Origin of the sequence: Paenibacillus sp. DRB1-1, assembly GCF_052119485.1 — a bacterium.
Taxonomy (GTDB): Bacteria; Bacillota; Bacilli; order Paenibacillales; family Paenibacillaceae; genus Paenibacillus; species Paenibacillus polymyxa_B.
Genome location: NZ_JBODQH010000001.1, coordinates 1,730,147 through 1,960,832 on the forward strand (window position 1 = coordinate 1,730,147; position 230,686 = coordinate 1,960,832).

Annotated in this window: 212 protein-coding genes and 2 pseudogenes (2 of these 214 cut by a window edge); 74 read left to right on the plus strand and 140 right to left on the minus strand. The window is 45.2% G+C overall.

Going from position 1 to position 230,686, the window contains the following annotated elements; genetic code table 11:
- The 5 genes from ACQW03_RS07600 to ACQW03_RS07620 form a co-directional block, all read right to left on the minus strand.
- Positions 1–636, minus strand: the start of a protein-coding gene (locus tag ACQW03_RS07600; RefSeq protein ID WP_441949053.1) for a YfcC family protein. It extends 795 nt beyond the left edge of the window; the window shows 636 of its 1,431 coding nt (coding positions 1–636); the start codon lies at positions 634–636; its stop codon lies beyond the left edge, outside the window.
- Between the two features lie 2 nt (positions 637–638).
- Positions 639–2,222: an amidohydrolase gene (locus ACQW03_RS07605; protein ID WP_441949055.1), complete on the minus strand. Its 1,584-nt coding sequence runs from the start codon at positions 2,220–2,222 to the stop codon at positions 639–641.
- Positions 2,223–2,357: 135 nt separating this feature from the next.
- Positions 2,358–3,071: a GntR family transcriptional regulator gene (locus ACQW03_RS07610; RefSeq protein ID WP_104497322.1), complete on the minus strand. Its 714-nt coding sequence runs from the start codon at positions 3,069–3,071 to the stop codon at positions 2,358–2,360.
- A gap of 96 nt (positions 3,072–3,167) precedes the next feature.
- Complete coding sequence (locus tag ACQW03_RS07615; RefSeq protein ID WP_441949058.1) at positions 3,168–3,980, minus strand: PfkB family carbohydrate kinase; 813 nt, start codon at positions 3,978–3,980, stop codon at positions 3,168–3,170.
- Between the two features lie 28 nt (positions 3,981–4,008).
- Positions 4,009–4,977, minus strand: a complete 969-nt coding sequence (locus ACQW03_RS07620; RefSeq protein ID WP_220026971.1) for an SIS domain-containing protein — start codon at positions 4,975–4,977, stop codon at positions 4,009–4,011.
- Positions 4,978–5,292: 315 nt separating this feature from the next.
- On the opposite strand from ACQW03_RS07620, the gene ACQW03_RS07625 reads away from it, so the two are divergent.
- Entirely contained in the window at positions 5,293–5,925 is a 633-nt protein-coding gene (locus ACQW03_RS07625; protein ID WP_076293129.1) for a LysE family transporter, read from the plus strand.
- 20 nt (positions 5,926–5,945) lie between these two features.
- Here ACQW03_RS07625 and ACQW03_RS07630 read toward each other — a convergent pair whose 3' ends face one another.
- Both ACQW03_RS07630 and ACQW03_RS07635 read right to left on the minus strand, forming a co-directional pair.
- The gene (locus ACQW03_RS07630; protein ID WP_441949060.1) at positions 5,946–7,283 is read right to left on the minus strand and encodes an amino acid permease; all 1,338 of its coding nucleotides are present in this window, start codon (positions 7,281–7,283) and stop codon (positions 5,946–5,948) included.
- A 206-nt stretch (positions 7,284–7,489) separates the two neighbouring features.
- Positions 7,490–7,924, minus strand: a complete 435-nt coding sequence (locus ACQW03_RS07635) for a hypothetical protein (RefSeq protein WP_013308721.1) — start codon at positions 7,922–7,924, stop codon at positions 7,490–7,492.
- A gap of 290 nt (positions 7,925–8,214) precedes the next feature.
- Between ACQW03_RS07635 and ACQW03_RS07640 the strand changes: the two genes are divergently transcribed.
- Positions 8,215–8,679, plus strand: a complete 465-nt coding sequence (locus ACQW03_RS07640; protein WP_013369372.1) for a MarR family winged helix-turn-helix transcriptional regulator — start codon at positions 8,215–8,217, stop codon at positions 8,677–8,679.
- A 175-nt stretch (positions 8,680–8,854) separates the two neighbouring features.
- On the opposite strand, the gene ACQW03_RS07645 is transcribed toward ACQW03_RS07640, so the two are convergent.
- The 8 genes from ACQW03_RS07645 to ACQW03_RS07680 all read right to left on the minus strand — a co-directional run bounded on the left by ACQW03_RS07645 (position 8,855) and on the right by ACQW03_RS07680 (position 18,573).
- Complete coding sequence (locus tag ACQW03_RS07645) at positions 8,855–10,447, minus strand: glycoside hydrolase family 32 protein (protein ID WP_441949063.1); 1,593 nt, start codon at positions 10,445–10,447, stop codon at positions 8,855–8,857.
- Between the two features lie 106 nt (positions 10,448–10,553).
- Positions 10,554–12,053, minus strand: a complete 1,500-nt coding sequence (locus tag ACQW03_RS07650; RefSeq protein WP_441952334.1) for a glycoside hydrolase family 68 protein — start codon at positions 12,051–12,053, stop codon at positions 10,554–10,556.
- A 609-nt stretch (positions 12,054–12,662) separates the two neighbouring features.
- Positions 12,663–14,177, minus strand: a complete 1,515-nt coding sequence (locus tag ACQW03_RS07655) for an MDR family MFS transporter (protein WP_076293134.1) — start codon at positions 14,175–14,177, stop codon at positions 12,663–12,665.
- Positions 14,178–14,349: 172 nt separating this feature from the next.
- Positions 14,350–15,909: an ABC transporter ATP-binding protein gene (locus ACQW03_RS07660; RefSeq protein ID WP_441949065.1), complete on the minus strand. Its 1,560-nt coding sequence runs from the start codon at positions 15,907–15,909 to the stop codon at positions 14,350–14,352.
- 56 nt (positions 15,910–15,965) lie between these two features.
- Positions 15,966–16,553 (minus strand): ECF transporter S component, encoded by a 588-nt coding sequence (locus ACQW03_RS07665; protein ID WP_023986963.1) that lies wholly within the window; start codon positions 16,551–16,553, stop codon positions 15,966–15,968.
- A gap of 157 nt (positions 16,554–16,710) precedes the next feature.
- Positions 16,711–17,469, minus strand: a complete 759-nt coding sequence (locus ACQW03_RS07670; protein WP_441949068.1) for an energy-coupling factor transporter transmembrane component T family protein — start codon at positions 17,467–17,469, stop codon at positions 16,711–16,713.
- Positions 17,453–18,049, minus strand: coding sequence for a GNAT family N-acetyltransferase (locus tag ACQW03_RS07675; RefSeq protein ID WP_441949070.1), 597 nt, complete (start codon positions 18,047–18,049; stop codon positions 17,453–17,455). Before ACQW03_RS07675 ends, ACQW03_RS07670 begins: the two co-directional genes overlap by 17 nt.
- A 218-nt stretch (positions 18,050–18,267) precedes the next feature.
- Positions 18,268–18,573 (minus strand): hypothetical protein, encoded by a 306-nt coding sequence (locus ACQW03_RS07680; protein ID WP_023986960.1) that lies wholly within the window; start codon positions 18,571–18,573, stop codon positions 18,268–18,270.
- A gap of 342 nt (positions 18,574–18,915) precedes the next feature.
- Here ACQW03_RS07680 and ACQW03_RS07685 point away from each other — a divergent pair, with 342 nt between their 5' ends.
- Positions 18,916–19,395: a GAF domain-containing protein gene (locus tag ACQW03_RS07685; RefSeq protein ID WP_441949072.1), complete on the plus strand. Its 480-nt coding sequence runs from the start codon at positions 18,916–18,918 to the stop codon at positions 19,393–19,395.
- 90 nt (positions 19,396–19,485) lie between these two features.
- The gene (locus tag ACQW03_RS07690; RefSeq protein WP_250273112.1) at positions 19,486–19,962 is read left to right on the plus strand and encodes a hypothetical protein; all 477 of its coding nucleotides are present in this window, start codon (positions 19,486–19,488) and stop codon (positions 19,960–19,962) included.
- Positions 19,963–20,060: 98 nt separating this feature from the next.
- Here ACQW03_RS07690 and ACQW03_RS07695 read toward each other — a convergent pair whose 3' ends face one another.
- The 3 genes from ACQW03_RS07695 to ACQW03_RS07705 form a co-directional block, all read right to left on the minus strand.
- Entirely contained in the window at positions 20,061–20,825 is a 765-nt protein-coding gene (locus tag ACQW03_RS07695; RefSeq protein ID WP_441949074.1) for a MerR family transcriptional regulator, read from the minus strand.
- 252 nt (positions 20,826–21,077) lie between these two features.
- Positions 21,078–21,449: a MerR family transcriptional regulator gene (locus tag ACQW03_RS07700; protein WP_071639495.1), complete on the minus strand. Its 372-nt coding sequence runs from the start codon at positions 21,447–21,449 to the stop codon at positions 21,078–21,080.
- Positions 21,450–21,564: 115 nt separating this feature from the next.
- Positions 21,565–21,864 carry a hypothetical protein gene (locus ACQW03_RS07705; protein ID WP_441949077.1) on the minus strand — a complete coding sequence of 100 codons (300 nt, stop codon included), beginning with the start codon at positions 21,862–21,864 and terminating at the stop codon, positions 21,565–21,567.
- 437 nt (positions 21,865–22,301) lie between these two features.
- On the opposite strand from ACQW03_RS07705, the gene ACQW03_RS07710 reads away from it, so the two are divergent.
- The 3 genes from ACQW03_RS07710 (at position 22,302) to ACQW03_RS07720 (ending at position 24,480) form a co-directional block, all read left to right on the plus strand.
- Positions 22,302–22,766 carry an AbrB/MazE/SpoVT family DNA-binding domain-containing protein gene (locus ACQW03_RS07710; protein WP_013308700.1) on the plus strand — a complete coding sequence of 155 codons (465 nt, stop codon included), beginning with the start codon at positions 22,302–22,304 and terminating at the stop codon, positions 22,764–22,766.
- A 421-nt stretch (positions 22,767–23,187) separates the two neighbouring features.
- A complete protein-coding gene (locus ACQW03_RS07715; protein WP_441949079.1) occupies positions 23,188–23,673 on the plus strand; it encodes a hypothetical protein in 486 nt (161 codons plus the stop codon).
- A gap of 240 nt (positions 23,674–23,913) precedes the next feature.
- Positions 23,914–24,480 (plus strand): hypothetical protein, encoded by a 567-nt coding sequence (locus ACQW03_RS07720; RefSeq protein WP_441949081.1) that lies wholly within the window; start codon positions 23,914–23,916, stop codon positions 24,478–24,480.
- 185 nt (positions 24,481–24,665) lie between these two features.
- Here ACQW03_RS07720 and ACQW03_RS07725 read toward each other — a convergent pair whose 3' ends face one another.
- A complete protein-coding gene (locus ACQW03_RS07725; RefSeq protein ID WP_441949083.1) occupies positions 24,666–25,232 on the minus strand; it encodes an NAD(P)H-dependent oxidoreductase in 567 nt (188 codons plus the stop codon).
- Between the two features lie 413 nt (positions 25,233–25,645).
- Here ACQW03_RS07725 and ACQW03_RS07730 point away from each other — a divergent pair, with 413 nt between their 5' ends.
- The 4 genes from ACQW03_RS07730 (at position 25,646) to ACQW03_RS07745 (ending at position 28,220) form a co-directional block, all read left to right on the plus strand.
- A complete protein-coding gene (locus tag ACQW03_RS07730; protein WP_441949085.1) occupies positions 25,646–26,557 on the plus strand; it encodes a helix-turn-helix transcriptional regulator in 912 nt (303 codons plus the stop codon).
- Between the two features lie 88 nt (positions 26,558–26,645).
- Entirely contained in the window at positions 26,646–26,996 is a 351-nt protein-coding gene (locus ACQW03_RS07735) for a nuclear transport factor 2 family protein (RefSeq protein ID WP_071639489.1), read from the plus strand.
- Positions 26,997–27,014: 18 nt separating this feature from the next.
- Entirely contained in the window at positions 27,015–27,341 is a 327-nt protein-coding gene (locus ACQW03_RS07740; RefSeq protein ID WP_233901811.1) for a DUF1330 domain-containing protein, read from the plus strand.
- 84 nt (positions 27,342–27,425) lie between these two features.
- Positions 27,426–28,220, plus strand: a complete 795-nt coding sequence (locus ACQW03_RS07745) for an SDR family oxidoreductase (protein ID WP_220030719.1) — start codon at positions 27,426–27,428, stop codon at positions 28,218–28,220.
- A 154-nt stretch (positions 28,221–28,374) separates the two neighbouring features.
- Here the strand turns inward: ACQW03_RS07745 and ACQW03_RS07750 are convergent, their stop codons facing one another.
- The 7 genes from ACQW03_RS07750 to ACQW03_RS07780 form a co-directional block, all read right to left on the minus strand.
- A complete protein-coding gene (locus ACQW03_RS07750; protein WP_441949088.1) occupies positions 28,375–29,793 on the minus strand; it encodes an aldehyde dehydrogenase family protein in 1,419 nt (472 codons plus the stop codon).
- 42 nt (positions 29,794–29,835) lie between these two features.
- Positions 29,836–30,264, minus strand: a complete 429-nt coding sequence (locus ACQW03_RS07755) for a universal stress protein (RefSeq protein WP_441949090.1) — start codon at positions 30,262–30,264, stop codon at positions 29,836–29,838.
- A gap of 27 nt (positions 30,265–30,291) precedes the next feature.
- On the minus strand, positions 30,292–31,503 hold the full coding sequence (locus tag ACQW03_RS07760; RefSeq protein ID WP_076293136.1) for an MFS transporter: 1,212 nt from the start codon (positions 31,501–31,503) through the stop codon (positions 30,292–30,294).
- Positions 31,504–31,543: 40 nt separating this feature from the next.
- Positions 31,544–31,999: a MerR family transcriptional regulator gene (locus ACQW03_RS07765; protein WP_441949093.1), complete on the minus strand. Its 456-nt coding sequence runs from the start codon at positions 31,997–31,999 to the stop codon at positions 31,544–31,546.
- 350 nt (positions 32,000–32,349) lie between these two features.
- Entirely contained in the window at positions 32,350–32,451 is a 102-nt protein-coding gene (locus ACQW03_RS07770) for a hypothetical protein (RefSeq protein ID WP_014599460.1), read from the minus strand.
- A gap of 113 nt (positions 32,452–32,564) precedes the next feature.
- Positions 32,565–33,149 carry a TetR/AcrR family transcriptional regulator gene (locus tag ACQW03_RS07775; RefSeq protein ID WP_441952337.1) on the minus strand — a complete coding sequence of 195 codons (585 nt, stop codon included), beginning with the start codon at positions 33,147–33,149 and terminating at the stop codon, positions 32,565–32,567.
- Positions 33,150–33,402: 253 nt separating this feature from the next.
- Positions 33,403–34,014 (minus strand): pyridoxamine 5'-phosphate oxidase family protein, encoded by a 612-nt coding sequence (locus tag ACQW03_RS07780; RefSeq protein ID WP_441949095.1) that lies wholly within the window; start codon positions 34,012–34,014, stop codon positions 33,403–33,405.
- 115 nt (positions 34,015–34,129) lie between these two features.
- Here ACQW03_RS07780 and pdxR point away from each other — a divergent pair, with 115 nt between their 5' ends.
- Complete coding sequence (pdxR, locus tag ACQW03_RS07785) at positions 34,130–35,644, plus strand: MocR-like pyridoxine biosynthesis transcription factor PdxR (protein WP_441949097.1); 1,515 nt, start codon at positions 34,130–34,132, stop codon at positions 35,642–35,644.
- Between the two features lie 9 nt (positions 35,645–35,653).
- Here pdxR and ACQW03_RS07790 read toward each other — a convergent pair whose 3' ends face one another.
- On the minus strand, positions 35,654–36,292 hold the full coding sequence (locus tag ACQW03_RS07790) for a pentapeptide repeat-containing protein (RefSeq protein WP_441949099.1): 639 nt from the start codon (positions 36,290–36,292) through the stop codon (positions 35,654–35,656).
- A gap of 151 nt (positions 36,293–36,443) precedes the next feature.
- On the opposite strand from ACQW03_RS07790, the gene ACQW03_RS07795 reads away from it, so the two are divergent.
- The gene (locus tag ACQW03_RS07795; RefSeq protein WP_441949101.1) at positions 36,444–39,743 is read left to right on the plus strand and encodes a DUF5695 domain-containing protein; all 3,300 of its coding nucleotides are present in this window, start codon (positions 36,444–36,446) and stop codon (positions 39,741–39,743) included.
- 278 nt (positions 39,744–40,021) lie between these two features.
- Here ACQW03_RS07795 and ACQW03_RS07800 read toward each other — a convergent pair whose 3' ends face one another.
- The gene (locus ACQW03_RS07800) at positions 40,022–41,068 is read right to left on the minus strand and encodes a hypothetical protein (protein WP_071639480.1); all 1,047 of its coding nucleotides are present in this window, start codon (positions 41,066–41,068) and stop codon (positions 40,022–40,024) included.
- Between the two features lie 173 nt (positions 41,069–41,241).
- Between ACQW03_RS07800 and ACQW03_RS07805 the strand changes: the two genes are divergently transcribed.
- Positions 41,242–41,640 (plus strand): hypothetical protein, encoded by a 399-nt coding sequence (locus ACQW03_RS07805; protein WP_220030712.1) that lies wholly within the window; start codon positions 41,242–41,244, stop codon positions 41,638–41,640.
- 203 nt (positions 41,641–41,843) lie between these two features.
- Here the strand turns inward: ACQW03_RS07805 and ACQW03_RS07810 are convergent, their stop codons facing one another.
- From ACQW03_RS07810 to ACQW03_RS07840, 7 genes are all read right to left on the minus strand, one after another.
- A complete protein-coding gene (locus ACQW03_RS07810; protein ID WP_013308681.1) occupies positions 41,844–42,671 on the minus strand; it encodes a carbohydrate ABC transporter permease in 828 nt (275 codons plus the stop codon).
- Positions 42,668–43,552 carry a carbohydrate ABC transporter permease gene (locus ACQW03_RS07815; protein WP_441949104.1) on the minus strand — a complete coding sequence of 295 codons (885 nt, stop codon included), beginning with the start codon at positions 43,550–43,552 and terminating at the stop codon, positions 42,668–42,670. The genes ACQW03_RS07810 and ACQW03_RS07815 overlap by 4 nt, the downstream gene beginning before the upstream one ends.
- Before the next feature lie 38 nt (positions 43,553–43,590).
- A complete protein-coding gene (locus tag ACQW03_RS07820) occupies positions 43,591–44,871 on the minus strand; it encodes an ABC transporter substrate-binding protein (protein ID WP_069010949.1) in 1,281 nt (426 codons plus the stop codon).
- A 219-nt stretch (positions 44,872–45,090) separates the two neighbouring features.
- The gene (locus ACQW03_RS07825; protein ID WP_076293138.1) at positions 45,091–46,158 is read right to left on the minus strand and encodes a response regulator transcription factor; all 1,068 of its coding nucleotides are present in this window, start codon (positions 46,156–46,158) and stop codon (positions 45,091–45,093) included.
- The gene (locus ACQW03_RS07830) at positions 46,155–47,954 is read right to left on the minus strand and encodes a sensor histidine kinase (protein ID WP_441949107.1); all 1,800 of its coding nucleotides are present in this window, start codon (positions 47,952–47,954) and stop codon (positions 46,155–46,157) included. Before ACQW03_RS07830 ends, ACQW03_RS07825 begins: the two co-directional genes overlap by 4 nt.
- A 133-nt stretch (positions 47,955–48,087) precedes the next feature.
- Complete coding sequence (locus tag ACQW03_RS07835) at positions 48,088–50,094, minus strand: beta-galactosidase (protein WP_220030710.1); 2,007 nt, start codon at positions 50,092–50,094, stop codon at positions 48,088–48,090.
- Complete coding sequence (locus ACQW03_RS07840; protein WP_258383037.1) at positions 50,094–50,312, minus strand: MFS transporter; 219 nt, start codon at positions 50,310–50,312, stop codon at positions 50,094–50,096. The genes ACQW03_RS07835 and ACQW03_RS07840 overlap by 1 nt, the downstream gene beginning before the upstream one ends.
- Before the next feature lie 129 nt (positions 50,313–50,441).
- On the opposite strand from ACQW03_RS07840, the gene ACQW03_RS07845 reads away from it, so the two are divergent.
- On the plus strand, positions 50,442–51,362 hold the full coding sequence (locus ACQW03_RS07845) for an AraC family transcriptional regulator (RefSeq protein WP_071639475.1): 921 nt from the start codon (positions 50,442–50,444) through the stop codon (positions 51,360–51,362).
- 152 nt (positions 51,363–51,514) lie between these two features.
- On the opposite strand, the gene ACQW03_RS07850 is transcribed toward ACQW03_RS07845, so the two are convergent.
- Complete coding sequence (locus ACQW03_RS07850) at positions 51,515–52,603, minus strand: site-2 protease family protein (protein ID WP_220030709.1); 1,089 nt, start codon at positions 52,601–52,603, stop codon at positions 51,515–51,517.
- Between the two features lie 322 nt (positions 52,604–52,925).
- Here ACQW03_RS07850 and ACQW03_RS07855 point away from each other — a divergent pair, with 322 nt between their 5' ends.
- Entirely contained in the window at positions 52,926–56,291 is a 3,366-nt protein-coding gene (locus ACQW03_RS07855) for a DEAD/DEAH box helicase (protein WP_071639472.1), read from the plus strand.
- Positions 56,292–56,418: 127 nt separating this feature from the next.
- Here the strand turns inward: ACQW03_RS07855 and ACQW03_RS07860 are convergent, their stop codons facing one another.
- From ACQW03_RS07860 to ACQW03_RS07875, 4 genes are all read right to left on the minus strand, one after another.
- Positions 56,419–57,369, minus strand: coding sequence for a ring-cleaving dioxygenase (locus tag ACQW03_RS07860; RefSeq protein ID WP_071639471.1), 951 nt, complete (start codon positions 57,367–57,369; stop codon positions 56,419–56,421).
- A 55-nt stretch (positions 57,370–57,424) separates the two neighbouring features.
- Positions 57,425–58,051 (minus strand): nitroreductase family protein, encoded by a 627-nt coding sequence (locus ACQW03_RS07865; protein ID WP_441949111.1) that lies wholly within the window; start codon positions 58,049–58,051, stop codon positions 57,425–57,427.
- 140 nt (positions 58,052–58,191) lie between these two features.
- Positions 58,192–58,563 carry an MmcQ/YjbR family DNA-binding protein gene (locus tag ACQW03_RS07870; RefSeq protein WP_023986918.1) on the minus strand — a complete coding sequence of 124 codons (372 nt, stop codon included), beginning with the start codon at positions 58,561–58,563 and terminating at the stop codon, positions 58,192–58,194.
- A 429-nt stretch (positions 58,564–58,992) separates the two neighbouring features.
- Positions 58,993–59,541: an NADPH-dependent FMN reductase gene (locus ACQW03_RS07875; protein WP_441949114.1), complete on the minus strand. Its 549-nt coding sequence runs from the start codon at positions 59,539–59,541 to the stop codon at positions 58,993–58,995.
- Between the two features lie 126 nt (positions 59,542–59,667).
- Here ACQW03_RS07875 and ACQW03_RS07880 point away from each other — a divergent pair, with 126 nt between their 5' ends.
- On the plus strand, positions 59,668–60,201 hold the full coding sequence (locus ACQW03_RS07880; protein WP_441949116.1) for a VOC family protein: 534 nt from the start codon (positions 59,668–59,670) through the stop codon (positions 60,199–60,201).
- Between the two features lie 119 nt (positions 60,202–60,320).
- On the opposite strand, the gene ACQW03_RS07885 is transcribed toward ACQW03_RS07880, so the two are convergent.
- From ACQW03_RS07885 to ACQW03_RS07910, 6 genes are all read right to left on the minus strand, one after another.
- Entirely contained in the window at positions 60,321–61,328 is a 1,008-nt protein-coding gene (locus tag ACQW03_RS07885; protein WP_071639467.1) for an AI-2E family transporter, read from the minus strand.
- A 55-nt stretch (positions 61,329–61,383) separates the two neighbouring features.
- Positions 61,384–61,800, minus strand: a complete 417-nt coding sequence (gene psiE / locus ACQW03_RS07890) for a phosphate-starvation-inducible protein PsiE (protein WP_025723919.1) — start codon at positions 61,798–61,800, stop codon at positions 61,384–61,386.
- 87 nt (positions 61,801–61,887) lie between these two features.
- Positions 61,888–62,382, minus strand: a complete 495-nt coding sequence (locus ACQW03_RS07895) for a DedA family protein (protein ID WP_013308662.1) — start codon at positions 62,380–62,382, stop codon at positions 61,888–61,890.
- A gap of 22 nt (positions 62,383–62,404) precedes the next feature.
- Positions 62,405–62,914 carry a CDP-diacylglycerol--serine O-phosphatidyltransferase gene (gene pssA / locus ACQW03_RS07900; RefSeq protein ID WP_025677988.1) on the minus strand — a complete coding sequence of 170 codons (510 nt, stop codon included), beginning with the start codon at positions 62,912–62,914 and terminating at the stop codon, positions 62,405–62,407.
- A gap of 23 nt (positions 62,915–62,937) precedes the next feature.
- Positions 62,938–64,707: a sensor histidine kinase gene (locus ACQW03_RS07905; protein WP_441949119.1), complete on the minus strand. Its 1,770-nt coding sequence runs from the start codon at positions 64,705–64,707 to the stop codon at positions 62,938–62,940.
- Positions 64,704–65,384 carry a response regulator transcription factor gene (locus tag ACQW03_RS07910; protein ID WP_220026932.1) on the minus strand — a complete coding sequence of 227 codons (681 nt, stop codon included), beginning with the start codon at positions 65,382–65,384 and terminating at the stop codon, positions 64,704–64,706. Before ACQW03_RS07910 ends, ACQW03_RS07905 begins: the two co-directional genes overlap by 4 nt.
- A 211-nt stretch (positions 65,385–65,595) precedes the next feature.
- On the opposite strand from ACQW03_RS07910, the gene ACQW03_RS07915 reads away from it, so the two are divergent.
- From ACQW03_RS07915 to ACQW03_RS07925, 3 genes are all read left to right on the plus strand, one after another.
- Positions 65,596–66,939 carry a glycoside hydrolase family 30 protein gene (locus ACQW03_RS07915; RefSeq protein WP_441949122.1) on the plus strand — a complete coding sequence of 448 codons (1,344 nt, stop codon included), beginning with the start codon at positions 65,596–65,598 and terminating at the stop codon, positions 66,937–66,939.
- 163 nt (positions 66,940–67,102) lie between these two features.
- Positions 67,103–67,492, plus strand: a complete 390-nt coding sequence (locus ACQW03_RS07920) for a winged helix-turn-helix transcriptional regulator (RefSeq protein WP_023986908.1) — start codon at positions 67,103–67,105, stop codon at positions 67,490–67,492.
- A gap of 271 nt (positions 67,493–67,763) precedes the next feature.
- Positions 67,764–68,210, plus strand: a complete 447-nt coding sequence (locus ACQW03_RS07925; RefSeq protein WP_441949124.1) for a hypothetical protein — start codon at positions 67,764–67,766, stop codon at positions 68,208–68,210.
- A 103-nt stretch (positions 68,211–68,313) separates the two neighbouring features.
- Here the strand turns inward: ACQW03_RS07925 and ACQW03_RS07930 are convergent, their stop codons facing one another.
- The gene (locus ACQW03_RS07930) at positions 68,314–68,805 is read right to left on the minus strand and encodes a phenolic acid decarboxylase (RefSeq protein WP_013308656.1); all 492 of its coding nucleotides are present in this window, start codon (positions 68,803–68,805) and stop codon (positions 68,314–68,316) included.
- A 167-nt stretch (positions 68,806–68,972) separates the two neighbouring features.
- Between ACQW03_RS07930 and ACQW03_RS07935 the strand changes: the two genes are divergently transcribed.
- On the plus strand, positions 68,973–69,521 hold the full coding sequence (locus ACQW03_RS07935) for a PadR family transcriptional regulator (protein ID WP_441949126.1): 549 nt from the start codon (positions 68,973–68,975) through the stop codon (positions 69,519–69,521).
- A 75-nt stretch (positions 69,522–69,596) separates the two neighbouring features.
- Here ACQW03_RS07935 and ACQW03_RS07940 read toward each other — a convergent pair whose 3' ends face one another.
- From ACQW03_RS07940 to ACQW03_RS07955, 4 genes are read right to left on the minus strand one after another with little or no spacing between them, the layout of a single operon-like run.
- Positions 69,597–70,355 carry a Ger(x)C family spore germination protein gene (locus ACQW03_RS07940; RefSeq protein WP_441952339.1) on the minus strand — a complete coding sequence of 253 codons (759 nt, stop codon included), beginning with the start codon at positions 70,353–70,355 and terminating at the stop codon, positions 69,597–69,599.
- Positions 70,356–70,366: 11 nt separating this feature from the next.
- Positions 70,367–70,792 (minus strand): Ger(x)C family spore germination protein, encoded by a 426-nt coding sequence (locus tag ACQW03_RS07945; protein ID WP_441949128.1) that lies wholly within the window; start codon positions 70,790–70,792, stop codon positions 70,367–70,369.
- A complete protein-coding gene (locus ACQW03_RS07950) occupies positions 70,789–71,883 on the minus strand; it encodes a GerAB/ArcD/ProY family transporter (RefSeq protein ID WP_441949130.1) in 1,095 nt (364 codons plus the stop codon). The genes ACQW03_RS07945 and ACQW03_RS07950 overlap by 4 nt, the downstream gene beginning before the upstream one ends.
- 22 nt (positions 71,884–71,905) lie before the next feature.
- Positions 71,906–73,606, minus strand: a complete 1,701-nt coding sequence (locus tag ACQW03_RS07955; protein WP_441949132.1) for a spore germination protein — start codon at positions 73,604–73,606, stop codon at positions 71,906–71,908.
- A gap of 247 nt (positions 73,607–73,853) precedes the next feature.
- On the opposite strand from ACQW03_RS07955, the gene ACQW03_RS07960 reads away from it, so the two are divergent.
- The 3 genes from ACQW03_RS07960 (at position 73,854) to ACQW03_RS07970 (ending at position 80,113) form a co-directional block, all read left to right on the plus strand.
- Positions 73,854–74,195, plus strand: a complete 342-nt coding sequence (locus ACQW03_RS07960) for a phage tail protein (protein ID WP_071639458.1) — start codon at positions 73,854–73,856, stop codon at positions 74,193–74,195.
- 46 nt (positions 74,196–74,241) lie between these two features.
- The gene (locus ACQW03_RS07965) at positions 74,242–78,132 is read left to right on the plus strand and encodes an immunoglobulin-like domain-containing protein (RefSeq protein ID WP_441949134.1); all 3,891 of its coding nucleotides are present in this window, start codon (positions 74,242–74,244) and stop codon (positions 78,130–78,132) included.
- A 235-nt stretch (positions 78,133–78,367) separates the two neighbouring features.
- Positions 78,368–80,113 (plus strand): exosporium glycoprotein BclB-related protein, encoded by a 1,746-nt coding sequence (locus tag ACQW03_RS07970; RefSeq protein ID WP_441949136.1) that lies wholly within the window; start codon positions 78,368–78,370, stop codon positions 80,111–80,113.
- 71 nt (positions 80,114–80,184) lie between these two features.
- Here the strand turns inward: ACQW03_RS07970 and nirD are convergent, their stop codons facing one another.
- Positions 80,185–80,514: a nitrite reductase small subunit NirD gene (gene nirD / locus ACQW03_RS07975; RefSeq protein WP_071639455.1), complete on the minus strand. Its 330-nt coding sequence runs from the start codon at positions 80,512–80,514 to the stop codon at positions 80,185–80,187.
- Between the two features lie 38 nt (positions 80,515–80,552).
- Positions 80,553–82,982 carry a nitrite reductase large subunit NirB gene (nirB, locus tag ACQW03_RS07980; protein WP_441949139.1) on the minus strand — a complete coding sequence of 810 codons (2,430 nt, stop codon included), beginning with the start codon at positions 82,980–82,982 and terminating at the stop codon, positions 80,553–80,555.
- A 343-nt stretch (positions 82,983–83,325) separates the two neighbouring features.
- Here nirB and ACQW03_RS07985 point away from each other — a divergent pair, with 343 nt between their 5' ends.
- From ACQW03_RS07985 to ACQW03_RS07995, 3 genes are read left to right on the plus strand one after another with little or no spacing between them, the layout of a single operon-like run.
- The gene (locus tag ACQW03_RS07985; protein ID WP_441949141.1) at positions 83,326–85,005 is read left to right on the plus strand and encodes a spore germination protein; all 1,680 of its coding nucleotides are present in this window, start codon (positions 83,326–83,328) and stop codon (positions 85,003–85,005) included.
- Positions 85,006–85,029: 24 nt separating this feature from the next.
- Complete coding sequence (locus ACQW03_RS07990) at positions 85,030–86,133, plus strand: GerAB/ArcD/ProY family transporter (RefSeq protein ID WP_441949143.1); 1,104 nt, start codon at positions 85,030–85,032, stop codon at positions 86,131–86,133.
- Positions 86,126–87,319, plus strand: coding sequence for a Ger(x)C family spore germination protein (locus ACQW03_RS07995; RefSeq protein ID WP_441949145.1), 1,194 nt, complete (start codon positions 86,126–86,128; stop codon positions 87,317–87,319). The genes ACQW03_RS07990 and ACQW03_RS07995 overlap by 8 nt, the downstream gene beginning before the upstream one ends.
- 122 nt (positions 87,320–87,441) lie before the next feature.
- Here the strand turns inward: ACQW03_RS07995 and treR are convergent, their stop codons facing one another.
- From treR to ACQW03_RS08015, 4 genes are all read right to left on the minus strand, one after another.
- A complete protein-coding gene (gene treR / locus ACQW03_RS08000) occupies positions 87,442–88,191 on the minus strand; it encodes a trehalose operon repressor (protein ID WP_076293158.1) in 750 nt (249 codons plus the stop codon).
- A gap of 74 nt (positions 88,192–88,265) precedes the next feature.
- Positions 88,266–90,224 carry a PTS system trehalose-specific EIIBC component gene (gene treP / locus ACQW03_RS08005; RefSeq protein ID WP_071639447.1) on the minus strand — a complete coding sequence of 653 codons (1,959 nt, stop codon included), beginning with the start codon at positions 90,222–90,224 and terminating at the stop codon, positions 88,266–88,268.
- Positions 90,225–90,315: 91 nt separating this feature from the next.
- Positions 90,316–92,055 (minus strand): alpha,alpha-phosphotrehalase, encoded by a 1,740-nt coding sequence (gene treC / locus ACQW03_RS08010; RefSeq protein ID WP_441949148.1) that lies wholly within the window; start codon positions 92,053–92,055, stop codon positions 90,316–90,318.
- 273 nt (positions 92,056–92,328) lie between these two features.
- On the minus strand, positions 92,329–92,910 hold the full coding sequence (locus ACQW03_RS08015) for a LysE family transporter (RefSeq protein WP_023986882.1): 582 nt from the start codon (positions 92,908–92,910) through the stop codon (positions 92,329–92,331).
- A gap of 110 nt (positions 92,911–93,020) precedes the next feature.
- Between ACQW03_RS08015 and ACQW03_RS08020 the strand changes: the two genes are divergently transcribed.
- Positions 93,021–93,575, plus strand: a complete 555-nt coding sequence (locus ACQW03_RS08020; RefSeq protein WP_441952341.1) for a helix-turn-helix domain-containing protein — start codon at positions 93,021–93,023, stop codon at positions 93,573–93,575.
- Positions 93,576–93,686: 111 nt separating this feature from the next.
- Here ACQW03_RS08020 and ACQW03_RS08025 read toward each other — a convergent pair whose 3' ends face one another.
- The 5 genes from ACQW03_RS08025 to ACQW03_RS08045 all read right to left on the minus strand — a co-directional run bounded on the left by ACQW03_RS08025 (position 93,687) and on the right by ACQW03_RS08045 (position 99,637).
- Positions 93,687–94,256: a sugar O-acetyltransferase gene (locus ACQW03_RS08025; protein ID WP_071639444.1), complete on the minus strand. Its 570-nt coding sequence runs from the start codon at positions 94,254–94,256 to the stop codon at positions 93,687–93,689.
- A 20-nt stretch (positions 94,257–94,276) separates the two neighbouring features.
- Positions 94,277–95,485: an MFS transporter gene (locus ACQW03_RS08030; protein WP_441949151.1), complete on the minus strand. Its 1,209-nt coding sequence runs from the start codon at positions 95,483–95,485 to the stop codon at positions 94,277–94,279.
- Between the two features lie 235 nt (positions 95,486–95,720).
- Positions 95,721–98,075, minus strand: a complete 2,355-nt coding sequence (locus ACQW03_RS08035) for a glycoside hydrolase family 2 TIM barrel-domain containing protein (RefSeq protein ID WP_441952343.1) — start codon at positions 98,073–98,075, stop codon at positions 95,721–95,723.
- Positions 98,076–98,154: 79 nt separating this feature from the next.
- The gene (locus ACQW03_RS08040; RefSeq protein ID WP_441949153.1) at positions 98,155–98,949 is read right to left on the minus strand and encodes a Nif3-like dinuclear metal center hexameric protein; all 795 of its coding nucleotides are present in this window, start codon (positions 98,947–98,949) and stop codon (positions 98,155–98,157) included.
- A gap of 121 nt (positions 98,950–99,070) precedes the next feature.
- A complete protein-coding gene (locus ACQW03_RS08045; RefSeq protein WP_071639435.1) occupies positions 99,071–99,637 on the minus strand; it encodes a 5' nucleotidase, NT5C type in 567 nt (188 codons plus the stop codon).
- Positions 99,638–100,111: 474 nt separating this feature from the next.
- Between ACQW03_RS08045 and ACQW03_RS08050 the strand changes: the two genes are divergently transcribed.
- Complete coding sequence (locus ACQW03_RS08050; protein WP_441949156.1) at positions 100,112–101,095, plus strand: glycoside hydrolase family 5 protein; 984 nt, start codon at positions 100,112–100,114, stop codon at positions 101,093–101,095.
- A gap of 95 nt (positions 101,096–101,190) precedes the next feature.
- Here the strand turns inward: ACQW03_RS08050 and ACQW03_RS08055 are convergent, their stop codons facing one another.
- From ACQW03_RS08055 to ACQW03_RS08065, 3 genes are read right to left on the minus strand one after another with little or no spacing between them, the layout of a single operon-like run.
- The gene (locus tag ACQW03_RS08055) at positions 101,191–103,548 is read right to left on the minus strand and encodes a beta-galactosidase (RefSeq protein ID WP_441949158.1); all 2,358 of its coding nucleotides are present in this window, start codon (positions 103,546–103,548) and stop codon (positions 101,191–101,193) included.
- Between the two features lie 21 nt (positions 103,549–103,569).
- On the minus strand, positions 103,570–104,856 hold the full coding sequence (locus ACQW03_RS08060) for a cellulase-like family protein (RefSeq protein ID WP_441949160.1): 1,287 nt from the start codon (positions 104,854–104,856) through the stop codon (positions 103,570–103,572).
- The gene (locus tag ACQW03_RS08065) at positions 104,849–108,205 is read right to left on the minus strand and encodes a DUF5107 domain-containing protein (RefSeq protein ID WP_441949162.1); all 3,357 of its coding nucleotides are present in this window, start codon (positions 108,203–108,205) and stop codon (positions 104,849–104,851) included. Before ACQW03_RS08065 ends, ACQW03_RS08060 begins: the two co-directional genes overlap by 8 nt.
- Before the next feature lie 136 nt (positions 108,206–108,341).
- Here ACQW03_RS08065 and ACQW03_RS08070 point away from each other — a divergent pair, with 136 nt between their 5' ends.
- Together ACQW03_RS08070 and ACQW03_RS08075 are read left to right on the plus strand one after the other, a co-directional pair.
- A complete protein-coding gene (locus ACQW03_RS08070; RefSeq protein ID WP_071639430.1) occupies positions 108,342–109,223 on the plus strand; it encodes an AraC family transcriptional regulator in 882 nt (293 codons plus the stop codon).
- A 115-nt stretch (positions 109,224–109,338) separates the two neighbouring features.
- Positions 109,339–110,313, plus strand: a complete 975-nt coding sequence (locus ACQW03_RS08075) for a bile acid:sodium symporter family protein (RefSeq protein WP_441949164.1) — start codon at positions 109,339–109,341, stop codon at positions 110,311–110,313.
- A 267-nt stretch (positions 110,314–110,580) separates the two neighbouring features.
- Here the strand turns inward: ACQW03_RS08075 and ACQW03_RS08080 are convergent, their stop codons facing one another.
- From ACQW03_RS08080 to leuB, 9 genes are all read right to left on the minus strand, one after another.
- Complete coding sequence (locus ACQW03_RS08080) at positions 110,581–111,006, minus strand: MarR family winged helix-turn-helix transcriptional regulator (RefSeq protein ID WP_025719952.1); 426 nt, start codon at positions 111,004–111,006, stop codon at positions 110,581–110,583.
- Positions 111,007–111,224: 218 nt separating this feature from the next.
- Positions 111,225–111,419: an HPP family protein gene (locus tag ACQW03_RS08085; RefSeq protein WP_441949166.1), complete on the minus strand. Its 195-nt coding sequence runs from the start codon at positions 111,417–111,419 to the stop codon at positions 111,225–111,227.
- A 68-nt stretch (positions 111,420–111,487) separates the two neighbouring features.
- Positions 111,488–111,598: a TraB/GumN family protein gene (locus ACQW03_RS08090; RefSeq protein WP_441949168.1), complete on the minus strand. Its 111-nt coding sequence runs from the start codon at positions 111,596–111,598 to the stop codon at positions 111,488–111,490.
- A gap of 390 nt (positions 111,599–111,988) precedes the next feature.
- Entirely contained in the window at positions 111,989–112,978 is a 990-nt protein-coding gene (locus ACQW03_RS08095) for a D-isomer specific 2-hydroxyacid dehydrogenase family protein (RefSeq protein ID WP_441949170.1), read from the minus strand.
- Between the two features lie 145 nt (positions 112,979–113,123).
- Positions 113,124–114,470: a 2-hydroxycarboxylate transporter family protein gene (locus ACQW03_RS08100; RefSeq protein ID WP_441949172.1), complete on the minus strand. Its 1,347-nt coding sequence runs from the start codon at positions 114,468–114,470 to the stop codon at positions 113,124–113,126.
- A gap of 23 nt (positions 114,471–114,493) precedes the next feature.
- Positions 114,494–115,756: an aconitase/3-isopropylmalate dehydratase large subunit family protein gene (locus ACQW03_RS08105; protein ID WP_441949174.1), complete on the minus strand. Its 1,263-nt coding sequence runs from the start codon at positions 115,754–115,756 to the stop codon at positions 114,494–114,496.
- A 7-nt stretch (positions 115,757–115,763) separates the two neighbouring features.
- Complete coding sequence (locus tag ACQW03_RS08110; protein ID WP_441949175.1) at positions 115,764–116,273, minus strand: LeuD/DmdB family oxidoreductase small subunit; 510 nt, start codon at positions 116,271–116,273, stop codon at positions 115,764–115,766.
- Positions 116,274–116,283: 10 nt separating this feature from the next.
- A complete protein-coding gene (locus tag ACQW03_RS08115; RefSeq protein WP_441949177.1) occupies positions 116,284–117,426 on the minus strand; it encodes an aconitase family protein in 1,143 nt (380 codons plus the stop codon).
- 1 nt (position 117,427) lies between these two features.
- Positions 117,428–118,528 carry a 3-isopropylmalate dehydrogenase gene (gene leuB / locus ACQW03_RS08120; RefSeq protein WP_441949179.1) on the minus strand — a complete coding sequence of 367 codons (1,101 nt, stop codon included), beginning with the start codon at positions 118,526–118,528 and terminating at the stop codon, positions 117,428–117,430.
- A gap of 410 nt (positions 118,529–118,938) precedes the next feature.
- Here leuB and ACQW03_RS08125 point away from each other — a divergent pair, with 410 nt between their 5' ends.
- Positions 118,939–119,997 (plus strand): LacI family DNA-binding transcriptional regulator, encoded by a 1,059-nt coding sequence (locus ACQW03_RS08125; RefSeq protein ID WP_441949181.1) that lies wholly within the window; start codon positions 118,939–118,941, stop codon positions 119,995–119,997.
- An 8-nt stretch (positions 119,998–120,005) separates the two neighbouring features.
- On the opposite strand, the gene ACQW03_RS08130 is transcribed toward ACQW03_RS08125, so the two are convergent.
- Both ACQW03_RS08130 and ACQW03_RS08135 read right to left on the minus strand, forming a co-directional pair.
- Positions 120,006–120,956: a hypothetical protein gene (locus ACQW03_RS08130; RefSeq protein ID WP_441949183.1), complete on the minus strand. Its 951-nt coding sequence runs from the start codon at positions 120,954–120,956 to the stop codon at positions 120,006–120,008.
- A gap of 353 nt (positions 120,957–121,309) precedes the next feature.
- On the minus strand, positions 121,310–122,128 hold the full coding sequence (locus tag ACQW03_RS08135) for an alpha/beta fold hydrolase (RefSeq protein ID WP_190298551.1): 819 nt from the start codon (positions 122,126–122,128) through the stop codon (positions 121,310–121,312).
- Between the two features lie 698 nt (positions 122,129–122,826).
- On the opposite strand from ACQW03_RS08135, the gene ACQW03_RS08140 reads away from it, so the two are divergent.
- Positions 122,827–123,399 carry a DinB family protein gene (locus ACQW03_RS08140; RefSeq protein ID WP_104497248.1) on the plus strand — a complete coding sequence of 191 codons (573 nt, stop codon included), beginning with the start codon at positions 122,827–122,829 and terminating at the stop codon, positions 123,397–123,399.
- Between the two features lie 619 nt (positions 123,400–124,018).
- Here ACQW03_RS08140 and ACQW03_RS08145 read toward each other — a convergent pair.
- The 4 genes from ACQW03_RS08145 to ACQW03_RS08160 all read right to left on the minus strand — a co-directional run bounded on the left by ACQW03_RS08145 (position 124,019) and on the right by ACQW03_RS08160 (position 127,253).
- Complete coding sequence (locus ACQW03_RS08145; protein WP_044787028.1) at positions 124,019–124,444, minus strand: MaoC family dehydratase; 426 nt, start codon at positions 124,442–124,444, stop codon at positions 124,019–124,021.
- 73 nt (positions 124,445–124,517) lie between these two features.
- On the minus strand, positions 124,518–124,865 hold the full coding sequence (locus tag ACQW03_RS08150; RefSeq protein WP_044787030.1) for an MmcQ/YjbR family DNA-binding protein: 348 nt from the start codon (positions 124,863–124,865) through the stop codon (positions 124,518–124,520).
- Between the two features lie 46 nt (positions 124,866–124,911).
- Positions 124,912–126,240: a replication-associated recombination protein A gene (locus ACQW03_RS08155; protein WP_441949187.1), complete on the minus strand. Its 1,329-nt coding sequence runs from the start codon at positions 126,238–126,240 to the stop codon at positions 124,912–124,914.
- Between the two features lie 119 nt (positions 126,241–126,359).
- A complete protein-coding gene (locus ACQW03_RS08160) occupies positions 126,360–127,253 on the minus strand; it encodes an AraC family transcriptional regulator (RefSeq protein WP_441949189.1) in 894 nt (297 codons plus the stop codon).
- 137 nt (positions 127,254–127,390) lie between these two features.
- Here ACQW03_RS08160 and ACQW03_RS08165 point away from each other — a divergent pair, with 137 nt between their 5' ends.
- The 3 genes and pseudogenes from ACQW03_RS08165 to ACQW03_RS08175 form a co-directional block, all read left to right on the plus strand.
- Entirely contained in the window at positions 127,391–127,831 is a 441-nt protein-coding gene (locus ACQW03_RS08165) for a YybH family protein (protein WP_441949191.1), read from the plus strand.
- Positions 127,832–127,951: 120 nt separating this feature from the next.
- Positions 127,952–128,128, plus strand: a pseudogene (locus ACQW03_RS08170) (radical SAM protein); the annotation flags it as partial.
- 264 nt (positions 128,129–128,392) lie between these two features.
- Positions 128,393–128,593: pseudogene (locus ACQW03_RS08175) on the plus strand (Tn3 family transposase); the annotation flags it as partial.
- A 128-nt stretch (positions 128,594–128,721) separates the two neighbouring features.
- On the opposite strand, the gene ACQW03_RS08180 reads toward ACQW03_RS08175, so the two are convergent.
- A complete protein-coding gene (locus ACQW03_RS08180; protein ID WP_441949193.1) occupies positions 128,722–129,381 on the minus strand; it encodes a TetR/AcrR family transcriptional regulator in 660 nt (219 codons plus the stop codon).
- Positions 129,382–129,625: 244 nt separating this feature from the next.
- Between ACQW03_RS08180 and ACQW03_RS08185 the strand changes: the two genes are divergently transcribed.
- The 6 genes from ACQW03_RS08185 to ACQW03_RS08210 all read left to right on the plus strand — a co-directional run bounded on the left by ACQW03_RS08185 (position 129,626) and on the right by ACQW03_RS08210 (position 135,573).
- Positions 129,626–130,618, plus strand: a complete 993-nt coding sequence (locus ACQW03_RS08185) for an aldo/keto reductase (RefSeq protein ID WP_441949195.1) — start codon at positions 129,626–129,628, stop codon at positions 130,616–130,618.
- A gap of 434 nt (positions 130,619–131,052) precedes the next feature.
- Positions 131,053–131,811, plus strand: a complete 759-nt coding sequence (gene aiiA, locus ACQW03_RS08190; protein ID WP_250239361.1) for a quorum-quenching N-acyl homoserine lactonase AiiA — start codon at positions 131,053–131,055, stop codon at positions 131,809–131,811.
- Positions 131,812–131,825: 14 nt separating this feature from the next.
- Entirely contained in the window at positions 131,826–133,148 is a 1,323-nt protein-coding gene (locus tag ACQW03_RS08195) for an MFS transporter (protein ID WP_104497176.1), read from the plus strand.
- A 45-nt stretch (positions 133,149–133,193) separates the two neighbouring features.
- Positions 133,194–134,582, plus strand: coding sequence for an amidase (locus ACQW03_RS08200; RefSeq protein ID WP_441949198.1), 1,389 nt, complete (start codon positions 133,194–133,196; stop codon positions 134,580–134,582).
- Between the two features lie 29 nt (positions 134,583–134,611).
- A complete protein-coding gene (locus tag ACQW03_RS08205; protein ID WP_039270441.1) occupies positions 134,612–134,803 on the plus strand; it encodes a hypothetical protein in 192 nt (63 codons plus the stop codon).
- A gap of 158 nt (positions 134,804–134,961) precedes the next feature.
- A complete protein-coding gene (locus ACQW03_RS08210; protein WP_441949200.1) occupies positions 134,962–135,573 on the plus strand; it encodes a TetR/AcrR family transcriptional regulator in 612 nt (203 codons plus the stop codon).
- A 725-nt stretch (positions 135,574–136,298) separates the two neighbouring features.
- On the opposite strand, the gene ACQW03_RS08215 is transcribed toward ACQW03_RS08210, so the two are convergent.
- From ACQW03_RS08215 to ACQW03_RS08235, 5 genes are read right to left on the minus strand one after another with little or no spacing between them, the layout of a single operon-like run.
- Entirely contained in the window at positions 136,299–137,618 is a 1,320-nt protein-coding gene (locus ACQW03_RS08215; RefSeq protein WP_441949202.1) for an ABC transporter permease, read from the minus strand.
- The gene (locus tag ACQW03_RS08220) at positions 137,611–138,513 is read right to left on the minus strand and encodes an ABC transporter ATP-binding protein (RefSeq protein WP_071639416.1); all 903 of its coding nucleotides are present in this window, start codon (positions 138,511–138,513) and stop codon (positions 137,611–137,613) included. The genes ACQW03_RS08215 and ACQW03_RS08220 overlap by 8 nt, the downstream gene beginning before the upstream one ends.
- Positions 138,510–139,475, minus strand: coding sequence for an ABC transporter ATP-binding protein (locus ACQW03_RS08225; protein WP_076293175.1), 966 nt, complete (start codon positions 139,473–139,475; stop codon positions 138,510–138,512). Before ACQW03_RS08225 ends, ACQW03_RS08220 begins: the two co-directional genes overlap by 4 nt.
- Before the next feature lie 5 nt (positions 139,476–139,480).
- Positions 139,481–139,882: a GntR family transcriptional regulator gene (locus ACQW03_RS08230; RefSeq protein ID WP_441949205.1), complete on the minus strand. Its 402-nt coding sequence runs from the start codon at positions 139,880–139,882 to the stop codon at positions 139,481–139,483.
- A gap of 41 nt (positions 139,883–139,923) precedes the next feature.
- Positions 139,924–140,643, minus strand: coding sequence for a hypothetical protein (locus ACQW03_RS08235; RefSeq protein WP_071639414.1), 720 nt, complete (start codon positions 140,641–140,643; stop codon positions 139,924–139,926).
- A 237-nt stretch (positions 140,644–140,880) separates the two neighbouring features.
- On the opposite strand from ACQW03_RS08235, the gene ACQW03_RS08240 reads away from it, so the two are divergent.
- Together ACQW03_RS08240 and ACQW03_RS08245 are read left to right on the plus strand one after the other, a co-directional pair.
- Positions 140,881–141,108, plus strand: coding sequence for a DUF1858 domain-containing protein (locus ACQW03_RS08240; RefSeq protein WP_104497181.1), 228 nt, complete (start codon positions 140,881–140,883; stop codon positions 141,106–141,108).
- A 14-nt stretch (positions 141,109–141,122) separates the two neighbouring features.
- Positions 141,123–142,382 carry a DUF438 domain-containing protein gene (locus tag ACQW03_RS08245; RefSeq protein WP_071639412.1) on the plus strand — a complete coding sequence of 420 codons (1,260 nt, stop codon included), beginning with the start codon at positions 141,123–141,125 and terminating at the stop codon, positions 142,380–142,382.
- Here ACQW03_RS08245 and ACQW03_RS08250 read toward each other — a convergent pair.
- Positions 142,371–142,883, minus strand: a complete 513-nt coding sequence (locus ACQW03_RS08250) for a GNAT family N-acetyltransferase (RefSeq protein WP_071639411.1) — start codon at positions 142,881–142,883, stop codon at positions 142,371–142,373. The genes ACQW03_RS08245 and ACQW03_RS08250 overlap by 12 nt on opposite strands.
- A 147-nt stretch (positions 142,884–143,030) precedes the next feature.
- Here ACQW03_RS08250 and ACQW03_RS08255 point away from each other — a divergent pair, with 147 nt between their 5' ends.
- A complete protein-coding gene (locus ACQW03_RS08255) occupies positions 143,031–144,317 on the plus strand; it encodes a hypothetical protein (protein ID WP_220030685.1) in 1,287 nt (428 codons plus the stop codon).
- Positions 144,318–144,383: 66 nt separating this feature from the next.
- Here the strand turns inward: ACQW03_RS08255 and map are convergent, their stop codons facing one another.
- Together map and ACQW03_RS08265 are read right to left on the minus strand one after the other, a co-directional pair.
- Positions 144,384–145,166, minus strand: a complete 783-nt coding sequence (gene map / locus ACQW03_RS08260; protein WP_081327425.1) for a type I methionyl aminopeptidase — start codon at positions 145,164–145,166, stop codon at positions 144,384–144,386.
- Between the two features lie 105 nt (positions 145,167–145,271).
- Positions 145,272–145,460: a hypothetical protein gene (locus ACQW03_RS08265; protein WP_007428354.1), complete on the minus strand. Its 189-nt coding sequence runs from the start codon at positions 145,458–145,460 to the stop codon at positions 145,272–145,274.
- Positions 145,461–145,826: 366 nt separating this feature from the next.
- On the opposite strand from ACQW03_RS08265, the gene ACQW03_RS08270 reads away from it, so the two are divergent.
- The 4 genes from ACQW03_RS08270 (at position 145,827) to ACQW03_RS08285 (ending at position 149,059) form a co-directional block, all read left to right on the plus strand.
- Positions 145,827–146,864, plus strand: a complete 1,038-nt coding sequence (locus ACQW03_RS08270; RefSeq protein ID WP_441949210.1) for a serine hydrolase domain-containing protein — start codon at positions 145,827–145,829, stop codon at positions 146,862–146,864.
- 43 nt (positions 146,865–146,907) lie between these two features.
- Entirely contained in the window at positions 146,908–148,059 is a 1,152-nt protein-coding gene (locus ACQW03_RS08275) for an MGDG synthase family glycosyltransferase (RefSeq protein ID WP_441949212.1), read from the plus strand.
- A 31-nt stretch (positions 148,060–148,090) separates the two neighbouring features.
- Complete coding sequence (locus ACQW03_RS08280; RefSeq protein ID WP_023986830.1) at positions 148,091–148,372, plus strand: hypothetical protein; 282 nt, start codon at positions 148,091–148,093, stop codon at positions 148,370–148,372.
- 348 nt (positions 148,373–148,720) lie between these two features.
- Positions 148,721–149,059 (plus strand): DUF4870 domain-containing protein, encoded by a 339-nt coding sequence (locus ACQW03_RS08285; protein WP_023986829.1) that lies wholly within the window; start codon positions 148,721–148,723, stop codon positions 149,057–149,059.
- A 56-nt stretch (positions 149,060–149,115) separates the two neighbouring features.
- On the opposite strand, the gene ACQW03_RS08290 is transcribed toward ACQW03_RS08285, so the two are convergent.
- Positions 149,116–150,075 carry a sigma-70 family RNA polymerase sigma factor gene (locus ACQW03_RS08290; RefSeq protein ID WP_076293179.1) on the minus strand — a complete coding sequence of 320 codons (960 nt, stop codon included), beginning with the start codon at positions 150,073–150,075 and terminating at the stop codon, positions 149,116–149,118.
- An 18-nt stretch (positions 150,076–150,093) separates the two neighbouring features.
- On the minus strand, positions 150,094–150,537 hold the full coding sequence (locus tag ACQW03_RS08295) for a carboxymuconolactone decarboxylase family protein (RefSeq protein ID WP_025719800.1): 444 nt from the start codon (positions 150,535–150,537) through the stop codon (positions 150,094–150,096).
- 151 nt (positions 150,538–150,688) lie between these two features.
- On the opposite strand from ACQW03_RS08295, the gene mscL reads away from it, so the two are divergent.
- The gene (gene mscL / locus ACQW03_RS08300; RefSeq protein WP_023986826.1) at positions 150,689–151,183 is read left to right on the plus strand and encodes a large conductance mechanosensitive channel protein MscL; all 495 of its coding nucleotides are present in this window, start codon (positions 150,689–150,691) and stop codon (positions 151,181–151,183) included.
- Between the two features lie 85 nt (positions 151,184–151,268).
- Here mscL and ACQW03_RS08305 read toward each other — a convergent pair whose 3' ends face one another.
- Together ACQW03_RS08305 and ACQW03_RS08310 are read right to left on the minus strand one after the other, a co-directional pair.
- Positions 151,269–151,970, minus strand: a complete 702-nt coding sequence (locus tag ACQW03_RS08305; RefSeq protein WP_029515948.1) for a histidine phosphatase family protein — start codon at positions 151,968–151,970, stop codon at positions 151,269–151,271.
- Between the two features lie 72 nt (positions 151,971–152,042).
- A complete protein-coding gene (locus ACQW03_RS08310) occupies positions 152,043–152,336 on the minus strand; it encodes a hypothetical protein (protein WP_023986824.1) in 294 nt (97 codons plus the stop codon).
- A gap of 172 nt (positions 152,337–152,508) precedes the next feature.
- Between ACQW03_RS08310 and ACQW03_RS08315 the strand changes: the two genes are divergently transcribed.
- The gene (locus ACQW03_RS08315) at positions 152,509–153,141 is read left to right on the plus strand and encodes an NUDIX hydrolase (protein ID WP_071639405.1); all 633 of its coding nucleotides are present in this window, start codon (positions 152,509–152,511) and stop codon (positions 153,139–153,141) included.
- A gap of 7 nt (positions 153,142–153,148) precedes the next feature.
- Here the strand turns inward: ACQW03_RS08315 and ACQW03_RS08320 are convergent, their stop codons facing one another.
- Together ACQW03_RS08320 and ACQW03_RS08325 are read right to left on the minus strand one after the other, a co-directional pair.
- Positions 153,149–153,937: a TrmB family transcriptional regulator gene (locus tag ACQW03_RS08320; protein WP_069010963.1), complete on the minus strand. Its 789-nt coding sequence runs from the start codon at positions 153,935–153,937 to the stop codon at positions 153,149–153,151.
- Positions 153,938–154,002: 65 nt separating this feature from the next.
- The gene (locus tag ACQW03_RS08325; protein ID WP_071639404.1) at positions 154,003–154,854 is read right to left on the minus strand and encodes a zinc ribbon domain-containing protein; all 852 of its coding nucleotides are present in this window, start codon (positions 154,852–154,854) and stop codon (positions 154,003–154,005) included.
- A gap of 310 nt (positions 154,855–155,164) precedes the next feature.
- On the opposite strand from ACQW03_RS08325, the gene ACQW03_RS08330 reads away from it, so the two are divergent.
- Complete coding sequence (locus ACQW03_RS08330) at positions 155,165–157,591, plus strand: UvrD-helicase domain-containing protein (RefSeq protein WP_076293244.1); 2,427 nt, start codon at positions 155,165–155,167, stop codon at positions 157,589–157,591.
- A 231-nt stretch (positions 157,592–157,822) separates the two neighbouring features.
- On the opposite strand, the gene csaA is transcribed toward ACQW03_RS08330, so the two are convergent.
- A complete protein-coding gene (gene csaA / locus ACQW03_RS08335; RefSeq protein WP_076293245.1) occupies positions 157,823–158,155 on the minus strand; it encodes a chaperone CsaA in 333 nt (110 codons plus the stop codon).
- 56 nt (positions 158,156–158,211) lie between these two features.
- On the minus strand, positions 158,212–159,117 hold the full coding sequence (locus ACQW03_RS08340; RefSeq protein WP_258297222.1) for a DMT family transporter: 906 nt from the start codon (positions 159,115–159,117) through the stop codon (positions 158,212–158,214).
- A gap of 157 nt (positions 159,118–159,274) precedes the next feature.
- Between ACQW03_RS08340 and ACQW03_RS08345 the strand changes: the two genes are divergently transcribed.
- On the plus strand, positions 159,275–160,168 hold the full coding sequence (locus ACQW03_RS08345) for an AraC family transcriptional regulator (protein ID WP_441949222.1): 894 nt from the start codon (positions 159,275–159,277) through the stop codon (positions 160,166–160,168).
- A gap of 84 nt (positions 160,169–160,252) precedes the next feature.
- Here the strand turns inward: ACQW03_RS08345 and ACQW03_RS08350 are convergent, their stop codons facing one another.
- A complete protein-coding gene (locus ACQW03_RS08350; protein ID WP_103046875.1) occupies positions 160,253–160,519 on the minus strand; it encodes a hypothetical protein in 267 nt (88 codons plus the stop codon).
- Between the two features lie 561 nt (positions 160,520–161,080).
- Between ACQW03_RS08350 and ACQW03_RS08355 the strand changes: the two genes are divergently transcribed.
- A complete protein-coding gene (locus ACQW03_RS08355; RefSeq protein WP_441949224.1) occupies positions 161,081–163,051 on the plus strand; it encodes a glycosyl hydrolase in 1,971 nt (656 codons plus the stop codon).
- A 221-nt stretch (positions 163,052–163,272) separates the two neighbouring features.
- Here ACQW03_RS08355 and ACQW03_RS08360 read toward each other — a convergent pair whose 3' ends face one another.
- The 6 genes from ACQW03_RS08360 to ACQW03_RS08385 form a co-directional block, all read right to left on the minus strand.
- Positions 163,273–164,952, minus strand: coding sequence for an ABC transporter substrate-binding protein (locus tag ACQW03_RS08360; protein WP_441949226.1), 1,680 nt, complete (start codon positions 164,950–164,952; stop codon positions 163,273–163,275).
- Between the two features lie 42 nt (positions 164,953–164,994).
- Positions 164,995–165,933: a carbohydrate ABC transporter permease gene (locus tag ACQW03_RS08365; RefSeq protein ID WP_165178879.1), complete on the minus strand. Its 939-nt coding sequence runs from the start codon at positions 165,931–165,933 to the stop codon at positions 164,995–164,997.
- 14 nt (positions 165,934–165,947) lie between these two features.
- Positions 165,948–166,904 carry an ABC transporter permease gene (locus ACQW03_RS08370; RefSeq protein ID WP_441949229.1) on the minus strand — a complete coding sequence of 319 codons (957 nt, stop codon included), beginning with the start codon at positions 166,902–166,904 and terminating at the stop codon, positions 165,948–165,950.
- Positions 166,905–166,991: 87 nt separating this feature from the next.
- Positions 166,992–168,542 carry a response regulator transcription factor gene (locus tag ACQW03_RS08375; protein ID WP_441949231.1) on the minus strand — a complete coding sequence of 517 codons (1,551 nt, stop codon included), beginning with the start codon at positions 168,540–168,542 and terminating at the stop codon, positions 166,992–166,994.
- Positions 168,535–170,319 (minus strand): sensor histidine kinase, encoded by a 1,785-nt coding sequence (locus tag ACQW03_RS08380; RefSeq protein ID WP_441949234.1) that lies wholly within the window; start codon positions 170,317–170,319, stop codon positions 168,535–168,537. Before ACQW03_RS08380 ends, ACQW03_RS08375 begins: the two co-directional genes overlap by 8 nt.
- A 131-nt stretch (positions 170,320–170,450) precedes the next feature.
- Positions 170,451–172,634, minus strand: coding sequence for an alpha-galactosidase (locus ACQW03_RS08385; protein WP_441949236.1), 2,184 nt, complete (start codon positions 172,632–172,634; stop codon positions 170,451–170,453).
- 239 nt (positions 172,635–172,873) lie between these two features.
- On the opposite strand from ACQW03_RS08385, the gene ACQW03_RS08390 reads away from it, so the two are divergent.
- On the plus strand, positions 172,874–173,713 hold the full coding sequence (locus ACQW03_RS08390; protein ID WP_441949238.1) for an AraC family transcriptional regulator: 840 nt from the start codon (positions 172,874–172,876) through the stop codon (positions 173,711–173,713).
- Positions 173,714–173,881: 168 nt separating this feature from the next.
- Here ACQW03_RS08390 and ACQW03_RS08395 read toward each other — a convergent pair whose 3' ends face one another.
- From ACQW03_RS08395 to ACQW03_RS08405, 3 genes are read right to left on the minus strand one after another with little or no spacing between them, the layout of a single operon-like run.
- On the minus strand, positions 173,882–174,766 hold the full coding sequence (locus ACQW03_RS08395; protein ID WP_025719774.1) for a MetQ/NlpA family ABC transporter substrate-binding protein: 885 nt from the start codon (positions 174,764–174,766) through the stop codon (positions 173,882–173,884).
- A gap of 29 nt (positions 174,767–174,795) precedes the next feature.
- Positions 174,796–175,566 (minus strand): SDR family NAD(P)-dependent oxidoreductase, encoded by a 771-nt coding sequence (locus ACQW03_RS08400; RefSeq protein WP_025719772.1) that lies wholly within the window; start codon positions 175,564–175,566, stop codon positions 174,796–174,798.
- 5 nt (positions 175,567–175,571) lie between these two features.
- Positions 175,572–176,033, minus strand: a complete 462-nt coding sequence (locus tag ACQW03_RS08405; RefSeq protein ID WP_441949241.1) for an S-ribosylhomocysteine lyase — start codon at positions 176,031–176,033, stop codon at positions 175,572–175,574.
- A 278-nt stretch (positions 176,034–176,311) separates the two neighbouring features.
- Here ACQW03_RS08405 and ACQW03_RS08410 point away from each other — a divergent pair, with 278 nt between their 5' ends.
- Positions 176,312–177,115: a GTP pyrophosphokinase gene (locus ACQW03_RS08410; protein ID WP_441949243.1), complete on the plus strand. Its 804-nt coding sequence runs from the start codon at positions 176,312–176,314 to the stop codon at positions 177,113–177,115.
- A 159-nt stretch (positions 177,116–177,274) separates the two neighbouring features.
- On the opposite strand, the gene thrS is transcribed toward ACQW03_RS08410, so the two are convergent.
- Positions 177,275–179,188 carry a threonine--tRNA ligase gene (thrS, locus tag ACQW03_RS08415; protein WP_220030678.1) on the minus strand — a complete coding sequence of 638 codons (1,914 nt, stop codon included), beginning with the start codon at positions 179,186–179,188 and terminating at the stop codon, positions 177,275–177,277.
- A 548-nt stretch (positions 179,189–179,736) separates the two neighbouring features.
- Here thrS and ACQW03_RS08420 point away from each other — a divergent pair.
- Together ACQW03_RS08420 and ACQW03_RS08425 are read left to right on the plus strand one after the other, a co-directional pair.
- The gene (locus tag ACQW03_RS08420; RefSeq protein WP_441949246.1) at positions 179,737–180,300 is read left to right on the plus strand and encodes a TetR/AcrR family transcriptional regulator; all 564 of its coding nucleotides are present in this window, start codon (positions 179,737–179,739) and stop codon (positions 180,298–180,300) included.
- 12 nt (positions 180,301–180,312) lie between these two features.
- Positions 180,313–180,741 carry a DUF3995 domain-containing protein gene (locus ACQW03_RS08425; protein WP_076293252.1) on the plus strand — a complete coding sequence of 143 codons (429 nt, stop codon included), beginning with the start codon at positions 180,313–180,315 and terminating at the stop codon, positions 180,739–180,741.
- A gap of 17 nt (positions 180,742–180,758) precedes the next feature.
- Here ACQW03_RS08425 and ACQW03_RS08430 read toward each other — a convergent pair whose 3' ends face one another.
- Positions 180,759–181,982, minus strand: coding sequence for an MFS transporter (locus ACQW03_RS08430; RefSeq protein ID WP_076293253.1), 1,224 nt, complete (start codon positions 181,980–181,982; stop codon positions 180,759–180,761).
- Between the two features lie 188 nt (positions 181,983–182,170).
- Between ACQW03_RS08430 and ACQW03_RS08435 the strand changes: the two genes are divergently transcribed.
- On the plus strand, positions 182,171–182,749 hold the full coding sequence (locus tag ACQW03_RS08435; protein WP_220030677.1) for a TetR/AcrR family transcriptional regulator: 579 nt from the start codon (positions 182,171–182,173) through the stop codon (positions 182,747–182,749).
- A gap of 94 nt (positions 182,750–182,843) precedes the next feature.
- On the opposite strand, the gene ACQW03_RS08440 is transcribed toward ACQW03_RS08435, so the two are convergent.
- A complete protein-coding gene (locus ACQW03_RS08440) occupies positions 182,844–183,269 on the minus strand; it encodes a MarR family winged helix-turn-helix transcriptional regulator (protein ID WP_441949249.1) in 426 nt (141 codons plus the stop codon).
- Between the two features lie 165 nt (positions 183,270–183,434).
- Here ACQW03_RS08440 and ACQW03_RS08445 point away from each other — a divergent pair, with 165 nt between their 5' ends.
- Complete coding sequence (locus ACQW03_RS08445; RefSeq protein ID WP_441952345.1) at positions 183,435–184,904, plus strand: MFS transporter; 1,470 nt, start codon at positions 183,435–183,437, stop codon at positions 184,902–184,904.
- Between the two features lie 135 nt (positions 184,905–185,039).
- Entirely contained in the window at positions 185,040–185,540 is a 501-nt protein-coding gene (locus ACQW03_RS08450) for an NAD(+) diphosphatase (RefSeq protein WP_023986803.1), read from the plus strand.
- Positions 185,541–185,707: 167 nt separating this feature from the next.
- Here the strand turns inward: ACQW03_RS08450 and ACQW03_RS08455 are convergent, their stop codons facing one another.
- The 9 genes from ACQW03_RS08455 to ACQW03_RS08495 form a co-directional block, all read right to left on the minus strand.
- Complete coding sequence (locus ACQW03_RS08455) at positions 185,708–186,784, minus strand: Gfo/Idh/MocA family protein (protein ID WP_441949251.1); 1,077 nt, start codon at positions 186,782–186,784, stop codon at positions 185,708–185,710.
- A 227-nt stretch (positions 186,785–187,011) separates the two neighbouring features.
- Positions 187,012–187,425: a DUF350 domain-containing protein gene (locus ACQW03_RS08460; RefSeq protein WP_071639389.1), complete on the minus strand. Its 414-nt coding sequence runs from the start codon at positions 187,423–187,425 to the stop codon at positions 187,012–187,014.
- A 110-nt stretch (positions 187,426–187,535) separates the two neighbouring features.
- Positions 187,536–188,948: a glutathionylspermidine synthase family protein gene (locus ACQW03_RS08465; protein WP_441952347.1), complete on the minus strand. Its 1,413-nt coding sequence runs from the start codon at positions 188,946–188,948 to the stop codon at positions 187,536–187,538.
- A 7-nt stretch (positions 188,949–188,955) separates the two neighbouring features.
- Positions 188,956–189,294, minus strand: coding sequence for a hypothetical protein (locus ACQW03_RS08470; protein WP_043882043.1), 339 nt, complete (start codon positions 189,292–189,294; stop codon positions 188,956–188,958).
- Positions 189,294–189,851, minus strand: a complete 558-nt coding sequence (locus tag ACQW03_RS08475) for a hypothetical protein (protein WP_226887799.1) — start codon at positions 189,849–189,851, stop codon at positions 189,294–189,296. Before ACQW03_RS08475 ends, ACQW03_RS08470 begins: the two co-directional genes overlap by 1 nt.
- 90 nt (positions 189,852–189,941) lie before the next feature.
- A complete protein-coding gene (locus tag ACQW03_RS08480) occupies positions 189,942–190,847 on the minus strand; it encodes a M15 family metallopeptidase (protein ID WP_441949254.1) in 906 nt (301 codons plus the stop codon).
- A 151-nt stretch (positions 190,848–190,998) separates the two neighbouring features.
- A complete protein-coding gene (locus tag ACQW03_RS08485; protein WP_076293258.1) occupies positions 190,999–191,724 on the minus strand; it encodes a phosphoribosylglycinamide synthetase in 726 nt (241 codons plus the stop codon).
- Between the two features lie 20 nt (positions 191,725–191,744).
- Positions 191,745–194,870, minus strand: coding sequence for a DEAD/DEAH box helicase (locus tag ACQW03_RS08490; protein ID WP_441949256.1), 3,126 nt, complete (start codon positions 194,868–194,870; stop codon positions 191,745–191,747).
- A 157-nt stretch (positions 194,871–195,027) separates the two neighbouring features.
- Complete coding sequence (locus ACQW03_RS08495; protein ID WP_071639384.1) at positions 195,028–195,981, minus strand: helix-turn-helix transcriptional regulator; 954 nt, start codon at positions 195,979–195,981, stop codon at positions 195,028–195,030.
- 106 nt (positions 195,982–196,087) lie between these two features.
- Here ACQW03_RS08495 and ACQW03_RS08500 point away from each other — a divergent pair, with 106 nt between their 5' ends.
- A complete protein-coding gene (locus ACQW03_RS08500) occupies positions 196,088–196,627 on the plus strand; it encodes a dihydrofolate reductase family protein (RefSeq protein ID WP_071639383.1) in 540 nt (179 codons plus the stop codon).
- A gap of 82 nt (positions 196,628–196,709) precedes the next feature.
- Here ACQW03_RS08500 and ACQW03_RS08505 read toward each other — a convergent pair whose 3' ends face one another.
- The 3 genes from ACQW03_RS08505 to ACQW03_RS08515 form a co-directional block, all read right to left on the minus strand.
- Entirely contained in the window at positions 196,710–198,005 is a 1,296-nt protein-coding gene (locus ACQW03_RS08505; RefSeq protein ID WP_071639382.1) for an ABC transporter substrate-binding protein, read from the minus strand.
- A gap of 221 nt (positions 198,006–198,226) precedes the next feature.
- Positions 198,227–199,063: a carbohydrate ABC transporter permease gene (locus ACQW03_RS08510; protein ID WP_023986791.1), complete on the minus strand. Its 837-nt coding sequence runs from the start codon at positions 199,061–199,063 to the stop codon at positions 198,227–198,229.
- Positions 199,064–199,945 (minus strand): carbohydrate ABC transporter permease, encoded by an 882-nt coding sequence (locus tag ACQW03_RS08515; protein ID WP_023986790.1) that lies wholly within the window; start codon positions 199,943–199,945, stop codon positions 199,064–199,066. It abuts the gene before it with no gap.
- 208 nt (positions 199,946–200,153) lie between these two features.
- Here ACQW03_RS08515 and ACQW03_RS08520 point away from each other — a divergent pair, with 208 nt between their 5' ends.
- Positions 200,154–201,968 (plus strand): sensor histidine kinase, encoded by a 1,815-nt coding sequence (locus ACQW03_RS08520; RefSeq protein WP_441949260.1) that lies wholly within the window; start codon positions 200,154–200,156, stop codon positions 201,966–201,968.
- 7 nt (positions 201,969–201,975) lie between these two features.
- Positions 201,976–203,646 (plus strand): response regulator transcription factor, encoded by a 1,671-nt coding sequence (locus ACQW03_RS08525; RefSeq protein WP_220030673.1) that lies wholly within the window; start codon positions 201,976–201,978, stop codon positions 203,644–203,646.
- Here ACQW03_RS08525 and ACQW03_RS08530 read toward each other — a convergent pair.
- From ACQW03_RS08530 to ACQW03_RS08540, 3 genes are all read right to left on the minus strand, one after another.
- Positions 203,576–204,163: a GNAT family N-acetyltransferase gene (locus ACQW03_RS08530; RefSeq protein WP_071639379.1), complete on the minus strand. Its 588-nt coding sequence runs from the start codon at positions 204,161–204,163 to the stop codon at positions 203,576–203,578. The two genes, ACQW03_RS08525 and ACQW03_RS08530, sit on opposite strands and share 71 nt — an antisense overlap.
- Positions 204,164–204,275: 112 nt before the next feature.
- Positions 204,276–205,400 carry an NADH-dependent flavin oxidoreductase gene (locus tag ACQW03_RS08535; RefSeq protein ID WP_441949263.1) on the minus strand — a complete coding sequence of 375 codons (1,125 nt, stop codon included), beginning with the start codon at positions 205,398–205,400 and terminating at the stop codon, positions 204,276–204,278.
- Between the two features lie 250 nt (positions 205,401–205,650).
- Entirely contained in the window at positions 205,651–206,601 is a 951-nt protein-coding gene (locus ACQW03_RS08540) for a bile acid:sodium symporter family protein (RefSeq protein WP_071639377.1), read from the minus strand.
- Positions 206,602–206,845: 244 nt separating this feature from the next.
- On the opposite strand from ACQW03_RS08540, the gene ACQW03_RS08545 reads away from it, so the two are divergent.
- Positions 206,846–207,601: a tryptophan-rich sensory protein gene (locus tag ACQW03_RS08545; protein ID WP_071639376.1), complete on the plus strand. Its 756-nt coding sequence runs from the start codon at positions 206,846–206,848 to the stop codon at positions 207,599–207,601.
- Positions 207,602–207,699: 98 nt separating this feature from the next.
- Here ACQW03_RS08545 and ACQW03_RS08550 read toward each other — a convergent pair whose 3' ends face one another.
- Both ACQW03_RS08550 and ACQW03_RS08555 read right to left on the minus strand, forming a co-directional pair.
- The gene (locus tag ACQW03_RS08550; RefSeq protein WP_076293266.1) at positions 207,700–208,764 is read right to left on the minus strand and encodes an undecaprenyldiphospho-muramoylpentapeptide beta-N-acetylglucosaminyltransferase; all 1,065 of its coding nucleotides are present in this window, start codon (positions 208,762–208,764) and stop codon (positions 207,700–207,702) included.
- Between the two features lie 123 nt (positions 208,765–208,887).
- Entirely contained in the window at positions 208,888–209,268 is a 381-nt protein-coding gene (locus ACQW03_RS08555; protein WP_013308546.1) for a RidA family protein, read from the minus strand.
- Positions 209,269–209,533: 265 nt separating this feature from the next.
- Between ACQW03_RS08555 and ACQW03_RS08560 the strand changes: the two genes are divergently transcribed.
- Both ACQW03_RS08560 and ACQW03_RS08565 read left to right on the plus strand, forming a co-directional pair.
- Entirely contained in the window at positions 209,534–210,061 is a 528-nt protein-coding gene (locus tag ACQW03_RS08560) for a sigma-70 family RNA polymerase sigma factor (RefSeq protein ID WP_071639374.1), read from the plus strand.
- Complete coding sequence (locus tag ACQW03_RS08565) at positions 210,058–211,332, plus strand: DUF4179 domain-containing protein (protein WP_441949267.1); 1,275 nt, start codon at positions 210,058–210,060, stop codon at positions 211,330–211,332. Before ACQW03_RS08560 ends, ACQW03_RS08565 begins: the two co-directional genes overlap by 4 nt.
- Positions 211,333–211,406: 74 nt before the next feature.
- Here the strand turns inward: ACQW03_RS08565 and ACQW03_RS08570 are convergent, their stop codons facing one another.
- The 9 genes from ACQW03_RS08570 to ACQW03_RS08610 all read right to left on the minus strand — a co-directional run bounded on the left by ACQW03_RS08570 (position 211,407) and on the right by ACQW03_RS08610 (position 221,387).
- Positions 211,407–212,126 carry an NAD(P)H-binding protein gene (locus tag ACQW03_RS08570; RefSeq protein WP_441949269.1) on the minus strand — a complete coding sequence of 240 codons (720 nt, stop codon included), beginning with the start codon at positions 212,124–212,126 and terminating at the stop codon, positions 211,407–211,409.
- A 46-nt stretch (positions 212,127–212,172) separates the two neighbouring features.
- Positions 212,173–213,618 carry an ATP-binding protein gene (locus tag ACQW03_RS08575; protein ID WP_441949271.1) on the minus strand — a complete coding sequence of 482 codons (1,446 nt, stop codon included), beginning with the start codon at positions 213,616–213,618 and terminating at the stop codon, positions 212,173–212,175.
- Positions 213,619–213,818: 200 nt separating this feature from the next.
- Entirely contained in the window at positions 213,819–215,321 is a 1,503-nt protein-coding gene (locus ACQW03_RS08580; RefSeq protein WP_071639370.1) for an HD-GYP domain-containing protein, read from the minus strand.
- Between the two features lie 813 nt (positions 215,322–216,134).
- Positions 216,135–216,443 carry a hypothetical protein gene (locus tag ACQW03_RS08585; RefSeq protein WP_160788628.1) on the minus strand — a complete coding sequence of 103 codons (309 nt, stop codon included), beginning with the start codon at positions 216,441–216,443 and terminating at the stop codon, positions 216,135–216,137.
- A gap of 99 nt (positions 216,444–216,542) precedes the next feature.
- Entirely contained in the window at positions 216,543–216,665 is a 123-nt protein-coding gene (locus ACQW03_RS08590; protein WP_023986778.1) for a hypothetical protein, read from the minus strand.
- Positions 216,666–217,004: 339 nt separating this feature from the next.
- Complete coding sequence (locus ACQW03_RS08595; RefSeq protein ID WP_023986776.1) at positions 217,005–217,334, minus strand: hypothetical protein; 330 nt, start codon at positions 217,332–217,334, stop codon at positions 217,005–217,007.
- Positions 217,335–217,471: 137 nt separating this feature from the next.
- Positions 217,472–219,124 (minus strand): CoA-disulfide reductase, encoded by a 1,653-nt coding sequence (locus tag ACQW03_RS08600; protein ID WP_441949274.1) that lies wholly within the window; start codon positions 219,122–219,124, stop codon positions 217,472–217,474.
- Between the two features lie 179 nt (positions 219,125–219,303).
- Positions 219,304–220,596, minus strand: a complete 1,293-nt coding sequence (locus ACQW03_RS08605; protein ID WP_023986774.1) for a homocysteine synthase — start codon at positions 220,594–220,596, stop codon at positions 219,304–219,306.
- Positions 220,597–220,748: 152 nt separating this feature from the next.
- Entirely contained in the window at positions 220,749–221,387 is a 639-nt protein-coding gene (locus tag ACQW03_RS08610) for a flavin reductase family protein (protein ID WP_441949276.1), read from the minus strand.
- A 98-nt stretch (positions 221,388–221,485) separates the two neighbouring features.
- Between ACQW03_RS08610 and ACQW03_RS08615 the strand changes: the two genes are divergently transcribed.
- Positions 221,486–222,175 (plus strand): ArsR/SmtB family transcription factor, encoded by a 690-nt coding sequence (locus ACQW03_RS08615; RefSeq protein ID WP_441949280.1) that lies wholly within the window; start codon positions 221,486–221,488, stop codon positions 222,173–222,175.
- A 4-nt stretch (positions 222,176–222,179) separates the two neighbouring features.
- Here the strand turns inward: ACQW03_RS08615 and ACQW03_RS08620 are convergent, their stop codons facing one another.
- Both ACQW03_RS08620 and ACQW03_RS08625 read right to left on the minus strand, forming a co-directional pair.
- Positions 222,180–222,770, minus strand: coding sequence for a dienelactone hydrolase family protein (locus tag ACQW03_RS08620; RefSeq protein WP_441949282.1), 591 nt, complete (start codon positions 222,768–222,770; stop codon positions 222,180–222,182).
- Complete coding sequence (locus ACQW03_RS08625; RefSeq protein WP_441949284.1) at positions 222,757–223,608, minus strand: aminoglycoside 6-adenylyltransferase; 852 nt, start codon at positions 223,606–223,608, stop codon at positions 222,757–222,759. Before ACQW03_RS08625 ends, ACQW03_RS08620 begins: the two co-directional genes overlap by 14 nt.
- A gap of 178 nt (positions 223,609–223,786) precedes the next feature.
- Here ACQW03_RS08625 and ACQW03_RS08630 point away from each other — a divergent pair, with 178 nt between their 5' ends.
- The 3 genes from ACQW03_RS08630 (at position 223,787) to ACQW03_RS08640 (ending at position 225,762) form a co-directional block, all read left to right on the plus strand.
- Complete coding sequence (locus ACQW03_RS08630; RefSeq protein WP_441949286.1) at positions 223,787–224,329, plus strand: GNAT family N-acetyltransferase; 543 nt, start codon at positions 223,787–223,789, stop codon at positions 224,327–224,329.
- A 17-nt stretch (positions 224,330–224,346) separates the two neighbouring features.
- Entirely contained in the window at positions 224,347–224,712 is a 366-nt protein-coding gene (locus tag ACQW03_RS08635; protein ID WP_441949288.1) for a cupin domain-containing protein, read from the plus strand.
- A gap of 150 nt (positions 224,713–224,862) precedes the next feature.
- Complete coding sequence (locus ACQW03_RS08640) at positions 224,863–225,762, plus strand: alpha/beta hydrolase family protein (protein WP_441949290.1); 900 nt, start codon at positions 224,863–224,865, stop codon at positions 225,760–225,762.
- A gap of 82 nt (positions 225,763–225,844) precedes the next feature.
- On the opposite strand, the gene ACQW03_RS08645 is transcribed toward ACQW03_RS08640, so the two are convergent.
- Positions 225,845–226,660 carry a DUF2935 domain-containing protein gene (locus ACQW03_RS08645; RefSeq protein WP_441949292.1) on the minus strand — a complete coding sequence of 272 codons (816 nt, stop codon included), beginning with the start codon at positions 226,658–226,660 and terminating at the stop codon, positions 225,845–225,847.
- Positions 226,661–227,182: 522 nt separating this feature from the next.
- Here ACQW03_RS08645 and ACQW03_RS08650 point away from each other — a divergent pair.
- Positions 227,183–228,142 (plus strand): SPRY domain-containing protein, encoded by a 960-nt coding sequence (locus ACQW03_RS08650; RefSeq protein ID WP_441949294.1) that lies wholly within the window; start codon positions 227,183–227,185, stop codon positions 228,140–228,142.
- A gap of 130 nt (positions 228,143–228,272) precedes the next feature.
- Here the strand turns inward: ACQW03_RS08650 and ACQW03_RS08655 are convergent, their stop codons facing one another.
- Positions 228,273–229,328: an acyltransferase family protein gene (locus ACQW03_RS08655; RefSeq protein WP_441949296.1), complete on the minus strand. Its 1,056-nt coding sequence runs from the start codon at positions 229,326–229,328 to the stop codon at positions 228,273–228,275.
- Between the two features lie 420 nt (positions 229,329–229,748).
- Here ACQW03_RS08655 and ACQW03_RS08660 point away from each other — a divergent pair, with 420 nt between their 5' ends.
- Positions 229,749–230,390: a hypothetical protein gene (locus tag ACQW03_RS08660; protein ID WP_441949298.1), complete on the plus strand. Its 642-nt coding sequence runs from the start codon at positions 229,749–229,751 to the stop codon at positions 230,388–230,390.
- Between the two features lie 183 nt (positions 230,391–230,573).
- Positions 230,574–230,686 carry the start of an SPRY domain-containing protein gene (locus ACQW03_RS08665; protein ID WP_220030665.1) on the plus strand. It continues 1,009 nt past the right edge of the window, so only the first 113 of its 1,122 coding nucleotides appear in the window; it begins with the start codon at positions 230,574–230,576; its stop codon lies beyond the right edge, outside the window.

Sequence of the window (230,686 nt, forward strand, 5' to 3'; positions counted from 1 at the left end):
AAATCTCAGCCAGAGCTGAGGATTCCCCTCCACTCCTGCAATCCCCTGGGCAATCAATACTGAAAATGGATTAACAGTCGAACCAACATAGCCAATTTGCGTTCCCAGAAATAGAATGAGAATAGCAGTCATAGAATCGAAGCCTAGGGCAAACATTAACGGAATAAAAATCGCATAAAGCGGAATAATTTCTTCGCTCATCCCAAAGGTAGAGCCTCCGAGACTGAATATAACCATGGCAATTGGAATAAGCAGAATCCCCTTATTCTTCAGCCGTCTGGCAAGAGCTGTCAGGGCACGATCGATGGCTCCCGTCTGCAGTATAATCCCGAAGGAGCCGCCCACAATTAGGACAAAAGAGACGACATCCGCAGCATTGATAATCCCCTCAATAGGAGCGCTTAGGATTTGAGGGAGTCCTTGTCTTAAATCACCGTTCTCCCCAGTTTTGGGTACAGTGTGATAGGTTCCCGAAACGATCGCCGTTTTGGTCACACCGTTCACTGTCACTTCATGACGCTCAAATTGTCCGCTGGGCACAATCCATGTCAATGCGGCGACTGTAATGATAATCAAAAATATTAAGGTATAGCTATGAGGCAAGGATAATTTCCATTTCATATTCTTGATGTTCATGTTTATCCCTCATTCCAAGAATGGTTATACGTAACCTTCCCTCCCATAATGGTCAATATCACTTGGGCGTCCCTGATGTCACCAGCGGATGCGTTAAGGAGGTTGCGATCAAAAACGGTGATGTCAGCATATTTTCCAGCCTCTAGCGTGCCTGTAACCTCTTCCATATAACAATGTCTGGCTCCATTAATGGTCCATGCCTTTAAAACTTCGGATGGCGGCATCCCCCGATCGGGATACCAGCCTCCAGTAGGTGATCCGTCCGGAAATAACCGATGAGAAGCTGAGTACAGTGAATCGGGAACACTGGTGATAAATAAGGGCAGATCAGTCCCAATGGTTATTGGCACATTAGCCTCCAGCATAGATTTATAATTATAAAATCGGTTTTCATGACCTTTGCCTACCACAACAGGCATATAGGCCTCTTCATAGGTTGGATTCAGTAGCAGGATTTGAGCGTAGACTTCGGCAAAAATTTCGTTTTCGCCCATTCTGATCAGATCATCTGGATGAGGATACTCTAGATCACTGATCGAATGTCTGATAAGGTTATTACCTTGTTGTTCGCGGCATTTTTCAATCATGGATACCGCTTGGCGAATCGCAGCATCACCTTCTGCAGTTAGGCAGCATTTGATACCTTGGCTGTCTGCTTCCAGCACATAGGCTTCAATCTTTTTGTAGTCAACCGTCCTCAAAGTCGTTACTCCGGGCATATCTGCGTAAGGTTCCAGCATGTCCCCCGTATGATCTGCTACGACACCGTCAAGCATCAGCTTGTATCCTTGGAAACGAATAAGGTCTCCATTATAAAGTGCTTTATACTTCATACCGGTGGCAATATCAAGCGATTCAACAACGGGTTCAAGCGAGAAATGAAATCTGAGTGGCAGTTCCCCTGTTTCTTTCAAATCTTCTAGAATCGGCAGCAACTCGCTATGCCGGTCAAAGCCAATATCTTTTATGGAAGTAACTCCTCGTGCAGCTAGTATGCGGCAAAACTCCATAAACTCTTGTTTGACAAGGCTGTGGTCCTGCATCATAGCTTGGAGCAGCAAAGCGCGTGCCTCAGCACTGCATTGATCCGGCAGAAATTGATATTTCTCCTGAGCCAGTCGGTTCATCCAGCAGTAGCTTTTATTTAGGTTAATGGCAATTACCGCCCGATCAGGGAACAGCTCGTCCAACAAGCTTTGCTCAGGCAGCTTGCCCCATCCTTCCTCGCTCCAACCGTAAGCGGTTACATCTTTCCCTGGCGGAAGATTGTTTGCCGCTTGTAGCATGGATTCCACTGCTTCTTCGATCGAGGCTGCATGAGTCAAATCCACGCCCCGATGCATCGACATATATCCGGTAAAAAATACATGGTTGTCATGAACTCCTGGCATGATAAAAGCATCACCCAAATCACAGACAACCGTTTCCGCTCCTATCCAAGCTTGTGCTTCCTCGGGACGCCCTACTGCTGCAATACATTCTCCTCGCAGTGCAATAAACCCAGGCGAGGCTTCATTTTCTAAGCCATTAAAAATAGCATTTGAGAGTAAAACTTTGTCCGCTAATGTGTCATTCTTCCCTTGCACAATTTCACCCCCTCATTATTTATCCGCCCCATAACATAACGTAATATAACGTTATAATGTTACTTCTGCTTCTCTTATGAAGTGGAAGCAGAAGCTGCGCCGTACCTGAATAACATTACCTAACAGGCAACGGATTTATATTGAGAATTGATAACGGTCTCCAATGATGTACTGCTTACCTACATGAACAGGGCTTCCATGCTGATCATAAATAATCGTATGCATGTAGAATAAAGCCTGCCCGATAGCCGTCTCCAGCAGCTTTGCCTGGTATTCATCCGCCAAAGCGATTTGTAATATCGTTTCTCCTGGTTGGTTAGGATCGATGCTGTATTTATGACGCAGCAGTTCGTATACAGAGCCCTCCAACTGTTCTTCCATTAGAAAAGAGAATCGGTCATAAGGATAAAAATTATTCTCCAGCATGAGCGGTCGATCACCGGCGTATCTTTTGCGCTGAATATATAACACTTTCTCTCCTTGTAGCAGCTGCAACTGATGTGCAATTTCCTCATCTGCTTCTATGATTTCACGTCCTGTGACCACACTGTGCGAAGAGAGGCCGTTGGATTTGCAGGCAGCTGTAAAGCTGATGATATGTTCAATCTTCCGCCCAATTTTGGGTACATTGACAAAGGTACCTTTTCCTTGACGTTTGGTCAGATAACCTTCATGAACCAATTCGGCAATTGCTTTTCTTACGGTAATTCGACTTACATTGTAGGTCTCGCTTAGCTCAGTTTCGGTCGGTATACGACTTCCCTGCGTAAATGTTCCATTATGAATAGCGGTTTTGACTGCTTTTTGTAATTGAATATATAATGGCTCTGCTTGGTCTGAATTCAACATAATGTGCCCTCACTTGTCATATAACGTTATATTACTCCCACTTAGAGTATCAAATGTTACATATTCTTACAAGTGAAGATATTTGAAAATATTTTATTAGTAACGGATGCCGTATCCGAAAGAACCTTCTACCAGACAGCTCTGGGCGGCAACCCTCGAGCCCTCTGCCATAGCGTCCTGAATGTTGCTATTTTTTAAAAAACTCAGTAAAAAGGCGGTTATATAAGAGTCTCCTGCCCCCATCGTATCCACAGCGTCAACGGAATCAGGCATTTGAAAATAGAACTTAGTACCATCATAGGCAATAGACCTATCTCCACCGCGTGTGGCTACCAGGATTTGCCCCTCTTTTTTTCGATTGGAGCGGATATAGTTCTGTGTCTCTTCATCCGTCATATGGCTGCAAGAGAAGAAAGCGAAATCGGCATACGCAATATATTTCTCCACTTGTGCATCTACGAAATCATCCGAAAAGTCAAAAGAAAGAGGAATTCCCAGCGTCTCCAATTCAGGCAACAAGTGCCCTGTATGACTGTACAAGCCGGTGTGAATAAGGTCGAACCCGCCAACATAGGCCTTGTCATCTTCACTGAGCTTCAGCGGATGGAGACGTGTAACTCCTCCCTCATTGCTGCCCAGAAATACTCTGTCTCCGTCTTCCAGGGTTACACGTGCGCAGCCGTTCTCACCGCTGTGATATCTGCACCGTGAAATGTCGATTTCCAGCTCACGGAGAATGTGTTCTACATGCTGTGCTTCGTTATCATCTCCGAATACTCCTATAAAGGCTGCATCTACTCCCGCTTTTTTGGCAAATACACTGAAATTAAGCGCATTGCCGCCAGGATACATCATGCGCAGATGAACATATTTATCTACCACATTATCGCCAATGCCTAGAACTTTCATGATGGTTTCCTCCTGTTGGTAAGAGCGCTTAGTAAGCTACTTTGCCCATATAACGGCGAGTTTCCAGTGGGTGATTGCGTACATTTGCGAGTGCTTCACGATAAACGCATACAATGCTGTAAAATAAAACCGGGTTAAAAAACTCGACGACCTCGTCGGCAATGGTTCCGATTCCAAGCTCCTTCGCATCGATCACTTCCACTTTCTCGGCATATTGATTTAGGAAAGTCCGTGCCCGTTCATCCAATGCCCGTGTGCGTCCTTCGTTGATCATCAGAATAAATGGAGTTTCTTTATCCGTTACTTCAAACGGACCGTGGAAAAATTCACCGGAATGGATTGACGCCGCATGGAGCCATTGCATTTCCATCAGAGAACAGATAGCAAATCCGTAGGCATGTCCATAAGAAGCTCCGCTAGTCAGAATATAGAAGAGATCTTCATTGCGATATTTGTCAGCAAATACACTCGCACGCGGTTCAACTTGTATTTTTGCCCGGTTAATAATTCCATTAATTGCTCCCAAGCCGTTCTGGAAAGCTTGATAATGCACATAGCCTTCAGCGATCTGAAGCAGCTCAACAGTAAGCTCTAAAATAATGGCCATAGGATTATTTTTGACATCGCTCTCATCTCCCCATTCGTAGAGGAATGAATAATCGGAATAATTGAGCAGTGTCGCTTCACTATTGTGGGTTAAGCCGATGGTGTAAGCGCCTTTCTCTTTGGCTGATTTAGCAGCCGCAACCGATTCCGGCGTGTTTCCACCATGGGAGCAAACGATGACTACTGCGTTTTTACCTAAACGTTTTGGCAGCGCGTGCACAAATTCATTTGCTGTATACATGCCTGCTACCAACTTCTTTGCTTCACTATCCAGAAAATATTTTGAGGGATACATATCGACTAATGAGCCCCCGCAGGCTACTAAATAAACCTCTGAAATCTTCCCACTCGCTTGTTCATAAATCGTTTGAACCGTCTGATGTACATTCATTGTGATCTCTCCCTTTTATATAACGTTATATAACGTATTGTTTACGAGATAAATATAAGCGCTTTCAATAAAAGTGTCAAGCCCAATTATTCGATCAAATAGACTTTTTTTATAACCTGTCATTAAAAATGCTCTAATCCTTTTGTGTACGGGATTAGAGCTCCTTTTTAGTTTTAATTCATTGATAGTGGTTGGCAATAACGAGACTACTCCTGCAATATACGTACAAAAAATGGTCTTACAGATGGGTTTGTCCGAATAAACTAATATAGACAAATACATAACATCCAATAATACTCAAGGAGGAAAAAGGACATTAATACGTTTATCAGTTATATTTTTCTTGGTTTGTCACTTTCCGCTCCCATTGGACCGATTAATGCCGCACAGTTGGATCGAGGTATTAAGAATGGGTTTTGGCATGCCTGGTTTATTGGTCTTGGTGCAATAACCGCAGATATAATCTATATGTTGCTTGTCTATTTGGGAATGATCCACCTTCTTAATGCCCCGTTTGTCAAAGCTTTTTTATGGTTGTTTGGATTTTTCGTGCTTGTGTATACAGGTCTTGAAAGTATTAAAAATGCTGGCGTGATTTCAGAGTCCGAATTACGGGGAAATGGTAATACCCTAACCAACTCATTCCTAGCGGGCTTCCTGATGTCATTATTCAATCCTCTCTCCATCCTGTTCTGGCTTGGGATTTACGGGTCCATACTCGCAAACGTCGCTAATTCATATCCAGTACAACAGCTAATGATCTTTAGCGGAGCGATTGTATTAGGTGTGCTACTCTGGGATGTGACTATGGCAGCCGCTTCAAGTATTTTCCGTAGGTTTCTAAAAACCGGATTGCTTAAAACCATCTCTTGGATGTCTGGATTATCTCTTATCGGTTTTGGCTTTTATTTTGGTGTACAAGCATTTCAATTACTTTTTTTACGCTAACACTTAACTTCCTGACAAAGTTAACGAGATTCCTTGGTGGGCTTTCGGCGAACCCATTGTACGATAAGGTCACATATTGCAATTAACAAGACAAGCAATAAGCTGATGTACACTCCCGGGCGGCTAAGTTTATGAAAAAATGATCCGACCACAGCCATAGCTATCAACAATAATCCAATCCAACGTTTAATATTATTTGATCTACTCGATTCCAGTAGCTTACCTGAAGACAGCAAAATAAAGCACCAATTATACAACAGCATTAAACCCGCTGCAGTAGTGATATATTCATATACTTTTCCCGGTAGTAGCAACGACATTACGATGGCTGAGATTAATCCGACGGAGATCAAACTAAGTGCATAAAGAGGATATTTACCCTTCCACTTCCGTGAAAATAATGTGGGGGCATCTCCTTCCTGTGCGAGCGTAAGCATCATTGATGTCTCTGCATATAGGGATGCTGTCATTGTTGAGAACCCTGCAATAATAAGCACTCCATTAAATAAATGAGGCACAAAAACTAGATGATCGCTGCTGAGCGCAAGCACAAAAGGACTTTCTTTCGGGTTAAAGGCACTTAATGGCACCATAGACACAGCCAGACCAATCGAAAGCACATACACTGCAACCAGTGTAACCAGCATTACTTTTCCTGCTTTAGGTGCATCCTCCGGTTTTTGAAGCCGATTTGACATAATTCCGAGCACTTCAATACCTCCGTATGCATAAAAGGCAAAAATAAAAGATGACCACAATCCTATACCGCCGGTAGGGAAAAACTCTTTGTAACTGTTGGGGAGCTTTGGATTATATTTTCCTCCTCCGATCCAGCCTGCCAAAAGAGCAACGGCCAAGACCAGAAACATAACAATAGCCGCCATTTTAATGATGGCCAATACATTTTCAACTCGATCAAAACCCTTATTGCCAAAAAAAACAATCACAAGCCCTAAAATCCCGAAGCCTGCCGCAAAGATCCACATCGGTACCTGAGGAAACCAGAAGCGTGAGAATATAGATAGCGCGGTTAGTTGACTCCCATTGATAAGCAATTCTGAAAACCAATATACCCAGCCACTGCCGAATCCTGCCCAACTTCCAAATGCTTTTTGGGCATAGGAACGGAAAGAACCCTGTTCAGGATGATCTGCCGTCATTCGCGAAAGAGCATCAAACACTACATATGTTCCAACCGCTGCCAAAAAGTACGCAATCAGTACGGCTGGACCGCCAATAGAAATCGCTAAGCCGGACCCCAGAAAATATCCTGTACCGATAGTACCTGCAACTCCTAACAAGCTAAGTTGCCACCATTTTAGTTTTTGTTCTTTTTGCATATCAAACGGTTTGTCCATTAAAAAATCACCCTACTCCTAGATTTTGGGACAGATCTCTCCATTCTTTAGATTGCCCTCTCCAATATATTTCATGTGAATGAATGACTCTTCTTTATCAATAAAAAAGCACCAGCTAACCCGCTCAAGGTTTACTGGTGCTTTTTACTTCACAAAACATTTGGAACATAAACAACCGCCTAATCGACATAGCGTCATCATTTGGGTCAAATATGGATGCTTCCAGAAAATCCATCCACTTCGTCCTCCGGTTGTTGATCAGAGCTGACGTTGTGCTCCCCCGTTGTGTTGCTATACGTTCGAGAGGAGCCGTTTTTATACGCTTCACTCCAATCCTCGTTGATCGTGTGCGCCGGGATAATCCAGTCCTCCGGGCTATAACCTGGATTTTGTACACCGACGTTTCCTTGCAGATCGGGAATTGCATCCGGCCTAGAGAAAAGAGTTCCTACCTCAATCATACTTCCTTCATAGGCTTGGCAAATCTCCAATGCAGACAGCACATCCTGGTTCTCAATATGAACACTGAGACCTGTGTCACCATTTGTGCTGGCGGAGTATCCAATTTCCTTTAATGTTTCACAGGCTTGGGCGGCTTGCTGCGGATCACGAAATTGAAAACGGAAAGAACCCGTATCCATGTGTTTCATCTCCTCTGAAGTAGCTTATTTTGTTAATTGGGGTTCATTAGTTTAGGTATGTTATTTTTAATATAACCAACCGGAACAGTATTTTTACATTCAAAACCTTTATTTTTCAAAAATTTACTTTAAAGCTTTGAAATTAAATAGTTAAAAAAGCAGCTACTGTGACAAATCGCATGTTTTCGCTACGTAAATCCCTTTATGCTAGTAACAAGGGTATGGTTGCCCGGTCATCCGAGCCGAGCGGTCAAAGGATGCCCAAATCCATACATAAAGGCGGAATGAAGATGATAGATTACCGAACATTGGTGACACAGCAATCTATGCATTTGTATAGCGTGTTTGCCAAGTCATTCAAAAGTGTAAACGAACATGCGGTTGCTGGCATCAAAACGGTGGGCTTCAACCCAACGGCCTTCGCCGTGATGGAAGTTTTATATCACAAGGGCGCGCAGCCAATCCAACAAATTGGAGCAAAGCTGCTTCTGCAAAGCGGAAATGTCACTTATGTTATTGACAAGCTGGAAAGCCGCGGTTATTTGCACCGTCACCCGTGCGACCAAGATCGTCGGATTATATATGCAGAATTGACGGACGAAGGACAACGTGTCATGGACGAAATTTATCCTGATTATACACGTCAGATTGAACGTGCCTTTAGCGGAATCAGTGAAACCGAAAGAGATCAACTCATCGGCTTGCTCAAAAAATTGGGCCGTAGCGCTGATAACCTGTCACCTTATCACAAATAGAACGAATAGTAATTTTAGCAACTGATCGTTTGTGAATAAACGAACAATCTTATAGCTGTGCTAAACGAAAATTTAGATTTACACAGAAAAGTCCACCCTTATATTCATGGGTGGACTTTTCATATACCTGAATAGAGCGAAATATGTCCAAGCTTACGAGCAGCATAAGTACCTGCTATCGACTAAAATGTTTGACCACTACATTATTAAAAATTGCTGGACCGCCATCGGAAAACAGAGTGATTTTCTGATCCTCTAATCGTGGAAATATTAAGGAGGAAAAAGCTACTTCTCCATCATCGACAAACACTTCAATACTGGTTTTATCGACGAGAATGTTCAGGTGGACCTTTTTCTTATCGGGATCAAAAGGCGCCTTGCTCTCTACATATTTTCCACTCTGATCCGGCTGGCCCGTGTTCGCTCTGTTTACGTAAGAGTATTGACCGTCCACTGAGACACCCACATCGACATGACGCTTGCCATCCGTCGACTCTCGAAGCCTCAATCCTACATTTTTAATCGTAGACCAAGAGACATCCGCCTCTAGCTGATAGGCATCGCCTGCTACCGGAAGCCGGTGAGTACCCTCTACTTTAATCGTTCCTAATGATTTTTTGGATGTTTGGAATCGCTCCAAATTCGGTACCGGCTGTGAAACCAAACGATATCCAGCATCTGCCGTATGTTTCAGTCGAATTTGGCGAACAATCGAATCCATTCCATTAAAGTCTTCCTTTAGGGTAGGAGTGTTATTGGCATAATCCCAATTGTTCATCCAGGCTAGAGCATAACGGTGACTATATTTATCTTTGTCTTTTCCTTCCTCGAACGTAACTGCACCATACCAGTCAAACCCATAATCCAGCCACTCAGGTTCACTGTGATCAGGAAGAAATGCTTCTCCATTAAAATCTCCCGTCCAGTAAGCATACGTGTTGGGTCCGCCTGTTGATTTGCTATTGGCGCTCACGCCTAGAATCCATTGATAGGTTCCATCATCCGCCCGCATCCGGTAAAGGTCAGGACATTCCACAAGTCCGATATTCTCCGTTTGAAAGCCGCTTGTATACCGCCAATTCTTTAAATTATCAGACTCATAAAAGCCAATCTTTGTTCCCTCTGCCATGACCATCACCCATAGATTACGTTGAGTATCTCGGATGATTTTGGGATCTCTGAAGTCCTTTGTACCGGGGTTGGACATCACAGGCTTGTTGCGGTAAGAAGTAAACGTCTTGCCTTTGTCCTTACTGTACCACAAAAATTGTTCCTGCTTTCCGCCATCTGCGGAGGGCTGTGTCACAATGGCTACCAGCGTGCCTTTTCCAAACCCTGCGGTATTATTAACATCGATCACGACCGAACCGGACCAAGGATCTCCATTCGGGTTCGTATATTTGGGAATCGCCACCCCTTCATCTTTCCAATGAACCAGGTCAGTTGATGTTGCATGTCGCCATTCTGTACCGTTCTTTTTGGGATAGTCACGATTATACAAATAGTAATAATGATATTTTTCATCAAAATAAATGGGCCGTTGAGGATCATTCTTCCACTTATCCGGAACGGTAAAATGATAGGATGCCCGGTAGGTTGGTGTTGTATGCTTACTTTGATTAGCTTGATTTTTTGGATTTGCAGCAGGTTTTTGGGGTTCGGCTGCATCCTGTTGGTACATACTCCATCCCATAGCTATAAATATAGTTAAGCCTGTGATGATTACAACGGATCGTATCCAAATGCTCTTGGGAGCTTTTTTTCTCATTATGACGATCCTCCTTACCTCTCATTGCATCGTTATGTATCGTCCGATGGACGACAGATCGGGTTGCTACCAAGCCGCCGCCTTCGGACATACTGCATATACCTACTTATTTCTTTCCATATTCATTTTGGTGTTCTTTTTTATCATTCGCTGGATCAATCGTGATTTGCCCTTGCTCCAAAATACCGTTTTTCACAACAGAGGTTTTCGAGCCTTTAATATTCAGCAGGAAGCTTGGTGCGAAAGTAGATTTGTGATCCGGGAAAAGCCCTCGATTAGTCATATAACTCGAAACGACTACGTTATTGCCTTTGCCTTGCGGGATAGCAAAATGGGCATACGTCCAGGTAATATCATCACGATCCAGATCCTGATGAAGAACGAGACCGGTTCCATTCAACGGTTTATAAGGCCCTGTCAAGGAAGTAGAAACATAACCCAGCATGTAAATATCATCGTCACCTATCGCATCTACAGTCACCTTGGAACCTCTCGTACTCGTAAATAAATACCACAAACCATTCATTTTGAAAACATTCGCCCGTTCAATTTCATCTGTTACCAGATTGGATGCAATCAAAGGGGGCATTACATTTTTCAACGTATAATCATCATTCAATTCAACGATGCCCAGTGCGCCGTTCGCCAGCTCAGCTCCTTTTTTCTTAGGACTTTGCTGCAGGTTAGAAAGCTCTTCACTGAAGAATTTCTTATTGCCGCCATAATAAGCTGAGTTTTGAAGCGAATCTTCGCCTTGGTAGCCTGTCTCAGTCCCTGTATTGGCTTCAAATATAATATATTTGTGGCCTTGATCCTCGACATAGTGAGGGTCTCTAAGGGTATGATTATCCATGTCCACTCCGACGCTTTGCTGCACATTTTGATAGGTTTTCCCATCTCCACCGTCATAGATCGATTTCAAATCCTCGACTCCATCTACTTTCAGTGTCTTATCATCAGGCTGAGAGACATTAATTTGAGCCGTACTCAAGGTTTGCTTGCCGAATAATTTGTTATTCGGATCATAGGGCTGTCTGCTGGTATAAAATAAACGTACTTGTCCATCAGAGGTTAAGGTAGCTGAACCTGACCATTCTTCTGACTGATTTTTTAGAATCGGATCGTTGGCAAGCAATTTATCATTGTCCTTAAATACTCTGCCGGCATTTTTCCAGCCGCTCAGTGAAGTATTGCCCGCTTTTTGATAAAACAGGTATATGAATGTATCCTCGCCTCTTTTAGGATCGCCTGCTAATCCAAAAACGATATTATACCCTTTGTAATTGGCTACTGTGCCATCGGCATTTTGTAACGGCCAAGAGTCCCAGACATCGAAATCAATCAGCTTGCCTGAGCTATCGCGACCAATAGCAGAAGGAATATTCTTAATTGTAGAGGCATCGAAGGACGGAACCTCATATTTCTCTTTGCCTTGCTGTTTGAAAATATTCAGCATGTCATTACGCGTAATTTGCGTAAATGCATTGTCTGTTTTGAGATCAGATGCATCATTTTCCTCGGCAAAAGCCTGAACGCCGCCTCCTAACAGCAAGGTAGTTGCTACTGTTGCAGTGGCTGCTTTACTGAACCATTTGTTAAACTTCAAGTACTCCATCTCCCTTAATCTAATTATGCTTCTAGATTTGAAACCCAACTTTTTGGTTGGTAGGGCCATTTTATACGGTATGTCAAACGATTGATATAGACTGAAAAGCCCTATTATATGAGGTAAGAAAACAGGCGCCTCTTGAATTTCATCCTCATATTTTCCTAGTAATTTTCTGAAAATTCCTTTTTTTTCATTCCTATTACATTCAGAAAAATTTGCTACTTGATTTTTTTCCGTGTCCCATTTTGCTAGGTTGGTTGCTTCATTCACATGCAAAATCGTTCTAAAATAAATCATACAAAGCCCAATTTGTAAGCGAATTCAAAAAAATGGTTCCTTAGTACCCTACAGCTCAATTCAGAAACATATTTTTTGTTACAATTTCTTAAGACTTTTTTACCATTTTGTTACCTATACCCTATGAATATATAGCAATCTCAAGGAGATTTTTATTTTCTTTTTGTATGCTGGGAAATTTATTGGTCCTATACGAGATGGTTTTTTGTTGAATCAGTAGGAGGAGAGACCTTTGAATAAAGAGATAGCCCGGACTTTTATTCAAAGGTCCGGGCTATCTCTTTTATAATGAAAGATTTATATTATTTTTTATGCGTGTTCTCTTTGTGGTGTCTTTACGCGCTGATCTGCCTCTTCTTCCGTACCCGGCGGACGGTTCCGCAATCCGAGGACGACAAACCAGCTAATAACTGCAATAACGACCATGATAACGAACAGGGAATGCAGACTGTTTTCCAGTACAGAACGAAGTAATCCTGCAACCTTGTCACTTAGACTCTGTGAAGCATGAGGTGCAAGCAGACCGTTAATATCCTCCTGCGTTACCCCTTGCTGTGTAAGCTGTCCGTCTGCTGTCTGGGCGACAATGCGATAATTCAGCCATGAACCGAAGGCTGCAACCCCGATTGTTTGCCCCAACGTACGCAGAAACGTATTCAATGCTGTCGACGCGCCACGCAACTGAAACCCGACCGAGGACTGGGCAATAATCGTAAACACAGTCATCGAGAAGCCGAATCCCAGTCCATACAACAATGTAGACAGAAACAGCAGCCAGATCGGGGCCGTTTGGCCCATCAAGGTCATGACGAAGGCCCCCAATACAATCAGGGTCAGCCCAATCAAAGAGGTTCGACGTGAGCCCAGGGTCAGCAAAATGCGTCCTCCGATCATGGAGCCAAATAGCCAGCCTACGGACATTGGAGCCAGCGCGAGACCAGATGAAGCGGCATCTCCACCGTGTACACCTTGAATCCATAGTGGAAGATAGCTAGTCAGTCCGATCAGCAGGGTGCTGACTAACAGTGCTGCTGCACAGGAAAAAGCGATATCCCGTATCCGAAATAGCTTTAGTGGCACCATCGGTTCCTGAGCGCGTTTTTCGATAACCAAAAACAAAATCAGGAACAAAATGGCTACGGCAGCCAAGGCCAGCAATTCAGGAGAAGCCCAACCGATATACTGCCCGCCCAGTGCCAATACGAGCAAGAGGGCCGTCATCCCGATGGTAAAGGTAACCGCTCCCGGCACGTCGATACGCGCGGTACGCTTGCTTACCTGTTCCCGCAGGTAACGGGCGATGAAGAACATAGCCAGCAATCCAAAGGGAACGTTAAAGCCGAAAATCCACTCCCAGCCAAAATAGGTAACCACATAACCACCCAAGAGAGGCCCGATCAGGGAAGAAATCCCCCATACGGAGCTGATCATGCCTTGGACTTTGCCGCGTTCCTCCATTTTGTAGATATCACCGATGATGGTAAAAGTAACAGGAATGACACCACCCGCACCAATACCCTGAATGGCCCGGTAGATAATAAGCTGCTCCATATTGCCAGCCAGCATACAAAGCAAAGAGCCAAGTACAAACAACGAACAGCCGATTAAAAAAATGGGTTTTCGGCCAAACAAATCGCTAAGCTTGCCGAAAATGGGTGTGGTCACAGCCATTGTCAGCAAATATGCCGTAAAAATCCAACTGAGCAAATTCACGCTACCCAGCTCACTAACAATCGTCGGTCCCGCCGGACCGATTACCGTTCCTTCAATTGCGGCCAGAAAAGTGGCCAATAGAACACCTGTCAGCACGAGTCCGCGCTTCATGGGTTTATCGTTTCCCAAGCAAATCACAAATCCTTCCCTTATAAAACTGTGTTGTATCTGTACGGTTTGCCTTTCCAGGTTGGATTATTACCCGCACTGTATAATCGTAAACAGGCGGCCTATATAGGCCGCCTGTTTTGTACGATGTATATATATTATTGTCTACATATCGTTAATTTTTGTCAACTGTCATCGCATGATAAATCTCGCTATTTTCCACTTTATAGAGATGACCCTCTTCCATGCACAGAACATCGCTGGCAAAGCTTTCAGCCACCTGCATATCGTGGGTGATGACCAGAAAAGCCGCACCTTCGGCAGACTGCTCTGTGCACATACGGAGCAGAATACTCGCCCCTTCGTAATCCGTTCCTGCGGTAGGCTCATCCAAAATGTATAGCTTTTTGGGCAAGATGAACTGTGCCGCAACGCTCAAGAGCCTTTTTTCGCCTCCACTTAGCAGGAACGGGGAGGCATCCAGTCTGTGCTCCAGCCTGGCGGCGGCCAGCAAGCGCTGCGCCCGTTCCACATATGCCGCGGGAACCGGCTCCCCAGTCCGTAAACCAAGCTTGGCGCGCACGCTATACAAGCACTCCTCCCACACCGTTGCAGCTGCAAACTGATGCTCTGGCTGCTGGAACACATAGCCGATTCCGGTAGCCAGCTGGTGAATTGGCAGCTTCGCCATATCCTGCCCCTCCCACCGCATGCACCCCTTCGGTGCTGGGAGTAGGCCCATGAGCAACTTGCCGAGCGTGGTTTTACCCGAGCCGTTCTCACCCAGCAGCACGGCTCGTTCACCGGGCGCAAGAGCTAGGCTCACGCCCTTTAGCGCTGCCCGCTGGCTACCGGGATAGGTGAAGGTCAATCCCTTCACCTCCAACAATGGCTGTCCAGCGCGGTCCGCCGCTGAGCCGGGATTCACCCCCGGCTCACGTGGCATGTCTCCCCTCCCTGCGGGAGAGGGGAGCAGCCCCAAGGCGGCCAGCTGCGCACCATGCTCGCGCAGCAGCGTTTCGGGCGGACCCTGGAGCTGCACGGTCCCGCCTTTCAAGACGATGACGCGCTGCGCTGCTCGCGCGCCATCGTCTATGCGGCCGGACGCGGTGACCACCGTCCGGCCTGCCGCATGGAGCCGCCGACATAACTCTACGAAGTCGCATACAGCCGGCGGGTCCAACTGCGCAGCTGCGTCGTCGAACACGACCAGCGGCGCTTCCAACGCCAGTACCGCAGCAATCGCGGTGCGTTGGCGCTGGCCTCCCGAGAGGCGCCGCACGAAGGAGCCGCGCTCGGGAGCTAGGCCGACGGCCTCCAGCGCAGCAGCAATGCGCTGCGCTATTTCTGTCGGAGGCACACGCAGGTTCTCCGGCCCAAAAGCAATCTCATCTTCGACGATTCCCTGCACCAGCTGGGCATCCGGGTCCTGAAGCACGACGCCGACAGTGGTGGCGACAGTAGCCAGATCAGCGGTATCGGGGTCCATACCGTACACGGTCAGCTCCCCTGTCCGTTCGCCCTCACCGGAACGGGACAATCCGCCATGAAGCAGTTGACATAGCGTAGACTTTCCACTTCCACTAGCTCCGACAATGGCTACATGCTCACCCACCGCAATGTCCAGTGTCAGACCATGTAACGCTGGCTCTGCCTGATCATCATACCGATAGCCAAAATTCTTCAAGGATACGGCTATTTTACGGCTAGAATTATAATCGCTATGTTCATTCATAACTGAAATACCCTCGATCCCCATTGTTGAAGATATAACCACGTGCATAGCCACGGCTATGCACGTGAAGCGCGTCCCAGTTCAAAACGTTTTAACAATCCCGTACGATTTAAGGCATCGCCCAGCACTTTCGTCAGCAGACCGCATAGGACAATGCCGCTCAGGATACGAACGACCAGTGCAATCGTCAGCACCTTCCAACCCCAATGCATATAGCCAAACATATTGGCTGCGACAATAAACCACAGCGGAACCATAGCCCCACCCACTAGCATCAGCGAAACTGCGTTCCAGCGCCGATACCGCAACAAGGCAAATACCAACTCAGCCGCAATCATATAGCAGACAGCCGCCGCGATAATAGAAGCAATTCCATAAGCAGATCCCATAAAAGACTGCACTACCGCGCCAAAAGCATAAGCAATAACCGCCGTACCCGGCTTACGAATAATATAATAGGCCAACAAGCCGTATATCATGTACAGTCCGACAATAGCGGAAGTTGCAATAGGCCCTCCCAGACTATTTAATGTTTTGTTAATGAGCGACAAATACACGGTCATGACGCCGTTCAACGTGGCTAGCATCGCCATGAGTACGATATCCAGCGTTGTAAACTTTGCAAACATACGAGATTCCTTCATATGTACTTCTTGACTCCTCTCCCTATCTAATCTATAAGATTACAGCTCTGATCCTTGTACAAGCTGCTACTGTATAAATGTATTCATTTGCAGTCTTATTGTCAACCTTATTATATCTAATAGGTTGACAATAAGAACAAAAATAAGAGGCTTCACTTTATAAGCTCCACCATAAAACAGCCGTAGTTAATACAGCAGTCATAGCACATAAATTGCCTACACGCCCATTGTTCAGTGTACGAAGATATGTCCGTTCTGCATAAGCGCCGAAACCTTTGCCCTCCATAGCCAGCGCCGTCTGCTGAACCCGTCTTACAGCATTCACCAACACGGCAGCCGCATACCCGCTCCACCATGATAACCGATTGCCCCACCCTCGTGGTGGTTCCTGTCCACGAACACGCCGTGCTGCCATAATGGTTCGCCCTTCTTCTTCCAATAAGGGGAGAAACGTTAGTGCCACTGAAATACCGAACGCAAACCGATAGGGAACACGCAAGCGCAGATTCAATGCCTGCACAAAATCTCGGGGATCGGTCGTCGAGAGATAGATATAAGATGCCAAAAACAACACAAAAATCCGCAACGTTAACGCCCCTGCGATATCCAGTCCCTCTGCTGTAATGACAATGGGTCCCCATGAAGCCACGGTATATCCTTCTCGAATCGCTAGGATAGACAGTATAAAATACGGGATACCTAAACCAATCAGGAACGACATAGCCCGAAGTTGGCGTGCTAAGGTCAAACGTGCGCCCAAGCCAGCCACAGCAATCAGTACAGCCAAGAGTGCTGCTTCCCGCAACGTCGAATCCCATGCCATCGACAGGAGGCTAAAGCACCCCACCCATATTAGCTTACTTAACGGCCCTAGCCTGTGCAACGGCGACGAACCACCGTTATACTGAAACAGCATTTCGTTGTGCCTCCAATCTGATCCATTCTTCATGCAGTAAAGAATACATCAGCATATCCTTAAAGCCTGTAGATGTATGCTGTACCTGCCGCAGCAGTCCTTCCTGTGTCCAGCCCATCGAGGACAGCAGGGCTTGCGAGCCTGTATTACGCGGGTCCACCAGCGCTTCGATCCGATTCAACCGAATCGTGTTATACCCGAATGACAGCACCAAGCGTAGCGCCTCGGTCATGTAACCCTGTCGCCAATAAGGCTTGGCTATCTCATAACCAATCTCAGCTTTATAAGCTCCCTCCGTCTGCCAATAATTAAAACCACAGCTTCCAATCAACTTCCCATTCTCCTTCAGCTCTATTCCCCAGCGCAGCGCATCCTCCGTCTTCGCCAGCTCATTCAATAGCTCAATCATCTCCTCTGCGTCCTCACGTCCTGACATACCAGAAAGGTTCATATAACGGTGAACCTCCGGGTCAGACCAGCAAGCGAACATCGTAGCCGCATCCCCGCTTTCCATCCTTCGCAGCCGAAGACGCGGACTTTCCAGCGGTGGTATATGCCCCTTACATGCATATGCACACATGTTCAATCATCCTTCCAGCATTAAAATGACTAAATATACGCTACATTTAAGCATACACCTTCAACAAACACAACCTTATTTAAAGCTGAGAAGCTTATATATATAAATAGCCCTCCTGTTCCTAGGATTAGGAATTAGAAGGGCATCTTCTATATTATAAGAGATTAAACCGTTTGAGGGCTTGTCTTCCGAATCAAAAGTATTGAGCATCTAAGCCTTTAAGAAGAGACTCGGGTAGTGGTGCGCGTCGGTTTCTTCACAACATCCTTGTACAGTACGCCCAGCATCGACTGAATTTCCTGTAATTCATCGATCCCTGCACCAGTAATGCTGAACATATCATCATGAGGTGTCAGAAAGTTTTCCTGCGTCAGGTTTTCAAGCTCCTGCTTGACCTCACGTTCTCCTACACGGTAACCGCGCTCTTCCAACACAGGTTGAATATCTCTTACCGTGAGATCGTTCTGATGTGCATAAGAAAGCATCTGTATACGAATAAACAAGTTCTGAACATCTGCATGCATAATTGTAACTCCTCCCTGGCCTAGGCCAACCATGTTACACTGTTTTTACCCATAGAGGATAAGCTGGAAACAGATGAGGGCAACCCTTGCTGAATTACTTTTTATATTGTTTGCCCCGCTAAAACGTATAGCTTTCCCCTTCCCAAAATGATTCTGTACAGAGGTTAGAGTACGGAGAATACCGAAAGGTTACAAAGTGATTTTCCACTTGACTGAATATATACAATCGTTATATCTTAAATTAATTAACCAATGGTAAAAGCGAATTGCATAATTACCTATTTTTTGATGATATATACAACCGTTAATGTAAAAATTTAATGTTAGGAGCGTGAACTCTACATGTTTCAAACTATACCTTACGAGGGCACACGTCATGAACAATTCGAATCGGTTCTTGGACAACTCCGGGCACTTATTCATGATGAATCCAATACCATTGCCAATCTGGCAAATGCTTCAGCATTACTTGGTCATTTCCTTCCAGATATTAATTGGAGCGGTTTCTATCTTTATGATGGCACTGAGCTTGTACTTGGTCCTTTCCAGGGATTACCTGCATGTATACGGATTCCACTGGGACGTGGCGTATGCGGTACTGCAGCCGCAGAACAACGAACGCTTGTTGTAGACGATGTGCATGCGTTTCCAGGACATATTGCCTGTGACGCTGCTTCCAATAGTGAAATCGTTATTCCCCTTGTCAAGAACGGGGAACTGATTGGAGTGCTGGACATTGACAGCCCGCTAAAAAGCCGCTTTGATCACGAAGATCGTGTATTCCTAGAGGAATTTACGGCTATTCTGGTAGCCAGCCTATAACCAAAAATAGCGCATATATATCGTCTTCCTTCGCCACAATATAGGAGGGTCTGAAACCCAAAACTATCCGGCGAAGGAGATTGATGATTCATGTACAACAACATGGCTCCACAACAACAACTTCATCAATGTGAACAAATCATGCAGCAATTGGTACAACAAACACAGCAAGGAACTGCCATGTATCAGCAGTTGCTGCAACAGGAACAACAAAATGCATCCAGTCTTGAAAGCCTGGTGCAACGTGAACGAAGTGCAGCTCAAATGATCCAAACTGCAATTCAGCATCATCAGCAGGCTATGCAGCAGTACCAGCAAGTTATTCAACTGTGTAGTCAGTTGGAAAACTCTATTCGATCCAGTAGTCAAATGACTCAGCCCGGATTTGGCGATAGCTACGCCTCACGCAGTATGCAACCATCCTCCTATAATGCAGGAAGCCACATGAATCACAGCTTCCCGCAACACATGGGGACGACTGGACAGCATTATGTAAGCGGTAGTGGCATGCAGCAGTACGGAAACAACAGCCAGCAAGGCATGAGAGCGACACAAAGCACCATGTAAACTGCTCTACACACAAAAAGGGTGAACAGCAGGCCATCGGAATTGGCTTGTTGTTCACCTTTTTTTCAGACCTTTTACAGCCCTTCTTCCCCGCTTTGTTAATTTAATTCCCGTTCGGCTAGAACCTTCATCCCGTCTCGCAAATACTCAGCTAGTCCGGGACGATAGCCTTCATACATTTTACTGAAATCCTCATGCTCCACATACAAGTCTCCCAGCCCGCTATAAATTTCTGCTGTAGGAGTATAGAATCGGCTTACCCATTGAAGATGACGGCGGATCAGCGCCTGTACTTCTTCACTATTATGCTTCAATCCTTTATTCATGGCTTCGGCCAGCTGCCGATGAATCTGATCAGCCTCTGCCTGTGAATCTAAGTAATACTCTTTGCTCCAGTTCTTTGTCGCCGTCTTGCTCTCCTGAATTGTTTTCTGAGCCTCTTGACCATAACGGTCTGTCAAATCACGTTCGTACATTTCCTGCTTTTCCGGGTTAAACCCTTGGTACATGTGCTCTGGTTTCATTGCTTGTTCCCCTTCCAAATGAGCCACCGTTTCGTCGATGGTCTGTAGGAGAGTATGCAAGCGGAAGACTTTGGCCTCGACCTTGGCTCGATGCTCCTGCAAAACCTCGGCTTTTTGTTCCTTGGTTTGCTCCAGCACATTTCCAATTTCAGATAAAGGCAAATCCAGTTCCCTGTACACCATGATTTGCTGAAGCCTCAAAAGTTGTTCCTGTTCGTAATAGCGATATCCATTATTTCCAATATGATGCGGTTTCAGCAATCCGATTTCATCATAATAATGCAAAGTTCGTACGCTGATTCCCGACAGATTAGATACTTCCTTTACCGTATAGGCCATTCCGCTTCACCTCCCTTGCTTGACAGTCTAGTGTCTCACGTGGCGTGAGAGTCAACACCCCCACTTGCCCACCTTGGTACTACACTTTTACCCTATAAGCGCGTTGTGAACCGCCCATTTTCCATACTTACGACCTAGAATCTGCATCTTTAGATATCTATGCAAAAAAGCCCTCCAGCACGTATTCTCAAATATGCCGGGGGCTCCATCTATTCGATTTGACTTTACCACTATTTACAGATCAAATGATACCTAAGAGAGGCTTTTCCCCATAACCACATGATCATAAAAAGCTATCTTTTGAATAATTTTCTCCAAATTGTGCTGCGTTTGTGCCACATGTGCTTCCACTTTCTTTTTGTGGGCTACAAGAAAATCTCTTCTCTCTTGGATTGTAGCTTCTCCTTTTCCATTTAGCTCAAGGTATGCCTTAATTTCTTCAATAGTCATCCCTGTATCTTTCATAGCCATAAGGAACCTAATCCAATCGATTTGTTTTTCGGTATATACCCTTCTTCCACCTTCATCCCGACCGACATCAGGTAATATGCCTTCTTTTTCATAATAACGAAGGGTAGATGCGGGCAATCCGCTCTTGATTTGAACTTCTTTAATGGAGTACATGGTTATTCCCCTCCTCGTTTTTTTATTTTCTCTTCAAGTCAGCTTTAACAATAAGTATAAGTTTTCATAGTAAAGAGTGCAAAATTAAGATTCCGATATTCGTCTAGCAGAAAAGCTAGCCCTCTCCCTGTCCTTCTTCTCTCAATTTCCCAATATAACTCCTAACATTCTCCTCCGGATGGTTCACTTCCCAATGATCCAACAGCCGATTAACCTCCTCATCCAGAGGGTTCAGCCGATAATAAAATATGGCCGCTCGTAATTGGTGATGCTCTTCGACAGGTTCATCGTCGGGCCAGTGGTACTCTTGCTTGCCATTCCCATCGGTAGTCCCTATAGCTCCATCCAGCAAGGGGGAACGGCCTTCTAGGCCTTCACCGCGGGCAATTGCTTTGAGAAAATCGGTATGCCTCATGGCAACATCCGGCGACATGGCTGATAATATCGTCCACAATCTGGTCGGTCTGAAGACCTTCACGTGCTAATCGAGTTAGTACCCGTACCGCCTTATATTGCGTCCAATCGTACACACCGAATAGCAGTATCCTAATCGATTGCCACCACAGCTTTCTTATTCTTCTTCCAAAACTGAAGTATTCTCATATGTAATTCACATCTCCTTATCCCGTGTTACTAACAATTTCATTGCCAACTAGAATATCCTTTATGAATATATATCGGAAATTCTTTATAATCTCCTCAACACGTTTCCCCCAATAAAAAAACATATTTTGGGAATTACTTGTATACTTTTCAACAGTTTACTAAATATATGCGATTGCTTCTCTAAGCCTATTCTTTTTTATCATAACTATTTAGTATTATAAGGATATAAAAAAAGGAGGTTATCATTTGAAAAGTACAGGTATGACACGTCCCCTAGATGCGTTAGGCCGTATCGTTATCCCCAAAGAAATGCGAATTTCCATGGATTATAATGTGGGTGATCCTGTTGAGATTTTTGCAGATGAGGAAACTGGTATTCTCGCCTTTCGAAAATATACTGGGGTGACGTGTAAAATGTGTGGTTCAACAGAACAATTAACTTATTTTAGAGACAGCTTTATTTGCGGGGAATGTATTGAAAGTTTAAAAAAGGGAATACATTTTAGCCCTATCCTAAGACCAGCCAAATCAGCTTTATCCAACTCACAACGATCTATTAAAGAGCCCAAACGTCTGCGGCGATCGACACAACAGATGATCGAAAGTCTAAAAGAATTAATGCAAAAACACCCCAATGCAGCACAGCACGAATATGCCAAAATACTTGAGGTTTCCCAAGCCCGTATATCCCAGCTCAAAAAAATGCTCTAACTACAGCTTGATACCCTACATAGATATACACCAGAGATTTCATCATGTGCAGCTACTTTTGAACCGTGATACGCAGCATCATAGCTAACCGACAAAACGCATGAACGTCCATGCGAAAATTCCACACTAGGTATAAAGAACCAGTGAATGACTTGCAAGCGAGAACGCCTATAAACAGAAGGCTGTGCTACATTTAATAATGGTTCCTGAATTAAAAAATGACCTTCTTTAATTAGAGAAGGTCATTTCATTTATTTATTCATTTTTCTATAGTAAACCACCGCACACTTCTAATGTTATTTTTCAATTAATACACTTTAACCCCAATAATGTAAAAAAATATTTTACAACTATGATTTATCACCAAAAAAAGTAAAACTGTTTTTACATATGGTAGTAAATAAGGATGGGTGAATCTAATATGAACAAACCTGCTCAAATTTTTTCTATTCTTATACTTTCCGTAAGTGTAAGTGTGTTTGCTGGTTGTGGAAAGCAGGAAACAACGGATACATCTACCAATGAAACAATACCAACAACCTCAGAAACAGTAGTAAAAGAAGGAACAGATCAACCAGCCGCCCTGCAAAACTTGGACGAGATCAAATGGAATGATGTTAAAGACCCTCTAATTGAGGATGCCATGATAGCAAAACTCAAAGCAGCAATAGCTGCCTTCGTGTCAAAAGATTTGGATCAATTCCATGCTGCGCTCGGTCCAGACGTTGGAACAGGTCACGATTACCTCTTCGATCATCCGGTGAAGTTTACTGGTATTGCTGAAGCTATGAAAGAAAATAATCGGATATTGATACCCATTGTAGGGGAACGGCTGAATAATGAAGAAGGATATTCACCCGATATACGATATACCTTCTATTTAGAAAAAGATAAAGATGGTGCATGACAAATTGTTTCAATTGATTAACTAAATTCTCTAAGAAGCATTTATCTCGATTTCATCCATGATGCTATAAACCAAATGCTTTTCATTCGCAAAGATATGTTTTTAGTAGTCGCTAAAAGCACACTTTTTTGGGACAATGAATTTTTTCAAAAGAATATCTTGTAGCAACATTGCCCATTCCAACAAGTACGTTTGCACATATGATGTTGCAAAATTCAATTTAAAGGAGAGATACACACCTTGTCTAAACATTCTTCTCATCGTTCGATGGGACCGTTACAACCACATTTCGCGACCACTACTGAAGTGAGCAATTTTGTTAATTTATGGGGAATATTTACTGTGAATGGTCAACAGATCGTTGCTTTTGTAAAAAGCGTAGATCCCACTAACAAATCAATGTTAGTGCTATATCCTAATGGCACACAGTCTTATATTGATGTTACTCAAATCAGTCAGGCACAAGGCCCTTATCCAAGTATGCCTTCTATTCCAGGACAAAGCGGTGGTCAGGGCGGCGGTCAAGGTGGTGGATCGCATTGGCCTCCTCATGGTCAGGGCGGCGGTCAAGGTGGTGGATCGCATTGGCCTCCTCATGGTCAAGGCGGCGGTCAAGGCGGTGGGTCGCAGTGGTGGCCTCAACATGGTCAAGGCGGCGGTCAGGGTGGTGGGTCGCAGTGGTGGCCTCAACATGGTCAAGGTGGCGGTCAGGGCGGTGGGTCGCAGTGGTGGCCTCAACATGGTCAAGGTGGTGGATCACAGTGGCCTTCCGGTGGATCTCGTAGCGCTAATCGGAAAAATCGGTAAAACTAATATCCCCCCCTTATTGTAGCAATTGCAGCTTGCCATGAGCGAGTGTCGATTGGAATACATTCAATATTGGACCAACCCAAAAGGCATCGCCGGTAGATGCATGCGATGCCTTTTGGGTTAGCTACTGGCTACTTCGATTCCCCTTATTCCTAATTCCCTGCCCCTAAAACATATTTCCATTAGGCTTTGCTGGCCATGTCTGCAATCTGGCGAAGCCACTTCTTACGCGTATCTTCATCAGATTGGGGTACCGACTCGAAAAATAGATGATACATGACGTCAAGTCCACAGTATTCAAATATGCCTTTGTCGGACGTCAAGCGAAGTGCTTGATCCATGCCATTGCTGGCATATTCCGCATGTGATTTTCCTTGCGTATTGAGGATAATTGCTTTCTTTCCCTTGAGCATTCCCATCTGCACTCCATTTACATATTTATAAGCAAATCCGTAAGAGAATACGCGGTCAATATATCCCTTCATAATGGCTGGCATCCCCGTCCACCAAATAGGATAAATAAAGGTGATTACCTCTGCCCATTGCAAAAATCCCTGTTCCCGTACAACATCTTCTCCGATTCCTCCAATAACCTCGCTGCTGCTAACCACAGGTTGAAAGTTGATTGCATATAAATCACGAACAACCACATCATGTCCTTTTTGCTTTAGCGCCTCGACTGCTGTGGTCAAAATTGCATGATTAAAGCTTCCCTCGGATGGATGTGCGTAAATAATAAGATGCTTCATGTTCTCTCCTCCATTTACTTTAAAATAAGTGATTGATCAATTACTTAACTTCGTACTCCTTCAATCAACTGAATCTTCTCAATCCATAGTTCCGTTAAAGATACATTTGAGTAAACTTGGGCGGTATCCTCTCATAAATATCACCTCCGTTGCTTATTAATCCAGTTAGTGATTGATCAATTACTAATGATTGGCCTCAGTATAGTATATTCCTTTTTACTTTGCAAGTGCTCTTTGTTCAGCTCTATATAAAAGATTGTAAAAAGATCTGATCCCAAGGCAGTGTTATTATCGCTGTTCAAGAAAATAAAGTCCCCCAGTTGGTGTCCATTAAGGTGTGATTTCAAGAATCACTTAATATGACTTTATAATGTCATGTTATAAGGTATATGCTATCGAGAGAGGTGAAGCTTATGCCGTTAAGTAGACATTTTGAAATCGTTTATATGTTACTCCATAAGAAAAAAGTGACTGCTGATGAATTGGCAGAGCATTTTGAGGTTTCCACACGAACGATTTATCGGGACATAGATGCCTTAAGCGCAGTTGGGATTCCCATCTACAGCAGTAGAGGCAAGGGTGGCGGAATATCATTGATGGAGGGTTATGTCTTTAACACCTCTTTACTGTCCGAGCAGGAACAAGATGATATCTTAATGGCCCTTCAGAGTGTGGCTACAGCTACCATCCCACAGGTAGAAGAAGTGCTAAACAAGTTGAGTAGGCTTTTTAAAAAAGACATGGGAAACTGGATCGAAGTAGATTTTTCGCCATGGGGAAGCCAAAACAGCCAGAGACAGCTATTCACTCTTATACGCAACGCAATAATCACAAACCGTGTTATAAAGTTCCGCTATTATAACGTCGCCGGGGAACAGAGTTATCGTAGCGTCGAACCTGCCAAGCTCTTGTTTAAAGATAAATCCTGGTATGTGGAAGGTTACTGTTTAAATACCGAAAGTCATCGTGTATTTAAGATTAGCCGAATGAAAGAGATTGCAGTTACCGAAATTAGTTATGAGCCAAGAACGGTCGTAGCATCTACAGATACAAAGATGAACGACTTGCTTCATACCATTGAAGTAACTCTTCATATTTCTGCTCAAGGAGCTTACCGCGTATACGATGAATTTGCCGAGAAAACAATTACTCAGAAGGAAGACGGATCTTATTCCGTCACGGCACAATTTCCTGTAGGCAATTGGCTGGACAGTTATCTGCTGTCCTTTGGTCCCCTCCTTATAGAGGTCAGCCCCGAACAAGTACGTACAAGAATATTGTCTCATTTAGAAACGATGAAAAGAAATTTAAATGATCCTCTATAATATGACACCATGTAGTCATATTATCACTGCTATGATGAGTTTGAAGTTATCGCTCACAACATACTCACCATAGGAGGTTGAAGGATTAATGAATCCACATAAAACCATGCCACCGGCAGTAGAAACTTACTTTACATCAGCGAACAAATCCCCGCTTGAAGTATTTACTTCCGCTTTCGATAAAGATGCGTTGATCTTGGATAATCATCGCGAAATCAAAGGTATGGAAGCCATAAAATCATGGTGTGAAGCAGAAATATTGGAGCCCAATGTCACCTTCGAGATCGTGGATATGGATGACAGTAATAATACCATCGTCGTAATTGCGAAAGTAGACGGAGACTTTGATAAATCGAATCTTCCCGACCCACTCCTACTTAAACATCAATTTCTAGTAAACAACAATAAAATTAAAGAACTGATTATTACACTTCCATAAAGTAATTAAAAGAGGATTTTGCAAAATCCTGAAAAAAATAAGAAAGGGAAAACGAATATGCCCGCTTATGTTGTTTTTATACGTGAACAGAGTACCGATCAAACTGAACTCCAACTCTATTCTGAGTTGGCACCGGCAGGTTTGGCGGGACATTCCGTCAAACCCCTAGCAATGTATGGCGCATACCAAGTCCTCGAAGGACCCGATATTGAAGGGCTGGCCATCTTGGAATTCCCCACGTTTGAGGAAGCACAAGCTTGGTACTTTAGTCCAGCCTATCAAAAAGCCCTAAAACATCGACTGCGCGGAGGGCGGTACCGGGGTGTCATTGTCGAAAGTTTGTAAGGTTCGCAGGACAAGTGAACTCGGAGTGGAGATACCTAGAGGTATTTCTCAACCAAATCGTAAAATTTAGGAGGAATTATTCGCATGAGTTTTCAATTAGAAAGCATATTAAGTGAGTTTAAAGGCAAAAGGGCCTTGGTCACAGGCGGTACCAAAGGAATGGGAGAGGCTATTGCTAAGAGACTTACGGCTGCAGGTGCTACCGTAATAACTACGGCTCGAACGACTCCAGTTAATTTAGAAAATCCAGACCTGTTTATTCCAGCCGATATTAGTACGCCTGAAGGTGTAGATAAAGTAGTAAACAGTGTTCTTGAGCGCCTAGGCGGTGTAGATGTTCTTGTCAACAATGTTGGAGGCTCGTCAGCCCCATCCGGGGGAGCTCTTATCTTGACAGACGAGCATTGGCAGCAAACTTTTAACGCCAATCTGTTTGCTGCCGTCCGTTTAGACCGTGGACTGCTACCGGCTATGGTGGAAAAGGGTTCCGGTGTTATTATTCATATTTCATCCATTCAACGTCGCTTGCCGCTATATGATGCAACATTGGCTTATGCTGCAGCCAAAGCAGCTTTAACTACTTACAGCAAAGGGCTATCCAAGCAGTTTTCACCTCAAGGCATTCGTATTAATACAGTTGCGCCAGGCTTTATCGAAACGAAGGCAGCACAAAGTTTGATTGATCGGATTGCTGAGACGACAGGTGACCGAGAAAGTGCATTAAAGCAACTGATGGACTCGTTGGGAGGAATTCCAATTGGTCGTCCAGGACTACCAGAAGAAGTCGCTGAGCTTGTTGCTTTTCTGGTATCCGACCGGGCCGCTTCAATTACAGGAAGTGAATATAATATTGACGGTGGAACAGTTCCAACGGTCTAAACCTCAAGCTAATTACGCTTTATCCAAATATTTACCAGTCTAAACCTTTATTTTCATCTGACAATCGCGCAAAAGGTGAAAAAAAGCCCATCTAATGAGCAGACATACGCAAAACGTATTATCTATGTTCATCAGATAGGCTTTTAAATAACCACTACCGTTTAATAACGATCAGCTTTGTTTCCAGCATTTCTTCCATGGCATACTTTACGCCTTCGCGTCCCGTGCCACTTTGCTTCACACCACCATACGGCATATGATCAACACGGAAGCTTGGAATGTCATTGATCACCACGCCGCCCACCTCAAGCTTGTCCGCTGCATCCAACGCGGTCGTGATATTACGAGTGTAAATTCCCGCCTGCAGGCCATAGATCGAATCATTCACATGGTTTACGGCTTCATCTATAGAGCTAACAGAATGAATCAGCACAAGCGGGGCAAACACTTCACGACAGGACACCTTGGAAGTCGGGTCCACATTAAGCAAAACCGTCGGCTCCAAGATACCTCCCTTGGCTTGGCCACCCAGAGCGATCCTTGCGCCTGCTTGAATCGCTTCTTCCAGCCATTCACGGACACGTTCGACATCCTTGGCTGAAATAAGCGCGGATACATCCGTATCCGGCTCTAGCGGATCTCCAATTTTTAAACGTTGAGTTGCTTCGATAAATCGGGATACAAAGGTATCATACAGTTCATCAACAACGTAAATACGTTGAACTGAGATACATACCTGCCCCTGATTGGCAAAGGCTCCACTCACACAACGGTCGATGACCGCGTCCACATCCGTATCACGGTCGATAATAACGGCCGCGTTGGAACCCAGCTCCAGCGTGACCCGCTTCAAGCCAGCCTTGGAGCGAATTTCTGTACCGACCGCTGGGCTACCGGTAAAAGTGATATAGCTGACGCGCGGATCAGTGACAAGTACGTCGCCAATGGTTTTACCATCGCCGCTGATCACGTTAAGAGCGCCCGCAGGCAATCCAGCCTGCCCCAGCAGCTCCGCAATCAAGTAAGCCGACAACGGCGTCTGCTCTGCAGGCTTCAATACGACCGTATTGCCTGCTGCCAGCGCGGGACCCACTTTATGAGCAACCAGATTCATCGGGAAGTTAAATGGTGTAATAGCTCCTACTACCCCTACAGGTTCTTTGAGCGTGTAGGCCATACGGCCCTCGCCGCCCGGTGCGGCATCCAGCGGAATGGTTTCCCCGTGAATCCGCTTGGCTTCTTCAGCTGCGAACTTGTAGGTTTGCACCGTCCGGTCAACCTCCGCCAGCGCAGCCTTCCATGGTTTTGACGCTTCACGTGCAATGATGTGCGCTGCATCCTCACGCCGCTCTTCCAGCAGGTCGGCCAGCTTCTCCAAAATGGCTGACCGCTGGTGCGCTGGCATGGCCCGCATCTCCGAGCGTGCATCAGAGGCCGCCTGAATAGCAGCCTTGGCATCCTCTGCTGTGGCCTCTGCCACCTCAGCAATGATTTTTCCGGAATATGGTGATTTCAACGTCGTGTACGATGAAGCTGCTTTCCATTCTCCACCAATAAATAAATGCTGCTGCATGCTTTTTCCTCCTTCTCTTGATATCAACGTTCCTTTTAACATCTATTTTACCGTCAACACCGGACAAGGTGCATGCTGAATCACCTGATGGCTCACGCTACCCAGTATCATTTCGGAAACAAGTCCTTTGCCTCGTGTTCCCATAATGATCAAATCCGTCTTTTCCTGCTTTGCACTTTCGCAAATGACACTCGCCGGATCACCATGACCCGCCAGCATACGGTAAGAAATACCCTCGTCCTTCAAATAGTCGGATGCAGGTTCCAAGATATGACGACCTTCCTCTTCGATCCGCTCATCCACATCAATCCCAACCGGGGGCTCATTCATGGACAAAGCCGGATTTACATGCAATACAGTCAGATGCTGATTCCCCTGAAGCTGCTTAGATAACGTTTTAGCTGTCTCCAACGCCTTCATAGCGTGTTCCGAACCATCAATCGCGACCAGAATATGTTTGTATTCGCTCATCCTCTTTTCCTCCTCAGAAGTTCGATCTTAGTGTGCATCCACCTGAATATCCTGCATATGTCGACGACGTACGATCAGCACAGCTACACCAATCAGTACCATCAATGCTCCAAAATAAAACGGGGTTTCTGCTGAGTACCACTCTGACAGCTTCCCTGCAAGCCACGGCGAAATTGCCCCGCCCAAAAACCGCATGAAGCTGTAGGCCGCAGATGCTGTCGAGCGCTCCACTGGAGCAGCCTGCATAACAGCAGTTGTAATCAATGTATTGTTAATCCCCAGAAAAATACCAGCTACAATGACGGCGACAATGACAGTCGTTGGCGAGCCAGCTACCGTCCCGATCGCCATAACACCTAAATCAATGGCAAACAGCGTCAGCATGATACTAATGGAAGATACCACGCTCAAGCGTGCTTGAATCTTCGGTGCTACAAACACCGAGGTAAAGGCCAGCATAATTCCCCAGCCAAAAAACACATAACCTAAACCATGCTCGTCCAGATTCATTACATATGGAGAATACGCCATCAACGTAAAAAATCCAAAGTTATATAACAACGCTACAATACCGAGCGTGAGCAAAGCCGGATAACTGAGCGCTTTGAACGGATCGGCAATGGAACCGCGTTTTTTGGGCTTTGGAATCGAAGGCAGCATAAACGTAATGAACAAAAATCCCACTACCATCAGCCCGGCTACACCGAAAAACGGACCGCGCCAGGAAATGGAACCTAACTCACCGCCTAGCAACGGACCTACTGAAATCCCGAGGCCCAATGCCGCTTCATACAAAATAATTGCTTTAGCTGTTCCAGAAGTGGACAGACCTACAATCGCAGACAACGCTGTTGCGATAAACAAAGCGTTCCCCAAACCCCAGCCTGCCCGGTAGCCCACAATTCCGCCAACTGAACTGGCGGTGCCGCCCAGTCCGGCAAACACAATAATAAACAAAATCCCGGTTAGTAGTGTCCATTTGACACCCAATCGACTAGATACAACGCCTGTAATCAGCATCGCCACACCTGTTACCAGATTATAGCTGGTGAACAGCAATGACACTTGGCTTTTCGTAGCATGAAGCTGATCGGCAATGGCTGGAAGAATCGGATCGACCAATCCCAGACCCATAAATGAAATAACACAAGCAAAGGCGACCGCCCATACCGCTTTAGGTTGAGACAGCAAGCCTGAGCGTTCTTTTAACTCTTCAGGTAATGCGTGTTGTGAACTCATATTATGATGTTACCTCCACATCTGAATGTAAATGTTCTTGTTATGACGGGTCGTGATCAAGTTCCTCATCCAGAAGAATCCTGCGTTCACGCACCCTAACCCGCAACTCCTCCAGCTCAGTCTGGAGCATACGGATGCTGTTGATTTTTCCCTCCATTAATTCCAACTGTTCGTTCAGTGTACCTTCCATATCCTCCAACATGGCCCGTCGCTCGTTCAGTTGCAAATGCTCCGTTCGCTCGCGATATTCCTCCCGCTGACCCTTGAGCATTTCCGCTGCGGACATGTAACGCTGAAGCTCTTGCAAGGAGAATCCAAGCACTTCCTTGGCACTCACTATTTTTTTTAGTAAATCCACATCCTCCTGCGTATACAGGCGCATATTTCCTTCACTGCGCTGCGGAGAGGGCAATAAGCCGATTTCCTCATAATAACGAATGGTTCGCTTCGTCAGACCACTTTGCTTGGCGACCTCATCAATTTTATACGTAACCATGACACCCACCTTATGAAAAAGATTATATATAAATACTACGCTTCCATAACGTTAACGTCAACGTAAACTTTTATATAAAAAAGAAACCGCCCCTGTTGGAGACGGTTCCTAGTTTGGCTTGCATGGTCATAGACCGAAGCATCGGTGCTCGAGCCCATGAATATCGGTTTAGATGAAAATGGTACGTGTGATGATAACCAGCAAAATGAAGAGTACCAGAATAACACCAGTGGAAGTAAACATATTGTAGCCGCCACCACCGCAACCTCTTTCTACTTCACCCATCTTAAGTTCCTCCTCCCTCTGTCGATTACAACAAATCGCCCGAAATTAGGTTCATGAGCTACGAATTAGATGACAAATGCTTTGGAAATAATAACGAGCAGAATGAAAAGTACCAGAATCGCTCCTGTAGATGTAAAAGCTCCATAACCAGCGCCTACTCCAGACATGGTGATTCCTCCCTTCATGGTTTACAAGAGCATCTTATGCTTATGTCGTCATCCATGATAGGGACAAATGCCGCGCCTGCCGCCCAAATCTAGGTTGGGGTTGTACTGTCCTGTTATTCTTCGGACCCGAGCATGCCGTGATACAGGAGGTTTCGTGCCTGCTTGGCAAGCACAGACGGACTTTCACGTCCAGGCAGCAATTTAGTTAACGTCAGCCGTTCAATCAAGCCGATCACGCATTCTGCTGTCAGTTCAGGATCCAGTTCCTCACGGCAGGAGCCCCATCGTTGCGCCGCCAGCAGATGCTTTTTGATATGCTCAGCCATTTCCGCCTTAATACGCACCGAATCTGTCGCCTGGTAAAAACCGACACGAGTGATCGCCGGATTATTAGACAACACACGAAAAATAGCTTCCAGAAACACCTGTCCCCGTTTCAAAATTTCAGCCTCGCTTAGGTCTGGGCCTATCTTCATGTTTTGTACCGTATCATTCACCAAAGTACCGAAGCTCTCCACAAGCTCCTCGTACAACTGTTCCTTGCTTTCAAAATGAATATAAAAATCCGGCTGCGTCAATCCTGCACGTGCCGCGATCGAACTTACCTTTGTCTGATAAAACCCCGTCTGAGCAAACTCTTCAGCCCCCGCTTCCAGTAACAACCGTCGACTCTCCCGACTTCTGACTCCTGCTCTCATCACGGTCTTGCCCCCTTACGCCACAAATCTATCGTATTATAAAGTTCCTTTGCAGTAAGAACAACGGGCTTGAGGATGATATATACCTGTCCTTCAAAAGTCCTAATACAGAAGGACTGAACGTTTTGGAAAATCAAGGGCATCCCCCTACAAGGTATAATTAACCAATCTGACGGTGAGCGAGCAGGAATTATTACGTGGAATTCAAATATTTATACTTCAGGATTTTGCAAATCCTGACTTTCGATATATATCAGTGATGAGGACAATATTTGCGTATCATCTCAATCGTTGCCAGATCATCATCCAGCCCCCGTTGTTGCAAGCCGTCAATAATTTGCTGACGTTCCTGATCTTTAACATTTTGACCGAATTTAAACTTGGCAGTCCATTCCTCCGGTACAATTTTGATCAGAGCGACCCCTTTTAAACGTGAAGCATACCGAGAATCGCTGGCATCAATCGTGTCATACCCGCCTTCCGGTTGCAGCTTGCTCATAAAAATGGAAAAGGCCGATGCTTTTTCTTCCAAATCCACTACATGCTCCGCATGACCACGCACGGTAATACTTTTAAAAAATGAAGTCGCCGGACATGCCATATGCTCATCCATAAAATAAGATGGAATGAGCGCATATTCTTTGGCGGCTGAAAAAGTAACTCGATTATCCTCCTTCATCCGTTCCATCTTTTCTCCAGCACGGCTGCCATGAATATAAAAAACGCCATTTCCATAAGCGAAATTCAAGGGAACCACACGCGGAAAACCATCCTCGCTGTTCATGCCTAAAAATCCGAAACTGACCTCGTTTAGAAACTGCTCTATTTCCTCTAGTTCTGCCACCGTAAATTCTTTTCTTCTCACAGGGAACTCTCCTTCCATCTATTGACCAATGATACATTTCAGATTATGTTAAAAATGGATTTATAAAAAGATCCAATATGAACGAAAATGAGTGGCCCAATCGAAGGAGAAGAGTATGGATATTACGATTGCTTATCAGCGTGCGCTTCTAAAGTATCATTTAAAATATTTGGCATTGTATCATGCTCTTCGTGAGGGAATCCTCAATGGCTCCCTTGCCAGTGGTACGCGTCTGCCTTCCACTCGTGGTCTGGCTGTGATGTATGGAATTTCGCGAGGGAGCGTTAAAGAGGCATATGATATGTTGTTGGCAGAAGGATATATAGATTCGGCAGTAGGCAGAGGAACCTTTGTTATGGAACAGACAGCGGTGCTGCCCGACAAATCTACAATCAACCAGCAGAACCAGAATTCACCTGTTGTAAAACAAAAAGCCCCTGCTCTATCAGCTTGGGGACAACGAATCATGCAGATCGAAAGGGAACGAAACTTACAGCCGTCTCCTGCTTCTGCTACAAATAGAGACAGTGCGCAACAGCCTTTGATTTCTTTTCAGGCTGGAGAAATAGTATTGGAGGGCAATTCACAGATCGCATGGAAAAGCGCAATGACTGCCGCTGGAAAAGATCTGCAAAAGCCCTCTGCTGACGCGACGACTGCACCAGTGAGCGGTGATGAATGGCTGCGTGAAGCGATTTGCCATCATATTGGCAGAACACGCGGAATTACGGCCACGCCGGATCAAGTCGTATTATGCAGTGGTTCCATGGAAGTGATCACGTTATTAAGTCAGTTGCTTATTCATGAACAAGATCGAATTGTATTGGAGAATCCCTGTTATTCCGGCATCTACCGTGCAGTTACTGCCTCAGGCGGACAGATACATGCTGCTGAAATGGATCAACATGGAATTGTCCCACAGGATTGGGATTCCAAACTCCTATTTGTTACACCTGGACGACAGTTTCCAACCGGTGCAGTGTTGCCATTAACACGCCGTCAACATATTTTGCAATGGGCTGCATCCAAGGGAGCGTGGATCATTGAGGACGATTATGACAGTGAATTCCGCTGGGCAGGACGACCCATTGAACCATTAAAAGCACTGGATCGCACAGAATGTGTCATCTATGTCGGCTCCTTTTCCAAAAGCATGTTCAGCAGCCTTCGACTCGGGTTTGCAATCCTGCCCGTTGAATTAGCCCAAGCGCTGACAGCTGCCAAACGACTATACGATCCCCTGCCGCCTGCTCGCTTGGAACAGCGCGCACTGGCACGTTTTATGATGCGCGGGGACTACGTTCGTCATGTGCGTCGGATGACTCGAATATACAGATCACGCTACGACGTATTCCAGCGTGAAATACAGCAGTTAAGTGAACTGTTTCACTGGCATCAGAACGATTGTGGACTACATGCCTATGCCATCTGGAAGCATGAGTCTGCCCAGTATCATCATTTGATGCAGACAGCACGATTTTACGGAGTCACATGGCGTGATGCCGCCGATTACCAACTGACACCGGGACCTCCATCAGCCTGCTTTATCTTTGCCCATTTAACGGAGCAACAAATTATTGAAGGGTTTAACCGTCTGCGCCAGGCTTGGGACCATATTAAAAATCAGTGAGGAGTTCCCTTATTTAATCACTAGTCCCAACAGCCCTACAAATGATGAAGCCTGATGCGGTGAGATGATGCAGCCATTCAAATCTTCTATATCCACCTGCAACCCATCAAATTCGCAATCGCTCAGATCAATCCCTTTGAGCTTGGACCCGGATAGCATCGCTTGATCCAGATTGCAACGGTTAAAAAAGGTTTTTTGTAGTGTTAAATGATACAGATCGGCACTTATTAAAGAACAATCCTCAAAACCAACTTGCTTAAAATTAGCAAAACGGAACATCGAATAATCCCCTAAGCAATCTGAAAAACGAACGTTTTGGAGCCTGCTTCTGGAAAAATCTGTTCCAAGCAATTTGCAGTTTCTGAACTCTACCCGATGGATAAAGGAACCAGAAAAATTAACATTAGACAGATCGCATTTATCAAAAATGACGTCTGTCCATTCACTTTCCGGCAATGACGATTCCATGATCGTTACATTTTTAAAAGTCATCTTCTCTAATGAAACCTTAACCGCTTCCATATTATCCAAAATCATATCCTCTACAGACCCCATACGATATTCGCCTTTGGATCGTAAGGAATACATTTCTTCATTTAATACGGGTAAATCCGTAGGAATCTTCGGTGACTCCATTTTAATTTTCATAATACCTCTACCTCCACGATTGAGAGCCCTCTAGGACATCTATATGAATCTATTTTCTATCAATTCTCATGCATAGGGTAGCAAAAGCATTTCTCACACATATATTAACGTTGTGAGCACTCTCACGAACCTTTGTTAGGAGGTTGATAGCATGGCAGTACAGCTATCTAATCAAGTGTTCTCCATCTCTGTCGGAGATTACGGGGATCTCTCTTCCTTGCGACTGGTAGGGGACACTTTTAATACCAACTATGTTATGAACAGCTCCAACGCACCTAAACAGAATACGGCGGATCATCAGTGGCTGGGTGAACTGATGTTCACCTATCGTCTCGGCAACGGAGCGTGGACTCGGGCATGGACAAGTAATTCTGCTGATGCGCGCCAGGTCACCTCTTCTGGAAACAGTGTCCAGGTAGCCTATCAGAATTCATCAAACAATCAGGGAATACGTAATTTTATTTTACATGAAACTTATTCGTTGGTTAACGATTATTTGCATTGGCAAATGAAAGTAACGAACACCTCTAATCAAACACTGGAGATCGGAGATTGGGGACTGCCGCTTCCGTTTAATGAGTACTGGTCCGGTGGCAATAATGAACAAATTTATGAAACCAGAGTACTCTCACACTCCTTTGTAGGCCATAATAGCTCCTTTATTACCGCCGGACGACCTAGCGGCATCGGACCGTATGTACTGCTGATCCCTGATGCCTCAACGGGTGCTGGTCTCGAATATCAGGACCATTGGAGAACTGAGGAGCATCCCGGCAGCACATGGGCTATGGAGCAAGGTGGCTGGTCCGAAGGACTGAATGTGTTCTATATCCATTCCAATGTCATCAAGAGCACCAACCGTGGCTATCTTGGAAGCACCAGTCTGTCGCTGGCTCCTGGTGAAAGCAAAACGTATGCCTTTAAATTTTACAAGGTAGCGGACGAGCAGGCCGTAAAGGACAGGCTGTACAGTGAGGGACATGTGGATGTGACCGTGGTTCCGGGTATGATTTTCCCGACGAATCTCAAGGCCAAATTCGATCTGCATACCAGCAAATCCATTACCTCTGTTACAGCGCAATATCCGTCTGAAACGACCATCAGCTATCTGGAAACAGCCCCTACAAACCATAAAATATATGAACTTACACTGGGACGACTGGGACATAACAATATTACTGTAAACTATGGTAACGGCGAAAAAACCGTTCTCCAGTTCTATGCCATCGAGCCAGTCGAAGCTGCACTTCAGCGCCACTCTACCTTCATGGTCAACAGCACCCAATGGAACGTGCCGGGCGACCTGAGGGACAAGGTCTTTGATGACTGGATGATGCAGTACAAGGCTAGACGCAACAGCTTTGCTGGTTACTGGGGCTGGGGGGATGATTGGGGACTAACTCATGGCCAGTTTCTGGCGGAGAAAAACGTTCAGAAGCCCGTGGCATCTGAGATCAAGGCAGTCGATGATTATTTGGAGGTGGCCATCTGGACGAATTTGATGGAAGGCCATCATACCGATTATCTGGTTCCTGATTTCCTGATGCCGCAGCCTAATACGACACCAACGTACCGTGGCTATGCCTATCCGCACATTTATAATACGTTTTTTAGCATGTATAAACTTGCCAAGCTGTATCCCAACCTGATCAGCTATCGCAATAGCAAAAACACATATTTGCTACGTGCTTATCGTATTTTTAAAGCGTTGTATGAAGGCCCTGTTGCTTATAACTGGAACACGGGACTCATGGGTGAGCTAACTACACCTGATATTATTAAAGCGCTTCAGGAAGAAGGCTTGACCACCGAGGCTAACGACCTGATTGGCAAAATGGCTACCAAGTACAACAATTTCAAAAACACCACCTATCCTTATGGCTCTGAGTATAACTATGACAATACAGGCGAAGAAGCCGTATATACACTCGCCAAAATGAACAACAATACGACGATGATGAGCAAAATCAACGCCAAAACGCGTGCTGCACGCGGTCATATGCCTGTCTGGTACTATTACGCCGAACCGGTCACCATCACCGGAGAGAATTGGTGGAACTTCCAGTACACCACCTCACTTGCCGGCTATGCGATGGATGACTGGACACGTCGGCATTCGTCCAAGCCCGAAGTGGATCAGCGTCTATCCTATGCCGCCAAGCTGGCGAACATCGGAGCGATTAACTCGGGACAGATCAGCTCTGACCCTGCCAACATCGGGGCGGTATCGTGGACATATCAGGCGGGCAAGGGCAATTATGGCGCACTCGGTCTGGACGGCGGCCCTCTCTTTAACGGATGGCGCGGCATGTCCGGGGAAGCCGATCTGGGACTGTTTGGAGCCATCAAAATCCTAAGCTCGGATGTTGCTGTAGATCCAATATTCGGCTTGTTCGGCTATGGCTGTGACGTTACAGAAAGCAGTAACAGCTACGCGATTACTCCAAAAGACGGTGTATTCCAACGTCTGCATCTGATCACCCAAAAGCTGAGTTTGGAGCTGAATCGGGATCAATATAGCTCGGCCATCGTGTCCAAGTCCAAGAACAACATCCGTCTGACACTGAAAAATATGACCCCAGGCACGACTCATACCACCGTTATGAGCTTGACCGGACTCGCGGCAGGTACGTATGACGTGCTCGTAGACGGCACCAAAACCGGCTCAGTCACGGCTGCTAACAGCTCTGCGACCACGGTCAGACTGAATATCGGTACAGCAGCCAACTATGATATCCGTATCCAGTCGAGTACAGACAACCCGTCTCCCGCCGGAGATATTGTAGCCCGTTATGAATTTGACGAAACGGCCGGATCTACCGCAGCCGATTCGTCAGGTTATGGACAGCAGGCCAGTGTAAGTGGAGGCGCGTGGGGCGCCGGACGAAAAGGCAATGCCCTGCACTTTAACGGTACAGACGCCCATGCTAGCCTGCCCGGTGGTATCGTTAGCAGCATAAATGACTTTACGATTGCCGCGTGGGTACGGGTGAACACGCATAACGGCTGGGCACGCCTGTTTGATTTTGGAGCGGGCACGGATCGGTATATGTTTTTGACGCCCAAGGCCGAGGGAACCGGTATGCGCTTTGCTATCACCGTCTCGGGGAATGGAAAGGAACAACAGTTGAATGCGCCAGAGCTGGCAACAGGGGTTTGGAAGCATGTCGCCGTGACTTTGTCAGGCAATACTGGAATGATGTATGTGGACGGTGTAGAGGCGACGCGTAACACCAACTTGACGCTGAAGCCTTCCAGCCTTGGACTGACAGACTGGAACTATATTGGGAAATCCCAGTTTGATGATCCCTACCTAAACGGTGCAGTGGATGAACTGATCATTTACAACAGAGCCCTGACCGCTCAGGAAATCCGGGGCTTGGCCTCGGCAAGCAGCACCATTACAGCCCATGATGTGGAAGCCCGTTCATATGCCGAAGGAGCAGATTAGAATACATTTACGCATTCGTTCATGCCGTTAACATTTTAGATTGTGAATGATTTGTACTGTGAATCATTTGTCTCGTGAACCATTTTCGTCATAAATGATTGGTATCGTGAATGATTCTTGCTATATTAGCTCCACCCCCCGGATTTCTTAAGTTAAGTCTGTAATCAGGGGAGAAATCCGGGGAAATGATGCTTTCGAAGCGAGCCGTCCTATGGAAAGCATTTAAAGCGACCGCTTTACCGGGACGATCAGCGACCACTTTCCCATCTGGAGAGCGCTTAGCTCCGTCTAATGCGTGTCGTCCTTGGTCTTAAGCGAACCAGTTCCTCACTGGTGAGCTGCCTAGTATAAGAGCGAGGGGAAGATCCTGTATCTACCCTGAGCACCCTGCCTGCCCCGTTGGGGCGGGCTACCCGTGTGTTGAATACCTGCATGGCCCACTGCACCGGAAAGGCTATGGATAAGCGACCATCTGCAGTGCCTGCATAGTTAACCGCAGCTGCATAATTATCTGACTGTCTGAGCCATACAGAGCCGGAATCCCCAGGTAGTGATACGGGAGTCGTACCTCTAATAACCGTCTGATCTTCGAAGGTCAGTAAGCCCAACTCTCCACCATAATTGATTTGCAGGTCCGTATAGACGGACTCTACCGTGCCATTGACCCGCCCGGTCGTACGCCCTACCTTCTTCAATCTTTCCCCTATGCGATAAGCGGTCACATGACCCGGAATCGCTCCTACTGTAGCATAACGCGGATTGAGCAGGTTGTTACGGGTCGGAAGCGAAAGCGCCGCATCAATCAGGTTCGTTCCGGTGGGATTCAAGCGTACATAACGATAAAGCCGTCCTATACGATCCTGGGCAACCGTCCCCCCATCGGCTCCGCCTGGCTGAATTGTTGCCTCTCGATTGTCTGTATTGGAGGGATTAAGGACATGGTTATTGCTAAAAAGATAACGTGTCGCCGGCGCTCCAGTTGGGGCAACGATGAGTCCGGTTGAACCGGAGCCTTCAATCGTCCCGACACTGTAGCCGGCGATGACCGGGCGTATGCGCACTTTGTAGTCCGTGGCATTGGCTCTGATCTTTCCAGTCTTTACAATTCGGACTGGAACGTTCGTTTTCTTTCCTAATGCGGTGGCCGACAGGAGTCCAGTAGAGGCCGACGCTAGACGGTCCGTATACACAATGACAGCGGCTCCCTTTTTGGGATGGGCAGGGTCCCTGTACCCTACGCCAATGCCGTGGACACCGGACATTTTTAAGACTCGCTTGGCCATCCGCTTTTTCACTTGAAGCGCGGCCGAGAAGGTAGCCAACATAATCATCTCCTTTTACATTCAGATGAAATATTGTATGGCTAAGGCCGCTTCGCGTTCCATTTGAACATACGATCGCTGTATTGAAAGGCATATGAAAACATTCCAAAAAATGGTATACTCATTTCCGAAATTGATATCTTATCATTTGATTCTGATGTTTAAGGAGGTACTTTATGTTTTCAATCATGTTGACATACAGCATACAAGCAATTGCAATTTTACTAATTATCTTTGAAGTGTTGAGAAAAAACAGAAAAAAAATAGGTTGGGGATCACTTTCACTGCTTTTATCTCTTCTTGGCATGGTTGTTTCTTTCGAATTCGGCAATTACATATTAGGAGACCAGTTGCTTTCCTTTTTAGGATTGCCCGCCTGGTCTAACAGTGTTGATAATACTAGGTTTCACTACACCATTTTTCTATCCAGTATTTTTTTTATTCCCAGTTTAATCATTGGATATAAAAATCCTAAAGAGTTTGGAGCTACAATCGGAAAACGGATTTCTAGTATATATCTATTTTTGATCATCATTTCGCTTTTATTTTTTATTATCAGTATTTTGCATGATTGATTTCCAACGCTCGTAAGTACATATATTACTGATTTGAAAACGCTCTTGGGATTTATGCAAAATGCTCATTATCAGCATTTTCTCGAAGTAACATTGGATGTGCAGTCGTTCCAAAACAAAAGCCTTCCTTGTTTATAGGAAGGCTTTGATATTTATATTGTGAGGGCGATGGGAAGTACCATCTGACTGCCCGCCGTCTCCAGTTATCCCTTAACCGCTCCCTCCGCAATGCCCTCCATGATGAATTTCTGAAAGAAGGCATAGATCAGGATAACCGGAATGGAGGTCAGCACGAGGGCGGCCAGAATAAGCGACCAATCCTTGTTGTACTCTCCAAACAGCATATTGGTCGAGAGAATCAGGGTGTAATGGTTCACATCCGTCAGCATTAACAATGGAAGCAAAAAGTCATTCCAAATCCACAGAAAATCCAAAATCGCAATGGTAACTGTGATTGGCAGCAGCAATGGAAATATAATGCGAAAGAATGTTTGAAACTCATTACAGCCGTCCATTTGTGCGGATTCTTCCAGCTCACGCGGGATGGATTTGACGAATCCATGATACAAAAAGATCGCCATATTCACACCCAAGCCGATATAGATCAGGGCCAAGCCGTACGTACTGCCTTGAACGGACAAATCTTTTGCCATTCGCGTAAGCGGTATCATAATAGAGTGAAACGGTACCAGCATCGATGCGACAAACAGGAAGAAAATCGCACTGCTCAGTTTCCCCTGTGTACGAGACAGCTTGTAGCCTGCCAGTGCCGAACAGATCACAATGCCACCAATGCCGATAAAAGAAATAATCGTGGAATTAAGGGCGCTGTTCAGCAAATGAGTCTGATGAAAAGCCTGACTGTAATTTTCAAAGTGAAGCTTCGTGGGCAGCGCCGTAAAGGATGCAAACATCTCACCCTGTGTTTTAAACGAGTTAATTACCGCCATGTAGATTGGGAAGAAGGACACGACAGCGCCCACGCACAGAATCAGCGTAATCAGCAAGGAATTGGCTTTTTTCAGCCTCATGCCTCCACCTCCCTCTTCTTCATGACACGCAGCTGAATCAGGGTAAAGATTAGAACGATTGCGAACAAAATAACGGATTTGGCGCTCGCATAACCATAACGGAAGTTGTTGGAGAACGCCTCTTCATAAATGTTCATCGTAATCACCTGTGTACTGCGCCCCGGCCCCCCGCCAGTCAGTCCGTATACGACCTCATACACCTTGAAGGCACCATTCAGCGTCAGGAAGAAACAGATCGTAATCGCATGGGTAATCATCGGCATCGTTACGCTTCTCAATGTCTGAAATGCGTTCGCCCCGTCAATAATAGCAGCCTCCTTCAAGCTTTGTGGTACACCTTGAAGCGCAGCCAGATAGATGATCATCATATAACCGACACCATTCCAGAGCGACACGATAATAATTGAGAAGAAAGATACTTTCGGATCGCCCAGCCACGATTGGCCCAAAAAGGCGATAGCCGTCTTTTCGGCGATCTGTGGCAGCACGGAAGAAAAAACGAAGGTCCACATAAATGCGCTAATAATGGTACTGATCATATTGGGCATGAAAAATATCGTCCGGAAAAATCCTTTGGTACGTGTACGCGACTCAATCAACACTGCCAGTGCCAGTGCCAGTACATTTTGCAGCACAATCATGACCAATACGTATTTAAGGGTAAACCAAAGGGAATTGAGAAAATCGGTGTCTTCCTTCAACGATTCCACAAAGTTCCCCAAGCCGATAAAGCTGTAATTGGGATTTAATCCGTTCCAGTCTGTAAAGCTGTAGTACATGCCGCTGATCGTTGGAATGAGCAGGAAGATAGCATAAAAGATCAGCGCCGGGGCTGTAAACGCCAGTAACATGACGTATTTTTTATAGATTTTAAAAGGCATGGAGTCTCTCCCTCCCGGTGTAATTCTGTAGGTTACCGTTACTTGTTCACTTTGTTATACGATTTCCATGCCTTATCCAGCGCCTTAATTACGTCATCCTGCGAGAGCTGACCTGCATAATAGGATTGTAGCGATTTGCCTGCCTCGTCCTTGACCGCTTGCGGGATAGATGGATCTTGGTACGACTTGCCTGCTTTCACGTATTCGGTAGCGTCATTAACCCAAGGATAGCTTTTAAACGTATGCACTTTGGAGATCGGATTAAATTTCAATGCTTCATAGAACGCGCTAGAATCCTTGTCATCCAGCACGTAGTTAACAAAATCGAGCGCAACCTCCTTATTCTTGCTTGTAGAGGATACTGCCAGCGAAGTCGAAGTAGACAAATTAATCAATGTCGCATTGGGATCGTCATTGATCGGCAGCGGTGCTACCCCAAAATCCATCTTCGGATCCGATTTTAAAATCGTTTCCGCAAACCACGGCCCTTGAATCCACATCGCCGCTTTACCCGAGGCAAACGCAGCCGATCCATCATCCCCGCCGATTTCCAGCGCCTTGTCAGTACCGTTGCTATTCACCAGATCAATAATATCGAACATGCTCTTCATTTCGGAAAAAGAGCCTTTATCCTGATTCATCCGGTCGATAAAATCCTTATTCTGTGTGTTCATCATCGCACCTGCTGTCAGAGGCACGAACAGCTGTGGAATCCAGGATTCCTTGTAGGACAACAGGAACGGTTTTACATTATTCGCTTTCAGCTTCTCGACCACAGCCTTCATTTCGGTCAACGTTCCCGGCGGCTGCAAATCCAAATCCTTAAATATCTTTTTATTGTACAAGTAGCCCCATGAGATCGTCTCCAAAGGTACCGCTACGACCTTTCCGTCTTTGGTTGTCACCGAAGGCTTCACACTATCCATCAATTTGTTAACAAAAGGCTGCCCGGACAAATCCTCCAAATAGCCCGCTTTATAAAACGGAGGAATTTCATTCACCGCGTGCAATGCAAATACGTCCGGCGCATCGTTGGATGCGAGTCTTGTCTTCAAAATTTGTGCGGCGTTGTCAGCAGGCGGCATCTCCAGTTGGACCGTAACGTCGATATTTTTATCTTTCTTCTCTTTCGCTACGAACGCATTAATGTATTTATCGTAGTGCTCCTTCAAACGGGGCTGAGCAATAAACATTTTGAGATTCACCGTTTTGCCGTCTCCACCAGAACCGCTGCTGTCACTGCCTGAAGAATTCGCTCCACACCCGGCCAATAACGTGCCTACCAGCATCGTGCTCAATACACCTTTCCACATTTTCATGAAAAATGACCTCCCCTATTTTGAAAATAACTGTTACCCATCGGCAAATCAGCTGTTATTCAAAGCAGCTATGCCGCCGGTCTTCAACCTCTATTCAGCTCTGTGCGAACTTCATAAAGGCCAAATTCCTTTGTACTGCTCATTTTGTATACGCTTTCATTATAGAATGGGAGGTCACTTCTGCCATTGGACACCCTTAGCTTATTGAATTGGACTTTTTTAAACTTCCTTCCTCATTTCACCGGGTGCCATGCCAAAATGCTTTTTAAATACCCGATAGAAATAAGACACGTCCTCATATCCTGCCATCTCCGCAACTGCTTTAATTGAAATCTGTTTATTGGCCAGCCATTCCCGCGCCTTTTCCATTCTTCGCTCTACGATGTAGTCCGTTACATTTTGACCATACTCCTGCTTAAATACCTTGCTCATATACTCTTTGCTCACAAAAAAGTTTTTCGCCAACTGCTCCAGTGTAATCGGCCCAGCAAAGTGACTGTCGATATATCGCCGTACCTCTTCTAAATTCAGCTTGTTTTTGTATTTTCGCTGCCGAATGAGCTGATCCAGTTCCTGAACATAGCACGACGATACGAATTCCAACGCATGTTCTACAGAGGACACGGCATCCTGCGGCAGTGGAAATCCTGCCTTTGTCGTAGAATTATCCAGCCCGTTATCCGCTGCAAGCTCTTTCAGCAGGGAAAGAAGTTCCTGCACCAGCCTGCCTAGCATATGTGGACTTGGTGCTCCATAACTCTCCAACTCCTGCATAACCTGCCTGCAGGTTAAGTTCACCCCGTCACAGTTCAGCTCATTAAAATAAAGACGCAGCAGTTGCTTATACCGGGTCAGCTTGTGAAAAAACTCATAATCCAGCTCTGTCGCTTCTTGCTGCTGTTCAGCCACCTTGACCTCCAGATCGTTTTTGCATTTGAGTAGCACTGCATTCAGCTCTGCAGGATTGACTGGCTTTAGCAAATAATCAACGGCCTTATAGCGGATGGCATGTTTGGCATACGCAAAGTCATCATATCCGCTCACGACAATGATTTTCACATCAGGACAATGATTATTTAGCGCTTGCAGCAGCTCCACTCCGTCCGCACCCGGCATGTGCATATCAGTAATCACAATATGGGGAGCTAACTCCCCGACCAGCCTGAACGCCTCGTCTCCGTCTTCAGCCTCACCCACTACCAACATTCCAAGTTTTCCCCATGTGCCAAATGTCTTCAGAATATCGCGATTCCACGGCTCATCGTCCACAATTAATACTCTGATCATACTTTTCCCTCCTCTGCTGAGGTGAATGGAATGCGAATGGTGACACGTGTACCGACTCCCTGCTCACTATCTATCGTCACTCCGTAGTGCATTCCAAAATTCATCCGTATGCGTGAAGACACATTGCTCAATCCGATATGACTACCCTGCGCCCAGATCGGTTCCTCCGACGCGTTTTCCAGCTTTGCCCGTAGTTTTTCCAGCTTGTCCGGGGCCATGCCGTTTCCATTATCGCAAACCGTAATACACACATCTTGTTTCATAATCTCCACCCGAATCCCCATTTGCCATGCCCCCGCCTTTCGATCAAGACCGTGCTGAAACGCGTTTTCCAACAATGGCTGAAGCGATAGCTTAGGCAGTCGAATATCCATCGCCTGTTCTTCCGTCTCCACCTGGAACACCAATCTTTGTGGAAATCGCCGTTGCTGGATACGCATATAATGTCCCACATGGTCGAGCTCTGCGCGTAAAGAGGCCAAATCCTGAGGTTCCCGTACCACGTAACGGAACATCTCACTCAGCGACCGAATGACTTCATAGGTGTCCTCCGGCTTTTGAGAAAATACCATACTTCCGATCATTTGCAGCGTATTTTGCAGAAAATGTGGATGAATCTGCGCTTGGAGCGCTTTCAATTCAGCCGTCTTTTTTTGCAAATTTATACTGTATTCCGCCTGAATATGCTCGCGAATTCGGCCTGCCATCCCATGCAGACTTCTTTCCAGCAGCCCAATCTCATCCGGGCGTGTACTTGGCTGTCCAATCGGTCCTTTGATCATATCCAGCTCCTGTACGGAACGCGCCAAATGAACAATCGGACGTGCAGTCCGCCATGCGATGAAAACGGCAATGCAGATGGAAACCAGGATTGAAATCACGCCTACGATAATACCATACAGCATGGTTGAAAAGGCACTGTGGTTAATGGAGGAAGTGGGTACGATTTTGACCACCTTTAGCCCAACTACATCCAGATCATTATAGAACACATAATGTTCAGCAGTTTGAATCATCCCGGGGCCCGGCTTAACGTCACGAAGGGCTGTCAGCACACCTGCAGGTGGAGGCGACTGCCGAGCCTGTGCTGGATACATAACCCTGCCATCCGCATCTGTAATAAGCACCTGATGCTGATCCCCTCGTCCCAGCAGGCCCAGCGTCTGATCGAATTGCGACCACAATACATCCAATGAAATAGCCCCCGTCTGCTTCTGGTCTTCGAAACGCCGAATACTGCGCGTCAAAGTAAAGCGTTCCGGGTCAGCAGAGCTTGGACGAATCGAATAATCCTTATTCGCTTGCCACATCTCGGCATACTGTGGGGGAATACCGCTCACTGTCGTAATTTCATTTTGCATGCTATTGAAGGTAAACAGGGTTTGCGATTGCTTCAAATAAAGCTGGATGCCGATCACATGACTTCCGGCCGAATAATACACATTCGCCATCGTATTCAGCATTTTTCGCTGGGCATTAAATTGGCTCGAAAGATTGTCAGGCTCGCGCTCATTCAAATAATCGCTCAGATCAGGGCTGATCTGAATGCTGTAAATCAGATGATTCAGACGATCTAGCTGGTCGCTGATATAGATCCCCGTCCATTTCATATTGGACATGTTCGTCTCTACCACTTCAGTTTCCATGGAAGCTCTACTTTTTTCCGCAGCCAGCACCGTGACAGCAATGACCGGCAGCACAGATAGAACAATCATCGTCAAGATCAGCTTAAGCTGAATACTACGTCGATACGGGGCCGTCAGCGCCCGGAACCAACGGACTGCTCGGGTTGGCATAGCGATGCACTCCTCTATTCAGCCATATGCGAAAACGCCCCGTAATTCGCAGGGGCGCTTCATTTACCGGATACTTCCGGAGAATACCTATATGATATTAATCGTAAATCGATTTCAGCTCATTATTCATCATTTACGCTTCTTCGATAATTATAACACCCCAAGGCTCTATTGAAAGCGTTTGTCCTTGGGTAACTGTACGCCCCCCGATTAACTCCTTGCCGTCCCCATGTGGATATACCACCGAGCCTGCTTGTTCGGAATAGTTAAAATAGTACCGGATTGTCCGTCCCAGCTCATTCGTGCCGGATTTAACAATGATCGGATAAGACGTTTCCTGATCCATTCCCCATACTCCCGCCTTTTTGGCTACAGAGCTGAATAGTTCGCGGATGACCGCTGGGCTGACGATACAGCCGATGTAGGTCGCTGTTCCCTGACCATAGCGGTTTTGCGTAATCGCGGCATATTTTCCCCAATGCGGGTGATCGTAATAGGCCAACACTTCGGCGGTCGTCGGGGTAATCAGCTCCATCCACGTATCTACCTGATTGTCCTCTGGTAGCACCTCAAAAGGATTATTTTTGAGCGTCACCTTCTTCGGCTCCACGAACAAGCTGTAATGAACGCCGCAGGCTTCGCTAATCACGCCCGGCTGCCGGGACGTTCTCACCTGCACATGCTCGTCGGTAAATCCGCTTCGGAATGTGTATACTATATGACCACCTTTCTCCACATATCGGTTCAGCTTCTCCAGTAGTTCGTCTGGGGCGGAATAGAGGACCGGGACGATCAAGAGATCATAGTCGTCAAACGATTCTGTTCCTGGATGAACAATATCCGTCCCAATATTCAGTTTATACAACTCGTCATACAAACGGCGTACGATGTCATTGTAATTCAACGGGCTGCTCATATTAAATTTAAACCAGTCAATCGACGTCAATGCTTCGTTGCTGACCAGAATCGCCGTTTTATTTTTCTTTTTCAGGTTGACCAAATGCGGAGACAATCTTGCAAAATCCTTCCCTATGGTCTGTGCTTCCTCATACACAGGATTCGGTTCAAAATCATGGCTGAGCAGACCCTTCCAGTAGGTTTCGAAGGAATTATGGATGGAATGCCAGTGCCAGTATGCCACCATATTGGCCCCAGAAGCCAGATGGCTGAACGCTTGCAGACGCAATTGCCCCGGATAGGGAACCCAGTGGGTAAAAGCCTGCGCTTCCGTTTCTAGCACTAGATAGTTGCTATTTTTCGTCGAACGCGCTACATCGCCACCGAAGGAAATTTCAATTCCAGTCAGGTCATCCTGTGATGGATGGTAAATATCCACCCCAGTCACATCAAAGGCTTGCGATGCCGCAAAGTGATCCACGTCTGGCTGAACACCAAAGGAATGACCTCTCCATTCAAAATCAAAGTTTTGCGTAACAAATTGGTCTTCCCGCTTATATTCATTCACCAGCGCGACCTGCCATGCTAGGAAATCCGTCACCAGCTTGCGCTGGAATTGGGAAAAGGCTGCGCCCAAACTTCCATTAATCGTTCCGACCACCGAAGGAAAGTCCTCCCAGCTATTGATGCGATTACTCCAGTAGTCCAGACCAAATTTGCGGTTTAGCTCCTCCAGCGATTCGAACCGCTCCCTCAAATACTTCACAAATTGCAATTGCACATTTGGACCGCTCGTGTGGTAATGCTTGGTCTCGTTATCCGTCTGAAAGCCAATGACCGCCGGATGCTGACTCACCCGTCCGATCAGCTTGCGTATGATTCGCTCGGCATGGAACAGGTACACCGGGTTCGTAATGTCCATAATCTGGCGAGCTCCATATTTGCCCGGACCTTGAGGCGTTGTCGCCAATACATCAGGATGCTCCTTCACTAGCCATGTGGGTACGGCATAGGTGGGCGTCCCCACAATGACTTCGATACCCGCCTTATGCATGGCGTCCAGCACCCGATCCACAGAGGTAAAATCAAACACGCCGTTTTGTGGTTCATGCGTACTCCAAGTGGATTCAGCAATCCGCACCACGTTGATGCCCGCATCCTTCATCATTTGGATATCCTGGTCCAAACGGTCATAAGGCATATACTCATCATAATAGGCAACACCGTACAGTAGCTTTTTCATCAAGTCGTCCTCCAATTAGGTTCGTTAGGATTTAACAAAATTCGATTCCAGTCGCTCCGAAGTGCAAGATATAGACGAACCAAGCCGCCCTTTAGATTGGCTCGGTCAATGATCACACCGAAGAACGGAGCACTAAGGGCATCCCATATACGGGCTAGTACGAATAAAGTACCGATAATAGAAACAGATATGCCGACATAGTCCGTATAAAATAGCAACGCAAGCGATTTCTTTTATGTAAAAGCTTATACTATAGCATTTGTAAACGCTCTTTTATTATAGTTAAATGTTCGATACAATGAGATTGTCTAAGCGGTGTAAAATTTGCCCTAATCGAAGGTGATCTGATGATATTAAATCCTGATGTTGATCCAGCTCTATTTCATGACTGCCAATGGCTGCCCATTATTGACTGGAATGTGAAATTTTTTGGCGCCCATATTCACCGGGTCAAAGCGGATTGGTGCATGCCTGAGGAATCTCATATCGGTTTTGAAATTGCACTCGTTTTAGAAGGTCGTCAGGAAACGATTATGGAAAATAACGTATATTCGGTTGGGGAAGGTGATATTTTAATTATTCCGCCGGGTTTCAAGCATGTGAGTCAGTGTGTTTCCCCAAACGGCATGTACTATTTTAGCTCTCATTTTAATGTCGATGATCCATTGTTCCGTCAGGAAATGATTAAGAGCAATCAGCTCTTTTTCCCAGCGGGTACTGAAACGAATACCAAGCTGCAAAAGGTCGTCCATAGCTGGATTGGTATGGTGCAGGAAAGCGGAGAATATACGACAGCAGACCGTTTTCGTATGCAAATTGCCTTATTTGAGCTATTCGGGATATTCTCGCAAATGATATCTACCGGTTTGGAGCCCAGAATTGCGCCTTCATCCGTTCAATATGCCAAGGCCATCATGGAAGCCATTCAATCAAGGTTTAAGCCTTATCGGGAAGATGAATCTGACGAGCAAGCGTTCCGCCTTGAAGATGTGGCAGCTTCCCTCGGGATCAGTCCTGGCTACGCCCAGGAAGTGTTCCGCAAGGTATACGGCTATTCTCCACGTCACTATCTATCGGAGACCAAGCTGCATGAGGCTAAGGTGCTGATCCAGCAGCCCAATCTGCCACTCAACAAGGTAGCTTCCCTGCTCGGATACTCCAGTTTGGCTCATTTCAGCAGACAGTTCAAACGCTGGACAGGCACCAGCCCACTTAAATACCGCCAGACGTTAAAGCCGATTACTGATGAACAAAGGATTAAGTTATAAGGACGGAAAGCAAAGGCTCCACCGTGTTATTCATACAAAAAAAGAGCGTGACACCGAATATTGCGGTTGTCGCGCTCTTTTCACTCAATTTTCTATAAGCTGTACCGTTGCCTTAATGATCTAAAATCTTGACCAAGTTCTCATTATTCGAATCACAGCCTAATATCCCCTATATGCTGGTGCACCACATACATCATCCCCATCAGGAATACGGCCAAAGCCAAGTAACCGATGCCGAATTTCCAGCGCGATGATGCGGGTACTTCGTAATATTTATCATTTTCAAACGGAATGTAATCAATCCCACACAGCAATCTGAGCTGGTACGCATCCGGCGTCGGTATATGTTCAACACCGTTCAGCCATACATGCTGGACAAGACACTGCTGTGGCAGCAGAATTGTCTGCTCCACATCCAGACTTTCCATGTACACTGTCACATACTGTTGCCCCTCCAAATCCGAGTAGGTATTAAAAGATAATCTGCGCGTGTGCTCCGGTCCGGGTAGCGGATATCCTTGTTCATACAGATGCTGTACATTCACCAGCGGCTTTTGCAAAAAGGATTGGACCTTAACCTCTTCTTTATTGCGCTTAACATATTTTTTGTACAAATCGTAGGCAAAGAACGCCCATATCAAGAAAAATAAAAAGGATTTTAGATATACTACGACTACAATTCCACCCAATAGGCCCACCAGCCACAGCCAACGCGTCACTGCCGTGGAAATCCGTCCTCCGTCGAGCGGATGAATCGGCAGCAGGTTGATCAGGTTCAGGAAAAACCCGACATACGAGAGCGCATACAACAGGGGACTATCTGTTGCATAGGCTCCTGCGTATACCGCCATAGCCCCAACCGTCCCCAGTAACGGGCCGCCCATGGCCACATAAGCCTCTGTCTGCGCATCCAAAGGTTGCCGTTTCATTGTGATCAGCGCACCGAGAAAAGGAATAAATAACGGTGCTGACACGGGAAGCCCCTTGCGCTTGGCGGCCAATACATGTCCCAGCTCATGCACAAACAACAGCAACACGAATCCGACCGCAAATCCCCACGGGTAAATGATCGCATATGTGCCAATCGTTAGCGCCATAGATATCAGCGCACCGCCAAATTTACTGAATTTTAAAAGGGCAAGTAACGACTTACCTTTCAGAAGAAGCAATGCTGCTGCACTACCAAGGTACCATTTGGATGAGCCGGATTTGGAATCGGTCTTTTTCTCTTCATTTTGCAAAAGTATCCGTCTCCTTTCTTTAACACTTCCATTGTATCCTGCTATGTGCAGCTTGTAAAAACTTCTCTAACCCACAGATAAGCGAACCGGGGTAGCCATTTATATTATTCCTCGTGCAGATTTCGATGTCCGCTTAAAGCAGCACGACGAATATAATATAGCTGTAGCCCCCTGGCAGGCTTTGGTTCAATGACGGACCAAGGCCTGTTTTTTTCTGCTCTCCTTTTTTTGTAAAGTTACGTTTCGCACGCAAGTGTCCATCCTCCTGTCTGTTCTGTTATCATGTAAGAAAACGGAATAACTCAGGAAAGGATTACGAATCATGAGTTTTGAACTTACCCGGCGAGCCATCAGACAACTATGCAGTCAAGCTGCTTATGACGACGGGGATGCCTATTACCGGGCCAAAAGAGTGGCCTTTACACAAATAGATCATGATGAAGGGGTATACGAAGCTACGGTCAAAGGAAGCAGCTTTTATGCTGTTGCGGCGATGATCCGATCCAATGGAAGTATCCGAGCAGAGTGCACCTGTAGCACATTTCAGAACACCGGACGATATTGCAAACATATCGCTGCTGTTCTCCTTAACGCCCATGATATACGCCGTGGAAAAAGTCTGTCAGTGCGTTCCTACGCCTCCAGACTTCATCCTGGTACTGCCCCAGATACAGCAGGAAGCATGGATTCAGACGGGATGTACACATCTACAGATACTCCGTATGATTACACTGCTAAAACGGCACGATCCTCTGACATCACACAAGGGGATCTCCAGCTGACCGACAGTATGTTAAAACTATTTGACCGCAAGAGACCGCTTCGCAGCACGCCTACCCTGCTGGATACTCGTGCGGTCTTGGATTTTCAGTTCGTGATCCGACCTTTTGCCTACGGTTACCAAAAATATATGTTTGGTGTAGAAATGAAGGCTGGTCCCAAACGATTATATATCGTCCAGAAAATTCGTCCGTTTCTGGATAGTATTGACCGTGGGGATAGCTATATGTTCACGAAAAGCTTCTCGTACGAGCCTGAGTTGTACCGCTTCCGACCTGAACATGACGCTATTCTCCAGCAATTATCCCAGGTGTGCCACCATGAGCGTATGATTCGGGAAACCTCAGGCACGTATTCATCTTCCAGTAGCCATATGAGCGGAGAGCGAATGCTCCTCATTCCGCCTGCGGCTTGGGAAAAGCTGCTCCCCTTGCTGACAACAGCACAGGGCGTCTACTTTGAAATTCACGGAAACATGAGCGAGGGTATTCCCCAGTCCGACCTGATGCTTCCACTGCAATTTGAATTTGATGAGACCGGGACCGTAACCGACGGCTACCAGCTAAGCATACAAGGATTGGATGACTTGACCATCATGGAGGACTATGGTGTCGTCATTGCCGATGGCAAGCTTGTCAAACAGAAGGCCGATCCCTTACGGCGTTTGTCCGATCTAAAACGGATGGTAGAGGTACACCACAGGCGAAAAGTTCTGATTGCGCCAGAGCAGATGGAATCTTTTATGGACAAGGTTGTACCCGGGTTAATGAAGCTCGGACGTGTTCATATGACTCGGTCCGTCTCAGATCGGGTCACACAGCAGCCATTGAAGGCAAAGCTATATCTGGACCGGGTAAGAGACAAGCTGCTGGCAGGGCTGGAGTTCCAATATGGGGATATCATCATCAACCCGCTGGAAACAGATGCACGAACGCCTGGTAACGACCGAATTCTGATACGTGATGGGGAACAGGAGCAGCGGATTTTGGAACTGATGGAGCATAGCTCTTTTGCCAGAACAGACAGCGGATATTTTATGGAAGATGAAGATGCAGAGTATGATTTTTTGTACCATACCGTTCCGCAACTGGAAAAGCTGCTGGACGTCTATGCTACAGGTGCAGTCAAAGCGAAAATAAACAATACTTTGCCTACCCCAAGGATACGCGCGGAGTGGGATGAACGTACGGATTGGCTTGAATTTAAATTTGATATGGAGGGCATACCGGAACCGGAAATTCGCAAACTGCTCAAATCGTTAGAGGAAAAACAGAGATATCACCGTCTGCCAAATGGTGCCTTGCTGCCGCTAGAAACAGAGGAGTACAAGGAATTGATTCGGTTCATGAATGAAACAGGTATCCGCAAAAGCGATCTGGATGCAGCGCAAATTCGTGTTCCCGTCACGCAAGGACTGTACTTAATTGATCCTCACGATCATGGGAAAAACCTGACTTTGGGTAAAACCTTTCGCCAGCTGCTGGAAAATATACGCAACCCAGACCATCTCGACTTTCCAGTTCCAGACATGCTTGCCCCCATCTTGAGAGATTATCAGGTTTACGGCTTTCAATGGCTTAAGACATTGGCGCATTACCGTTTTGGGGGCATTTTGGCAGATGATATGGGGCTGGGTAAAACGCTGCAAAGTATCGCCTTTCTCGTCTCAGTATTGCCGGAGATTCGCAGCCAGCAGCTTCCAGCCATGATCGTGTCCCCTGCATCACTGGTGTACAACTGGCGGAATGAGCTGGAGAAATTTGCTCCACACGTCCGCGTCACTATCGCAGATGGCAGCCCGGAAGAACGCGGACGAATCATACGGGATGCCGCCAGTTATGATGTCGTCATTACGTCCTACCCGCTGCTACGGCGCGATGCAGATGTGTACAGCAAACCATCGTTTCATACGCTCATACTGGACGAGGCGCAGGCTTTCAAGAACCATGCCACCCAGACAGCACAAGCTGTTAAGGATGTAAAAGCCCGTTACCGTTTTGCCCTGACAGGAACGCCTATAGAAAATACATTGGAAGAGCTATGGTCCATCTTTGACGTTGTATTTCCTGCGCTATTTCCCGGTGGGAAAAGAGTGTTTCACAACCTGCCTCGAAATGTGATTGCCAAGCGGGTTCGTCCGTTTCTGCTGCGCCGTCTTAAGAGTGATGTCCTCAAGGAGCTGCCGGAGAAAATCGAATCCGTGCAGGTATCCCGGCTTCTGCCAGATCAAAAAAAGCTGTATACAGCCTATCTGGCCAAGCTCCAGCATGAAACGTTGAAGCATCTCAACGAGGAAGGATTTCAGAAAAATCGGATCAAAATTCTCGCAGGTCTGACCCGACTTCGTCAGCTCTGCTGTCATCCGGGCTTGTTCATCGAAGGATATACGGGAAGCTCCGCCAAATTTGAGCAGCTGTTGGAGATCATTACGGAATGTCTCAGCTCCGGGAAACGGATACTCATTTTTTCACAGTTCACTACGATGCTTCAAATGATCGGACGCGAGCTTGCTCGAGAAGGGGTGTCCTACTTTTACCTGGATGGGCAGACTCCCGCTCCGGAACGAGTCGAGCTGTGCAGTCGCTTCAACGAAGGAGAACGCGAGCTGTTCCTGATTTCCCTAAAGGCAGGAGGCACTGGCCTGAACCTCACCGGCGCAGATACAGTCATTCTGTATGACCTGTGGTGGAATCCCGCTGTAGAGGAGCAGGCTACCAACCGCGCACATCGAATGGGCCAGAAAAAAGTCGTGCAGGTTATTCGTCTCGTCGCCCAAGGCACGGTAGAGGATAAAATGTATGAGCTGCAACAAAAAAAGAAAAACATGATCGACCAGGTCATCCAGCCGGGGCAAGAAACCCTTTCGGCACTGACCGAGCTGGAGATTCGCGAACTGCTCATGATCTAGCCGACTCTTCCACGCTTATTTATACGTTAGTATGACAATTCCACACGCAAAAAAGGTCCAATCACGGTAGAAATCTTCCCGTATTGGACCTTTTTGCTTCTAAATATGATTGTTTGGATCGAGCAGATTAATCCTGTTTTAATACTCTAGGTTCAATCGGAACCAGGTTAGACTCAATCTGGGTGCGCTGAGGCTCATACCGTTCAGGCAGCATCAGCTTGTGACCTAACTCATTCAATTCCTCATCCACGGTAAATCCGGGTGGATCGGTTGCGATCTCGAATAAAATACCGCCCCGCTCGCGGAAGTATACGGCATTAAAGTATTGGCGATCTACAATACCACTGGTCCCAAAACCATGCTGATGAACCCATTCGTTCCACACCTGATGCTCCGTATCGTCCTGCGCGCGCCAGGCAATATGGTGAACCGTACCGGCGCCGCCATTCCCCCACGGGACATCCTTGACCGGAATGTCGATCAGGTTGCCCAAATCACCTGTCGTCTGATAGCGGATGTAGCCTGCATTTGCGTCTTCTCCGATGGGAGTCATCCCCAAGACGTTCTCCAACACCTCTTGCGTATGCTTGGAATCCGCACTGTACAGTACCGCCCCGCCAAAGCCCTTGATAGCTTTATCCGTAGGCACGCCGCCTGCTGTCCACGTGTTCACCGGGCCATCTTCCCGCTCCACCAGCTCCAGATGCAAGCCCTCGTTGTCTCGGAACTGGATGAATGACTCGCCAAAACGAGTGGCCTTCGTGAAAGATACTTTCAAGCTGTGCAGACGGTTTTCCCAGTATTCCAAAGCACCGGACGGCACGACATACGTCGTAATCCCGACCTGTCCACCTCCAATCTTACCCTTGCGTGTACCCGGAGCTGGAAAAAAGGTAATGATCGTTCCCGGGCTGCCCTCTTCATTACCAAAGTACAAATGGTATACTTCTGGAGCATCAAAGTTGATCGTCTTTTTAATCAATCGCAAACCAAGTACGCCTGCGTAAAAATCAACGTTGCCCTGCGGGTCTCCTGCAAAGGACGTGATATGGTGAATTCCAGCGGTTTTCAATGACATCTTTATCACTCCTTCATTAACATGTTGATTTATTTACACAAATGATTTACAAATTTCAAAACCCATTGTAGCTGACAAATTGTCCAACTGGCTTGCGATATCCCCGTGCCCGCTGACCCGATTCGTCCTCTTTACCCAAGGTAATCATCATCACGGGTACAAATTGCTCTGGAATATTCAGTACTTCCTGTACCTTCGCCGGATCAAAACCGATCATCGGGCAAGTATCCCAGCCTTTGTCCTTGGCAATCAACATCAATTGCATAGCCGACAGGCTGGCATTACGGATCGCTTCTTCTCTCTGGAAGACAGGTCCCCGCTCGCGATAAAATTGAGTCACCGATTCCACTGTACTATTATATTCCTGCTTGCTCAGGACACCTAAATTCAGGAATCCTTCGTTGAGGTCAGCTACCTTGGTATAAGCTTCTGTATCCCCCAGCACTACAATGGTTGCCGAAGCCGTTAATATTTTATACTGCTTACTTGCCTCATCATGCAGTCTTTGTTTGGTATCAGCATCCTGTACTACGATATAACGCGCATGCTGTAAATTAAAAGCTGATGGAGCAAACTTCACCAGCTGAAATATTTCTTCTAGTTCTTTTGCATCTATAGTAACATCAGGAATAAATTTAGAAGCCGATCTTCTCTCTTGAATAATATTCACCAGTTCGCTCATGTTAAGTTCCACTCCTTGATATTATTTTCAAATGAATTATCTTTAAATTAAGAATATATCCATTCGTGATTTCTGTCAAGTAAAACTATAATCATGTTAGTAAGTATTTTGGGATACAACCTAAGGACTTCACCAGCCCTTTACAAATCCGTTGCCCGTATTCTCATCGTAATCGCTTCGCGTTGCGCTTTGGTTAAGCTCTTGAAGACCAGCTCATACGAATGGTCGATCATGCTGTACAAATCCTCCAGTGGGAAGGTAGCATCAACCTCAATCGTATTCCAATGCTTTTTATTTAAATGATAGCCTGGCTTAATCGCCTTGTTTTGTTCACGCAGATTTACCGCAATGATCGGATCACATTTCAAGGATAGGTGGCTAATACCGTCCTTTTCAGATAATAGAGCAAACATCTTGCCTCCAACTTTCAGTACTAGCGTTTCAGCACCGAATGGATAATCCTTAACAGCCTCTTTTTGGCTCAGACCATACGCTACAATTTGTTCATACACCAGCCTTCACTCCTCTGCTTGAGTCATCATCTATGAAACGATTTGTGCCCTATTATATCACGCTCTCCACATACAATAGTCCCATGCTACAATTAGAATATCTGTGCCAAAAGGAGAGTCATTATGGATACCATCACACACATTGTTTGGCTTGGCCTTATACGGCGCAGTCAAAAAGCCGGATATGACGCGCAAGCAAAAAAGACTCCGTGGTCACCTTGAGCAAAGGCTCCCTCTGGACAGGCTCTCACACGGTGGCAAAGCTGCCATCCAAGGATGAGGCCAATTTAGATTCACTGTTTGCTGGCAATCCGAAGGCGCAAACGCTTGTGCAATGGTCGCCCTTCGTGGTTGTAGTAGACGACGGACAGCGTCTGGGCGTATATGACCCGCGTTTCTATCGGGAGGGTCAATCCTTTCTATATGAATTTATGTGCTTGTGCAAGCCTGCTCAAGCCCTTGAAGTAATGCTTCCAGCTCCTGCCTAGTTTCAGCGTTTGTAATTTCCCCTTCCTGATTTAACTTCAATGTGATATGCGGAATAATGACCTTTCCATTCTCCACAATTTCTGCATTGATCATTTGCAATGTGAGCAGCAGCGAGGCATGCGCCAGATGGCCGCCCATAGGAGATGGTGACGCGCTAATGACCGCTGTAGGTTTATTTACAAATTCACCTGAAGATACGAGCCAATCCAAGGCATTTTTCAAAGCACCTGGCACCCCATTCCCATATTCCGGTGTACAGATCAGCACTCCATCCACTTGTTTCAATTGTTCCCGTAGCTCTCTTACGGAAGCTGACCCCTCATCTACATCCAAGTCAGGGTTAAAATGCGGAAGATCCCCCAATCCATCATAAACTGTGAATATTATATTTTCAGAAGCCAGCCCAATAGTAGCCTTCATAAGCGCTGTATTGGAGGACTTTTGACGAAGGCTACCCGATATAGCCAATACCTTAATTTTCTGTTCCATCCGATCATCTCATTTCTTTTAACTTGATCTAATCTTACATATTCAGTGTACTATAATTAAAAAGTAAGTGAAAATTCATTAGATAATGGGTAAAAACAATAGATACAAGAAGGAGGAGATGTACATATGACCCCAAAGCAACATCCCATACGCGGAATCGACCATATTGGAATTACGGTACCTGACGTGGAACAGGCGACGACCTTTTTACAGGACGCTTTCGGGGCCGACATCTGCTACGATGCCCTCAACAAGCAGCAGCCTCCGCAAGAAGGAAAACAAGCCGAACAGCAATTAGGGCTCAAACAAGACGCACGCATCATTCACATTCGTCTGCTTCGCATCCATGAAGGACCGGGTATTGAGCTGTTTCAGTTGGAAAATACCCCGCAGGCCCCTGCTGCCCAATTAGCAGACTATGGTCTGCAGCATTTTGCTATCTACGTGGATGACATGCAAGTGGCAGCAGCACGTTTTCAACAAGCCGGAGGAACACTCTTGTCGCGTCCACATGCACTAACCGGAATTGAAGCAGGAGCACGTAACCAGTTTGTATATGGAAGATCACCCTGGGGAATGATTATCGAGCTGATTAGTTACCCTGACGGTATTCAGTATCCCCAAGAAAGCGAAGTGTACCGTTGGACACCTCCTGCATGATGATGAACGTCAGCGATTCTTCCTATGAACAAAAGGGCAATAAAAAAATGCCTGCGGCTTCGCAGGCATTCGTGATGAATCAATAGTCACTATACAAGGGTGGAATCTGTAGTGCTGAATCAAGTATCCTTCTCTTGCTTGCGTTTTATCCCAATCAGATCAAGGAAGAAAACAAACAACGGAATACCTACAATCAAGCCCCAAATTCCAATCAGATGCTCAGAGAAAATAAGTACGACAAAGGTAAAGAAGATCGGTAAATTCGTTTTGGATGACATCAGCTTCGGATTTAAGAAATAGGCCTCAATCGCATGAATCACCACGATCAGAATAACTAGATAAATCACATATTGAATGCCGCCGACACTGAAAGCGATCAGGCCGAGCGGTGCCAGTGAGATAAACACACCTGCCACCGGAACCAATCCAAGTACGAAAATGATGAGCGCAAGACCGAGCAGATTAGGGAAGCCCATAATCCAGAGTGCAATCGTGGTCAATATACAGTTAATAAGTGAAATCAGCAGTTGAGCCTCCAATACCTTCCCGAACGTATCCAGAAACATACGGCCAAAATGACCCACTTCCTTGAAAAACCACCCCAGCTTGCTATCTACAAACGTAGCTGTAAAACGTGTAATATATGATTTTTCCATCAGGAAGAACAAGCTTAAAATAATCGACACTAGAAGCTGTGTTCCCAATTGACTGACCTTCATCACTGCACTCAGGCCAGGCTCAAATAGCCGCTGAACATTCAGCGTGTCCATAAATTCGATAATCGTTTCGTTCCATTGATTACGATCAGGATACATATACGCTTGCTGAATCATGAGGTACACCTGCTTGACCTGTACAACGATTAACGGCACCATTCTGTATACGCCCCACACCATAATCAGAATTAGCAACCCATACACCAGTAGCAGCACGATCATTGACGGCACATTGACGAACCGCTTGACCAGCTTATTCACTCCGTTATATATACTACCAATCAAGATCGTAAGCAGCAGTGTTAACAACATAATATTCATCATGCTTCTTAACATAAACAACAGCAAAACGATTATCGCAAGGACGGCTATCCGCCTGACGCCCGCATGATTCATCCAGTTTCTTACCATTCGTCTTTATTCCCTCTTTCCCACTTGACTGTCAACTTTGCAATCTTCCTGAGCATCAATTTTCTCTTTTTATCAATTTACTGTTAGCGATCAATAGAGAACCTACCATGACTAGGATAGCAATAGACCACCAGAATGTATTTTTAGCATCATCATGATCTACAATAATGAGCCTGATGACAGCCGTGATCCCAATATAGATAAAATAACGTAATGGAAAATGAAAATTGGTTTTAAAGTACTTAACTATTAATGCTATGAATTCAAAATACAAGAAAAACACAAGCAACTCTTCCGTGAATTCATAGTAATTTTTGTCGGCCTCTGTGTACAAAAAAACATAAGAAAAAATGGACCATGTTTCTTTTAGAAGTAAGAAGCTTAAAATCAGCCCGACCAGAAATAGCGAAATATTCAAGATCATTTGCAGAAAACTAGGTAACTTCTCAATATACTTCATTAATGCATTCAATACAGATCCCCTCACTGGTTGTACAGTATCTTTATTTATATTATCGGTGGTATACGTGAAAAATGCTACATTACTTTTGAGGTCACCTTAATGAAAGTTTATATTCGCCCCTGCAATATAACCAATGGAGATAAAGATAAGCGTCCATATCAGAGAACCTGCGCTTGCCACCAGCATATATTTTCGGACAGGCATCGCACTAATGCCCGACAAATAGCTTGTCGCATGTCTGACTCCTGGGATAAAATAACCAAACAAAATGGTCCATAACCCAAAGCGCGCAAACCACCCCTTAACTCTTGCAAATCGCTTTGGTGTCAATCCAACCCACTTGCCGTGCTTATCCACCAAGGGCTGACCCAGCTTTTTGCCTAGCGTGTAGCTGATCATCATCCCTGTCATTGCACCGATGAAGCTGACTAATATAGACACCGAATAATTCAGTACCATAATAGAAGATAAATAGCCGACAAACACCATAATAATTTCATCTGGAACCGGTAAGCCGATAATCCCAAGAGCAAGAAGAGCAAAAATAGCGATATATCCGTATTGTGTAATCATGCTGATGACCCATTCCATAGGGGAGCCACCTCCTGACCGATTATTTTTTGAAGGACGGAAAGGGAATACGGCTAACCATCAGGAACGACAGCACTACCATTAATGCAAGCAACAACCCCGGCTTCAAATGCTCACTCCATAAAAACATAAAGGACAAAATCACACCCGCCGCCGTAATCGGCATACCTACAAAGCCTTTGCTAAAAGCCATTAGGTTGAATCTTGCCAATCTTACCGCACCGCATATGACAAACAAAACAGCCACAAGCGGTCCAATCCAATGGGTATCTCCCAGCTTGTATAACAAGATCAAGAAAGCAGGAGCAACCCCAAATGAGACAACATCCGCCAGCGAATCGAGCTGTTTGCCAAAATCACTGGAGCAATGCAACAGCCTTGCCAGCAAACCGTCTAGTACATCCCATAAAGCAGCCACCACCACGAGAATAAAAGCGGTCATGTATTGCTCATGAATCGTGAAATACAGGGATAACACCCCTGCCCCCAGGTTTGCAATCGTGCACAGTGAGGGCAACCAATTCCATTTCATACTCTTAACTCCTTTGCCGTAGCTTAGCCTCCGAATATAACAACAAAACGGACGCCGTCCTTGGTATTCTCCACCTTATAGCGGAATTCGTGCAAATCTAAAATTCGTTTGACGATCGACAGCCCGAGTCCTGTCCCACCTGTCTGGCGGCTTCGGGACAGCTCTCCCCGGTAAAACCGATCCCATATCTGCTCCAGTTGATCGTCAGGAATGGTCTCACCTTTATTTTCAATGGAAAAAATACTGATTTCTCCAGATCCTTCGATACGAATCGTGATCGAGCTTCCTTCCTCAGCATGCCGTATGGCATTGACAACAAAGTTGATAATCACCTGTTCCAGCCATCCTACATCGGCATGAATCGGCATCTCATTGGCGGGGATAATGACCACTTCCAGCTTTTTCTCCTTCAACAGATGAAATAGCTTGTCCACGACTTCCTCCACCAACTCACTCAAGATAAAGGTCGTCTTGCGGAGCTTGAGGGTTCCCGATTCCAATTTGGCGAGGTCCAGCATATCCTTGACCAATCGCTCCATTTTGTCCGCTTCCTCTACAATGACTTTCATATAATGATCCTGCTTCCCGGCACTAACCCCATCTTGTAGTCCTTCTGCGAAGCCTTTAATGATACTCAGCGGGGTTTTCAGTTCATGAGAAGCGTTGGCAAAAAAGTCTTGTTGCACAGCCTCCATCCTCTGCTTCTGTTCCATGTCCTCCACCAATTGCTGATTGGCCTCCTGAAGCTCGCGCAAAGCTGTGTCCAGGTTCTGGGACAGGGTATACATGCTGTAGGACAGGCTGCCCAGTTCATCATTCTGCCGGATTGGTGTATGGGCTGTAAAATCGAGCTTAGCCATTCGCTTGGCGGTATTATTCAAAGCAATGAGCGGACGGGTCACCATCCGGGAATAGAACAGGGACAAAATCAAAATGAGTGCAAATCCCCCGATACCCAGATATAGATAAAACCAGCGTAGAGCTTCATTCGTCTCACTGATTTCCTGCAACGATGTCACTGTAAACAGGAGGTCGATCTCGCCTGTGTCCTGACGAACAGGATGGACTATGACTGCATTACGTACCCCTGTCCAAGGTTCCGTCCAATCTTCCTCCAACACTTCGAAATTCTTAAGTTTCTCCAGATGCGCCTGTGATAAAGGGAACCATTCCTCCAGCGCACTAAACAGTAAACCTTGTCGCTGACTCCATGTTTTCAGATCCGGCAGTACAATCTCTGTCACCGTACCGGAAAACCTTACACTGCCATCTGTGCTTGCCTCTTCCGAAGTCGATCCTATATTTTTGAAACCAAGCTTCTGTATGCCGGTTGGATAAATTAAATTGGCGGTAGAGATACCTTCCGTTCCCAATCCCTCACCTTCAACCGTTACCGTATCACCGGGCTGAATCCGGGCAGCTCTCAGTTCATCTCCGTACTCACTCATAAACAGAGACAGCGATATTTTAACGATTTTACCATCTGCTGTTCTTAGATTGATATGAAACGCATCATCCAGCTTTACTTTTCCGTCCAGCGTTACAATCGCCAACTGGTTTTTATTCTGAAGCATAAAGCGAGCTGCCTCTCGCGAAACCCTGCCCGATCCCCAAGCCTCCTGGACATAACTTTGACCGAAGCTTTTCAAACGGCTTTCTACACGACCAATCTTCTGTTGCTGATAAAAATTTTCAAAAAACAGAAATTGACTTAAAATCACCATACCGTAAAAACACAGGAAAAATACAACCGTCATAATGAACAATTTAAAGGTAACTCCCCGTTTGTTCATTCTTCCTCCTCAAACCTATAGCCTGTACCAAAAACCGTGCGGATATGGCGTGATTCACGGCCCAGCTTACTTCTCAGCTTTTTGATATGCGTATCGACAACTCGTGTATCTCCTTCAAAGTCGATGCCCCACACCCGGTTCAGTATCGCATCACGTGAAATAACTATGCCTTTATTATGTATAAGCAGCCGCAGCAGCTCATACTCCTTGGGCGTCAGCTCGACTTCCGCCTGATCCACCTCAAGCCGATGAGCCATCGTGTTGAGAATGGCACTACCGAACCGCAAAATATGCGACTCTGGCTGTACATGTCCCTCCACCCTTTTCATCAGCGCGTTGGCGCGGGCGACCAGCACCTTGGGGCTGAAAGGTTTGGTAACGTAATCATCGGCTCCCAGTTCAAAGCCTAATATTTTATCATCATCACCGGATTTTGCTGTCAACAAAATGATCGGCACACCTGAACGGCTACGCACCTGGCGGCACACCTCCCAACCATCCAGTTCCGGCATCATAATATCGAGTATAATCAGGTCCGGCTGCACCGAATCAAGCCAGATAAGTGCATCTTTTCCATTGCCTGCTTCATAGACTTCCCAATTATTCTGTTTAAAATAATCAGCAATCACTTCACGAATACGTATTTCATCCTCCACGAGAAGAACTCTTTTCTTCAATCGACTTCCCTCTTTCGGTCATTCTAGGACACCAGCATATCAAAGACATGTGTACTTTATGTGTTCTTGACACTTCTTATCGGCAGAAGTTCTCATCCGCAAATTCAACCTTGGATTAGGGCAAATTTGTCGTGGCTCAGACCATCTCATCTCCTATGATCCTACCCTATAATAAGAAGAGATACAAAAAGCTTGAACAGGAGGGTAACGCATGAGTAATCAAACCATTCAGTGGTTTTCCACTTCCAAAGCTAAAGCTTGGCATTCCCAAGCTCATCAATTGACCAATACCCAAGAGAGTGCCAACCTAACCTTTACGAGAGAAACTCATCAGCTTGTCGAAGGCTTTGGTGGCTGTTTTAATGAATTGGGTTATGTGGCCCTGAACCATTTGGAAAAGGACGAACGAGATCGGGTGCTTCATTCTCTCTTTCATCCAGAGGGCGAGCACAAATTTGCAATATGCCGACTTCCTATTGGAGCGAGTGACTACGCGCTGGAGTGGTACAGCCACAATGAAACAGACGGCGACGTGGAGATGAAGCATTTTTCCATTGAGCGTGATCAGCAATATCTCATTCCTTTTATTCGGGAAGCGTTACAACTCAATCCAGACTTGAAGTTGTTCGCTTCACCCTGGAGCCCGCCAACATGGATGAAATCACCGAAAGCCTACAATTATGGCACTTTGCGCTGGGAAAAGGATATTTTGAAAGCGTATGCATTGTATTTTGTCAAATTTGTTCAGGCTTATCGCGAGGCAGGTATTACAATTCATCAGATTCATGTTCAAAATGAAGTCATTGCCGATCAGAAGTTCCCTTCCTGTGTATGGACCGGAGAGCAACTGCGTGAATTTATTCGTGATTATTTGGGCCCTGCTTTTGAGGAACACGGACTGGATACGGAAATTTGGCTGGGCACCATTAACGCTCCCGATCCGTGGGAGGAATTAATGAAAAAAACTTCGACCGGATTCGATGAGTATGCCCATACCGTGTTGAGTGACCCCGAGGCCTACAAATATATTAAAGGTGTAGGCTACCAGTGGGCAGGCAAAAATGCCATTCAGCGCACCGTTGCCAGCTATCCTGAGCTTCGTTACATGCAAACAGAAAATGAATGCGGTAACGGAGAAAACTCATGGGACTACGCCAAATATGTATATAATCTGTACCAGCACTACTTCACCAATGGCGTGAATGCTTATATTTACTGGAATATGGCTTTGGAACCGAAAGGTAAGAGCACATGGGGCTGGGAGCAAAATTCGATGATTACGGTTGATCCAGCGGATCGAAAACCTGTCCTGAATCCAGAGTATTATGTCATGAAGCATTTTTCTCATTTTGTATTACCAGGTGCCCGACGCATCGGACTTCGTGGCTCATGGACTGGAAATGCAGTTGCTTTTCAAAATACAGACGGACAAAGGGTGGTAGTCATCGCCAATCCGTTCAAGGAATCGCGTGTGCTGAATCTGTCTCTCGGTGAAACAACACACCGCTTGGAGCTGGAGCCGGAATCCTTTAATACTATCGTGATTCCTTCTTAACGCCACAGATTTCTGGACTCTTCCAGTCTTACACACATCATTAGGTATCCCTGTCCGGTCTATAAGTGCCCAAGCATATGTATAGTTTCCAAAATGGATGTATATCCTTTTGCGTATAGTAGCTATAAATAGTATACTTGGAATAACTACGGACAGGAGGTCGATGAATATCACTACTGTAAAAGACCGGATTGATTTGAAGCTGATTAACTGTGATAAGGAATTGACTCTCGCGGTCATCGGTGGAAAATGGAAGCTGATTATTTTGTGGCATCTCGGTATGGAAGGCACCAAGCGGTTTGGTGAATTGAAGAAGCTAATCCCCCATATTACGCAAAAAATGCTGACCAACCAATTGCGCGAGTTAGAGGAAGATAAACTCATTCTGCGTAAAGTCTATCCTGTCGTCCCTCCGCATGTGGAATATTCACTGACAGAGCATGGCGAAAGCCTGATTCCGGTACTGAGAGCAATGTACGATTGGGGATCAAACTATCGCGAGAACGTGATTTGGAAAGAAGAAGAAGCGATTCAGGACGTCACACCCGTGTGACCAACAAAACAAGCATTTTACGAAATGCTGAACTATATTTTTAGTAGAGACGACCCTGGGGAGATCTGGGGTTGTTTTTTTGTGATATAAAGACGTTCCCCAAGATAATAAAAGAAATGGATGCAAGTATCCGATTCCATTGGCATTAAAGCTCGTTTTTCGCTACATATCCTCATTTTACACTTGTATTCGTGATTTACATTACATCCGCTGTGACGTATGATTCTTCCATCCCTATTTACAGTGAATCCGAGAAGGAGGCCGTTCTAGCATGAGTATGACGCTTGCCCAGCCCACAACGTCCCAAGCGATCCAATTACGCATTGGTTCCATGGAAATGATTCAATATGACTATCGTCAATTTCCTGACTCTAAACCCTATCAACACCATTGCTGTGGCTTGCTTACTATGTCGTGTAACGGCGCTCAAGGTCTGGCGGAATATGAGCTACCTGAAATTAAAGGTGCCTTTGACCTTGTCCGCTGGGCTTCCGTGTTTACCTCGCTCAAGGGTCTGTCCTTAACCGAGGCTGAGCAATATATTCAGCATCATGCTGATCACTGGGGGTCTGATAAAACAGAGCTAGCTCTATCTGCCTTATCCGATCTGACTACCCATGCGAACCTGCACATTCTCTCCCCATCAGCGACCATACTCCCTCCTCGGATTAGTCGTTCATATCTTATCGAGCATGGCCTGGTCTACTATTCATTCTAAATATCGTCCACCACTCCACTAGCAATCTACTTTCCAGTTCACGTAAAAAAGCCTGGGACTGTTTATCACAGGCCAGGCCTTTACACTTTTAGCACAGAGTTAATTACACTTGCAGTTTACCTGCACGAATATCGTCTGTCATTCCTGCGTAAGGTGCTTGGGAAATTAATTGTTCGTTGTTCACACCCGCATTTTCGATGAATGTAATATCTGCAAATTCAGGAACCACATACTTCGGATATGTTTCATACTTTTCGCGCGATTCCTCCATCAGCGGAATAAAATCGTTTTGATAGCGCACAGTGATTTCCGGATGCTCATGAACCCATTTAGGGAAGAAAATAATGCCGTGCATACGTTTTTCCTCAGGCATAAAGTTCAGAGACACGTCAGTGCCTGTCGGTTCGGTCCACGATACTTTATACACATTTTCCACCAGTTTCACCAGATTGACCTTCTGATCACGTACCCAGCGGCCGCCTACCATACCACTATGAATGCGATAATCGATCGTATCTTCATTTTTAATATATATTTCGTACTCCCAACCATTCTCATAAGTGTAGATCATGTGGCTGCCGATAAACTTGTCCATCTTGCATCCTTCTTTCCTAAATTATTAGTTTTTATGAATTGAATAGGAGACCAAAAATCATAAATATTCAATTAAAAACATGTAATATTAAACATGTTGTTAAATACATATAAATTGTAGCACTATGGTATACTAGTGTCAAATTACGTTTGACAAGGAGAGCTACGTTGAAACGCACATTAAAATACGCCATTTTGGGTCTGGTTCACAAAGAGGAAATGAGCGGCTACGATATTACGAATCAATTCAAGCAGGAAATCGGACAATTTTGGAGCGCCAAGCACAGTCAGATTTATCCTGAGTTAAAAAGGCTGACCGAAGAGGGCCTTATAGAATATCGCACGTCTATTACAGGAGCCAAGCTGGAAAAGAAGCTGTACTGCATTACCCCCAAAGGAACCCAAGAGCTGACCGAATGGCTGTTGAGCCCCAAAGAGTTACCGGAAACGGAAAAGGATGAGTTTATGCTCATGCTGTATTTCTCAGCAGCCATCCCCAAGGAAGAGAACAAACGATTGTTCGAGGATCAGATAACCAAACGTAAAGAGAAGCTAGAGTATCTGTACGAAAGTAAAAAATCCCTCCAACAGCTGGACGAAAACCTTCAAGCCCCCGGTTCTAATCAATTTGGGCATTATCTGGTACTGAGCCGTGCCATTAATCGGGAAGAAAGCTATATTACGTGGCTGAAAGAAACACTGTCCCTGTTTGAATAGGCTCAAAAAAACCTTCAATTCCACTTGGATTCGTGGCATTGAAGGTTTGTCTATAACAGATGCAAACAAAATTTTTCAGTCTGCCGTCGTAATCGAAGAGCCGTAATCTTCAATATGGATATCTGTACTAAACCGTACAGGAATGGTACTAAAAGTGGTATCCCAATCCTTTTTGACCTTACGCCAAACTTTAGGATGCTGAATCCTCAAGGCTTCTCCGAAACCTCCGACATCAACCTGCAGCTTTTGCATTTTAGCTAAGGTTTGTTCAGCTAATGTATTCACTTTCTCCTGAAAGAGACTCTCTTCTTGTCCAAGCACATTGTTGTTACGCAAATTTTCATTCTTTATATGCACCTCCGAGACACGTCCCTCTGAGGTCATTTTTACCTGAAAGAAAATGTCATCCCCCTGAACGATGGCCTTGATCTTGCTTTTCACTGCTTTGATCTCAAATGCTATGTTTTTACCGGTCTTCGGATCGCTGCTTTTCAGCACACCTCCCTTCAGATCGCCTTTGATCCACATAAGACCCTCAACCTCTGACTCATTCAGAAATCCAGCATAGGTTTGCGTCTTTCCCTTAATGATGCCCGCACCTGCGAGCTTGATTTGATTCTCTGCCGTAATGACATTGGGTAATATAAAGCTTCTTTCGCCCTTCATGGGTCCGATCACTTTAACCAAGGCCATGGGTTTTATCAACCGTGCGTTTCGTTTCCGGTTTTGGAAAATATCCTTTAAAATATAGGCAGGAATCTGACCAGGAATTTTCTCTTGAAGCGCATGCCCCGCCTTTTCTGTACTAATCAGCAGCTGTACGCTGGGCCGAATGTCATTATCCCCTAAAAAAAGTCCAGTAGCTCATACAACGGAATCTTGCGAAGCAGACTGGAGCTGATAATAATGGTTTTCAAATGTTGCCCAATGGGCGGACGATTGGTCCGCAAAGAAATTTCTCTTATCATTTCAAAAACAGAATCTCCTGTTTCCGTAATATTAAAAAATTTTTTGGCTTGTGGAGAGGAGCTGTTGGAGCCTCCGCTTTCCTCTGGAATAACAAATTGAAAGGTTCCTGTAATTAACTCCTTTTTTGGATAATCTCCCCCTTCCTGATTAATTTGTTTTTCTTGCGAGGATTCTTCTGCAATATCCAAAGCAATACCTGTCTCCAGATTTAGATCCTCCACTGGGGAGCTGCTCCAGCAACCTGAAAGTGTACAGCACATCAGGAGAGCCATCAATCCGAGTAATCCTCGAAAACGATTCATGAGCGTGCCCCCCTCCAGTATGAAATAAGCAATAGTGGCAGTGGAAGCAGCGCGAATAAAGCGAACGCTACATTCCCAATGACCGTTCCAAAAGAAAATAGCTCATTCAGGTTTTTCGGAATTTGGGACAAGAGGTAGATGAACGGAAGCAAAATGAACAGCATCTTGGAATAAGAGCTATTCAAAATTTGAGAAACTCCGAGCGAAGCGCAATAAAAAGCAATACTGAATGTGGCAAAAATCTGCATGATCCAAATGGTCAACAATAAGGACTCGAACCGTTCTAACAACAAATATTCCACTTCAAAGCTGCGGGCCAAATCTAAAAATGGCCAGGTTCTGCTTAAGAGCCCTTCTATTGAAAAAGCGCCAATGCACAGGATCAGCGTAGCTGTATAAAAAGCGACCGCGATCCCAATCGCCAGTCCGATCGCCTTGGTTGCTTTCTCCGGTTTTTCCATCCGACAATAAATAAAAAGCAGGGACTCTGTCCCCGTTAATGTCAGGATTGTAGTCTTGAGCGTTCTGAGCACTGGCATTGCCCCCTCCGACAAGACGGGACGCAAATTATTCAATTCAAAAATATTTAAACTCAGCAAGCATATCAACAGAAAGATAGCCGCCGTAACCGGAAATACCAGTTGACATATTTTCCCCAATGCGCCCACTCCCCCCATGCATAGGTACAGAGAGAGCCACATAAAAGGTGCTGAAATCGCCCACGCCGGAGTGCCTTCAAGCAGAAAGAACGACGTTACTTCCTCCACAGATCGGATTTCAAATGCGGCTATACAAACAAAATAAATAACAATCAGCATGCCAATCCCTTTGCCAATGAATTTGCCTGTTATCCGCTGAACATACTGGTAAAAGGTGGTTTCTGGAAACCGTGAACTTAGTTTGATCATAATCCATCCAAACAGGAAAGTGGCCGCCCCTGCTAAAATGACAGATATCCACGCGTCCGGTGTTTTTGCAACTTCAGTTGCTACTCTGGGAAGGGTAAGCAACCCGGCAGCCAGCATAAAGCAAACCACAATTGCCGTTGTCTGTAACGTTGTAATCTTATCCGCTTTTTTTCCACGGGCCATCTTGCTCCCTCCTGTGTTGAGCTCATCCTTGTCGCTTAGGGTCTTTATGCTTCAATAGAATGGGTCTATTTTTCATAAATTGCAACGGTGCTCGTATGAAGTAATCTTTCCAATCCTTCAACGAACGGGGGGTGGTCAGACTAAGGAACGGCACGCCGAAGCTGTGTAATTTAACCATATGAATACTCAGCATCAGGAAAAACATGATTACGCCATACAACCCGAAGGTGGCCGCCGTGAACATGGCTCCAAAGCGCATGACACGCATGGAAATCCCAGCGCTGTATACAGGGGCGGAAAAGGAAGAAATCGCCGTAACGGCCACCACAATAACGAGAATCGGGCTTACAATCCCAGCGTTTACGGCAGCCTGTCCAATAATCAAACCGCCGACGATGCCCATCGCTGGTCCAATGGGTTTGGGGAGCCGAAGTCCCGCCTCACGTAAAATTTCGATAGAAATTTCCATAATCAGGGCCTCAACCAGCGTCGAAAACGGAACCCCCTGTCTCGCACTGATAATGGAAATGACCAGCTTGGTTGGAATCAATCCGGGATGAAACGAGATAAAGGAGATATAGAGCGCCGGGGCAAACAGCGATATGAAGGTTGCCATAAAACGAAGGAATCGAATAAGCGACCCCGGTATCCATCGTTCATAATAATCTTCGGGAGACTGGAGCATCATCCCGTAAGTTACAGGCATAAGAAGCGCAAAAGGGGTACCGTCCAGCAGAATCGCCACACGTCCCTCCAGCAATGCAGCCATGACCCGATCCGGTCTCTCCGTATTTTGAATTTGCAGAAAGGGGCTAAGAAAATTATCCTCAATAAGTTGCTCCACATAGCCCGACTCCAATACCTCATCCATATCGATGGTTTTGACCCGCCGCTTTACCTCATCCACAAGCTCCGGGTCAGCAATGTCTCTGAAATACACCACCATCAACTGCTTCTCCACTCTTTTGCCGACTTTGAAGGACGACATGGCCAGTTCCGTACTTTCTCCATGCCTGCGCAGCATCGCTGTATTATCGCTGAGGGTCTCGGTAAAACCCACTCGCGGTCCTCGCAGCACCGATTCCGATATAGGATCTTCCACCCCTCGTGTATTCCCTCTGGGTGTACCCAGCACAAAAGCACCCGGTATGCCCTGAATCATGAGTATGACTGAACCGAACAGCACCTTTTGCAAGGAGAACTGTACCTCTAACGTATACTCTGTCTCCGATACCAGCATGACCTGACGAATAAACATATCCCGAAGCTCTTTTCCTCTCGGGAGATCCTCCCCGCCTTGTCCGGAGCTGCCCCAATCCATCAGTGGCTTTAAAATGTTCTGATCCATGCCAACCTTGTCTGTTAATCCGTCCACAAAAAAAAGTGTACCTACAGCGTTCAGTTTTCCCAGAAAAATAGATCGTTCGTTTACATCCGACATATCCGAGACGGCTTGTCTGACTTTTTCTACATTCGCTTCATAATCTTCGGTGAAAGTTCCCTTTTCCTTCTCAGCCTCACTGACAGACGGATTACGATCTGCTTGCTGCGAACGGTCTTCTTCTTCTAAAAGCTTTAATCGTTCCATACGTCTGCTCTCTCGACCATCCAGCGCTTTAAGTTGTCGTACTGTCATAAAAATAATCAAAGGTATGATGAACAAAGAGAAGGCTTCTATCCACACATTCCATTTGGGTATATGAGTTCCGATGACCTGCCACACGTTCTTTCCTCCCTCACTTCCATAGGATTTGTATATAGATTTACCTGGATTAGAAAAAAGATGCATGAAAGATGGACCAGATGGAATAAATTTCTTTGCTCACAAAAGGAATAAAAAGGTGAATTTGATAGATGAACTGTAGTGCCAAAAGTGGAATTCCATGATAATATCTATTCATTCTATGACTAATGTCACAAATTTGTTGAATTCGTGGGCCATTATTCGAATCTAAAAAGGAGTTGTAGGTATGAAGAATCATTTTTGGAAGAAAGCCGCTGTGTTGAGTTTGTTAGCGGTCATTTTGTTAGGGGGAACGGCGATCAGTCCCAAACAGGCACATGCAGGTTATGAGCCTTATATTGGGGAAATTACGGTGTACCCGTACATGTTCGCTCCTAAGGGATGGCTAAAATGCGAGGGTCAGCTCTTATCTATTTCGCAAAATACAGCACTGTTCAGTCTGCTGGGCACTAATTTTGGCGGCGATGGAATGAACACATTTGCATTGCCTGACTTGCGCGGGGCTTCCCCGTTGCCAAATGTAAACTACTACATCGCAACCGAAGGGAACTACCCATCCCGCCCTTAATGAATGCGTTCATCGGTGGGCTAATTAATGAAGAAGAGGTGATGGCGTGCTCGAAGGTAATAACTTCACACGCAACAATTTGAAACCGTATCGCTTGCTGGTTCCATTGCTGCCATTCATCGGCGGTGCGTTCCTGCTCATAGGAACGAATGAGGCACATGCAGCCAGTTGGGAAAATGTGGTTCTGAACAAGCCTGCAAGCTCAAGCGGTTACACCCAGCCCTATGATCCCAGCAGAGCAGTTGACGGTTCCTATGAACCGACAAGCCGCTGGTATCAAGCCAGCGACGGTGAGAAATGGATCCAGGTAGACTTGAGAGATTGGTATATCGTAGATCGATATGTTGTTACAGGTATGGGAGTCCATAACGGGTGGCAGGATCAACGTGATCCATACAGTTTCCGATTGCAAACAAGCAGCAATGGAAGTAATTGGGTGACTGTTGATACCGTCCAGAATAATGGGAGCTCTAATGTTGAAAAGAGCATTACTCCTGTAACTACACGATACTTGCGAGTATATATTGATCAAGGAAATGCAAGAAACAATCAGTGGGCTTCCATCATGGAATTCGCAGCTTATGGGGAGAGATTACCCGTTCCGCAGGCTCCGGGTCATTTTACAGGAACCAAAAATGGAAATACGGTGGAGTTAAGCTGGGATGCTGTTCCTTATGCAACTTCATACAAAGTCATACGAGATAGTGTAACCCTCTATACAGGTAACTTAACCCAATTCATAGACACTTCAGCATTGCCGCCAGGTGAAGCCCTTTACACGGTTCAGGCTGTAAATGCTAAGGGAGAGAGCACTCCCTCAGAGGTTAAAGTGAACATACTTACCGATGCCGAGAGAGTTGCACAGGCAAAAGCCGCTCTTGCTTTAGGCTTCGCATCTGGTGATACAGCTGATTCGGTATCCCAAAGGCTGACACTACCACTCGCTGGATTGAATGATACGACGGTGAGCTGGAGTTCGGATACTCCTGACGTCATTACGAACGAGGGAGCAGTCACACGCCCGCGGTACGATTTGGGTGACCGAAAAGTAAAACTGACAGCTACGATTGCGAAGGGAAGCGCCTCGGATACTCAAACTTTCGAAGTTACCGTACCGAAGATAACTGCACAAGATACTTTGGATCAAGCAGCAGACACCCTCTCGCTTGGCAATTTGTCTGCGGTAACAGAAAATATTTCTCTCCCTTTATCCGGTTATGGTGGAGCGCAGATCGAATGGTCCTCAGCCAAACCACTAATTATTGCAGCAGATGGAACACTCACCAGACCCTCTTATAATAGTGGAGATACAGATGTTACCCTAACGGCTACCCTGCAACTTGCAGGCTTAACGAAAACAAAGAATTTTACTGCGCATGTACTCAGTCTGCCCATGAGCGATACAGAAGCCGTTGACGCAGCATACAGGGCGCTTGAGTTGCCAATGACTACAGTAACCGGAGACGTATATTTGCCAAAAGACGCTCTGAATGGTGTTCAGGTGTCATGGTCATCGAATCAGCCCCAGTTCTTGGATCATACTGGGCATGTAACATTCCCAAGCTATGTGCAGGGCGATCAGACCATCACGCTGGAAGCAGTTGTGTCACGAGGCGGGGTTGAGCTACGAAAAACATTCAGCCTGCTCGTGCCTGCACTGCCCGTAAGCGCTGATGAAGCCGTAAATTTGGCAGCCAATACACTGAATTTAGATTATCCGCAAGGGATTAAGGATTCCATCGCTCTGCCTCATACAGGAGCATTTGACACCCAGATCGACTGGTCTTCGGATCAACCAGATATTCTCAGCAACAGCGGTCAGGTGAATCGGCCTAAATATACAGACGGTGATGTGAATGTACAATTAATTGCCATTATTTCTAAAGGTGCAGCTTCTGTACAAAGAACATTCACGATCACAGTGCTGAAGGCATTACCGAATACACCTTACGTACGATTGAACGGCAGTAATCCAATTGTTCTGGAAACCGGCGACAGCTTCACTGATCCAGGAGCCAGCGTACTGGACAGTGTATACGGCAATATCCTGCTCCCTGAGCTTACAGGTAGCGGGAATGTTGATACAAATGTACCTGGTGTATATGTATTGAACTATGCTTATAGCGACAACGGTGGTTGGACGGCAGAGCCAGCAGAACGCCATATAAACGTGCTGCCTCGTGCCGTTACAGCCGCAGCAGGCAATGAGGATATAGCCTCTGTGATCGTTACAGGCGCCTTACCGAACGCACGGCTTGAGCTGTACAATGCCCAGCAGGAGCTTATAGCGGAAGGAATTGCTTCGGGAGAGGGAAGATATACATTCACACCTGTTCCTAAAGGAGCCAGCTATTATGTGCTGCAGAACGTAAATGGTATGAAGAGCGCTCCGTCAGGGCTAGTGTATCCGCAAGGGTTAACCGCGCAGCGCGTTGCGGATTCAATCACAAGCATAACAGCTCCTACAACAAGTGACACACTGCTCAGGTTGCCTGTTGTACCTGATGGTTTCCGTGTGACCATCAGCAGCAGTAGCCAGCCAGACATCGTGCGTACAGACGGAACTATTGTTCAAGCAGATACTCCTTCCGTTGTAACTATCATGCTGGATGTTATAAGGGTAAGCGATGGTTCTCATGCTTTGACGCAAGCCATAGAAGTCACCGTCCCTGCCAAGGTAATTGCGAACACAGACAAATCTAACAAAGATAAGAATGAGGATGTATCTGCTTTCGTACCACAGATCGGATCTTCCGAACAAGGGAAAGAGTTCTCCCTCTTTGTTCCTTCGCCGGCATTCCTAGATGAGCAGATACAGCAAGCACTCCGTGAAGGCAAGGCATACGCAGACATTCGTTTGGAGCAGGAGAAGCAACTGAGTCGTGTTATCCTTTCTCATTCTTTACTAAATAAATGGGATAAGATTGGTGCATCGGTAATATCCCGATATGGAACACTGATGATATCCAGTGACACCTTAACCAGCATGGCCTCAAGCCAGCAGGACGTTACATTGTCATTCCAGCAGGTAGATGTACAACGCGCACAGCAAATCCGTGATTGGGCTGAGCAACAATCCAGCCTGACGCTGATGGGTCCGGTCACAGACATCAAAGCTAATGTGACAGGGACCTCGTCGATCATTCTACCACTGGATAACGAATCCTTAGGTGAGTTACACAATGCAGAGCCCCAGTTCTCCATTCTTGTTATTCATGAGAATGGCGAGCGTGAGATTCTAAAAGGGACTGCTGTAATGGATTCAAAAGGGATTTTGTCGGGTGTGAGTGTCAATACGACCGGGTTAGGTACCTTTGCCGTCGCCACAGACGCAAAGCCTCAAACCGATAATGCCAGTGTGCAAAATGACCAAATCAATTCGTCAGATTCGCAAAAGCTAGCTCAGGTATGGCCGGATGTACAAGGCCATTGGGCAGCGAAGTCCCTGCAATCTCTTGCAGACAAAGGCTGGATACAAGGCTATAAAGACGGCAACATACGCCCTGAGCGCGCTGTAAGCCGTGCAGAATTTGTAGCCATACTGACCAGAGCATTGGGAACTGCTGGAGATGAGAACCCTTCTACCTCATTTACAGATATGCAGGGACACTGGGCTGGATCAGCCGTGGATTCTGCTCACCGTCAGGGATGGATTCAAGGGCTAACCGCTCAAACTTTCGGACCTGATGAGAGTCTTACCCGTGAACAGGCGATGGTGATCCTGTCACACGCGATGCAGAATCAGATATCCATTTCCAGCACTACTGCACTGCAATCCTACAAGGATGAGCAGCAGATTGCAGCATGGGCCTCGGCAGCATTCCAAAATGCAGTATCCTCCGGTTGGATCAGCGGTTATCCAGATGGAACGCTCAAGCCAAAAGCGGCCATCAGCAGAGGTGAGATGGCTGAACTGCTGGTACGTATTCTTAAATAAGACTTTTCAAGCTTCATAGATCAGATGAGTATAAGCAAATACAACGCGGCCCCCAAGCTTCTCGGGGGCCGTATTTTTTTATGTATATTTTATGTACAAGCCTTCAACAATCATTTTTGCTTGTTTATTCACCCTTTTCGCTTCAGTAAATATATTATGAATATCTGCGAAGCGGGGCGATGAACCACCTATCACCTCTACAGTAGGAAGAATGATAAGGAGGAGATATTTGAGCATGAAACATAAAAAACCGTTCAGGTTCAGTGGTGCTTCAAAAAAAGACGAAGACTCTAAACCAACAAGAGTAAATAAAAGTATCGAAGCTCTTCTCAGACTGATTAATGAATTAACCGCGATCATCCCCGTCGTATTCGCAAACCCCTCTGCGGCTAATGTATCTTCCTTGCAACAGGTTTTAAGACGTTTGTTGTCTCTGGCGAAAAGCTTAAGACTTAGAGGCGGGGTTAAGGCAGACTTACTAGCAGCGCTGGAGCTTGCTATTGTTGCGTTAGAAGCTACACCTTTCTCTCCGATCGGCGTAGGTACTGCACTGCAACAATTGCTGGATGCCCTATTGTCCATCGTTTTACAAGAATCCCTTGATCCTGCTCTTAAAGACAGCTTAATCAGCGCGATCAGAATCGCTGGAACTACGGTTAGCAACGTATTAGGTGAAACATACTTGTCAGGGGAGTCCGGTGCACAAGGACCTCCTGGACCTGTGGGACCCGGCGGTGCGCCTGGACCCGCAGGTGGACCAGGGCCACAAGGGCCTCCCGGACCTATTGGCGCCGCTGGACCTATCGGAGCGCCCGGACCTGTTGGCCCTGCCGGGCCCGTGGGGCCTGCGGGACCCATTGGAGCGGCTGGACCTGTTGGCGCTGCCGGGCCTATCGGGGCCGCTGGACCGGAAGGCCCTGCCGGACCTGTCGGCGCTACGGGTGCTGCGGGACCTGCCGGGGGTGTGACAGGCGCCACGGGCGCTACGGGCGCGGATGGATTGGCCGGGCCAGCCGGGGCCATAGGGCCTGCTGGAGCCATAGGGCCAACCGGGGCTGATGGTTTGCCAGGCGCAGTTGGCCCTATCGGACCTGCTGGGGTCACTGGGCCGACCGGAGCTGATGGTTTGCCAGGTGCAGTTGGTGCTATCGGACCTGCTGGGGTCACTGGGCCGACCGGGGCTGATGGTTTGCCAGGCGCAGTTGGCGCTGTCGGACCTGCTGGAGCCACTGGGCCGACCGGAGCTGATGGACTGCCGGGTGCAGTTGGCGCTGTCGGACCTGCTGGAGCCACAGGGCCGACCGGGGCTGATGGACTGCCAGGCGCGGTCGGTGCAGTCGGACCTGCTGGGGTCACTGGGCCGACCGGGGTTGATGGGCTGCCGGGCGCGGTTGGTGCTATCGGACCTGCTGGAGCCACAGGTGTTACGGGTGTTACAGGGATTACCGGAGCCACCGGTTCGGGAGCCATCATTCCGTTTGCTTCAGGTGGCCCTGCTATACTAACAACCGTTCTTGGTGGATTGGTAGGAACCACAAGTTTGATCGGCTTTGGGAGCTCAGCAACAGGTATTAGCCTCGTAGGCGATACCATTGACCTCACAGGTACACTCGTAGGACCTCTGATTAACTTTGCTTTTTCCGTACCACGGGATGGCGTAATTACATCTATTGCTGGTTACTTCAGTACAACAGCTGCATTAACTCTCGTGGGTTCAACTGCGACAATTACTGCCCAGCTGTTTAGTTCCCCAACACCTAATAACACTTTCACAGCAGTTCCAGAAGCTATCGTTACATTGGCCCCTCCACTGAATGGCATTGTTGCTTTGGGAACGACCTCTAGCGGCATTACTACTGGTTTGGCTATCCCCGTAACCGCACAGACTCGTCTGCTCCTTGTTTTCTCTGCAACAGCTACGGGACTTTCCCTCGTAAACACTATTGTAGGTTATGCAAGCGCAGGCGTTACCATTACCTGATCCAAGAAGAAAAAAGGGCCAAACAGGATTGTTCCTGTCGAGCCCTTTTTATTTGTATTCCAACAGACGAACTAAACCGTTTCGAACGATATTTTTACTTCTTCTCCCTCTTCACAAACGGCGAACGTTTTAATTTGTCCGTGATCAGGCTCTTGAACGATGCCCGTCTGCAGATCAATTTTCCAGTCATATAAAGGATCATAGATATAATGACCAGATACTATAGCCTCTGTAAGAGGACCTCCTTTGGGATGAGGACTGCTATTTTCAACGGCATAAAGCTCATTCTCCGAAGTGCGGAAAACAGCAATTTCAGCACCTTTGATATGGATGGTACGTCCTATTCTGATCGGAAAATCCTTACTATGACCGACAACAAGCCATTCGGCATTCTTGATCATTTGCTTGATCGCTCCCTTCCTAGGCGTTTTAGATACAATTACACAATAGACGGGGTGACAACCTCGAATAAATTTTTGCGTGAATCCTCATCATTGATGATCTTTTTCCAAGGGTCTTCGACCTGTTGTAATGCAAATTCGATGCGTTCTACTAAAGCTTGTCGATGATCTGTATCATGAACGACAGCCTTCTGAATCTCCTCCAGACCGATCCGTTCCACCCACTCCGAAGTACGTTCCAGGTATTGTCCTGTTTCCCGGTAGAGTTGCATTACGCTTCCTACAATATCAATCAACTCGGCGTCGGTTTTCACTTTACAGAGTGAATCAGCCAACCGCGCTTTAATACCGCCATTACCGCCGATAAAGATCTCCCAGCCCCCATCATTACCTACGATTCCGATATCTTTGGTACATGATTCCGCACAGTTGCGTGGACATCCATTAACCGCTAATTTGAATTTTGCCGGGAAATCCAGTCGTTCGAATTTCCGTTCCAACACTTCTCCCATTCCCATCGAGTCCTGTGTGCCAAACCGGCAAAATTGCGATCCAACACAGGTTTTAACCGTACGAAGCGACTTCGCGTAGGCATATCCCGACGGCATATCGAGTTCTTCCCATACTTTAGGCAGATCCTCTTTATGGACACCGATCAAATCAAGCCGCTGTCCTCCTGTTACTTTAACAACCTTAACGTTGTATTTAAGAGAAACATCAGCTATCTTCTTCAAATCTTCTGGGGTCGTTACACCACCATACATTCTAGGAACAACTGTAAACGTTCCATCCTTTTGAATGTTCGCGTGCAATCGCTCATTTACAAAACGGGAATCTCCCTCATTTTCATAGGTATCCGGGTTAATCATTCCCAGATAATAATTCAGCGCTGGCCGACATTTGGAGCATCCTTCATCATTATGCCAACCCAGTACATTCATAACTTCACGCGTTGTTGTCAGCCCTTTGGTTTTGATCGCTTCCACAATCTCGTCCCGACTCAATGTTGTGCAGCCACATATTCCTTGCTTGGCTGACGTCTTGAAGCTGTCTCCAAGAACATACTGTAGAATTTGCTCAACGACCGGCTTGCACCCTCCACAGGAACGCGTTGCTCCGGTACATGCCTTAATTTCATCGACTGTGGTCAGTCCATTATCATTAATTGCATCCACAATCGCCTTTTTAGTCACACCGTTACAGCCGCAGACAATTTCATCATCCGCCATCGTTTCAGCGGATAATGTTTTCGCCCCGTGATTGCTACATCCAGTACCCGTGATCTGTCCATATATCTCATCTGTCATCTGCGTTTGCTGACGCACATATTTTTGAAGACTAGCAGATTCGCTCACATCACCAAACAGTACAGTTCCAACAATCTTATTTTCACGAAGCAGCACTTTTTTGTATGTGCGCTTCCACTCATCCTTTGCTACAATCACCGTGTGTTCAGGCTGGGTTATGAATTCACCAGCAGAGAAAACATCCACCCCTGAAATTTTGAGCTTGGTGGAAACCACCGATCCCATATAACCTTCAGTATCCGCACCTGCCAAATGTTTGGCAATTACACTTCCCTGTTCAAACAGCGGAGCTACCAAGCCGTAACAGGTACCGCGGTGTTCAACACATTCCCCTACAGCATATACATCTTGCACGGAGGTTCTCATCAAATCATCGACTACAATACCACGGTTCGTTTCCATACCACTTTGCACAGCCACCTGAATATTAGGCTTGATTCCGACGGCCATAACGACCAAGTCCGCTTCCAGCTCGCTTCCGTCTGAAAACCTCAGTCCTTGTACCCGATCTTGACCGTACACCTCCGCAGTTTGCATTTGCATCGCAAACTTGATTCCCTGGCGTTCTAATTCTGCTTTCAGCATCGCAGAGGCTTCCCGGTCCAGCTGGCGTTCCATCAAATCCTCCATTAAATGAACGACCGTAACATCCATCCCCAGGTTGACCAAGCCTTTAGCTGCTTCCAGCCCCAATAGGCCTCCACCAATGACAGCTGCCTTTTTAAAGGTCTTCGCTGCCTCAAGCATTGCCGAGCAGTCGGCGATATCTCGGAAACCGATGACACCCGGTAATTCTTTGCCCGGAATAGGCAAAATAAATGATTGTGAGCCAGTAGCTACCAAAGCTACATCGTAATCAATTTCCAGTCCGTCTTCGGTGTGAATCTTCTTGTTCTCACCGTCAATGCTTTTCACCATTTTTCCTGTATATAAAGTAATCCCTTGATCCGCGTACCATTGCAAATCGTTCAGTATGATATCATCAATCGTTTTGCTACCTTCCAATACATAAGAGAGCATGATCCTGTTATAGTTCGGATGCGGCTCATTTCCCAGGACCGTAATTTCATACTTATCCGTTAATTTTAAAATTTGTTCGACCGTATTGATACCAGCCATCCCGTTCCCTATAACCACAAGTTTCTGTTTACTGTTTATCATATACCGGTTCCTCCATTCATTCGACAATGCTTCCTATCCGATGACATCTCCTACGTTCCTATGAATATTGCTTATGCTTCTATTCTAATGCAGCAGATAGAGCTATATGTGATTAGAATCACAATGTAGTTCAAATTAAGAATATTTAGGGATTTCCCTATTTCGTTTCAAGGGATAAAGGTAAGAGCCCGAAATAAAATTTCATAAATGTTAAATACATCACTTGCCCAATTCATCGAACGAATCTTTCCATTTCATGTGTAAATACAACCTTTATAAGGAATACTTTAGGAACAACTTGTATCTTAAGGAAAAATGAATTAATCGTATGGAGGTGATCATCATGTGGTCTAAAATAATTTCTTATATTCCAAGCTGGAGTACACTCTTTCAAGCAGGCCTCGCGTTGATTATTCCTTTAGGAATGTTTTATATAAACACATCAATTTATTCGTTTGTCGGCAGTAAGGGAGCAAAATCCAAACATTCTTCTGATCGTCCGCTTCCCGACGAACATAACGAAGGCCACGCTGATCAACAGCATGAACCAAGCTCCAAAATTACAGGAAATTATGATTCCGACTTAAAGTCGATCCAAGAGGCTATAGGCGAAAATAGTGATGTGCATTTTCGTGAGTTTGTAGTAAAGAAATATCATGCACGGTCCGTGTTAGTCTTCATAGATGGTATGCAGGATGAAAAGCTAATGAGCAAGCAGGTATTGGAGGTCTTGATGTTTGACGGCCAGCAGGACCCACAGGAACAGCAGGAAAGTATAAGTAGCTCTTTTATAAAAGAAAGCTTGATGCCGCTTACGCAAATTAGTGAAGTTGCTGATATGGAGGACCTGCAGGAGTCTATACTTTTAGGTCATACTGCCTTATTAATTGAAGGAATGAAGGGAGCACTGCTGGTAGGCTCGCCTAATGGCGCCATTCGCTCGGTCAATGAACCAACCTCTGAAGCATTACTTCGGGGTCCCAGGATCGGTTTTACGGAGGTATTAAGTGAAAATACTTCGATGCTTCGACGCCAGGGCTTAAACAAAAGTTTGGAGATAAAGAAATTCCAAGTGGGAAGCCGAATCAAAAAAGATCTGGTTGTCGCGTATATCAAGGATATTGTGAATCCGGATCTCCTCGAAGAGGTAAACAGCAGAATTTCAAAAATAGACATGGACTTTTTAGCTGAATCCGGTTATGTGGAGCAACTTATTGAAGACAATTATTTAAGTCCGTTCCAGCAGGCCCACAACACTGAGCGCCCCGACCGTGTCATGAGTGCCTTGTTGGAAGGAAGAGTAGCGATTCTGCTGGATGGTACTCCCTTTGCACTTATTGTTCCGGTGACCTTCAGTATGCTACTCCAATCTCCCGAGGACTATTATGAGCGCTGGATTCCAGGGACACTTTTACGGGTGTTGCGATTTTTCGGAGCATTTATAGCGCTTATGGGTCCTGCTTTATATATCTCTTTTATATCGTTCCATCCCGGTTTGATTCCAACCAAGCTGATTATTAGCATCATCGAGACCCGTCAAGGCGTTCCTTTTCCATCTGTCATAGAAGTTATGATTCTGGAAATCTCTATCGAAATCCTGCGGGAAGCTGGCATACGATTGCCCAAGCCTATTGGTCCTGCCATGGGCATTGTGGGAGGCTTAGTCATCGGCGACGCTGCTGTCAATGCGGGCATTGTTAGTCCGTTCCTGGTGATTGTGGTTTCAGTTACTGCCATCTCTTCGTTTTCGATACCGACATATAGTGCGGGCATTACCTTGCGTCTTTTGCGTTTCGTCGGCATGCTATTTGCAGCAATCCTGGGCATGTTCGGAACCATATTGTTCTTTCTGTTAATTTGTATCCATCTGACCAAATTAAAAAGCTTTGGCGTACCGTATGTGACTCCCTTCTCCCCTATGCGCCCAAGCGACTGGAAGGATGTGTACATTCGAGCCCCTATATCTCTGATGAAACGAAGACCCGTTATGATGAAAACTCAGCAAAGCAAGCGCAAATCATAGCACCCGGAGGAAGGAGGAATGATTGTGTTTAGACGTTCTGATGATAAAATTACATCCAAACAGGCGGCAGTATTCCTGACCAATACAGTATTAGGCGCAGGGATTTTGACACTGCCGAGAGGTGTAACTGAAACGGTAAAGTCTCCTGATGCATGGCTTTCTGTCCTTCTCGGCGGATGTATTATCATATTCGTGATCCTGTTGATGGTAAAATTAAGCCAACAATTTCCTGGAAACACTGTGTATCAATACTCCAGGAGAATCGTCGGTATCATTCCAGGAGGATTTTTAAGTCTATTATTAATCATATACTTTATCATCATCGCTGGCTTTGAAATTCGTGTTTTAGCTGAAGTGACGATTTATTTTTTGCTTGAAGGGACACCCATATGGGCAATTGTGATTCCATTCATCTGGGTGGGAAGTTATCTGGTTTTTGGAGGTATTAATCCCATTGCGCGGTTATACCAGATTGTACTCCCGATCAGTCTCTTCTTTTTACTCCTCTGTTTTGTCCTTAGCCTAAGGATCTTTGAAATTGACCATCTTCGTCCTGTATTGAGTAACGGTATTCTTCCAGTAGTTAAGGGGCTAAAGTCGACTGTCCTTGTTTTCACTGGATGTGAAGTCATCATGACACTGGTCGCTTTCTTGCAGTACCCTGAAAAAGCCGTAAAGGCCATGGTAGTGGGAATCAGCATCCCTTGGGTATTATACTTTTTGACCGTAGTTATGGTAGTTGGCGGGTTATCGGTGGACTCTACTATAACAAGTACCTGGCCCACCATTAATTTAATGCGCAGCTTTGAAATCTCCGGATTTCTTTTTGAACGTCTTGAGTTTCCGTTGCTGGTAATCTGGATGATGCAAATGTTTTGTAATTTCTGCAGTTTTTTCTTCAATGCATCCTTAGGTGTCTCACAGGTATTTGGCCTTAAATATCGTTATGCGATTTTTGGCTTAATCCCAATTATCTTTATCTCCACAATGACTCCTGTTCGTATGATGGAAGTGTTTAGCCTAGGCGATGCGATCGGATACATGGGAATCATTTTATTTTTTCTGGTCCCGGTACTTCTCTCCATCGTTTTCATGATCAGGAAGAAGGGAATGAAGCAAAATGTATAGGCAACAAATCCTATCTTTGCTGCTTGCCTTCATTCTCCTGGTAACTCAAGCCGGTTGCTGGAGCAGCAGAGAAATAGAAGAACTAAGCATGTATACAGGACTGGCTCTGGATAAGGGTGAGCCCAGCACAGTGGAAAAGGGCCTGGAAAAGGAAGGCAGCCGTTACTTCAAGAAAAACAAAATTACTGCCACTGTGCAAATCGTCCCCAAAAAGACTTTTGGAAACGCGGCAAAACAAGGCGGTGGACAAGGGCCAAACTATATTAATATAGCTGCCACCGGGGATTCTTTACTTGAAATCTTCCGGCAATTATCCCTCCGTCTGGATCGCCCGATTATTGGTCACCATCTAAAGGTCCTGGTGGTTTCCACCAAATTGGCAGAACAACAGACGATGCAGCAATTGATGGATTTTGTGCTTCGTGATAATGATATTCGTCCGAGTTGTTTTGTTTTCTTAAGTAAGGAACGTGCAGCTGATACCTTAGTTACCAAATATAAGGATGAGGTCCCATCCATTCATATTCTGTATATGCTTCGTAATCATTTCAGAACCAGCAAGGTGATGAGGGGAGTCAATTTGTCTGAATTGGATGGGTTGATGCACTCCAAAAAAAGCTATATATTGCAAAACATTTCTGAATCCGATGGAGAATTAGAATTTTCGGGTGCTGGTGTTATTAAAGGAGACACCGGTCACTGGATCGGTAGTTTGGGACAACAAGATGTAGAGAGCATTGCATGGATTAAAGGTGATGTTGAGGGCGGAGCTGTCAAAACGTATGACAAGCGGAATGAAGCTATAACTTATGAGATCAAATCGGTAAAAAGCAAAATAACAGCTAAAGTGACCGAGGGCAACGATATCTCGTTTCACGTAAAAATTGAATCCAAAGGACGTTTAATCGAAAACTGGGATGAGAAAGTGAACCCGACTGAGACACGAAACATGAAAGAGGCTGAGAAAGAATTTGAAAAAGAAGTGACTAGAAGGATTAAGTCTCTTATGCACAAATTACAATCAGAATATAAAGTCGATGTCGCCAGTTTTGGCGAACGTTTAAATATTGAGAAACCGCAGGTGTGGAAAAAAGTAAAGGAGGATTGGGATTATAATTTCAGTAAAATACCTGTAACCTTCGATATTAAGTTATCTATTACGGATTTAGGCTCATCTTCTGAATGAGTATAATCTACTCCAGAGTTTCTCCTAAGGTAAAAAAGAAACCCTCTTCCTAAGAAGTAGGGTTTCTCCACAACTGTGGACTATTCCGACTGATTGCTCTTTCTTGTATCTACTCTAATAGGTTAGCTTAAAAAATCAGTTTTTTTCTCTTCACCGTGGGAACGTCTAGCAAAGTCGACAAATTGGAATTTGTCCAGCCGATGCCTTGACTCGGTATACTGGAACAAGGTGGTGTCCTCCAGATAAACATAGTTACGTACTACGACCACATGAGTGTAGTTCAGAAGGTCCATCAGCCTATGATCTTCTTCGTCTACAGTTTCTACGGAAACGACTTTTTTGGCATAACTGATTTGAAGATGGAGCTCTCCCTCCAAATATTCGTAGATGGACCCACGACTAATTTCCTCGGTAAGCACAGGTACAATGTCTGATCGAAAGTAATCTTTATCCAGTATGACGCATTCACCTTCAATCTCACGCGCACGAATAACTTTCCAGACCAAGTACTTGTCTTTGTCAATCTCAAGATGATTGGCTATGTCATCTGGAACTGGAATTAGCTTATTTTCATGTACAATTGTTCGTGATGTACGCCCAATCCGTTCAGACATTTCCTTGAAACTGACCAATCCCCCTATAGGGAAATCCATCCGTCCAATATCCAGAACAAAAGATCCTTTAGCTTTTATTTTATGGATATACCCATTTTGGGCAAGCAAGTGAAGTGCCTTACGCACGGTTTCGCGAGAAGTGTTATACTCTCGGGCCAGTTCATTTTCAGAAGGCATTTTCGTGCCTGGGGCCAATTCGCCTGTCTGGATTCGTCCCGAGTACTCCTGATAAATTTGCAAAAATATATTCTTTGTCAATTTTCATCACCACGTTCATTGTAGCATCCTTTCACTTCCTGTTCACTAAAATAGGCTGTGCGAATGAATCGGACTTAATTCGTATTGTCTGATGAAGAATTCAAATGAATTCTCATTAAGGTGTACTGCAAATCGTCTGCCTCACCTGGCAGTTCCTCAACTGATTCAATCATGCTCTGACCATCCGGGACAATGACTGGTGTAATAATGGGGTATCCCGATTTCTGAATCAGATCACGGTCAAATTCCATCAATAGTTGTCCTTGCTCCACGGTTTGATTGGTCTCCACATGCATGGTGAATCCCTCACCCTTCAGTGACACCGTATTGATTCCCACATGTACCAGAATCTGTACACCTGTCGAATGCTCCAAAATCAAGGCATGCTTGCTTTTCATCATGATATGAATAACTTTTCCGCTGAATGGGGCAAGAATCTTGCCGTCCTTCGGTTCCACTGCAATACCTTGCCCCATCTGCCGTTCGGCAAAAGCCGGGTCAGGAACTTGTTCTAACGGTACAACACGTCCTCGTACGGGAGTCCTCACTTCAAGCACATCTAGTGCGGTATTTTGCGGAAGCGAGTCTTTCCGTACGGAATCATTGGCTGGTGCAGCCTGACGGCGCTTATTTAGCAGTTTTCCATACATAAAGGTTAAAGCGAACGGCACAATTAACACGATCGCCATCCCGATGAAGAATACACCCCAGTTGTTTGGAAAAATAGACAAGAAGCCTGGAATCCCGCCCACACCAATGGAAGAAGCCATCACATGATTTACGGTGAGCAATATACCTGCAATACCGGAACCGATCATTGCGAATACAAACGGATATTTATAGCGGATATTCACTCCGAATATGGCAGGCTCGGTTACACCCAGAAATGCAGACACTGAAGAGGTAAGAGCCAATCCTTTTCCCTTTTGCTCCTTCAATACCAGCATCATGGCCAGTGCTCCGGCACCCTGAGCGATATTGGACAGCGCCAGCATCGGCCAGAGGAATGTTCCACCCTGCGTACCAATTAATTGCACGTCCACCGCTAGGAAAGTATGGTGCATTCCCGTAATCACGAGCAAGGAGTACAAGCCACCATAAATCAGACCTCCCAGCGCAGGAGCCAAATCGAAAACGTATACAAGACCAGACGTAATAGCATTACCAATCATAAAAGTAACCGGACCGATCACTGTAAAAGCCAGAAATCCCGTGATTAATAATGTAATCGGTGCTACAAGTAACAGTTTAAATGAATCCGCTATCTTCTTATTTAGGAATTTCTCCATTTGCGCGAGCACGTAAGCGGATACTAAAACGGGTAAAACCTGTCCTTGATAACCAATCTTGTTCACTTCCCACCCAAACAAATTCCAAACCGGAACAGTTCCTTTGGTAACGGCATCTGCATAACCGTATGCACTTAGCAGATCCGGATGAACCAGAATCAAGCCCAGTACGATCCCGAGTAAAGGACTGCCGCCAAATCGTACAACGGCAGACCATCCAATTAAGGCAGGTAGAAATGTAAACGCGGTGCTGGCAATGGTGTTAATGATAGCAGCAAAGTCGGTCCATTGAGGATAGACCTGAACCAGAGCCATTCCTTCGAAGAAGATTCCCTTGCCTGTCAAAATATTATTTATTCCAAGCAATAAGCCTGCAGTCACGATTGCGGGCAAGATAGGGATGAAAATATCTGCCAGCGTCTTGATGGCACGCTGAATTGGATTTTGTTTTTTGCTTGCCGCATTTTTGACATCGTCTTTAGAAGCCCGACTACCTCCTGTAATGGAGATCATTTCGTCATATACCTTATCCACCAGACCTGGGCCAATCACGACCTGATACTGTCCTTGTGAAGAAAATTGGCCTTTGACCAGATCATTTTGTTCAAGTGCATCTTTATCAACCAGCTTATCATCATAAAGGGCAAATCGCAGACGAGTTACGCAATGCGTAGAGGCCTCTATGTTGTCTTTGCCACCAACGGCTTTTATAATGTCTTCTACCTGTGATCTTTCAATCGCCATTTAGCCCACTCCCTTAACGTTCGCTCATTTTAAAGTAGCAACCCCGGTTATCAAAGATAACGTGCCCGGGGTGCTACTAGATGTCTCCATACTATTCACTAAGGCTACGAACCATCCACATATATGAAGCATATGGGGTTAAAGAGATCACTTGTTTTAGCTCTGGGGCGTGCTGGGTATTACCAATTAAGAGCTCAGCCGCATCCAACGCTTGATTGTTTAATTGTGAATAAAATGAATCCGGTATACGGAATTGCGTATTCTGTCCGCTAAAATTAGAGATGACGATCAAAGTCTCCTCTTCATTGCTGCGTTGATAGGCGTAGACCTGAGGATGAGCTTCGTCCAAGCGTTGATAATTTCCATCGGTAATGACTTCCACCGTCTTACGCAGATGAATTAGCTTACGGTAATGGTGGTAGACAGAGTTCGGGTCCTCTAACTGAGTCTGAACATTAATCTGTGGATATCGTTCATCTACCTTAATCCAGGGAGTTCCTGTAGTGAAGCCCGCATTGCGAGTGCTATCCCACTGCATCGGTGTTCTCGAATTATCACGAGACCGCTCTCGAATAATATTCAATGCTTCTTCTGCACTTTTGCCTTGCTCCTGTAAGATACGATACATATTCAGAGATTCAACATCCCGAAACTCTTCAATGTCTGCCCACTGCGGATTGGCCATCCCAATCTCTTCACCTTGAAATATATAAGGCGTTCCTTGTAGACCATGTAGCGTGGTTGCCAGCAGCTTGGCGCTTTCTACATGGTATTCTCCATCATCCAAAAAGCGAGAGATCGCCCTTGGCTGATCATGATTATTAAAAAACAATGCACTCCAGCCGCCACCCTGTTGCATGCCCGTTTGCCAATCCGAGAATAGCTTTTTCAACATTTCAAAATCATATGGCATCAATTCCCACTTTTGTCCATTTGGATAATCCACCTTCAAATGATGAAAATTAAAGGTCATGGACAATTCTTTTCTCTCTGGATTGGAATAACGGATGCAGTGATCCAATGAGGTGGAGGACATCTCACCCACAGTGACGCTATTCTGTTTGGCAAATACTTTCTCATGTAATTCATGGATGTATTCATGCACATGTGGACCGTCCGTATAATACTTGCGTCCGTCGCCAGGAGCTGTGCTTCTATCATCGTCCGAGAATTGCTGATCCTTGGAAATCAAATTAATGACGTCCAGTCGGAAACCACTGACTCCCTTCTCAGCCCAAAATTCCAGCAGATTGACAACTTCCTGACGGACTTTGGGATTTTCCCAGTTTAGATCCGCCTGAGTCTTATCAAACAGTGTCAGGAAATATTGGCCTGTTGCCTCGTCATATTGCCAAGCTGGTCCACCAAATTTGGAAACCCAATTGTTTGGAGGTCCACCATCGGGTGCTGGATCACGCCAGATATAGTAGTCCCTATACTCACTATCCTTAGAAAGCCGTGCCTTCTGGAACCAGGCATGTTCTGTGGAAGAATGGTTAACCACGATGTCGATCATTAGGTACATCCCACGTGCCCGGATTCCCTCGCTTAATTCTTCAAAATCCTGCATTGTTCCATAATCAGGATTAATCTGGAAATAATCAGCTACATCATACCCGTTATCACGTTGTGGTGAGACATATACAGGCTGCAACCAGACAATATCCACACCCAGTTTTTTTAAATAATCCAGCTTTTGCGTCAGTCCTCTTATATCGCCGGTTCCTTTGCCCGTTGTATCGTTAAAACTTTTGGGATAAACCTGATAGACCACTGATTTGCGCCACCAGTCCTTATCTTGAGGAATTAAAGTCTTGTTCATTGCTTCCATTCATGCTCATTCCTTTCTTGCGAAATGAAGTAGCGTAAAAAATAATATAACGCTTTCAACATCTTGTATATACAAGATTAAGTCATGTATATACAAGATGTCAACAGCTTTATATATTAAGGTAATACCCGTTTTGCAGCTAAATGATCAGGAGACTCATCCATTCTGTCCGATTGTATGTTATGACTCGTAGAATAAGCTCAATTCACACGAAAAAAAGGCTCCTGCCTATGGTCAGGAACCTTTCTTTTTTATGATGATTAAGGTGCTCTTTTACATCCATATCGATAGTGCACTATAAAGGAGCAATAAGGACATTATGATATTGAAGGAACGCTCATGCTTATTCAAGAAACGTTGAAACACAGCGCCAAAAATCGCCCAGCTCACTACAGCTACAAAACCAATACAGGTCAGGAGTAATGAAATCGTAATAAGCTCTATATACGATACATCATAAGGCATTACAAACGTTGAAATGACCGTAATACCATACAAAATGATTTTTAAATTGATAAATTGCAGCAACAGTCCTGATTTGAAGGAATATCCCTCATTGTGATCATTATCCTCCGTAGAGGATTTGCTCTTTGCAATTTTCACCGCCAGATAAAGCATATACAGACTGCCGAGAACATTCATCCAGATCTTAACCCGTGGCAAAAAATGATACAAAGCAAGATTAAAATAGCAAGCTAACAGCATAATGGCGAAACAGCCTGCTGTTACTCCCAGCAAGAATGGGAATGCTTTTTTCAAACCTAACCGCCTGGCACTGTCTAAAGACATAATATTGTTGGGACCTGGCGTAAAGCTGCTAACAAGTGCATAAGAAAGGAACGGAATAAACGGCATGTAATAATCAACTCCCGTATGTTATAATTGAATGAAATGTACGTTCAAACGTACATTTGTACTTTATGATTGTACAATATGTTCTTTATAAAGCACAATAGGAGCGAAGAATTATGGAGAATATTAATCTGATTTTAAGTAAAAATTTGAAATATCTAAGAAATGAAAGAAAATTAAGTTTAGATAAATTAGCTGATCTGACGGGGATCAGTAAAACGATGCTCGGTCAGATTGAGCGGGGAGAATCTAATCCCTCGATTACAACTGTATGGAAAATTGCGAACGGCTTGAAAATCTCTTTCACTGCTCTGATTAATGAACCACCTTCAGATGCGGTAGTCGTTCCTAAAAGCAAAGTACAAGTGCTTGAAGAAAATAATCACTATCGTTTGTATCCGTTTTTCCCCTATGAAGGCAGTAGAAATTTTGAGGTTTACACCGTAGAGATTGAAGCAGGCGGAGAACTAAGTTCAGCGCCGCACCGTGAAGGTACTGAAGAATTTATTACCGTATTTGAGGGTGAGATGGTGGTAAAAGTCAGTGAGGAAATATACACGGTTAAAGCTGGAGATTCAATCCGGTTTAAAGCAGACCGCCCACACATTTACTATAATTCAGAAGCAACACTAGTCCGGATGAATATGATTATTTATTACTCTATATAGTCCACCAAGAGATCCTAAGTGATCAAGTCTTCAAATTAAATGATCCTATTAAAATAAGGAGCTCTTTTTAATAGGATCATTGGTACATTAAACGATTTGCCTGTATGCTGTTCAGGAGATTTCAATTTGCTTAATTATTCGTGCTGGATTTCCAGCTACAACTACGTTATCTGGAACATCCTTGGTTACTACTGCTCCTGATGCCACTACGACATTATTACCTATCGTAACACCGGGATTAATAACTGCTCTACCGCCGATCCATACATTGTTGCCAATTGTTACAGGTTTTCCATACTCTGGGCCAGCGATTCGTTCAAACGGATCTATGGGATGAGTTGCTGTGTAAATATGGACTCCTGGAGCCATGAAACAATTGTCTCCAATGCGCACTTCGCAAACATCCAAAATGGTACAGTCAAAGTTAGCGTAGAAATTCTCCCCAACATGGATGTTGTACCCATAGTCACAACGTATGTTGGGTTCCATGCCTATATTTTCACCAGTTGATCCGAAAAGCTCCTTTAGTAACTTTTCACGGTACTCACGATCCGTCTCTGCCGTCTGATTAAAGAGACGTACACATCTTCTCGCATACTCTCTTTCATTCGTTAATTGAGGATCAGCAGCTACATAAAGTTCCCCATCCATCATCTTTTGTTTTTCCGTTTTCATAGTCATGAAACAATCCCCTTTATATTTTAATCTGATTTCTTTTCTTTCATCCCAATAGGTTGGGCTGCACCCGATATCAAACCAGCAACAATAACGCCAACAAGAACTACAATCAAGGCATGCAGAAGGCCAACATGTTCACCTAAAAACCCTAAGCCTGGGGGACCTACTAAAAAGGCAATGTAACCGATCGTGGCTACGGCTCCAACGCGGATAGCTGCACCACGAGGGTCATCTCCGGCAGCAGATAAACCCACAGGAAAACCAAGTGAGGCTCCAAGCCCCCATAATACGACGCCCAGTCCAGCTATGAGGTAATGCTGTCCCCAGATCACTAGAATGATACCGATAGCGGCCAGGATAGCACTCCCTTTCAACACAGGGACACGGCCGTATTTATCCAGTATGAATCCGCCAGTAAAACGTCCAATGGTCATCGCTGCCACAAATAGTCCATACATATAGGAACCTGTTAAAGAATCCACGCCATAACCATCTACCATCGTTAGCGGCAGCCAGTCATTCGCAGACCCTTCTGCAAATGCCATACCTAACACGATGATACCGATCAATAAAATCCGTCTTTCTTTCCATACAGCAAGCTGCGCCTTGAGATTAGATCCAGCCTTTTGAGTAGGAACTTCTTTCTCTATACCTGTATCGCGGGGCAGAAAACGATAAAAATAGAAGGTTACTGCTGCAATCATGACAGCCATAGCTCCAAAATGGACCACAACAGGTATGTGTAGTGCCGCTGCTCCAGAACCGATGGCAGCGCCTACAAGTGTCCCCATACTAAATGAACCGTGAAAAGCGGGCAAAAGAGTTTTTTGTAATTGATTTTCTACCGCAGAGCCTTCGACATTAAGAGCTACTTCTGCTGTCCCATAGCCACCTCCAAAGATGACCAAACCAGCAAACACGATGCTCGTGAGCGAAAATGCAGTTCCCAACCCTACAATGACAAAACCGATCACAATCAAAATCGCACTTCCCAAAATGACCGCCCGTCCACCTATACGAGAAATCATATTGCCTGCACTAAGTAGTCCCACTAAAGAACCTGCAGCTAATACAAAAATTATAATTCCCATTTCGGCAGTCAAGACATGTAAAATATCCCGTATAATAGGCGTTCGAGACACCCAGGAAGCAAAAGCTACACCCGGTAAAGCGAATAACAAAAATAAAATGTTACGAATTACCCTGGGATTCATGGATGATTCTACTGGCATTCACTTATCTCCTTATCACCACTTTTTATTAATCTTTTAATAAGATATATTATAATTAGTCATTCTATTCGTATCCAAACTATTTGTCAAAAAGAGAATTATAGTCATAGATCGCTATTGACCGTCTGCTGCAAACATAAAAAAAGGTCTGAACAGGTAGAGCATAAGCACTCATCACCTATTCAGACCTTTTAATTAAACTATACAAGCTCTATACTGAATCAACCTTGATTTATCATTTGGGTTGTTCTTCTGTTTTCAGTCTGGTTTCTCCCTGCAACTCTCCCTCTGCTGATGCTTGAAGCAACAACTCACCAGCTACATAACCGGATTGTACAACAACGAGACACCTTCCTCTGTGTGTTCGTCTCTCATTCCCCTTGAAGGATTCATCGCTGGTAAGATCCCCATTGTCTATTCCAAGGATACGACCATCACCATGCAGTTTAAAGGTTAATTCAAAATCCTGGTTAGGTACAATGATCCCGTTTTGATCTATGACGGTTACTTCCACATGAGATATCTCATGCCCATCAGCAGGTAGAATTACCCGATCAGCCTCCAACTTTAGAGCATAAGGAAGCCCGGCAGTAGTCAATTCATGCTCACAAACCTTCTCGTTTCCATTACGACCCACAGCCCGGATTTTGCCCGGTGTATAGGGAAGCTCCCATAGGATTAAATGATTAGGGTAATCCACTAGCTTCCTCTCACCGTATGATTCATCATTCACGATCAATTCCACGCTCTCACAATTGGTGAAGGTAACCAACCGTATCAATTTTCCACCGTATTCAGGAAATGTCCAGTGACCTTCCATGGCCGGAGATTTCCAGTGCATCGTCCATGTCGGATTAAATTCCGATTTCATATGTTCGTTAAATGCGGCTATGTGCACAACAGGCTGATTAGACCATAAACTTTGTTGGAGATAAGATACTGGTTTGCGGAACCCGCAAGTATCAATCAGGCCCGAAGACCACCCTTTGGAGGGATAGCTCGTTTCTCCCAAATAGTCAATTCCACTCCAAACAAATTGACCGATCACATAATCATGATTAGTGACATCAAACCAGGGATTTAGGGGCAAATAACCTTTAACACGGTTATCCTTACCCCGATAGTACGGGAACGTCTCGGTTCCAAGGATAAGCGTATCCGGCATGGCCGCTCTATAGTGCTCATACCACTGCTCCTGATAGTTTAACCCCAGAATATCCACTCGTTGTGCCAGTTGTTTGGTATGCTCCACTTTGGCCTCAATTGAACCCTCACGCAAGCTGATCGGTGTATTATGCGGCTCAAGCGCACATGTAACCGGTCGGGTTGGGTCTTTTTCATGGCAGAAGCCCACAAGTTGCTCCAACATTTTGAGCATGGATGGCTGACCTTGATTCTCCACTTCATTCCCAACGCTCCACATGAAAACACTGGGATGGTTCCTGTCCCTGAGCAACATTGCTTCCAGATCTTTTTCCCACCACTCATCATACAAATGCTCATAGAAAAGAGACTTCCATTTGTCAAAAGCTTCATCAACCACCAAGAACCCCATCTGATCACATAAATCTAATAATTCGGGCGCCATCGGGTTATGAGCAAAACGAATCGAGTTACAGCCCATTTCTTTCAGTTTCTGCAGCCTTCTCTTCATGGCTGTATCATGGTAAGCAGCCCCCAGGCAGCCTAAATCATGGTGAATGCACACTCCCTTTAGCTTTAAGTTGCTTCCGTTCAGCAATAAGCCTTTTTGTGTATCCAGCTTCACTTCTCTTATACCAAAAGGGGTGCAATAACGATCCACCTCTGTATTGTCGCAATAGATCGTCGTCTGGGCTTCGTAGAGCACTGGGTTGTCCGGTGACCATAGTTCTGGCTCTATAACTCGCGTTTTTTGCTCTATTTCCCTCGTTTCACAGCCCGAAAGAGTGACTCGGTTTTCCACTTTTCCTTTGATCTGTCCCTGTGGGTCCAGCATTTCAGTCATAATCGTACACTCTACGTCATGCGCGTGATGATTAGTGACCTGGATTCTGGCAGTCACCTTGGCTTCATCTGACGAAATTTCAGGTGTGGTAATGTAAGTCCCCCATTCGGTTATATGAATATAATCCGTACAAATCAGCCAAACATTACGATAAATACCGGCCCCCGAATACCATCTATCAGGTGAAAGAATCGTATTGTCCACTTTGACGGCAATCACATTCTCCTCATCCCACCGAATATATGGAGTCAAATCATATTGAAAGCTAACATATCCATAGGGTCGCTTGCCCACAAAATGCCCATTGATCCAAACCTCACTGTTACTGTGAATGCCATCAAATTGTATGTATACGCGCTGTTTTGGAGAGGAGGGCTTCACATTAAAATGCTTTCTGTACCATCCGACAGACCATCTCGGCAAATAAGCTTGATTGCCACCATACAGCATATGTGAATCAAAGGACTTTTCAATGCTCCAATCATGAGGGACTTGAAGGAGCCTCCAATGCTCATCGTTGTAGTCCATTTTCTCAGCCCCTGCGTAATTACCTTCTATAAATCTCCAGTCTGTTTTGAACGGCATAATCACTCTGCTTCCCATCATCTTGCCTCCATTTTATAAAGTGGATGAACGGATATAACAACAGTGCGGGATGACCATCACAAAAGACGTGTTGTCATTACAATATTTGAAACACCGGGCGATCTTCTATAAAGTGTACGGGGAGCATTGGAAATTGGGCGGAAAGTACATCTGCGAGATACTTCATCCCAGGTGCTTCACTTTCAGCATGTCCCAGCATGATAAGTGCTTTACTTTGCCCTTGATAGACAGCATCTTTAACATATTCTGGTGTTTCCCATTCTGGGCCCTCACCGGCAATGACTAAATCCACATTTTCATTTAGAAATAATGGAATGGCTAGTTCACCACCTCCCCTGTATCCTACTGAGATTCCCACTCGTTCACATGGCATGGAAACCTCGCCAGCCACCCGTACATAACGAATACGTAGTTTGGCTTTGATATATTCAGCGATCTCCTTAACCTCCATAGCCGGAATAGTCAAAATGGCGGCCGTCGGCTGCTGCTTTACAATGTAGTTGTGCCAGCCAAGCGCCTGAAGAAGCCCAACCATCACTCCATCCGGTTGATAACGATGTATGGCGTCATGAAACCGATAAATGCCTATACCTGCATCGGCAATGAGGCGAGATTTTTGCAAAAAAACAGGATCATGTAGTAAACATTCATGCATTCTCTGATGACTATAAAAGATGCCCTCATGCGTAATGATAAAATTTGCACCTAGAGAAATAGCTTGTTCTATCACATGCTGCGAAGCGGAGAAAGCGGTTACAATTCCTTGTACCTCAGTATCTATATATCTTGGGTCCAGCAGATCTACGGTGGTGTTGGGTATGCTTATCCCCTTGGTCAGATGATTCACAATCTGACCCATAGTCATGGTCATACACGTTCCCTCCTCATGGATAATGCATATCAATTGTACCATTTTAATTCAATTATAAGTGCTATTCTTTCTAGCAAAACAGCCAGTTCCAAAGGAGCCAGCTGTTTTACGAATGGTTCTACTATTTATACAGTACTCCTAAAATGGAGTCGATTCGTTCTTTTGCTCCTTGCCAGGATGTCATGACGGGGAACTCATATTGCTCTCTTGCTCTCAGATTCCATGGATGAGGAATGCAAAGCACCTTTTTCCCCTCCTCTAGCGCAGGCACTAAATTATGAGGACCATCATCAATCAGGAGATCATAGTTAATCAGGTTCTTTCGTTTACATGGGAAAAAGTTCTCAATCGGAATGAATGGCATATGTCTTTGAAGCCAGTTCCATTTCTCTACGACGGTCTTGGGTTCTGCCGCTGTCACAATAATGACATCAAAAGCATTGCAAAGCTTCTCCATCTCTTCTACAACATAATCGTCATACAGTTCAAGTTCCTCAAACAAACCCGGTCGCCCATAAAATACATCGTGCGTGCTTTTGGGATGACGTAGATGATCGGTGTTCCAATCTAACATTTCTTCATACCGAAGCGGATGAGTGGGAAATTCACTATTGTTATGGTATATGGCTCGTTTGACGAGATGGCAGATGGTATCGTCCATATCGACTGCAATGATTGGTTTTCTCATCAGCTTGCCCCTATTCACTCTGGTAAAATTTTTCACAAGAATATCATACTATAATTTAATATCGCGGTGAAGCTTAGGTATTGCTGTCCGATTAGATCTCGCCTTTGTTCAAGATAATTAACCGAGTACAACATTAGGTTTATCTACATAAATAAAATATATTAAAGCAAAAAAGTTAGGTTATTTTCATTAAAATAAACTAAATTCCAAACAATTATAAGCAATAAACACTATCAAACCATAGAAAATCACACTTAAATAATAAATCTATGTGTTTATGCTTAGAAAACACAAAAAATAACTAAAAAAAATCAATTGAATAACAAAAACTCAAATGATAGAATAACAAAAATAACTTTTCCCCAAAATGAAAGCGCTTAATTCGTGTTTAGCTTACTGCTATTTACACACTTACATACCTACTTCATCTCTGTATAGCAGGAAGTTGAATAATATATTTAGGGAGGAATAAAAATGAAGGTATTGTTAAGAAAAGCATTATTGTCTGGACTGGTCGGCTTGCTCATCATGATTGGTTTAGGAGGAGTTTTCTCCAAGGTAGAAGCTGCTTCAGGATTTTATGTAAGCGGTACCAAATTGTATGATTCTACAGGCAAGCCATTTGTTATGAGAGGCGTCAATCATGCTCACACATGGTACAAAAATGATCTTTATACAGCTATCCCGGCAATTGCCCAGACAGGTGCTAATACCGTCCGAATTGTCCTTTCTAACGGAAATCAGTACACCAAGGATGACATTAATTCCGTGAAAAATATTATCTCTCTTGTCTCCAACCATAAAATGATTGCTGTACTTGAAGTTCATGACGCTACAGGCAAAGACGACTATGCGTCTTTGGATACAGCTGTGAACTACTGGATTAGCATAAAGGATGCTCTGATCGGCAAGGAAGACCGGGTTATCGTAAACATTGCGAACGAATGGTATGGTTCTTGGAATGGAAGTGGTTGGGCTGATGGATACAAGCAAGCAATTCCCAAGTTGAGAAACGCAGGTATCAAAAATACGATCATCGTCGATTGTGCCGGATGGGGACAATATCCTCAGTCTATCAATGACTTTGGTAAATCTGTATTTGCAGCTGATTCTTTGAAGAATACGGTATTCTCCATCCATATGTATGAGTTCGCGGGTAAAGATGTTCAAACTGTTCGAACCAATATTGATAACGTTCTGAATCAAGGACTTCCTCTGATTATTGGTGAATTTGGCGGTTACCACCAGGGAGCAGACGTCGACGAGACAGAAATCATGAGATATGGCCAATCCAAAGGAGTAGGCTGGTTAGCCTGGTCCTGGTATGGTAATAGTTCCAACCTTTCCTACCTTGATCTTGTAACAGGACCTAATGGCAATCTGACGGATTGGGGCAAAACTGTAGTTAACGGAAGCAACGGGATCAAAGAAACATCGAAAAAAGCCGGTATCTACTAAAAACACATTAAGAAAGTAAAAAGACTCATGTATTCACTTGCCCCCTACTTTATGTGAAATTAATCTGGGAAAAAATCACCATATAACCTTCTGGGTTATATGGTGATTTTGATTTCATATACAGGCACAAGGCTAACCGAACCGATATCTACAATACGTTCCTTTGTCGTCTCTTTCCAGCCAGCCATGGTCGTATTGCTATTGAGAACCTTACCCTTTCGAATGGGGGAAACATATACGTACAACCCTTGCTCGATGAGCCGATGTTCAAATGCTTTCAAGCCTATTTCCCAGGTCGTATGGTTGCAGAAATTATCGTTGATCAGTTCGCCATCCATAAAAGCATAACCGATATCTCCAGTATAATGGATACGCAGCAGAGCTTCCTTGATTCCGTGAAAGGCATCTAATTCGAAATCAATGATAAATTTATCGTTATTTATCCTTTTCAAATTGAAATGGATTTCTTTCTTAGGAGCCTTTAAACGATACGTTTTGAATAAATTATTTTCTGTTATTTCAAGCAGTTCTCCACCGGAAATAGATGTGAATGAGGCGCCAAAATCCGGGAATACACTCAGGGTTACCATTTCTCGGTCCGTTGATTCCAGCCTTAGATCGCCCTCAGATACAAGTAGATTGGCATTTGTCAAAATGACTCTGTCCCGGCCTTGCATGTTTACCTTCCAAAATGTAAGACTTTGCTCATCAGTCATCGTGTAGATGGCAACTTTTTGACCACTTTCAGATACCAGATGGATGAGACTATCCTCCTCTTCAGCAACCTTAATGATCGTGCTCCCATCCAATTGATCTATCGAACCTTTGTCGATTGTGGCACTGATTATATCTTTTGACTCCATTACATACGTTCCTTGCATGCCCTCTGGTACAAAGAAAAAATAATATGCTTCTCCATCCTCTTCTATCCTTGTTATCAGCTGTGCCGTAGCATATTTGAGCTTCATTCCATCTAAATTGAAGTTAAATGGCAATATGGCATAACTATCACGTCCTAACGTCAGTTCACCTTGACTAGGGATTACAATCGTTTCCTCGGGCAGCTCAATGCTCACATTAAAATCGCACAGGTCGTAATTTTCGGCATGGTCTTGGAAATTATTTAGAAACAGGTAACCCGATCCGGCACTGGATCGCACTGCATATCGTAACGTATCCACATCGTAAGGGTCCATATGGGACGTATCCCCAGGCAGAATAGTCTTTGTTAGTGAGAATTGCTTTTGGAACGTTGAAAAAAAGTAATGCTGCAGCTTTGTTCTTTGGTATGATTCCCTTACTTGACCGAATTCGCCGATCATGGCGTTGAAATCATAGGATATTTTAGGGGTGGCTAGATCATTTGTGAACGGGTTAACCTTACCTCGAGGATTGGAACCCCCATGATACATGTAGTATCCGATCAGGTTACAGCCTTCTGCAACCTTCATGACAGTCATCGCTGGAACACTGCGGTAGGGAAATGCGAATCGATATTTATAAAACTGAACCATACCGCCACCCATTTCACAGCAAGCGTACGGATAGTCTTCAGGCGCGTATTGAGGCTCAAAATTGTAGCTCTTTGGAATCTTGTTATTATGCTTGTCTCGGAAAATGTATTCCGGTGTCGCAGGATGCTCGTTCATCCCCTCCATCCGTCCCTCTTCGTAGTAGATCCATGGCCAATAGGCATACCCGCCCCATAATGGCAGCATATCAGGTACAGGAGTTGTCGCTCCTCCCCATCCTGTGCACGTATAGATCGGAGTATCAATCCCTGCTTCCAGAGCCATTTCTTTAAGTTTTAACATATGCGAGTTACCGTCACTTCCGCTGTTTAACCACATATCATTAATTCCTACAGTCAAGGCCCACTGGGCAGATGAATGATTATGCTCGTTTTCGATTTGGGTGCCGATAATCGGCCCCCCTTCCTTATATAGCAGCCCTTTAACCTGGGCACCAATTTCGTTATACAATCTTCTCGTATAGAACAGATACCCCTCATCATTAGAACGAACCTCAAATGGTCGACCAAATAACCAATCCGGCATACCGCCGTTTCGAATTTCCCCATGATTGAAGGGGCCGATCCGAATGATGGAGTATACCTGATGTTTACCGCACAACTCGATGAAACGACGAAGATTCTTGTTCCCACTCCAATTAAAAATACCTTCAACTTCTTCATGTAGGTTCCAAAAAATATAAGTGGCAATGATGTTTACGCCGCCCATTTTTATTTTAATAATTTCGTCTTCCCAATAGCGTTCATCATAACGGGCATAATGGAATTCACCACAAATACCGAAAAAGGGCTCTCCGTCCTTCTCCATAAAATAGTTGGTGAATCCGATTTCCTCTCCTTTTGGATTGGTTCCGCCAAGTTTGATATGTCCTTTAACAATATGCTTTTGATCGTCTTTGACTGTAACCCGATAGTTTCTCATGGAGTTCACTCCCCTCACTCGTTAATCTGAATTCAGGATAAATTGATTCCACTTGCGCTGCCAGGCGATATCATTCCAGAATGGATGATGGGGAGCACAGTTAGAACAGAGGGTCATTCCCCAGAACCCAAGTGCCATTCCTTTTCGCAACACATATTCAGCGATAAATTTGCCGACTGGGCCTTCTTCAAATTGGGCATACAGCGGCGTGTAGCCTACATAACCTTCTCCTATGACTATTGGAATGCCGGAATGACGAGTCCATTCATGAATCTCTTCCAAACGGGTGTCGGCCTTCTGCAACATGGCAATTTTATGGTCTCCATACCGATCGTACAAAAATAAGTCCCATTGGTCGGGATCTACCCAGTCGTGTAAATAAATAAGCCTCATGCCGACCGGATTGCCTTCCATCCGCCAATTCTGCTCCGGAGGCAGGGTCCACTTTGCAAATGGAGGAGCATCTTCTCTTAATAGGGATTGTACGAATGGATTGGGGAACGGCGCCAACTCATCATAAAGCCCTGCCGCTTCCATAAGCTCATTGAGCACCCCTTTAATATAAAGATGAAAATGGGCAACCTGCATATTGCGCGCGACGTAAGCTTTAGGGTAGGCTTCATTTAACGTATAGCTTGCCGTCATCATAATATCGGGATAACATTGGCGAAGATATTCAATCGCTTCTTCTACATAGGGCTGCATGGCTTCAATTAGTGCTGGTACATTCGTTTCGGCTATGCCTTCAGACGTTCCGACGGCGTTTAACTGCCCAAATTCCACTTCGTTATGCAACTCTGTATAGATGATCTGGTTCCTATAGCCTTCTGCTGTGACGAAACGGATCAACTGATCCATTGATTTTGCAATGGCCATAAATCTCTCCTTAGGAGGTATTGCAGCTAATTCATCTCTAAGCTCAGCATGAGCCAGAAAGCTGGGACTCTGCTGATATTCCCAAGAGGATAACATAATGTAACAGTTATGAGCCTTTGCTTGTCTAAACAGTTCAAGTAAATGAGCGTGCCCGTCCAGTACTGCGCCGCCACGACAGTTATACCAACGCGTACGCTGGCCTACTTCCCCAAGGTTAGCAAACTCCAAGGGTCCAGGACGTTTGCCATCCGCTGTAAACAACATGAATGGCATAGCACATATTCGGATCGTATTGTAGCCTCTTTCGACCGCTTCTTTAAAACGGGCTTCAAGATCGCTGTAGGGCTCACCTTCCTGCGTCATTGTATACCAAGAAAAGTCCCACATGGTGATTGTCAATTTGCGCGGTACATTTCTCATGAGTTTACTCATTTGATTTCCCCTCCCAGCTCCAGTCCATATGGTTCAATGCTCCTTGATGGTTAGCTTCCAGCTTAAGCACCGATTCAAAATGCAAGATAGCTTCGTCCTGTCTTCCTAATCCAAGCAAACCAAGTGCTTTCATATAAGTACAATGAACCTGATTACGAATATTCAGGTCATCTTCAAAGATGAGAAAGTCGGGTAACGAGACCGCAAAATAATCCATTTTCACGGGCTCAAACAAGTGCCTTTCGGCGTAATCAATGAGCTTGTTGAATCGACGCTTTCCTTCCTTCGCATAACCAAGTTTCTGCCAGGCCACTCCTTGGTAAAATATCATATCTGGCTGTTGATCGTTATAATACATGGCGTTAATGGGTTCCCCCAGTCCTTGAGAGGCCGTGGAAAAAGCCTGCTTTGCCTCATCTGTTAATTTCAATAGCTCATACGCGCAGCCCAAATAATAATAGATATCGTTATCTTGGGAACCCTCTAGCTTACCTTCGCCAAGATTCTCTGGATATACTAAAGCCTCCTGCAGCCCTTTTACAGCCTGTTCAATCTGCCCAGACCTCAGGTCGGACTTCGCAAGCTCTACCTTGGCAAGCCTATACTGTCCAGTTACCTTCCCCTCTCCGCCTTCCCATGGATGAAATATTCTCCCTGTCAGCAAGGACAACGCTATTTTATGCTGCTTCATCGCATTGTGAGCGGTTACATATTCTAAAAACAGATCATCGCGAAGCTTTATGATTCCCGGATACCTCTCCATTAGGTTCAATCTGTCGTTGGGCTTGATGTTCAGCTTCTTATACAGCTGGTCAAGCTCATAAAGAACACGCGCGTCTGAAGTATTGCACGCAAATGCCTGCTCTAACGAATGACGAGCCTTCTCTACTTGGCCTTGTTTGTTAAAATATCCAAGAGCAAGATTACGGTGAACAACGGGGTAAGTATCGTCAATGGAACGAGACGTTTCCCAGCTGGAAATGGCATCCCAATGCCGTTTCTTGTCATAGAGTAAATTACCTAAGTAATAATGCGCCTTTCCATCCCCCGGTCTTGTTCGAATTGCAAATTGTAATACATCCAACTCAAACAGACTGTTAGGAAAGCAGTAGTCGGGAACTGCAACTGCGGCCTGAGCGAGAGCATAGTTCGCCTGCTCATGCTTGCCGATTTTAGCATAGCAGAAGGCCTGAACGTAATACAGCATAGGGTATGTTTTTGCCTGCTCTGGAGCTTCTTCCAACACACATACTGCATCCTCATAGAGTCCCGCCGCCGCATAGTCCGATGCTACTGCTATATAATTATGCACATCTCCACGCATCCATTTTTCCAGCTCTTCAAAGACCGTTTTAGCATCATCTCGTAACCCGAGAGCCTCTAATGATAATGCTTGCTCACGGTAAGCTCCAAAATCGGCGATATCGAGCTTAATCGTTTCCTTGGAATAGGCTATTGCCGCTTCGTAGCTGCCAAGCTTACGAAGAATAGCCGACTTCAGGTTGCGTGCTTTGTAGTTGCGAGCATTTCGGATTGTCGAGCGCTCCACGAATTCCAACGCTTCTTCATAGTTCCCTTTTTCTGTCGCAATCTGTGCCAGTGAGAAGTACCCGCTGTCTTGCCATGCCGCACTCCATACTGATTTATAAAATGCAGCGAACGCCTCATCCATCCGCTCTTGGTATTTTAGCGACAAACCAAGCTGGTAGTAGGCCTCACCATCATAGGGATTAGAGTTACGCCAGGTTACTCGTGAGATGGCTTTACGAAAGCACTCTTCACTTTCTAAATACAATCCTCTACGAAGAAGCAACGTACCGTATGCCACATTTATGCGGCTGTCATTTTTATCTCTTTTCAGGCCCTCAAGATAATACGCCTCGGGTTCAAAGGTAGCATGACGGTATTGCTCCAAGTGTTGTCCTGCTAAATACAATTCTTCGTTCGTTCTTAATTCCTCCGGTTCTGGCAGGGCGGCAGCAGCAGCCGGCATCTGTTCAACTTCCTTCTTCTTCGGCTGGTAGCTAATCAGCTCCCTTCCGGTCGCGTCTTTGACGGTTAAGCATAGTTCATAATCCTCATCCTCAGCCAAAATAACTGTCTTCTGTATAAAGGCCTTATTAGGTGTCAGATCTAAGGTTTCTTGGATATAAACTTTCCGCTGACTACTTAATTCCACAACAGCCTCACGAAATGACGAAGTTACATAGACTCCAATCTGTGCCGTCCCTTCGCTGCGATTTAATTCCAAATTAACGGCTGCGTCAATTGAAGCGTTTTTGACAATACCAATATGTTTGTAAGGCATAAAATACTGCGAGAACGATTTTTCTTCGTACGGCTGAAGCCAAGTGAAATCTGGTTGGTTATCGGTATATATCCCCGTCATCAACTCGATGTAGGGGCCGTCTTCGTCTGTTAGATTCCGGTCCCAAGCTTGGCCGAATTCGCCATTCCCCCATGTCCATTGCTTTTTTCCGGGAGAGATGTGATGGTTAGCCACATGCAAAAGCCCGGCTTGTTTCATATGGTCGTAACCACCTATGAAATTATAATCCGATTTATAGGCCATATATGAAGTGGGGACAGGAATATTTTTATATCGGGAGATATCTACGCCTTCAGAATAATCCATTTTATAATAAGTGCCTGTAGCAATTGGGAAACGGGATACATCTCGCTTTCCATGGTCGAACACGGCTGATACGTCTGGAGGAAAAACAGATTGTGTGTGCTCGTGTACCGCTATGGCTGGATTGGCCCACCATAGAAACGTTTGAGGCTCGGCAGTCCGGTTGTATAGCTGGGCCCCAACTTTAAGGTATGCTTTATCCGGTTGAAGTGTAAAACCAGCTGTTACTTTCGTGCCGAACATACGATCAATTTCGCTCACCCATACCGTTGCACTTCCATCCTCATGTTCTTCCAACTTGTATTCAACAGGTCCGTAGGTGTTGGGACGGTGATGCTGGGGCCAGTTGAACTCAATGCCTCCAGATATCCACGGCCCCAATAAGCCCACAAGCGCTGGTTTGATGACCCTGTTATAATAAACAAAATCGTAACCGTTGGTCTTGTCGACCGCACGATAAATGCGGCCTCCCAGCTCTGGCATGATCTCAATGCGCAGATATTTATTTTCCAGAAAAACCAACTGATAATTCTCAAGCTTCTTTTCATCCTCAATTTTATCAATTACCGGATGCGGATACACTCGACCGGAGCTTCCCTGATAGACACGTTTCTCCAGAAACATTGGATTTTTGTCGGGTTTGCCAATTCCATACGTGGGGATCTGCACGGTTTCCTCCCACACGCGTGCCTTAGCGTCGAAGATGCTCAATTCCATCACTCCCTCATAGTCGCTCTTATATTCAGAGCTTACAAGTAAGCGACAGTACAGACAATTGACAATCCACTGTTTATGATGGACTATATACGTATTTCATCATTAGAGCCGCCTAAGGCTAGGAGATGGATAGATTATGAATAAGAAAGCTGATGGATTTGAGGGTGAAAAGTTATATGTCCTTCCACCCTATATGCTGGATAAATTAAATATGAATCCGCTTACAAAAGATCTATATATTACGGATATAGGCTGCTTCAGCCATGCCCGCCATCATTTTCGTGAAAGAATGCACGGATGTGACTCTCATATATTTATCTACTGTACCAGCGGAAAAGGTTGGATACGAACAAAGGATAACCTAACGATTGACATGACGGAGCGAAGCTTTGCGTACATTCCCAGGGACATGCCCCATGCTTATGGGGCTGACGATGGAGATCCTTGGACGATTTACTGGTTTCATCTTAAAGGGGACCAAGCTGATGATTTTATGGCATTATTTGAGCCTTTTAAAACGTATATTTCGATGGCTTCCAGTGATGAAGTCAAACTACTAGAGCTATTTCATCAGTGTTACGACCTTTTACTGAACAAATCATACTCCATCATACATTTAGTTCAAGTATCGCAAACTGTCCGTTATCTGCTGAGTTTTGTTGTATCGGTTGCATTTCGCAAGGAAGACAGTACGTACCAGAGTCATGTGGATAAGGCAACACGCTATATGAGTGAACAATTGGAATCCACCCTTTCGCTTGAGGAGCTTAGTCGGCATGTTCAGGTATCCAAGCAGCATCTGAACTTGATATTCAAGCAATCCACCGGCTACTCTCCTGTCGATTACTATTTAAGAATGAAGATACAGAGGGCCAGTCAGCTTTTGGATTTGACGAATGCTTCTATTAAAGAAATTAGCATACAACTCGGTTTTAGGGACCCTTACTACTTCTCCAGGCTATTCAAAAAAATAATGGGCTGTTCTCCTTTGGAATACCGAAATAATTTGAAGGGGTGATCTATGTTCATCAGGAGCGTTCAAATTTGCTTCTGTCGGGCTACCGCAAGGTCACAGATCATTTACGAATCAGGGGTGCAGGGTCTATACTTAAGGTTAAAAAAGGAAGTTTTGTATGCTCCTCACGTTGAATCGAAGACTAAATGCAGCTATGCCGCTAATTACACCAATCAGCATTCTAATTGGCGTCCTGATCGGTACGCCGTTGTCACAATATACCGAACTCTCTCCCTGGCTGTTTGCATTCATGACCTTCGCGGGCAGCATCAGTATGGGGTTTAAGGATTTTGTCCATGTGATAAAGCATCCTGGTCCGCTGATCGCCTGTCTGTTTATTCTTCACCTGGCCATGCCGCTTCTCGCCATGATGCTAGGGCATCTGGCCTTCAGTAATGATCCTTATACGATCACTGGACTTATTCTTGGTGCAGCTATCCCTACAGGTATTTCCAGCTTCGTGTGGGTCAACATCTATAAAGGCAACACGGCGCTGACATTGGCGATCATTTTAATTGATACGATTTTGGCCCCATTCGCCGTGCCGGGCATCATGTCCCTGCTGATCGGAGCGGATGTGCAACTTGATACCTGGGCGATGATGCAGAGCCTGTTCTGGATGATTGTCGTTCCTTCGCTAATCGGCATGGTGTTGAACGAATGGACTAAAGGGAAGATCAAGCAGGTATGGGGACCTCGGCTAGGCCCGTTCTCCAAGCTGGCTATGGCTCTTGTCGTCATGATTAACGGATCTGTCATCGCGCCTTATCTGGTCGATTTTAACCTCAAGCTTGTCGGAGTATGCCTATCCATAGTCGTCCTTGCTACCACTGGATATGCAATCGGTTATCTGATATCAGGGCTGATGCGGTGGAATAATGCAGACCGTACGGCGCTTGTCTTTAACGGCGGCATGCGCAATATCAGTGCGGGAGCCGTGCTTGCCATCACCTACTTCCCGGCCCCGGTAGCGCTGCCTGTTGTACTCGGGATGATTTTCCAACAATCTACAGCATCTCTGGTTGGGTTTCTGCTGAGTCGTCGCGACCGCGGCAACGCCAAGGAAAAGCGCAATACGGCTTCAGTTTCTTAAGCAAAGGGGGCTGGCAGCGGTTCCAGACGATAAAACTCCTCCTCATGAGGAGGAGTTTCGGAAGGGCATTTCTATGCGTACATGGTTGGAAGCCTAATTAAAATATGCATGCACAATCATATAAATGGTTGCTTTCCACTTCATAACATTTCTTTTGAATCGTGTAGGGTAATAAACTAAGCCCCTGTAAAGAGCCTTTCGTGGCACAACGTTCAAGCCACATATTACCCTAAGGAAACTAAGAACGAGTTACACAGGTTGCAAAGTCTAAAACAGCTTTTGCGTAAGATTTTGAAATTGTGACTTCACTCCATCTTTCTGAAGTTCTGATTGAAGAACCTGATTAAAGGTTTGAAGTGCACGCTGGAATTTATTTTCACCAAGTTCCGTAATACGAGTATACACACCTCGTCGATCATCCTCGCATGTATGTCTTTGTAAAGCCCCGCAGTTTTTGGCTTCCATTCTAACTACGAGTCTCGATGTCGCACTTTGACTTAACCCCACCAATTCTTGAAGTTGCTGCAGTCGTAATTTTTTTTCCTCAGAATTGGATATAAAACCCAACACATAAAACTCCTTCAAGGATAAATCATAATTTTGTAGCAGAGCTTGTTCTAACTTATCATTTAAAGTGGAATGGATGTGTGACAAAGACAACCATACATCCAAAAGTTCGTTTTCATGTTGCAAGTTTAGACCACACCATTCTATATTGAAGTATCTCCACTTAGTTTAACCTATTGTATCAAGCTTAAATGGAATGGTCAAAACCCATACAATATTAACAATATGTGAGTAATTTTGTTTACAGAAAGAACCATAACAATGCATTAACTTGAACAAAGCCCCAGTCCTAAATGTAAAAGCGTTGCGTTACAATCTTGTGCTTCAAAATTGATCTTCCACGATTATAACCAGAATTTTGGGTATTGTCTGTTTTTGAATACATTATTGTACAACAAAGCTATACATACGATGATAATGGAACCAATCAGAACGGGAGATACAAGAAAAGTCCAGCAATCTCTGAATTCTTTTTTAGGGATTCTAGCTACTGATTGATCGTCTTCTAAGCACAAAAAAAGACGAGCCCATCGGCCCATCTTTTTTGCGACTGCTTATTTACGTACGACATCGTAGCCTTATCCTTCAGCAGTTGGATGACTCCATGCTAATCCAGATAGTGTCCTGCGCCAACAACGATGAAATACTCTGCTTTTTCATCACTGTTAAGATAGCTCTCGATTTTATTGGCCATACCGATATTCCGATCGGTCAGCATTGCTTTGTTATATTCAGGGTCAGTAGACCGCTGTTGGTGAATTCGAGCAGTTACTCGTCATCTCCTGACTTCCACATTTCAGCCAGTTGATCCACGTTGTCATCCAGAGTATCGTAATTGTCCAACGCACCATTCAGATTCTTCGTGGATAGAAACTGTCATCCGCAAGGTGGATCGATCCTACGAGATAAACGGTATTCCCACTATTCCCCACTCCCCACATGAAACCACGAGCGTTTTCGTTGGTTGTTTGGGAGAACAGAAGCACAGTGCGGGATTTCTGATCCCATTGAACATAGTAGCCAGTGGAGTCACCGATCACCCGAATCGGCTACACATCGCCAGTATTTTGTCTGATAGCTACGGCTAGAATGTAAATACGAAGTTTATCTATGGTTGTATTTCCCACTGACTAGTGCCATTATTCATAAAAGATATGAGCGATTTTAGCGCAATTTCTACCATATCACTCACCGCTTGATCAGTATAAAATGCTGTATGTGGCGTTACAATGACATTGGGAAATGCCTTTAAGATGGCCAGTTGGTGATTGTTCAGGACATTCAAACGGTGATCCTCATGAAAGATGCCCAATTCATCTTCAATGACATCCAACCCCGCAGCCCCTATTTTGCCCGTCTCAATACCATATATCAGCGCTTCGGTATCGATCAGTGGTCCCCGTCCACAATTCACGATGCAGACGCCATCCTTCATTTTAGCGATACTATCCCGATTGATCATATGGTAGTTGCTATCGAATAATGGTGCATGCAGGGTGATTACATCACTGGTGGAGATTAGCTTTTCCAGCGAAACATACTCTATCAGACCCCTTAGATTATCATTCTCGTAAATATCGTAACCTATAAGGTTACATCCGAATCCAGAAAGATTTTTGGCAACAGTAGCTCCGATCTGGCCGGTACCTATAATCCCCACAGTTAAGTTTCTGATTTCTCTACCTTGAATACCTGCCAAGGTGTAATCTTGTACGGTGCCTCGCGCTAAAATCTGTTGTGCTCTACGTTCACACATTAGAATTAACATCGTGGTAAAATCCGCGACACTATTGGGCGAGTAAGTAACATTCGAAAAGCGTATGCCATACTCTTTTGCTGCAGCTCTATCTACATAATTGTATCCGGCGCTCCTTAGTGCGAGATACTTGACCCCAACCTTTCTTAAAGCTTGCAAAGTTGCTCGGTCCGCTTTATTGCTCCCTTGTATCGTTACAGCCTCAGCGTCTTGAGCATGAATTGCGGTCTCGGCATTTAACTCTTGATTCACATATCTGATATCCAAGTCAAACTCATTCCCAAATTTCTCAAAGTATGCCGCTTCGTCAGGACGCGCTTGATAAACTACGATTTTATTCAAGGTTAAAAACCCCTTTCGGTGATACAGCTTCATCATGGAAATTGGAAATACGTTACCGGGCAGCATAATGTGAATATATTCACATTATGCTGCCCGTATATCGTCCAACGTCAGCCGAATAGTGTAAACATTTTAAATTGGTGCATTATAAGAAGTATGGCAACAACAAACTGATAACAATAACCATTATGGCTCCACCGATCCGGTTGGCGATAGTTGCAAATGGCATCATCCCCATCCGCTCCGAAGTTGACAATACCCCGATAGCACCGGTTCCTCCCAGATTTCCTAAATTAAGACCCACTGCGATCATCGAATCAATGGGGTGGAATTTCATAAGCTTGCCGACAATTAATGAACCTATCACAGAACCGATAACCCCAAAAATGATAATGACAAAATTCGAAACTGTAAAATAGGAGGACACTTGGCTCAAGTCAAGCGATGCAATCCCAATCCCCGTGATGAGGAACGGTAAAAAGTTTCGAACCATAAATCCTTGCCAAAAGTCACTGGATTGGCACAAGCTATCATCCAAAAAGCCAGTTGCTTTCACAATAATGACCAAAATTACAGCCCAGGCTATAAAGTTAAGCTGTGGTATAAGGCTCTGCAAAATGTTACCAGCGATTATAAAAACAACCGAAACAAACAACCCTGCACCTAACTTTGTAATATCTTTCTTCAAATCACTCGAGACTTTAGCTTTTTCTTCTGCGGGTTGGTCTGCATTTTTGCGCACATTCTTCAGTAATTCGCCATTACCTGTTAGCGAAGGATAGCGCTTGCCAAGTTTATGCAGCAAGCCGGCGAAAATGACGCAAATCAGATTTGAAATGTTCATGTATACAAGGAACTGCCCAGAAAAAGTTCCTGCCGGCTTGTGAAAAATCGGGCTATAAATGGACGGAACAACGGCGATTGCACCAGAAGAACCTCCAGAATAATTCGGCAAACCGATCATAAATAGACCTTCCAGCAGCGTTGAACCTGTTAGGAGCGATCCTAGAATTAAGAAGATGAATACAAAGGCCAGAGCACCAATAATGCACGGTAATAGCCGTAATGAGATGGAGACAAGCACCTTCCGATCCATACTAAGGATCGAACCGATGATGATTGCTGATAAAAATAAATTGACAAAGCCCGATCCGATCAAACCAGAAATATTCGTCTGCACGTAATCCGGAATCAGACCAAAATACACGAGTGCGGAGCCACCGAATAACGGTAGAAGGATCGCTCCTCCCATCCAACTGCCGAAAATGGGAATGACGCCTCCAACATATGAGAACAAACCACCAGCCATCAAGAGAAATGCAATCGAACCGATAATATCTTTATTCAAATTCCCGGTATAGACGGCAAGCAATATGATGATAGAAAAGGGAATGTAGTATTTTAACGACAATCCTGAAATCTTTATTTTTTTTAATTGAGCTATGAAATTCGACTTCGGCGGAATAGCGGTAACCCCAATTTGCTTATCCATAGTAAACTCCCATCTGATTATTGTTATAGCGCAAATTGTTTAGCTGGATGAGTGATAACCCCCGTTAACGCGGATGCCGCGGCCACTGCCGGGGAAGACAAATAAATCAGCGACTTCTTGGTTCCCATTCTGCCGATAAAGTTGCGATTGTTAGTACCTAGTACCACCTCATCGTCGCTCATTAAACCATATGGTTGCCGGCAACATAATCCGCAGCAAGGATGCGATACACTGGCGCCGGCATCAATGAACGTTTGAATATAACCGCGTTCCATCGCTTCTTTGTAAACATTGATGGTTGCCGGAATCACGATCATTTTCAGGAAAGGAGCAATTTTTTTACCTTCAAGAATTTTAGCTGCCATCTCCATATCTTCAATGCTACCGTTGGTGCAAGAACCAATATAAACCTGATTCAGTTTCGTTCCTTCGATTTCGGAAATAGGGTGGACATTATCAACTCCTTGCGGACATGACAATTGGGGCTCGAGCTTACTGACATCGTAATGAAGAACTTGTTCATACTTGGCGTCTTCGTCTACCTTCAGCCAGGAAATATCATTATAGTCCATGTCATAATACTCAGCTGTTTTTTCATCTGCTTCGAATAATCCTACCTTTGCACCAGCTTCCAAAGCCATGTTAGCTATAGTGAATCGTGACTGCATACTCATGCTGCGCACGGCAGTTCCTGTAAATTCCATCGACTTGTACTGGCCGCCATCCGATTTGATGTCACCAAGGATTCTTAAGATAATATCTTTTGCTCCGACACCTTTCGGAAATTCACCATCAAGCACAATCTTGATGGCCGAAGGAACTTTGAGCCAGATCTCGCCCGTTGCCACAACTGCTGCCATTTCGGTATGTCCAATGCCAGTACAGAAACAGCCTGCCCCGCCATAGGTCGTTGTATGGCTATCTGTCGCTACGACGATTTCACCTGGTCTTGCGTATCTCAGCTCATGCATCAGAGAATGGCAGATTCCCTCGCCCTTATGAATGTTTTTAATTTGATATTTTTCGGCCAACTCAAGCCCATCCACAAAATGGGCAGGATCGGTATCAGCTTGGTTGGTCGGCATCAGATGGTCAAATATGATTACTCCGCGATCCGGATAGATCGCTTTGGTCACATGCATATCCTTTAAAGCGCGCTTTAGGAACGAAGTGTAAATATCATGGATCATATATCGATCAGGCCGAGCGATTACCATGTCACCAGGGGCCAGACTTTGTTCTCCCGTATTTTTCATTAATAGTTTTTCAGCCAGTGTATGTCCCATTGTTTTGTTATCTCCCTTCTGCCTCAACTTTTTCCATTCGTTTAATGATATTGGGGATTAGTCCGCCATCTTGAATAATTTCAAACAAGTTATTGGACACCTTGGGAATGCTGAAGCTCTTGCCGTTGACTGTAACTGACTGGTTCACTTCGACGGTCAGGATGTCCCCTTCTTCGCAGTGCTCAGGTATTTCTGCATTTTCAATCAGCAGCATCCCGTTATTGATCGCATTTCTAAAGAAAATGCGGGCAAAGGATTTAGCGATGATGCAGTAAACACCATGTACATTAATCGCTTCGGCGGCCATTTCCCGCGATGATCCGCAGCCAAAATTTTTGCCAGCTACAATAATATCTCCCGGTTGTACCTGAGATGCAAATTCGGGGCGAAGTGTTTCAAGACAGTGCGAACCCATTTCCTTTTTATCGAGAATAACCCCGTGCCGGCCCGCAATAATAGTATCTGTATCGACATCGTCCGGGAGTTTCCATATCTTTCCAATAAATTTCTTTTCCATAAAAATCTTCTCATCCCTTCGAATTTAATGTAATACAGCCCTTCAACGCGGAGTTGGCAACGGATTCTGCGGAAGCCAGGTAAACCAGCGAGCCCTTTGAGCCATTGCATCCCTTATAATTCCAGCAACTAGCCGATAGCATCGTTTCGCCTTCAGCGATAACACCTTTTGAAGTTGTCACACAGCTGGCACAGCCTGTGCTCAAGATTTGCGCACCGCTATCGATAAAGGTTTGAATTAGCCCTTCAGAAATAGCCTGTTTGTAAACTTCATTAGTTTGTGGTCCAATCGATAACCGCATAGTAATGGGAATCCGTTTTTCTTTCAGAATCGCTGCAGCTGTTCTCAAATCCTCAATACTGCCTCCTGTGCATCCGCCGATGAAACAAGCCGACAGTAGAGTGCCTTCCAATTCAGCTGCAGGTTGCGATTGATGGATCGACCCCGGCAGAGCAACCATTGGTTGCACATCTCCTAGATCATAGCTTTCTTGGCCCGGTTCTTGATAATCCATATGAAGAAAAGCTGTCACAGCACCGCTTCTCGAAGCCAATTGGCAAAGATCTGTTGTTTCTTTCCGGGATAAGGAATTTAAGCCCTTACCATAAAATCCGATGGCTTTGCCGTCGTATTTAAGCTCTTCTGATGCTAAAAAAGAGATTAAGAAATCTTTAATGGACGCTTCTGGTTTGAGTTGACCCTTAAGTTCAATGTACACAGTTTCCGGAACCACTAGATTCATCTTGCCGCTGGCACACACATGAAGCAATTCGGATGGATTCACATGTAAACCGAGAGCCTGCTCTACACCGAAAATGCTGTTGTGCTTGCCTGGCGAAACAACGATGTCACCAGGTTTTACATATTGATCCAGCAGAATATGATATCCGATGCCTTGGGATTGGACAAATTTCAGTTCGTGCTTGCGAGCAAACTGAATGAGCTTCTTCTGTATTTCAGCCGATATGAAATTCCCAGCGGGAGTATCGAAATAGAGCATCACGATCACCCGCTCAGGCGCTTCAAGCCGCTTTATATTTTCTAATTCATTAACAATTTCCAATGGTAAACTGTCACTTAAAACGATGTAGTTCGGTTCAATAACTGTAGTTACTCCAGACTTTTCGTTTAAAATAGATTCGATCATCGTCATATCAAACTAGCTCCTTCCCTATTTCTCTTATCTTTTCGGATATGATAGACCCCATTTCGCTTGTCCCAATCCGTTTACTTTCCGGTAAGCAGATGTCCATTGTCGCGTATTTTTCATTTAGTACCTGTCTAACTGCTTCCTCAATGGTCTGGCTCTCTTTTTCCAAACCGAAAGCAAACCGCAACATCATCGCGCCAGATAAAATAGAACCGATGGGATTGGCGATATCTCTGCCTACAATGGAATAATCCTTATTGTGTATTTGGTTAGGTGTAAACAAACCTTTTCCTTGGCGATTGAGCTCCGCTGACGGAAGTACATTCGGTGTTCCTGCCAATGCGGATATTTCATCCGAAAGGATATCTCCGAACATACCAGACGTTAGAATGACGTCATAGTTATGAGGATTGGTAATGACTTGCGCAGCGGCATCATCAATGTACTGATTCACCAGAGCTACATCCCGATAATCTGCACTAACCTCTTGGACAACCTCACGCCACAATTTCGAACTCTCCAAGATAACCGCCTTATCCAAACTTGCGACCTTCTTGCTGCGCCCACGAGCAATTTCAAACGCGGCACATGCATTCGCTTTGATAATTTCTTCATTATAGTACTCTTTATCAAGTGCTTCTCTGCCATAATCCCCGATTCCCCGGTATCTTCTGGACATGAGCATGCCACCGGCCAGATCACGAAGCAAAAGAATATTAAACCCCTCGCCAATGATACCGTTCTTCAGAGGGCTCAAATCTGCCAATGATTTATATACGGAGATCGGCCGAAGGTTTATCGTAAGCTGTAGCTTTTTTCTAAGTAGAGAAAGAACATAGCTTGGACGCTTTTCTTGCGGCAATTCCGGATACTTATCGAGCCAGAGGCTTCCCAATAATATTGCGTCGCTTTCTTGACATTGCCTTAGGCTCTTATCGGGAAGGGGTTCGCCATACTTTTGAACGGCTTCGGTTCCGGCTTCACATCTTTCAAAATGAAAGGTATGATGAAATACGTTGCCGACTTCATTCATCACTTTGATCGCTTGCTCAATGATTTCTTTACCGATACCATCTCCATAAATAACCGAGATATTGTATGCCATCTACCTCATCTTCTCTTTTTAATATTACGGAATAATATTTTTAAGCATCCAAGGAGATTACCGTTATATTCCATGGATTTGCCGAAACATATAAATAATTACGATCACCACTTAAGTACAACGTTGTACTAAAAATAATCAACATCATTAACTATCCAATACACACAAGGCATACACTATCCTCCTTTTTAAAGTTTCGGCCGCATTTTGGAATTAAGTTTTAGTACAATGTTTTAGTACAACGTTTTAGTATAACGTTGTACTAATTGACAAATTCATTCTATATCAATAAAATGAACAAATCAAGGACATGTTCTATTTTTCACAATTGTTCACATTTACAGAAAATTAGATTAGGATTATATCTAAGGAAAGTATGACCAATTATTTATTAGACTGGAGACCTTAAGATGGTTACACTGAAGGATGTTGCTAAATTAGCTGAGGTATCTGTTTCGACGGTTTCCATTGTTATTAACGGCAAAACTAAGGAACGAAATATTCCCTCGAAAACCTACAATAAAGTAATGAAGGCGATAGATGAATTGGGGTATCAGCCGAATGTTAGTGCAAGACGTTTACGCAATTTAGATCGGGCCAAGCCAATTATTGCCTTATATTGGACATTAGATGCCCGGACGAACATGCTGACGGCACTGTTAGCGGGGATTCAATCCGAAATAGAAAAAAAACAATTTGATTTTGAGCTTGTTATACGTATTTATACGAATGATCAAATCGCCAAAGATGCTAAAGAGATCATGAATAATACGTATAATGGAATTATTATAGGTGCTACTTCCGAGGCGGATCTTGCGTATTTGGAGTCATTGTCGCCCCGTATGCCAATCGTTTTGATTAATCGCCAGTCTAAAAAATTCTCTACTGTTTATGTTGACTCTGGCGAAGTTGCAATAGAGGCGGTTTCTTTGCTTACTAAACAATCGATACAAAAAATCGGAGTAGTGGCAGTAGAAAGTCCTTATGTTGCTTCCAACCAGCGAATAAACGCTTTTCTTGAAGAGTGCAGGAAGCAGCATATTTTAGTTGATCATTCACACATTATAACGGCACCGAATTCGCTTGCCGGTGGAGTAACCGCAGCCGGGAGATATCTCCAAATGACGGATAGACCTAAAACTATATTTTGTGAATCGGATACCATCGTTATGGGAATGATCCATGAATTTAACCGTCTGAAAATTAGAATCCCTGAGGAAGTTGCTATTATATCGATCGGGATGACTGGACCGGATGCTACCCAATATTCTACACCGCCCATTACAGCCATTGATATACCATCCGAGAAAATAGCCGCTGCAGCTATATCTATACTTTATAAATCGTTATCCCAGAAGAACCTACATGACCGGTTGTTGCCTGTTCATCAAAAAATAGCTCCGACAACTTATATTCGAGCATCATTCCCTTTACCACCGGATGATATCCTTAACTTTCCGAGGGCATGAAAGGCTGATCATAAGATCCTTTTTGTTTTCCTTATAGGTGAAGGCCATGATCTTTCCTTTGGAGCATCGTGACCTGACCACCAGCCCGCTTTGAAGAAGTTTTCTTTATTACTAATGGTTGCAAGAACTTTTGCGGCTTTAGGTAGTTTCGTAATGTAAGAACCTGTAACGGTGTAGAAGTACTCTTCGTTATCGTAAGGGGCTGTAATCGCATTATCCTGTTTGACATTCGCCAGGAAGACCCCTTCGTATCTTTCCCATGTTGGTCCAGCAAACGCAAATTGAGGAATCCATTTTTTTACATTAACCATCCCCATATTTCCATAAGCAATGTAAGGCTTCCCTTTCTCGACAAGTTTATCGGAATCGAATGTATTCACAAGCACATCGGCATGCTGCTGATCATCGGTCACTTTAAAACCGAGATTTTTGAGCGCATAAGCCGGTTCACCGAGAGCAGCTACCGTAGAAGGTTTAAGAACTTTGCCAACGGGTTGGTTATTGCCTAATGCCGTTACATCAAGATCGTATTTTGAGGCCAGCGAGTGCAGATCGTCATAGGCGACTGCAAAGTCACCCGCTTCATATCCTTTTCCGCTTTTTAATAACATCGTGACCACTTTGCCGGATTTAAGCAATTCATTAACGGTTTTGATGGCATCGTTATTGGTGTTTCGAATTAAAACATAGGCAGAATGATTCGGCATTTGTGTTGCCGGAATCGATACGGAAGTCACCGGAGAGGTTTGGCCCTCCAACACTCCAGCTTCTCTAACCACATCACATTCAAATCCTCGTAGGACTGGAAAATCCTGCGCAATCCCGCCAGCTACGGAAGCATAATCTGAGACGTTAATACCATCATATAAAACCATGTTTGCAATGCCGTGTTTTGCCTGGTGCATATTTATGATAAATGAACCTGCAGGGTAGGTCTTGCCAGCAGCTGCTTTACTCATTGAAGTTCCGAACGTCACAGCGATAGAAGGTAATGAGGGGCTAAAGATCGTTTCACTAATTTGTGGGAAGCCTACTCAAACAATCAGTAATAATAAGCTTAGCTTTTTGTTTCCGATGTTTTTCTTCAAAGAAATCCTCTCCTAGATCATAATAGGTTGGAAGAAAAACATCGTAGCTTGGGAAATGGCGGCTTCACGAGCTTAATTTTATCTAAATCACTCATGAATTCACTCTTCCTTTGAACATACGAAGAAAATTATACTTTTTTTAATACCTATTCAATAATACCCTATGCTTTTAAACCATGTGAATTAAACTACACTGCCCGTTAGTTCAATGGATTCATATACAACTAAAATCCAAACTCTGTTACTCTTTCAAGCCACTCACGCATAAGTGACTCAAATAATAGAGCCTGTTCAATCTGAAGATTATGGCCTGCTCGATCTAGAACGGCAAAGGTTGCTCTAGGATAATTGTCTAAAATTCTAAAAGCATCTATGTAACCAACAACTGCATCTTGTCGCCCAAGAGTAAATACTGTTGGTTTATCGAAAACTAATTCATCTATATTGGTGGAAAATCCATAGTTTCTTTGAATCTTGCTAAGAAAATCGTAGTCAGCAATCTTACAACCTGCCACGATCTCTTCAGAATACCTTTTCCAATTATATTCATTGAGAACAACTTGATTTGCGCTAAAATCACTTATTTGCTCTTCACTTAAGGTGTCCATAAACTCGCGATCACAATGAACAACAAAATGCTCGGGAAGTATTCTTCTTTTGTGTTCAGGAATAATTAATGGACAAATCAGTGCAGCTCCACCAATACGATCTTTATGTCTATTAATTATTCCTCTTGTAATATAACCACCGTATGATTCGCCTGCTATGAGATAATCTTGGTTTGGGACAAGAGTTTCAATAAAATTTATAACTGCTTCTAGCATATCATCTGAATTACATATTTGATCGTAATCCTTTGTTTGTCCCATTCCAGGCAGATCAAGATAGATACGACGCCAACCGGGGATATCTTCAAATATCGGTTCCATACACCCACTCATTAACCGATGGTCTGGTGTAAAACCATGGATCATTATAATCGGTTTGCCTTTACCAATTTCCTCGTAATATATATTGGCATTCTTGACTTTACAATATGGCATACAGACTCCTCCAATTGATTTATTTATAATGTGCTTATACTAAAGAAAAATCTACATTGCTTTATCTAGCACACCAGATCTCCGTTTCCGTTTCGTTTTGATTATATACGCATATATAATATATGTAAAGAACACTTGTTCGCCCTTCTTGTTTCCGGAGTTAAACCAACCTGCCTGTTTTATTATTCATCACCATATAAAGTAGAAAAACAAAAATCTCATCTATTAATTACCTTTGTCTCAGCTATAATGGTTACTCACATGTGTGGTGTCATAATTAATGAGAACTCATTGACTCGAATTTATTCGGTCCACCCTAATTTTTCAAATTTTATGAGAATATACGCAACTCTAAAAAGGAGTATTTATACAATCAATAAGAAGTTGTACTACTTCTTCATTGTCAATTGTTAGCGAATAATAATGTTTTAGAATAAACAATAAAGAACTAGACTGAGAAAATAAAGTTACAGACTGGCGACGCGTGGCCCGCATGCGCAGCTGCAGCTTGCTCTCCCGGCTCTTCCGGAATGAAGTCCAGCTTTGCGATCGGCGCGCTAGCGACGGCGGCCGGTGTAATTAGAAAATATAGTCTTATACTGGTAAATAAAGTATTAAAGATATAAACTACGAATATGCTTTTTTCTTGAGCCCTCTCATATGATGAGAGTAATTCAGTATTCGAGGAGATGATTTTGATGAACAAGAGCATAGGGATTAAGGATATTTTGCTAAGGTTCGACGAGATTTCGAAGCATTATGTTCGGGAGCTGGACAAGTATAGTCTGGCGGAACTGTGTCGCAAGCCAAGCGAGAACGAATGGTCGCTTGGGCAAATGTACCTGCATCTGCCCCATTCCACGCTGAACTTGCAGCTCCTTCTTGCGGAGCAGTGCATGGCGCTCGGTGGCGGCAGCGAGGAGGGCGGCGGGAAGACGGAGGCCGGCCATGCCGTGTTTGAGCAAGGGAGCTTCCCACCGGTTCGCATTCAGGTACCGGCCGACTTGCTATATACGCCTCCTCAGCCAGAGAGCAAGGAGCAGCTTGTCGCCAAGCTGGAGGAAGCAAGGCGCCGCATGCATGAGATTGGGGCGTCGCTGCAGAACATAGACCCAGAGCGGCTGCAGCGAAAGGCGACTCATCCGGCCGTAGCCTTCGGCGCGTTAAACGCGGTCGAATGGTTCACGATGGTGGAGATGCATTACCGTCATCATCTTCTTCAAAAGGAGCGGCTGGACGCTTTCTTACAAACTGCAGAGTTATTAGGCTAACAGGACACGATAGTTGAATGTTGACCACAACAGCGGCCAGTCTAGGATTTTATTTTCGCGTCCTTATCTGCCGCTGTTGCATTTGTCGGATCAGTCTAAAACTTTATTTTCTTCGGGCATCAATTATGATTATTTTTCTGTGTACATACAATAAAGTTGTGTACTAAACGAGTACTTATTTTAATTTCATTTTATATTAATATGTGCGTCAATTTTTATATTTTCTAATATCTCTTTAGAATACAATTTTTGTAATAGAAGTTCTAAAATTAGATCTTCGTACTTTTTAAGCTCTTTTTCTATCCAGTAAAAGGTATTACCTGAAATTTCTTTCATGTCATCAAAGGATATATCTTCTCATAAAGGAGTTCCTTAAATTTTGCTTCCTACAACAGCAAATCACTGGATTTTCCCTGCTGGTCAGTGTCAATGATGCAGCCAACTGAATGTTTAGTGCAGACAAAAACAGCTCCTGCATCTGCAGGAGCCATTCTCTGAACGGACACAATTATCTTTTGTGCATTCCTTTGCGCTGACGATAGGAGCTACTATGTTTTCTCCCCGCTTTGGAATACGTGAATGAAGGATATCCCGTCAATTTCATTTATTTAAAGATACGTTATTTTTTTATTATTACAGAAAGATCCCCTTCAAAAATTTTTTGAGTCGTATGATTAAAAGTAGATAAATTCACAGTTACAATTCCTGTATTCTTTCGGTTATCTTCTAGATTAATGACTTCAACAACTACATGTAACTCATCATCAGGGTATACAGGTTTTATAAATCGGATATTATCCATAGCAGTACCAGCCACTACATCTTCACCGTATAAACCACACTCTACCCATAGTTTAAATGTTAGGGCTAATGTTTGGATTCCTGAAGCAATAATTCCTCCAAATATGCCTTCCTGAGTTTTCTTCTCATCCAAATGCATGTACTGAGGGTCAAATTCAGATGCGAATTCCATAATTTTTTCTTTGGTTACTTTTATAGAATCAGTCTCGAACCGCTGCCCTACAAAGAATTCATTAAACTTCATATTACACCTCTCGAAACGGATACTTTTACATAATGACTTCCGCAAAATTTAATTGTCAATAAGAAATTTATCTTTAGCTAGTATGTTTTTTGGAGCTTTTTGGCTTGGTCAATTCGAAGCTATGATGCACCATATCGTGAATTTCATCTTCTGGCAGATCACCATCTAATATTACTGTATTCCAATGTTCCTTGTTCATGTGATAACCAGGCTTTACCTCTTCAAACGCTTTTCGCAAAAAATCAGCATGATCAGGGTTGCATTTTAGGTTGACGCAAAGATGCTCATCATGATTGTATATCAAGGCGAAAATTTTTTTGTTCCCTTGATGTCTCATCGCAGTCCATCCGTCTCCAAAAGGGTGATCTTCATATGAACTTGGGTATGATAAGCAATGCTCAATAATTTCTTCTATTGTCATGACGAATTCCCTCGATTTCTATTGGATCATCTATACATTAAAGCAATTAAGTTTCTTTGTGGCTTGCATACCATGCTGAAATTTCTTCCATCCGTTGTTTAAATTTCATTTCAGATCCTTGTATAGTGGGGTGGTAATATACGCGTCCGATGAGAGAATCTGGCATGGTCTGCATCATTGTTAATTTTTCTTGAGTATCATGGGCATATTTATAACCTTTCCCGTAATTCAGTTCTTTCATCAATTTAGTCGGAGCATTTCGTAACTGTAAGGGAACAGGTTCATTTACGGAATGCAGGGCGTCTTTTTTTGCAGCTCTATAGGCCAAATAAGCTGCGTTGGACTTCGGGGCCAAGGTGAGATAAATGACAGCTTGGGTTAGATGTACATCGCACTCTGGCATACCAATAAACTGACAAGCCTGGAAGACAGCTACTGCTATCTCCAAAGCTCGGTTATCTGCTAAACCAATATCTTCACTTGCAAATCTGACCAATCTTCTAGCAATAAATAATGGATCTTCTCCGGACTCCGACATGCGCGATAACCAGTAAATTGCAGCATTAACATCACTATTTCTCATCGCCTTATGCAAAGCAGATATGATGTTATAATGTTCCTCACCATTTTTGTCATATAATAATGACTTGCGATTTAACATTTGTGCTAAATCATTTTTATTCACTACAATGGCTCCATCTGATTTTTTCCCGTGTAATACAGCCATCTCTAGTGTGTTTAAAGCTACTCTGGCATCTCCATCGCAATATTCAGCAATCGCTGATAAAACACCGTCTTCGATCTCGATTGATTGATTATTAAACCCTTTTGGGTTCGCTAATGCTTTTTGCAATAGCTCTAAAATATCTGCATGATTGAGTGGATGAAGCACAAACACTTTACTACGAGAAAGCAAGGCTGAATTCACTTCAAACGATGGATTTTCGGTTGTTGCTCCAATCAATATAATGCTTCCTTTTTCCACATAAGGCAGAAAGGCATCCTGCTGTGCTTTGTTAAAACGATGAATTTCATCAATAAATAAAAGTGTTTTCTCACCTAATTGCCTGTTTCCTTCAGCTTCTTTCATGACACTACGAATATCTTTGATACCGCTAGTCACAGCGCTAAAATCAATAAATTTAGATTGAGTTTGATTGGCGATTATTTTAGCTAACGTTGTCTTTCCCACTCCTGGTGGCCCCCAAAAAATCATAGATGAAACTTGATCATTCTCAATCATTTCACGTAATACCTTTCCGGGTTCAAGCAAATGTTTTTGACCTACAAATTCTTCTAAATTTTGTGGACGTACCCGATTTGCTAAAGGCCGTCCCTGATCATACTCGTCATCAAATAAAGATCCTTGGATCATAAAATCACTTCCTCAAACAACATATTTTAAAAAAATACATGAGAAAACATTAATATATAACTACAATTAGTGTTTTATTCAATATGAAAGGTAGTAGACACTCGAGTAAGTTAATAATTTCAAAGATGCTGCTGTCGAAATTCTGCAGGCGTACAACCTGTTTCACGTTTGAAAAATTTACTAAAGTGGGTGGCCTCCTTGAAGTTAAGCTTTTCCGCAATGTCACTAATAGAATAGTCCGTATGCATTAGCAGACGTTTTGCTTCAAGATTAATACGGGCCGAAATGAAAGATTTCGCACTTATTCCAACTGCTGCCATAGTTGCTCGAGTTAGAGTTTTTTCCGTACAGTTTAGACGAGTAGCGTATTCACTAACATGGCTCAACTTAGCGAAGTATTTCTCAACGAGTTTCTGGAAGCTTATAAAACGCAGCGATGTTTGAGAATCTATTGTTTCGTTCATCCGTTTGCATTTATGAAGAATACTGAGCCAAGTCACAAATGCATAGATTTGGTAACGCAACAACATATGAATATCTTCTTCTGTCCCTTCAATCAACAAGTCTTCGATCATTCGTTCGATAGAAGCGATGCTACGACGCAACTCATTATGATTTAAATTTAGAATGCTTGGTAGCCTTCCAAAATCAAAAGCTAGTTTAAGCTCATTTAATGTTGATGTGTTAGGTATAAGAAACTCCGAACGAAACAAAATAATCCAACCATCCCAATTCTCATCATGTCCGAAATTATGAACTTGACCCGGAGATATGGCAAGAAAGGTTCCTGTGCTACAGGAAATCGGCTCAAAATCGACCCATTGTATACACTCACCTTGAGTAACACATATAAGCATATAGAATTCATATCTATAAGTTACACTCATCCTTTCTTTGGGTGTCCGTTGTTTAAGATCAGAGACTCGAAAAATTTCTACATCGTATGGATAAGGTAGTACAGGTTGATATTTAAGACGTTCTATATTTATTTTTTGCTTTGATATGCGAACCACTATATAAACCTCCTTTACTCAAAATGTAGAATGTCCGAAAAGTATCATTTATTTTCCCGGTTTTGCCTTTATCATTTGTGTTTAATGACCTAAAATGATCATATCACTTCCAACGTCTTAAAAAAAGGAGCAAAAAAATGAGTGTAAATATCAAAGAAGTAGCTGAAACTGTATTGAATATAGAACGCGCTAATAATGAACGGTGGAATCAAGGAGACTGCTTTGGGTACCTAGATAGTTACAGTGATGATATTTCATACTTCGATCCTGTGACTGAAAAACTTATTGTAGGTAATTCAGCGGTGAGAGAACATATTTTGTCACGCTATAAAAATCCTAATATTATTCGGAGTGAATATCTCAATCCAGATGTCGCTGTCAGTGAAGCTGGTGATTTGGCTGTGTTGAGTTATAATTTACACAATTACGTAGCAGGAGAAGATGGACAAGAAAAACTTCAAAAATGTTGGAATACTACTGAAGTTTTTCGTTTAATTAATGGCGAATGGCGTACAGTACATTCCCATTGGTCTTTTGTCCGCCATCCTGGGATTATATCGGGTCTTGATGCGTTCTAAATACACACACCTTTTACTAAAATTAATTAAAACTCCCTTTATCAGTTGAACTGGTGGAGGGAGTTTCTGTTCATTCGGAATTTCATTTATGTAAATATTTAAAATGAAGGGGTATCTAACATGCAGATTGATAATACGATGGCAAAAAAAATTTTGAGCGAAACCAAAGGAGCATCTACTGTTGGATTTACTCACTCTTTGAATCCTTACAGTGGTTGTGCTTTTGGATGTAGTTATTGCTATGTTAGAGAAATGCCCATTCAAAAATATAAAGAAATTCCTTGGGGAGAATGGATTATGGTATCAGCCTGATATTCATCTAAAAACGAACAACTATTTTAATAAATATTTTGACGAAAAGATTATATTCTTATCTTCTAGTAGAGAGTATCCTCTAAAGGGGAAATTATGCACAATTGATTAATCTGCAAGGAAATGGGACATTAATATTCTCTATTAGGAGATTCAATTGATGAAAACTCAATATATTTTACATACAAAAAGAGCAACTAAACTGGCTGCTCTTTTTTGTATGTAAAAGCATGTCACTGATGGAATGCCCTCCAGATTGGAGTTTTGACGCTTCACGTAGATGCGAATCCCCATTACGGGACAGGAAAAGGAGCTACGATTTATCGGTTCGTGAGCGACCAATTTTCCTCTTTCTACACGAAAGTCATCAATACGAACACTCGGGATGCCGTACACGTCATCGACTGTTTGCTCCACCATGAAATGGACTTGGCCATCGAGGTGCATTTCGCTCTGATTGAAACCTAAGCAGTCACCCTCTGAATTTAATAAAAAGCCCGATGATACGTGCTCATCGGGCTTTTTATTAAATAGTCACTAAGAAGAAATATTCTTGTTATCTGTCATTAATAATTAGTTTAATATAAGTTTTTTGAGATTTTTTGTGCCATATGCTCAATTCTAGGAATCATCAAATTGTCATCTATCATTTTCATTTTATCGGGTTTAAACAACTGGAATTTCTTTAGATTGTAATAGTCAAATAGCACTTGAAACACGGTCAATTGGTTCTCCATCAAGTACTTTACATCTAAAACATTACTTAGAATCTCATCTTGCATAACGATAAGTCTACCCTCAATCCTATTAAAGACCCCACTTTTAATCCCTTCATCATAGAAAGCCAATTCCTGATCTTCTCGTTGCTTCATAGCTTCTTTTAGGCGCTCATAGGTCTCAGGATAACTACTTTCAAGGTCCCTTAGGAAAATGTCTGTGATGAACTCTCTTAAGATGATTGTTTGTTCAAACGTTTGCTGAAATCGCTGAACAAATACTTGATCAGCGTCAGAATCTTCAATAATTTCGTGGATGTATTCGATAGAAGCATTCACAAGAAACGTAATAATATCTTCTTTGGTAGAGAAATATTTATATAAAGTCGCCCTGCTTACATCCATAATCTTTGAGATTTCGTCCATTTTCAAACCTTGAAACCCATATTTTCTAACGTGCGCTGACAATCTATTAGTAAGTTTTTGCCTCATCTGATGTTGTTTTTCAATCTGCCGTTCCATCTAAATGCCCCCTTATACATGATATTATATCTCATAATCATCATTTCAAACACACTATACAAAATAGACACTAAGAATACTTTTTGTTTACTTTATTCATTTCTTATGATATTATTTGTGTGTTCCTATGAATAACAGAGATGAAAATTCATATTGAACGCACTACGATTGGATACCTTTTTAACTAGGCTTTAAACACTTAGGTGATAACAATCTAATTTTCATTATTTAAGGAGGAACACAAATGCAAACTCGAAGTCTTGGTCAACAAGGTTTAAAAGTCTCTTCTATTGGTTTGGGTACGATGGGGATGACAATGGCATACGGTCCTTCAAATGAAGATGAAGGAATAGCAACTATTCGTCGAGCTTATGAGCTTGGAGTTAATTTCTTTGATACGGCAGAATTATATGGATATGGAAATGGTCACAATGAACAGTTGCTGGGTAAAGCTGTGAAGGATTTTCGTGACAAGGTAGTACTGGCTACCAAGTTTGGCTTTGATATGACAGCCGAGCAGATTGGAACACGTTTTAACAGCCGGCCAGAAAATATTCGTAAGGTAGCTGAGAACAGTCTTCGCTATCTGCAGACTGATTACATTGATGTGTTCTACCAGCATATCCCAGATCCCGATGTTCCTATCGAAGAAGTAGCAGGGGTCGTGGGAGACCTTATCAAAGAAGGGAAAGTTAAATATTTCGGTTTGAGCAACACCGGTTCAAACACAATTCGTAAAGCTCACGCGGTTACCCCGGTCTCTATGCTTCAGACTGAATACTCCATATTTGAACGCGAGATTGAGGACGATATACTACCGACTTTGAATGATTTGGGTATAGGTCTAGTCCCTTACGCTCCATTGGGTAGAGGTTTCCTGACAGATGCAGTTAAACCAGCCCACGAGTACCCCGAAGAAGATATGCGTCGATTCGATGAGCGTTGGCAAGGGGAAAACTTTATATACAACCTAAATGCAACTGAACAACTTAAAGAACTCGCTTCTAACAAAGGGATTTCTGTAGCAGAATTGGCACTAGCTTGGCTTCTTAACCAAGGAGAGAATATCGTCCCTATCCCTGGTACACGCAGTGTTACGCGGCTTGAGCAAAACATTAATGCTGTTAATGTTAATCTTACTGAAGCTGATCTTCAACGTATTAAAGAGATCCTCCCACACGGATCAGCCGGTAGCCGGTATCCAGCTGGGATACTAGATAATTTCATTAGAGATTGATAATAATTACAATTAAAAAATTGAATAAGAAAACAGCTAACTAAGGATGATATGCTCCTATCATAGTAGACAGTAGAACAAACAAAACTTCTACTGCTACAGTGATGGGAGTTTTTCCAAGCCAAGGACTAAGCGGTCTGTTTTCGCTTAGCTCCTTGGCTTTTGTCTTGCGTGGCTCTTTAGCCGCAAATACTCTTGCTCACTTTGATATCGCGATCCCCTTGGTTTTTGCACACTACGGCTTTAACGCCGCCCCGTTGTTTCTTTGCACTCCACCTAGGCGACATTCTTTAGCTCGGCGTATTGTTGCAGGTGTAAGGCTTTTGCCGAAGCCCAACCGCCGATGACAAATTGACATCGGACAATTTGTCCGATATAATCAAAACAAAAACGGACAAACTGTCCGAATTTATAATATGAAGGATGAAACTGGGATGCATATAAAAAAGTTGTATTTTTTACCTGTAGGTGAATGTTTCCTAGATCAATCGGCAGTTAATCGAACCCTTGCCCCCGGGAAATTAGTCGGAATGCCTGTGTGGTCTTTTCTATTGGAAACGACCAGCGGGCCGATACTCATCGATACGGGAATGCCCGACGCTTTTATCAACAATCCCGATTACTACAAGGGGACTAGACGTGAAGGGCGCGTCGTCCCCAACATGTCTGACGGCGACTCGATCGTAAATGTGTTAAAGCGTGTCGGTTATCGACCTGACGATATTCAAATGGTCATTAGCTCCCATTTACACTTGGATCATTCTGGGGGAAACGGGCATTTCCGCAATACGCCGATCCTTATTCAAAGGGCAGAGTATGATGCGGCCATAAACAATGAGGATTACTCTCCATTAGAGTGCAGGTTGCCCGATTTACAATATCAAATCATTGAGGGGGACCATGAATTGATTCCGGGGGTTCAAATTTTATTCACTCCGGGTCATTCCCCTGGCCATCAATCAGTCCTTGTCACAACGGAAAAGTCGGGTCCAGTGCTACTGACAATTGATGTTGCTTATACTCGGGAGAACTTTGAGAATAGCGTACCGTTCTTGACATTCGATCAAGAGATGGCTGCCAAATCGATTACTCGCATGCAGGAGTTAATTCAGGATGTTCGGCCGTCCTATGTTTTCTTGGGACACGATAGAGATCAGGCGCAAAAATGCCGCACCTTTCCTGACTTCCTGTAATGGAGGGACAGGCTATGGATACTCAATCAATGACTTTATCCGGCAATGAGCGGAAATTAATGGGGACACTTTGCTTGCTCATTATTTTCGGAAACATCAATATGACCATGTTTAATTTGTCTATACCTTCGATTTCCGCTGACTTTGCCCTGACCTCCTCGCAGGTGAGCTGGGTTATGGTCGGTTACAGCATTTTGATGGCTATCGGCGCCGGTACTTACGGCAAGTTAACGGAGTCCTTTTCCTTTCGCCAGCTGTATGTCATTGGTTTAATCCTTTTAGCTTTCGGCTCTATGATCGGCTTTTTTGCAGCTTCATACTTGCAAGTCATCATTGGAAGACTGCTGCAGGCAGCAGGGGCCTCATCCATCTCTCCCCTGTCTTATGCGGCGGTAACCCTGTATTTTAAACCTACAGTCAAGGGACGGGTGCTGGGAACCTTATCCGCCACAATTGCCTTTGCTTCCGGCTTCGGGCCTGTGTTCGGCGGTTTCGTGGAGCAATACTTTGGCTGGCGTGCTTTGTTCATCGTGTCCAGTCTGAGCCTATTTGTTATCCCTTTGATATTCAAGTATGTTCCTGACAAGAAACACGACCGCGGTTCATTCGATTTTCTCGGAGCTGTTTTGTTCTCCGCGGGACTGGCGTTGGTATTGCTAGGGGTTACGAACTATTGGTTTATGCTCATTGCAGGAGCAGCAGTTCTTCTATGGTTCGGTACTCATATTCAGAAAAAAGAACATCCATTTATCGATGCATCTTTCATGAAAAATGCTCCTTACCGACGAATTCTAGGGATTGGATTCCTTACCTTCGTATGCAACACGGGGTTAACCTTTACTCTTCCTGTCATGATGAAGAATTCCTTTCATTTACCAACTAGTAAAATCGGTCTGCTGATGCTTCCCGGTGCCGCCTGTGCAGCCTTGCTCGGATCCCGGATCGGAGGTTGGACAGATCGTTTCGGAAGCTCCCGCGTGCTTGCCATATCGCAAAGTCTCGTCATCAGCGGATTTATACTACTGGGGGTATCCGTACATTTGCCGCCATGGATCGACGCTTTATTGATCATTATCCTTATGATTGGATTCAACGGTGTCCTCACCTCTAGCAGCAATTTAGTTTCGACGACACTCCGTTCGTCTGAGCTGGGTGTGGGGATGGGTATTTTCACACTGGCCTATCTCCTAGGCGGAGCATTCGGCCCTGCGCTGGTCGGCCGACTGATTGATCTAAAGATGCCTTTTTCTGTTGTTTATTTTACCATTTCCCTGTTGGCAATCCTGACATACTTATTCGCAAGAAAAGCAAATCCTAGCGGAAGCTATGGTAATTAGTTTGGTAGACTTACGACATGTCCGAAAGATACGGAGGATGAATAGATGAGTAAATTAAATTTCCAACTGTCCTTTGCTGCTATTCATGAGCTGGCCGAGGGGATCCGAACAAGGGAAATATCCCCGGTAGAGATTACAGAACATGCGCTTCACCGCATCGAACGTTTGAATCCGAAACTGAACGTTTTCGTTACCCAAACGTCCGAACTGGCGATTGAACAAGCGAAGCAATCGGAACGCGATATTATGCATGGTCGGTTCAAAGGGCCCCTTCACGGGATTCCCATCGTTCATAAGGATCTATATTACACTAAAGGGATCCGAACAACTGCCGGTTCAAAAATATTGAACAGCTTCGTCCCCGATTACGATTCGACGGTTGCAGCTAAGCTACATGAGGCTGGAACAGTTCTGCTAGGCAAAGTACAGACCCACGAGTTCGCTGCGGGATTGACAACAACTAGCCCGCACTTCGGTCCTTGCCTCAATCCGTGGAACACTGAACTTGTAACGGGAGGTTCAAGCGGCGGCTCGGCTTCTGCTTTAGCAGCTGGACTTACTTATCTGGGCACAGGCTCGGATACCGGAGGTTCGATCCGCATACCCGCTGCTTTGTGCGGTGTCGTAGGGATGAAGCCGACGTACGGTCGGGTCAGTCGGTATGGTATCATTCCAATGGCCTGGTCATTGGACCACTCGGGTCCGTTGACCCGCTGTGTCATGGATGCGTCCCTGTGCTTGGATGTGATGTCTGGCTTCGATCCAAAGGATGAATCGACTGTCGATCTGCCTGCGCCAGGTATCAAGATGTATCCGAATGGTCTCAGGGGTGTGCGTATCGGATTGCCGACAAGCTACTATTACGAGGATTTGATGCCGGAAGTGGAAGCTGCGATGAAGGCCGCTATCAATAAATTCCGAGAACTGGGAGCAGAAATCATCGAAGTTAGCCTGCCCCTGATCAAACATGTTAGAAGTGCGACGATGGCCATTATGATGACGGAAATGTACTCGTACCACGAGAAGTGGCTTGAGACAGAATTGGAACAGTATGGACCGGACGTCCGAATGTTTCTTGAAAGCAGTAGAGATATTCCGGCTTCCATTTACCTTCAGTCTCAGCGGGCGCGGCAACTAATTGTCAATGATTTTTTGAATGCATTGTCCGGAATCGACATATTGTTGACGCCGGCAACACCGATCACTGCCCCGCGTGCAGATGATGATGCTAGTGTATTCAGATTGAACTCATTTACGGTTCCGACCAATTTGACTGGCTTGCCTAGCCTGAGCATGCCTTGCGGCTTCTCACCTTCCGGTCTGCCGATTAATATGCAATTGATTGGCCGCCCCTTCGAAGAAGCGACAGTACTAGGTATCGGCAATACTTATGAAATGAATACAGACTGGCACAAGAGACATCCGGATTTGTAAGCTTGACTATATTTGATGGAGGGTAATCTATGGATCAAAAGCAACTTAACTCTGAAGTTAGCAGGAAAGCATCAACCGAAACCGGAACAGATACGACGAGCGACAAGAAAAAAGCATACGAGCAGTTTATTCATACGATCGCAAGTTTAAAGGAACTGGACCTATCGGGCATTGAACCGCATTTGCCTCCAAATTACAAAAAGCACTATACCAAGAAATAAAAAAAAGCTCATCGGTCACCCAAATGAATGTATTTTTAATTTTTCACGAAATGTATTATAATATGAAGACGGACAACATGTCCTATACACGAAAAACGGACATATTGTCCGTTTTTCGTGTTAAATAACAGTTAAATTAATGATGAAGGGAGATGTTTATGATGAATTCAGAATCGCAATCTGTCTCTCTGAAAATTCCCAGAGAGGAGTTAAACCGAAGACGAATTTTGGCGGCGGCTAGAGAACTTTTCATCAAAAACGGTGTTGACAATGTCAATATGCATCAGATTGCGAAGACTGCTGGAGTAGGACAAGCAAGCCTATACCGCCGCTACTCGGATAAGGGCGACATATGTCAGGAGATCGCGTATGCAGAATACCAACCTTTGTTCGATGAAGTTCAAGCATTTCTTGATCAATCCCCAGAAACCGCTGCCTTGGACCGGCTTTACCATGTAATCGTAAGATATGTCTCTTTTTTAGAGGCGAAAGTTCCTTGGCTCTGTGAGGTCAGCCGGGCCTCAACCGAGCATCGTCCGTTACAATCTCCGTTATGTCAATGGATGCGCAATATAAGCAGAAATCTGCTAAATGAGGCCGTTGAACAGGGAGACGTATCCGGGGTGGACATTTCATATACTATTGAAGCCCTGCTGGCCGTGCTTCACAATATCGATTACCATCTCCAAGATGAAGGCTTTACAAGCCAACGAGTTCTTGATGGATTACACCGCATATTTATTGAAGGTTTAAGAGCTAATAGACATTAATTGAGGGGCTGGCCACAAAGCCACATAACATGGATGAGGGATAGTCCTCCGTAACTCCTCTTTTTATCTCATAATGGTATATTGAATGTACAAAGAAACCATATCCTTTCAAATGGTCGGGTGGTACCTCCATTTTACCCAGGAACGGTTTCTTATTGTTTTACAGTTGGAGAACAGGACGTCCCTAGTCATTTTTATGACTAATGGGACAACCCTTTTTTTCTGCCAATGGCTGCTATGCGAATTGTCCGGATCGGACTTCCATGGCACGCTCTCCTTATTCGGTCTTCTTATCATCAGCAGCGCTCTTTCGTCTACTTCCTGTAGGCTTCGTAGCAGCAGGCTTAGTAGCCTGAGAATCCATAGAGAACAAGCAGGTTTTCATCTTATGTATTCCAAAATTGCAGTTGAAGAGATTTGTACAGCACTTGGGGATTTTATTAACTCATCTTCCAAACTCCACGTCCAACTTCTCCAATCCATAACCAAACCACCTTTACGAAAAGTATCAATTATGATCCTTAATTTGAATTCGATATCAATAATACCATATGTTCTCATATATAGGATATATATATAGTAAATATAAACACAAAAAAACCAATAGAAACAAGGGATTTTGTTTCTACTGGTTTAAAAATGTCTCAAACATATACCCAAAAATGTCTCAGTTATCAACCAAATCAGTCTCAATTGTTACCGTTACTCACATTCTCTCAAATTTCTTAAATCTTATAAGCCTTCATCGCTTTTTTTAGCTCTTTGAACGAAGGACGTTTGCCATACATTAAGACGCCCGTACGGTAGATCTTGGCGGCCAGCCAACCGAACAACAAAATGGAGGCGACCAGAATACCAAGTGACAGCCAGATTTCCAGCAGGCTCGCCCGCTCCAGACCAATCCGCAACAGCATGACAGTCGGCGAGAAAAATGGGATGTACCCGGCAACCTTTACGAAAATCGTATCAGGTGCGGCGATATTGAAGATACCGATATAAAAAGCTGCTAGTGACAGCACGGTAATCGGCATGATCGCCTGTCCCAACTCCTCGGTACGGCTAACGATAGAACCCACCGCAGCGAACAATACTGCGTACAGAAAGTAGCCGAGGATGTAGAATACCAGACCATAGCCCAACACCGCGATATTCAGTTGCGATAGATCCAACCCGGCTGAGCTAAGAATGACATTATTATGCGGCAGCATAAGGTTGGCACATACAACGGCTGCAAAGACAGCAATTTGCAGTAGACCGACCAGGAAAATACCGATAATTTTTCCGAACATCTGGGTCAACGGTGAGACGCTTGTGATGAGAATCTCCATGATACGTGAGCTTTTTTCCGATGTCACCTCTGCAGCAATCATATTCCCCGTTATCATGGAGGAGGTGAAGAATAAAATCATCAGTACATAGACCAAACCATAGTTAATCATAGAGGTCTCTTTTTTCTCTGTCCCCACAGTTCCCCCTGCCTCAGACGGACCGTCTACTTCCCTGCTATCCACCAATACAGGTGTGCTAATTTCGCGAATTTGATCGCTGGTCAATGCATTGCCGCCCATAATGGCTTTGACCTTAGCTTCCTGAAGTCCCGTCTGCAATAGTGTAATTACAGCAGGAGATGGCTCTTTTTCTACAGAGACGTACTCCACTTTAGGAAACGTGTCTCCCTTGGTGGCAGGCTCCGTGAACTGCACGTAACCTTGCAGCTCTCCGTTTTTCAAGGCTTGCTGCATGGCTGGCGTTTGTACGTTGTCATAACGCACCCATATGGCTGCCGGGTTGGATTGCTCCTTGGTGAATTGCTCCAGCTGACTTGCCACTTCTGTCCGGCTCCCGGCAATCAGTCCCAAGCGATGATGCTCGGCTGCCGTTGTACCCGAACCTCCTGTCCCATCTCCTTTAAACAAAGAAATCAAATACGGCAGATTCATACCAATTGTAATGAGCAAGGCCAGTACCAGCGTTGTAATGATAAAAGACTTGGTTCTCGCCTTCTGACGAAACGTAAAACCGATCACCGTACCCAGTCTATTCATGGGAATCACCCACCTCTCTTATGAAAATCTCGTTCAACGTAGGTTCCTTGATCTCAAAATGCTCCACATCCGTTTGCTCCAACGCCGTTTGTAAAATCAACTTCGCCGCATCCGGCTGCTCAATATGCAGCATCCAGCCGCGATCCATAGGCTCTGCACGGCGCACGCCGGGCAGCTGCTCCAGTCCGTTCACTTCACCTGTAGTAATGAGACGAACTTTTTCACGTGGGTAACGGCCCTTAATCTCCTGCACACTTCCCTGCACAACTGTATTTGAACGATGCAAAATCGTAATATGGCGGCACAGTTCCTCCACATGCTCCATGCGGTGGGTCGAGAATAAAATCGCAGCCCCATCATCCCGCAGCTCTTTCACCGTATCCTTAAGCAATTCAACGTTCACCGGATCAAGCCCACTGAAGGCCTCATCCAAAATAAGCAGCGTCGGGCGATGCACTACAGCAGCAATAAAACCCATTTTCTGCTGATTCCCCTTGGATAGCTCCTCAATCCGCTTGTCGTAATATTCCGGCACTCCAAAGCGCTCCAGCCAGTAGCGTAGACTTTTGTCCGCCTCCTTGGCCGACATTCCGCGCAGCCTGCCCAAATAGTTAATTTGCTCGCTCACCTTCACCTTGGGGTACAACCCTCGCTCCTCAGGCAAATAACCCATCGTCCGTTGAAGCTCCTTGCTGTAGGGCTTGCCCTCATATTGAATGTTTCCTTCATCAGGGTAAATCAGGCCGAGCACCATGCGCATCGTTGTCGTTTTGCCTGCTCCATTGCCTCCCAGTAGTCCGTAAATCTCTCCGCCGTTTACATTCAGCGAAATTCCGTTTACCGCCGTGTGGTTCCCATATTGCTTCACGACCTTTTCCAATTGCAGCATGCTCATGATTGTTTTACCCCTTCCTTCTCCATAAATGTCTCTGCATTCGCAGATATTTGTCCTGCAGACCAATATACTAAAATATCATCCAGCTCCAGACGCCGCACACGGATGGGACGAATCCCTGCTTGTTCCAATATAGCACTGGTCTCCCCGGCTGCCAGCGTTATAATTCGCTGTAAATTCCCATCACTCTCCGTCTCTACCACTCCCGGAAGCTCCGATGCCTCCTCTGGTGTACCTTCAAACCACATTTCCTTGCCATTTTCGAGCAAATGGTCTTTTTCCAGCTTGCCGAGCAGCCTGCCATCATGCATCAGGACAATATAATCCGCCAAACGCTTGATCTCGTCCATGATATGGGTAGCAATAATGATCGTCGTTTTGCCGTTCTTCATACAATCCCGCAGTTCCTCCAGCATGATTTTCCAGGCAAAAGGGTCTAAACCCGATGAAGGCTCATCCAGCAGCAACACACGTGGGTGCGGCGCCAAGGCAGCAGCCAGTTCGAATTTCCGGCGCTGCCCCTTGGACATACGCGATAATTTCGTATGTGCTGGAACCTGAAAGCGGTCCATTAGACGCTGAAAACGTGTTTCATCCCAGCCGGGATACCACAAGGCTCGAAAAGCCGCTGCTGCTTCTGCCGTTAATCGATCCTCCTCGCGAACCGGCTGCTCCGGTATATACCCAACCCATTGTCGTGTATCTGCCGGCATACCGTCGGGGTATGCTTGACCGAACCAACGAATCTCACCGGAATCCGGATGAACAAGCTGAGTCAGCAAATGAATCAATGTGCTTTTCCCTGATCCGTTATGTCCAGCCAGAGCGACCACATATCCTGGTTCAACAGTTAGATTAATCGGCCCAATATTCCGGTTACCTCGGGTTTTATAGACCTGGCTCATCTCAATAATTGGTACTTTCCTCTGTATTTGCGTAGGAACTTCCACATGATTGTTCACAGCTGTCACTCCTTCACCTGGACTTCATACCTTCTCTTCACCATTTCTGCGAAAAGATCCAACAATTCCTGCTCTGTCATCTGTACAGCAATGCCTGTATCAATCGCCGTTTCCAACGCCTCGGTCACCGCTTTAAGGCGGTAACCTGAGCGCATATCATCCTCGACCAGAGCGACAAAGGTGCCCGTTCCCTGCCGGGTACGTAGCAAACCTTCGTTCTCCAAATCCTGATAGACCCGCCGGACGGTGATGACGCTGCAACGGAGCGTTCCCGCAAACTCACGAATGGAGGGAAGCAGCGTTCCCGCTGCAATCTGTCCGGTTACAATGAGTGAACGAAGCTGCTTTTCAATCTGCGCATACAGCGGTTCCGCGCTATTCTCATCAATTTGCACTGGAATATTCACCTGCTTTCCCCCCCTTTTTAGTTACTTTTGTACACATACTACTAAGTTAAGTCCCGCTTCATGAGCTTACGCTGTGTCACCCGATAGGACACTGACATAGCTAGAATTCCTGCTAACAATGCTCCCCACATCACCGGGGACAACAGCAACCATTCCTTACTGTAAGATGCCGTTATCGATACCAGATTGGCCCCGCATACTCGAACTATAATCGTAACTATCCCACAAATAAGCATGATGACAATGGATATCCAAAAGTAGGATTTACCTTTTTTAAGAAATTCCAAATGAATATAAATGGCTTGAATCAGCATTCCGTAGCCTATCCAGGTAAGTGCAAACGATACAAAGAAACCTGTACTGGCATATACCCGAAACGTAGCTGACAACGTAAACAAGAGAGTGAAAAATATCACACTATTCACAACAAACGCCAACAGCGCCTGTTGAATTCGACTCATAATCACCGCATTCATCGGTATAGGCAAGGTGCGGAAAAAGGCTAGCATATGCGTATAGGAATCTTCCTGAAGATATTTAAATGCACGGCGGTTATAAATGAATCCGAGAAACGGAATCAACGCCAGCATGATAAAATCGGCTACTGGACTTAAGTTTCCACGTTCACCCCATTGCACACTTACAGCAAAACTCATGGTAAATCCCAAATATGCAATAAACAGCAATGTCCACAGCATGACATATGGATTGTTGCGAAAATCGTGCCGGGTAATCTTCCATGCCTGCTTGATAATTGTCATTTTCTTATCCTGATCCCTTCTGCACTGCTTGTGTAATAACGACCTCGTTCTCTCTTCATACGAAGTAATTATTACATTAATCAGTGTTATTACTGTATATATCTTTATACACAGTATATAAACCATGAATTACTACTGTCAACACCTGCATGTAAATTGTGCGTACAATCACAAAAGCTCGTCATGACCTATGCTACTCTGTAAATGATAAACGTTCTCAATCAAGGGGATGAATAAATGGATAAGATACTGCACTGGGATGAGCCGATATTTAACCTTGTTAATCGTCACCCCGAAGTGAAGGACATTATGGTAGAGCTGGGTTTTCACGATATCGCCAAGCCTGGCATGTTACAAACCGCGGGTCGTTTTATGACACTGTCCAAAGGTATTGCATTGAAAAAAGTAGATATGGAAACCGTGCAGCGGACATTTTTGCAACATGGTTTTACTATTCAAAAATAAAGGAGCTAACCATCATGAGCGAGCTAATTAACAACCGTGAACATACAGCACAGGAATTAACGGAACGCCAACAAACGCTAAAGGAAATTATAAAAGAATTACATGCCGGGAAAAGCGTGGAGGAAGTCAAAGCCCGTTTCGCAGAGGCTGTTGGCGGAGTAAGCGTGGCGGAAATTTCGGCTATGGAGCATGCATTGATGACCGAGGAGGGAATTCCCGTATCGGAAGTGCAGCGTCTTTGTTCCGTGCATACATCGATATTCAAGGGTTCCATTGAGGATATTCACCGTCCTGCCGGACCGGAGGAACAACCGGGACATCCCGTTCATACCTTCAAGCTGGAAAATCGGGAGATCGAACAATTGGTCAACTTCAAGTTGTCATTGCACGCGGACCAATTTCAAAAGGACGACAGTCCCAAAATTATCTACAAGTTACTGGAAGATTTAAGTCTGCTGCTCGATCTTGACAAGCACTATAGCCGCAAAGAAAATCTGGTCTTCCCTTATCTAGAACGCTATGGAATTTTTGGCCCAACCAAAGTCATGTGGGGTGTGGACGACAGCATTCGTGCCGCAATCAAGGAAGCGAAGAGTCTGCTCGCTGAATATAACGGAGATCGTGAACAGATTGGGAAGGCGCTTGCCCATATCATGAGCGAAGTGAATGAAATGATATTCAAGGAAGAGAACATTTTGCTGCCGATGGCACTCAGTAAGCTGACAGAGGATGAGTGGCTGAAAATAGCCCGGGAAAGCGAGGAAATCGGGTTCTGCCTGACCGCTCCCGAACGTGAATGGATACCCGAACGGGCAGAGGAACCTGCAGAAGCCCTTGAGCAAACGGAAGGCACATCCGGAACACCGCAAGGCTTCGTGAGATTCGAGACGGGGATTGTATCCGTCCAACAATTGGAACTGCTGTTGAATCATCTACCCGTTGACCTGACTTTTATCGATGAAAATGATGTTGTTCGCTATTTTTCCCATGGTAAAGAACGAATCTTCGCGCGCACGAAAGCCGTCATTGGTCGTACCGTACAGAATTGTCACCCACCCCAAAGCGTGCATGTCGTTGAGAAGCTGCTGGAAGATTTTAAAGCAGGCCGCAAGGATGCTGAAGATTTTTGGATTCCAATCAAGGACAAATTTGTCTACATCCGTTATTTTGCCATCCGTGATGCTGAGGGCCACTATCTGGGAACGTTGGAATTCACGCAAAATATTGCACCAATTCGTGCCTTGGAAGGACAAAAGCGTATTCTATCCGAATAGTATCCAACCGTAAGCCACCATGTTTAGGTTTTTGCCACTCATATTTATAATATGTTGTTCTACTATAAGTTTGGCTCCCAGCCTTTCATAAAAAGTACATGCTGGATTATCTGCTAGCACCCATACGATTACAGAGTGAATATCCATACTATCAAAATGTTGAAGCAGACGTAAAAATAGTCTCTTCCCCAAGCCTAAACTATGGTATTCACTCAAAACGTAAATAGCCGTTATTTCTCCCCCATACGGGGGATATTCACCTGACTTTTCCGGACCTCCACTCACAAATCCGATGATTCCCCCCTTCTCATTTTCAGCAACATATACCCGATGACCATCTTCACTGGATAGATTCGCATTCCACAGTTCTGTTCTTTGCTCATAAGAAAGCTGTTCCAGAACCTGGGCAGGCATTATATCTTTGTACGTCGTTCTCCAGCAATCTACGTGCACCTTGGCGATGCCCTCGGCATCTGATATCGTTGCTTCCCTGATGATCATGTGAGTTCCACTCCTAGTTTCCAATATTATGCTTTCTATTATACCGACGATCCAAATCTTGATCTATAATAAGAATATTCATTGTTTAGTGAAGTTGGATAGGATAACCGTTCACTACACTACTCGTTCATTACTGGAGGATTCGACTTGAATAAAATTGTTTCATTTTATGTGCCGCTTGGCATTTCGTCATTAATTGCTGCACTAACGCATGTCATCGTCAACGCTGTGCTTGCTCGTTCGGAACATCCTTCGTTTACATTAAGCAGCTATGCGGTTGCCGTCAGCCTGTGCCTACTGTTGGAAACTCCGTTAACCGCAGTACGGCAGATGACCACGAAATTCGGTTATGATCGCAAGTCCGTTCATTCTATTGGTATTTTATGTACGTTCGTGGCGGTGACTGTATTGATCATAGGCTGGAGTATCGGGTTGACGCCCGTAGGCAATCTAGTCTTTCAATATGTATTTGGTGTGTCCCCAGTATTGATCGAACCCACCAAGAACGTATTTCAGGTTCTTACTTTACTATACATATTAGTAGCTGTCCGTAACATATATCAGGGACTTATTATTAACAAGCACCGAACGGCATGGATGACATTCAGCTCGTCCATACGTATTATCGTGATGCTAATTGCTTCCTGGTTTTTGATCCATGCTGGCTGGACGAATGACGGACGAGTCGGTGCCGCCATTTTTATTGCAGGTATCCTCATAGAGCTGGTCGTTACTTTTTTAGAAGGCCGAGTTCTCAAAAGAAAGCTGCCTCCTGACAACGCGGAGCAAACCATCCATCATGCGAAGCATCTCCTACCTTTTTATCTTCCTTTGCTATATTCGGCGCTGGTACTGGTTATCTTGAATCCTTCCATCCAAGCTGCGCTGAACAATACAACTGATCCACTTTTGGCCGTGGCATCCTTTTCTGTAGCACTGCAAATCCTAAATTTATTTGTCTGGTTTTGCAGCTCTTTGCATCAAATTGTGATTCAATTTTATACGTCCAAGCGCAGGGAAGTGCTGATATTTTTGAGCTTTTTGTCTATCCTATCGCCGCTGCTACTCCTGTTACTTTCCTTCAGATTTGCTGGCGATCCTGTGTTACGGAATGTATTGGGATTGGAAGGAGAATTGTTGCTAGAAACCAGAGGATTGCTTCGCATACTGGCTGTCTATGTCGCATTTTATCCTTGGGTGGAGTATTTTATTGGAAGGTCAATATTAATCGGCAATACCAAACCTATCTTTATCGGTAGGCTGTTTTCTGTAAGCTTTGCGATTCTCGCGCTTATTCTGTGTATCTGCTTTTTTCCAGGACTGGACGGCAACGTGGCGGGAATTGTGATGGCTGTTTCCTCCCCTGTCGAGCTGGGGATTTATCTGTTGCTTTACCGAAAAATCTCTACAAGCACGATGAATGTATCATCCTGAAAAAACTTACCTAGAGAGCCTTATGCAAACGACCCGCACATTGACTCCCTATGGCACAACTATCTTTTACGAGGTCAAAATATAGGGGCCGTTCTTTGTAATCGCAATCGTGTGCTCGTATTGAGCTCCCCAACTGCCGTCTGCTGTGCTGATGGTCCAGCCATCGTCCCCCCAGAGCACGGCCCCCTCGGTTCCGAGGGTAAATACCGGCTCAATGGTAATCACCATCCCTTCTCGCAGTGGTAATCCCGTCTTGGGACGACCGTAGTGCAGAACCTCTGGCGGCTCATGCATTTGGCGGCCAATGCCATGCCCGATCAGAGGCTTGACGTTGCCGAACCGCCGCCAGCCTGCCGCTTTTTCCACAGCATGCCCGATATCCCCCAACGTCCTCCCCGGGCGGGCAACCTCGATACCGCGTACCAATGCCCTATGGGTCTGCCGCAACAGTCGTGCTACCGGGCGGCTAATGTTACCTACCGCATAGGTCCATCCTCGGTCAGCCAGCCAACCATCTTTGTTAACCACAATGTCGATGGTCACAATATCCCCATCATGAAGCACCCGCTCCGAGGGAAAACCGTGACATACTACCTCGTTGACCGAAGCGCAGGTGGCATAAGGGAAACCTTTATAGCCCTTTTGTTCAGGCGTGGCTCCACGCTTGCTTAAAAACTGCTCCACCCAAGCATCGATTTCAAGCGTTGTGATTCCCGGAAGAATACGACTTTCCAGCGCACGATGGCAATCTGCCAAAATACGTCCGGCCTCCCTCATGTAGCCGATTTCCTCCGGTGTTCGTATCGCTATCTCTATTGGAATCCGCCTCCTTTGAGCATACAAATTCACTAAACCTATCCCATTGTATGCAGGGCGGACACAAAAAAACCGTCTCCTCTGTGGATAGACGGTTTATAAAAGTCGTATTTCTAGTTTTTCGGGTAATCGAACCCTTTAAGATACTGAAGAATTTATGCGACCGAGTTCGTTTTCCACCACCATGGTCAACTCTTCCTCATACCCTCCTGTAATCCGGTATTTTCGCACATATTCCTTTACAAATTTTTTGGGATCCTTAGGCCGGAAAATTCGAGTCATTTCCCGCAGACTTTCCTTAACTTCATTGTGACCTTTCGTTGCCATGTAACTCCCTCCCAAAACGTTGAAAATAAGTGCTCCGTTGAAGAGAATGCCGAAAAGTATTGATGTCCTTATGCAGTGAAGTAGTATGTCTAATTGCAGCTTAGGTCGGGAACACCTTATACAAGGCATGTACCTGACACTATTATTAACCGATTTTCTTTTGGCTGAATCACTACCCCATTATAACATATTCAGATACAGCTTTCAGCTTTCCAGTAAATTTACATTGATTTTACCTATCTTTTACGCATCATGTCATTTGGGGTACTCAATCAGCTGTTGCACAGGAGGGTATACCTTATTTATCGGTTTTTGGAGTGTATGTGTTTGGGGTAAAATAAATAAACATAACAAGGAGGGAAAAGGATGAGCCGCTATGCTCCGCTGTTCACTGCACCTGTTGCCCGTATGTCTGCCCTGAACATAGGAACTTGTGAAGAGGAGGGCATCAGCGTCTCCCTACTTGATCAGGCAGACCGTGAAATCCAAGCCAAGTTTCCTAAAATGCACAGCTTCCTGCTGCTGCGCCACGGCAAACTGATCTGGGAACGCTATTATAACGGGCATGAAGTAAGCTCTCTGAACGATTTGCGATCCGCGACCAAAAGCTTCACTTCCACGCTCATCGGCATAGCTATGGCTCGCGGTGATATGCCCGGGCCAGAGACGGCTGTGCATAAGCTGTTGTCTGAGTATTTACCTAGGCGGAAGGAAACACGGCTAGAGCAGATTACGATTCGCCATCTGTTGACCATGACATCCGGCTTATATTGGCAGACGGGCAAAAAGCTCGGGGAAGCTTTTATCCACCGTTTTCATCGCAGCAAAAGCTGGCCGTCCTTTGCCCTGCGTTTACCTGTACAGGAGGATCAACTCGGTGTATTCCAATATCGTAGTGTTGATTCTCACCTGTTGTCCGTGCTGCTGACCCAATGCTGTGGGATTGACGCCTATACGTACGCTCTCCAGCATCTGTTCGAACCCTTAGGTTTTGGAAGAAGTGGTTGGGCACAAGATCCAGAGGGCTACACCATGGGACACATCGGGCTATATCTGACATCGCGTGACATGGCTAAATTTGGCGATTGCTGCCTTCATCAAGGCAGCTGGAACGGAAAAGAATTGATTCCGGCCGATTGGCTGCATCAGGCGACACAGCGACAGGTTGAAGGCTATCCAGAATTCGGGGATTACGGATTCCAATGGTGGACAGGACGACTCCACGGCATCAACTACGCGTGTGCACACGGACATGGAGGACAGCAAATTTATCTTGTGCCAGAAGCGAACGCAGTCGCGGTATTTACAGCAGACAGCAAGGTGAGCCGTTGGAAAAATCCGCGAACACTGCTGGAGCGCTACGTTTTGCCAGCCGTATCCTCCCTCAACTTGGAACGTTCCTGATATGAGCTTCATGTGCTTATTGATAATAGGAGGCTAAACAATCATGGAAGTCTCACCACCAAAAATTCTAATATTGTACGCCAGTTACGGGGAAGGCCATGTGCAGGCCGCTCGGGCAATTATGGACAGTTTGCGAAGACTCGGACGCTGCGAGGTACAACTTCTCGACCTGATGGCTGAATCTCATCCCTGGTTGAACGGTCTGACCAAATTTGTATATATGCAAAGCTTCAAAACCATTCCGCAGCTTTACGGCTGGGTCTATAACATCACGCGCGGTATGCAGGCTAAATCGGCCTTCGGCCATGTGTTGCATTCATTCGGGATGCGTCAACTCACGCTCACTTTGAAAAAGGAGTTGCCGGATCTCGTGATACATACGTTCCCGCAGCTCGCGCTCCCGGTGTTACGCCGCAAAATGGGAATGAATTTGCCTATTGTCAACGTGGTTACAGATTTCGATCTGCATGGGCGCTGGCTGCATCCTGATATTGACCGCTACTATGTAGCCACTGAGGATATCCAGCAGGAAGCCGCCCAGCGGGGAATACCTATCGAACGCATTATCGCTACGGGTATTCCAATTCACGCTTCTTTTTATAACATGTCTGCCGACGAAGTTCCCGTTCAGGAACAGGTAATTCCGTCACTACAGTCTGAGACTACTACGCTACTCATTATGGCTGGCGCCTATGGTGTGCTATCCGGCATACTGGATATCTGTCGGCAATTAAGCCAGCTTCCTCAGTTGCGGCTACTGATCGTCTGCGGACGTAACCAGCAACTGAAAGCAGAATTGGATGCGCTGTATGCAGACCACCCGGACATTTACACCTATGGATTCGTGGACTTTGTCCCAACACTTATGCGTGCGAGCAATCTGGTGATTACGAAGCCCGGCGGAATCACACTCTCGGAAAGCATCGCATCCGGTTTGCCTATTCTTGTGTTCAAGCCCGTACCCGGTCAGGAGCTAAATAATGCTCTGTATTTGCAGCAAAAAGGAGCTGCCCGTATTGCTCGCACTACGGAGGAGCTGATTCAGCATTGTCTCGACCTGATTTCCACCCCCTCTCTTGCCGAAGAGATGATGCAGGCAATTGAGTTGCTTCGCAAACCTCATCCCGCAGACCAGATTGCCGAGGATATTTTGCATCAGCTTGTGGATAAAAGACCTTCCGTCCGGACAAATTAACGAAGAATAAAGTCAGACGGAGGGGATACCTATGGAACACAAAGGGAAGGATTTGCTCCCGCTAACAGGAGAAAAGGTAGAAGTGGATGGTGTTTATATTGATGAGGATGGACATGAGCAGCATTTGCACAGAGGTCAGCATTTTCCCGCTGATGTTGTTCTGGGTACTTCCGAGTGGAAAATGACCGAATATGCCTTTGATAACCATCATGAAGGACGTACTGATGAACGACTTATCCCCAAAGAGGACGACGAGGATAAAAAGGGTAAAATCACACATCCACGCCGTCGTTTACAACGCGGAGACCGCTAAATAAGACAACTTATCCACGGTTAATACCAATCTGTTGATATTTTGTGGACGACCTGTGTGCAAAGTGTGCTAAATCGCTATATTGTCTACAGTTTGTGCACAATTTGTGCATAACCTATGTTTATTTTGTGGACAAGTAGTAGGGTTTAGTGGATAAAATGCGTACAACATGTGCAAAACCTGTGTATAACCCTGTGAATGACTGAGCGAATTCTTTTCGTTCAGTCTTTTTCGTGTTTTTATACACATTCCCTGATTGAACTTTTTCTGGCGTTTCGGGCATATCTTTAATTCCTATCCTCATAGCTTGTATAGTACGGATAACTTATAAAGGGGGATTTGCCTGACATGTCAGTCTATAAGTCTTCCACGGGATTGGATGAAAATATAGCAGCTGTCCTGTGCTATCTGTTCGCATTTATTGGCGCACTGGCCTTTGTCATGCTGGAAAAGAAAAGTCGATTTGTATTATTTCACGCGCTGCAATCCATATTTCTGTTTGTCACCCTCATGATCGGGCATGTGCTTGTTGGATTCATTCCGCTGCTCGGTCCTCTGCTCGCTTCCCTACTAACGCTGGCAGGCCTTGTATTGTGGGTCATCCTGTTAATTCGCGCGGGACAAGGCAAGTGGCTCAAGCTTCCCTGGGTAGGCGATCTAGCTCTTCATCAAGCCCGGCAGTTGTGAAATCAACAAAAAACCTTGATCCTTAGCAGGATTCAAGGTTTTTGCTGTTTCGATGATTACTCTTTATCGCATGTTCGCTTCTTCTGTCCTATATGAATGTATCCCAGCTTATCTGGGTTGACCATTAAATAAAAACTCTGAATATGCTCCCCGTCCGGTGTCAGTCTGAGACATAAGGTTTCTCTCACTTTTCCATCTTCCAGAAATGCCATCTGGACCTCACCATTGATGATGGTGTGGAACACATCTCTTTCTCGTAAAACGGTTAATACCCGACGAGAAGTCAACAGGGCAAGAACGCCTTTGCGCACAACCATCGGTCTCATCACCGTATGCACATTACCTCCGCCATCTGACACGAATACAGGTTGTTCAGCCAGTAGTTCCAGCATAGCAGTCACATCGTAGGCAAGAAAGGCGGTTGTAAAACGTTCTAGTAGTTTTATTCGGGATGAGTTATTCATATTACGACTGGACTGAGCCTCAAGAGCAGATTCTCCTGAAGATAGAATACGACGGGAGCGACTGAACAACTGACGACAGTTGCTCTCAGTCTTCCCCAGCAATTCCGCAATATCTTTGTAATCATATTGAAAAGCTTCCCTCAGCACAAAAACAGCCCGCTCTATCGGCTTTAACTGCTCCAGCAAAACCAGAAAAGCGTAAGATATCATGTCTTTACGCTCTAACCAATCCGCAGGGAGATCTGCGCTTTCACCCAACGGCTCCGGCAGCCACTGTCCTACATATGTCTCTCTTTGCTTGCGCGCAGAGTTCAACAGATTCAGACACCGATTCATCGTCATTTTGGCTACATAGGCTTTGGGATTGTGTATATCATCCAGGGGCTTATTCTTCAGCTCGACAAAGCAGTCTTGAACTACATCCTCGGCATCCGTAACCGTTCCAAGCATGCGATAAGCAATGGCAAAAGAATATTTGCGATATCTTTGATACAGCTCCTCCAGATTTAAATCCACCGATTCTTGTTCAATTCTGTGTTCTTTGCCAGACAAAGCATAGCCCCCTGTTCATTAAAGAATGCCCGGATACATACCCGTTGCAATTGCAATCCGGTTCCAACTGTTAATCACGTTAACCGCGGTTATCAAATCTACGTATTCTTCCTCTGTAAAATGTTCTCTGACCCTATTATACAAATCCGTAGATACCCCTTGTTCAGAGATGCGAGTGACCGCTTCAGCTAATTCAAGCATAACACGTTCTTTTTCCGTGAACAAAGGAACCTCCCGCCATAAGGCTAGCTGCAAAATGTGGTCAGCATAATCCCCCAGCTTGAGCAAATCCTTCGCATGCATATCCAGACAATAGGAACATCCATTGATTTGGGATACTCTAATTTTCAGTAGTTCGTACAATACTTTGTCTGTAAAACGACCGGAAATATATTTTTCCATCTCCATCATTGCCTTGAATGTGCTAGGACTTACTGCTCTGTGATTGAATCTTAAACTCACGATACATCGCCTCCATTATTGGTTTACATATAGAAGACAAATGAACATGTGATTTTGTGACAATGTGTAATACATCAATTTGGAATTGCCCTCAATTGACATAGCATGTATTATAGATAAATGATTTTATGTAAAGAAGGTGAGCACTCACATGAGCGGAAAAGGTATTATAAAAGAATTTAAAGAATTCGCTGTACGGGGTAACGTGATTGACCTCGCGGTCGGTGTTATCATCGGTGGAGCGTTTGGCAAGATTGTTACTTCTGTGGTAAACGATATTATTATGCCTCCGATTGGTAAACTTCTGGGCGGCATGAATTTTCCAGACTTGTATGTAGCTTTACGAGCTGCCGACCCTTTAAATGCTGACGGTACACGCATGACTTTGGCACAGGCCAAAGAAGCAGGGATCGCAGTCCTCGCCTATGGTCAGTTCATTAACGTTCTGCTGGACTTCCTGATCGTGGCCTTCTGTGTGTTCATGCTGGTCAAAGGGATTAACATGCTGAAACGCAAAGAGGAAGAAAAACCTCCTCAGGAAAAAACGATCAAGGAATGTCCACATTGCCTATCCGAAATTCCTGTAGCCGCTACCCGTTGCGCACATTGCACTTCCAAGCTGGAAGGGTACGTCGAAGCACGCTGACCCAACCCACACCTATATGACTACAACAAACGGCTTAAGACGGTATACCGTCTTAAGCCGTTTTAGTATGGTGTAGGAGATCTGATTAGTTGAAATTGGTGATAATGCCACGGGGTCTGACGGGCAAGCCCTCAGCGTACAGATGGGAAACATCACCGAAGCCGATGCAACGGGGAACTGCCCATTCCTGAGAGCGCTCATCAAACAAGATCGTGGTTACGGAGCTAGGCGGCATCCAAAAACCGGACCAGACCAAGGCCAATGGCAGCTCCAACAGATGAGCAAGCCAGGTCAACCCGAAGCCGCCATGACAAAATACGGCCACCTGATCTTCGGTATGCTTCAGAATCCGGTACCTGCCCTCCACCCGCTCAAAGCCTTGCCGTTTCAGGAATTCATCGGAATGAAGCTTCAGCCGTTCGAAGGTTTCGGGACTTTGCGTTCCCTGATAATAGGAAATCTCCTGCCAAGAGTCATGAGTCGGCAAGGGCAACTCGGAACGGATCACTTCACCTGGCAAATCCCAATGGGAAAGACGACCGTATGGAGTTTCCTCCAGCTTTAGAGCCAGCTCCTGTGTCCAGTGTTCCACTTCATGAGTCATACCCAGAGAATCGGCGGTGTAGCGCATCGTATCCAAAGCCCGCCCCAAAGGAGAGGCATAAATTCGATCCAGTCCGTGACTGGAAAGCCGTTTGGCCAGTGCCTGGGCTTCCAAATGCCCCTCCGGCGTGATGGTGTTGTTGGGGTAATCGGGGTCTGCGTGCCGGATAATATACAATCTCATTATTGGTTCTCCGTTTCTATGAATGGCGACAGGATCGCTTTATCTCATTACATCGATTAGTTCTCCTGATCTTTAACGTTTATTCAGCAAATTTTCCAAAATCGCGCGCAAATCCCTGTCTTCCTGGTAGACTTCCTCACCTGTATCCAGCTCAATAACCCGGATATATGTATAATTGGCTCTGACATCGACTGGTTTAAAAATTAATTCCTCCGGATTGTCTGGGCGGACATCATAGCCCATATTTTTGAACATATCCGTGATTTGATCAATCCCCGGCTTGCCTCCGCTTTCCAGCATAATCAACCCGCGCAGTTCCTTGGGTTCCTCTGGATGCATGACTCGAAAATGTACTATACATTCCATGTAAAATCGCTCCTTTCAATCGTAAACCTGTGTGATATTACAAATCCTTATGTTCCCAGCATACCCCAAATGCCACTCCACATTCCACACCCGCCTTCATATCGTCGGGACAGAAAACACGTTATACTGTAAAGTAGACCTTTGATTTCTGCTTACTATAGGAGGAACCACGATGACTAGCGAGCTTCTGGATATCTACGATGATGAAGACAAACCTCTTGGCACAGCCTCGCGACAAGACGCACATGCCAAGGGATACTGGCACCATACCTTTCACTGCTGGCTTGCACGAGACACTTCGACAGACCGTCGCTTGCTGTTCCAACAGCGTCAGGATACGAAGGACACCTTCCCCGGATGCTACGATATTACAGCAGCCGGTCACTTGACGGCAGGCGAAGACATGTCTCAGGCGGCTCGTGAGCTGGAGGAAGAACTGGGCATTCATGTTCCCTTTACCTCATTAACACCGCTGATGACCGTTCGGTATGAAAGCAAAGGTACCGCACAGGGCACCTCTTTTTGGGATCGGGAGGTTAGCTCGGTGTTTGGACTGCTATCAAACCAGCCATTGGAAGCTTATCACCTCCAGCAAGAAGAAGTAGCCGGACTGTACGAAGCAGATCTTAACCAAGCACTGGCCCTTTTTGAAGGCCGTATTCCCTTTATCGAAGCCCATGGCATTACGTCGGGGCCGAACCCGGAAAAAACTCGCCGCCTGATTACATCGGATCAATTCGTGCCTCATAAGGCGGGCTATATTACATCTATATGCCGGGCACTGATGGAACTTCCTACCCGGTAATCTTTAGCTATTCTCCAGCTGACATATATTTGCCGATAATGCCTTCATACCGCCAGCCATACCGGGTCGACAGTTCTCTGCCCATATCATGCTCTAGCTCATACAGAATAAGATCCTGAGCAAAATGATTAAGCAGCAGACCTGTCATTACCGGATGCTCGGTAATAAGCGCCTGTGTCGGGCAATTCTCTCCCCGCATACCCAGCATGCACCAACGCCGATCAATAACAAAAGAAAATTTGCGCCCTGCTGGTTCCTGTCCGTCTGTACCAGACCTAAGCGGTAACCACGGTCCCATCATGCTTTCTCCGTTATCGCAGGACCAGAGCAGACGCACACCTCGACTCTCAGCTTTCTCCAACTCTGTCCGCAGCAGTTCGGCTTCCTCGCGCCACAAATCCAACACAATCTCATGCTCTGCCCGTTCCAATTCACGTGTCAGACTTTCCAGCACCTTCCGATCGCCTTCCGCGTTATAAAAGGTCGGCTTGCTTGGTTCTGTTCGTGGCATTTCCTTCTCCACCGCACGTAGAGACTCCTGCATCTGCCCTTCGATCATCCGGGTCAGTTCACCCGGTGGCAGCATGCTGTAACGAACAGGCTCTCCAGCACTGGTTCTGAGGTATCCCTGCCCGGCCAAACGCTGCAAAGCCGCGTACACGTTGGAGCGCGATGCGCCCAGACGCTTAGCCACTTCATAGCCGGAAGCCGCATTTTGCCTCGAAAGCTCGACCATAACCTTGGCTTCCATTTCCGTAAAACCCAGATTCCGCAGATGATGCAGCAAACGCTCCATATGTTCTGTTCCCCCTATGCTGCCTGGCGTTATGTCTGTGTCCTGCGGCAGCCTGTTCGGCTGCGTCAAATCTGTTCAGCTCCGCAGCGCGGGCACCACTTAGACCCTTTGGGTAGTTCTGCAGTACAGATTTGGCATTTTACATTTTCACGTACTTGTGCAGACGGCGTTGCCGGCTTCTCGGCCCCGGAGTTGTTGGCCTTCCAATATCGGATTCGCTCGTCCAGCTCTTCCTGACGCTCACGCTCACGTGCCAGTTCTTCAAGACGACGGTGTTCTTTTTCCAGATCTTCCTGACGACGGCGCTCCCATTCAGCGTCGAATGCCGCTTTTTCTTCTGGTGTAAAATCAGATACTGTGTAATCGCGGTCTAGTCCCGCTGGTTCGTGTGTTTCATACCGCTCATCCTGTTCCTGTTCATGCCGATCGACTACTTCATGTTCTGCATATTCCGTGTAAGCAGGCGCAGCATCCTTCACTACCTCTGGCTTGCGCAGATCAAAAGAATAGACGTCCGTTGGCACCTCTTCACGCACAGCAGCTACTTGTTTGGAAGCAGCCTGTCCTTCATTAAGCTTGCGTCCGCATTTGGGGCAAAAGTTCGCATCCAGAGGCACAACCGCTCCACAGGTGCATAAATGAGCGTTTTTCAATTCTGCAATTCTACTGCGCAGCTCGTCAATTTCATCCTGAAGCTCATCACATGCAGTGGATAGCTGTGTCATCTCGGTTTCTGCCACTGACATGTCAGATGCGCGGTAACCTTCGTAAAAGATCTGACCCATTCGTAAGAAATGAACATCCATTTCCTGCTGAATCGTTGTAATTTGTGAATTGATCTTACTAATCTCGACAGCATGCTGCGCCTTTTCTGTTGCGCGATTAGCGCCTTCCTTTATACGTTGAATCAGCTTCATCGTTATTTCCTCCCCATATCCAGCCGGATTTCACTGTACCGTCCGTATATCCCAAAGTTTTTTTCTGTTGGCAAACCTCGAACTCCTGTATAATGGAATGCGGTCATATCGCCTGATTGAAGGCTATAGGCATTAGCGTCAACGTATTGACGTTCTGTTGCTCCGCCAAGATCCGCATGAATTTCAGCATTATTTTAGTCCATCGCCTTGTTCTTATCGTCAGCTAAAGCTGACTAGAACTCTATCATACCAAAAACTACCCCCATTTGTGAAAATGGAAGATTTTAAGAACGAAAGGGGTTTCAGGATTATGGACCCAAATCCTTCTTTTTACCCCCGACCCATCGGGGTTCCTTATTCAACGTCGAGCCCTCAGGCACGTCGTGCTTCCATGGATACCAGTATAACGCTGGTGCCCGACACCGACCAAGACTCGGCCTATTTTCGTGCTTTAGAGAACGCCGGCATTCACCTGAACCGCCCGCAGATCCAGGCCGTTCGCCACGGCAAAGGTCCCCTTCTAACCCTTGCAGGGGCTGGCTGCGGCAAAACCACAGTGCTGGCTGCCCGCGCAGGCTACCTGATGGCTATGCGGGATGTCCCTGCATCGTCCATTCTGCTGGTGACCTTCACCAGCAAGGCAGCTGCCGAAATGAAACTGCGCATCGCGGGATTACCCGGTGTGCGCCCTGCCGCTGCACGTGCAGTTCAGGCACGCACCTTTCACTCATTCGCTTTGGCGATGCTGCGTCATCGTGGCGTGCAAGATGAAGTGTTCGGCGAAACGCAGGCCCAGCATACCGTCATGAAAATGATGCTGCGGCAGCTTGGGCTCAGCGAGGCTTTCCAGCCAGAAAGCCTGCTGTCTGCCCTCTCCGCCTGGAAAGCGGAAGGCCGCAGCGCGGACGAGCTACCGGAAACCGTGCGCGAGGAATCGGATGCCAAGCGTGCCATGCTCGCCTATGAAGCGTGGAAACAGGAGCGCAATAAAATGGATTTTGACGATATTCTGCTGCGTGCCTCCGCACTGCTGCGTGACCCGGATGTGCTTCAGCCGCTTCAGCGGCGTTTTTCACATATCATGGTCGATGAATTTCAGGATACGAATGCCCTGCAATATGAGATGGTGCAACGATTGGCTGCCCGACATCGCAATCTGATGGTTGTGGGGGATGATGATCAGACGATCTATACGTTTAATGGGGCACGCCAGGAATCCATTCTGGAGTTTGACAAGGTCTATAAGGATGCAAAGGTCATCACCCTGGATATTAATTATCGCAGCGATGCGCGGATTTTGGGGCTGGGCTCTAACATTGTCGCCAAAAATGTTCATCGACGCTCCAAACGTCTTTCGGCTGCCGGGCGTGAAGGCTTGCCGCCGCAGTTTGCCACCCCATCCGGACCCGAGGAGGAAGCGGGGCATATTGTTACCCATCTACTCGGACAGGTAGAGGAAGGTCGGCTGCGCTACCGGGATATCGCTATTTTGCACCGGACAGCCAGCGGAAGCCGGTCTATTTTTGAGCAATTAATTATGCGGGATGTCCCATTTATTCAGTACGGAGCAGGGGCTGTATTTTATGATCAGTCCCTGATTCGTCCCTTAATGGATCACCTGCGTTTGTCGCTGAATCCCCGGCGTATGGAATCCATTCCGAGCACCCTTGGGCCGCTGTACGTCTCCCGTGAGGCGGGTATGGAATGGATTATGCGCGAGGAGAAACAGCAGGCTAAAAAATACCCGTTGATTCATCTCAGCCGCTGGGATCGACTACGCGATTTTCAGCGTGAGCAGGTAAAAGAACGTATTCGTTTGATTCGCAGTCTCACTACAATGAAGCCTGCCTATGCCATTCAAGAAATGCGGCGCATCTTTTATGACAAATATTTGGAAAGCGGAGATACGGGCGCATGGACTCATTATAAGGAAACGATGCAAGAAAGTCTGGAGGAGCTCGAAACGGCAGCCAAGCGGTTTGACACCGTGGAGGCGTTCGTCAGCTTTGCAGATGAGCTTTCCGAGCGTCACCGCCAAATGGAATCGCTGCGCAGAGAAGAAGACAGCGATGCTGTTCGGCTCATGACGATCCACCGCGCCAAAGGGCTGGAATTCCCTTGCGTATATTGGATCGGAGCCAGCGAAGGCATTCTGCCGCACAGCTCGGCGCTGCACAGCGAGCTGCCGGAGGATCGGCGGGCAGGCGCCGCCCCGACTACGGCTGTGGATAACGATGCAGCGCTTGAAGAAGAGCGCCGCCTCGCTTACGTGGCCGTCACCCGGGCGAAGGAGTTGCTGTACATCACCTCTCCCGCCTCTAATCATGGTAAGCCTGCCGCCGTGTCACGCTTCCTGCTGGAAGCCTATGGGGTCACCCCTGAGGCTTCCAAGCCAGAAGCACGCCGCGGCAGCTTCGGCCAACCGAAGGGTGCTTCCGGGTATAGCAGCCGTGCTGGCGCTGGATCGCCAGCGTCTGGCACAGCGACCCGCGTGAGCAGCAGGCCGGGACCAGGCAGTGCTACGACACGGACGACCTCGTCGGTGGCAGGGTCTCAGGCGGAGCCACGCATCAACGTGCCCGTGTGGAAATGCACCGACGGCGCCTGCAAAGCGTGGATGCGGCGCGACACAACAAGCGGACGCCGTACAAGCGCGGCTAGCACAGGCACGCCGCCGGTGTGCCCGCTCTGCGCCTCCCCGATGACAGAGGGGACACGCAACATCCCGGCCAGATAGGTATAAGGCGTATAGCTGGTATTGGAGAAGTGTGCTTTTCTGGACTGGTGACACCCGTGATTTCCAGCCTAACTGTTGCAGATTTTAATGAATCAAATAAGCTTTAGACAGACCAATAAAAGAAAAAGCGGCAGACTAGGACGTGAAAATAAAGTCCTAGTCTGCCGCTTTCTGTTTCAACTTGCTATTGAACGTTCGTTTTCCGTTAGTTCAATGCCTTGCTCTTTGTGATCATCCAATAGGTGTTCCATCAGGTAGTTTGATATTTGGTTTCAATAGAACCACATCCCCCTTTTCGGGAATTCCTCCAAGGACTAATACCTCTGAATTAAAGCCTGCTATCCGTCGAGGTGGAAAGTTGACTACACCTATGATTTGTTCCCCTATAATATCTTCAGCCACATATCTTTTTGTGATTTGTGCACTCGAAGCTTTTATTCCGATATCTTGTCCAAAATCAATTTCAAGTTTAATAGCAGGTACTTTTGCTTCTGCAAAAAACTCAGCTTTAATTATGGTTCCAACTCGAATATCTAGTTTCAAAAAATCATCAATCGTTGCCATCTAAACATTCTCCTCATCGATTATTTTCTTCAATTTCGTGATAATCAGTTTCAAATTTAATATTTTGCAACTGTAGTATACTTTAAAGATTTTGCCCAAAAATACATTCCCATACCGAATAGAGTCATGATTCCACCTATAAATTGAAATGCAGAGATTATTTCTCCCAAGAATAAGTAGGCGAGAATTATAGCAAGAACAGGCTCTCCAATAATACCAACTGAGACCGTAGTTGCACCCATTGATTTCAACAACAGATTAAAAATATATTGTCCAAAAATAGTTGGGATTACTGCAAGTAACAAGAAATACATCCAATCCGACGAGTCATATTCGATCAAGGAATAATGATTCAACAAATTGTAGACCAGCATGACGCTGCCACCAATAAAAAAAACAATAACACTATATAAATTTGCATTTATTTTGTGGCTTACTTTCTGTCCTGCCAACATATATGCTGAAACCAAGATTGTTCCTACTAAAGATAATCCATCTCCGATTAATGCCTCTCTCGAAATCCCTATGTCTCCCCAAGCTATAATGATTGAACCGACAAGAGCGGCGACCAAACAAAGAATGGTCAATATATTTGCTCGTTCTCTGAACATAAAGTATGAACCCATCATTACAAATAAAGGCTGTAAGGATAAGATGACCATGGAGCTCGCGACTGAGGTATATACTAAAGATTCCATCCAGAATAAGAAATATAACCCGAGAAAAAGACCAGCTATGAAAACAGTACTCCAATCTTTTTTGTTCATTTCTAAGGAACGAAACATTTTCCAAGGTACAAAGGGAAGCATTATGAGTACTGACATATACAATCTGTACATCCCAGCCACAGAGGTTGGAGTATCTGAGGATTTTATCATGATAGATGAGATAGAAACAGACAGTATGCTGATTAAAAGCAAAATATACGGATGAAACGGTAACGACGATTGATTTATTTTCACATATACGCCTCCAAGATGTCTTATCCAATCGCCTGTGCACAGGATTGTAATGATATGCCGAAGATCTGGTATAATAATATCACCACTTTTATTTTATTTGTGTAACTATATCTTTAATTTATATAGAAATATCGTCATCAGAAAGGACCTCGCTAAAATGAAAAAACAATTGCATGAGACCATTCTATATCCCGATGTTTCATTTCCATACATCATGTACACCCATACTATTCATGCAAGTAGTCCTGAAGGTAGAGGATTCAACGATTTACATTGGCATGAGGAACTACAAATCACTTTGGTTACCAAAGGAAAGCTAGTGATACAAGTTAACGGCATTGATCATGAATTAGAAACAGGTCAGGCCATTTTAATTAATAAAGGTGTTCTTCACGTTACTACACACCTTACACATAACGGTCAATATGTCAGTTTTAATTTCCCTGAGAAGATACTGGCCTTTTATGCAGATAGTGCGATGGAAAAAAACTATGTACTTCCTTATACAAACTCTCTCTTATTGTCATTAGTAATCAAAGGAGATGTTGAATGGCAAAATCAAATACTGCAAATGCTTTGGGATATGAAACAAAAATTTGATATGAAAAAAAAATGGGGCTGGGAATACGAGGTTTCCATCAAAACGGCACAATTATGGTTAGTCTTAATATCTAATATTTCGCTGTCTTCTGAGGAAGCACCTAAATACATGAAATTGCAACAGGAGCGACTTCAATTGATGCTCAGCTTTATCCATCAAAACTACTCAGATAATATAACACTGCAAGAAATTGCTGATATAGCACATTTAAGTATTTCGGAATGCACTCGTAGTTTTAAGAGAACCATTCATATGACACCTTACGACTACTTAATTAAGTACCGTATCAAGAAAAGCAGCGAGTTATTAATTTCAACAGATTCTACAATAACTGAAATAGCCCACAGAGTGGGGTTTAATCATGTAAATCACTTCATTCAGTCTTTTAAAAAACATCATAAAAAAACACCTAAAGAATTCCGGAAATTTAGAAATGAAATCAAGGATTAAGGGCTATTTCTTTTATGATTGTGTGTACCATCACGTGTAGTACGGTTCCCATCGATTAATCTTATATAATCCTGCTGACACTGTTTAATTGAAGTATGGTAAGTGATCTCGCATAAAATGGGTTAACGTATCCTTTAAATTTTTATGCTGTTTCATATATTGGAACAAGATGGCCGTGGTAAGCACGATTTCAGAGTCCTCGATACTAATAATCCAAGACGGTGGCTCCTCAGGATTATAACTAAATTCGCTAACGATGCCGTATGCTACACCTAGCTTATCAATTCTCTTGTGTAAGATCTGATGGATCTCGTCAGTCAGTTGATAAATATTAATATCACTCTGTTCCAAAGCCCTCTTCCTCCTTTAGATCGGGCTATTCCCCGATAATCCCGTTTGACTAATTGTTTCGTAGGTGAGCAATTGATGAGAAATCATTTATTAGTCCCTTTCATTACTCATACTTTTCCTATGCGTGGAATACTTACTGGCATGATACCACAAATTGAAACTACTCTTCCCGCTTATCCCATATTGCCTTAAAAAATCTTGGGTTATACATTTCAAAAAATATGAATTGTTTGCCGCCAGAGTATAAAAATCCATAATTTAAGGATGATTTTTTCCGAAATTCATTGTATGGTTCCTGCCTCGCGTCTAATTTATGATGCAATTAAAGAGAGGTGAGGCACTGAAAAAATTAATGACAAATATTGAAAACGCATACAAGTGGAGAAGGAATGCTGGTGAAAGGTACTAACCGATTTTAGCCAATGTGCAATATTTGTAGGGGAAACATCTGTCATCAATTACTTCAAAGTACTTAATGTGTATGCACTAATGAAAACGGTTTCTCCAATCTGCGCCGCAGGACAATTAGGGTGGTAACATCTAATTCAAGGAGTGAGTCATATGCCAGATCCATGGAAAAGAAGGTTATTCGGCATTCTTAGTTTTGTTCTCTTATCTTTTTTGTTGGTATCTCTCGATTTAATTCCAAGCTTAGCAAAAGCAGAATCAACTAACTTGGTCACCCATGTTGAAGACGAAACGACGATGGGTGCAAGTCAAGATTTATCCACTAATGGCAAATCTCCTTCTACAGTTGTCAGCTCCAAAGATGCAATTATTCAAGGTTACGGCGTAGAAAAACGGGATACTCCCTATACAGGCGATACACTTTATAAAGGCGACGGCTATGTATCCTTCTTTTATGATTATGACCCAAATTCGGGCAAGTCTGACGGGACGGCTACGTTTAAAGTGAATGTGCCGACAGCAGGTCTATATAAGCTGAGCCTCGGTTACTATATTCCGGCGGACACCGGCTCCAAGGATACCAGCTTCGAGGTCAATGGTACAATGGCTGAAAGCATAACGCTGGTTCCCCCTCCGGGAGGTGCGGTTGTAAACGAGAAGTTGGTAAGCAAGATCATGTTGAATGCCGGTACAAACGAGGTTACTTTTTCAAGAGGCTGGGGATATTACGGGATCGAGTATGTAAAGGTTGAATTCGCCAGTTTGCCTGTTGCAAACAGTAAAATTGAAGCCGAAGACGGAGTCATTACTGGTGAGGTCAGCACCGAAACCGCCAGCATGGGCTATTCTGGTACCGGTTACGCAGCCTTTAAAGGCACAGGGTCGTTAACCCTTGCCTATAACGCAGCTTCAAGTGGCCTTTACAATCTTGCAATCGGTTACAGTAATCCTAATAGTGACAAAAAGACCCATATGGTGGTCAACGGTCAGGCAAGCGAAATATCCCTTCCGACAACAGCAAACTATACCGAGGTATCCGGCGGTAAAATCATGCTGAATTCGGGAAACAATACAATACAGTTCAATGTCGACTTGGGCCAGTATCATATCGACTACATCAAGCTGGCAGCAGTGCTCCCCCCGAAACTGCATCAGATTGAGAAAAAGCCGGTAAACCCGAATGCGACTATGGAAACCAATGCACTCATGAGTTATCTCGTCGAGGGTTACGGGAGCAACATTCTTTCCGGTCAGCACACTCTGGAGGATGCCCAGTGGATTAAAGACCACACCGGAAAGTACCCTGCCATGTTATCAACGGACATGATGGATTACTCCCCCTCTCGCGTCGAGCATGGTGCCACCTCAACTGAGGTGGACAAGGCGATCCAATGGGCCAAAGAAGGTGGAATTGTCACGTTTGTATGGCACTGGAATGCCCCTAAGGGTCTACATGACCTTCCAGGCAAAGAATGGTACCGCGGATTTTACACCGAGGCTACTACATTCGACGTTCAATATGCGCTTAATCATCCCGAGTCGGAAGATTATCAGCTGATCCTACGGGACATTGATGCCATTGCCGTTCAGTTGAAACGCCTTCAAGACGCTCACGTTCCGGTGCTGTGGAGACCACTGCACGAGGCGGAAGGCAGATGGTTTTGGTGGGGCGCCCAAGGGCCAGACTCCACCAAGCAGCTGTACCGTATCATGTACGACCGTCTAACACACTACCATCACCTTAACAATCTGATCTGGGTATGGAACTCCGAGAGCCCCGAATGGTATCCAGGGGACGATGTCGTCGATATTGTAAGTGTGGATATCTACAACCCGGCGGCTAATTACGGTCCAAGTATCGGCAAGTATGACAGCTTGGTAAATCTCGTGCAAGACAAGAAACTGGTTGGTCTGTCCGAAAACGGCCCGATTGGCGAGCCCGAATTGCTTCAAGCATATTCAGCGCATTGGCTCTTTTTCACCACATGGACGGGCGATTTCGTCCGCAATGGACAATATAACTCCCTGGATCATCTCATAAAAGTGTTCAACAGCGATTACGTGATCACGAGGGATGAGCTTCCTCAAGACCTATTTACTTCCTCCAAGAATGAAGCGGAGTAAGGCGCTCTTAACGTATCCGTAACTGTACCGTCCCACCCATCACCATGAAGTAACGCAGAAGCCTGCCCCTAACGAACAGCGGCCGCCTCAGAAAATAACCGAGGCGGCCGCTGTTGGTTTGTAACTCGAATGAATGCAGTCTATAGCAAACCTTAATGAAAAAGGACCGTCTCCTCTCCAATTGGAAAGTGGAAACGGACCCGTTCTTTATGCAAAACGAATTAATTGGTGGACCATAGCTTAATCCGGTTTTGAATATGTTTGGTAAAGGATTGTTCCATTTCTTGTACTCCGGCTTTCTCCAGCTCTGCCATATAGGCATCCCAAACCTTATCGAAGTTTTCCGGCTTGGTCATGACAGCTTCCGGAATTCGTTTCCATGTAATATCCTTCATCTTGGCTCCGAGAATAACAGCCGGATCGTCATTGGGGAGAGACATCGTGTAGGCTGCTCCGTATGCTCTCGGTTGAAATTCTTCTTCTTTTGGGAATAGATCTTTCCAATGATCAATCTTATAGGCCTTTAGGACTTCCTTCTCCGACTTGTTGTAAGTTGCTGTCAGCAGTTCCGGATAACTACGAGTAAAATAGTTGCCTGTTGAATCCTTGATGCCATCACCATAATGGACCGACAAGTTCCAATATAGACCGATTCCAGATTCTTTTTGGAAAGCTGCATTGTCATTGTTCATCCGTTCCAGTACAGCCGGAATAATCTTACGTTTGCCGTCTTTAACCGTGTAATGCTTTCCTTCAATTCCCCAGTTATTCAGGACTTGCCCCTCTTCCGATACCAGAAAGTCGAGGAACTGGATAGCACGTACCGGGTCCTTGCATTTGCTAGAGATCGAGATTCCATATCCCCCATCAAAACCAGGAAGCCAGAAGTTGGTATCCTTATATTCCTTGCTCATGGTGACTGGATAATGACCGTACGTTTGGTCAAATTTGCCCTCCGCTTTCAGCGCATTTTGTCCGTCGCCATAGTCCCACTCTGGATCGGCCAAGCCTAGTACACGTCCTGAAGCTATCTTCGCCTTAAACTGGTCTGTCTTCTGTACAAAGCTTTCTGGGTCCAGCAATCCAATGGAGTTCATGTGATTCAACCAGCGGAAATATTCCTTTTCTTCCGGTCGGCGGAAATGATAAGTCGCTTGGTGTGTTTTTTGATCAATGTAGTATTCGCCGTCGTCTGGTCCCCCGGTCGTTTGAAATCCTGAGTTTGTTACCTGGTACATATGCCAATCGTCGGCATTAAGGGACAATCCGATATTTTTATTGCCATTTTCGTCCGTCGGATGCTTGGTGATATAGTCCTTAATGACTTTTTCAAAATCCTGTACCGTACGAATGTCCGGGTAACCCGCTTCCTTGACGACACGATGCTGGAGTTTAAATCCTACGTCGGGTTTAATTTTTTTCTCCTCGACAGCGGACCAGGTCGGAATCACATAGATCGATGGGTCGTCCAAACTGTACTTTGTCCGAACAAGCTTGTCACCCAGCATTTTTTTGATGTTCGGTGCGTGCTTGTCGATCAAATCCGTCAAATCAATGATTGCGCCAGCATCGACAAGTTTGCCGACATCCGCCTTAGCAGCGATCAAATCAGGATAGTTTCCTGTGGCTGCAATCAACGAAATCTTTTGGACGGGGTCTCCGACAGCGAATTCAGCATCTAGAGTTACTCCGGTTTTTTCAGCGATGACCTTACCGACTTGATCCTTCATGCTATTCCAATTTGTGCTGGAGTCTTCCGAAAAATAAGTAAGTGTGATGTCTCCTGTTGTTACGGCCTTGGTAGCCTCAGATGCTTTATTACCGCCGCACCCTGCAAGAGTCGCGACTAAAGTTAATGACATTACGAAAGATACGACCATTCTATGTTTTCTTGGCTTCATGGAGCTAAACCTCCCTGTATAATGAATGTTTGCTGCTTCGTTTTAGCTCTTTACCGCTCCAAGCGTCATACCTTTAACAAAATATTTTTGTAGAAAAGGATAGACGATAAGAATCGGCACGGTAACAATGATGGTGATTGCCATTTTAACGGATTCCGGTGAAACCTGTGCCATACGCTCCGCCATATTGGCAGCGTCTTGGGAATTGGTTGCGCTTGTTGTCGTACTTTGCAGAATTTTCATCAATTCATATTGCAGGGTCGTCAACGATTCGTTGGACCCATTAAACAGGTAAGTATCGAACCAAGAGTTCCATTGCCCAACTGCCAAGAAGAGCGCTACGGTCGCTAATGCCGGTTTGCAAAGAGGAAGAATAACGCGCCAGTAGATCGTGAAATCGTTGGCACCATCCAGCTTGGCTGATTCCTGTAACGCATAAGGCAGACCGTCAATGAAGGAACGAATAATGAAGACATTAAACGCACTTACAAGACCTGGTAAAATATAGACGGCAAATGTATCAATTAAATGCAATTCCTTCATCAGGATAAAACCTGGAATCAACCCTCCAGAAACATACATGGTGACGGCCAGAAAGATTGAGATGAACCTTCTAGCTTGAAAATCACTTCGTGCAAGCGTATAGGCAAGCATCGAGCCGCTGACCAAGCCCGCTACGGTGCCAATGACGGTTCGTAGAAAGGAGATCTTGAATCCAGTGATTAACCCCTCATAGGTGAAAATCAAGTCGTAATTCTTCAACGTAAATTGCCTTGGCCAGATGGTGATCCCACCTCTAATGGTGTCTACCGAATCGTTAAAAGAGATAGCTAGCACATTTAAGAACGGGTAGATCGTCAGAACGGTGACCACAATCATGAAAACATAAACAACTATCCCCAGGATTCGGTCTTGTGGTGATTTCGCCTGAAGCTTGTTGTTTAATCCGCCGACCGGCGTAGTGCTTTTGACAGCCTCCATGTCCATTCTCCTCCTTACATAATGCTCTCGTTGGTATAGCGCTTAAAGATTCCATTAGCCGCAAACAATAGGATCAGGCTTATCACCGAATTAAAAATATTAATGGCCGTTCCGAAAGAGTAACGTCCCATTGCCAGACCATAATTAAGCGCATATAAATCAAGTACTTCAGAGTAATCAATGACCAGGTGATTGCCCAGCAGAAATTGTTTCTCGAATCCTGTACCGAGCAGATGACCAATAGACATAATTAGGAGAATGATAATAGTCGGCCGGATCCCCGGCAGCGTGATATGCCACATTTGCTGTAATCGGCTAGCGCCGTCCACCCGCGCAGCCTCGTATAATTCAGGACCAATACCGGCGATGGCAGCCAGATAAATAATGGCGTTCCACCCCGTTTCCTTCCAGATGTCTCCGAAAGTTACAACCCACCAAAATAATTTACCTTGGGCCATAAACTGGACTGGCTGATCGATGATGCCTAGACCCATGAGCATATCGTTTACGACACCGCCATCCGCTGAAAGCATTTTGGTGACAATGCCTGCAGCAACCACCCATGAAACAAAGTGCGGCAGATAAGATACGGTCTGAACAAATCGTTTTATCACTTGTATGCGGACCTCGTTGAGCAATAGAGCAAAGACAACGGGTACAATAAAACCAGCGACCAGTCCCATAAGGCTCATAGCCAGCGTGTTCCGCAGTACTTGGTAGAAATGATCATCTTGGAACAAAGTACGAAAATGCTCCAAGCCCACCCACTTCTGTTCAAAAAAACTCAAACCAGGTCTGTATTTCTGAAATGCCATTGTCCAGCCCCATAGCGGCAAATACTGAAAGATGAAGACCCAGATCACAAACGGAATGGACATATAATAAAGATACCTTTGGCTTTTAAATACCTTCCAAGCATTCCGCTTCGGTTTTTTGTATGCGTTTTCCGAATTTTCTGTTACCGCTTTCATTTTTTTTCATCCCCTCTCTTAAATCCATCATAAAACAGAGGAGAGTCAGAACCCATACAACGGATTTCGGGAAAAATCATCCACAAATTATGGATTTCTATATTCCGACGGTGAACAGCCTTCGTACCTTTTGAACTTGCTGTAAAAGTAGTTAACACTTGTATAGCCGACGCTTTCAGCGACTTCGTAAACTTTCATTCCCTGGTCCAGCAACTCCTTTGCCTTGTGGATACGGACTTTGTCCAGATAGGTGTTAAAGTACTCCCCAGTCTTGTTCTTGAATAGCTGGCCCAAATAGGCAGTACTATAGTTTAGTAGTCCAGCCAGCGTTTCCAGCTTCAGGTTGTCTGTATAATGACTGTGAATGAAGTCGATCATTTTTTTGAATTCCTGCTCCTTTCCACGAGGTTCGGAGTCTTTCGCCAAAGCTAGCAGGAAACGGTAGGTCTCTTCCAAAAGATCATGTAAATGATCATGCTGGTATATCCCATTCAAAAAACGGGAAACTTCCTCCGTCTCTTTCAACTCGATACAGAAACCCGCGGTCAGCTTATGAATGACTGCATTGGACATAAAAAAGAACGACTCTTTGATCGACTTCTCATCTTGCCCCTGTTGGATAAAAAATCCAGCCGCCTCGTTCAATAATGGCAGTATTGCGGTTTGGTTTCCTACTTCCAGACTGTAATACAGGCGGAAGATGAATTCCTCCATCGTTTCCTCAGCTTTATCAGCAGATAATCGGGGGGAATCCAGCGCAGGAGAAAAGAAAGGATACGGACCTAGCAGTCGGTTCTTCTCACTGAAAAAGGATTGTTTTACCCCTTCCTGGGCCTTTAAAAAAGATTTACAAATATCTTCAGGAGCAGATACTGCCCCTCCGGTTGCAGCGACGAACCTAACATTATCCGCAGCATTACGAATCTCATTGTGCAGAATTTCACGCCGTTCTCTTCCGCGCAACGGGGCGTTGAGCAACAGGACTGTATACGGTGGGATTACTGTGACAAGCCCCATCATCTGCCCCTCGATCTTTGCCTTTAATCCATTCGAAAGCTGGTATGCGACATCAGAACGGTCCACTTCAGAAACACGCGGGTAGACGACCACGACTTCGTAGTTGCTCCACAACAAATCCGCTTCTATTGCCTTACTTCTCAACTTGGCCGTATCTTCAGTTCTCTCTTGAGGGACGAGCAGGCTATGCAGGTATAAATCCCGATTTATAACCTCTCTCTTACGCCACTCCCCTTGAAGACGCTCCTCTTCGATCCGCTCGCGTATCCGTTTTAAACTGGACGACATTTCATCAATGTCGACCGGTTTAACGAGATAGCCGAATACCCCGTATTTGATCGCTTGTTTGGCATATTCAAAGTCGGCATATCCACTGAGGATCATAAAGTGCAAATGATGACCGTTGGATCTCAAGTGCTCAATCAACTGTAGGCCATCCATAACCGGCATGCGGATATCGACGATTACGACATCAGGGGCTTTTTCCTCGATGACTTCCAGTGCTTCTTTTCCATTGGCTGCCGTAGCTGTAACGATAAATCCGAGGCTTTCCCATGGGATCAGCGTTTGAAGCCCTTGACGAAGCTTCGGCTCATCGTCAACGATGACTACCTTAATCATTTGGTTCACCCCCAGGTATGAAAAACTGAATACAAGTGCCTTTCCCAGGCACGCTCTCAATATGTAAAGCACTTGAGGTCCCATACAGTAAGACTAGACGATCATTTACGTTTCGTAGTCCAATTCGCTGGACCTCCTGTTCATGTACGGATGCAGCAAGCTCTGCTTGTACTAGGGCGAGACGATCGGCCGTGAAACCAGCGCCGTTGTCACATACCATAACTCGAACCCCCTCCAGGATTTCCTTAACTTTCACTTCAATGACAGCTCCTTCTGCTTGATTATCCAGACCATGTACAATAGAATTTTCCACCAATGGTTGGATAATCAGAGGTGGAACCAACATTTCCTCCAAATTTGGATCAACGGTTAAGCGATACTCCAAACGGTCTTCATACCGAAACTTTTGAAGATCGAGATAGCAGCACACTTGCTCAAGCTCTTTACGCAGTGGAATCTTGTCGTTACCAGCCTCCAGACTGCTGCGCAACAACGCGCTCAACTGCCAGACTGCTTTAGCGATATCGTCCTGTTGGCGAATGTGGGCCTCCATTCTGATAGACTCCAAAGAATTGAAGAGAAAATGCGGATTGATCTGGCTTGCCAGCATTTTGAACTTGATCTCGTTTTGTCTTCGCTCCACGAGTCTTTTCTGGCGATTCGTCTCTTGGACCTCCTGAACCAAATCGTTCACGCTACTGACGAGCGCGTTAAATTCCCTCGATAATAGACCCACTTCATCTTTCCCATCGATATGGAGATAGGTTTCCCATGAGCCCGCCCCTACTTGGGTCATATGCTTGCTCAAGCAGAGAAGCCTTCTGGATAATAGCGAAGCAGAAGCATAGATAAGTAAGGCTGCAAATATCAGACTGGCCGTGATCACGACTCCGCCGAGCCATATCACTTGATAAGCATCTCGGGTAATTTCAGAAACGGAAAAAACAGAAATAATGCGAAGTCCATTCCAGCTGTTCTGTGGAGTTAGATTTGCGATCACCACTTTCGATGCTTTTCCGTTAATGAGTGTGTTGTAACTTCCTTCCTGTTGGAAAAGTATATTTTCGTCGGCATGAATTTCAGAAAGATTCTTCCCAAACAACTCTGCTTCATTGGACGCGACAATCTGATTCCGGTTATCCACGATTAAGGTAGGGAACGATTCCTGATTCAGGATTGAATTTAATTGGCGCTGGTTAACATTTATGACCAGAACCCCTTTTCTTCCTGGTGAATTCACTGAGAATGATCGAATCAGGCTGAGATAATCGGCATCGTACCTCTCATCCTTAATTAAATTCCAGCCAGCCAAGCCTTTCTGCTCTATAGCCTCCTGGTACCAATCTGCGGTTGTGATCGTATCGTCAGGCTGGATAAATTCCCAATTGTTAAGCGCTCCTGGATTAGCTACATAGACACGGATGCCGGATATCTCTTTGTACAACTGGAGGTAGTCACGAATATCCGTATACCCCCGGTATGCCTGAATGACTTCAAGATAGCTGTTATACTTTTGGCTGGCCACCATCTTCATCCGGTTGTTATTGGTTAGCCGATACGAGATGTCCAGCGGCACTTTAATCAGTTCTCCTGTACGATTTCGGACCCTTTCAACATTGTTGGATGCTTGCATAAAGGCGTTCTTAATGACAATCTCTCGAAGCTTCCCAGTCAGAAACAGACCGCATAACAGCAAGGGAAGAACGGCTACTGAAATGAATGTAAGCGTCATTTTCTTCCTCAGTTTCATGTCATTCATCATTCGTATAAAAAACATGGCTTGCCCCTCCCCGATCAGTACGGCTGCTGCGCGCAAAATGCCCCTTTTATACAAAAAGGGGCATGCATAACTCAATCGATTGTTTTTTATCTTTTGCCAATTGTACTGTTGTACTGATCCTTTAAGCCTTAAGCCTTGTTGGACCTTAATGCCCGAAGCCTGAACCATCCACTTTCATAGTCTTTCTGTCTGTAGAGAAGAGGGAGGCCCAACTTCATAAGCCGATCCCCCCCATGGATAGACTTTTGCCCGCTATTTCCTGACTTAACTTCATATTCGAGCTCTGGATTTAGTCCGTCAAGGCGCAGGGCTCGCCAAGGCGCGTTCGGAACAGCCATCACTTGGAAATAGTAGACGATGGCATCCTCTTGGTCCTCAGAAACAAACATCCAAGCCGATTCGTTATCTTCAAACGGGCTCTTTAGACGATACAAGTCACCTTTCTGAACTAAGCCACGTATCTGCTTATATACTGCGATTTGGCGTTTGACCGTCTCTTTTTCCTCATCGGTGAATTTCGTGAGATCAAGCTCATATCCAAAATTTCCGGACATGGCCACATCGCCTCGAAAATCAAGGGGTGTTATGCGTCCAACTTGATGGTTCGGAACTGCTGACACATGCGCTCCGGTGGCGCTTACAGGATAGACAAGGCTAGTTCCATATTGAATCTTCAGGCGTTCCACCGCATCGGTATTATCACTAGTCCAGACTTGAGGCATGTAGTAAAGCATGCCTGGGTCAAAACGTCCTCCGCCACTTGAACAGCTCTCGAAAAGAATATGCGGAAATTCGGTGGTGACGCGCTCCAGCAGCTCATACAATCCAAGAACATAGCGATGGGCAGTCTCAGATTGGCGCTCCGGCGGTAGAGCTGCGGAACCGATTTCCGTCAGACAGCGGTTCATATCCCATTTCACGTAAGAAACCGGCACGCTGGAGAAAATGGCAGCAAGTGAATCGTAGATGAAATCGCGCACTTCCTTGCGAGTATAGTCCAGCACTAGCTGCCATCTGGCTTCGCTGCGCCTGCGTCCCGGAACGTGGAGACACCAGTCCGGATGCTCCCGGTACAACTCGCTGTCTGGAGAGATCATTTCCGGCTCGAACCAGAGCCCGAATTTAAGACCCAACTGGTTGATACGTTTCGCGACATCCGCAAGTCCGTCCGGCAGCTTCCGACGATCCTCGTACCAATCGCCAAGAGACGAATTGTCGGAATCTCGTTTTCCGAACCAACCGTCATCTAAGACAAATAGTTCGATGCCTAGCTCAGCCCCCTCTTTCGCTATCGATACCAACTTATCTGCATTGAAGTCAAAATAGGTAGCTTCCCAGTTATTGACCAGAATAGGGCGTTCTTCGTCCCGATATTTCCCTCGGCAAAGTCGGGTCCGATACAAGCGATGATATGTACGCGACATTTCTCCCAGCCCTTGACCAGAGTAGACCATAACGGCTTCTGGCGTTTGGAAGCTCTCACCTGGGCTCAGTAACCACGAAAAATCAAAGGAGTTCACGCCGATGTTAAACCGTGTTGAGCCAAATGAATCCATTTCCGCTCCCGCCTCAAAGCCCCCGCTGTACACGAGGCTAAAGCCGAATACCTCGCCATAGCATTCCGTTGTCTCGCGAGTGACCAATGCAGTAAAAGGGTTGAGTTGATGGCTGCTCATGCCCCTTTTACTATCAATTCGGGTTTCACCTTGAAGAATCGGTTTGCGGGTAATATTCCCCTCCCGAGCCCATGCTCCCGAAAGATACATGAACTCCAAATCGCTTTTACCCGAAAAATCGACACTGGCACTTAGTGCACGAAGGAGCCTAAGATTCTTTTCCCCCGCATTAGTCAAACGAGCCGAACGAGCGATTACGTTTCGATCCGCGAAGACGGTGTAAAGAAGAACAACTTTAAGACCTGAAAAGTCATCTTTTAGCTCCAGTTCCAACGTATCCGCTTCGTCTTCATTCTCGGTATATACGGCCGGAAGCCCGGTTAATGATGGCTTTCCCTTAATGATCCGGTAACCATTGTACTTTAACTCTGTGATACGAGTTCCATCTTCAAGTTCTACTTGATACGCCGGGTTACGGAAGTCCCCACTCCCATACTGCGGGTACTCTTGCGGTAGCCGATCCAATCCAGCCGTCGCAGAAGTGTGAAGCCATAGATCGGTCATTGATTCGCGGTGCTTCAGCCTATCTCCCCAATATACATGCACAGGAAATCCATCCACAATCTGAATAATATAACTCATGCCCGACGACTGTAGATGAAACAGCCCCGTTTGCTCTTGAACAATGATACCCATTGGAAAAACAACCCCTCCCTCTAGATCATACCCCTCGGAAATCCGCACCTAAAAAAGGACATAGAAGAACCTTTTTGTAACACCACCAACTAAGTTCACATGGTGTAAAGCTTGATAAGCTCCTCATTAGTCGCAATAGGTTCTACAGAAATGATATATTAATTTTAGATATGAAGTACATGGCATGGTACTCACTATTTATGTTATAATGCTTGATAATTTACATAAGGAGATTTAGCGTGATAGAATATTTGCCACGTAGTAAACAGCACTCTGAATTGTATCTAACTCAGTTTGGCATGGAGGAATGCATACCGGGGCACTTTTTTGGACCTGCGATAAGAGATCACTATCTGCTCCATTATATTTTGGACGGAGAAGGTACCTTCGAGGTCGGTGGATTCAGTTATCGCTTGCGGAAAGGACAGTGGTTTCTAATCTGTCCCCAGATCGTCACTTATTATCAAGCCGATGTAGTAAATCCTTGGTCTTATTGCTGGTTTGGTTTTAACGGGGCATTGGCAGAAACACTCCTCAAGCAAGCAGGTCTAACGATGACGCGTCCAATTCTCGACTTTGAAGGAGACCATTTGATTTATCAGTATTTACAGCTCATGAACGAATCAAGTGGATGCCATAAAGCTCGGGAAACCAGACTGACCGGTCTGCTATGCCTAATGTTATCGGAGCTTATAGAGTTCGGTCCGGTAACACCTCCTGAACAAAAGGAAAGCCGGGCGGAAATTTACGTTGAAAAAGTGAAGGATTTTATCGAAATGAATTATGCTCAGAAAATTACTATTGAGCACATTGCAAATTTTATTGGACTCAATCGAAGCTATTTATGTTCGTTATTCAAACAACAAGTGAACACAAGCATTCAGGATTATTTGGTTCGCTATAGGATCAACAAAGCATGTGAAATGATGGGAAACGCCGAACTTTCGATAGGTGATATTTCCCGTTCAGTCGGCTATAACGACCCTTTACTCTTCTCGAAAATTTTTAAAAAGGTAAAGGGATTCTCCCCCAAACATTATCGAACTGATACCCATGCTCAAACTCGAGCCGACTACTAAAAATACAATCGCTGACTTATTTGGAGGATGGGGCAACATCAACTCAACGTTTGTCACCTATTCGGCGTGGACTCCAAGAGCAGAGATGACGTTCTACCCGACTACTGGTAAGAGGCCTCTTACACGAACAAAAAAGATCAGCCAGAAAAACTGGCTGATCTCATAAGTTTATTTTGTTGTAGTTTGTCCTTCCAAATAAGAAACCGGCTCTTTAACCTCTACTTTGGTACCGCCAAATTCATCTTTAATGTATTTTTGAGTATCCTCGTTATGATAGAGATCCGCTAACTTTTGCAGCCCTTTGTCATTCGCCTTATCAGATGAAGTAACCAGGACGTTAATATTATTTTTGGTTGCCTGACTGATTTCCTCATGGAACAAGGAATCTTTCAGTACATTCAGACCCCCTTCTAAAGCAATCGTATTCCCAATCAGCACCAAGCCTACATCTTGAATCACTCGTGGTCCTGTTTTGTCATCAATTAGTTCAAATTTCAGGTTTTTAGGATTGCTAGTAATATCATTGACTGTACCCAAGGCATCATTAAAGTCAGCCTTAAGCTTAATCAAACCGGAGGCTTCCAATAACTTTAAACCTCTTGCTGTATTGGCCGGGTTATCTGCCAAAGCTACCAGAGCCCCGTCTGTCACTTCATCGATGCTTTTGAATTTTTGCGAATAAATCCCCATAGGCTCCAGGTAAGTTGTGGCTATAGCCTTCAAATCGGCTTTGCTCTCTTTGTTATAGCTAACCAGGTACGCCCATGATTGGAATGCATTCACGTCTACTTCGCCTTCTTTGGTCGCATTGTTCGTTTCGATTCCACCGTTAATTTCTTTCACTTCAATGTCCAGCTTGGCATCCTTGGCGGCCTGGGACTGGGCAATATGCTTCCATATCTGGGCGTCAGAGCCCATGGAGCCGATGACTACTTTTTGCGTTTCCGAACCGGAAGCGGCGCTGGAGCCATTACTGTCTGAACTTTTATTACCGCATCCTGCAGCAACTAATAATAAACTAATCCCTAATAGTAAAACGAACGATTTCCTCATGTTGTTTTCCCCCAGATCATGCTAGTATGCTAGTGCATCGTCATTCCACCTGTAACATTAATCGCTTGTCCTGTCATATATGCAGAGAGTGGACTTGCCAGAAATAGCACCACATTGGCGACATCCTCCACCTCAGCCGTTCTCCCCAAAGGTACCTGCGAACAATCTTCTTCGTATATTTCTTGAGCGGTCATTCCGCGAATGACGCCCCCTTCAATCCGTTCACGATGCTTCATCGGCGTTTCTACAATGCCAGGGCAGACCGCATTTACCAAAATATTTTGCCGGGCAAGCTCAATGGCCATTACCTTGGTCAAGCCGAGAACCGCATGTTTGGAAGCACAATATCCGCCCATGGCCCGATATCCATTTTTTCCTGCCTGCGAAGCAATTTGAATAATTCGTCCTGATTTACGAGCGGCCACCATTTCTTTGGCAAAACGTTTGGACGTTACATATAATCCGGTTGAATTGATCGAAAATACTTTCTCCCAATCAGCTAACTCACTATCAATGACATAATCCATCGTAGAAGTACCCGCGCAGTTCACCAATATATCAGGAACTCCCGCTTCGCTGATTAGTAGATCGCACCATCTTTCGATATCATCCGGTTTGGATATGTCCAATTGAGTTTCAACCAACTGTGGATTGACCACTCTATACGGCTCTTCATAAGAAATATCAGCAGAAATCACTTTAGCTCCGCTTTGAATGAAAAGCTCTACAATTCCCTTGCCTATGCCTGACTTGCCGCCTGTCACTACCGCTGTCTGATGAGATAGGTCAATCGAAATCATAGATTTTAAAATACTCTTTCGAAAGGATCGCGGCTAATACCCGCCTCTAATACAATCTTCACATATTCCTGCGCTGAAAAAAGAGAGTGGTCCTTGTAGTTCCCGCATTCCAAAACAGTAACAGCCGGAACCTCTGTCGTTTCCAGAATTCTCTTCAGGGTTTTTTCCAAAGCGAGTGCAATTTCCTCAGGCTCATGTTCATTCCACAAAATCAAGTAGAACCCCGTTCTGCATCCCATAGGAGAGATATCAATAATTCCTTTGATTTCATCTCTCAGGTACGTCGCTAATAAGTGCTCCAGCGTATGTACAGCTGCTGTCGGAAGTGCGTCTTCATTAGGTTGTAAAAATCTTAAGTCATACTTTTGTACTGTGCTTCCTTTTTCATCATGCTCTACTCCCGCTGCTCTTACATAAGGAGCCTTTACAATCGTGTGATCTAATTGAAAACTTTCTACTTTTGCCATTTTTCTTTTCCTCTTTTCTGTAATTTATATTTTAAATCTAATGATGGATACTCTACATTTGTGATTTTTTTAAGGAAGAATTAAATGCTCCAAATCAGCATTTTTGTAATTATACATCGGATTACTCGGTTTTACCACCATAATTCTTGTCGTATTTCTTTTTTCTTTGACCGTCGCTCCTTTGCCTGTAGGTTTTGACATAGTGTACAATGTATACGATAATGCTTTTTTACGAAAAAGATCGAGGACATCATAAGCCTCATTTAGGAGAATGCTCTGTGAATGAACCGGATTGGAAGCACCTGAATGCTGTCCCATTACCCTTGCAGGAATTTCAGCTACAGCTGGATCAAAACAGTGTTAACGCCAAGCAACTAGAGGAGTGGAGAAAGATTCCCGTCCTTTATCAACTGGCTCTGGAGGAATTAAAGAATAAAATCAAGCTAATCCAGACGGAATGGAAGCTGTTAGACGGTTTTAGCCCGATAGAGCATATTAAAACCCGGATCAAAGAGCCCCACAGCATCGTGGAAAAGGTTCGGCGCAAAGGGCATGAAGTCACCTTAGACAATATATTGCGTGAAATTCATGATATCGCCGGAATGCGCGTGGTATGCGCTTTTGTGAAAGATATTTATCGTCTGATGGATCATCTTCACACACGGGAAGACATTCGTATCCTGGAGGTCAAGGACTATATAGCCCATCCTAAGCCCAACGGCTATCAGAGCCTACATGTCATTGTGGAAATTCCACTGATCCTGTTTGAGGGCACACGCTGGATCAAGGTTGAAATTCAATTGCGCACATTGGCTATGGATTTCTGGGCCAGTATGGAGCATATTTTGTACTATAAGTTTGATAAGAAAGTGCCTGAACATGTCGTTAATGGATTGACCGAAGCCGCACGTGCAACCTACGAGCTGGATCAGAAAATGCTGAAGTTGCGCGGCGAAATTTTATCGCTTAGCGAGGAACAGGATGCGGAAGAATCTCCGGCGAAACAATCCGAAGAGTCGTCCTTGAAGACACTCTCCCTCCCTGCAGATCATCACGCCACTTCACGGCCACAAACCTGCTAAGTTTTTGTGCACAAGATAACTTAAGAATTCAGTCGAGGCTGCAAAAACTATGGTTCAGTCTTACGATGGATTCTTATGTATTGGGTATAAATAAAGAGCCATCAAAACCACATTCATCATGGTTTTGATGGCTCTTTTACACATTTTTTCGATCAAATATTACTGCTTCTCGCGAATTTCTGTGCTGATTTTCTCTACGATGTCCGCAATGCTGAGCGATCCCAGATCGCCTTCACCGCGTTTACGAACCGCTACAGTACCGGTTGTTTTTTCATTTTCCCCGATAACGAACATATATGGAACCTTCTCCAATTGCGCCTCGCGGATTTTATAACCAAGCTTCTCATTGCGAGTATCCACTTCGACGCGCAGACCTGCTTTCAGCAACGCATCCTGTATCTCATTGGCAGTCTCGATATAGTTCTCGGATACTGGCAACAGCTTCGCATGAACAGGAGCCAACCACAATGGGAATGCACCTGTAAAATGCTCAGTCAGGATGCCCATGAAGCGGTCAATCGAACCGTAGATGGCACGGTGAATAACGACTGGACGGTGCTTCTGGTTGTCCTCGCCCACATAAGTGAGGTCGAATTTTTCAGGCATTTGGAAGTCCAATTGGATCGTTCCGCACTGCCAGCTACGTTTGAGCGCATCGAGAATGTGGAAGTCAATTTTCGGACCGTAAAATGCTCCATCTCCCGCATTAATACGGTAGTTGATGCCCAGGTGATCCAGCACGTTTTGCAGAGCTTGTTCCGCTTGATCCCACAGCACCGGCTCGCCCATAAAGTCATCTGGACGTGTGGACAATTCCACTGTGAAGTCAAAGCCAAACACACTATACATTTCGTTAATCAGCTTAATTACGTCTGTAATTTCTTGTTCAATCTGACCTGGTGTAACGAAAATGTGCGCATCATCCTGACAGAATGTACGAACACGCATCATACCGTTCAACGCGCCGGACAGTTCATGGCGATGCACTTGTCCAAATTCGGCTATACGAATTGGCAGATCGCGGTAGGAGTGAAGCTCATTTTTAAACACAAGCATATGCCCTGGGCAGTTCATCGGTTTCAGAGCAAATGTAGTTTCATCCACTTCGGAGAAGTACATGTTTTCCTTGTAATGCTCGTAGTGTCCCGATTGTTCCCACAGACGATTGTTCATCATCAGCGGTGTACGTACTTCTTCATAGCCATGCAGACGTTGAATGTCACGGGAGTAATCTTCCAATGCAGTGCGGACAACCATACCTTTAGGCAGGTAGAACGGCATGCCCGGTGCTTCTTCGGAGAACATGAACAGTTCCAACTCTTTACCCAGCTTGCGATGGTCGCGTTTTTTCGCTTCTTCCAGCAAATGCAGGTGCTCATCCAGTTGTGCTTTTTTCGGGAATGCTGTTCCGTAGATACGTTGCAGCATCTTGTTGTTGGAATCGCCTCTCCAGTATGCGCCCGCTACACTCAACAGTTTAAAAGCTTTGATGCGGCCAGTAGATGGCAAATGCGGGCCACGACACAGGTCAAAAAATTCGCCTTGATCATAGATTGTAATTTCCGCTTCTTCCGGCAAATCACGAATCAGTTCCAGCTTCAGCGGATCTTCCAACTCTCCAAAAATACGAGTAGCTTCCTCGCGGCTGACCACACGACGTGTGATCGGCAGATTTTCCTGTGCGATCTTCGTCATTTCCTTCTCAATCTTGGCCAAGTCGTCAACGGACAATGGGTTTTCGATATCAATGTCATAGTAGAAGCCGCTGTCGATGACCGGACCGATACCCAGCTTCACGTTTTTCTCACCGTAAATGCGTTTGAGCGCCTGAGCGAGCAAATGCGCTGTACTGTGGCGGTAAATTTCCAGACCGTCTGCACCGTCCAGCGTAATGATTTCAAGGTCAACGTTCTGATCCAAAACGGTGTTCAGATCTACAGCCTTCCCGTTCACTTTACCTGCTACTGCGTTCTTTTTCAGCCCGGAGCTGATCGCCCCCGCCACGTCGGCAATTGTTACGCCCTGCTCGTACTCGCGTACGGCTCCATCCGGCAATTTCACTTGAATACTCACGATTAAAGCCTCCATTCAAATTGTGTGCTATATCAAAATTGAACGCAAAAAAACGCCTCTCTCCCTCAAGGGACGAGTGCGTTCAGCTCGTGGTTCCACCCTAGTTCGGCCCGCTCCTGTGCGTACATTCATGTTCATCGGAACATGCTTCATGCACGACATGCGTGACCCTCCATTGGTATCCGTTAACGGGGATAAAGCGGTAGGCGCTTACTGATGTTACTGCCAGATTGCACAGCTACATGTTCAACGTCACGGCTACAAAGGGGTAACTTCACATGCGGTTGCCGGAAAAGCTCTCAGCCTCGTCTTTTCTCTCTGAACGGCCCTTCAAGGAAATCATGTCTTTGGTCAATGCCTTGAATATCACTATATGCTACAGCATTATAGATCAAATTCGCAGGTATTTCAAGTGGGCGATTATGTAATTTCATGCCTCCTATGCATCAGCTAGCTAAGGGAGCTCATGTGCCCATATTTACACAGCTCTAAAAACACTATAATATACACTTATCTAGACGATACCGTACAGAAAGGGAGAAGGAAAAATGCCTAAAATTATTGTCACAGAAGAACAATGGATTCAGAAAGGAATCGAGCGTTTTGAACAGGGTGGAATTGATCAACTTGTTGTTGAGAAAATGGCCGTTTCTTTAGGGTGCAGTAAGAGCAGTTTTTATTGGTATTTTAACAATCGCAGCAGCTACATTAGACAGATTGTGGAGACATGGAAGGAACAGACGACACAACAGGTTATTGCAGCGTCCATCATCCATGCTGCCATAGATGAGCGGATCAGAGAGTTGTTAACCCAGATGTTCGGGAAAACGAAACGAGAAGATTTTCTGTTTTATCTGCGAAAACTGTCATTGAAGGATGATAGTTACCATTCCCTGCTCAATGAAGTCGAACAGATGAGAATGGAGTTTATGAAAGAGCTTTTAATACAGAAGGGAATGCAACCAGAGAAAGCCTTTCAGAGATCATGGATGCTGTACCATTACTACTTAGGTTGGTATGAGCGTCACAAGCAAGAGACATTAAGTGACGAAGCCATTCAGCAACATATTCACATGGTTTGGACAGAGTGGATTTCGAATGAATTCAATTAAGGAGGATGCCACATGTTGGAGTTACTTACATGGGTAGTTGGCGGAATTCTATGGGTACTGAGCGGCATGCATCTATATTGGGTATTCGGCGGACAAAAAGGTGCAAAGGCAGCGATCCCAAGCACGGGAACGGCTTTGCTCTTTGAGCCCTCCAAGATAGGGACATCAGTTGTAGCTATTCTACTAGCTTTAGCCGCTTGGTTCGTTTTAGAACTAGGTGGAGTTACACAATCCCTGTTTTTCAATTCCTTTCATTCCTACGGTGCAGGTTTGTTATCGTGCATATTTATTTTACGTTCTATAGGAGATTTCAAATGGGTGGGATTCTTCAAGAGAAAAAAAGGAACTGTTTTTGCAAAATGGGACACTGTGCTCTACTCGCCCCTTTGTTTTCTCTTGGGAACAGCCATTTTAATGATTATGCTTTTGCGTACGGCATAGGTTAAAGCTGACCTCTATCAGGTGGTTTGTTTCTTTCGCACATCTCCACTCGTTTCTTTCTCAGTGAAAAAGTACAGCAAAGCCAGCACAGGCAGGACGACTCCAATCAGAGCACTGAAATTCCAGCCACCTAACGCATAAGACCAACCGCCTAATGATGATCCAATCGCTCCGCCTATGAAAAAGATAGACATGAATAATCCGTTCAAACGCCCTCTCGCTTCACTTCCCAAGGAGTAAATAACGCGTTGTCCAAGTACAAGGTTTCCCGATACAGCCATATCCAGTGTAATCGCTGAAATAAAGAGAAGTACGAGCGCAACGGTCGAATGACTTTGAAAAAGATAGATGAGCAAAAAAGACAAGGCTGCAATGATCATAGCTAGCCCGGTTAGTACTTTGCTCCAGCCTTTATCAGCCAATCTGCCGGCAATCGGAGCAGCTACTGCACCGCCTACGCCTACCAAAGCAAACAATGCAATCCCTTGTTGAGACATTCCGAAATCATCCGCCAATCGTAAAGGAACAACAGTCCAAAATAGGCTGAAAGCTCCAAATAGGCAGGCTTGATACAGGGCACGGCGACGCAATGCAGGCGTTTGTTTTAAAAGAGTGCCTAACGAGAAAATCAATTTACTGTAAGATACCGTAGGCACAGGCTTGCGCTCTGGAAGAGCTCGCGAGAGCAGAATCGTCAACAGAGTCAAGACAATGGCTGACAAAATAAATACGGCTTGCCATCCCCAGATGCTGGTGATAAAGCTTGCTACTGGCCGTGCGAACATAATGCCTAGCAAGAGTCCACTCATGACATTCCCAACAACGCGACCGCGCTGCTCTTCGGATGCTAAATAGGTGGCGTACGGCACCAGTATTTGGGCTACCACAGATCCAATTCCAATGAATAAGGATGCGGTCAGGAACAACGGGGCATTGGTGGCAAAAGCGGCAACAACCAAGGCACAGACTGTGATGATTAGCGATATGACCATGAGCCGTCGATTTTCAATAATGTCGCTGAGCGGTACGATAAATAGCAATCCCACCACATAACCGATTTGAGTCAAGGTGACAATGAAGCCCGCTGCTGTAGAAGAAAGACCCATAGCAACGTGAATAGGTCCTACAAGGGTTTGAGCATAGTACAGGTTGGCAACAATAAGGCCGCATGCGGCTGCCAACAAAAACATCATCCAATTTGAGATACGGTTACTTTCTAAGGCTTGTTGTTCTCTTTGCATGATAATCCTCCTCAATAATTTAAATACTAAACGTATAGTTCGCTAATTCGATAATCAAATAATATACTGAACGTTTCGTTTTGTAAATAGGCAAAATCAACTTTTTATTTTCACATAATATTTGATATACTGAACGTATAGTTTATTTTTCGTGTTTACTTATATCTGTTAAGAAGGTGAGCATTCCAGTGCAGAGCAAAAGAGGACGTCCACGTAATGTCGAGACGCAAAAATCTATCCTTAACGCTTCCTATGATCTACTATTGGAGCAAGGCTTTGGGGCGGTGACGGTAGAAAAAATTGCTGAGCGAGCGAAAGTTAGCAAAGCCACCATTTATAAATGGTGGCCTAACAAAGCTGCCGTAGTGATGGATGGCTTCCTGTCAGCCACCATAGCAAGATTGCCCGTGCCCGACACGGGTTGTGTATTAGATGACATTCTCATTCATGCCACGAATTTAGTGCGGTTCTTAATAAGTCGAGAGGGTAAAATCATTACGGAGTTAATAGGCGAAGGGCAACTTGATTCAGGATTGGCAGAGGCATACCGGACCCGATATTTCCACCCTCGGCGACTTGAAGCTAGGTTTCTTATTGAGCGCGGAATGGAGCGTGGTGAATTGAGGGAAAATCTCGATATTGAATTATGTATCGATCTCATTTATGGGCCGGTTTTTTATCGATTGCTGGTAACCGGTTATCCATTAGACGATTCCTATGTGCGACAATTAGTCATAAATGCGTTCAAAGGAATTGGCTTGGACTAAATGGCATGGCATCAAGCAGTTCTCACAGAGTATCCTCTGTGAGGGCTGCTTTTTCTTTTACCTGCCACGATCCTCTGGCTAACTCCTAATTTGTTTATTCGTCAGGGTCTATACTAATTTTTTGCAGTAAATCGATAAGAAGGTCCTCTTCCTCTTCGGATAGATTGTGGACAAGGCTGACATTGGACTCGTCCAATATTCCTTGTAGGACGGGGAAAAATTCTAGCGCCTTGGCCGTAGGAGACAAAAGATGGGAACGGCGGTCATTTGGGTCTGTTTTCCGTTCAATGTAGCCTGATTCCTCCAATTGTTTCACAGAACGTGCCGTGGTTGCTTTGTCAAATTTAAGTTCATTCGTCAACTGCTCTTGTGTAATGCCCGGCTGCTGCAAAATGAGCTTTAAAAAGCTGTGTTGTCCTCCACTGCCGATTCCGTAAGGAGTCAGTTTTTTGGACAATATTTTTTGATTACGACGGTACAGGTGGGAAATTAGCTTTCCAATCGGTTGTTTTTTTCTCATCAAATACACCTCATTGGTTTAAAAATGACACATCCCCAGTTGGGACCAAAGCAAAGTTTACAATAATATTGTTGCACACGCAACTAATTTGTTGTACACTAGAACCGTTCATTTAGTTGCGAACGCAACTAAATAGTAATTGTCAACGATGAAGAGGTGTTAATGATGAGTTCAACTGCTACAACTGCTGCAACCTATCAAGAGAATATTGAAATTCAGAAGAAACGTTGGCTGATTTTAATTGTTTTGAATCTGTTTACATTTATGTCCACATTGGATGGAAGCATCGTCAATATCGCTCTTCCTGTGTTGTCTCGCACATTACATTTACCCGTGGCACAGATTGAATGGGTGACAACCGCCTATTTAATGGCGATATGTACCGCTATTTTATTTTTTGGCAAGCTTGGAGATATCGTCGGTAAAATCAAAATATTCAAAATCGGCACAATCGTATTCATTCTTGGCTCCCTATTGTGCGGTCTTAGCTCTTCGCTCTCCATGCTGCTGATTTCGCGCATTATTCAGGCGTTTGGAGCGTCCATGACCATGGCGAACAGCCAGGGGATCGTGACAGATATCTTCCCGTCCAATGAACGGGGCAAAGCACTTGGCCTCATTGGAACCTTCGTTTCTCTGGGCAGTATCGCCGGGCCAAGTTTGGGCGGTATTATTGTCTCGTCGCTGGGCTGGCAGTACATTTTCTGGGTCAATGTACCGGTAGGGCTGGTCGCTGTCTTTCTTGGCTGGAAGCTTCTGCCGAAGGATTTGATCAAGGTGAAAGATAAAATTGACGTTCCCGGTAGCTTCGTGTTTGCTATTTTTATTCTCACTTTGTTCGTCGGATTGTTGCTGGGACAGCAGGTCGGGTATGGAGACAAACGTATTGTTGCTTCGCTGGTGGTGGCTGTAGTTGCTTTTGCCATGTTCATTAGGTTGGAACTTCGCCGTCCTGGGCCGCTGTTACAGCTCGCGCTATTCAAAAATCCGTTATTTTCGCTCAGTATTTTGTGTGCTTTTCTGGTGTTCGTCGCTAACTTTTGCTTTAACATCATTTCGCCTTTCTATGCGCAGAATATGCTGAACTTGTCGCCTTTTCATGCCGGGTTCCTGCTGATGCTGCTCCCCATCTCGATGGTTATTGTGGCCCCTCTCAGCGGTGCGCTTTCCGACAAAATCGGATCTGAACTGCTTACATTCGCCGGGCTGGTCGTTATGGTTATTGCCCAGATTGGATTGGCCCAACTGCATGCAGGCAGCTCCATCCCGCTTGTGGGTCTGTGGATTGCCATGCTGGGCATTGGCAGTGGTTTATTCCAATCGCCGAACAACTCGCTGATTATGTCCACGGTACCCCGCACACAGCTCGGCTCAGCCGGGAGTGTCAATTCGCTGGTTCGCAACGTCGGTATGGTTGTGGGGATCACTTTGGCCACATCCATCCTCTTTTATATTATGAGTAAAGAGGCTGGTTATCGGGTCACCGGCTTGGTCCCGGGTCATCCAGAAATTTTTCTGGCAGGCATGCATGTAGTCTTTATGACGTCCGCGTCCATCTGTCTTGTGGCGGCATTGTTAACAGGCTGGCGGCTGATTGGGGCTAGACGGGCAAAAACGCAGCAAGAAAAGGGATAAAGACCAAGAGAAGAAATAAAGCGTCCGTAGACAGAACAGTGATCGTAGAATTAAGATGATGAGTATTGCAGTACAAACACGGCATTAAAAGCAACATTTACAATTTTAAAAATGTGATACAAGGGTGGCGCTTACATGAAATATTGCTATGAATGCGGAACGAAATTGATGGTGAAGGAGTGTGAAGGCGAAGGCCCTATCCCCTTTTGTCATACATGCCAAGTCTTTCGTTTCCCGATATTCAGCACTGCGATCAGTACCGCTGTATTGAATAGTCAGAGAGATAAGGTGCTGCTCATACAGCAGTACAATATTCAGGGCTTCATTTTATTGGCAGGTTATGTGAGCAAGGGTGAATCCGCCGAGCAGACATTGGTGCGTGAAGTTAAGGAAGAAGTAGGATTACAAGTCGATGAGTATCAATATATGCGCAGTGAGTATTTTGAACGAAGCAATACACTGATGCTGAATTTTGTATCCATTGTGAATGACGACCAGTTGGATGTTCTTAGTACGGAGGTAGATCAAGCACGTTGGTTTACACTGGAGGAAGCCAAGCAAGCTATTTTGAAAAACAGCTTAGCTGAATCCTTCTTGCTGACCATTATTGAAAAGATTGAGGCAGGCTTATTTTGAAGTGATATAAGCGTGGCGATGCGAAATTGATGAAAAAGATGTCTTTACAGATATATTGAATTGCTAAACCGCAAGATGGCTGCTCTTTCCAAGAAACCCTCTTGCGGGTCACAGCATGTATATCCTCTTTGTCATTGCTGGAATTTCAGCGACTCCCCTCACATCCCCTACATTTCTACTAAACGTCCATTCTCTTTCCATGATTGCAGTATTTTCTCAAGTACCCACTGGTTTTTGTAGCCGTCCTCGAATAAGGGAGCACGATCTACAGGCTTTCCCCTTGCCAGCTCAACAAAATCTTCATAGGCCGTATGATTATAGATTACAGGGACAGCCCAAGTCTCGTATTCGGCACCCGGGTGTTCCAAGTCACGCAGCACGATGCGGATACTTTCCGGGTTATTGAGGCTGGCGTGCAGCGTACCAAGTTCTCCATAGATATCGACTTCAATATCGTGTCGTATGCCGATGGCATTTTTATGAGTGATAAAGGTTCCCACGGTATTATCGCCTACGATGCCATGAAAGGCAGCGAGATCTTCCACATCCACTTTTACAGGCAGACCCGTGATCGGATCGAACCGCTCGGGTGTAATGGTATGTAGCAGCGCTGCGACACTTTTAAATTCACCCACCAAAAAGCGGGCCAGATCAATGATATGTGAGGCTGTATCCCCCACTACTCCAGAACCAGCCTTGGCTAAATTGTGACGCCATGTATACGGATGCTGACGATATGGCGCAAATGCATCCATTAGATAACGAAATTGAATGTTATAGATTTTGCCCAGCTTTTGCTCATCCAGCAGTTGCTTGGTATATTGGAAGGCCGCGCCGTAGCGATGCTTATAGTGAACCAGCAAAGGCACCGGATTCGCTGTATATAGCTTTTTCAACTGATCCGCTTCTTCCCATGTGAGAGTCAATGGTTTTTCTGCCAGTACAGCTTTGTGTTCTTCCAGCGCAATACGAATAATGTCAAAATGCACATCATTGGGTGTCAGCGACAGAATCGCATCTACCTCTGAGTCACGGATTAATGCTTCATAATGGGCGTACCGCTTGGAAGCAGGCAGTTGCAATTGTTCTCCGATGGCTTGAAGGCGATTGGGATTCACATCACTAACGGCCACAATAGATACCCCCGAGATGGTGTGCAGTGATCTCATGTGATATTCAGCGATAAGACCCAGGCCAATGATACCCATCCGAATTTGTTTGGTTGGGGAGGTGGAGGTACTCATATGTTCAGAATTCCCTTCTCTTCAATTTGATTTGAACTCTGTAGTAAATTCCTTTTTGCTATGCAGTATCACCCGTTGCTTTGTAGAATAGTCCCCACAGGAAGTGATCGTCGCAACCTTCAATTCAACAAGCTGATGCCGGGCAGTGAATACAATGTCCATAAAAAAAGGATCTGCAGCTCCGTTGTCCGGTGTTGCAGATCCCTGGTATTCCTTCTCTATATCGACTACATCAAAAATGTACCTACCACAAAAGACACCCCGACGATGATCGAGCGCAGCAGCTGTGCCAGAGCCACATTGCCTTTGGCAATTTCCTCGCACACCTTGGTACGCGGCGTCACCAGATCAAAAATCACATAGACCAGACACAGCACTACAATGCCCACAGCCGACCAGGTCAGCATATCTAGCCATGAATGACTGCTGTACGACACCATCCCCACGATGATACACAGACCTAGCAGCTTTGCACCCATATAGATGCCTGCCGCCTCATTGCCGCGTGCGATTTCTTGATTATCGTTATAACGTGTCAGCAAGCTGAACACAAAATAACCTACGATTAAGATGGCAAACAGGATAAGCAGACCGATACCCACATTGCCCAATGCGTTGCCCAAACTGATATGAGAGTCCAATTTTCTTCCTCCTTAGGATACTTCAGGATTTTGCAAAATCCTCACTTGTGAAAATAACAGATATGTTCGAATGTTGTACATTTTTTAATTCAGCTTATATAACAGGCGGATTAGGAGGGTACGGTGGCAACGGCGGCGGCGCAATAATAGGCCATATCACCTGTTACCTTTTCACCGATTCGCGGCAGGACACCCGCAAAACGCCCCCCGATCACGAATATGCCTGTCAGCACATAGCCGTGAAATAGCCCTTCCTCGGTCTGTACCTCTGCGCTTTGCATGGGCCATAGCTGCTGATAAATCTTAGGCTGTCCCTCGTAATAAGCGGCAATATGTGCGGCTTCCTCCTGCTCAGGCGTTCGTGGACCATCAGCTTGGTGAAGCAGATCAGGGTTGTCAGTCTGCGCAGGTTCAACTTCTCCCAAAGCACCTTTCAGCATCTCTTCGGATTGAGGATGTTCAATCAAGTGCGTCCCTTTACCCTCCCGACCCCATATACCTTTGGCCACATAAGGCTCTTTATTTTGCATAAACACCGAGGGTTCAAAATACGTAGGCAGCAGGTAGGTTCGTATCACCTCCATCTCGCGATCGTCAAACAAGCGAAAACCGCAGAACTCTGGTGTCTGCTCATTGCGCTCATATAGCGACCACACGGTTGCGGTGAACCCTTTGCTCTGGGTAATGATATGCTGCGGCGGGTTGATTAATCCTATTTTCCCGTCTGCCACCATATCCATTAGCGCCTGCCCCACCTCAAGCCCCGTATCCTCCTCCCGGTCATCAATTAGATATTCCAGCGGATACAGGCGATAGAGAATGTGGATCTGCTCTCCCCGGTGATACAATCCTTCATTCGGGATAATCTCCAGTTCTTCCAAAGGCGCATAAACCACTTCAAACCCGGCTTGTTTACATAAATGCATGATATATTTGGTGTTCGTCTGATCCTCGATGTGCCAGTCATAGCAAGTGAAATACACCTTTGTTCCTAATCCCTTATTGCTATAAAAATGAATGAACTCTGTCAAGGCAGACTGAATCGCCTCGTCCATTCCAGATGAGGGTCCATGTAATGCATTGTCATCTTCCGACATTCCATCCCTACTCAGCACCTCCAGCAGCTTTCCTTCGAGATAAGCCACCTCGGGAATCCCGGTTGGGGTATCGGTGTTATTCTCTATGCACTTGATACCCGCTTCCCCCACAATCCAGTCCTGGCGGGTTATCCCATCCGGCTCGGCCTCCATTCGTGCAGCACGCAACAAGCCCGGATGAATTCCCAACCGTTCCACCAGGTATTCATCCGGCATATAGCGCTGGACGAATTGCTGAACCTTGCGATAAATACGATGTACGGCCTCAGAAGCAGTCTCAAGCTCTGCCAGCTCGCTTTCCCGATATACCGTTAAGGCCGGCACGCAATAGGATTTACCATACATGCGATGATACGGAATTCTACGGCTGATTTCACCCTTAAAAAGCTCATTATGTTCATAAGGCAATTGCCGAATCGTGCGCATGCTCATCTTAACCCCCAGAGAAAAAGCCACTGCGTGAACCGCTGCTGCCAAAACCGCTGTGTGAGCTGGAAGATGAGGATGAACTTTTTCGGTAAGAACTGGAAGAAGAACGGCTGCTATGGTAGGAGGAGCCCCCACTATAATAAGTCGATCCGCCATAGTAATACCCACTGCTGCCTGAATCCCGACACGCTGTTTGTTCCGATACAGGAAGCTCATCGCAGTCATAATACTCGTCGTTACCGCAACCCGTCAGAGCAGCCGGGACAGCCAACATCAGGGCAAAGGCCGCCATCCGTGTACGAGAGCCGGGCTTGGATTTCATTTTTTCCCAAGAATGCTCCATCACAGATCGACCTCCTTCACAAACAGATGTACCTTTTTCAGCTGAGGGTCCAGTACCGAATATATAAATTCATATGTTTTGCCACCCAGTACTGTATAGTGATCTAATAACCGTTGGGCCAACTCCAAGGTAAATACCGAGCCTTCCCGCTGATCCATACTACGGAATGCAGGTTCATGCCATATCCAGTACATTGCACTGAATGTGGAAGTGTAACCTCCCTCACTGGCAAGCACGAGGTCTGTGATGGAGGCACCGTAAGGCTTTGCACGTTCCCCTGTAAATTCAGTCACATAGACGGAATGATCCGTATGTTCCTCACTTTCATTCGAGATATGCGACCATAGTTTGTCATGGAGACGCGTAGCGTCTACAAGCTTGCGTAGAAACAGCTCATCTCCCGATACGGATTCCCGTGTCAGGCTGCGCAGTTCCTTTTGAGTGTCTTCCGACCATTCGCGATACGTTAATGAATAATAAATGATGATTCCCTTCCCTTCCTGTACGCTTCTGTCATGAGGTTTGCAACAAATCAAAGCGCTTCTGTCGTCGTTCACTATACGAGATTCTACCTTGAAAAGGTTCAATTTGGAAGAAAAACACGACAAAAAGCCGCAATCCCTAGGATTACGGCTTGATTTTAGCTGCTACAGCTTGATATTGTTCTCGTCGAAATACTCCTCCAGCGTCATCCCCTGCTTGGCTACATCCTCCGCAATATCTATTCCCACATAACGGATATGCCAAGGCTCGTACACATAGCCGGTTACAACTTCTTTACCCTTCATATAACGAATAATAAATCCGTATTCCGGTGCATGTTTTTCCAGCCATTCGCCTTCCTTGGAAGCTCCGAAAGATTGCTCCAGCACATTACCTACGCTTGGGCTGGATACATCAATGGACAAACCTGTCTGATGCTCACTCGTACCCGGTACAGCGCTAACTTTAGAGGCATATTCCTGCCCCTTTGTCTTTACATTGTTGTTGAAAATAGATACCTGACGCTTATAGGAACGGTATCCCGATACCGCACGCAGCTCAATGCCGTCTTTTTCCGCACCGTCGAACAGCTTTTCCAGTGCCTCTGCCGCTTCCTTACGCAAATGCCGCTTTTCATGCGGTCCCTCGAAGGAAAATGGCACCTGCGGCTCCACCAGGTCATCGGGGACATAGCCTACAGGCAAGCTGCGCTTTTTGTTCACAACGACTGTGTCAGAAGTCGCATTGGTGACGATCGCGGTTCCATCCTCTTCCTTAACCGTGGCTTGCAGCGCACTCTGGCTCCGCAACGCCATCACAGGGTCGGCCTGTCCACTTTCTGTACCCGCAGAGGCTTGTCCAGCGCTAGTGCTGCCATTGCCCGCATCCGGCTGGGCGGAAGGCTGTACATTCTCCTGTACCGCTGTAGATGACTTCAACGGTTCGCTTTCCTGTCCACCTGATCCTCCCTGCTGGCAGGCTGCCAGTAATAGACCTGGCAGGATCAGCCCTGGAATGAGCGCTTTGGTCCAGCGCTTAGATGCTCGCGTCTGTTGTATATGTCGTTTCATGCTGGTATCTCCTCCAATATTGCAATTGATGCATGACTTGCCGTCACTTTTCCGTTTCCCCATTGTAACTGAACTTTTGGCACTCTTCGAAGCCGTTATCCCGTTCGATGAAGGCGAATAGACTCGAAAAAGGAAGTATAAACCCGAATTGTTACGGAGTATGACGTTTTTGCGGGATTGCAGCTCGGGCCCGCTCGGCTACCCGTTCACGTATGAGTTTCAATGCCTCTTCCACACGGGGTAAACCCGGCAGCAAAGCCGTAATATCCGCTTCCTTCTTAGGAGCAAGCTTCTGCGGCAGACGAATCTCAATCGCGTGAAAGCCTGCACCGGGACGATGCAATGCTCCTTCTGCCGCAGACTCTGCAATCCATTCGCTAATCGCTGCCGATCCGCTGCGTCCGCCTTCCTGCCGTGAGGTAGACTCAAGCGCGGGGGATGTCCCCTGCACATGGGATAACTCTCCGGCCCAAGCACTAAATACGTACTCCAGCAGCTCTTCTCGCGTCATTCCGATCAGTTCCAGACAGGTCTGCGGCTCGCTTTCCAGACCGGCTTGAAGAGCTTTCTTCACATTGTCTACTACACCCACGCCATCCTCCATGCTAGAAGTGGCTGTCTCAGCTGCTAGCTGAACGATCTCATCCAGCGATAGACAGCTTTCCCCTTGCAAAAAACGGTAGATGTCCAAAGGATCTGCTTTTAGCTGCTCCAGCCATGCCTTCTGCTGTTCGGGGTTCAGTACAGGCGCTGGGCCAGTCCATTGGACAGCATGTGTGGAAGGTACACCCGTTGATTCGCCTTCCAACCCATTTCCGTCTAATTCCGCTATCCAGTGACCGTCAGTTACTTTTAGCTTCACTCGCGGCCTCGTCATCGCCTTCATCCTTTCTCTGCTCACTCAATCCATACATCATTTTGCAGCGCAATCAGACCGCGCAATTCATCATCAGACATTTCGGTGAGCCAATGTTCACCGGAGCCGACAACCTGCTCGGAAAGTACCTTTTTGCTCTCGATCAGCTCGTCGATCCGCTCCTCCAGTGTACCTTGGCAAATCAGCTTGTGCACTTGTACATTGCGGCTTTGACCAATACGGAATACACGGTCCGTCGCCTGGTTTTCCACTGCAGGATTCCACCAGCGGTCATAGTGAATGACATGGCTGGCACGTGTCAGGTTCAGACCCACGCCACCTGCACGCAGGGAAAGTACGAATATATTTGGCCCTTCTCCCTGCTGGAAGTTGTGAACAATTTCATCACGTCTGGTTTTCGCCAGTCCTCCATGCAGAAAATACGGCTCTTCCCCGAAAATTTTGGCCAAACGAGAGACCAGCAATTCTCCCATCGACACATATTGGGTGAATATCAGCGCCGATTCGCCGTTCTCGCGAATCGTCTCTACCAATTCCAGCAGTCGCTCCATTTTGCCCGAGTTTTCAGTTTTACCACTATCAGCCCGGCCCGGAATGATCAGACCCGGATGGTCACAAATCTGCTTCAACTTGGTTAGTGAAGACAGAACAAGCCCTTTGCGAGCCATACCGATCTGCCCATCCAGTGTTCCCAATAATTGATCCACCACGCCCCGATACAATCCGGCCTGCTCTGGTGTCAGTACACAGTAGGATTTCAACTCCAGCTTCTCTGGCAAATCCTTGCGTATATCTGGGTCGCTTTTGAGACGACGCAGCATGAACGGGGAGACGAGGCGATGAAGCTCACGCAACGCGGACCCACGCTCCTCTCCTGCCAGACTGTAACGCTGGCGGAACGAAGAAGCCGTACCAAGATAACCTGGATTCAGGAATTGAAAAATAGACCACAACTCGCTCAACCGATTTTCTACCGGAGTACCTGTCATGGCAATCCGGTGTGGTGCAGACAGCTTCATGACGCTTTGTGCTTGCTTTGTTCGTGCATTTTTTATATATTGCGCCTCATCCAACACGATGGAGGACCAGTATACCGCAGATAAATCGCTGCCATCCCGGCCCGCCAAATGATAGGTAGTGAGGACGATATCATACTCACGTACACTCTCCTGAAACAGCTCGCCGTGGAGTCGCTGGTTGCCATGGTGAATATACAGTGACAAATCCGGTGAAAAGCGCTTCAACTCGCGCTGCCAGTTGCCGAGCAAGGACGTCGGACAGATGATCAACGCCGGACGTTGATCATCTGCGCCGATGCCACCGTCGAGCAGGCAGGTGATGACCTGAATCGTTTTACCAAGTCCCATGTCGTCCGCAAGGCAGACGCCAAAGCCCAATCCGCGCATTGCAGCCAGCCATTGAAAGCCGCGCTCTTGATAGGGCCGTAATGCGCCATGCAGCGTCTCCGGCACAGGCCTTGGCTCTACCGAACGGAGTACGCCGCCCTCAGCCAAAGACGCAAGCAATCCGGCGGATTCCGCGCCAAAGATGGACAAGCCTTTCCATGAGGCCTCGCCTGCACTTTCATTTTCTGCAGCCAGATGCATCCATTCGGACAAGCTCATCTCACCGTTTTCCCCGCGCTTGATAAAGCGCAGCACCTGACGGATTTCCTTGGGATCGACCTCGATCCATTCCCCTCCGAGACGTACATACGGCAAATTGGCCGCGACGATGCTTTCCAGTTCCTCCATCGTCAAAGTCGTATCACCCAGCACAGCCTCGGCATCAAACGAAATCATGCGGTTAATGCCGACAGACGATGTATCGGCAATCACACCATCTGGCTTGGCACCCTGCTCTGTCGAACGCATTTTGAGCCGCAAGCCTGCACGTCTTCGGCCCTCCCGGCTCCAGCGTGAAGGCATTTGCACGGTGATACCGTTCTTTTGTAATGCGGGAACGGCTTCCGTCAGGAAACGGAAGAACAACTCTGGCTCCAGTGTCAGCCCCTCGGGATAAGGACGGTTCAACGCTTCTTGCAATATAGGTGCCGCTTCAGCTGCCTGTCCGAGCCTCATTAGCAGTTGCGCCTGCACTTGACGATATACAATTCCGCCGCGAACCAGATCACGTTCAGGATGCGCCCACAGTGCCAGAGCAGGCAATCGCAACCCCGGCTCAGCATCGCTTTCTGCCCAAAAGGTAATGCGCCATTCCTTCACACTCTCTTCCAGCGAAGGCTCCAAACGAAGGCACAACCGCAGTTGCCCTTCTGTCGGCTCCTTGTCTTCCCGTTCCGTGACAGGCATTGCGCTCCCTTCAAGAGAAGAAGCCTGAATCACCAGTTCCTCCATCTCCGCGGGCGTTCCCTGAATCGCCACCGGCCGGGAACCTGTCAGCAGACTGTTCCACCACAGCTCTGCCAGCGGCGATCCTCCGCGCCGATACTCTGCGCGATATCGGCCCAGCTCACGGTCTGATGCTGCCAGCACCGCGGTCGTTTCCGCATGGATGATCGCACACAAGAAGGAGTACAGCACGATTCCGGCTGCATCCTCGCGTGTTTCAGGCTCCTTGCCCGCAAAAACGGCCGGAGCCGCCATACAAACAGCCGGCATTGCAGCAGCCAGCTCATAAAAGCGGCGTATGTCCTCCTCTTGACACAGTCGAGGAATCCACACCCCGACAGCCGCTTCCGGACCACGACGACGCGGTCCCGATGGACGCGCCTCTGTAAGCGATGGCGCAATTTCGCCCCGCTGCATCAGCTCTAGCGCGAAATAAGCAGCTTTTTGCCAATATTGCATTTCCTCGCCCAGCGTAATGCCCGATGCCGCACAGCCCTTCTCGTCCATGCGGGTCAACAGTGCCATCGTCTCGCGCGGTTCCAGCGCCAAACCCTCCAATGTACGCCCCAGCATGGAACGTCTTTTGCCACCTCTGCCCGCGGTTTCCACACGAGCAGTGTTCGGTATCCGTACCTCAGCAAGACGCAACGCAGCCTGCCGAAACGGCCGAAGGTCTCCCTTTAGCGTCAGCCTGCGAATTACACTGCTCCACGCATCGATACGTGGTTCCGACGTCTCACCAGAAAAGCAAAAAAACACATCTCCGAGCCATATTCCATAAAGCGGTTGATTCATATCTGTCTCCCGTCCAGCCTTTTGAATTATTACTCTTCATCATATACGAAAACGGGCTCTTTTCAAAACTTTATCACAAAAATAAATGGAAAGTCATAAGTTAATAACCTTAAATATTCATGTGGTTAACTATAAATAAGAGAATCAATTTACAGGATTAATTGTCTTTTTCTTCATCATCCGCTTTTGCATCCTTCAGATAAGGGTTCAGGCTGTCTTGCAACAGTTGCTTGACCTGTACTCGCAGTTCTTTGGGATATACGACCTCGGCCTCTGGCCCGTATTTTAGTAAAAGTCGGGACACATATCTAAACTCTTCGACCGGAATATATCCCTGCCATTCCTGACTCTTCCCTTCGTGATGGGAAACATTTTGGAAGAGGGCATCTGATCCGGCCAGCCTGGCACCCAATGCGGTAAATTTTATTTTGGACGGAATTCCTATACGAGAATCCTCCGAAGCCAACCATTCCTGAAGCGTGGGAAGGCTGTCCAAGGTTTCGTCCAGCATCGTTATTGTGATCACCCGATCTGAACGGTACAGAATAATGCGGTCTCTGCTATGCGCTGGCATGTACCAATATCCGTGATCAAAATACAGTCCAATCGGATATACTTCGGTCCACTTTTCACCGGAAGCGGAGCGGTAATGCATGTTTACCCGGCGCTTATTCAGCGCAGCCTCCAAAATGATTGAGGTGTAGGGTGACTCTGCGTGAGTGGGTAGCATACGAAAAGAAATGTACTCCTTTAATTGATCGATACTGTCCTGCACATCCTGTGGAAGCTCGGCATAATAATACTCGGATAAATGTCCACGAACCGAGCCAAAAGGGATATCTGGAATGTTCTCCAACAGTTGCAGCATGAGAAAAAGACCCAAGGCCTCGTCGCGAGCAAGATGAAGGGGAGGAAGAAGCCGATTGGGGAGTGCCCGATACCCGCCATGAGGACCCATTTCGGTATAAAGGGGTAACCCGGTCTGCTGCAAATAGTCGAGATCTCTTTGTATCGTCCTGACGGAGACACCAAAACGTTCAGCCAGCTCACGCGCCGTATATTTTTTTCGGGAATCCAGTATCCTCATAAGAGCAATTCTGCGTTCGTTCATAAGGTACCCCTCTAACCAAAAATTAATTTTAAATGGCCGTTTAACTACGACATACTATGTCATAAATACATTGTAACATTAGGAAATAGAAAGGAGTGAATGAACTATGGAGGATTTGAAATCAAACGCAGTTGTGCTGTATATTGCCATGAGTCTCGACGGGTATATAGCTTTGCCGGACGGTTCGGTGGACTGGCTGTATGATGTTAAAGGGGATGGCGGGGACAATGGATATGCCGACTTTTACGACACCGTAGGTACAGTGCTGATGGGCAGGCTGACGTATGAGGAAGTATTGAAGCTCTCAGATGATTTCCCTTATGCTGGCAAGCCATGTTATGTGCTCACACGAGCATTAACGGAGCACCAGCAAGCGCCACATGTTACATTTACGGACGAAGCTCTGACTGAACTGGTTCCACGTCTACAAGAACAATCGGAAGGTGCGGTATGGCTAGTCGGTGGAGGCCAGTTAGTCCAGGCCTTCTTACAAGCTGGACTGCTGGAGAAGGCTGTTATTGCGATCATTCCCAAGGTGCTTGGACAAGGAATACCGTTATTTCCAGAGGGAACGCTGCCAAGTACGTTTAAGCTTAAAGAAATAGAACACCGCGGGGATATCGCTCTGCTCCATTACCATATATAATTTTGTTTACAGAAAAGCCTTCATATTTCAGGATCATGCAATCTTCCTGAAATATGAAGGCTTTATCGCGTGCTTTTGTTCATTATTTGGTCTTCAAATTATCCCATGTTCTCTGGAAATCCTCGAATAGCTTCCCGGCATCCGATTTACCTGCCACATAGGCTTGCATCTGACTTCCGAATTCTTGCTGTGCTCCTTCAGGATAGCGGCTAAAGAACCAGCCCAACAGTTTGTTTTCCTTACTGTATTTCACTACCTCAGCACCCAATTGGCCCATATCAGCCTCTGCCCCTTCGATGCTCTTGAACGCTGGAATAAACTTGAATTCCTTGGTGATATACTTTTTACCCTGCTCGGATGTCACCATCCAGTTTAAGAACTCTTTCGCCTCGGGTTTGACGGACGAATTTTTATTAACCACCCAGTTGTTGGCGACACCTACAAACAGCTTATCTCCGGCTGTTGCGTCTTCACCAATCGGCATAGGCAAAATCCCCAAATTTAGCTTAGGATTAATTCCGTCAATTTGGACCTGAGTCCAGTTCCCTTGCTGCATCATGGCAGCCTTTCCAGTGGCGAAATTCGTTACCTGCGTGTTGTAATCGGTCGTGAGCGGCTTCGAATTGCCATACTTCAGTGTCAGATCAAACAGCTTAACCCACTCGGCGAATACAGCGTTGCCCGGAATCTTTGCAGTTCCATCATTCAGTCCCTTGACGAAGGCCGAAGGGTCTGGCTGATTGGCAAATGCCACGTTCAGCAAATGATTGCCCAGCACCCAAAACTCCTGATATCCATTAGAAAATGGAGTAATTCCTGCAGCTTGGAGCTTTTGCGCAGCTCCCTCCAGTTCGGACAATGTTTTAGGGGTCTCCGTAATCCCCGCCTTCTTGAACAAATCCTTGTTATAAATAAAGCCGTACCCCTCCAGATTCATCGGCTGGCCATACAGCTTGCCGTCTTTGGTCATCGGCTCTTTGGCGACATCCACCACATCGCCAACCCAAGGCTGGTCAGACAGGTCCTCCAAATATTCCAGCCACGTATCCAGCTCGCGGTAACCTCCTACGTTAAAAATATCCGGTTGCTCCCCGGAGGCGAACTTGGCCTTTAACGCCGCACCATAGTCACTGCCCCCGCCCACGGTCTGAATATCGAGCTTGATGCCCGGATGAGATGCTTCGTATTCCGCTTTCATGCGATTCAGCGCCTCTGCAATCTCTACCTTAAACTGAAAAATGTGAATTGTTTTTTCCTTCACTTCCTCTTTGCCTGCGTTTTGTCCGCCACTGCTGTTACAACCTGCCAAAACCAGGGCAAAGGCCGCGAGAAGCAAGATGAGTGCTTGAGCTTTCTTTTTAAAAGTATGCGTTTTCATTTTCATGTTCCTTTCTATTCTAAATTCATATCAGATGAACTTGAAAAATTCATGTGGAAACGAAGCAAACGGAATGGTGCTGAACAAGCGATAGTGCTCGCCTTTGTCTCTAGATTCCCACCTTTATTCGTTTATTCAGGGGAATCTGGAGGCAGCAGCGATGGTAAGCACCATCCGTTTGCGTAGTGGCACACCATGTGCATTTCAGCTCATCGCCACACTCAACCTTTGACCGAGCCAGCCATAATACCTTGAATAATATATTTTTGCATGGCCAGAAAGAATACGATGACAGGCAAGATGCCCAGCACCAGAGCAGGCAAAGCCAAATCCCACTGCTTCGTGTATTGTCCGAAAAAAGCATAGGTCGCAATCGGAATTGTGCGCAGTTCAGCCTTTTGCAGTACCAGAGAAGGCAGGAGATAGTCATTCCAAATCCAGAGCGTATTTAAAATAATAACAGTTACCATCATCGGCAGCATCAACGGATACACAATTCGGAAAAATACTCCGTAAGGCGTACAGCCGTCCACCGTAGCTGCTTCTTCCACCTCGACTGGCACACCTTTGACGAATCCATGAAAGAGAAAGATCGACATTGGAGCTCCAAATCCCAGATAACAGATTACCAGACCACTTATACTGTTCATTAAATCCAGTGTACTTACAACCTTGACCAAAGGAATCATCACCGATTGAAAAGGAATCACCATGGCAGCTACGAACAGGCTGAACAACACTCGATTATAACGCGTCGGACGCCGGACCATTCGGTAAGCAGCCATTGAGCTGATCAGTACGAGCAGTAGATTACTAATTACCGTAACCACGAGTGAATTCCATAAAGCTTCGGGAAAACGCGTGATGCTCCACGCTCTAGCGTAGTTGCTCCATACAAAGGTTTGTGGCCAGGCCGCAGAATCGGTGAGCAGGTCACCAAAGCTTTTGACCGAATTCACGAATAAAAAGTAAAACGGGACGAGGAATAACAATGCGACGAGGATCATCACCATCTCGGTCGCCCATGTTCCAAAGCGGTAGCGCTTGCTTGTTTCCATTTACGCTTCCACCTCCCGACTTTTCGTCAGTCGTACCTGAAGGCTCGTAACCAGAGCAACAATGATAAAGAAAATGAGTGCTTTAGCTGTTCCCAGCCCATAACGATTATTCACAAACGCTTCATTGTAAATATTGAGTGCAACCGACTCTGTGGACCCGAAGGGACCGCCTTTGGTCAGTGACAAATTGAGATCGAACATTTTGAATGACCATGATATCGCCAGGAAAAGACATACCGTAACGGCAGGCATGATCAAAGGAAGTATAATCGACCGCAAAATTTGCATCCGGCTTGCTCCGTCAATTTCAGCTGCTTCCAGCATATCGCGGGGCACATTGGTCAGGGAAGAGATGTAAATAACCATCAAATACCCGGCAGTTTGCCAGATAAACACGATTACAATGCCCCAGAAGGCGGTGATCTCATCTCCCAACCAGGACAGGTTGAAGAAGGACCAGTTCGTGCTCTCTCCGATTGCTGCAAATCCCTTGACGAAAATAAACTGCCAGATAAAGCCCAGCAACAGACCTCCGATCACATTGGGCATAAAAAAGATGGTCCTTAGTACATTTTTTGTTTTCAGCGGTTTGGTTAGAAAATACGCCAGCAGAAAGCCAAAAATATTCGCAGCCACCACTCCTACCACCGTAAAACGGACCGTAAACCAGAACGCTGTCCCAAATTTGTCATCATTCCATAAAATGTGACTGAAATTATCCAGCCCCACCCACTTTGCCTCATTGGCTACCCCATTCCACTCTGTAAAAGAATAGTACATTCCGAGCATAAAAGGGATTACAATAATGATAACGAAAAATAACGTCGACGGCCCTACAAAAATCCATTGCTGGAGCCATTGCGACGACTTGGCGCGATTCAATCCGATCCCCCCCTTTTGTTGTCTGTTGGTGTCTGGAACGCTCCCTTACGGCTTTCTTTCAGCAGCATGATGCTTGGGCCGTACGGATATGCGATTCACATGTTCATTATGTCGAATAAGCGCTCTCGAGAACACGTAGGATCGTGAACCATTAGGGGGGAAAATATTGACCTCTGGCTCAACTTGAATTGTGAAAGGAGCTCACTGCATGAAATTTCACAGCATTCGTTCCCGCCTGATCTGGTTTTTGCTCATTGCCGTCACTCTGCCTCTGCTGCTGTCGATGACAATGACCTTCGTTCTCACCAAGCAATCCTTGCGTGAGCAGGCTACACAAGAAAATGAACGGCTTATCTTTCAGGGAATTACGAATCTGGATAACTATTTACAGGGGCTGAACCGCGCGTCCATCGGAGTCTATAATGACCCTCATTTTCTGCGTAATCTGGCCAAAATCCCGGATGATTACCGGGCCGTCGCTGAAATTTACACCACGCTGCAAACGATGATGAATGCTTCGTCAGGCATTGACCAAGTGTATTTGCATTCTTTTGAGGCGGGGCAATCCACGTTGATTACCAGTACAGTCCCGCTACGGGAATTCCGGCTGGCGCCCTTTACTGGTTCTATTCATTACGGCCCTTCCGGACTATTCATACAGCCTTCGCACATGAAGCATTTGTACGGCTTTTCGGCGGTTTCCTATGCGGAGCACAGCACAGAGCGGCAGGTATTTACACTTCACCGGGCGATTCGGAACATTCCTGCCTCAGAGACGCTTGGGGTACTCGCTATAGATGTTGATCTGGAGCCGCTGCGCAGTATTTGCCGTCAATTGTATGATGCGGATACAGAGGAGTTGTTTTTGATCGATCGGAACGGAACAATCATATATAGCGGAAAAGAAGCATCGATTGGAACACACTGGAAGGAATCTGACCTGCTCAATCGAATTTCTAAAGAAGGCGAGCACGGAGTGATTGAGGATGATACGGCACTGCACGTGTATGGCAAGCTGGATGCCAACCTGTCAGGCTGGACGCTCGTCAAGAAAATTCCACATCGTACGCTGTATATACGGGCTACCCGCTTGACTCAGATCAATGCGGTCATTACAGGCGCAGCGTTGCTACTCGTCATTGTTGCCACGTTATGGATTTCGATAAAAATCACGGAACCTATTAAGCGACTGACTCGCTACATAAACCAGATTCAGTCCGGTCAACTGGATGTAGACATCCGGGCTATGAGTAACGATGAGATCGGAGTGCTGTCGCGCCGTTTCAGACAGATGATGGATACCATCAATAACCTCATTTTGCAGGAATACAAGCTGGAGCTGGCTAATAAGACACATCAATTGAAAGCGCTTCAAGCACAGATTAATCCTCACTTTTTATATAATACGCTACAGTCTATTGGAACCCTGGCTCTACAGCATGAGGTGCCGCGAATTTATTCTCTGCTCTCTTCCCTTGCCAAAATGCTGCGTTATAATATGCGTGACCATACGGTCGTAACACTTAAGGAAGAAGCCGAACATGTAAAACAATATCTTGATTTACAAAAGGAACGCTTCGGTGAGCAATTAGAGGTCACTTACCAGTGGGAATATGAGGTCCTGAATGATCGGGTGCCTAAAATGATTCTCCAACCGTTGGTGGAAAACTACTTTAAACACGGTGCAGATCCCCGGCTGGGACCCGGTGAAATTCGCATTACAGGCAGCCGAATCCGGGAAGGTATTGTGAAAATAACCGTGGAAAATAACGGAACTTCCATTCCACAGGCCGAGTTAGAACAGCTCCAGCATATGTTAAAACGTCCGCTGAAAGCCTACGAGGAGCCAGACACTAGCGAGCAGGACTCCATTGGCCTTCGTAATGTTCTATTGCGTATTCAGCTTCACTCGGAGGATGGTTCTAACACCCTGTGCGTAGACAACATTCTGCCTCATGGCGTCCGTTATACACTCGAAATTCGTACTGAAGTCCCTACGGAAATTCATATTAAGGGAGAGTGATCTGTCAATGAAAGTCCTGATTGTAGATGATGAGAAGCATGTACGCCATGCCATACGGATGCTCGTACATTGGGAAGCTTGCGGTGTGAGCGAGGTGATTGAGGCTGAGTCGGGCGATCAGGCGATTGAGGTCATTACCGCCCTTTCCCCACCTGTTGTACTCACGGATATGCGGATGCCCGGCAAGGATGGAGTAGCACTGATGGAGTGGATTCAAGTCAATTCCCCAGCAACCCGAGTCGTGGTGGTCAGTGGCTATGATGATTTTGAGTTGGTTCGACAGGTCATCCGCCGGGGAGGCATGGACTATATTCTTAAGCCCGTGGATCCAGTCGAGATTAACGAGGCTCTTAATAAAGCCACTCAAGCCTGGCGGACAGCGGAGCAAGACCGGAACAGGCAGACGATGCAGGCAATGGAGGTCAATCGGATGAGGCCGCACTATGCTGATAAGCTCCTGACTGAAATCGTTTCCGGTATAGCGAATACCCCTCTTTCCATTACGCCCTTACGTGAGGAGCTACGTCTTCCTGCAGCTATTCAGATATGTAATGCAGCTGTGATGAGCACCACTCAGCTGGATGCCGATATACTGGACAAATATAAAACGCGCCGTGCGCTTTTGAGCTTTTCCCTCATTAACATCTGCAACGAATTTCTTGGAACTTCTCAAACCGGAATTGCATTCCGTCATCTGGAGCGTATGGACGAAATTATTCTGCTGTATTGGGGCGAGCCATCTCGTTGGCCGCTGCTCTTGCAGGATATTCACACAGGGATCAAAACGGCTTTGCGGTGTTACATGCACATCGGGGTTGGCTCTTTTGGCTCTTTTGGCGCTTTTCCCATAGCGGCAGCCACTGCCTACCAAGAGGCACGGCAAGCGTTGTGGAAACGGGATGTGTTGCAAACCGCCGACTGGATGCACCAGAGTTCCCAGACACGCCAGAGCATTCGTCTTCCCCAGTTGCCTGAGATGGAAGAGGAACTGCGGCTTAGTGCGCTCAGCTGTAATGCCAATCGTGTGTCGATAGCGGTAGGCCATTGGATAGCAGCCGTAGCCGAGCTACCTTCGGTGACAGCAGAGCAGCTAGCCAGTTGGAATCAGGAGTTGGACTGGATGCTGGCCCGCTGGCTGAATGACAGACCTGGAGATACCGATGGCGAGGAACTGGCAGATGAGTCCGGCTCCATTCATGCCTTGCCGGTCGACAACCGTGGCATGCTTTCATTGCCCTTATGGCAAAGACAGGTCGAAAACCGACTGTTGGCAGCTGGTCAGGCACTTACACCAAGCCATAGCCCAAACAACCCGACCATACGTGATATTGCCCGCTATCTGGATGCACACTATAACGAGGACATTTCTCTACAGGATATGGCGAGCCGCTTTTACCTCAGTCGGGAATATATTTCTCGTAAATTCAAGCAGGAGTATGGGGTTAATCTGTCGGACTATTTGTGCCAGATCAGGATGGGCAAGGCAAAGCTATTACTGCTAAATGACAAGCTGCGCCTTCATCATATTGCCGGTATGGTCGGGTATCAGGATGAAAAATACTTTGGCAAGGTGTTCAAAAAACTGGAGGGGGTCACGCCCGGCGAATTCAGAAAACGCCATTCTGCAAATCCTCAGCCGTTACCGCATACAGCACGTGATCTTCCCACACACCATTAATCTTCAAATAGTTGAGAGCCAGCCCTTCGCGGCGAAATCCTGCCTTTTCCATCACTCGATTGGAAGGCGTATTTCTTGGCATCACTCCAGCTTGAATACGGTGTAATTCCAACTCATTCAGGGCGTAGCGTACGATATCCTTCACTGCGGAAGTCGCATAGCCTTGTCCGTGGTATGCAGGATCTACAAAGTAGCCCAGATTGGCGTTTTGAAAGGGGCCTCTAGCGATACCCGACAGCTCCATTCTGCCAATCAGCTTATCATTTTCCGGTAAAAAAAGTCCAAACGTATATCCCTGACCGGCTTGTGCCGCTTCCAAACCGTTGGAAATCAGACGCGCCTGTTCTTCCAGCGTAAAGTAAATTTCAGGTCGTTCTGGCTCGAACGGTTTGAAGAAATCAAAATTTTCACGTCTGATCTCTAATAAACGTTCTGCATCATTGACTTGTAACAGTCGAATCTGTAGCCCCGGATGGGTAGACTTAATCAAAATTACGCCATTAGCTGCATGTAGCATTGTCATTTTCCTTCTTTCTCAGTTATTCCTATATTATTGTGTTCACGGTCACGAGACAGGAAAATACCCCAGGTGCATGAGAGCAACCTAGGGTATCTCCATCATTCAAAATTTAGTCCGTAACAGGCATCCAGCCTGGAAGGGTCGTCAATACATTCCACAAATAGTCAGGAATGACTAGCTCCTGCTGAGCTTGTTTGGATAATGTCGTGCGAATAGTATCTTCTGTGCCGTTTTTCACCTTCTCAACCCATTGCGGCTCCATCAAAAGCGGACGTCCCAGCGATACAAGCGGTACACCTGTCTCCAGTGCTGCAAGCGCCTCGTCCGGTGTATTCAGCGACCCGACTCCCATAATCGGCACACGGTTACCTACCTTCTCATGGATGAGAACGGTACGTGACCGTTCGTCACTACGGTCACGGAACGAACCACCGAAGAAATGATTTACGGAAATGTGCAGGTAATCCAGCCCTTGATCCGCCAGACGGTCTACAAGCACCATCGTATCATCCAGCGTAATGCCTGGTGTGTGTCCTTCCTCAGGAGACAAGCGGTATCCAAAGATGAATGGCCGCTTTGCATGTTCTGCGATCACTTTCTTCACTTCGTGAACAATCGCCAGCGGGAAGGTCATTCGTTTTTCAACACTTCCTCCCCATTCATCGGTACGAAGGTTGGAGTGCGGGGAGAAGAACTGCTGCACCAGGTAACCGTTCGCTCCGTGAAGCTCCACACCATCATAGCCTGCTTCAATCGCGCGGCGAGTCGCTTCGCCATAGGCACGGATGACGCGGTGGATATCGTCGGATGTCATTTCACGCGGTACAGGCGCGCCTTCTTTCTCCTCGGCTACTGCGCTTGCACTGATCGGCTGTCCATCTGGAATTTGATCCGGTGGACACAGGCGGCCACCATGATAAATTTGCAGGATCGCTTTTGCGCCCTCTTGATGAATCGTATCTGCCAGGCGGCGCAGGCTCGGAATCATTTCATCCTTGTCCGCACCAAACTCATTAACAAAGCCTTTACCATCTGGAGTTACATACACACAAGCGGTAATAACCGCGCCCACCCCACCGGAACGTTCACGGTAGTATGCCAGCTCCTGGTCACTGACTTCACCATTTTCGTGGGAAGCAAAGTTAGTCATAGGGGCCATGGTAATACGGTTCTTCAACGTAACACCGGATGGCAGAGTAAAAGCTTCAAATAGAGAATTATATTTTGGGTTCATTCGTTCTCTCTCCTTCAGTTTAAATCAGATCAGATAATATGAGGCTGTTGAGCATGAAGCCGAATATGAATTCGATGCAGTTTTCCTTCCATAACGAACTCAAACTACTGTTGCTTACTTAAATACAGTGGTTGTAACAACCACAGTATAATGATCCGCAACTATAAAGTCAAATCTATCCTTTCTGACCTTCCCTAAACGGTTCGAAAAAGCTGAACCGCAGCCACTTGTCACAAGCCACTGACAAAGCTTAATGGTTCCCGGATGTGCTGTTCTTCTCCTCCCGGCGGGAAAACCAGGTGGCGAGCAACGAGCCGGAAATATTATGCCACACGCTAAAAATTGCACTCGGTACAGCAGCAATCGGATTAAAATGGGCTGCTGCCAGCGCAGCGCCCAGTCCGGAATTCTGCATTCCCGTTTCCAGCGTAACAGCTTTACGCTTGGAAAGATTCATACCGAATAGCTTGGCAAACCAATATCCGAGCAGGAACCCGATACCGTTATGCAAAATAACCACACCAAAAATAATCGGGCCTGTCTCCAAAATCTTGCCCTTGCTGCCTGCAATCACAATAGCCACGATGAGCATAATCACCAGTGTTGATATGAGCGGCAGCGCCTGTACACTGGCTTCTGCCTGTTTGCGAAATAGCGATTTGACGATAACACCCAGCACAATGGGAACAATAACCACGATGAGAATATCCATGATCAGCGACTTCGCATCAATATTCATCCAACGTCCAGCAAGCAGGTTAATCATGGCCGGGGTAGCCAGTGGAGCAATCAGCGTCGACACCGAAGCAATCGACACGCCCAATGCCACGTCGCCTTTGGATAAGAGTGTCATTACGTTGGACGCGGTTCCACTCGGGCAACAGCCTACCAAAATGACACCTACCGCAATATCCGATGGCAGCTGCAATACTAATGCCAATCCAAAGGCCAGTAACGGCATAATCAGATAATGTCCGACCACGCCAATAGCCACATCCACTGGACGCCGGAATACTTCACGAAAGTCAGCCGCAGATAAAGTCAGCCCCATCCCGAACATGACAATGCCCAAAAATAACTGTATGTATCCTTTCAACCCTGTAAACGCCGCAGGAAAGAAAAATCCCAAACATGCAAATAAAAGTACCCAGATGGAAAAGGTTCCTCCTACAAATTTCCCTACTTTCTCCAAGCCATTCATTCTACTTATCTCCTTACTTCTATATAATTTGAATTTGAGGAAATTCTGCTTATATAGTGCTTAAAATTTTCACCATTGTACTACATATGACTGCATATACATACAACTTTTTATGATTTTACCGGGATCAAGAAACTTTTTCCGGTAAGGACATATTCGAAAGCAAAGTGGGTATATTCATAATAGAAGTTTGTGACCAGTCGGTCATTTTTGGATCATCATTCGTTGAGGAGGAGATATCCCTATGTCACGAAGCCATCCGTATAAATGGTGGAATATTATTGCATTTATCGCTGTCGTTCTCGTTAACATTCTGGCTTCTACACTTCCTATCGGCGGCAGAAGCACTGCTGCTGTATCCAACATGTACCCAACCTTGATCACCCCAGCGGGTTACGCTTTTTCCATCTGGTCGGTCATCTACGTACTGCTCGCCTGCTTTGTCGTGTACCAAGCTACACCTACAGGTCAAGCCAAGACAAGCGTTCAGTCCATCGGTATTTTTTTTATTCTAAGCTGTCTCTTCAATATCATCTGGATTTTCCTCTGGCAGTATGTATACGTAGAGCTGTGCGTCATCGTCATTATTCTATACTTGCTTTCCTTGAGCGTCGTGTATGTACGTACCCGCACGCCGCAGCCAACCCGCGGAGAAATGTGGTTCGTCAAGCTACCGTTCAGCCTCAACCTCGGTTGGGTATCCGTTGCTACTATTATCAACATTACAGTGGCACTGGAAAAGAATGAATGGAGTGGCTGGGGACTGAGCGATACGACATGGGCGATCATTATCCTGCTCATCGGCACCCTATTGGCGATCATGGTCAGCTTCCCTTATCGCGACAGCATTTATCCTCTCGTATTTGTATGGGCCTATGTCGCCATCGCCGTCGAGCATCCGAACAATGAAAATGTACGGCTGGCTGCATTGATCTTGGCGGCAATCATTCTAGTGTACGCGCTATGGCTATTCTTTGCCCGTAATCGGGACCGAGATTAAAGAAAACGAATATTATCTCCTAGCCAGAACAAGCGAGTTTGGGTCTGAATCATCTAGCCCAAGCGCGCTTGCTTTGTTTATTCATTTTAACCATGTGATTAGGTATAGACTTTAATCAAATCTATAAGCTTGCTTGTCGAGTGATCTGCATTTATTTTCTTCATATTGATAATATAATCCGACCTTTTTTCATACAAACGAAGAATCATGTCGACAAATCGTTCAGATTCCAACTCTTCTTCTTCTAAAAACTCACAAAAGCCTTGCGCTTTAAATGATTTGGCATTTAGAATTTGATCTCCCCGGCTAACCGCCTTTGAAAGAGGGATCAATAGCATCGGCTTCCGCAGCGTCAAGAATTCAAAAATGGAATTTGAACCCGCCCTAGAAACAACCATATTTGCCATCGCCATAACATCCGCCAGTTCATCATTTATGTATTCAAACTGCTTGTAGCCATACATATGAATGGAATGATTCACTTGGTCTTTACCACAAATATGCACGATTTGAAAATGAACGAGCAAAGCCTCTAAATTCATCCAGACCATCTCATTGATCTTCTTAGAACCTAAACTCCCACCCATGATTAGAATGATCGGCTTATTTCGAGTAAATCCGCAATAGGTCAAACCTGTGGCTGCCTCCCCATCTTTTAGTTCATCTCTCACAATAGCACCTACATACCGGGTATGCTTAGAGCGAAAGTACTGAATGGTTTCAGGAAAGGTAGTACAAATTTCTGTAGCAAATGTGCTGGAAATCTTATTAGCTAATCCAGGGGTAATATCTGATTCATGAATGATTACAGGGACTTTATTCAACCACCCAGCCAATACCACAGGAACCGAAACAAACCCGCCTTTTGAAAAAATAATATCCGGTTTTTCTTTTCTTATAATCCGGTACGCTTGAGAAATCCCCTTTAGCACTTTAAAAGGGTCCTTAAAATTATTCCAATCAAAATATCTGCGCAATTTCCCAGTTGAGATACTAAAATAACGCACATCTTCCAGTCCAGAAATCAATTTTCTTTCAATCCCTTGTTCAGAGCCTATGTATTGGACACTCCAATGTTGTTCCAGTAAGTGAGGAATCAAAGCTAGGTTTACTGCTACATGTCCTGAAGAGCCTCCACCAGTGAAAATTATTTTTTTAATCATCTCCACCTCCACTCTGTATTCAAAAAAACAAAACACATTAAATCTGAGCAACCGGGTGCCTCTATTTAATAGGGACACCCGGTTGCCATACAAACTTTTTATTTTATGAACGGACCTTTCAGACTATTCGCCCTTCAATGCAATGACTTCAATCTCCACCAGTGCATCCTTAGGCAGACGAGCTACCTCCACCGCACTACGCGCTGGGTATGGTTGCTCGAAGAAAGAACTATACACCTCATTGACGCTGACAAAATCGTTCATGTCCTTCAGGAATACAGTCGCTTTCACAACCTGGTTCATGTTGCTGCCTGCCGCTTCCAGAATGGCTTGTACGTTGCTCAAGGACAGGCGTGCCTGCTCCTGTACATCCTTACCAAACTCACCTGTTGCCGGATTCAGTCCAAGCTGTCCCGAAGTGTAAATAAACCCGCCTGCCTCTACCGCTTGGCTATAAGGGCCGATAGCACCGGGTGCTTTTTCAGTAGCAATTGTTTTTTTCATATGGGTTGGATTCTCCTTCCTGATACTGGTTCACCGTATTATAGCATGTGAAGTCCAAAGCCACTATTCCGTGCGACGGATTAACGCACTGGGTTTCTTTTAATACACCCCATTGCGACGGTGCTATATTTTTTTATTTCCGCTGTAACCTTTAGCGCCTATGTATCATCTAACTCCTATAACCTGCTACAAAAAATAAATTCTACAAATCCAGATACAGGTACAATGATCATAGCCAGTATAGACGGGAAAGGAGCACCATCCTTTGAATCTCGAAACAAACCTACACCAAGCAAGGCAGGGGGACCGCAAGGCATTCGTCGCCTTGATGAAACATATGGAATGCGATATGTATGGCATGGCGCGTTCCATTCTTCGCAGCAATGAAGATTGCGCGGACGCGATGCAAGAGGCGATGCTCAAGGCATACCAGTCTCTGGGTGAGCTGCGTGAACCTCGCTATTTTAAAACATGGCTGCTTCGTATCCTCATTAATGAGTGCCATCAGATTATACGCAAGCAAAAACGGGTCGTCCCCGTGGCGGAATTTGTGCAGGAACCCTCCACCTTGGGCGGTTATGAGAAAATCGAACTGCGCGAGGCCATCGACCACTTGGAGGAATCCATGCGAACTGTGATTTCCCTGCACTATTTGCGGGATATGCCGATCAAAGAAATATCAGAAGTACTGGATGTATCAGAGGGGGCCGTCAAAACACGATTGCACCGTGCTCGCAGAATATTAATGGACCTGCTACAAAATCGCGGAGAAAGGAAGGTGACCTTTCAATGAGCCCTTCAGAGTTTGAGAAACAGAATCAAGAGCTGGATCAGAAATTACAATCAGAAAAAGAAAACTTGGAAGCAGACACGGTAATGATTCCTGATTTGGTAAGAGAACGCTTAGATGCATTTTACACACAAATGGAATCGGATGCGGAGCCGTTATCCAAGTCTCCTTCCTCTTCCTTACATCGACCGGTCAAAAGATTTCTTCGAGGGACAGCAATTGCCGCTGCTTCTGCGGCTGCCATTGGCATTATGATCATTGGTAGCGCCTTTGTTTCGCCTACAATGGCAGAATCATTGAAACAGGTTCCCCTTGTAGACAGCGTGTTCAAGCTTGCTGGGGATCTCGGGCTGCAAACCGCTGATCAGAAAGGGTTGGCAACTTCCTCGAATCTCAGTGTTACCCATAGCGGTATTACATTAAAGGTACCACAAATCATATTTGACGGGACACGCTTGGTCGTGGCGTTGGAAAAGAGCGGTGGAGATTCACAACATCAAACCCTATATCCGGCCATCCAAACGCAAGGACAGTCCGAGGAGGACATTCTGGAGAAAGTGGACCTGTTCATCAATGGGACATCGGTCAATAGCAATAATGGCGCCTTTAATTTCATGTATGGCCGCCCAGGCAAAGACAGTAATTCTATGCTGATTGCGTATATGCGTGACCTTGCCAGCGGTAAACCCACCTTACCAGATCAGTTTGAGTTAGAGGTATATGCAAAGTTAAAAGGTGTAGCCGAGCCGTTTCGCATACAAACCACGGTTCACAAAACTAAAATAAATAACAAGATACTTCAGCTACAAATAAGCAAGTCTAATCCGTATCTTGCATTTACGGCAGAAAAGGTAGAAATTACACCCATCACGACCAAGATCACAACGTCGTTCAAAATGCTGACCGATATTGCACATATGCCGGATGATTACACCGTGGAGCGAGAATACAAGTACATCAAAAACGGCCAAACGATCCAGTACACCAAAAAGGAATTGGATATGGTTGAGTATGCTATATTCGACGAGCAGGGAAGAGAACTCCAGCTCCTGAGCGGCTCTGGAGTTCCCCTTACCAAAGAACGTGACAGCAAAATGATCACCCTGTTTACTCCTTTTGTGGACACTCCCCAGAAGATCATTTTCAAGCCTTATATATTGCCAACACAACCAGGAGGTAGTGCCCTGCTCGATGCTAATGGCAACTGGACACGCCATTACATTGATGAATTAGAGATTACGATAGATGTGTCGCAAAATACAAACCATCAATAAAACACAAAAACGCCGCTATTGTCCGAATCATTGGGCAACAGCGGCGTTATTGTCATTTTAATCCTGCCATGGTTTTACACGTTCTCATCAGGAGCCGTTCCTGTACCAGGTTCCTCATCATCGGATGTTAGCTCTGCACCGATGACCCGAATGATGTCGTTCGGATAAATATGTACTCCGCTCGCCTGCGCAAGAGCGATTCGTACCATGGCTCGTGCGATGACCGAGGCCGGGATAGCACGGTAGGAAGCCAGCTTGCCCGTCATTAGACCGTCCAGCGCTTTCATGACAACAGCGGCAGCGGCTTCGCCCAAACGTCGTTCAGGTCTCGCACCCAAAATCAGCGACGGACGGAACAAATGCAGCGCAGGCAGCCCGATAGCGGCAAGCGCCTCTTCAGCCTCACCCTTGGTGCGGTTATAAAACACGCGTGAAACTGGATCGGCCCCCATCGCTGAGATAGCTAGCATCTGTACAGCACCAGCCTCTTTGCCCAACTGGGCAGCCAGCACCGGATAGTCCAGATCCACCTGACGAAACTGCTCCTTGGAGCCAGCCTTTTTCATCGTTGTCCCAAGGCAGCAAAAAACATCATCCACCCCTTCGAAGGCAAACGCCGCTTTCTGTGGCTGTTCCCAATCGATGAGCGCCTGTTCCAGCTTGGGATGCTTGATGTCCAACGGACGTCTGCCCATAACCATGACGCGGTTGTATTCCTTTTGCACCAGCAGCTCTCGTACAACATAACCCCCGACAAGCCCTGTTGCACCCACAACGACCGCTTTACGTTCCATGATAGACCTCCTTTGTGCCATAACGCTCCTGCTCCTACAATTGCGATTAGGTTAATTTAAAGGGTTGTTCGTCCGCCTCCTTATTTTCGGACGGACACATCGGTAGGTACAGAGAAAACGTACTTCCCTTACCCTCCTCACTTTCCAAACGGATAAACCCGCCCAACAAGCGGGAAAAATCACGGCTAATGGACAATCCCAAACCGGTTCCTCCATATTTACGATTAATGGAACCGTTCGCCTGCTGGAATGCCTCAAAAATAACGTGTTGCTGAAGCTTGGAAATACCGATGCCCGTATCTTTTACAGCAAATACAACCCAATCTCCCTCTTGTCCCTTTTGATCCAGATGCTGTGTACTCATTTCTAGCAATACACGTCCCTCATGAGTGAACTTAAAGGCATTGGACAATAAATTACGCAAAATTTGCTGTACACGTTTGGAATCGGACCGAATTTCATTCGGTATAGGCTCATGCTCCTTTAAGCTAAATTCCAGGCTTTTATCCTTCGCAGTGACTTCAAAATGCATCATCATCACCTGCGCAATCTCACGCACATTGACTGGCTCACTTACAATTTCCATGTGCCCAGCTTCGACCTTGGACAAGTCCAAAATGTCGTTAATCATTTGGAGCAAATCATGCCCCGAGGCATAGATGAGATCGCTGTATTGGTATAACTCGTCCTCATCCAATTCTTTTCCCTGCTCGTTGATAATCTGCGCCAGATTAATGATGCTGTTAAGAGGTGTACGTAACTCATGCGACATCGTTGCCATAAAATCCGATTTATATTGGGAAGCCATCATCAGCTGCTTGGCACGTTCCTCTAGAATGACCTTTGCCTTCTGCAACTCATCTCGCTGCTCTGATAACAACTCATTCGCCTGCTTAATCTGATGATTCCGCTGTTGCTCCATCTGAAAGTCCCGTAAAATCAGGGCAAATAAAAAACTGAGGACGATGCCGATTGGCAGTGTAAGAGGAACAACCTCCGCTACATAATAGCGCCAGGGAATGACACCCAGACAGGCAATATTTAACGTATTTACGATATTAACCACTAAAATGGTCACTGATGCCTTAATAATCAAACGCCAGGTGGAACGGCGCATCCAGTAGTTCAATCCGGCGCACAGGACGCCCAGAATGCTCATATTCAAAAAGCCGACCCACGCCGCCATATTCAAACCGAAGGTAAACCTCGTAAGTCCGATTGCGACCCCAATAATAATAAGCGTATAGGAACGGGGATACACCAATGCCGCGATAATCAGCGGTACGAAACGCAAATCAAAAATAACCGTTTCACTAAAGTTAAAACCAAAACAAGAGCTGACCCATCCACCAAATATCACTAGCAGCACCGAGTTGACATATTTGAACCGCGAAGAAGTACGACTCAAACCATATTTATAAATCACGTTCGCCACATAGGCAACGGCAATCAGCATCCCTAAATTCATTAAAAACATCATTGAAAATTGCATGGACTCACACTCCCATAGCGCAAAAAATTGGATGCCAGGCCTATGTTAACCGCATTTGCCTTTCTTGTACATCATAACATGAAGCCCCATCTTTCGACATGTCAAAAGATCTTACATCCGTATATGAGGATTTCGCAAAATCCTGATATATAAAAAAGCGAACCTCAATGGCTCGCCCTGTTGTGCTGATATATACAGAGTCAGCTCGTGATGCCTTTGTTCCGGCGCCACTCCTTGACAAATAATTCGGCAAAATAAGGGTCCCATTGGGTTCCCTTTCCCTCTTCCAATATCATAACCGCCTTCTCTTCCTTCATACCTTTCCGATAGGGACGATCAGACGTCATCGCATCATAAGCATCTGCTACAGCAATGATTCGCCCAAATAAGGGGATATCTTCCCCAGCGAGCTGGTCAGGGTATCCCTTGCCATCATAACGTTCATGGTGCGAGCGCACGCCAGGCAAATAAGGGGCCATAGCATAAGCCGGTTCAACTTGCCGGAGAATGCTCTCTCCCATAACCGGGTGCATTTTAATCTGATCAAACTCCTCGTCCGTCAGCTTGCCGTCCTTGAGCAGCACAGCGTCAGCCACACCGATTTTACCGATATCATGCAGCAAAGCTGTTTTGCGCAGCAAGTCGAGGTCTGTCTCATTCAAACCTCCCTTGCGCCCAATGAGAACGGAGTATTCAGCTACACGCAAAGAATGTCCTGCGGTATAGGCATCTCGCGCATCTAGTGCTGCCGCCAAGGTCGCAAAGTAACTGTCCAATAGCTGACCGTTCTTTTCTTCCCGTTCCTTCAGGCCCTCGATCATCATGTTAAAGCCTTCAACCAACTCGGCAAATTCGTCGGAGTACAAGTCGCTGGCATTACTGTTCAGGCGGCCTTCCCTCACTGCATTCATTTTTTCCAGCAGGTGGTGGATCGGCTGTTCGATCTCACGGGTCAACAACCTTCCTCCCAGATAAGCAAAGGCTACACCAAAAATTAAAATCGTACCCGCCCATGCCCAATAGGAACTTGAATCCGTCGCCTCCAAACGTTCCAGGCGAATCTGTGTAGCTAAACAAAATAAAAACAGAGGAAAAGCACCAATGAGCGTCGCACTTAACTGAAATTTATGCCGAAGCGATAGTAGAACTCGTCCTCGCAGGGAGAGGTTCAATCCATATTGCTGGTAAGTTCGATCACGAATTTCCTCCAGCAACGGCTTGATTGCTCTCATGGTCAGAAAAAATTCAACCAATGCGTGCATCGAAGCAACCAGACAAGCTCCTATACAGGCGATTCCTACATAATATAAGGGAAAGGTAAGTTGTCCAGTATGTATCATCCATAAGGCAATAATGGCTGCGGGGATAGAGAAACCCAACAAATGCGGCCCAACAATACGTAAAACGGACAAATTAGGCAGCTGATGAACCCGGATATACACCGCTTCTACATCCTTGAGCGTTTCCTGGTTACCGTAAAAAAAACGATGAACCGGTCTCAAATGCATTCGAAACACTATGGTTTCACAAGCAATCATAATGACGCTGGAAAATGCAATAATTTTAACAAGACCCAGAATTTCATAGTGGGCTACATTTAACGTGGAAAATACAAAAATCATACCTACCAACAATACAGCGATAAACGAACCTATAATATAGTTCAGGATAACATGCTGAATAAAGCGCTTATAGGTCGGCAAATTGCTACCCCTCTTTTCATCCGTACACTCTAAAATATCTTGTGTATTCAATATCGGAGTCCAACCATCAAAAGTTTACCTTCTTGCTTGAGCATTTTACATAAATACAGAGGACGGCTTTCGATCCGCAATGTATAGCTAGGAAAACATGCTGTCGTCTATCAGATCTCGCGGGGGACAGGCATCAAACGATGGATAAAAGACCATAATCTTATCAACATTTTTTCCAGTCTATAATCAAAGAAACCAAAAATACCTTGTGTTTTAGAATCATTCTTGCTATACTATTAAAGTATGTATATGTATTAACCCCATAGGATTCCACGCAACAAGCTATTACTCCTAATCACCGTATGGAGCTTCTCCAAATTTTATGTATAACCCTAATGTAGAATTTTGAGCTTTTGCCGAAGATTTTCACATTCACACTGGCGCGGTCATCGGAGCCGCAAGGACGAAAGAGAGGTAGGGCTTTTGTCGTTTGGAAAATGAAGTGGAATCACACTGCCCCTTATGAACATGCTGACCATATAATGCAAGGTAGCAGGGGTTGAATATATATTATGCCATCAAACGATGAAGTTTGAGCAGGCCGTGCAGTATATGCAAACTGCACCCATCCTCCGGATGATCCCCGGGGGATTTTTCATATACATAAGCGTATCTATAGACAAAAAAGTGGCCCTGCCGATACATCGGCAGGGCCTATAGCTTGATCAAAAAGGGGTTAATAGGGTCATTATAGTCTCGCTTTCTTAAAACTAAATGATATGCACCTTAAAAACTCATTAATTTTCCAGTTTGATATCCCTTCTAATAATTCGTCCAATATTCTGTACCATCGGGCGGCATCGTTTGCGTAGTGAAACGTCTTGTTTCCGCTTGAGTGCGCCTTTGGGTCGGGGGACGCTCCCACCCTTCCAGTAAAACAACATGCTGGGTACCCGAATTGTTTTCCCAAGTGATGTAGCGCTCCTGTTCCATATGCCGCAAAGCGACTGTAATTTCAGCGTCTCGCTTGCCCGTTTTTACGGTCAATTCCGCCATTGTGGGCATGTGGCGATGCTGGGCGAAATAATTATACAAAATACGTAGCAGCTTCCGTTCCAAATCTGGCAACATCGTCTTCCCTCCTGAAAAGAACATATGTTCCCATTATAACATATAAAAATGCACCCTCCTACTGGAAGATGCATGCGGGCTTGTATGCCCATGCTGAATTTAGTTTTTTTCCTTCTCCTGACGACCAACAGAGCGCAACCACCAGGCGATTCCACCCACACTTCCAAGTGCCAGAACCGTTAAGAAAATAATATAGAACAAATGAAATGCACGATCACTCATGGCAATCGCCTCCTTACTTTATGTATACACTTTCCAGCTAAGCCTGTAAACCTCTTTTTAGTCCCACATTCTAAATTTCCCCAAGAACTCGACAATAGATACTTGCTTGAGATCCATCGGTGCATACTAACTAAAAGTGGTTAATACCAAATATGAGACAGACCAAGGAGGTTATCGAATATGAAATTCCTATTGATCGTGATCATCGTCGTGCTGATCGTTGTGTTGCTTATGAGAAGACGCAGATAAGCGGAGACATCCTGCATGGTTAAAAAAAAATACAAAAAGGGCTTTCGGCACATCACCGAAAGCCTTTATTCATCTGAGGTTAAGGCTAAATTACGCCTTGTTCTTCTTGTTATATTTAATAAAAGCAATTACAAGCGCTACAGCAAACAATATTCCGCTGACCACCCATGTTGTCAGAAATGCCATACCCAAACCGACATTAGACCCCATCGTCGGGTGATTCATGGCAGTAAACACTGATCCCTGCATCATAAATATGGTACAGAACAAAACAACGGGCGCTAAAATAATCGTGCTTGCTGTCTTCCGAGTACCAGATACTGCGATCACACACAGAGCGGAAATCACCAAGATCACCCAATATATAACTGCTTCCCAAATCACTGAAGTGCCCACCTGTTCAACCTCTTTTCTATCCATTCGTATATGCCTCTTCTATTGTAACAGACGTCACACAGTGAACCAAGCCATAATTTGATCAGAAAAGGGGTAAACCCTACGGATAACGTAAATAATGTACAGTAGCGATCCTACACCAAAGACATGAAAGGAAATGTTCACTCACGTTCAGCCATAACCGAATACGTCTTATAGCCACCATCAACGTTCCTCACCCGATAACCGTATTGGGTCAAAATTCGGGCCGCAATATAGCCTCGCAGACCGACTTGGCAGGATACCGCGATCTCCAGATCACTAGGGATTTCTGCCATCCGCTCTCTAATCTCGGCCAGAGGAATATGAATCGAACCTGGAATGGCCCCCGCCTGTAGCTCCACCGCATCCCTAACATCAATAATAAGACCACCATTACGGTGAAAATCATCAACTTCATGCCACTGTATCGTTTGGACCAGTCCATCCATGATATTCGAAGCCACGTAACCCGCCATATTCACAGGGTCTTTTGCTGAAGAATAGGGAGGTGCGTAAGCAAGTTCAATATCAGCCAGTTCACGGACGTTCAATTGACCACGAATAGCCGTTGCAATGACATCAATCCTTTTGTCTGCACCATCAGCTCCAACAGCCTGCGCCCCATAGATCATTCCGTTCTCGGGATGAAAGAGCAGCTTCATAGCGATGGGTGATGCGCCAGGATAATAACCGGCATGCGAACCAGGATGAATATGAACAGCCTGATAAGGAACGCCCAGCCGCTGTAATGTTTTTTCATTATTACCTGTAGAAGCTGAAGTCAATGCAAAGGTCTTAATTACGGATGTTCCGAGCGCCCCATCATAAGATATTGCCTGACCGTTAATATGATCCGCTGCCAAACGCCCCTGACGATTGGCTCCCCAGGCTAGCGATACCATCGTTGCAAACCCATGATTGCGGTCTTTGACCTGAATGGCATCCCCCACCGCATAAATGGCCGGATCGCTGGTTTGCAGTTGGGCGTTCACCTGAATAGCGCCGCGAAAACCAAGTTCCAATCCGCTTTGTTTGGCCAACTCATTTTCAGGAACAACACCGATCGCCAGAATAACCATGTCCGTCTGAAGCATACCCCCGGAAGTCAAACGAAGTTGGGTACCCTGCTCTTCAAAAGCCGTGACTCCCTCCTCTAAACGCACCTCCACCCCGTTCAGCCTCATATGCTGTTCTACCCATTTGGCCATTTCAGGGTCCAGCGGATTCAATAATTGTTGGCCCATGTCAATAATGGTTACTGCAAGTCCACGCTCCCGCAAATTCTCGGCCATCTCCAGCCCAATAAATCCAGCTCCGATCACCGTGACATGCTTTGGATGCCTTTCATCTACATATGCCTTAATAACGTCCGTGTCATGAATGTTTCTTAATGTAAATAAATTCATAGCTTCATGTAATCCAGGAATGTCCGGTATCATCGGTTTGGCTCCTGGCGACAATACCACAATATCGTACGGCTGCTCATCTGTTTCACCTGTAATCATATCGCGGAAATGGACGAGCTTCTGCTCGCGGTCTATTTGTATCACTTCTTTCAGTACCCGTACATCTATATTAAAACGGTCTCTTATCCCTTGAGGTGTCTGGAGAAACAGCTTCTCCCGCGCATGGATTGTCCCGCCAATATAGTAGGGAAGGCCACAGTTTGCAAAAGAAACATGCTCTCCGCGTTCAAACAAAATAATCTCATCTTCCTCATTCCATCTACGCAATCTCGCAGCAGCAGAAGCTCCACCTGCTACCCCGCCAATAATAACTATTTTCCTACCCATTTCTTCCCCTCCTCATATACCCTACGGGGTATAATATATACCTATGGGGGTATATTGTCAATACGAAAAAAAGACGGAGGTTGCCCCCCGCCTGATAAACATTGAACGAATACTGATATGGGTCGAAAAATCACTTGCGAATGCTTCACACTTAGTCTAAGAAGGATCTACTGCTGCTACTACTGCTGGCTGGCCGCGATCGCCTGCTCCAGATCGTACAATATATCGTCTATCGCTTCTGTCCCGACAGATAGGCGTAACAGCTCTGGTTTGACTCCGGCAGCAACCTGTTCTTCCACATTCAACTGCTGGTGCGTTGTGCTTGCCGGGTGAATAATCAAAGACTTGGAATCACCTACATTCGCCAAATGAGAAAATAGCTTTACATTCGCAATTAGCTTGCTTCCCGCCTGGCTTCCACCTTTAATACCAAAGGTCAGGATTGCTCCTTGTCCTTTCGGCAAATACTTTTGAGCTAATTCATAGGACGGATGGCTCGGCAACCCGGTGTAGCTGACCCACTCCACATCCTTGTGGCCTTCGAGATATTGCGCTACCTTCAAGGCATTTTGACTATGTCTTTCCAACCGCAGATGAAGTGTCTCCAAGCCCTGAAGCAGCAGCCATGAATTGAACGGAGAAATGGCCGCTCCCAAGTCCCGCAGCAATTGAACCCGTGCCTTGATAATATATGCGATAGGTCCCACCGCCTCGGTATAAACAACTCCATGGTAGCTCGGGTCCGGCTCAGTCAGTCCTGGGAAACGACCACTCGCTTTCCAATCAAACTTGCCGCTGTCCACGATCACCCCACCAATAGACGTACCGTGTCCGCCAATAAACTTCGTTGCAGAATGCACGACAATGTCCGCTCCGTATTCAATAGGACGCAACAAGTAAGGACTTGGGAACGTGTTATCCACAATCAGCGGAATACCATATTCGTGCGCAATCGCCGCTACAGCTTCCACATCCAGCACATTGCCCTGTGGGTTACCAATCGTTTCGGCAAATAATGCCTTCGTCTTATCCGTAATGGCTTTGCGGAAGTTCTCTGGATCATCCGAATCAACAAAATGCACTTTAATGCCCAATTTCGGCAGTGTTGTAGAAAATAGATTATATGTACCACCATACAGACTGGAGGCCGACACAATTTCATCCCCAGCTCCAGCAATGTTCAGGATGGAGAAGGAAATCGCCGCCGCTCCCGAAGCCGTTGCCAACGCGCCAGCCCCGCCTTCCAGTGCTGCGATCCGTTGCTCGAATACATCCGTGGTCGGATTCATCAGACGCGTATAAATGTTGCCGAATTCTTTGAGCGAGAACAAATCAGCCGCATGCTCCGCATCCCGAAATCCATATGAAGTGGTTTGATACAACGGAACGGCGCGTGCAAAGGTAGTAGGATCAATTTGTTGTCCGGCATGGACAGCGAGAGTTTCGAATGACAGCTTGCGTTCTTCTGACATGGTTATTTCCTCCCTTGTTATACGTGCTGTATGAATCGTCTCTTCCTGTATGCGTACTCATGGATGATTTTTCAATCATTCTCGCACAAAAAGAACGATTTGGGAAGATAATTCTTATTATTCAGGTAGGATATTATAATTTTATTAAAATATCAGGTTTCAGATCGGAAGGTTTTGCCCAAATGCTCCCCCAAACCAAAATAATGACGGAAATTATAGATGAGTGGGCTCCACTTCGTCGGATCAATATGGTTCTCACCGAGGATGATATCCTGATAAACATGCACCTGTATGGCTTGAGTTTCGACGATCGCAAAATAAGGAGAATGGTTAGGGATTCTCACATCCTTCACCTTAGCTTCAATTTGAATAGGGCACTCCCTGATTCGGGCGGGCTTGACCCTATTCGACTCCATCGAAGTTAGTCCGCTGATCTCATACTTATCTTTATGGTACATAAATCCATGTTCCTTCTTTTCCGCTGGAACAGGATTCTTGCCTGTATAAGGGGCTAAACGTTCTACATTTTCCCACATTGAAGGCCCCGGGACGTTGATTACACATTCGGGATGGTGCTTCATATTTTCAAATGCCTTGCCACCTATTCCAATACCTAGTACCACACAATCTCCTAATGCCCACGAAGAGGAAATGGGGCTAATATTGGTCGTTCCATCCTCATTCAGCGTATTGAGTAAAATCACAGGGGTACCGTAATATAAAATGCTAGGGTTAATCGTTTTAACGTCTGAACTATAATTCATCTCATTCATCTGATTTATTGGGTTCATTATCTCTTCTCCTTCTATTCAGATCTGCCTCCCTATTGTAAAATATAAATATTTCAACCTTCATCGAAGTATGGATTACAAAGGGGGATAACCGTGCCATGAGCACCAAGTCAAATGTAGCCATGATTGCTTCTCTTGTTAGCGAGCCTTCCCGTGCAGCTATACTCACCGCTTTATTAGACGGCAGGTTCCACACGGCAAGTGAATTGGCCCATATGGCAGGAATTAAACCGCAAACGGCCAGCTTCCATCTGGCTAAAATGACCGAGGCACAAGTCGTTACTGTGGAAAAACAAGGGCGTCACCGTTACTATGGCATTCAAGACCCCGAAGTTGCCCGGGTGATGGAATCATTTTTATCCATAGCCCCGTCTGTCCCTATCCATTCATTCAAACATGCCTCCGAAAACGAGGCCCTACGGTTGGCAAGAACTTGCTACGATCATGTTGCGGGTCAATTAGGCGTGCAGCTCATGAGTTTTTTCATTCAAAAGGGGATTCTTTCCGAAGATCAGGATGGGCTTCATATCACGGAACAAGGAGAGATTTTCTTCACTGACTTTCAGATCGACCTTAAAAAAACAAGACAAAAGCGCCGCTCCTTCTCACATAAATGCCTGGATTGGAGTGAACGACGCCATCACCTTGCAGGTGCTTTAGGAAGTGCACTTCTGGACAGATTATTCGAATTAAATTGGATCGAGCGTCTGCCCACAACCCGAGCAATACGTGTTACAGCCGATGGTAAAAGAGGTTTTAAAGAGATATTTTCGATAGAGGTTAACTAGATCATCATAGTTTTAAGAACTCTACCATTTCTTTAAATGATTGCTGAGCTGAGTGTACGTTATATCGGGGAGAGTACGGGTCACTGAATCCGTGCTGTCCACTGAATTTATGTACCCGGATATTACGGTTGTCTAAAGTTGAAATGAGCTCATCCACATTAAATGATGGTTCTTCCTGTGGGAAAAAAAGCAATGTTGGACAATGTGGAGCTATTTCTAAATAATTTCTAATACGAGAGCCATAGTATCCTACGATTCCATCAACATACTTTTCTTTACTACACAGCCAGGCAATCGTCGCCCCTATGCTAAAGCCGACGATAAATACCTTTTTATAACGAGCTCGAACACTTAATAATAAACTTTCCATATGATAGAAAGCCCGGTCAAATCCTATATTATCCATAAAATTAGTGTAGGCAGTTTCCTCTTGCGAATAGTCATAAGGCGTTTCCTTGTCTAGTAAACTTGGACAAATGACGTCATAACCCTGATCTGATAATAAACTGCAAAAATTTTGTATATGCTGATTAATTCCATAAATCTCATGCAGCACAACAATTAGGGTGTCCGACCTTTTATCAATGCTTATCATATTGTCCCCCAAACCAGGTTTGGATATGGGAAAACAAGCCATTCGGATACACGTATTTATACTTAGCTGCCACTTCCGAGGATAACCGATTGAACAACTCAAAGGATACGATCAGTGCTTCCCAACTATGATTGGGGTCGTATTCCCCAAAAGATTTTTTCAAATCAGCAACGACATCTTGATCAGCCCATTCATTCAAGAATTTCCCTGCATGCCAAGTATCATATTCCGATCCATGTACAGCTTTTGCATGCCACTCTATCATTTGCAGCAATAATTGTTTACAGTCCGTATCTCTTTGCTTAGCTACCCACAGATCATTGCGCAAAATTTGTTTAGCCACATATAGAGAGGCGAAGCAATACATATTAACAACCTGTAGATAAGCACCTTCAGATATCGGATGAGTATCCGGGATCGTAGTGGTTTGAGGAATGATTTGATTTCCATTTCCCGTCTTATCGAGCAGAATCCTGACCCCACGCTGAAACCCTTCAGGAATACGCCCATTTTTGATTATATGATCCAGATCAGAAGTATGACGGAATAGAAAATCAACCTCAGCCCCTTGGTCAAAGAGAATTAGTTTTTCTGGATCTCCTTTTGCCGTTCGAAACATAAAGCTGGTCCAAACCTTGCCGATGTTTAGTAACCAATGATCATTTTGAAGATAGTAATCTGGATTCGTTGAAAAGACGACTACATCCAAGTCAGAAAACTCATCAAAAGGTTTGTCCTCTCTTGCACGGGACCCAACGATATAAACCGCAATAATTTCTTCATTAGAGAGTCCCCATTCGGATATACGCTCCTCGAGCACTTCGTAAGCATTATTCATTACAATCCAGCCTCCTTTTTTTAGAAAATATTATATCCAATCCAATAATAACGGTATATATTTTTCAGTTAACATTCAAAGGAATGCTTCCTGATATACACCATTCATCAAATCAATTTCCCAATCTTCAGCCTGTGATATAATTGTTTCAATATTACAGTTTGGAAGGATGGTGCGGATGTCGGAGCAGCAAGTATACATCCGGTTCTCTGAGGAGACGGACGCCGCAGAATTGACAGCAATGTACAAGCGCAATCGGGAATTCTTTGAGGAGTTTTCGCCAAACACCCAAGAGAAGTACTATACGGAGGAGCACCAGCTCCAGACGATTATTAAGAGCAAGGCTGACATGATGGAGGACCGGAAATATTCCTTCGTGATGTGTCACAAGGAGAACGACCGGATTATAGGCAGCATAAATTTATCTTTTGTGGTGAGGGGACCGCTTCAGAGCTGTATGATCGGATACAGCCTAGACCAAGCATATAACGGCAAAGGCTATACGACAGAGGCGGTGAAGCAGGTGGTTCGCTATGCTTTCGATGAGCTAAAGTTTCACCGGATCTTCGGGGAAGCCTCTCCTCAGAATCCAGGATCTATCCGTGTGCTCGAGAAGGCTGGCTTTCACAAAGAAGGCATCTCTCAAAGCAACGTAAAGATCAACGGAAAGTGGGAGGATCACCAGGTACTGGCGATTATAAATCCGTCTGAGGATATCTAGTTTAAAAGGAGGGTATTATGAAGTATCAATCCATCAAACTGCATGAAAAGTTATCTAAGTTTAGTGAACATTGGTCTCCGAAAGTTATTGGTGAAATGAATGACTATCAATTTAAATTGGTGAAAATAGTTGGGGATTTTGTATGGCACGATCATCAAGATACCGACGAGGTCTTTATTGTACTTGAAGGCGAGATGTTCATTGATTTTAGAGATGGACGGGTACAGGTTTCTCAGGGAGAAATGTTTATTGTACCTAAGGGGGTCGAACACAAGCCATTCGCACATCAGGAGTGCCATATCATGCTAGTAGAGCCGAGAGGTGTAGTAAATACTGGAGGAGCAGAGTCAGAATTAACGGCAGTCAATGATATTTGGATTTGAATATTTAACAATAATTAAAAGATAGTGAACAAGAGAAATTGAAGCTGCTCGAAGATGTAGCGGTATACACTCGGCAGCTGTCTATTTTTTCATTAAGCAACGGGCATGAGGATAGTTAAACAATAATTCGAGAAAGGAAAGGTATGGTGGATGATAAGAAACGCAGGATTTAAGAATAGTTATGCAGGATGGCGAGAAGTAGAAATAAAGGATTCCTCCCTAGGCATTACATTTCCCATGATGGTAATGTATCCAGCGGACGAACCCGAACAAATAGAGCGATTGGGTCCATACCAGTTAGAGTTGGCGAGAGAGGCAGATCTATCAGAAGGAAGATTCCCTTTGGTTATCATCTCTCACGGTACTGGCAGTACGCCGCTTGTGTATCGGATTTTGGCGCAGCATTTAGCACGCAATGGTTTTATTGTCGGCATTCCAGAGCATCCATTTAACAATCGAAATGACAATAGTTTGGAAGGAACAGCACAGAATCTTACCTATAGACCTAGACACCTTAATATGGTCACCGACTGGTTTTTCGATAGTATGCTGTTCAAGGACAAATTAATACAGAATGCTGTGTCTCTCATCGGACATTCCATGGGCGGTTACACGGCATTAGCGGCGGCGGGTGGCGTGCCGACTTCTTTGCCTCACGAGACCTCGGACGGGAAGCCCCAGCTTATAGAGGTTACACCAAATTACCGAGTGAAATGTCTCGTTTTACTAGCGCCAGCGTCGGTCTGGTTTCGAGCTGAAGGTAGCTTGCGTGCGGTTAATCTACCTATCTTAATGATGGATGCAGAGAAAGATCAGTACACTCCTTCTTTACACGCTCGTTTAATATTGGATGGCGTGCCAGATCCTAAGAAGGTGCAATACAAAACAGTAAAAAACGCCGGACATTTCTCCTTTCTGAGTCCTTTCCCGGAATCGATGAGGACTCCGGCCTTTCTCCCATCGCAAGACCCTCCCGGCTTTGATCGCGAACATTTCCATAAGATGCTTAATGCTGACATATTGGATTTTCTATGTACTCATACACGTTAGTTGGATGACAACAGCGGCTGTCTAAAACTTTATTTTTCGAGTCTTGGTCTGCCGCTGTTTGATTTTTTGTCCACTTTAAAGTTTAGTGCATGATTTCTCTCTTGTTCACCTTAACACCTGATAAGGATTGATCAAACATATCGAGAATAAAAAGGAACCTCTCCGCTTCACGAAATACATGATCGGCCAATAAAGGATGGATAATGCTTTTTATTCCGCACTCATCGATTAAATCACGCGCTGTTTTCTTAAAATCACGCAAAGACTTCACAGAGACACGGTTCTCATCAACAAATTGACTCAGGAGTGGAACGGTTTGTGACTGTGGCCGCATATGACTTAGGTCAATCGCTTGAAACATCAGCATATCAAAATCATTACTAAACTCCCTCGCTTGTTCAACCAGTTTACGTTCGGATGGATCAAGCAAATGGCCTATAAATTTTGCGTGATCGGCCATGATTTTTAAGAAAAATACATTTTCATCAATAATTGCATCGGGTAATGGTTCAAGCTTTCCTGAATTGAGTTCTCCTAAACGATTTCTGAAATAATTGGCTTCCCGGCTTACGTGATCTACCAGTAAGGGAAAATTGGTTTGCCCAGGAAGCTTGCATTGTAATATAAGACCCAATACCATTCTCTTAAATGCCCAAATATTTGTCGCTGCATTCTGAACTTCCGTATTAAACTCTTTGATTGTATAAGGATCTGTCTCGATATTAAATTCATACGATCTTTTCTCAATATCCTCAAAAATAGCGTAAAACTGATTGGCTTCTGTTTTAAGTTGAGTATCTTCCGCTCGAAAACCTAACCCCAGAAAAAAGGAATGCTCCTTCATAATCCTGGACCAAAATCGTATTTCATCTAATGAGCGTGAAACGAATGCATCCAATCATATCCCTCCTCTATGTGAGCAAAAAAGCACTTACTTAGTCATATGGGATATGCCTTGTCATTATGAATATCGAATCCCACGCCTCATACAATCTAATTCTGAAGTTGAGCTATTGAGACTCGTAACTCTGTTGCCTTATCTATGTACGTGAAATATTTCTCTATACTGGCTATTGACCGTCGGAGTTATTAATCATTCCGGGCCCTCTCCTGATACTAGGTCTATTCGAAATTCAAGCTGGTCTCACATAAAAATTTTACCCGCTATCTTAACTGATTCTGGCTTAATCTCCTCTACTATTCCCCCGTAATCCTCAAATGCCAAGCTTAATCGGATGTTTCTTTGAAACCTCCAATCTAATGACTAGTGCCTTTATACTTTCGACGACCTAAGTTCACCTAAAAATAATTAAATTCCATAATAATACTCATATTTGAATTTATATCATTTAATGTTTGGACAATTATCCCAATCTAGTTCTATAATTCACTTGTTATTACATATATTTAGGAGGAAGTCATGAACAATATTATATTCAAAAAACTAGGAACAATAGTGTTAGCCCTTCTCATTGGAGCTTCGGTGTTCTCGTTGTTCCCTACCGTTACAAAAGCTGAGACTACAAATGTGACTTGGAAAAACGGGTCTGTAGTAACTACTCTTGATGGGATTTCAACAAGCGACAGAGCGACAGTGGGGAAAACAAATGGGAAATGGTATTGGGAAGTGAAGGTCAACAATGTTGCTTCATTCGTAGGAATAACAGGTGAATCGGACAAACAATATCAAGCATTTTATGGGGCTAGTGGTGAAATTTGGAATAACATCAAATCACCAGTAAAGCTAGCCTACAATTATGGTTTTGGAGTTGATTACGTTATCGGCATTGCATTGGACTTAGATAACGATAAAATAGTTTGGTACGCTAATGGGGTTTCACGCGGAGCTAATTCCATTAAACCATCTGAACTAGAGGGGTCACAGATTTTCCCTGTGGTTTTAAGTGGAACTGGTCAGAAAATAGCTTTTGAGGCTAATTTCGGAGCTAGTGAGTTTAAATATCCTATTCCTGAAGGATTTTTACCTTATCAAGATTCGGGTACATCTACAACGCCTGATCCGTCTACTACACCGGATCCATCTACAAAGCCTGATCCATCTACTACACCGGATCCGTCTACAAAGCCTGATCCATCTACTACACCGGATCCGTCGGATACAGATGGGTCCCAACCAGCTGGTGACCGTGCTATTCTGACTGTAACGATGGACAATGGATTTGATAAAGAGTTCGATCTGAGTAAAAAAGAGCTGAATGCCTTCATCGCTTGGTATGACGCTAAAGATGCTGGTAGAGGTGCTTCTTTCTTTGCCATTGACAAGCACAATAACAACAAAGGTCCATTCAGCAATCGCAAAGACTACGTAATCTTCAACAAAATTCTCACATTTGAAGTAAGCGAATATTCAACGAAATAAACATGATGAAGGACTTCATATCGGCTAACATGCCAATGAAGTCCTTTTTTCACCGTTACCCTAATCTCGAAATCACGCCTACATTGCTATACTGGATGATACATTTTTCCTAGACCAAAGCTTTGCACACCTACACTTGGCCCCCGGCTTTGTTTGTACTTAGATCAATATTTTTAGTGTACACTTTGTTATTAATGAGACTAATGATGCTATTAACTACAATTGAAGTAAGTACCGTTAACAACGTTAGCCACAACAAGATCAAGATAGATACCTTGGGGAAGAAAACAATACTCTGAAAATAATAATAACAAAAAAAAGTGTGGGTTAACCAAATATTCATTGAATTTTTACCTAAGTAAGCGAAAGGTCTGGCTAGTTTTAATTTATTCATTAAATGAATACTAACGAGGATAAGTACAGGAGCTATTATCATATCAATCGTTGTCTTCTCAAATAATTGACTCGTGGTACGAAAGTGAAATAGCACTACAATTATTATAATATCAAAAAGTATGTTATTAAATATGATGGAATTATAAATCTTACTCATCCATGAATACAAATTATATTTAGCAAAGAACAACCCTATCATAAACGGCAACTGCCAATACATAATACTGTAATAATTTCCTTGTGAATATGAATTATAAAAAACAAGGCCGGAAATGAGTAGAGTTACCCATGCATTACGTTGAAAGGCTTGGAAGGTGACCGGAAAAATTAATAGCAGCAGAATATAATCATATAAAAACCACCACTCACCATTATATGAACTGGATAGGGCTATAAAATTCCGCAAAAAATCCATTATTGAATTATTTTGAAATCTATCAGAATTTCCAAAAAAGTATAGACCAGCTGGAATAAAAAGCAAAAAAACAACCCAGTAATTTATCATTATTTTGCTTAATCTTGTAAAGCTCTTCTGCATTAAATGATGTGGATTTTGAACATTGCTCTTATATAAACCATAACCACTTAGAAACAAAAAAATGGATATTGCTATTTGCCCAAAATGCCCTACATAAAATTCCCCTCTTTCATGAAATAAACTAAATAATGAAACATAGTCGTACTTTAATCTGTCAGGAAAAGCAAAAAGATGATGAATCAAAAGGAGTATTACAGCAATACCTTTTGCAATATTTGTTTCTTCAAGTTTTAATTCCTTATCATTGTGCACACAATATCCTCATTTCTAGTTGTACTTGAATAGAGATATATTAGCACAAACCAAAAATATAGAATATTTATTTTTTTTAATACCCTTACATCCTCCATTTTTATACAAAAAAAGCGGTCTCTAAAAGCCTAGGACCACGCTGTGCCTGAGTTTGTAAGTTATTGGTGAAGGGGACAACCCCGGCTTTGCGACATTGCCTAATTTGATATAATGAGTCATTTATACAATTTTTAGAAATTCGGTGCGTCCGATATCACATATTAATGAAAGGTCTCTAGAATAGAAAAAGCCACTGTTTATTATCCTTGTTGTTAAAACTTAAAAGTATTATGTATTCAACACTAATATTCGATAATAAAGGTAACAAGATAAAATGAGCAACTACCTCAACCGATGAGGATACTCACAGGAGAATTCGTCATGTTAAAAAAAATTCTATCCATTGTTCTACTTTCTGTAGCTCTAACAGCTTGTGGAAGCAATTTTAAAGAAACAACGACAAGGACTGGGTCTTCAAGCACGTCCTTTGCTACTGAACAAACAGTAAGCAATGAAAATACTGCTCAGCAAGCTTCTACAAATGAGGTCACAGATAAAGAATATTTATTTGCTGAATTCTTGAAAGATGGAACACCCGTGTTAACAGAAGATCAAGCTTCTATGGAACAAACCTCTTATGACTTCATTGCTAAAAACAGTGACTTATTTCCTTCCACAGATAAAAGCAAAATCATTAATCTAGTAGACAAATCCGTAACAACAAAACACTTAAATAAAAGTTTGAACTTATACTTAAACAAATTTGTAAAAATAAGCGGGGATGTAATAGATATAGAAGAAGATAATATTCCTATAGGGACAACGGCTATCGTTTATATTAGTGATGAAAATGATAATACAGTAATGGCAGTTTATCCGGGAGCAAGTGGAGAAATTTTTGAAGGAGACGTTGCTACAGTTATTGGAGTTCCTATCGCTAATTTTTCATATGAAAATGTTTCAGGTGGCTATACGAATACTACACTGTTAGCAGCTTCTTTTCTCACGAAAGAAAATCAATAAATTTTAATCATGTAAGCCCTTCGGGGCTTTTTCTTTTAAGCAAAAACAGAATTAAATTGTTACGTTTCATTGTTAAAAAGTAATTATTTTACTTCTTATTCAATATATGCATTAAAATGTTTAGACGATACATATTGAAACTGCTAAACTCGCATAATAATACATAAATAAGGAGAGATTTTGTTGAAAAGAGTTATTTCGTCATTATTGCTACTGGGATTTTTTACTCTAATATGTTTTAGTTCCTCGACATACGCTGCTACAAAAAACGTAGTGTGGGAAAAGAGCCAGTCTGT

What these genes read in the sequence shown, in the direction of transcription:
- ACQW03_RS07610 (WP_104497322.1), bottom strand. Translation starts at nt 3,071, where the DNA reads ATGTTGAATTCAGACCAAGCAGAGCCATTATATATTCAATTACAAAAA.
- ACQW03_RS07615 (WP_441949058.1), bottom strand. Translation starts at nt 3,980, where the DNA reads ATGAAAGTTCTAGGCATTGGCGATAATGTGGTAGATAAATATGTTCAT.
- ACQW03_RS07620 (WP_220026971.1), bottom strand. Translation starts at nt 4,977, where the DNA reads ATGAATGTACATCAGACGGTTCAAACGATTTATGAACAAGCGAGTGGG.
- ACQW03_RS07630 (WP_441949060.1), bottom strand. Translation starts at nt 7,283, where the DNA reads ATGGACAAACCGTTTGATATGCAAAAAGAACAAAAACTAAAATGGTGG.
- ACQW03_RS07635 (WP_013308721.1), bottom strand. Translation starts at nt 7,924, where the DNA reads ATGGATACGGGTTCTTTCCGTTTTCAATTTCGTGATCCGCAGCAAGCC.
- ACQW03_RS07640 (WP_013369372.1), top strand. Translation starts at nt 8,215, where the DNA reads ATGATAGATTACCGAACATTGGTGACACAGCAATCTATGCATTTGTAT.
- ACQW03_RS07645 (WP_441949063.1), bottom strand. Translation starts at nt 10,447, where the DNA reads ATGAGAAAAAAAGCTCCCAAGAGCATTTGGATACGATCCGTTGTAATC.
- ACQW03_RS07655 (WP_076293134.1), bottom strand. Translation starts at nt 14,177, where the DNA reads ATGAAGCGCGGACTCGTGCTGACAGGTGTTCTATTGGCCACTTTTCTG.
- ACQW03_RS07660 (WP_441949065.1), bottom strand. Translation starts at nt 15,909, where the DNA reads ATGAATGAACATAGCGATTATAATTCTAGCCGTAAAATAGCCGTATCC.
- ACQW03_RS07665 (WP_023986963.1), bottom strand. Translation starts at nt 16,553, where the DNA reads ATGAAGGAATCTCGTATGTTTGCAAAGTTTACAACGCTGGATATCGTA.
- ACQW03_RS07670 (WP_441949068.1), bottom strand. Translation starts at nt 17,469, where the DNA reads ATGCTGTTTCAGTATAACGGTGGTTCGTCGCCGTTGCACAGGCTAGGG.
- ACQW03_RS07675 (WP_441949070.1), bottom strand. Translation starts at nt 18,049, where the DNA reads ATGTGTGCATATGCATGTAAGGGGCATATACCACCGCTGGAAAGTCCG.
- ACQW03_RS07680 (WP_023986960.1), bottom strand. Translation starts at nt 18,573, where the DNA reads ATGCATGCAGATGTTCAGAACTTGTTTATTCGTATACAGATGCTTTCT.
- ACQW03_RS07685 (WP_441949072.1), top strand. Translation starts at nt 18,916, where the DNA reads ATGTTTCAAACTATACCTTACGAGGGCACACGTCATGAACAATTCGAA.
- ACQW03_RS07690 (WP_250273112.1), top strand. Translation starts at nt 19,486, where the DNA reads ATGTACAACAACATGGCTCCACAACAACAACTTCATCAATGTGAACAA.
- ACQW03_RS07695 (WP_441949074.1), bottom strand. Translation starts at nt 20,825, where the DNA reads ATGGCCTATACGGTAAAGGAAGTATCTAATCTGTCGGGAATCAGCGTA.
- ACQW03_RS07700 (WP_071639495.1), bottom strand. Translation starts at nt 21,449, where the DNA reads ATGTACTCCATTAAAGAAGTTCAAATCAAGAGCGGATTGCCCGCATCT.
- ACQW03_RS07705 (WP_441949077.1), bottom strand. Translation starts at nt 21,864, where the DNA reads ATGAGGCATACCGATTTTCTCAAAGCAATTGCCCGCGGTGAAGGCCTA.
- ACQW03_RS07715 (WP_441949079.1), top strand. Translation starts at nt 23,188, where the DNA reads ATGAACAAACCTGCTCAAATTTTTTCTATTCTTATACTTTCCGTAAGT.
- ACQW03_RS07725 (WP_441949083.1), bottom strand. Translation starts at nt 25,232, where the DNA reads ATGAAGCATCTTATTATTTACGCACATCCATCCGAGGGAAGCTTTAAT.
- ACQW03_RS07730 (WP_441949085.1), top strand. Translation starts at nt 25,646, where the DNA reads ATGCCGTTAAGTAGACATTTTGAAATCGTTTATATGTTACTCCATAAG.
- ACQW03_RS07735 (WP_071639489.1), top strand. Translation starts at nt 26,646, where the DNA reads ATGAATCCACATAAAACCATGCCACCGGCAGTAGAAACTTACTTTACA.
- ACQW03_RS07745 (WP_220030719.1), top strand. Translation starts at nt 27,426, where the DNA reads ATGAGTTTTCAATTAGAAAGCATATTAAGTGAGTTTAAAGGCAAAAGG.
- ACQW03_RS07750 (WP_441949088.1), bottom strand. Translation starts at nt 29,793, where the DNA reads ATGCAGCAGCATTTATTTATTGGTGGAGAATGGAAAGCAGCTTCATCG.
- ACQW03_RS07755 (WP_441949090.1), bottom strand. Translation starts at nt 30,264, where the DNA reads ATGAGCGAATACAAACATATTCTGGTCGCGATTGATGGTTCGGAACAC.
- ACQW03_RS07760 (WP_076293136.1), bottom strand. Translation starts at nt 31,503, where the DNA reads ATGAGTTCACAACACGCATTACCTGAAGAGTTAAAAGAACGCTCAGGC.
- ACQW03_RS07765 (WP_441949093.1), bottom strand. Translation starts at nt 31,999, where the DNA reads ATGGTTACGTATAAAATTGATGAGGTCGCCAAGCAAAGTGGTCTGACG.
- ACQW03_RS07770 (WP_014599460.1), bottom strand. Translation starts at nt 32,451, where the DNA reads ATGTCTGGAGTAGGCGCTGGTTATGGAGCTTTTACATCTACAGGAGCG.
- ACQW03_RS07775 (WP_441952337.1), bottom strand. Translation starts at nt 33,149, where the DNA reads ATGAGAGCAGGAGTCAGAAGTCGGGAGAGTCGACGGTTGTTACTGGAA.
- pdxR (WP_441949097.1), top strand. Translation starts at nt 34,130, where the DNA reads ATGGATATTACGATTGCTTATCAGCGTGCGCTTCTAAAGTATCATTTA.
- ACQW03_RS07790 (WP_441949099.1), bottom strand. Translation starts at nt 36,292, where the DNA reads ATGAAAATTAAAATGGAGTCACCGAAGATTCCTACGGATTTACCCGTA.
- ACQW03_RS07795 (WP_441949101.1), top strand. Translation starts at nt 36,444, where the DNA reads ATGGCAGTACAGCTATCTAATCAAGTGTTCTCCATCTCTGTCGGAGAT.
- ACQW03_RS07800 (WP_071639480.1), bottom strand. Translation starts at nt 41,068, where the DNA reads ATGTTGGCTACCTTCTCGGCCGCGCTTCAAGTGAAAAAGCGGATGGCC.
- ACQW03_RS07805 (WP_220030712.1), top strand. Translation starts at nt 41,242, where the DNA reads ATGTTTTCAATCATGTTGACATACAGCATACAAGCAATTGCAATTTTA.
- ACQW03_RS07810 (WP_013308681.1), bottom strand. Translation starts at nt 42,671, where the DNA reads ATGAGGCTGAAAAAAGCCAATTCCTTGCTGATTACGCTGATTCTGTGC.
- ACQW03_RS07815 (WP_441949104.1), bottom strand. Translation starts at nt 43,552, where the DNA reads ATGCCTTTTAAAATCTATAAAAAATACGTCATGTTACTGGCGTTTACA.
- ACQW03_RS07820 (WP_069010949.1), bottom strand. Translation starts at nt 44,871, where the DNA reads ATGAAAATGTGGAAAGGTGTATTGAGCACGATGCTGGTAGGCACGTTA.
- ACQW03_RS07825 (WP_076293138.1), bottom strand. Translation starts at nt 46,158, where the DNA reads ATGATCAGAGTATTAATTGTGGACGATGAGCCGTGGAATCGCGATATT.
- ACQW03_RS07830 (WP_441949107.1), bottom strand. Translation starts at nt 47,954, where the DNA reads ATGCCAACCCGAGCAGTCCGTTGGTTCCGGGCGCTGACGGCCCCGTAT.
- ACQW03_RS07835 (WP_220030710.1), bottom strand. Translation starts at nt 50,094, where the DNA reads ATGAAAAAGCTACTGTACGGTGTTGCCTATTATGATGAGTATATGCCT.
- ACQW03_RS07845 (WP_071639475.1), top strand. Translation starts at nt 50,442, where the DNA reads ATGATATTAAATCCTGATGTTGATCCAGCTCTATTTCATGACTGCCAA.
- ACQW03_RS07855 (WP_071639472.1), top strand. Translation starts at nt 52,926, where the DNA reads ATGAGTTTTGAACTTACCCGGCGAGCCATCAGACAACTATGCAGTCAA.
- ACQW03_RS07860 (WP_071639471.1), bottom strand. Translation starts at nt 57,369, where the DNA reads ATGTCATTGAAAACCGCTGGAATTCACCATATCACGTCCTTTGCAGGA.
- ACQW03_RS07865 (WP_441949111.1), bottom strand. Translation starts at nt 58,051, where the DNA reads ATGAGCGAACTGGTGAATATTATTCAAGAGAGAAGATCGGCTTCTAAA.
- ACQW03_RS07875 (WP_441949114.1), bottom strand. Translation starts at nt 59,541, where the DNA reads ATGGAACAGAAAATTAAGGTATTGGCTATATCGGGTAGCCTTCGTCAA.
- ACQW03_RS07880 (WP_441949116.1), top strand. Translation starts at nt 59,668, where the DNA reads ATGACCCCAAAGCAACATCCCATACGCGGAATCGACCATATTGGAATT.
- ACQW03_RS07885 (WP_071639467.1), bottom strand. Translation starts at nt 61,328, where the DNA reads ATGGTAAGAAACTGGATGAATCATGCGGGCGTCAGGCGGATAGCCGTC.
- ACQW03_RS07895 (WP_013308662.1), bottom strand. Translation starts at nt 62,382, where the DNA reads ATGGAATGGGTCATCAGCATGATTACACAATACGGATATATCGCTATT.
- pssA (WP_025677988.1), bottom strand. Translation starts at nt 62,914, where the DNA reads ATGAAATGGAATTGGTTGCCCTCACTGTGCACGATTGCAAACCTGGGG.
- ACQW03_RS07905 (WP_441949119.1), bottom strand. Translation starts at nt 64,707, where the DNA reads ATGAACAAACGGGGAGTTACCTTTAAATTGTTCATTATGACGGTTGTA.
- ACQW03_RS07915 (WP_441949122.1), top strand. Translation starts at nt 65,596, where the DNA reads ATGAGTAATCAAACCATTCAGTGGTTTTCCACTTCCAAAGCTAAAGCT.
- ACQW03_RS07920 (WP_023986908.1), top strand. Translation starts at nt 67,103, where the DNA reads ATGAATATCACTACTGTAAAAGACCGGATTGATTTGAAGCTGATTAAC.
- ACQW03_RS07925 (WP_441949124.1), top strand. Translation starts at nt 67,764, where the DNA reads ATGAGTATGACGCTTGCCCAGCCCACAACGTCCCAAGCGATCCAATTA.
- ACQW03_RS07930 (WP_013308656.1), bottom strand. Translation starts at nt 68,805, where the DNA reads ATGGACAAGTTTATCGGCAGCCACATGATCTACACTTATGAGAATGGT.
- ACQW03_RS07945 (WP_441949128.1), bottom strand. Translation starts at nt 70,792, where the DNA reads ATGAATCGTTTTCGAGGATTACTCGGATTGATGGCTCTCCTGATGTGC.
- ACQW03_RS07950 (WP_441949130.1), bottom strand. Translation starts at nt 71,883, where the DNA reads ATGGCCCGTGGAAAAAAAGCGGATAAGATTACAACGTTACAGACAACG.
- ACQW03_RS07960 (WP_071639458.1), top strand. Translation starts at nt 73,854, where the DNA reads ATGAAGAATCATTTTTGGAAGAAAGCCGCTGTGTTGAGTTTGTTAGCG.
- ACQW03_RS07970 (WP_441949136.1), top strand. Translation starts at nt 78,368, where the DNA reads ATGAAACATAAAAAACCGTTCAGGTTCAGTGGTGCTTCAAAAAAAGAC.
- nirD (WP_071639455.1), bottom strand. Translation starts at nt 80,514, where the DNA reads ATGATCAAGAATGCCGAATGGCTTGTTGTCGGTCATAGTAAGGATTTT.
- nirB (WP_441949139.1), bottom strand. Translation starts at nt 82,982, where the DNA reads ATGATAAACAGTAAACAGAAACTTGTGGTTATAGGGAACGGGATGGCT.
- ACQW03_RS07985 (WP_441949141.1), top strand. Translation starts at nt 83,326, where the DNA reads ATGTGGTCTAAAATAATTTCTTATATTCCAAGCTGGAGTACACTCTTT.
- ACQW03_RS07995 (WP_441949145.1), top strand. Translation starts at nt 86,126, where the DNA reads ATGTATAGGCAACAAATCCTATCTTTGCTGCTTGCCTTCATTCTCCTG.
- treP (WP_071639447.1), bottom strand. Translation starts at nt 90,224, where the DNA reads ATGGCGATTGAAAGATCACAGGTAGAAGACATTATAAAAGCCGTTGGT.
- treC (WP_441949148.1), bottom strand. Translation starts at nt 92,055, where the DNA reads ATGGAAGCAATGAACAAGACTTTAATTCCTCAAGATAAGGACTGGTGG.
- ACQW03_RS08015 (WP_023986882.1), bottom strand. Translation starts at nt 92,910, where the DNA reads ATGCCGTTTATTCCGTTCCTTTCTTATGCACTTGTTAGCAGCTTTACG.
- ACQW03_RS08025 (WP_071639444.1), bottom strand. Translation starts at nt 94,256, where the DNA reads ATGACTATGAAAACGGAAAAACAAAAGATGATGGATGGGGAACTTTAT.
- ACQW03_RS08030 (WP_441949151.1), bottom strand. Translation starts at nt 95,485, where the DNA reads ATGCCAGTAGAATCATCCATGAATCCCAGGGTAATTCGTAACATTTTA.
- ACQW03_RS08035 (WP_441952343.1), bottom strand. Translation starts at nt 98,075, where the DNA reads ATGGGAAGCAGAGTGATTATGCCGTTCAAAACAGACTGGAGATTTATA.
- ACQW03_RS08040 (WP_441949153.1), bottom strand. Translation starts at nt 98,949, where the DNA reads ATGACCATGACTATGGGTCAGATTGTGAATCATCTGACCAAGGGGATA.
- ACQW03_RS08045 (WP_071639435.1), bottom strand. Translation starts at nt 99,637, where the DNA reads ATGAGAAAACCAATCATTGCAGTCGATATGGACGATACCATCTGCCAT.
- ACQW03_RS08050 (WP_441949156.1), top strand. Translation starts at nt 100,112, where the DNA reads ATGAAGGTATTGTTAAGAAAAGCATTATTGTCTGGACTGGTCGGCTTG.
- ACQW03_RS08055 (WP_441949158.1), bottom strand. Translation starts at nt 103,548, where the DNA reads ATGAGAAACTATCGGGTTACAGTCAAAGACGATCAAAAGCATATTGTT.
- ACQW03_RS08060 (WP_441949160.1), bottom strand. Translation starts at nt 104,856, where the DNA reads ATGAGTAAACTCATGAGAAATGTACCGCGCAAATTGACAATCACCATG.
- ACQW03_RS08065 (WP_441949162.1), bottom strand. Translation starts at nt 108,205, where the DNA reads ATGGAATTGAGCATCTTCGACGCTAAGGCACGCGTGTGGGAGGAAACC.
- ACQW03_RS08070 (WP_071639430.1), top strand. Translation starts at nt 108,342, where the DNA reads ATGAATAAGAAAGCTGATGGATTTGAGGGTGAAAAGTTATATGTCCTT.
- ACQW03_RS08075 (WP_441949164.1), top strand. Translation starts at nt 109,339, where the DNA reads ATGCTCCTCACGTTGAATCGAAGACTAAATGCAGCTATGCCGCTAATT.
- ACQW03_RS08085 (WP_441949166.1), bottom strand. Translation starts at nt 111,419, where the DNA reads ATGGGCCGATGGGCTCGTCTTTTTTTGTGCTTAGAAGACGATCAATCA.
- ACQW03_RS08090 (WP_441949168.1), bottom strand. Translation starts at nt 111,598, where the DNA reads ATGCTGACCGATCGGAATATCGGTATGGCCAATAAAATCGAGAGCTAT.
- ACQW03_RS08100 (WP_441949172.1), bottom strand. Translation starts at nt 114,470, where the DNA reads ATGGATAAGCAAATTGGGGTTACCGCTATTCCGCCGAAGTCGAATTTC.
- ACQW03_RS08105 (WP_441949174.1), bottom strand. Translation starts at nt 115,756, where the DNA reads ATGGGACATACACTGGCTGAAAAACTATTAATGAAAAATACGGGAGAA.
- ACQW03_RS08110 (WP_441949175.1), bottom strand. Translation starts at nt 116,273, where the DNA reads ATGGAAAAGAAATTTATTGGAAAGATATGGAAACTCCCGGACGATGTC.
- ACQW03_RS08115 (WP_441949177.1), bottom strand. Translation starts at nt 117,426, where the DNA reads ATGACGATGATCGAATCTATTTTAAACGAAAAGTCTGGAGTAACTACA.
- leuB (WP_441949179.1), bottom strand. Translation starts at nt 118,528, where the DNA reads ATGGCATACAATATCTCGGTTATTTATGGAGATGGTATCGGTAAAGAA.
- ACQW03_RS08125 (WP_441949181.1), top strand. Translation starts at nt 118,939, where the DNA reads ATGGTTACACTGAAGGATGTTGCTAAATTAGCTGAGGTATCTGTTTCG.
- ACQW03_RS08130 (WP_441949183.1), bottom strand. Translation starts at nt 120,956, where the DNA reads ATGAGTAAAGCAGCTGCTGGCAAGACCTACCCTGCAGGTTCATTTATC.
- ACQW03_RS08135 (WP_190298551.1), bottom strand. Translation starts at nt 122,128, where the DNA reads ATGCCATATTGTAAAGTCAAGAATGCCAATATATATTACGAGGAAATT.
- ACQW03_RS08140 (WP_104497248.1), top strand. Translation starts at nt 122,827, where the DNA reads ATGAACAAGAGCATAGGGATTAAGGATATTTTGCTAAGGTTCGACGAG.
- ACQW03_RS08145 (WP_044787028.1), bottom strand. Translation starts at nt 124,444, where the DNA reads ATGAAGTTTAATGAATTCTTTGTAGGGCAGCGGTTCGAGACTGATTCT.
- ACQW03_RS08150 (WP_044787030.1), bottom strand. Translation starts at nt 124,865, where the DNA reads ATGACAATAGAAGAAATTATTGAGCATTGCTTATCATACCCAAGTTCA.
- ACQW03_RS08155 (WP_441949187.1), bottom strand. Translation starts at nt 126,240, where the DNA reads ATGATCCAAGGATCTTTATTTGATGACGAGTATGATCAGGGACGGCCT.
- ACQW03_RS08165 (WP_441949191.1), top strand. Translation starts at nt 127,391, where the DNA reads ATGAGTGTAAATATCAAAGAAGTAGCTGAAACTGTATTGAATATAGAA.
- ACQW03_RS08180 (WP_441949193.1), bottom strand. Translation starts at nt 129,381, where the DNA reads ATGGAACGGCAGATTGAAAAACAACATCAGATGAGGCAAAAACTTACT.
- ACQW03_RS08185 (WP_441949195.1), top strand. Translation starts at nt 129,626, where the DNA reads ATGCAAACTCGAAGTCTTGGTCAACAAGGTTTAAAAGTCTCTTCTATT.
- aiiA (WP_250239361.1), top strand. Translation starts at nt 131,053, where the DNA reads ATGCATATAAAAAAGTTGTATTTTTTACCTGTAGGTGAATGTTTCCTA.
- ACQW03_RS08195 (WP_104497176.1), top strand. Translation starts at nt 131,826, where the DNA reads ATGGATACTCAATCAATGACTTTATCCGGCAATGAGCGGAAATTAATG.
- ACQW03_RS08200 (WP_441949198.1), top strand. Translation starts at nt 133,194, where the DNA reads ATGAGTAAATTAAATTTCCAACTGTCCTTTGCTGCTATTCATGAGCTG.
- ACQW03_RS08205 (WP_039270441.1), top strand. Translation starts at nt 134,612, where the DNA reads ATGGATCAAAAGCAACTTAACTCTGAAGTTAGCAGGAAAGCATCAACC.
- ACQW03_RS08210 (WP_441949200.1), top strand. Translation starts at nt 134,962, where the DNA reads ATGATGAATTCAGAATCGCAATCTGTCTCTCTGAAAATTCCCAGAGAG.
- ACQW03_RS08215 (WP_441949202.1), bottom strand. Translation starts at nt 137,618, where the DNA reads ATGAATAGACTGGGTACGGTGATCGGTTTTACGTTTCGTCAGAAGGCG.
- ACQW03_RS08220 (WP_071639416.1), bottom strand. Translation starts at nt 138,513, where the DNA reads ATGAGCATGCTGCAATTGGAAAAGGTCGTGAAGCAATATGGGAACCAC.
- ACQW03_RS08235 (WP_071639414.1), bottom strand. Translation starts at nt 140,643, where the DNA reads ATGACAATTATCAAGCAGGCATGGAAGATTACCCGGCACGATTTTCGC.
- ACQW03_RS08240 (WP_104497181.1), top strand. Translation starts at nt 140,881, where the DNA reads ATGGATAAGATACTGCACTGGGATGAGCCGATATTTAACCTTGTTAAT.
- ACQW03_RS08245 (WP_071639412.1), top strand. Translation starts at nt 141,123, where the DNA reads ATGAGCGAGCTAATTAACAACCGTGAACATACAGCACAGGAATTAACG.
- ACQW03_RS08250 (WP_071639411.1), bottom strand. Translation starts at nt 142,883, where the DNA reads ATGATCATCAGGGAAGCAACGATATCAGATGCCGAGGGCATCGCCAAG.
- ACQW03_RS08265 (WP_007428354.1), bottom strand. Translation starts at nt 145,460, where the DNA reads ATGGCAACGAAAGGTCACAATGAAGTTAAGGAAAGTCTGCGGGAAATG.
- ACQW03_RS08270 (WP_441949210.1), top strand. Translation starts at nt 145,827, where the DNA reads ATGAGCCGCTATGCTCCGCTGTTCACTGCACCTGTTGCCCGTATGTCT.
- ACQW03_RS08275 (WP_441949212.1), top strand. Translation starts at nt 146,908, where the DNA reads ATGGAAGTCTCACCACCAAAAATTCTAATATTGTACGCCAGTTACGGG.
- ACQW03_RS08280 (WP_023986830.1), top strand. Translation starts at nt 148,091, where the DNA reads ATGGAACACAAAGGGAAGGATTTGCTCCCGCTAACAGGAGAAAAGGTA.
- ACQW03_RS08285 (WP_023986829.1), top strand. Translation starts at nt 148,721, where the DNA reads ATGTCAGTCTATAAGTCTTCCACGGGATTGGATGAAAATATAGCAGCT.
- mscL (WP_023986826.1), top strand. Translation starts at nt 150,689, where the DNA reads ATGAGCGGAAAAGGTATTATAAAAGAATTTAAAGAATTCGCTGTACGG.
- ACQW03_RS08305 (WP_029515948.1), bottom strand. Translation starts at nt 151,970, where the DNA reads ATGAGATTGTATATTATCCGGCACGCAGACCCCGATTACCCCAACAAC.
- ACQW03_RS08310 (WP_023986824.1), bottom strand. Translation starts at nt 152,336, where the DNA reads ATGGAATGTATAGTACATTTTCGAGTCATGCATCCAGAGGAACCCAAG.
- ACQW03_RS08315 (WP_071639405.1), top strand. Translation starts at nt 152,509, where the DNA reads ATGACTAGCGAGCTTCTGGATATCTACGATGATGAAGACAAACCTCTT.
- ACQW03_RS08320 (WP_069010963.1), bottom strand. Translation starts at nt 153,937, where the DNA reads ATGGAGCGTTTGCTGCATCATCTGCGGAATCTGGGTTTTACGGAAATG.
- ACQW03_RS08325 (WP_071639404.1), bottom strand. Translation starts at nt 154,854, where the DNA reads ATGAAGCTGATTCAACGTATAAAGGAAGGCGCTAATCGCGCAACAGAA.
- ACQW03_RS08330 (WP_076293244.1), top strand. Translation starts at nt 155,165, where the DNA reads ATGGACCCAAATCCTTCTTTTTACCCCCGACCCATCGGGGTTCCTTAT.
- csaA (WP_076293245.1), bottom strand. Translation starts at nt 158,155, where the DNA reads ATGGCAACGATTGATGATTTTTTGAAACTAGATATTCGAGTTGGAACC.
- ACQW03_RS08345 (WP_441949222.1), top strand. Translation starts at nt 159,275, where the DNA reads ATGAAAAAACAATTGCATGAGACCATTCTATATCCCGATGTTTCATTT.
- ACQW03_RS08355 (WP_441949224.1), top strand. Translation starts at nt 161,081, where the DNA reads ATGCCAGATCCATGGAAAAGAAGGTTATTCGGCATTCTTAGTTTTGTT.
- ACQW03_RS08360 (WP_441949226.1), bottom strand. Translation starts at nt 164,952, where the DNA reads ATGAAGCCAAGAAAACATAGAATGGTCGTATCTTTCGTAATGTCATTA.
- ACQW03_RS08365 (WP_165178879.1), bottom strand. Translation starts at nt 165,933, where the DNA reads ATGGAGGCTGTCAAAAGCACTACGCCGGTCGGCGGATTAAACAACAAG.
- ACQW03_RS08370 (WP_441949229.1), bottom strand. Translation starts at nt 166,904, where the DNA reads ATGAAAGCGGTAACAGAAAATTCGGAAAACGCATACAAAAAACCGAAG.
- ACQW03_RS08375 (WP_441949231.1), bottom strand. Translation starts at nt 168,542, where the DNA reads ATGATTAAGGTAGTCATCGTTGACGATGAGCCGAAGCTTCGTCAAGGG.
- ACQW03_RS08380 (WP_441949234.1), bottom strand. Translation starts at nt 170,319, where the DNA reads ATGTTTTTTATACGAATGATGAATGACATGAAACTGAGGAAGAAAATG.
- ACQW03_RS08385 (WP_441949236.1), bottom strand. Translation starts at nt 172,634, where the DNA reads ATGGGTATCATTGTTCAAGAGCAAACGGGGCTGTTTCATCTACAGTCG.
- ACQW03_RS08395 (WP_025719774.1), bottom strand. Translation starts at nt 174,766, where the DNA reads ATGAGGAAATCGTTCGTTTTACTATTAGGGATTAGTTTATTATTAGTT.
- ACQW03_RS08400 (WP_025719772.1), bottom strand. Translation starts at nt 175,566, where the DNA reads ATGATTTCGATTGACCTATCTCATCAGACAGCGGTAGTGACAGGCGGC.
- ACQW03_RS08405 (WP_441949241.1), bottom strand. Translation starts at nt 176,033, where the DNA reads ATGGCAAAAGTAGAAAGTTTTCAATTAGATCACACGATTGTAAAGGCT.
- ACQW03_RS08420 (WP_441949246.1), top strand. Translation starts at nt 179,737, where the DNA reads ATGCCTAAAATTATTGTCACAGAAGAACAATGGATTCAGAAAGGAATC.
- ACQW03_RS08425 (WP_076293252.1), top strand. Translation starts at nt 180,313, where the DNA reads ATGTTGGAGTTACTTACATGGGTAGTTGGCGGAATTCTATGGGTACTG.
- ACQW03_RS08430 (WP_076293253.1), bottom strand. Translation starts at nt 181,982, where the DNA reads ATGCAAAGAGAACAACAAGCCTTAGAAAGTAACCGTATCTCAAATTGG.
- ACQW03_RS08440 (WP_441949249.1), bottom strand. Translation starts at nt 183,269, where the DNA reads ATGAGAAAAAAACAACCGATTGGAAAGCTAATTTCCCACCTGTACCGT.
- ACQW03_RS08445 (WP_441952345.1), top strand. Translation starts at nt 183,435, where the DNA reads ATGAGTTCAACTGCTACAACTGCTGCAACCTATCAAGAGAATATTGAA.
- ACQW03_RS08450 (WP_023986803.1), top strand. Translation starts at nt 185,040, where the DNA reads ATGAAATATTGCTATGAATGCGGAACGAAATTGATGGTGAAGGAGTGT.
- ACQW03_RS08455 (WP_441949251.1), bottom strand. Translation starts at nt 186,784, where the DNA reads ATGAGTACCTCCACCTCCCCAACCAAACAAATTCGGATGGGTATCATT.
- ACQW03_RS08465 (WP_441952347.1), bottom strand. Translation starts at nt 188,948, where the DNA reads ATGCGCACGATTCGGCAATTGCCTTATGAACATAATGAGCTTTTTAAG.
- ACQW03_RS08470 (WP_043882043.1), bottom strand. Translation starts at nt 189,294, where the DNA reads ATGGAGCATTCTTGGGAAAAAATGAAATCCAAGCCCGGCTCTCGTACA.
- ACQW03_RS08480 (WP_441949254.1), bottom strand. Translation starts at nt 190,847, where the DNA reads ATGAAACGACATATACAACAGACGCGAGCATCTAAGCGCTGGACCAAA.
- ACQW03_RS08485 (WP_076293258.1), bottom strand. Translation starts at nt 191,724, where the DNA reads ATGACGAGGCCGCGAGTGAAGCTAAAAGTAACTGACGGTCACTGGATA.
- ACQW03_RS08490 (WP_441949256.1), bottom strand. Translation starts at nt 194,870, where the DNA reads ATGAATCAACCGCTTTATGGAATATGGCTCGGAGATGTGTTTTTTTGC.
- ACQW03_RS08495 (WP_071639384.1), bottom strand. Translation starts at nt 195,981, where the DNA reads ATGAACGAACGCAGAATTGCTCTTATGAGGATACTGGATTCCCGAAAA.
- ACQW03_RS08500 (WP_071639383.1), top strand. Translation starts at nt 196,088, where the DNA reads ATGGAGGATTTGAAATCAAACGCAGTTGTGCTGTATATTGCCATGAGT.
- ACQW03_RS08505 (WP_071639382.1), bottom strand. Translation starts at nt 198,005, where the DNA reads ATGAAAACGCATACTTTTAAAAAGAAAGCTCAAGCACTCATCTTGCTT.
- ACQW03_RS08510 (WP_023986791.1), bottom strand. Translation starts at nt 199,063, where the DNA reads ATGGAAACAAGCAAGCGCTACCGCTTTGGAACATGGGCGACCGAGATG.
- ACQW03_RS08520 (WP_441949260.1), top strand. Translation starts at nt 200,154, where the DNA reads ATGAAATTTCACAGCATTCGTTCCCGCCTGATCTGGTTTTTGCTCATT.
- ACQW03_RS08525 (WP_220030673.1), top strand. Translation starts at nt 201,976, where the DNA reads ATGAAAGTCCTGATTGTAGATGATGAGAAGCATGTACGCCATGCCATA.
- ACQW03_RS08530 (WP_071639379.1), bottom strand. Translation starts at nt 204,163, where the DNA reads ATGCTACATGCAGCTAATGGCGTAATTTTGATTAAGTCTACCCATCCG.
- ACQW03_RS08535 (WP_441949263.1), bottom strand. Translation starts at nt 205,400, where the DNA reads ATGAACCCAAAATATAATTCTCTATTTGAAGCTTTTACTCTGCCATCC.
- ACQW03_RS08540 (WP_071639377.1), bottom strand. Translation starts at nt 206,601, where the DNA reads ATGAATGGCTTGGAGAAAGTAGGGAAATTTGTAGGAGGAACCTTTTCC.
- ACQW03_RS08545 (WP_071639376.1), top strand. Translation starts at nt 206,846, where the DNA reads ATGTCACGAAGCCATCCGTATAAATGGTGGAATATTATTGCATTTATC.
- ACQW03_RS08550 (WP_076293266.1), bottom strand. Translation starts at nt 208,764, where the DNA reads ATGATTAAAAAAATAATTTTCACTGGTGGAGGCTCTTCAGGACATGTA.
- ACQW03_RS08555 (WP_013308546.1), bottom strand. Translation starts at nt 209,268, where the DNA reads ATGAAAAAAACAATTGCTACTGAAAAAGCACCCGGTGCTATCGGCCCT.
- ACQW03_RS08565 (WP_441949267.1), top strand. Translation starts at nt 210,058, where the DNA reads ATGAGCCCTTCAGAGTTTGAGAAACAGAATCAAGAGCTGGATCAGAAA.
- ACQW03_RS08570 (WP_441949269.1), bottom strand. Translation starts at nt 212,126, where the DNA reads ATGGAACGTAAAGCGGTCGTTGTGGGTGCAACAGGGCTTGTCGGGGGT.
- ACQW03_RS08575 (WP_441949271.1), bottom strand. Translation starts at nt 213,618, where the DNA reads ATGCAATTTTCAATGATGTTTTTAATGAATTTAGGGATGCTGATTGCC.
- ACQW03_RS08585 (WP_160788628.1), bottom strand. Translation starts at nt 216,443, where the DNA reads ATGTTGCCAGATTTGGAACGGAAGCTGCTACGTATTTTGTATAATTAT.
- ACQW03_RS08590 (WP_023986778.1), bottom strand. Translation starts at nt 216,665, where the DNA reads ATGAGTGATCGTGCATTTCATTTGTTCTATATTATTTTCTTAACGGTT.
- ACQW03_RS08595 (WP_023986776.1), bottom strand. Translation starts at nt 217,334, where the DNA reads ATGGATAGAAAAGAGGTTGAACAGGTGGGCACTTCAGTGATTTGGGAA.
- ACQW03_RS08600 (WP_441949274.1), bottom strand. Translation starts at nt 219,124, where the DNA reads ATGGGTAGGAAAATAGTTATTATTGGCGGGGTAGCAGGTGGAGCTTCT.
- ACQW03_RS08605 (WP_023986774.1), bottom strand. Translation starts at nt 220,596, where the DNA reads ATGTCAGAAGAACGCAAGCTGTCATTCGAAACTCTCGCTGTCCATGCC.
- ACQW03_RS08610 (WP_441949276.1), bottom strand. Translation starts at nt 221,387, where the DNA reads ATGAACCCAATAAATCAGATGAATGAGATGAATTATAGTTCAGACGTT.
- ACQW03_RS08615 (WP_441949280.1), top strand. Translation starts at nt 221,486, where the DNA reads ATGAGCACCAAGTCAAATGTAGCCATGATTGCTTCTCTTGTTAGCGAG.
- ACQW03_RS08620 (WP_441949282.1), bottom strand. Translation starts at nt 222,770, where the DNA reads ATGATAAGCATTGATAAAAGGTCGGACACCCTAATTGTTGTGCTGCAT.
- ACQW03_RS08625 (WP_441949284.1), bottom strand. Translation starts at nt 223,608, where the DNA reads ATGAATAATGCTTACGAAGTGCTCGAGGAGCGTATATCCGAATGGGGA.
- ACQW03_RS08630 (WP_441949286.1), top strand. Translation starts at nt 223,787, where the DNA reads ATGTCGGAGCAGCAAGTATACATCCGGTTCTCTGAGGAGACGGACGCC.
- ACQW03_RS08635 (WP_441949288.1), top strand. Translation starts at nt 224,347, where the DNA reads ATGAAGTATCAATCCATCAAACTGCATGAAAAGTTATCTAAGTTTAGT.
- ACQW03_RS08640 (WP_441949290.1), top strand. Translation starts at nt 224,863, where the DNA reads ATGATAAGAAACGCAGGATTTAAGAATAGTTATGCAGGATGGCGAGAA.
- ACQW03_RS08650 (WP_441949294.1), top strand. Translation starts at nt 227,183, where the DNA reads ATGAACAATATTATATTCAAAAAACTAGGAACAATAGTGTTAGCCCTT.
- ACQW03_RS08660 (WP_441949298.1), top strand. Translation starts at nt 229,749, where the DNA reads ATGTTAAAAAAAATTCTATCCATTGTTCTACTTTCTGTAGCTCTAACA.